Here is a 229,756-nt window from a genome sequence, read left to right as displayed (position 1 = left end):
TTCGTGCGTACGCTGTGCCTGCTGCTCGCGTTCGGCTGGTTTGCGCACCTCGGCGCGCAACAGGGCGACGCCACGCTCGCCGCGAATGCGCTGCTGCTCAACTTCCAGACGTTCATGGCTTATGGTCTCGACGGCTTCGCACACGCGGCCGAGGCGCTCGTCGGCGCGGCAATTGGCGCGCGCGACCGGCGCGCGTTCGTCGCGGCGGTGAAGGTCACCGCGTTCTGGTCCGCGCTTGGCGCGCTGGGCTTTACGCTCGTCTACGCGGGCGCGGGTGCGTGGATCATCGAACGTCTGACGGATCAGGCCGCCGTGCGCGCCACGGCCGATCTGTATCTGCCGTGGGCGGCGCTTGCGCCGGTCGTTTCGGTGGGCGGCTATCTGCTCGACGGCGTGTTCATCGGCGCGACGCGCACGCGCGAACTGATGAAGTCGATGGCCGTGTCGTTCGCCGTTTTTGTGGGCGCCTCGTGGGCGCTGCTCGCGCTCTACGGCAATCACGGTTTGTGGGCCGCGATGCTGGTCTTCATGGTCGCGCGCGGCGTGACCCTCGCGCGTTATCTGCCGAAGCTCGTCAGCGGTCTTGCCGGCGCGAGCGCCTAGCGGCACTCATGCGCGGCTTCCCGTTACGCCTTGAAACAGGCGCACACAGATCGCGGACGAGCGCCGCCCAGGCATGCCCGCAGCCCGCGCACTCCGCGCGACCCGGCTGCGTGGGTCAGACGGGCCGGCGTGCCCGCGCCGATGCTTCGTCTTGATGCTCCGCTCGCGCTTAGCGCGCGACAGGCGCCGGCACCATCGTCGGCGGACGGCTGTCGGTGGGCACGCCGTGATAATCGGCCGGATCTTGCGGCGGGCCGGCACGGTGGCCGGAAGATCCATTTGCACAGCCGGCGACACCGGCGGCCAACAGCAACGCAATCATCGAAACGCGGAACATAAACAGTAGTCTCTCTGGCAGAAAAAGGAACGCGGCCGGCGAGAGCGCCGGCGCGCGGAAGTCTACCCGCAACGCGCGTTCCATGACGCCGCGCCTTCGCCCTCCCATTTCGCGATGTGTGACCTACTATAAAAGTCACAGCCGAACGTGAAAGGAGACTGCCATGGACGCTGAATCGATCGCGGGACTGGTCGGACTCGGAATAGGTCTCGCCGTGCTGCTCGCACTCTCGATTTTCGAAACGAGAACCTATCGGCGTGAACACGGCGAAGGCATGCTGCATCACTGGGTGACGCATCAGAACATGCATATGCCGCATATGCACATGCCGCACTGGATGCGCCGCCGGCATTGAAACAGGTAGCGCTCACGCCGTTTGCCTGAAGTGTGTCCCGCGCCAGCGTTCGCGGGCGGGGCGGTGGCGCGCTGCCCGCCTGGCGTTGTCTTTCGTCGCATGACCCGCGCGCGGCGCGTGGTTGTGTAGGGTTAGGCTGCATGTCCGCCGAGTATCCGTCTTGTCACTTCCTCTTTTGTCTGCGTTCTTCCGGCGCGATGAGCTGTGTTTTCGCCCGCGCGGCGGCGACTTCCGAGGCCGCCGGGCACGGCGGTTGCTGAAACGGTGGCTGCATGAAGCGCGCACATGGCGCGTCGCTTGTCGCGGCGAGCAACGTGTGCCGGATCAACCGAACTAAGCGGCCCAACCTCTTTGGCGGCCTACAGGGAGAACTCAAATGACGATCGGAACCATCCTTCTCATCGTGCTCATCCTGCTGCTGATCGGCGCATTGCCGACCTGGCCCTATAGCAGTGGCTGGGGCTATCGACCGACCGGTCTGCTCGGGATCGTGCTGATCGTCATCATCGTGCTGCTGCTCATGGGACGCTTATGACGCGCGCGTTGTGCTCCTGCGCAATTCGCGATTGACTCTGGCACCTGAAGCCACGTAGAATCTCGGATTCGTCGGAGCGTAGCGCAGCCTGGTAGCGCATCTGATTTGGGATCAGAGGGTCGAAGGTTCGAATCCTTTCGCTCCGACCACGAACAGCAGCAAATGCAGCATATAAAACCCGCGTAGCCTTGGCTTCGCGGGTTTTTTGTCTTCCAAAGCTTTCTAAAGCCGGCGAAGCTGTCCGGGCGCACGATCTGCTATAGCTTCAAGGCGGCGGTCGAAGCAACCGAGACTGGGCAACCGGCCGGGAAACCAGCCGGCCACTTAGTGGCTCGTGTCCCGGCTTGCATCGCGGCTTGCGCTGCGGCACGCACGCATGCGACAGTGACCCGCGCCACCCGCAATACGTCCCGCACCCGAAGCCAAGGAGCCACGCATGAATCTGATTCTCTGGCGTCACGCCGAAGCCGAAGACTTTGCCGCCACGGATCTCGCCCGCGCGCTCACCACGCGCGGCCGCAAGCAGGCGCAAAACGTCGCGAAGTGGCTGCGCACGCGTTTGCCCGACGATGCTGTGATCCTCGCCAGTCCCGCCGTGCGCACCATCCAGACCGCGGAAACGCTGAGCGACCAATACCGCGTCGTGCGCGAACTCGCGCCGAACGCCAGCGCGAACGACGTGCTCACCGCGGCCGGCTGGCCGAAGGGCATCGCCGAAACGGTGGTGATCGTGGGTCATCAACCGACGCTCGGGCACGTCGCCGCGAAGCTGCTCGCCCATAGCGATGCGAGCTGGCCGGTCAAGAAGGCCGGCCTCTGGTGGATCGCGAGCCGCGAGCGCCATGGCGACGACGAGGCCGTGCTGCTCGCGGCCATGACGCCCGATCTGGTCTGATCCGACTTCACGGGTCGCGCGCACACAACATCTCGCGCGCGAGCGGTATGCCGCTCGCCTACGCGACTGCCCGAGATTACAAGGAGCGCGCGCGGAGCTTACGGGCAGTCATCCAATCGTCATGGCTTTGCCATGCGAGCGTCACGGCGCGTTACTACATTGGCGAAAAAAGACTCCCCCTTTTTCGACCAGGACGCCCCAATGCGAGAACTGCCGACGCCTACCCTGCCCCTCGCTTCGATCTTCGAATCGCGTCGCCTGCCCCGCGCCGAAGAAACGGTCACCGCGCAACATCGGCTGCGAGTCACGTGGGCTCGCACCGACGAAGAGCTTCGCGAGGCGCAGCGTCTGCGTTACCGTGTGTTCGCCGACGAAATGGGCGCGCGTCTCACGGGCCCCGCGGGCCTCGACGTGGATTCGTTCGATTCGTACTGCGATCACCTGCTCGTGCGCGATCTCGACACGCTCAAGGTGGTCGGCACATACCGCGCGTTGCCGCCGCATCAGGCCGCGCGCATCGGCCGCCTGTATGCGGAAAGCGAATTCGACGTGTCGCGCCTCACGCACCTGCGCGCGAAGATGGTCGAGGTGGGCCGCTCGTGCGTGCACCCCGACTACCGCAGCGGCTCGGTCATCATGTCGCTGTGGGCCGGCCTCGCGGCCTACATGAAGCACAACGGCTACGAAACGATGCTCGGCTGCGCGAGCGTCGCGATGGTCGACGGCGGACACTACGCGGCGAATCTGTACTGCTCGCTGCGCGACAGCGCGCTCACGGCGCCGGAATATCGCGCGTTTGCGCACACGCCGCTGCCCGTCGACGAATTGCAAACGGGCGCCGACGTCGCGCCGCCGCCACTCGTCAAAGGCTATCTGCGTCTTGGCGCGAAGATTTGCGGCGCGCCGGCATGGGACCCCGACTTCAATACGGCCGACTTCCTGACGCTGTTCCGCCTCTCGGACATCAACGCACGCTACGCGCGCCACTTCCTTGGCGACGCATTGCCGCGCTGATCCCGCTCCTGATCAGCTTCTGATCCGCTTTCGCGCGGCAACGCCGAAATGAAAAAAGCCCGGAAAAAACCGGGCTTTTTTTCATGCGACAGCGTCACTCTTCCGTATAAACCACTCGATACGGAATGCCAACTTTTTCCCACTCCGCCGCTTCCTGAATCAGGCTGTAGTCGGTGAGCGGATTGTTGGCGACCCACTCGCTGGGCAAACGCACCTCGTAGCCGCCGTTAGCCTGCGCGACGAGAATGCCGGGCAGACCGACATCCGCGCGACGTCGGCACAACAGCGCGGCGAGCCGCAGACAGAACAGCAACGGCCATTCCACCTCGCGCGTTTGCGACAGTTTGCCGAGCTTGCCCGCATGACCGAGCACCAGCGCCGCGAGGCGCGCCTGGTCGGTGCGCGAAAAGCCCGGCATGTCCGCATTGCTCGCGATATACGCCGAATGCTTGTGATACGCGCTGTGCGAGATCGACAAACCGATTTCATGCAGCGCGGCCGCCCAGCCGAGAAACATGCGATTCTCCACGCGACGCTCTTCGTCGGGCTCGACGAACTGATCGTAAAAGCGCACCGCAAGTTCGCCGATGCGCCCCGCCTGCGCGCGATCCACGCCATAGCGGCGCATGAAGCCTTCCACCGTGACCGTGCGCATGTCTTCGTGCTGCGAACGGCCGAGCAGATCGTAGAGCACGCCAAGTCGCAACGCGCCGTCTGTCGTGTCAACGTAATCGACGCCCAGTTCGTCGAACACCGCGATCATGATCGACAGCCCGCCCGCGAGCACCGGAATCCGGTCGGCCTTCAACGCGACGAGCTTCAGCCGATTGACGTTCTCCGCCTTGATCAGCGCGCGCTTCAGGCGCTCCAGTCCGCCGCGCGAAATGCCGTGCGTGATGCCGGCATCGTTGAAGCCGTTGGCCTCGACCAGTTCGGCGAGCGCGCGCGCCGTGCCCGACGAACCAATGGCCTGCTCCCAGCCCGTCTTCTTGTATTCGGCGGAAATGATCTGGATTTCGCGGCCCGCGGCGAGTTCGGCCTGACGCATCGTGTATTCGTCGACGTTGCCCGCCGGGAAAAATGCGCGGCTATGGCTCACGCAGCCGATGTACAGGCTCTCCATCTTGATCGGCGTGTAATGCGAACCAATGATGAATTCCGTCGAGCCGCCGCCGATGTCCACCACGAGCCGTTTGCCCGGACTCGCGGGCACGGAGTGTGCTGCGCCCGCGTAAATGAGGCGCGCTTCTTCGCGCCCGGCAATCACTTCAATGGGAAAACCGAGCGCCGCCTGCGCCTCGCCGAGAAACTCGCCGGCATTCTTCGCGATGCGCAACGTATTGGTTGCGACCGCGCGAACGTGATCGGGATGAAAATCGCGCAGCCGCTCGCCGAAGCGCTTCAGCGCGTCCCAGCCGCGCACTTGCGACGCGCGGTCGAGCATCTTGTCGCGCGACAGACCCGCGGCAAGACGCACCGGCTCACGCAATGCGTCGACCTGATAAATCTGGCTGCCCGCGTCGGTTTCCTCGACCCGGCCGACGATCAGCCGGAAGCTGTTCGAACCGAGATCGACGGCAGCGAGGAGTTGTGGGGTATTGACCATCGGGTGTGCGGACTCCATGCGCGCAAGCGCGGCGGCGGTGGATATGAGCAAGGTCTCACTTCCGCCCGACGCCCGAGGCGCCTTGCGGCCGGCCGCGCTGTTCAAAGACGCCATTCTAAGCGTACCGGAGCTCACGATGTCACCTCGCGGGGATGGGGGCGCCTCATGCTCCCATACCACTGCGTCATATTGACGACAGACGAGGATTCCAGCGTAGAATCAAAAAACTGAGAATGTCATAACAACGTCATCATACTGTGAGAATTTCCGAGCGTCTTTCCGCCTCCCAATCCGACATTCCTTTCTCGCTGCCGATGTCCATCCGCTACCCCTTATTGAATCGCGAGCTGGGCATTCTGGGTTTCAACGAGCGTGTGCTGGCGCAAGCCGCCGATCCCGCCGTTCCTCTGCTTGAGCGCCTGCGCTTCATCTGCATCACCAGTAGCAATCTCGACGAGTTCTTCGAAGTCCGCATGGCCGGACTGCAGGAACAGATGCGCGACAACCCCGGCGCGCTGTCGCCCGACGGCATGTCGTTGCAGCATGTGTACGACCTCGTGGTCGAACGCGCGCAGAGGCTCGTGCACCGGCAGTACACGATGCTGCACGACACCGTGCTCACGGCGCTCGAAGCGGAAGGCATCTATTTTCACGGCACGGAAGCGTGGAGCGAAGCGCAGACCGAATGGGCGCGCAACTACTTCTTCGACGAACTGCTGCCCGTGCTCACGCCAATCGGCCTCGACCCGGCGCATCCGTTTCCGCGCGTGCTCAACAAGAGCCTGAACTTCGTCGTCGAACTGGAAGGCAAGGACGCGTTCGGCCGTCAGGCGATGATGGGCATCGTGCAAGCGCCGCGCGCGTTGCCGCGGCTCGTGCGCATGCCGCAGGAACTGTCGGGCTATCCGCATGGTTTCGTGCTGCTGAGTTCGCTGTTGCAGCGCTTTGTCGGCGAGCTGTTTCCCAATCTCGTGGTGCGCAGTTGCAATCAGTTTCGCATCACACGCAATAGCGAACTCTTCGTCGACGAAGACGAAATCACCAATTTGCGCGTCGCGCTGCAAGGCGAATTGCCGGCGCGGCATCTGGGCAATGCGGTGCGCCTGGAAGTGTCGGCGGAAACGCCCGCGCATGTCGTGCGCCGCCTGCTCGACGAGAGCGGCCTCACGGACAAGGACTGCTATTACGCAAACGGTCCCGTCAATCTCGTGCGTCTGATGCAATTGCCGGAGATGGTGGATCGGCCCGATCTGAAGTTCGTGCCGCACATTCCCGCGATTCCGACATCCATCGCCAACAGCGCGAGCATGTTCGATGTGATCGATCAGGGCGACGTGCTGCTGCATCATCCGTACGAAAGTTTTCAGCCGGTTCTCGAACTGCTGTTGCAGGCGGCCAAAGATCCGAACGTGGTCGCGATCAAGCAGACCATCTATCGCACCGGCACCGACTCGCCATTGATGGACGCGCTCATGCAAGCCGCGCGCAACGGCAAGGAAGTCACGGTGGTGGTCGAGCTGCTCGCCCGCTTCGACGAAGAGACGAACATCAACTGGGCGTCGCAGCTCGAAGCGGTCGGCGCGCACGTCGTGTACGGCGTGGTCGGCCACAAGTGCCACGCGAAGATGATGCTGATCGTGCGACGCGCCACGGTCGGCGGCAAGACGACGCTCAAGCGCTATGTGCATCTGGGCACCGGCAACTACCATCCGCGCACGGCGCGTCTTTACACCGACTTCGGCTTGATGACCGCGGATCAGAAGATCTGCGAAGACGTGCATCACGTGTTTCAGCAGCTCACCGGCATCGGCGGCGAGCTGAAGCTGCACGAGTTGTGGCAGTCGCCTTTCACGCTGCATCCGAAACTGGTCGACGCGATTCGCGCCGAAGCCGAGCACGCGCGCGCGGGCAAGAAGGCGCGCATCGTCGCGAAGATGAACGCGCTGCTCGAACCCACGGTGATCGCGGAGTTGTACGAGGCGTCGCAAGCCGGCGTGAAGATCGACCTGATCGTGCGCGGCGTGTGTTCGTTGCAGCCGGGCGTGCCGGGTCTGTCGGAGAACATCACGGTGCGCTCGATTGTCGGGCGCTTTCTCGAACATCATCGCATTTACTATTTCTACGACGACGGCCGCGAACAGGTGTATCTGTCGAGCGCGGACTGGATGGATCGCAACTTCTTCCGCCGCGTGGAAGTCGCGTTTCCCGTCAACAATCGGCGCCTGAAGCGGCGCGTGATCGCGGAGGGACTGTCGGCCTTCCTCGGCGACAATCAGTCCGCGTGGCTCATGCAAAGCGACGGCCATTATCGTCGCCGGCGGCCGGGGAAATCGTCGCGCAATGCGCAGATGAGTTTGTTGGCGAAGTTTTGTTCGTGACGTCGCGCAAATAAAAAAGCCCGCTTTTTTAGCGGGCTTTTTTACACCACACAACACCACACCAGGGCTGACCTCGCAGCGTCCCTCACACATTCGCCGGCTGCCGCCGCGCGGTGCGATCCAACGGAAACGTCACCGAAAAAGTGCTGCCGCGCCCTTCTTCGCTTTTCACTTCGAGTAGCGCGTCGTGCCGTTGCAGCACATGCTTGACGATGGCGAGTCCGAGCCCGGTGCCGCCGGTATCGCGCGAGCGGCTGCGATCGACGCGATAGAAGCGCTCCGTGAGCCTCGGGATGTCGGCGGCCGGAATGCCCAGGCCGCTGTCCGTCACGGAAAACACAGCGACGCCGCCTTGCGCCTGCCAGTTCACCTTGATCGTGCCGCCGTCGGGCGTATAGCGAATCGCGTTGGTCACGAGGTTGCCGAACGCGCTCAGAATTTCAGTTTCGACGCCCGTCACGGTCAGCTCTTCATCGGCGTCGAAGGTCAGCCGATGATGATCGCTCGACAGACTTTCCGCGTCGTCACGCAGATGCCGCAACACGGCGCGCATATCGATCATGTGATCGCTCGGCGGTTTGTTGTCGCCTTCGAGTTTGGCGAGCACGAGCAGATCGTTCACGATATGGCGCATGCGCGACGCCTGCTGCTCCATCAACTCAAGATAACGCGCGCGCTCCGCTTCGCCCAGCGGCAGCTCGCGCATCGTCTCGAGAAAACCCGACAGCACGGTCAGCGGCGTCTTCAGTTCATGCGACACATTCGCGACAAAGTCGCGCCGCATCGCGTCGGTACGCTCCAGCTCGGTAATGTCTTGCGAGAGCACCAGCTTGCGGTTCTCGCCGTAAGGAAACACCTGCACCGAGAGCACGTTCTGCCGCTTCGTGCCCATGCCGCGCATGATCAGCATTTCTTCGTAGTGGTGCGAGTTCAGGTAACGCACGAAATCCGGCTGACGCACCAGATGCGTAATGTGTTGACGCAAATCGCGCTTGGCATCGAGACCGAAATGCACTTCGGAGATGGCGTTGCACCACTCGATCTGATCGTGGTCGTCGAGCATCGCGACGCCGTTCGGCGAAGCCTGAATGGCCTGAATGAAGCGCGAATGCTGTTGCTCGACCTGACGCACCTGCGCATGCCAGCGCTTTGCCAGCTTGTGCAGACGGTAATAGATTTCGCCCCAGATGCCGGGGGCGCTCGGCACTTCGCCGTACACCGGCGCGTCGAGCAGACGCCACAACCGCTCTTTATGAAACGTGCCGAAAAAGTTCTGCACGAGCAGCAAGACGACCGCGAGGATCAATGCTGCCTTCAGGTTCACGAATGCGCCGACCACCACGCACAGTATGGCGAGCAGCACGATCGCAACGACGGAGCGCGCCCAGATGATGTTCATGGTCTAAACGATCGAAGAAAACGGCGTGCGCGCCCCCCGCCAGGGTCAAGCGCTCTTGGCGAGGCGATAGCCGCTGCCGCGGACCGTCTCGATCATAGCATCGCAGCCGGCCGGCTTGAGCGCCGCGCGCAGCCGCTTGATGTGCACGTCGACGGTGCGCTCTTCGACAAATACGTGATCGCCCCACACCTGATCGAGCAGTTGCGTACGGCTGTGCACGCGCTCGGGGTGCGTCATGAAAAAGTGCAGCAGACGGAACTCCGTCGGGCCGAGATCGAGCTTGATCTCGCTGCCCTCGGCGTGCGCCGCGACGCGATGCGTTGCCGGATCGAGCTTCAGACCGTTGATCGCGACCACGTCCTCGGTGAGCTGCGGCGCGCGGCGGCGCAGCACCGCCTTGATGCGCGCCATCAGTTCCTTCGGCGAAAACGGCTTGGTGACGTAGTCGTCCGCGCCGATTTCAAGGCCGAGCACCTTGTCCTGCTCGTCGCCACGCGCCGTCAGCATGATGATCGGAATGTGCTTCGTGCGCTCGTTGTTGCGCAGGTCGCGCGCGAACGCAATGCCCGACTTGCCCGGCAGCATCCAGTCGAGCAGGACGAGGTCGGGCAATACGTCGCTGATCAGGTTCTGCGCCTGCTCCGCGTTGTACGCGCGAATCGGGCAGTGTCCGGCATGTTGAAGATTGACCGAAATCAGTTCGGAAATAGCGGGCTCATCTTCAATGACGAGAATGCTGCTGGGCATCGGCACCTCTGGTCCTTATCTCTGGATTAACTGAGCGCTTCGCGCTCGAGCGCGTCGCGCGACTTGTGCCGCACGTCCGTGCCCTTCACGATGTAGATGATGAATTCGGCGATGTTCTTCGCATGGTCGCCGATTCGCTCGATCGCCTTCGCGATGAACAGAAAGTCGAGGCCGACCGAAATGGAGCGTGGATCTTCGGTCATGTACGAAATCAGCTTGCGCACGAACGCACGGAATTCCTCGTCGATCGCCTTGTCGTCGCGCACGATCTGCGCGGCGGCCACCGTGTCGAGACGCGCGAACGCGTCGAGCGCGCGGCGCAGAATCGACACCGCCATCTCGCCCGACAGCTTGATCTCGGCGATATTGATGGTGCGCGACGCGCCGTCTTCCATCAGACGCTTGGTGCGCTTGGCGATTTTTTCGGCTTCGTCGCCGGCGCGTTCGAGATTCGTGATGGTCTTCGAAATCGCGATCAAAAGGCGCAAATCGCGCGCGGCCGGCTGACGGCGCGCGATGATGTTGCTGCACTCTTCGTCGATGTCGACTTCCATCTTGTTCAGGCGATCTTCCGCGGCGATCACCTGTTCGGCGACGTCGAGATCGAACTCGTTGAGCGCCTGCATGGCTTTGACGATCTGCGATTCGACGAGGCCGCCCATTTCGAGCACCTTCGAGGAAACCAGATTCAGGTCGGCGTCGAACTGACTGGACAGGTGTTTATCGGTCATGTCGTACTCCGTTGTATTTGCCCGGCGAAATTAGCCGAAGCGGCCGGTAATGTAGTCTTCGGTTTCCTTGCGGACCGGCTTGATGAAGATCTTTTCGGTGTCGCCGAATTCGATCAATTCGCCAAGGTACATATAGGCAGTGTAGTCCGAACAGCGGGCCGCCTGCTGCATGTTGTGCGTGACGATCACCACCGTGTAATCGCTCTTCAGTTCGGCGATCAGTTCTTCGATGCGGCCCGTCGAAATCGGGTCCAGTGCCGAGCACGGCTCGTCGAGCAGCAGCACTTCCGGACGGATCGCGATGCCACGCGCAATGCACAAACGCTGCTGCTGGCCACCCGACAAACCGTAGCCGCTCTGGCCGAGCTTGTCCTTCACTTCGTTCCACAGCGCGGCCTTGGTGAGCGCCCATTCGACGCGGTCGTCCATTTCCGAACGCGGCAGCGATTCGAACATCTTCACGCCGAACGCGATGTTGTCGTAGATCGACATCGGGAACGGCGTCGGCTTCTGGAACACCATGCCGATCCGCGCGCGCAGGAGCGAGATATCGCGCTTGGACGTCAGCAGGTTTTCGCCGTCCATCAGGATTTCGCCTTCGGCGCGCTGCTCCGGATAGAGCGCGAACATCTTGTTGAACGTGCGCAGCAAGGTGGACTTGCCGCAGCCCGACGGGCCGATGAACGCGGTCACCTTGCCTTCGGGAATCCGCAGGTTGATGTTCTTCAGCGCGTGATACTTGCCGTAGAAGAAGTTCAGGTCGTTGACCTCGATCTTCGGACGCGACGGCGACGAGTCCTGGCCGTTCTGCGCGGGGTCGGAGCCGGCGGGCGCAGTGGAACGCGAGATCGGATTGAGTTGAGTTTCTGCCATATTCATCGGATTACACTCCGCCCTTACTTGTTCGAGAAGATCGTGCGCGCGAGGATGTTCAATCCCAGCACCGCGAGCGTGATCAGGAAGACGCCGGCCCACGCGAGCGATTGCCATTGCGCGAACGGGCTCATCGCAAACTTGTAGATTGTGACCGGCAGATTCGCGACCGGCTGGCCGAGATCCGCCGAGAAAAACTGATTCGACAACGCCGTGAAAAGCAGCGGCGCGGTTTCGCCGGCAATGCGCGCGACGGCGAGCAGAACGCCCGTGACAATGCCGGCCACCGACGCCTTCAGCGTGATCGAGAGCACCATCTTCCACTTCGGCGTGCCGAGTGCGAAGGCCGCTTCACGCAGCGCGTTCGGCACGAGTTTCAGCATGTTTTCAGTGGTGCGGATCACGATCGGAATCTGCAGCAGCGCGAGCGCGAACACGCCGGCCCAGCCGCTGAAGTGCCCCATCTTCGCAACCACGAGCGCATACACGAAAAGACCGACGACGATCGACGGCGCCGACAACAGAATGTCGTTGATGAAGCGCGTGACGCTCGCCAGCCAACGCTTCTGGCCGTATTCGGCGAGATAGACGCCGGCCAGAATGCCGATCGGCGTGCCCACGAAGGTTGCGATCGCGACCAGCAGCAGGCTGCCGACAATCGCGTTGGCGAGACCGCCGCCATCGGTGTTCGGCGGCGGCGTGGACTGCGTGAACAGATCGACCGACAAACCGCCGATGCCGAGCCGCAGCGTCGTGTACAGAATCCAGATCAGCCACAGCAGACCGAATGCCATGGCCGCGAGCGACAGCGTCAACGCGATCGCGTTCTGCATGCGGCGGCGTCCTTGCAGACGCACGCGCATTTTTTCGAGCGCCGCGGCGTCGTGGGAGCCCGGCATGTTCAAGGTGGGCTGGCTCATTTCGCGCCCTCCCCTTTCTCCAGACGAAGCAGCATGATCTTCGAAATCGCCAGCACGATGAACGTAATCACAAAGAGGATGAGGCCGAGTTCCATTAGCGCCGACGTGTGCAAGCCCGGGTCCGCTTCCGCGAATTCGTTGGCGAGCGCCGACGTGATGCTGTTGCCCGGCGAAAAGAGCGACACGTTATCGAGCAGATTCGTATTGCCGATCACGAAGGTCACGGCCATCGTCTCGCCGAGCGCGCGGCCGAGGCCGAGCATCACACCGCCGATCACACCGCTCTTCGTAAAGGGCAGCACGATCTTCCACATCACTTCCCACGTCGTGCAGCCGATGCCGTAGGCCGACTCTTTCAGCAGCACCGGCGTGACTTCGAACACGTCGCGCATCACCGAGGCGATGTACGGAATGATCATGATCGCGAGAATCACGCCCGCGCACAGAATGCCGATGCCGATAGGCGCGCCCTGAAACAGCGCGCCGACCACCGGAATGCCGCCGAGCACCGCGCCGAGCGGCTTCTCGAACCACGTCGCGAAGATGGGCGCGAACACGAGCAGACCCCACATGCCGTAGACAATCGACGGGATCGCGGCGAGCAGCTCGATCGCGATGCCGAGCGGCCGGCGCAGCCATGCGGGCGAAAGTTCGGTAAGAAAAAGCGCGATGCCGAAGCTGACGGGCACCGCGATGATGAGTGCAATGATCGATGTGGCGATCGTGCCGTAGATCGGCACCAGCGCGCCGAACTGCTTGCTCGGCGGATCCCACTCGGAAGTCCACAGGAAGCTCAAGCCGAATTGCTTGATCGACGGCATGGAAGCGATGATAAGCGAGACGATGATCCCGCCGAGCAGCAACAACGTGATGATGGCGGCGAGGCGCGCGAGGCCGCCGAAGATCACGTCGCCGGCGCGGCTGGGCGCCTTCTGCTGCGACGCGCCGCCGGGTGGTGTCGCCCCCGGAACGCCTGACGCGAGTTCGATGTCGGACATAGAGCCTGATGGACCTTTTCCAGTTGCCGGACGACATATGTCGCGCGGCGGGTGATGCATGAATGCGGTGATGCGTGTTCAGTACGGTCAAAGCCATTGGCCGTCCTCACCTGAGGACGGCCAATGTATTACGTGAAGCCGTTGCCCGTGATTACGGGAGCCATGCTTACTCGGCGATCGCCTTGCCCGAAGCGTCCTTCACCTTCGACTTCCACTGCGTGCGGATTTCGGCGGTCACCGAATCCGGCAGCGAGATGTAGTCCAGGTCGTTCGCGGCTTGCGTGCCGTTCTTGAACGCCCAGTCGAAGAACTTCAGCGTTTCGGTGCCTTGCGGCGCCTTGTCCTGCGTCGTGTGCAGCAGCACGAACGTCGCGCCGACGATCGGCCATGCGTTCTTGCCCGGCTCGTTCGTCAGGATCTGGTAGAACGACTTCGACCAGTCCGCGCCCGCTGCCGCTGCCTTGAACGTTTCCGTCTTCGGCTCGACCACTGCGCCCGTCGAGTTCTTCAGCGCCACGTACGTCATGTGGTTCTGCTTCGCGTACGCCCATTCCACATAACCGATTGCGCCCGGCAGACGCTGCACGAAAGCGGCGACGCCGTCGTTGCCCTTGCCGCCCGTACCCGTCGGCCAGTTGACGGTCGAACCTTCACCGACCTTCGACTTCCAGTCGGGGCTGACCTTCGACAGATAGTTCGTCCAGATGAACGTCGTGCCCGAACCGTCGGCGCGGCGAACCACGGCGATGTCGGTGTCCGGCAGCTTGATCTTCGGGTTCAACGCGACGATTGCCGGATCATTCCACTTCTTGATCTTGCCCAGATAGATTTCGCCGAGCACTTCGCCCGACAGCGTCAGTTCACCAGCCTTCACGCCCGGCACGTTGATCGCGGGAACCACGCCGCCAACCACCGTCGGGAATTGGAACAGACCTTCCTTGGCGAGTTCGTCGTCCTTCAGCGGAGCGTCCGAACCGGCGAAGTCGACCGTCTTCGCGACGATCTGCTTGATACCGCCCGACGAACCGATACCCTGATAGTTCACCTTGCCGCCGCCGGACTTCTGATATGCGTCGGCCCATTTCGTGTAGATCGGTGCTGCGAAGGTGCTGCCCGCGCCGGTGATGTCTGCGGCTTGTGCTGCGATCGCGAAGAACGCGCCAGCGACGCCAGCGAACACGGTTTGCATCAATTTCATGAGACCTCCAAAGGTGTGAGCGGTGTGAGCCTGTAACACGAACACCGCGAAGCTTAGGGTCTATTTGTGACAGTAACGTGACTGCCCGTGAAACGTATGTGACAGTGCGTTTACTAACGTGAAAGGCGTTTCGGCGGATAAATCGGCGGTCGCGCGACGTTTTCAGCAATTCCTGTACAGATTAGATGAAAAATAGGGGGCGCGAACGTTTGCGCTCGATGCGCGACGCTGCCGGGCTGCGGGTTGCGAGTGGCTTGGACAATGAGGCTCGCGTGGGAGCTTGCGTGTGTAGGGACGCGAGGATTTGATACGGGGATTTGATACGAGGCGTGATGCAATACGCATCCGGCTGGTTTGGAGCGCCGTCAGCGGCCTGCGGACGGCCGACAACGGGACGATGGCGGAACCACTATAGTGCGCCCCGCCGTCGGTTGTAAAAGCCTGCTTAAGCCGTTGCCTGCGTCACGGCTGCCGCGATCGATTCCGCATGACAAAGCGCGTCGTCGGCATGTTCCGCCTCCACCATCACGCGCAGCACCGGTTCGGTGCCGGACGCGCGAATCAGCACGCGCCCGCGGCCATGCAGTGCATCTTCGGCATGGCTGATGGCGCGCCGGATCGTATCGCTGTTTTTCCAGTCGGCGTTTGGCTTCATCCGCACATTGATCAGCTTCTGCGGGAACAGCGTGACGCCGTCGAGCAGTTCCTCCAGTGTCTTGTCGCTGCGCTTCATTGCGGCGAGCACGAGCAACGCCGAGACGATGCCGTCGCCCGTCGAATGACGGTCGAGCGACAGAATGTGGCCAGAGCCCTCTGCGCCGAGCTGCCAGCCGTGCTCGCGCAACTGTTCGAGCACGTAGCGGTCGCCCACGGCCGCGCGGACAAATTTGACGCCCGCCGCCTGCAACGCGACCTCGACGGCCATGTTGGTCATCAACGTGCCGACCGCGCCTTCGACGTTGCCGTCCGTCGCGATCCGGTCTTTGACCAGCACGTAGAGCAATTCGTCGCCGTTATAGAGACGCCCCGCCGCGTCGACGACCTGCAGACGGTCGGCGTCGCCGTCGAGCGCAATGCCGAGATCGGCGTGGTTTGCCCGCACCGCGCGCACCAGCGCATCGGGCGCGGTCGCGCCGACACCGTCGTTGATATTGAAGCCGTTCGGCGCGACGCCGATCGGAATGACCTCCGCGCCCAGTTCGTGGAAAACGTGCGGCGCCACGTCATAGGCGGCGCCATGCGCGCAATCGACCACCAGCTTGAGGCCACGCAGATCGAACGTTGCCGGGAACGTACTCTTGCAGAACTCGATGTAGCGGCCGGCCGCGTCGTCGAGACGTCGCGCCTTGCCGAGCTGCTCCGACGCCGCGCAGGCCAGCGGCAGCTCCAGTTGCTCCTCGATCTGCGATTCGACCTCGTCGGGCAGCTTGTTGCCGTCGGCGGAAAAAAATTTGATGCCGTTGTCGTAATACGGGTTGTGCGATGCGCTGATGACCACGCCCGCGGCCAGCCGCAACGCGCGAGTCAGATAGGCAATGCCGGGCGTGGGCATCGGGCCGGCCAGCATCACGTCGACACCGGCGGCCGAAAAGCCCGATTCGAGCGCGGCCTCGAGCATGTAGCCCGACACCCGCGTGTCCTTGCCGATCAGCACCGTGGGCCGCGTGCCAGTGCGCGCCCAGCGGTCCGCGCCGGCCAGCACCTTGCCCGCTGCGTAGCCGAGCCGCAATACAAATTCCGGCGTGATCGGACCTTCGCCGACCTTGCCCCGAATACCGTCCGTGCCGAAATAACGACGTGCCATGCTTTACATCCCTCCGTTGCTTTGGGTTCAGCCGCGCGCGACGGCGTGATTCGCCGCGTCGCGCAAGGCTGCCCAGACTTTCAGTGCGTCTACTGTTTGCGCGACGTCGTGCACGCGCAAAATCGCGGCGCCGCGCTCCGCCGCGCACACCGCCGCGGCAATGCTGCCGGCGACCCGCTCCGGCGCCGCCCGCCCGGTCACGGCGCCGATCATCGACTTGCGCGACATGCCCGCGAGAATCGGAAAAGGCGGCTCGGCGCGCGGCGCCGTGTCCGGCAGATGTGCGAGCAATGCGTAGTTATGCTCGACCACCGCCTTGCCAAAACCGAAACCGGGGTCGACGCTGATTCGACCACGCGCCACGCCCGCCTGTCTGAGCGCCGACACACGGTCTTCGAGAAACTGCCGGACTTCGCTCACGACGTCGCTATAGGCCGGCTCGCCGAGCTGCATGGTCTGCGGCTCGCCCAGCATGTGCATCACGCATAGGCCGCAGTCGCTTTCGCGCACCGCATCGACGGCGCCAGGCAGGCGGAAGCCCCAGATATCGTTGATCAGATCGGCGCCTGCAGCGAGTACGTGCCGCATGACTTCCGGCTTGTAGGTATCGACGGAAAGCGGCACGTTCGCGCCGCGCAGTTGTTCGACGAGTGGGATCACGCGATCGAGCTCCTCGTCGAGCGGTACCGGCGGAGCGCCGGGGCGCGTCGATTCGCCGCCGATGTCGATCAGGTCCGCGCCTTCGAGCATCATGCGTTCGGCCTGGCGCAACGCGTCGCCACGCATCGCGTACCGGCCGCCATCGGAAAAAGAATCAGGCGTGACGTTCAGGATGCCCATGACCAATGGGCGTTCGAAAGTCAGCTTGAACCGGCCACACTGCAACGGCTCGGGGATAGGGGGAAACGGAAAAGCGACTGTGGGCACGTAGCGTTACATCACATAAGACGGATAAATGCAAAACGGGCCGGTGTGAAAACACACCGGCCCGCACTTTCTACTGATAGCCGATCAGGCCGGCGCAGTGGCGCTACCCGGCTTGACTTCGGTGCCGGGGCTGCCGCCCGACGAGGCGTCGCTCGCCGACGGCGGCGAACTCTTCGGCGAGCGCGGCGGACGGCCTGCCATGATGTCGTTGATCTGATCGGAGTCGATCGTTTCCCACTCCATCAGTGCGGCGGTCATGGCTTCGACCTTGTCGCGGTTCTCGCCCAGCAAACGCTTTGCGAGGGTGTACTGCTCGTCCAGCACGCGACGGATTTCCGCGTCGACCTTTTGCTGCGTCGCTTCCGAAATGGTGCGCGTGAAACCGCGACCAAACGGCGTGGCGTCGTTTTCGTCGTCCACGTAGACCATCGGTCCCAACGCGTCCGTCATGCCGAAGCGCGCCACCATGGCACGCGCGGTTTGGGTGGCCTTGTTGAAGTCGTCCGAGGCGCCGGTGCTGATCAGGTTAAGGAACAGCTCTTCCGCGACGCGGCCGCCGAACAGGATGGCAAGGCGATCCAGCAAATAGTCTTTCGAATATGTTTCGTTGTCGTGCTCCGGCAATTGCCACGTGACGCCCAGCGCACGGCCACGCGGAATGATCGTGACCTTGTGAACCGGATCGGCCTTCGGCAGCAGCTTAGCGATGACCGCATGGCCCGACTCGTGGTAAGCCGTGGCGCGCTTCGATTCCTCGCGAATCACCGCCGACTTGCGCTCCGGACCCATGAAGATCTTGTCCTTCGCGTCTTCGAAGTCCGTCATTTCGACGATGCGCTTGCCACGGCGCGCCGCGAACAATGCCGCTTCGTTCACGAGATTCGCCAGATCGGCGCCCGAGAAGCCGGGCGTGCCGCGCGCGATGACCGCTGCGTCGACGTCGTTCGAAATCGGCACCTTGCGCAGGTGAACCTTCATGATGTGTTCGCGACCGCGGATGTCCGGCAGACCGACATACACCTGGCGATCGAAACGGCCCGGACGCAGCAGCGCCTTGTCGAGCACGTCGGAACGGTTGGTCGCGGCGATCACGATCACGCCCGAGTTCGCCTCGAAGCCGTCCATTTCGACGAGCATCTGGTTCAGCGTCTGTTCGCGCTCGTCGTTACCGCCGCCCATGCCGGCGCCGCGATGACGGCCGACCGCGTCGATTTCGTCGATGAACACGATGCACGGCGCGTGCTTCTTCGCCTGCTCGAACATGTCACGCACGCGAGCCGCGCCGACACCGACGAACATTTCGACGAAGTCCGAACCCGAGATGCTGAAGAACGGCACTTTCGCTTCGCCGGCGATGGCGCGCGCAAGCAACGTCTTACCGGTTCCCGGCGGGCCGACGAGCAGCACGCCACGTGGAATACGGCCACCCAGTTTCTGAAACTTCTGCGGATCGCGCAGGAAATCGACCAGTTCGGAAACTTCTTCCTTCGCTTCGTCGCAACCGGCGACGTCGGTGAAATTGATTGCGTTGTTGTTTTCGTCGATCAGACGCGCGCGCGATTTGCCGAACGAGAAGGCTCCGCCTTTCCCGCCTCCCTGCATCTGCCGCATCATGTAGAACCAGAACCCGATGATCAGGATCGTCGGCCCGAGGTAATACAGCGCGGACACCAGCGCATTCGGTTCGTCATCGGCCTTGCCGCTCACCTGCACGCCATACTTCATCAGGTCGCCGACCATCCAGATGTCGCCGGGCGACACGATCTGGTACTTCTGGCCGTCTGCTGGAGTGACCGTGAGGTTCCGCCCCTGGACAATGACGTTCTTGACTTTGCCGTTCTTCGCGTCGTCCATGAACTGCGAATACGAAACGCCTTCCTGGACACGGGGCTTGTCGAACTGCTTGAACACCGTAAATAGCACCAGTGCGATAACCAGCCACACTGCTGCCTTCGAAAACATATTGTTGTTCAAAGCACCACTCCTTCACTTAGACGGGCGCCTACATTTGCCTTGCGGCACCACGAAAGCATTCTAATCCAGTCCGCAGACCCCTGCCATAAGGTTTCGCTACCACAGAAATAGCATAGCGGGGGCCTACGCGGGTCGCCCTACGCGGGCCGCTTCAGATGCCTACCCAAAATAAACGTTTCCGACGACTTGTCCCGCGAAGCTTTGGGCTTGCGGGCAGCCACCACCTTGAACTGGCGCTTGAACTTTTCGACAATCTGGCTGTAACCACTGCCGTGAAAGCATTTGACTAAAAGGGCTCCATGCGGTTTCAGGTGATTTTGCGAGAACTCCAACGCGAGATCGCACAGATGCTCGATTCGCGCGGCGTCCGCCACCGCCACTCCCGACAGGTTGGGCGCCATATCCGAAATTACAAGATCAACCTGGCGCTCTCCCACTAATTCTTCCAGTTGACCGAGCACGGAGTCTTCGCGAAAGTCGCCCTGAATGAAGTGGACGTCGGCGACGGGCTCCATTGGCAGCACGTCGAGCGCGATGATCGTGCCGTCGATTCCGCCCTCGCGCTCCGCGTCGCGCTGCGCGCCCTTCGCGAGCTTGTTGCGCGCGTACTGGCTCCAGCTGCCCGGCGTGGAGCCGAGATCGACAATGACCTGACCCGGCCGGATCAGCTTGTCCTGCTCGTCGATTTCCTTCAGCTTGTAGGCAGCGCGGGCGCGATAGCCCTCCCGCTGCGCCATTTTCACGTACGGATCGTTGATGTGGTCATGCAGCCACGCCGTGTTGAACTTGTTTTTTGCCATTAAACGTTGAACTCTTGCTGCGTCATGTCACGCTTTAGCGGATAATACGCGGTTAATTCGCGCGGCCACCGCCAAAACACGGCAGTTATCCGCGATTCTGTTGTCCTGACGCGCCGCCTGCCGCAGTGTCCCAATCGTGTTCCGCTCGACCCGTCGAAGACGGGATCGGGAACGCAGGTGCCGCCATTTTAGTCGAGTCTCCCACTTTCCATGCCCGCCCTCAAAGTCTCTTCCGACCAACGCGCCGAGTTGCGCTCCCAGGCACATGCGCTCAAACCGGTCGTGCTCGTCGGCGCCGAAGGCTTGACCGACGCCGTGCTCGCCGAGATCAAGGTTCACCTCGCCGCTCATCAGCTCATCAAGATCCGCGTGTTCGGCGACGAACGCGAAGAACGCATCGCCATTTACGAACAGATTTGCGACCAGTTGAACGCCGCACCGATCCAGCACATCGGCAAGCTGCTGGTGATCTGGAAGCCGGAAGCTGCCGCCCAGCCAGCAGCGAAGGGCAAACGCGGCGCGCTGCCGAGCGCCCGCGAAGCCGCCGTGGAAGCCAAGCCGGGCAAGGGCCGCGCGCCGCGCGTGGTCAAGGTCGTGAAGCCCAGCGAAGTCCCCATGCGCAAGCCGAAGGCGAAGGACGTGCTGGTGCGCGGCAACGAGCGCGTCACGCAAGGCGGCAACATCAAGCGCGCAAAGAAGCGGCAAACCAGCGCAAAGCGTGCGCATCAGTCGAAGTAATCAGTCGAAGTAACAGGCGGATAAAAGGTGCGGCGAAGTCCGCACCTCGCATGACCGGCCTGACTTCAGGTCGGGCCGCCATCAGCGTTCAGCGCGCCATCTTCCCGGAAGCACCGCACGCGCCCTGCTGCGCGGAACCGGCTTCCGCGCCCGCCGGCAGTTTCCAGACCAGCGCAATGCCGAGCAGGCTTTCGATCAGGTAGAACACACTCGACACGCCATGCAGCATGCCAAAGCGCGCCGCATAAGCGGAATGGCCGATGTCGGTGCCGGCTTCGAGCGCGGCGACGCGCATCGCATTCATGAACGGCTGCAGCGCGAAGTAACCCACCAGCACGCAAATCAGCATGCCGGCGACCAGCCAGCGCAAACGACGATACGCGCCGCCACCGCGCCGGATCACCACATTGGCCAGACCGAGCAGCAAAATGCCGCACACGGCGCCAAGCACACCTTCGATGCGAAACAGTTGCGCGGCCACTGCGCCCGCCGTCGTACGGTCGAGCGAGGTGAACAGCACGGGCGCGACGGCATAGCCGATAGTCAACAGGCTACCGACCCACACAACCGTCAGCAGACGGAAAATTCGATGCGGCATCAAGGACACCGGAGCCGCCTTTTTAAACGTAGCTAACCGTGATGATTTCGTACTCGCGCACGCCGCTCGGCGCCTGCACCGACGCGACGTCGCCTTCCGACTTGCCGATCAGCGCACGCGCAATCGGCGAGCTGATGGAGATGAGACCGTGGTCGATATCCGCTTCGTCGTCGCCGACAATCTGATATTTGACAGACGCACCCGACTCCAGGTCTTCCAGCTCGACCGTCGCGCCGAACACCACGCGGCCGTCGGCCTCCACTTGCGACGGGTCGATCACCTGCGCGCCGGCCAGCTTCGATTCGATTTCGGCAATGCGGCCTTCGATAAAGCCCTGCTTTTCCTTCGCCGCGTCGTATTCCGCGTTTTCCGACAGATCGCCTTGGGCACGGGCTTCCGCGATCGAGTTGATCACGGCGGGACGCTCGACCGATTTGAGACGCTGCAATTCGTCGCGCAACATGTCTGCGCCACGCTTAGTCAATGGAATAGTGCTCATAAACAACTCTCGAGAAAACGCCGGGCCGCCCCAAGTTGGCTCCCTCTCGGGGGTCTGGCGCGAAAGCGGCAGATTGGGGGGCGCTCTGGAACAAAAAACGGCCGTAAAAAAAATCACCGCGGTTAAGTGCATTCCGTGGGAGCCGGCAGCCCGGGAAAATCCGGACCACAACACCTGCGGAACGCCGCTTAACCGCGGCACTTACATCTTGGACAGGAATTCGAAGCCTTAGTTTAGGCGAGCATGGAGGCCTTGTAAATCATAGACTTCCAGGTCCTTCAGGTAGCGCAAGCCTTCGACAGCCGCGCGTGCGCCCGACATTGTCGTGTAGTACGTGACCTTGTTCGCCTGCGCGCTCATACGGATCGAGCGGGAATCGGCAATCGCCGCGCGCGTCTCGTCGACGGTCGTGAAAACCAGCGCGATCTCGCCGTTCTTGATCATGTCGACGATGTGCGGACGGCCGTCCTTCACCTTGTTGACGACCTTGACCGGCACGCCGGCCGCTTCGATGGCGGCCGCCGTGCCCTTCGTCGCGACGATCGGGTAACCGAGTTCGTGCAGCATGCGCGCGACTTCGACGGCCTTCGGCTTGTCGGCGTCCATCACGGTCAACAGCACCGTGCCCGACTCCGGCAGACGCGAACCCGCCGCGAGCTGCGACTTGAAGAGCGCCTCGCCGAAGGTTTGGCCGACGCCCATCACTTCGCCGGTCGAACGCATTTCCGGTCCGAGCACTGGATCGACCGCCGGGAATTTGACGAACGGGAACACGGCTTCCTTCACGCTGAAGTACGGCGGGTCGATTTCCTTCGTCACGCCTTGCTGCGCGAGCTTCTGACCGACCATGGCGCGCGCCGCGATCTTCGCGAGCGGCAGGCTGGTCGCCTTCGACACGTACGGCACCGTGCGCGACGCGCGCGGATTCACTTCCAGCACGTAGATGATGTCTTCTTTTGAACCATCGGCCTGCGGAACCTGCTGAATCGCGAACTGCACGTTCATCAGGCCGACCACGTTCAGCGCCTTCGCCATCGCGCCGGTCTGACGCTTCAGCTCAGCCACGGTTTCCTTCGACAGCGAATACGGCGGCAGCGAACAGGCGGAGTCGCCCGAATGCACGCCCGCCTGTTCGATGTGCTCCATCACGCCGCCGATGAACACGTCCGTGCCATCGGAGATGCAATCCACGTCGCACTCGATCGCGTCGTTCAGGAAGCGGTCGAGCAGCACCGGCGAATCGTTCGACACCTTCACGGCCTCGCGCATATAGCGTTCGAGGTCGCGCGGCTCGTGGACGATTTCCATTGCGCGGCCACCCAGCACGTATGACGGACGCACCACCAGCGGATAGCCGATTTCGTCGGCGAGCTTGAGCGCTTCGTCTTCGGCGCGCGCGGTGCGGTTAGGCGGCTGGCGCAGGCCGAGGTCCTGCAAAAGCTTCTGGAAACGCTCGCGGTCTTCGGCGGCGTCAATCATGTCCGGCGACGTGCCGATGATCGGCACGCCGTTCGCTTCTAGGTCGAGCGCGAGCTTCAGAGGCGTCTGGCCGCCGTATTGCACGATCACGCCGACCGGCTTTTCCTTGTCGACGATTTCGAGCACGTCTTCCAGCGTCAGCGATTCGAAGTAAAGCCGGTCCGACGTGTCGTAGTCGGTCGAAACGGTTTCGGGGTTGCAGTTGACCATGATCGTTTCGTAGCCGTCTTCGCGCATGGCGAGCGCGGCGTGCACGCAGCAATAGTCGAACTCGATGCCCTGGCCGATCCGGTTCGGGCCGCCGCCCAGCACCATGATCTTCTTGTTGTTCGTGGGATTCGCTTCGCACTCTTCCTCGTAGGTCGAGTACATGTAGGCGGTTTTCGTGGCGAATTCGGCCGCACACGTATCGACGCGCTTGTACACCGGGCGCACGTTCAGCTCGATCCGGCGCGCGCGCACCTGCGCCGGCTTCGCGCCGAGCAGCCTGGCAAGGCGACGATCCGAGAAGCCGCTTTGCTTCAGGTACTTCAGTTCTTCTTTCGAAAGGCTCGCGAGCGTGCGGCCGGCCAGCGCCTTTTCCTTCAGGACGATCTGCTCGATCTGCGCGAGGAACCACGGGTCGATCGCGGTTTCCTCAAAAATCTCTTCGGCCGTCATGCCGACACGGAACGCATCGCCGACATACCAGATGCGGTCCGGACCGGCTTCGCCGATCTCGCGGATGATCTCGTCGCGGTTGCTGGTCTTTTCGTCCAGACCGTCCACGCCGACTTCCAGACCGCGCAGCGCCTTTTGGAACGATTCCTGGAAAGTGCGGCCGATCGCCATGACTTCGCCGACCGACTTCATTTGCGTGGTCAGCCGCGAATCGGCTTCGCGGAATTTCTCGAACGCGAAGCGCGGAATCTTGGTGACGACGTAGTCGATGGTCGGTTCGAACGACGCCGGCGTCTGGCCGCCAGTGATCTCGTTTCTGAGCTCATCGAGCGTGTAACCCACTGCCAGCTTGGCCGCGACCTTGGCGATCGGGAAACCGGTTGCCTTCGATGCCAGCGCCGACGAGCGCGACACGCGCGGGTTCATTTCGATCACGATCATCCGGCCGTCTTTCGGATTGATCGAGAACTGCACGTTCGAGCCGCCCGTATCCACGCCGATTTCGCGCAGCACCGCGAGCGACGCGTTACGCAGAACCTGATATTCCTTGTCCGTGAGCGTTTGCGCCGGCGCGACCGTGATCGAGTCGCCGGTGTGGATGCCCATCGGGTCCAGGTTTTCGATCGAGCAGACGATGATGCAGTTGTCCTGCTTGTCGCGGACCACTTCCATCTCGTACTCTTTCCAGCCGAGCAGCGATTCTTCGATCAGCAGCTCGCGCGTGGGCGACAGGTCGAGGCCGCGCTTGCAGATTTCCTCGAACTCTTCGCGGTTGTACGCGATGCCGCCGCCCGAACCGCCGAGCGTGAACGACGGGCGGATCACGACCGGGTAGCCGCCGCTGCCCGTTTCGCCCGCGATCCTGGCCTGCACGGCGAGCGCTTCCTCCATGGAATGCGCGGTGCCCGACTTGGCCGAACCGAGGCCGATCTTCGTCATCGCGTCTTTGAACTTCTGACGGTCTTCCGCCTTGTCGATGGCTTCCGGCGACGCGCCGATCAGCTCGACCTTGTACTTCTCCAGCACGCCGTGCGCGTGCAGATCGAGCGCGCAGTTCAGCGCGGTCTGGCCGCCCATGGTCGGCAGGATCGCGTCCGGGCGCTCCTTCGCGATGATGCGCTCGACCACTTCCCACGTGATCGGCTCGATGTAGGTCACGTCGGCCGTGTTCGGGTCGGTCATGATCGTCGCGGGGTTGCTGTTGACGAGGATGACCTTGTAGCCTTCCTCACGCAGCGCCTTGCAAGCCTGCGCGCCCGAGTAATCGAACTCGCACGCCTGGCCGATGATGATCGGCCCCGCGCCGATAATGAGGATGCTCTTGATGTCTGTCCGCTTGGGCATAACGCTCTCGCTAATGTATTCCTGTGTCGACTGGAGTCGGCGCTTCAGCGCCTTACGCCAGTCCCATGCAACCCGGTTGCTGTTCTTTCCGTCGGCGCGCGCCGCCGAAGGCGTTGCGCGCGCTTTGCCTTCGAGCCGCCTGCCTTACGCCGCCGCGGTCTTGCCGCCCTTCTTCGCGTCCATCAACGCGGTGAAGCGGTCGAACAGATAGGCGATGTCGTGCGGTCCCGGCGACGCTTCCGGGTGGCCCTGGAAGCAGAAGGCCGGCTTGTCGGTCAGCGCGAAGCCTTGCAGCGTGCCGTCGAACAGCGATACGTGCGTGACGCGGGCGTTGGCGGGCAGCGTGTCGGCGTCCACCGCGAAACCGTGGTTCTGCGACGTGATGATCACGCGGCCGTCTTCCAGATCTTTCACCGGATGGTTCGCGCCGTGGTGGCCCGTCTTCATCTTCACGGTTTTGGCGCCGAGCGCGAGACCCATGATCTGATGGCCGAGACAGATGCCGAACGTCGGAATGCCGCGCTCGATCAGTTCTTTGGTGGCCGCGATAGCGTAGTCGCACGGCTCCGGGTCGCCGGGGCCGTTCGACAGGAAGATGCCGTCCGGGTTGAGCGCGAGCGCGTCAGCCGCCGTGGCTTGCGCCGGCAGAACGGTGACGTGGCAGCCGCGCTCGGCCAGCATGCGCAGGATGTTGTACTTGACGCCGTAGTCGAACGCCACGACGCGGTACTTCGGCGCGCTTTGCGTGCCGTAGCCGCTGCCAAGACGCCATTCGCTCTGCGTCCATTCGTAGGTTTCCTTCGTGGACACGACCTTGGCGAGGTCCATGCCCGCGAGGCCCGGGAACGAGCGCGCGAGTTCGATGGCGCGGGCTTCGTCGTCCGAACCGGCGAGAATCGCGCCGTTCTGCGCGCCCTTGTCGCGCAGAACGCGCGTGAGCTTGCGGGTGTCGAGGCCGGCGATGGCGACCACGCCTTCGTCCTGGAGATATTGCGTGAGCGTGCGCTCCATGCGGAAGTTCGAAGCGAGAACCGGCAGATCGCGGATGATCAGCCCGGCGGCATGGACTTTCGTCGCTTCGACGTCTTCGGCGTTCACGCCGACGTTGCCGATGTGCGGATAAGTGAGGGTCACGATCTGGCGCGCGTAGCTCGGGTCAGTCAGGATTTCCTGATAGCCGGTGATAGCGGTGTTGAACACGACTTCGCCGGTGGTATGCCCGGGGGCGCCAATCGAATAACCACGAAAGACCGTGCCGTCGGCGAGCGCGAGCAGAGCGGGGGAAAATGACGGCAACACGGGAGACTCCTTGGGGGAACACCCTGTTGCCGACCTGCCTATCCGGTTAGCGAGCCGCAGCGAATAGCATCGTGCGATGCGCGCGCAGACTCGCTCGCGTACTGCCGTTGACGTCGCAAGGGGCGCGCGAGGTGTCCAATGTATCCATTGTGTGGACGGATCGGCTGGGTGCGGGCCCTTCCTGCTACGCCAATGGCGCGCGGCGGATGAACGGTATGGGAGAGGTAGGCGCTAGGGTGCGGGTTGATAAGCTCAAACCTTGAAATTATAGCCTGAAAGTGCCCCTCTCTCCAAATCCGAGATAGCCGAACCGGCGGTCGGCGCCAGCTTGGTGACGGGCCAAACCATTGCCACGTATGGCTTTGGCGGCTACCGACAAAATTTACATATCCCTATTCAGCATAGCGCGAGCTGATCGCCCACGCATCGATCATTCGCGGATGAGCCGCGCAATGAAAAACGCCGTCACCACAAGGCGACGGCGTCGGCGAAACAGTGCGAGCGCGGCGATTACTTGCCTTTCTTCACGCTTGCCGCGGCCTTCGTGACCTTCCCGGATCTGGTGGACGTGGAAGCCGACACTTTGGTCACCTTGCCGGCGCTTTCCGCGGAAGCCTTCGACTTGCCTGCCTTGCCCACCGGCTCGGCTACCTTGACGACCGCCGCACGGCCACGCCCTTTTTTCTCGTAGCGCGACTCGCTTTTCGTGCCGCCGACATGCGTGCCGATCTTCTGGACGCCGCCGCCCTCGACGTCGGTCGCGATGCGCTCCGGGCCCGGCTCGCTCGGGACGGCCTTGCCGACCGGCACGTGCAACACGACGACCTGGCCGCGCGAGACGCTGTCGCGATGCGTGCGGTTCCACGCCTTCAACTGGCCAACGGACACGCCATAACGCACCGCGAGAGCCGCCATCGACTGATTGCGGCGCACGCGGATCAGCATCTTGCGCGTGTCGGGCACGTCGGGCTCCATTGCGAGCACCGCGCTTTCCGCGACGTCCGCGCTGATGTCCTCGTCGTCGTCCGAACCGCGCGGCACGACAATCGTGGAGCCGGGCTTCAGACGCATGCCAACCGGAATCTTGTTCACTTCCATCAGCGTGTCGGCGTCGACGCCGATTTTTTGCGCGATGGCCGCCGGCGCCGAACGCTCGGTGACCGTGTAGGTGGTCCAGGACGACAGCGAACCCGAGTAGGTTTTCAGGTTGCGCTCGAACGCGCTTGCATTGTCGAACGGCAGCAGAATCTGCGGCTGCGTCGCGCCCAGAATCACGGGCTTCTTGAACGATGGGTTGAGCGAACGGAACTCGTCGAGCGACAGGTTGGCCAGCTTCGCGGCCATTTCCACGTCGATGTCGTGCGAGGTGGTGACGGTCACGAAGTACGGGTGATTCGGAATGGACGGCAACGTGAGCCCGTACATTTGCGGGTTCATCACGATGTTCTTCACCGCTTGCAGCTTCGGCACGTAGTTGCGTGTTTCGCTCGGCATGCGCAGGCTGAGATAGTCGGTAGGCAAGCCCGCCGCTTCGTTGCGCGCGATCGCGCGCTGCACATTGCCTTCGCCCCAGTTGTACGCGGCGAGCGCGAGCTGCCAGTCGCCGAACATATCGTGCAGGCGCGACAGGTAGTCGAGCGCGGCGCTGGTGGACGCGAGCACGTCGCGGCGCTCGTCCTGCCACATGTTCTGCTTGAGGTTGTAGGTGCGACCGGTGCCCGGCATGAACTGCCACATGCCGGCCGCCTTCGCCACCGACAACGCCTGCGGGCTATACGCCGATTCGATGAACGGCAGCAACGCAAGCTCGGTCGGCATATGGCGCGCCTCCAGCTCTTCGACGATGTGATACAGGTACTTCTGCGAGCGCTCGGTCATGCGCTGCACGTAGTCCGGGCGCTGCGCATACCAGTTGACCTGCATATCGACGAGGTCGGTCTGCAAGTCGGGCATCTGGAAACCACGGCGAATACGGCCCCACAGATCGGCGTCTGCGCTCGTCAACTGAGTGACCGAGGTCTGGTCGACGTTGATGGTTTCCTTGGCAGTGGCGGTCTTGCGAAGGGCGTCGGCTACGGCTTGCTGGCTGGCGGGATTGGTTGCAGTGGTGGGGCTGATCGTTGTTGGTCCCTGGCTCGCGCAGGCGGCGAGCGTCAGAACCAGCAACGCGCTGAAGATAAATCGCATGAACGTCTCGGCTTCCACAAGGGCTGGAATTTGCAGCCGATAGTACGAAACCGGAACGTCTACGTCAATCGAAAGTTTTACGAAAAAATCAAGAAAATCTAGGGCTTGGCGAATTCTTCCGATTCTTCGCCTGAAGAAGACCCCATGCGCATCCAGGTCAACGGAAGCGGTTCTTCCATTCGCGCATGAGCGTGAACGCGCTCAGCCGGCCGGCGACTTTTTCGTGCAGTTGCGCTTCGAGCGTCGCCTGGATCGCGGGATTGTCCGCCCGCAAGAATGGATTCACCGCGCGTTCGTGGGCGATCGTGGTGGGCAGCGTCGGCACGTTGCGGGCGCGCAGGTCGCTCGCCCTGTCGCGCCATGCCTGCAATTCCGTATTGCCGGGCTCGCAGGCGAGCGCGAAGCGGATATTGGCGAGCGTGTATTCGTGTGCGCAGTGCACCTGCGTCGCGCCGGGCAGTCCGGCGAGCGCGTCGAGCGACGCGAGCATCTGCGCGGGCGTGCCCTCGAAGAGCCGGCCGCATCCGCAGGCGAACAGCGTGTCGCCGCAGAACACGTGCGGCGTGCCAGCCGGGTCCGCCGCCTGGAAATAGGCGATGTGGCCGCTCGTGTGGCCCGGCACATCGAGCACGCCCAGTTCGAGAGCGGGCGCCGCGATCGTCACGCGATCACCATTTTCGAGACGATGCGTGAGATGCTGGATCGCTTCACCGGCGGGCCCGTAGACGGGAACGGCCTGGCCGTTCAGCAGATCGGCCACCCCGCCGACGTGGTCTTGATGATGGTGCGTGAGTAAAATAGCGCTCAGCCGCCAACCGCGTTTCGCGAGATAGGCACGAACAGGAGCGGCCTCACCCGGATCGACGACTACCGCATGATGTCCGTCGGAAACGACCCAGATGTAATTGTCTTCAAACGCCGGGACCGGCACGTACTCGAGCGCATTCATAGGCGACGCATTCTTTGATATGACTGACCGATCGATTATAGACTGGCCCGCCTGGACGCATTCGCCGCCCGGCCGCTACGTGCTGGAGTGGGAACAGACCCAGCTCGACCGGGTGGTGTCGGACGTATTCGGCTACCACGCGCTGCAACTCGGCCTGCCGCAACTCGACGCATTGCGCGAAAACCGCATGCCCTGCCGCGGCCTCGTGCTCGACGCGGCGAGCGGCGCGAGCGCGCCTTATCGTTTTCCGCGCGGCCGGGCGGCTGCCGGCAATGGCGTTGACCGCGGCCTGGACCTCGGCGCCGGCCCGGCGCACGGCGGACCGGATCTCGCCGCCGCGCCCGCGGCGCTGCCCGCGCCGACCGGGCGCAGCGCCGTCTGGTGCGATCTGCTCGACCTGCCCTTCGAGGCGCAAAGCGTCGATCTGATCGTGATGCCGCACACGCTCGAATTCACGAGCGACCCGCACCGCCTGCTTCGCGAAGCCGAACGCGTGCTGATGCCGGAAGGCCAGCTGATCATTCTCGGCTTCAACTCGCTGTCGCTTTGGGGCGCGCGGCAATCGGTCGGCAAAATGACCGGGCGGCCGTTCGTGCCCGCGGCCGTCGACCTGATCGCTTTCACGCGCCTGAAGGACTGGATCAAGCTGCTCGGCTTCGACCTTGAACGCGGGCGCTTCGGCTGCTATCGTCCGCCGCTCGACAGCGAACAATGGCTGTCCCGCTACGGCTTCATGGAGGCCGCCGGCGACCGCTGGTGGCCGATCTTCGGCGCGACCTACATGATCAAGGCGATCAAGCGCGTACGCGGCATGCGTCTCGTCGGGCCGCTGAAGGTGAAAAAACCCGTCCTCTCAGCGGGCCTCGCGCCCGCCGCCACACCGAACACACGTAATCACACGCAATGACAGCAAACATCATCGACATTTATACCGACGGCGCCTGCAAGGGCAACCCCGGCCCCGGCGGCTGGGGCGCGCTGCTGCGCTTCGGCGACCAGGAAAAGGAACTGTTCGGCGGCGAAGCGAATACCACCAACAATCGCATGGAGCTGATGGGTGTGATTTCCGCGCTCGAAGCCCTCAAGCGCCCGTGCAAGGCCGTCGTGCACACCGATTCCCAATACGTGCAGAAAGGCATCAGCGAGTGGATTCACGGCTGGAAGAAGAAAGGCTGGATCACGGCCGCGAAGCAGCCGGTGAAGAACGCCGATTTGTGGAAGCGGCTCGACGCTCTCGTCGCGCAGCACGAGGTCGAATGGCGCTGGGTGCGCGGACACAACGGGCACCCGGAGAACGAGCGGGCCGATCAGCTCGCCAATCGCGGCGTGGCGTCGCTCGCGGAACTGTGACTCGCGGAACTGTGACTCGCGGCCGCGCACGCGTTGCGCTCGCCCGTGTCACGCCGCGTTTTGCCACAAGTTTTCCCGCGCATTTTCCCTTGTTTTCCCGCCCACTTTCCGGCTGCAATTTCTGAGGCAAGCTAATCCGACATGCGTCAACTTATCCTCGACACCGAAACGACCGGACTGAATGCCCGCACCGGCGACCGCATCCTCGAACTCGGCTGCGTCGAACTGGTGAACCGGCGGCTCACCGGCAACAATCTGCATTTCTACATCAACCCGGAACGCGACAGCGATCCGGGCGCATTGGCGGTCCACGGGCTGACCACTGAATTTCTCAGCGACAAACCGAAATTCGGCGAAATCGCCAACCAGTTTCGCGACTTCATTCAGGGCGCGGACCTGATCATTCACAACGCGCCGTTCGACATCGGCTTTCTCGACGTCGAATTCGCGCTGCTCGGCCTGCCGTCCGTCAGCGCGCATTGCGGCGAGATCATCGACACGCTCGCGCGCGCGAAGCAGATGTTCCCCGGCAAGCGCAATTCACTCGATGCGCTGTGCGACCGCTTCGGCATTAGCAATGCGCACCGCACACTGCACGGCGCCCTGCTCGACTCCGAATTGCTCGCCGAGGTTTATCTGGCGATGACGCGCGGCCAGGAAAGCCTCGTCATCGACATGCTTGGGGAATCGCACGGTGGCGGCGAAGCACATGCGCCGCGCGTTGCGCTCGACTCGCTGGATCTCGTGGTGATCTCCGCAACCGAAGAAGAACTCGCCGCGCATCAGGCGGTTCTCGACGGCCTCGACAAGGCGATCAAAGGCACGAGCGTGTGGCGCCTCGAACCCGCGCCCGCGTCGGATGAGCAAGTTGCTTAAAAAGTGCTGGACGAGTTCGAAAATCCCTGACATAATCTCAATCTCTTCGGGTGGTTAGCTCAGCGGTAGAGCACTGCCTTCACACGGCAGGGGTCACTGGTTCGATCCCAGTACTACCCACCAGAATTTTGGTGTGTCGATCACCGAAGAAAAAAAAGGGCTTGCGCAGAAATGCGCAAGCCCTTTTCCGTTTGGTGCTTTCAAGTTCGGTGTCTTCAATTCTGTACTCCGTCAATCCCGAAACTTCGTTGATTGCCGCTGCAAAACACGGCTGATATAGTCGGCTTTCAGGCATTCGCCGAGTCTGCTTTCTCCACCTCATCAACGACAGGGAGGCGTCACATGTTCGCAGTGCATAGCGCCGTCCCTGGTATGGTCCCGCGACCTTGATTCGTCGCCCGCGCGGTCCGGCCTGAAAAGGCGCGCCGCGCAATTCCAGACAGTCCGTCATTCGACCCGCAGTTCGATTGCCGTCGAGCGGCCCGCTCCGACTGTCTCCTCATTTCGCTTTTGACTGGAACCCCGGCGCGCGACGCGCGATCGGGTTGTCGCAAATGACCAGAAAAAAACTCGACTTTCGCGGACAAGCCTTCAAGGATGTCCTCGGCTTCACCTTCCATCACTGGGCGCAACAGCCGTGGCGCATCGTCGTCATTGCCATGCTCGTGATGCTTTCGGCATTGGCCGACGTGCTGACGCCAATGTTCGCCGGCCGCCTCGTCGACGCGATCGCGTCCGGCCCGGCCGCGCGCGCGAGCGCATGGCACGCGGCCCTCGCGGCCTTCGGCGTGCTGGGCGCGCTCGGGCTCGGCGCCACTTTGCTGCGGCAGGGCATGTATTTCAACATCATCAAGCTGACGCTGAAGATGATGAGCGAGATCGCCGCGAACGCGTTTCATCGCGTGCAGCGCTTTTCGACGGACTGGCACGCGAACAGCTTCGCCGGCTCGACGGTGCGCAAGATCACGCGCGGCATGTGGGCGCTCGACCTGCTCAACGACACGCTGCTGATCGCCCTCTTTCCGTCGCTGATCATGCTGGCAGGCGCCACGCTGTTACTGGGCTGGCGCTGGCCGATGATGGGCGCGGTGGTCGGCATCGGCTCGCTGCTGTATATCGCGGTCACGGTCGCGCTCTCGCTCGGATTCGTGGCGCCGGCCGCGCGCCTCGCGAATGCGTGGGACACGCGCATGGGCGGCGCGCTCGCGGACGCGGTGAGCTGCAACGGCGTGGTGAAGGCCTTCGGCGCCGAAGAGCGCGAAGAGCGGCAGCTCGCGCGCGTGATCGGCAAATGGCGCGGCCGCACGCGGCGCACCTGGACGCGCGGCACGATCAACGGCGGCGTGCAGGGCGCGATGCTGGTGGCGATCCAGAGCGCCATCCTCGGCGCCGCGCTGCTGTTGTGGATGCGCGGCGCGGCCAGCGTCGGCGACATCACGTTTGCGTTGACCATGTTCTTCATGCTGCAAGGCTATTTGCGCGACGTCGGCATGCACATCCGCAACTTGCAGCGCTCGGTCAACGACATGGAAGAACTTGTCGCGCTGGAGCGCCAGCCGCTCGGCATCGAGGATCGCGCGGGCGCGGGCCCGATTGCCGTCGGCAAAGGCGAGATCCGTTTCGAGCACGTGACGTTTCACTACGGCGCCAACGCGACGCCGCTCTACCGCGACTTCTCGGTGCGCATCGCGCCGGGCGAGCGGGTTGGGCTCGTCGGCCATTCGGGCTCCGGCAAGACGACCTTCATCAAGCTGATCCAGCGTCTGTATGACGTGTCGGAAGGCCGCATCACCATCGACGGTCAGGACATCGCGCAGGTGAAGCAGGCGTCGCTGCGCGCTCAGATCGCGATCGTGCAGCAGGAACCGGTGCTGTTTCACCGCTCGCTCGCCGAGAACATCGCCTATGCGCGGCCGGACGCAAGCCGCGCCGAGATCGAGCACGCCGCGCGGCTCGCCAATGCGCACGACTTCATCAGCGCGTTGCCGGGCGGTTATGACACGCTGGTCGGCGAGCGCGGCATCAAGCTGTCGGGCGGCGAACGTCAGCGCGTCGCGATCGCGCGGGCTTTTCTCGCCGACGCGCCGATCCTGATTCTCGACGAAGCGACGTCGAGTCTCGACAGCGAAAGCGAAGTGCTGATCCAGCAGGCCATGGAGCGGCTGATGTCAGGACGCACGACGCTCGTGGTCGCGCACCGGCTTTCCACGGTGCGCGCGCTCGACAGACTCCTCGTGCTCGACAAGGGCCGCGTGATCGAAGAAGGCAGCCACGACACGCTGATCGGCCTTCAGAGCGGACTGTATCGGCGGCTCTTCGAGCGTCAGGCGCTGGAGCTGATCAAGGGCTTGAGCGAAGCGCCGGCGACAAAGCACGAAGCACCGGCTACGCGTGCCCGGCACCCGGACGTTTCGAGTCTGCTGGTCGGAAAGTAAAGACGGTCAAACGGCAGTGCGTCACGCGACATGCGCGGCGATTGGAGGCACTGCACTTGAAGGCAGCTCGCTGACGCGCCGCCCGCTCAAACAACACCCGATGGCAAGCCGACGCCGCGCGCCATTCCGGTCGCGGCGAACACCATCAGCACCAGCAGGACGGTTTGAATCACGCTCAGGTGCGCATAGCGGCGCGCCTTGCGCAGTTCCGGCGCTTCGCCCTTGCGCACGGCCGCGCGCCAACGCATCAACGCCAGCATCGACGGCACTTCGAGCACGAGAATCGCGACGAGCAGCGTCATCTTGACGTGAAAGAGCGGCTCGTGAAGATAGTAGTTGGCGCCCTTTTCATAACTGCCGAACACGCGCATCAGGCCCGTGACGATCAGCACCACCGCCGAGATGCCCCACCGCGTGTCCGCCCGGAACAGGGAACGCAGCGCGGCGGGCACGGTGGCGCGGCGCAGCGCCCACGTGCGCCGGAGAATCGACGCCAGCGCGAAGCCATAAGCGAGCAAATGGAGAGCGGCGAGCAACCAGCGAACCAGCATAGCGACTCCTGCGAAGATGCGGCACCATCGATTGTTGTTTCAGTCGGCCGCCGCGAAGCGCAGGCGGCGTCTCGATTTCATTATCGACCACGGCTTACTTTACAACGCGCGCATCCATCGCGGCATGTGGCCGACTGCACAAACCGCCGCCTCAGACTTGTTGCAACGTGGTATCGAGCGCGCGCGCGGCGACGCGATCGCCTTCGGTCGTCAGCGGCGTGCTGAACACAGTTTGCCGGTTATGGCCCGCCGCAGCCGGCGAATCCCACAACAACTCGACCTTGGGACGTCGGCCGAAAGCAGCGCGAGCGAGCGACGGCGCGCCGCTCGAACGTGACGGCGCAGCGGGAACGGCCGTCTCGCCGGACGTGCCGGACGTGCCGAAGGCCACCACCGGCGCGCCATGCGCCGCGGGCCACGCGCCCGGCGCGTGCGCCCAGCGCACGGACAGTTCGCGCGCGTCGTACTGCCCCACCTTGCGGCGTTCGGCCCACACGCTCACGGTGCGCGTGAGCGGATCGAACGAGACGGCATAGCGGCCAATCGCAAAGCGGCGCGCGGCAATGTTCGTGCGCCACAGCGCGCGCGGACGACAAATCCACAACACGGCCGCGTACAGTGCGGGCGCCGCCACCAGCCAGCCGTTCGTCGCGGCGACCGCCTGCACGGCGCGGCGCCAGCCCGCGCTCGCCACGAACGCGCCGACCGACCACACGGCAAACAGAAACCCGAGAAATGCAAAGAGACGCAGCGCTTGCCGCAGCCATTGCGGCAGCGGATGAAAAGGACGCTCGGCCACCGCGCGCGCGCCCGGAAGAAAAATCAGCAGGAACAGAAAGACAAGGTTGATGCACGCCCACGGCGACGACGCCATGGCCGACAGCGACGCGCCGATATCCATCTCCGACATCGAAAAGAGCCACCGGGCGAGAAGCATGAGACCGATGGCGCGCAACGCGAAAATCGTTCCGGCGCCGGGCGCGGCATTCGCACGCGTCTCTTTCGTTCTCGCCAAGGCATCCTCCTGTCGTCGGCGGCGCCGCAGCCAAATTTGCGGCACGGCCATTATAGGGATATTACGCAGAGCGGCTCGCTCGCGCGGGTCCGAAACGCTCACTTTCCCTCGCGGAATGCGAAAAAACGCGGCGCGCATGCAACAACGCCCCGCGAGCGACGTGCGCGCGGGGCGTTGCCTGGGGCGAGACGCAGCGCCTTCAGGCGCCGCGCCGAACGGGCCGATCAGTTTGCGTTGACTTCGCGCAGCACCGTGCGGTGCTTCTGACGCAGCAGTTCTTCGTACGTGGCGACGTAGTTCTGCGCCATCACCTTCGACGAGAAGCGCGCTTCGAACGCCTTGCGCACGGTTTCGCGCGGCAGCGTATGCAGGCGCTTGACCGCCGCGACAGCGCTGATTTCGTCTTCGACGACAAAACCCGACACGCCATTTTCGATCACTTCCGGCACCGAACCGCGGTTGAACGCGATCACCGGCGTACCGCACGCCATCGCCTCGATCATCACGAGACCGAAGGGCTCCGGCCAGTCGATCGGGAACAGCAGCGCGTGCGCGTTGCCGAGGAACTCGGTCTTTTCCGATTCGCTGATTTCGCCGATGTACTCGACGTGCGGCAGCGCCATGAGCGGCTTGATGACTTCGTCGTAGTACGCGCGGTCAGCCTTGTCCAGCTTGGCCGCGACCTTGATCTTCATGCCGACCTGTTCGGCGATGCGGATCGCGCGGTCCAGACGCTTTTCCGGCGAAATGCGGCCGAGGAACGCGAGGTAGTCCGGCTTCACGTCCTTGATCGGCGTGAGCAGGTTTTCCGGCAGGCCGTGATAAACGGTTTGCAGCCAGTTTGCCTGCGGCAGCGGAATGCGCTGGTTGTCCGAGATCGAGACCACCGGCACGTCCTTGAACGTGTTGAAGATCGGCTGCAGTTCCGGCAGATCGAGACGGCCGTGCAGCGTGGTCACGAACGGCACCGGCTGGCGCGCGAACAGCGAGAACGGGTAGTAGTCGATGTGGAAATGCAGCACGTCGAATTCGTCCGCGCGGCGGCGCACTTCTTCGAGCAGCAGCATGTGCGGCGCCATCACGTCGCGGATGGTCGGGTCGAGGCGCAGCGCTTGCGGCCAGAAGGCTTCGAGCTTTGCCGAGGTTTGCGAATCGCCGCTCGCAAAGAGCGTGACGTCGTGGCCCTGCTCGACCAGCGCTTCGGTCAGGTAGGACACCACACGTTCCGTGCCACCGTACAGCTTGGGAGGAACCGCCTCGTGCAACGGAGCGATTTGAGCGATTCGCATAATGAAGAACTCCTCGTAAAAAACCGGCAAAAGTACTGCGTTTGGTAAAAGCGACTCGCTTGCTCGCCAAGGCAGGCGGGCCGGACATGCCAGCGCAGGCCTGATTCTTTCGAGAAGTCGTGCGATAGATCGCTTCAGATTAAAAGCCCGGACAGTGGTCGCCGTCCGGGCATGTGCGGTAAACGCACAGGCGTCACCTACGTTGACAAACTGTCAGAAATTTCGATGGGCCTACAGCGCATGCATTATCGGTGCCGGGAATCTCGCTGCACCACAACATTTCAAAGTCTTTACGTTGTTACAAGGGGGATACATTTTGCAAACCCTTGTTTTCCAAGACAGTTCTACAGTAACGACTGGCCAGCGACGCGAGCCCGCGCTCACTCGCCTTGTGCGAACTCACACCTCGGCGGGTCAACCCTGCCGGTATTCGTTGAAGAGAATGCAGCACGCCGGCCGAATGCAGTTTGTAATTATATCTCGAAAATATTCCGTGATCCGCGTGAACCCCAGACCGCACAAGGCGGTCCAGTAGAAGCAGGTTGCGGACGTCCATCGCGAAATCAATCGCGCCAATGGCCCGGATACACAGGGCGCAATCGCTTTTGCATGTTTACAATGCGAAGCATCGGCTTCCCCGCGAAGCTCTCGCGTGGCCCATGCCTTGCATGCACACCCCCGAACCACATCAACCTCTCGACCAATTGGAACATTTGACCATCGCCCAGCGTAACGCCTTGAACGCAAAGCTCGCGAGCTATGCGCACAGGCCGCTTGCGTTCCTTTTCCGCTTCATCCGCCGTCACCCGCTCGCTCATGCGATCGTGTTGTGCAGTGTGATAGCGGCCGTGGGCTGTGCGCTCGCTTCGCAATACGCGATCAAGCATCTTATCGACGTCCTCGGCGCAGGCCGGCATCATCCGGGGCCACTGTGGGGCGCGTTTGCGATCCTCGTCGGGCTGATCGCCGCGGACAATCTGCTGTGGCGCGTCGGCGGCTGGGTCGCCGCGCACACGTTCGTCGCCGTGACGGGCGACTTGCGGCGCGACCTGTTCCAGTATCTGTCCGGTCATTCGCCGACCTACTACTCGGAGAAGCAGCCGGGCATGCTGGCGAGCCGGATCACCGCGACCTCGAATGCGGTCTACACCGCCGAGAACACCACTGCGTGGAACGTGCTGCCGCCCTGCATCGCCGTGCTCGGCGCGATCGTCATGATCATCGCGGTGAATCCGCTGATGGCCGGCGGCCTGATGCTGTGCTCGGCGATTCTGTCGGTGGTGCTGTACAAACTGGCCGGCCGCGGCTCGGCGCGGCATCACCATTTCGCGACCAAGGCGGCTTCCGTAGACGGCGAACTGGTCGACGTGATCAGCAACATGGGGCTCGTGCGCGCGTTCGGCATGACGTTTCGCGAACAGCAGCGGTTCGGCTCGACGGTCAAGGCCGAGATGGACGCGCGTCAGCAAAGCCTGCTCTATCTGGAAAAGCTGCGCCTGCTGCACGCGGTGATCACCGCTTTGCTGTCGGCAGGTCTGCTCGGCTGGGCGCTGGTTCTATGGGATCAAGGTAAGGCGACCTCGGGCGACATCGTGCTCGTCAGCTCGCTCGGCTTCACGATTCTGCACGGCACGCGCGATCTCGCCGTCGCGCTGGTGGATGTCACGCAGCACGTGGCGCGACTCGCGGAAGCGGTGCGCACGCTGCTCGAACCGCACGGCATGCCCGATCGCGACGGCGCGACGGAACTCGTGCCGCAAGGCGGGCGCGTGTCGTTCGACGGCGTGACGTTCGCCTATCCGCGCCGCCGCGCGATTCTCGACCATTTCGATCTGCATATCGAAGCGGGCCAGCGCGTGGGCCTGATCGGCAAGTCGGGCGCGGGCAAGTCCACCGTGCTTGCGTTGCTGCAGCGCTTCTATGAAACGCAAGGCGGCGCGATCAAGATCGACGGCCAGGACATCGCCGCGATCACGCAGGACAGCCTGCGCCACGCGATCGCGCTGGTGCCGCAAGACATTTCGCTGTTCCATCGCACGGTGTACGAAAACATTGCGTATGGCCGTCCCGAAGCGAGCCGCGAGGAAGTCATGGCCGCCGCGCGCGAGGCGCGCTGCACCGACTTCATCGAAGCGATGCCGGAAGGCTTCGACACGATCGTCGGCGATCGCGGCGTGAAGCTCTCCGGCGGACAGCGTCAGCGCATCGCCATTGCTCGCGCGATCCTGAAGAACGCGCCGATCCTGCTGCTCGACGAAGCCACGTCGGCGCTCGACAGCGCATCGGAAGAAGCGATCCAGAAAGCGCTCGACCGGCTCATGGTCGGCCGCACGGTGATTGCGATTGCGCACCGACTGTCGACGCTGAACAACTTCGACCGGATCATTGTGATGAGCGCGGGCAAGGTTATCGACGACGGCAGCCCCGAAGAGCTGCGCCAGCGCCCCGGCCTGTATCGCGATCTGCTCGCGAAGCAGTACGGCAAGGGCACCACGCTGCATGTGGGCGGCAAGAAGGTCGACGAACAACATGTGATTTAACTGCCGTGCACGGCGACGAGCCGCGTGCCGCAAGGCGACAAAAAAGCCCGCAAACGCGGGCTTTTTCATTGGCTGGATAACCGGCGCGCTCAGCTCGTCAGCACTTCGCGCGCGCCCTTCTTCCCCGACGCTGCGCGCGCGCGCCCGCTTTTCGCACGCATCGCCCGCTCGGCGCTTTGCAGATCGCGCATGAAGTTATCGCGCCATACCGACACGTTGTTCTCGCGCAATTGCGCCATCATGTCCCGATGCCGCGCCTGGCGTTCCGCGAGCGGCATGTCGAGCGCGCTCGCCAACGCATCGGCCATGCCGTCGATATCGACCGGATTCACGATCAGCGCGCCGTCCAGTTCCTGCGCGGCGCCCGCAAAGCGCGACAGCACGAGCACCCCTGGATTTTCCGGGTCCTGCGCCGACACATACTCCTTCGCGACGAGATTCATGCCGTCGCGCAGCGGCGTCACATAGCCGACGTGCGCCGTGCGAAACAGCGCGGCAAGCACCGAGCGTTCGTATTGCTTGTGAATGTAGAGAATGGGCGTCCAGTCAAGCTCCGCGAAACGCCCGTTAATACGGCCCGACTCGCCTTCCAGTTGCAGGCGGATATCCTGGTAGGCGTGCAGGTCGGCGCGTGTGGGCGGCGCGATCTGCAGGAACGACACCTTGTTGCGTTGCGCGCTGGCATGTTCCAGCAGACGCTCGAACGCGCGGAAACGCTCGACCAGTCCCTTCGAATAATCGAGACGGTCCACGCTCATGATCAGCTTGCGCGAATGCAGCGTCGCTTTCATCGTGCGGACCGGCTTGCCGCGCTCGCCCGCTTTTGCGAGTTCGGCGATCTCGTCCGGGTAGACGCCGATCGGATAAGCCGCCGCGCGCAACGTGCGGCCAAACGCATGAATGGCGAGCGGGCCGCCCGACGACGCATCGACCGCGCCGTTCGCCTCGTTGACGATGTAATCGCAGAACGCGCGCAGATCAGGCGCGGTCTGGAAGCCGAGCAGATCGAACGAACACAGCGCTTCGACCAGTTCGCGATGCGGCGGCACCGCCAGCAGCACTTGCGAAGCCGGAAACGGAATGTGCAGGAAAAAGCCGATGCGATTCTTGACGCCCGCGGCGCGCAGCGCCCTTGCAAAGGGAATCAGATGATAGTCGTGAACCCAGATGACGTCGTCTTCGCGCAGCAGCGGCACGAGTTGCTGCGCGAGCCACGCGTTCACGCGGCAGTAGCCCTCGAAGTCGTGGCGGTCGTAATGCAGCAGATCGGCGCGGTAATGGAACGCGGGCCACAGCGTGGCGTTGGAGAAGCCGCGATAGTATTGATCGTAGTCGCGGCGCATCAACGCGATTGTCGCGAAGGTCACCGGGCCGCGCTCTTCGACCTTGATTTGCGGCTGGCCGGAACTGAGCACGTCGCCGCTCCAGCCGAACCACATGCCGCCGGTTTCCTTCAGCGCGTCGTACACGCCGACCGCGAGCCCGCCCGCCGCCGGGCCGCCCTCCGAGATCGGCGCCACCCGGTTCGAAACGATAATGAGTCGGCTCATGAAGCGCGGTCCCCGATGTAATACGTTGTTGTCGCAATACGTTGTGAGCCGGACGCAGCCGCCGTCATGCGCTGCGCGCCGCGGCCACCACCGTCTCCAGCCAGTCGAGCAGCGCGCTCACCGAGTCGACGCGCGTGCGCGCCGCCGTGTCGCCGACGCCAACCTTGATGGACAGCCCGTCGCGCTCGTTGACGACGGCGAAACCTTTTTCGTCGGTCAGGTCGTCGCCGGCAAAAACGGGCGTGCGTCCGACGAAGGGCGGCTCGTCGAGAAACGCGCGCATCGCGCGGCCCTTGTCGACGTCTTTCGGCTTGATTTCGTAGACCATCTTGCCCGGCTGCAGCACGTACGCATCCGGATAGTCCGCGACCAGCCGCTGGGTCGCCTCGCGCGCCACCGGCTCGCGGTCGGGCGCGTTGCGGTAGTGCAGCGCGAGCGCCGCGCCCTTGATTTCGAGCAGCATGCCGGGATGCGCGTTGACCACCTCGGCGAGCACCTGCTCCATGCGCAGAAGCCGCTCGTCGTGAAAGCCGATGCGCTGCGTGTCGCCGTTCGCGTCACGCCGCTCGGCGCCATGCAGACCGGCAATGGGCAGATCGGCCAGACCGAGGAAAGCGTCGATACTGTCGATGCCGCGTCCGGACACCACCGCGAGCGCGCCATTCGTCAAGCGCCGCAATTCGCTTAGCAGTTCGATGACGCGCGGTTGCACCACCACGCCATCCGGCGTGGGCGCGAGTTCGACGAGCGTTCCGTCGAAATCGAAGAAAAATGCCGTCTCGCTCGGAGACAGAAAAGCCGGAAGTGCTTGCATTGCGTAATTTGCCTTTCGGCCTGTTGCAGCCGGAAAAGTGTGCGCATCTTACCGCGCATCCGTCAATTTTTCGAGAAAGGCGAGCTAAGTCACACGCCAGCCGGGCAGTCCGCGAGCCGGATTGCGTGACACTTTTTTCGCGCTTCATTCCATGAGGTTCGAAAAGGAACCCGTCGGGCTTCATGCAACTTTCAGCCGCGTGCGTCAAATTGCCTCGCAACCCCCCGCCCGTGGGCTCCCGCCGACGCTACCCGCCATTTTGCGCTACAGTCGCAGCCACATGAGCTATTGGCGTGACGGTGATCGGCGTGCGCTATCGCGAACCGTTCGCCACCGCACGATTTGCCGCGCACGCTGCGCGAACGCCAGTAGCGGCCATGCGTTACGCCGCTCTTCAATCGAGTCACCGACACCCGCTTTGTTCCCGACCCTTCCACCGCGACAGCCGCAACCGCACCCTCTTCCATCGCGCCGCGCGGACCGCGTGCGCCGCTGCGCGTCGGCGCTCAGAGTCGGCGCGCTTTGCGCCACGATCGCGCTCACCGGATGCACGAGCCGTGCGCAGCCGTGGCATCTGACGGACGTCACCGGCCACTTGCCCGACCTGTCCTTCGCGCTGACCGGCGACGACGGCCGCCCCGTCACCGGCGATTCGTTCAAGGGCCGCACAACGCTCGTCTATTTCGGCTACACGCATTGTCCGGATGTGTGCCCCGAAACCATGGGCCGGCTGATGCAGGTGCTCAGCAAGCTCGGCCCCGACGCGCGGAAGGTGCGCATCCTTTTCATTACCGTCGATCCCGCGCGCGACACGCCGCAGGCTTTGCACGATTACGTCGGCGCGTTCGACCCGCAACATGCCGAAGGACTCACGGGCAGCGACTGGCAAATCGAGTCGCTCGCGAAGCGCTACCGGGTCGCGTATCAGATGGAAAAGCGCGACCCCAAGGGCAACTATGAAGTGACCCACAGTTCCGCCGTCTACGTGTTCGACGCACAGGGCCGCGCGCGCCTGCTTGCCACCGACCACGACACACCCGATGCCATCGCAGCGGACCTGCGGCGCATCGTCGATCAACGCTCCTGATTTTTACCCATGACCCAGATGACGATCAAACGCAAAACGCTCTCCTTGCTCGCCGGCGCCTTCACTCTCCCGCTCGCTTTTGCCGTGGCGGCAACGGTGGCGCCCGCCGCGCACGCCGCAGGCGCGCGATCCATGGCCGTGAAGGATGCATGGGTGCGCTGGTTGCCGAATAACCTGCCGGCGGCCGGCTACGCGACACTCGTGAACGGCGGCGACAAGCCGGTCGATCTCGTCGATATTTCGAGTGGCGATTACGCCGACGCGATGCTGCATCAAACGGTCTCGAACGGCTCGTCGCAGAAAATGGTGATGGTCGATAAGCTCACGGTTCCCGCGCACAGCCAGGTCGCCATCGCGCCGGGCGGCTATCACATCATGCTTGAAGACGCGAAGCACAAGGTCGCGCCGGGCGACACCGTGCATCTGAAGCTGAAGTTCTCCGACGGCGAAACGCTCGACACGCCCTTCGCGGTCAAGTCGCCCGCGCAGACCCAGTAACCCCGTCACTCGCGGCAATGAATCTGCTCTACTGGCTCGATCCTTGGGAATTCTCGCCGACAGTCGTGATCGCGCTGCTCGTGCCGGCCGTCCTTTTCGTGCGCGGCGCGCGCAAAGCGAAGCTCTCGTTGGCGCGGCGCGTGTCGTTCTGGTTCGGGCTGGTGGCGCTGTACATCGCGTTGCACACGCGGCTCGACTATTTCTTCGAGCATGAGTTCTTCATGCATCGCGCGCAGCATCTGGTGCTGCATCATCTGGGACCGTTTTTTATCGCGCTGTCGTATCCGGGCGTGGCGCTGCGCGCGGGCATTCCGTTCAGCTGGCGACAGCGCTTCGTGCGCCCGGCGCTCACCACGCCGTTCGTGCGCAAGCTGCTCGACGTGGTGATGCATCCCGCCGTCGCTGTCATTTTGTTCGTTGGGCTGATTTACTTCTGGCTGATGTCGCCCGTTCATTTCGTCGCGATGCTCGACTGGCGGCTTTATCGCGTGATGAACTGGAGCATGGTGATCGACGGCCTGCTGTTCTGGTGGCTCGTGCTCGATCCGCGTCCGGCGCCGCCCGCGCGCCTGTCGCCGGGCAAGCGCGTGCTGGTGGTGATCGCCGCAATTCCGCCGCAGATCGTCCTCGGGGCATTCATCTTTTTCACGCCGCGCGAGCTATATCCGATCTATTCGATCTGCGGCCGCGCATTCACATGGCTGAGTCCGATGCGCGATCAGCAGATCGGCGGCCTGCTGCTGTGGATTCCCGGGTCGATGATGAGCGTGATCGGCGCGCTCGTCGCCTTGCGTCACTGGATGCGGCTCTCCGCACGCGGACGCCTGCGCAGCGAACGGCGCGCGACGTCGGCACGTGACACGGATGCGCACGCTGCAAGAACCGCTTCTTCCACGGCCGCCGGCCACCGCTGATACCTGACCGGGCGCGGCTCGCAAGCGCGACACTCAGGCCGAACGCATCCAGACGTGCGGAATGCCGTCTTCTTCGTGGATCGCCGACACCGGCCCAAAACCGAACGCGCCGTAAAAGCCTTGCAGATGCGCCTGCGCGTGCAAGCGCATCGGCGTGCCCGGCCACTGCTTGCGGATCTGCGCAATCGCGCGATCCAGCATCGCATTGCCCAAGCCGATGCCGCGAAATTCCGCCGTTGTCAGCACGCGGCCGATGCGGATGTCGCTGTCGCCGGCGTCGGGCAGCAGAACGCGCAGATAGCCGGCGAGCGGCGGTCGCGCCGCGGCTGCGTCAGCCGCCGTGTTTGCCTCGATAGCCGCGCCGAACGCGAACAGATGCCACGCGTCGAGGTCGAGACCGTCGATATCGCCGTACAGACACTTCTGCTCGATCACGAAGACGGCGCTCCGCGCGGCGAGCATGGCGTAGACTTCGGCGCCGGAAAGTTGATCGAACGATTTCCAACGCCATTCGAGTGCCGAGAGCCGTGCGGCTGCGGTGTGCTGCGCTTCAGTCATGACAGGCTTTTCAGAAAGGGACACGCCGTCGGGCACGACGGCAAAGAGCCATTATGCCGCGCGCGGCGAACGTGGAACGACTCGCGCGCTCAGGCGCCGCGAGCGGTGCGAGCTTTCGACGCCTGCTTGTGGCTATATATCGCGGCGTCGACAGCCGAGAGCAACTCGGCGACAGTGGCGTGCCGGGCGGCGCCGTACGGGATCTGGCCGACGCTATAGCAAATGCGATAGCCGCGCTGCGCCTCGTCGTTATGCTCGTCGAGCCGTTGCGTGAGACGCTGCGTGACTTCCCGCGTGGCGGCGTCGTCCCGGTCAAAGCGTTCTTCGGGCGGCGTATCGAGGATATGCAACCCGCGTAAGGTGTCGAGTCGCAGGCTTTCGTTGGTGGAAGTTGGCCGCACTTGCATGAGTGTTCCCTGAAACCATCGTATGTAATGCAGATGGTGATGTGGACAGTTCGCGGCATCTAAGCTGTGCGCTTTTAGCTGCGCCCGTAGGTTGCCTGCGCGTGTGCAGTTGCCTGCGCCTGCTTTATTCGCCCGGCAAAACCGGTTCAACCGGCCGCGCGAGACAATCGACCAGGTTATCCGGTCCGCATAGATGCAGCGCGCCGATCACGACGAGAGTTCGCTCGGGGCGCGCGAACAGCGCTTGCAGACGCGCGGCCCAGATGCTGTTGCGCGTATCTAGAATGGCGCGGCGAATCTCGGGCAGATTGAACATCGGCGATTCGACGGCGATGCGATGCACGGCGGCCAGATCGCCCTCGATCCACGCGACATGCATGCGTTCGAGCGTGCGCTGCGGCTCATCGAGGTCGCCCATCAGCACGGCGAGCACGGCGCCCACGGCCTGTAGCGGGATCGCTTCGAGCGCGGCGGCGACTTCCTGTGCGGTTTCCAGATATCGATACGGCTTGCCCTGCGCAGTCGCCGAACGAAGCATCCGCGGCTCGACACCTTCGACGACTTGCTGGAACAGCGTCGGCGCAACGATCATCGCGGCCCACGGGCGCAGATCGACGAGCGGCGCCAGCGGACCTTCCGTGGGCCACGCTGCTTGCAGACGCGTCCAGGCATCGACGGAAAGCAAAGGTTGCAGGCGTTGCGCGCCGCCGTGCGGATCGGCTCTCAGGAAAGGAAAAATGGTCGGCGCGTCGGATTCGAACACCAGCGTGTCGGCCCAGTCATAAGCTTGCGCGATCCAGGGCGGCGTTCTGCGGCTCGACGCGGGAAAGAGATGCATGGAGCCGAGCAGACGCACATTGGTGCCGGTGAGATGTAGATACATGCACTTTCGGGAGCGAGGAACAGACACGCATTGTGCGCTATGTCGGGCCCGCGTCACATGGACGGCGACATAGGCGGCAGATTCAGCGCGCGGAAAAAAGAAAAGCCCCGACATGGCGGGGCTTTTCTTTACTTCAACTACTGGAGGCGCGAGCCGGAGTCGAACCGGCCTAAACGGCTTTGCAGGCCGCTGCATAACCGCTTTGCTATCGCGCCGCAAGCGGATTGGAATCTAGATGCAGATTCACTGATTTGTTTGCTGGACAACCATCAGCCCATCAAACAAAAAGGGAAGCGCTGCTTCCCCTGATGTATGGAGCGGGAGACGAGGCTCGAACTCGCGACCTCAACCTTGGCAAGGTTGCGCTCTACCAACTGAGCTACTCCCGCATTGCACTGCTTCGCAACGCCTTGCACTTTTACTTCGCCAAACAACTTCTACAACGCGCTGCTTCAAAAATCTGGAGCGGGAGACGAGGCTCGAACTCGCGACCTCAACCTTGGCAAGGTTGCGCTCTACCAACTGAGCTACTCCCGCGTATGTGCTGCTTTTTTCCTGCTACTGCTGCCTTCTTCTTTCTACTGCAACCGGCACTTGGAACTGCGTGCATCGGAGAAACGAGATTATGGAGAAACGACTGAAACGTGTCAACCCCTTTTGCGTATCTCTTTAACTCAGCGATCAAACCGCACCGCCGCGCTCGCGAATTTGCGGCCACGCGAGCTTCATGTAGTAAAGCATCGACCAGATGGTCAGGAATGCCGCGAGATAGATGAGCCACGAACCCCACCCGCGCGTGTCGATCGTCACGGAGCCGAATGACAGCGGACCGTAGAACAGCAGCATCGGGATCGCCACCATCTGACAGGCGGTTTTGAATTTGCCGAGCGAATTGACGGCAACGCTCTTCGACGCGCCGATCTGCGCCATCCACTCGCGCAGCGCCGAGATCGCGATCTCGCGTCCGACGATCACGAGCGCGATGGCTGAGTCGATGCGCGCAAGCTGCACCAGCACGAGCAAGGCGGCGGTCACCATCAGCTTGTCGGCGACCGGATCGAGAAACGCGCCGAACGCCGAGGTCTGATTCCACTTGCGGGCGAGAAAGCCGTCGAACCAGTCGGTCAGCGCCGCCAGCACGAAGATCGTCGCCGCCGCGAGATTGCGGTGCGCCGGGCTCATCATCATGTCGGGCAAATAGAACACGCCGACGACGAGCGGGATCAGAACGATCCGCAGCCAGGTCAGGAAAATCGGGAAGTTAAACGGCATGGGGCAGGCGCAGCGTCTGACAGGAGAGATGCAATTGTGCCGCGTCGCCGGGCCTGCCACAAGCAAAGCGGCGCCGCGAGCGAGGCGGGAGCGCCGCGCGCGCGTCCGTTTTCACGAACCGCGCGCGCCCTACCCGAGCCGCGAATGAGCCGCGCTCAGTGTAGTTGCCGGTAGATCTGCTCCGCGAGCGCCTGCGAAATTCCTTCGACGCTCGCAAGGTCCTCGACGCTCGCCGCGACCACGCCGCGCAGTCCGCCGAAGCGCGCGAGCAGCCGTTGACGCCGCTTCGCGCCCACGCCTTCGAGTTCCTCGAGCCGCGAGGTCTGACGCGTCTTGCCGCGTTTTGCGCGCATGCCGGTGATCGCGAAACGGTGCGCCTCGTCGCGAATCTGCGCGACGAGCATGAGCGCGGCGCTTTCCTTGCCGAGTTCGAGCGGCGCGCGGCCGTCGGCGAAAATCAGGGTTTCGAGGCCGACCTTGCGGCCCTCGCCCTTCGCGACGCCGACCAGCATGCCGGTATCCAGCCCGAGTTCCGTGAACACCTGCCGCGCGATTTCGACCTGACCCTTGCCGCCGTCGATCAGCACGATGGTCGGCAAGATACCGCCCGCCGCGACGGGTTCCGCGGCTTCGGCGGCCAGCGACGGATCGGCGGCCGCATCGCTTTGCAGCTCGGCGGCTTCGTCGCTCGCGTTGGCGGCAGCCTGCGCGACCATCTTCTCGTAGCGGCGCGTGAGCACCTGACGCATGGCCGCGTAGTCGTCGCCGGGCGTGATGCCGGTGATGTTGTAGCGGCGATATTCCGACGACTGCATCTTGTGATGGTGATACACGACGCACGACGCCTGAGTCGCCTCGCCCATCGTGTGACTGATGTCGAAACATTCGATACGCACGTGCGCGAGGTCGTCGCACTCCATGCCGAGCGTGTCGGTAAGCGCGCGCGTGCGGGCCTGCTGCGAGCCCTGTTCCGAGAGCAGCCGCGCGAGCGCGAGCCGCGCGTTCTGCTCGGCCATCGCAAGCCACGCGCGCCGTTGGCCTTGCGGCTGACGCAGCACCGTGACCTTGTGGCCGGCCTGCTCGATCAGCACGTCGACGAGTTCGCGCGTGGCCGGCGCGTGGCTGACCACCAGCACGGGCGGCACGCGGTTGCCGAGGTAATGCTGCGCGATGAACGCTTCGAGCACTTCCGATTCGATCCCGCCCGACGCGCGGCCTTTGCGCGGCGTCGCCGGTTCGGCCATGGCGTCGGGCTGCATGCCGGGTTCCGCGTCGGGCTCGTCGGCGTTGGCGGCGTTGTCGGCGGAATCGTCTTCTTCCGGCGGCAAGTCTTGCGCGATGGCCAAGCCGTCAGCCGCATCCTCTTCCACATCCGAGGCACCCGCGACATCCGCGACATCCGAGCCCGCATCCGCTGCCGGACCGGCCAGCACCTCGCCCGCACCACCGTCTTCCAGACCGCCCTCTTCCGCCGTCAAGGCGCTTTCCACGTGCGCGGGGAAATAGGCCTTGTCGCCGAGATGCCGGCCGCCTCGCACCATCGCGAGATTCACGCAGACGCGGCCGCCCAGCGCGACCACCGCGAGAATGTCCACGTCGCTGTCGCTGCCCACTTCAATGGCCTGCTGATGCAGCACCGTGGACAGCGAACTCATCTGGTTGCGCACGGCCGCTGCCTGCTCGAACTTCAGCTCGCTCGCGAACACGTGCATCTTCTGTTCGAGTTCCTTCATCACTTCGCCCTGCCGGCCGAGCAGGAAGCGCGATGCATTCGCGACGTCGCGCGCGTAGTCTTCTTCGCTGATGTTCGCGACGCACGGCGCCGTGCAGCGGCCAATCTGATGCAGCAGACACGGCCGCGTGCGATTGTTGAAGACGGAGTCCTCGCAGGTGCGCAACTGGAAGACGCGCTGAAGGATCTGAATGCTCTCGCGTACCGCCCACGCGCTCGGAAACGGCCCGAAATACTGGTTCTTGCGATCCACCGAGCCGCGGTAATAGGCCATGCGCGGGAACTTGTGGCCCGTCAGCTTCAGATACGGATACGACTTGTCGTCGCGAAACAGAATGTTGTAGCGCGGCGCGAGCGCCTTGATCAGATTGTTTTCCAGCAGCAGCGCTTCGGCCTCGGAGCGCGTGACGGTCGTCTCGATGCGCGCAATGCGCGTCACCATCATCGCGATGCGCGGCGACAGTTGCGTCTTCGTGAAATAGCTCGACACGCGCTTCCTGAGATCGCGCGCCTTGCCGACGTATAGCACCGCGCCGTGCGTGTCGTAATAACGATAGACGCCGGGCAGATGCGGCAACTGGACGAGCACCTTCTTGGGCTCGAAATCGATGCTTGCTTCGGGTTCGGTCATGCAGAATCGGCTGGGTGGAACGTCTCGCGAGGACTCGCGCCCCGGGCGCGCCCCTGGTCGCGCGTGAGGCGCGTTTGGCGCAGGCCCGGCGCGAGGTCGAACGGGTGCTTTAGAATCGCCAGTTTAGAACATTCCGCGTACGTCCGAGCCCGCCGATGCCCTCCACTGCGCCGTCCACCCAACCTTCCGCCACTCAGGCAGCCACTCAGGCAGCCACTCAGGCAGCCACTCAGGCGGCCACTCAGGCGGCCACTCAGGCGGCCACTCAGGCCGCCGCGCCGCCCTCCGCGATCGCCTGCGATATTTTCTGCGCGGTGATCGACAATTTCGGCGACATCGGCGTTTGCTGGCGTCTCGCGCGCCAGCTTGCGGGCGAGCATGGCTGGCAAGTGCGCGTATTCGTCGACGATCTGCATGCGTTCCAGAAGCTGTGCCCCGCGCTCGCGCTGGATCGCGCGAGGCAGACGGTCGGCGGTGTCGTCGTCGAACACTGGCATACGCCGGCGCACGCGGGCGACACGCTCGAAGTCGCCGACGTCGTGATCGAGGCGTTTGCCTGCGAACTGCCGCCCGTCTACGTGGCGGCGATGGCGCAGCGCGAGCGCGCGCCCGTGTGGATTAATCTCGAATATCTGAGCGCCGAAGACTGGGTGGCGGACTTTCATCTGCGGCCGTCGCCGCATCCGCGCTATCCGCTCGTCAAGACGTTTTTCTTTCCGGGGCTGGGACCGGGCACCGGCGGCGTGCTGAAGGAAAAGCCCCTGGATGCCGCGCGCGCGGCGTTCGAGGCCTCGCCGGAGGCGCGCGAAGCCTGGTGGCTGAGCACCGTGGGCCGCGCGCAGCCTGCCGGCGCGACCGTGATCTCACTGTTCGCCTACGAAAATCCGGCCGTCGGCAGTCTTCTCGAACAATGGCGCGACAGCGCCGAACCGGTAGTGCTGCTGGTGCCGGAAGGCCGGATTTCCGGCGCGCTCGCGCGCTTTTTCGGACTGCCTGCGTTCGCGGCGGGCGCCCATGCGGAGCGCGGCGGCTTGAGCGCTCACGGGCTCGCGTTCACCGAGCAAGGCGGCTACGACGCGCTGTTATGGGCAAGCGACGTCAATTTCGTGCGCGGCGAAGATTCGTTCGTGCGCGCGCAATGGGCGGCGAGGCCATTCGTCTGGCACATCTACCCGCAAGCCGACGACGCGCACCTGCCGAAGCTCGACGCCGCGCTCGCGCACTACGCCCGCACGCTTTCCGTCGACACCCGCGCCGCGCTCGCGCGCTTCTGGCACGCGTGGAACGGCGCGGGCGAGCCGGACTGGGCGGCGTTGCGCCGCCACTGCCCGGCGCTGCAGCGGCGCGCGGCCGACTGGGCCGGCGAACTGGCGCAAGTCGGCGACCTCGCCGGAAATCTGGCAGAGTTTGCAAAAACTCAGTTAAAATAAGCGGTTATCCAACGGCCGACGACGCAAGCGCGGCCCGATCGCAGCAAAAAATCCTGGGTTCAGTTCCTGGTTTAATCGTTCCCTTGGGTTCCCTGGGTTCCTTAGGTCCCCCGCGCGGCTCATCCCGCTCGGTAGAACGGGACCCTGCTGCCGGTCGGCGCCACTCGTGTACACGCCCGCATCGGGTAAAAAGCAGGTAACGGATCGTGGGAATGGCGGAACGCGTGGCATCGGCAACGCGTTCTCGAATCCCGCAGCAAGCCAACCGCGCTTCATGCGCCGCTTCGCGCCAAACCGCCCTCACGCGGCGCGGCGAGAACGCCCAGGAAACGTCGAAGCCGCTTGCGCCGTATGCCGTTGAGCAAAAGTTTGAAGCTATTAATTTCGTACAGGACAGTTTTATGAAGACCGCACAGGAACTCCGCACCGGCAACGTCGTGATGATCGGCGCAGACGCAATGGTTGTGCAAAAGGCCGAATACAACAAATCGGGCCGCAACTCCGCCGTTGTCAAAATGAAGTTCAAGAACCTGCTGACCGGCGCAGGCATGGAAAGCGTGTACAAGGCAGACGACAAGTTCGACGTCGTCGTGCTCGAGCGCAAGGAAGTGACGTACTCGTACTTCGCCGACCCGATGTACGTGTTCATGGACGCCGACTACAACCAGTTCGAAGTCGAAGCCGAAATGATGGGCGACGCCCTGCATTACCTCGAAGACGGCATGGCTTGCGAAGTCGTGTTCTACAACGAGAAGGCCATCTCGGTCGAATTGCCGACCACGCTGGTCCGCGAAATCATCTACACGGAACCGGCTGTCAAGGGCGACACGTCGTCGGGCAAGGTGCTGAAGAACGCCAAGCTGACCACGGGTTTCGAACTGCAAGTGCCGCTCTTCTGCAACATCGGCGACAAGATCGAAATCGACACGCGTACGCACGAGTACCGCAGCCGCGCGTAAGCGCCGGCAAGCCCCTTCCAGCGCGCTGTCCCGCGCGCTGGGAAAAAAGAGAAAAAGCGCCCAGATTGGGCGCTTTTTCTTTTTTGTGCCGCCGCGTGTCGTTGAGGAAAACTTTACCGGCACTTTTCTACCAATTTGCTATTCGCGATGTTCGACGTTGCCGTCCGCCAGAACATAAGCCCTTGATCCGTCACAACAAATGCAGCTGGCATAAATTCTGCTTATTCGTCAGACACCCTTTATGTCTCTCGACTCCGGAGATGCGCTATGAACAACGACATCGCTGAAGGCAAGTGGAAGCAACTGGTTGGCAAGGCAAAAGCGGCGTGGGGCGAACTGACCGACGACGAACTCACCCGAGCCGAAGGCCGCGAAGACCGCCTCACAGGTCTGATCCAGGAACGCTATGGCAAGAGCCGCGAAGACGCCGAACTTGAAGTACGGCGCTTTTTCGACCGCCACCGTGATTTCTGACACAACAAAAGAAGGAAGTAGAGGCGGGGCGCAACGGAACAGACCAGATTCCGGGCCGCCGCCTGAAAACCCCAGCTTAGGACCAGAACTACATGAATCGACTCGCCGCCCGCTCCGACCGGCGTCATGCACGCCGGGCCCAGTGCTCACCCCGACTGGAGGACCGCTTTTGCGCCGCCTCGGATGACGCTGTGCGCGAGGCGACGCATCCGACCGGCAGTACCGGCCAGCCATCGTGCCCGCATCGCGCGCCCCGCCGAGGCGTGACGAGGCGGTATTCCATCCATCTATAAAGTTGCGCTCGCCATGCCACACGCCCTGATTGTTGAAGACGATCCCAATAGCCTGTCAGGTCTATCCGCCATTCTGGCCGCCGACGGTTTCTCCGTCGATACGGCGACCACCATTGCAGAAGCGCGGGCCGCGCTGACGCGCTTCATCCCCGACGTCGTACTGGTCGATCTGAATCTTCCGGACGGCAGCGGGCTCGATCTGTTGCAGCATCTGCCCGCGCATCCGCCCGGCGGCGCATTGCCCGTTATCGTGATGACCGGCAACGCGACCGTGGAAAGCGCGATTGAAGGCTTGCGGCACGGGATCTGGGACTATCTGCTGAAACCCGTCAACATTCCGCGCCTTCGCAGCCTGCTCGCGCGCATTCCGCGCCCCTACGAGCTGACCGAGGAAGTCCAGACGCTGCGTGCGTCGCTGCGTCAACTCGGCCGTTTCGGCTCGATGCTGGGCCGCAGCGGCGCGATGCAGCACGTCTACGACACCATCGAACATATTGCGCCGACGGAAGCCGCCGTGCTGATCTCGGGCGAACCCGGCACCGGCAAGCAGGTCGCGGCTCGCACGATGCACGACATGAGCCGGCGTCGCAAGGGGCCGTTCGTCACGCTCGACTGCCGGAACGCGGCTGGCGCGGCGGCGAATCTTTCGCTGGATAGTCTGTTGTTCGGCCACGAACGCGGCGCGTTCAGCGGCACGGAGCAGCGCGAGCCGGGCCTGTTCGAGCAGGCAAGCGGCGGCACGCTTTTCATCGACGAAATCGCGGAATTGCCGCGCGCGCAACAGGAAGCGCTGCTGCGCGCGCTCGATTCGCAGACGTTCATACGCGTCGGCGGCACGAGCCAGGTCGTGACGGATTTCCGGCTGATCGCGTCGACGCGCAAATCGCCGCGCGCCGCGGTGGCCGACGGCAGCCTGCACGAAGACCTCGCGCTGCGCCTCGAAGCAGCCGCCGTGACGCTGCCGCCGTTGCGCGAGCGCGGCGAAGATCCGCCGCTGATCGCGCAGGCGATCGTCGACGAACTGAATCACGATGCGGCAACGCGCGGCGCGTCGGAGATCGCCAAGCAGATCGGGCCGAATTTCCAGCGCGAATGTCTCGCATACGAATGGCCGGGCAACGTGCGCGAGCTGGAGGAGCGCGTGCGGCGCGCGTATCACGCGTCCGGCGACGTGCTGGAGTCGTTGCGCGCCGACGAAGCGGGCTCGGTCAACGGCCGCGATCTGAACGGCAGCCGCGTGCAGGTCACCGTCGGCACGCCGCTCGCGGACGTGGAGGAAATGTTGATTCGCGCGACGCTCGACGCAGTCGGCGGCACGCGTCACCGCGCGGCATCCCTGCTCGGCATCAGTCCGAAGACGCTGTACAACAAGCTGCAACGGATGCGCCTGAACTGACGCAGGCTTCACGCGCGGCGTCTGGCAAGATGCCAGATGCGGAACGAAAAACGGCGCCTCGCAATGAGGCGCCGTTTTTTTATGATGCGTTTTCGTCGCGCTTTTCGGGCTACGCGCCGCTCACGCGAACACGCTGCGCAGCAGAGCCTGCGCTTGCAGATATTGCGGATCGGCCACGAGCTTGCTCCACTTGAGCGCCTTGCCACGCGGACGCATGCGATTTAGCCGCTGCCGCGATTCCTTCGACGGCGTGAAGCGCAGCGCGTCGAGCACCTTTTCCGCCTCTTCCGGCTGGTTGCAGATCAGCACCATGTCGCAGCCCGCCTGAAGCGCGGCGCTCGCGCCTTCGGCCAGCGTGCCGCCTTGCCGCGCGGCTTCCATCGAGAGGTCGTCGCTGAAAATCGCGCCTTCGAAGCGCAGCTTGCCGCGCAGAATGTCCTGCAGCCACACGCGCGAAAAACCCGCCGGCTTCGAGTCGACTTTCGGATAAACCACGTGAGCGGGCAGCACCGAACCCAGCGACAAACCGAGCCAGTCGTACGGCGCGACGTCGTCGCGCAGGATGTCGTCGAGCGAACGGTCGTCAACGGGCATGGCGACGTGCGAATCCGCCTGCGCGAAGCCGTGTCCCGGAAAGTGCTTGCCGCAGTTGCTCATGCCCGCGAGCGCGAGGCCGTGATTGAGGCTCTTGGCGAGCATCGTGACCACGCGCGGATCGCGATGAAACGCGCGATCGCCGATCACCTGCGACTGCCCGTAGTTCAGGTCGAGCACCGGCGTAAAGCTCATGTCGATGCCGCACGCGCGCAACTCGGAAGCGAGGATATAGCCGACCGCGGTCGTAACCTTGGTGGCGTGCAGAACGTCGCTGTCCCACAGCGCACCGAGCTTGCCCATCGACGGCAGCACGGTGAAGCCGTCGGTGCGAAAGCGCTGCACGCGGCCGCCTTCGTGATCGACGGCGATCAGCAGATCCTCGCGAATCGCGCGGATCGACTCGGTCAGCGCCATGAGCTGCGCGCGGCTTTCATAATGGCGCGCGAACAGGATCACGCCGCCGGTCATCGGGTGAGCGAGACGGCGCTTGTCGTCCTCGCTCAGCGTCTTGCCGACCACGTCGAGCATCACCGGTCCGGGAATGGTTTTCATCGAATTTCGCTTGAAGAATGCCTGGAGCAAAGAAAAACGCGGCGGCCATGCGCCGCGTTCACGACTGATGTCTATTCGGCGACGCGCGCGGCGTTCGCGACGTTCGCGCCCTTCGCCTCGTCGGCTTGCGCGCTCTCGGCGATCACGAACGACACTGCATAGTCGCGCTCGTCGCTGATCGTCACGCGCGCCGTGATGCCGCGTGCGTCGAGCCATTCGGCGAGTTCGCCGGACGCCACCACCATGGGTTCGCCGCTCGGCTTGTTGAGCGTTTGCAGCGCACGCCATGTCATCGGCCAGCGCATGCCGAGGCCGATCGCCTTCGAAAACGCTTCTTTCGCCGAAAAGCGCGTGGCGAGAAACGCGAGGCCGCGCGCCGCCGAACGGGCATGGCGCGCGTGATAGACGCGCAATTCGTCGGGGCCGAGCACCTTCTCGGCGAAGCGGCCGTTGGTGCGCGCCATGACAGCCGCGACGCGGCTGACCTGCACGATGTCCGTGCCGATGCCGTAGATCGCCATGCGCGGAGCCTGCGCGTCGGAGCGCATCACGCGCGCGCGCCGAGACGCGCGGCGACCATGATCGCCTTCATCTCGCGCACCGCGTTGTCCCAGCCGGCGAAAATCGCATGCGCGACGATCGCGTGGCCGATATTCAATTCGACGATGCCCTCGATCGCCGCGATCTGCTGCACGTTCGTGTAATGCAGGCCGTGGCCCGCATTGACCTTGATACCAAGCGTCGCGCCGAATTCGACCGCGCGAACCACGCGCTCGTATTCGCGCTGCTGTTCGGCGGGATCGTGGGCTTCCGCGTAGCGTCCGGTGTGCAGCTCGATGACGGGCGCGCCGGCTTCGTGCGCGGCGCGAATCTGCGTCTCGTCGGGGTCGATGAACAGCGACACGCGCGAGTTCGCGTCGGCAAGCTGGCGGCACGCGGCGCGCACGGCCTCGAACTGGCGGGCGACATCCAGACCGCCTTCGGTCGTCAATTCCTGGCGCTTTTCCGGTACGAGGCAAACGTCGTGCGGCTGGACCTGACACGCGATGTCGAGCATTTCCTGCGTAACCGCGCATTCGAGATTCATGCGCGTTTTCAGGAGCGGACGCAGCGTGCGCACGTCGGCGTCGACGATATGACGGCGGTCTTCGCGCAAATGCAGCGTGATCGCGTCGGCGCCGGCTTCCTCGGCCATCAGCGCGGCGCGGATCGGATCGGGATACGAGGTGCCGCGCGCGTTGCGCAGCGTGGCGACGTGGTCGATGTTCACGCCGAGATCGATCACGTTCGGCGACGTTAGAAAGAAGCTCATAAGTTCTGCAAGTCGATCAGGATCTGGCGTGTCGCGAGCGGCGTGCCGCCAAGATAGGTGTTGAGCAGAAAGCGCATCAGCGTTTTGCTTTGCGCCACGGTCTGCGCTCGATGGTAATCGTCCTGTTCCATATCGAGCAAGGTTTGGCCCGCGACGACTGGCCATTGCGCGGGCAGATCGTCGCTTGCTTCTCGCACGCCGCGCTCGGGGTCGAACACATATCGGCGGTCGGCCTCGACCGCTTTGCGCGCGACGGTGCGATCGAGCGCCATTGCGTAGCCGGTTTCGCGCAGCAGCACGCGTTCGAACGAACGCAGCACCTGCACGGGCGGCTCGTCGTGCGCGAGACGCGTCATGGTGACGACGTAGTGATGGAACAGTTGCGGATGCGGATCTTCGCGCGCGCAGAACTTCACGAGCAGTTCGTTGACGTAAAAGCCGCAGAGCAGCGCGCCGCCCGTCAGCGGCAACATGCCGCCGACCCATTCGGCGCCGGTCAGCGTGCGCATTTCGGATTTACCGGACCACGACAGCGCGAGCGGCTGGAACGTCTGCAACACGCCGCGCAACGCCGAGTGCGGACGCTTTGCGCCCTTCGCGACGAGCGCGAGACGGCCGTGATCGCGCGACAGCACGTCGATGATCAGACTCGTCTCGCGATACGGATAACTGTGCAGAACAAACGCGGGCTGCTCGGCAATCCGGTATTCGGAAACGGAAGCGGCACTGCGCGAAGGCTTGCGAGCCGGCGTCCTGCGCGGCTCCCCGCCCGCGCCCGCTTCGGTCGCGCCTTTAGTGGACGACTTGCGGGTGCCGCGAGCGGGTTTCGACGGCTCGCGCGGCGGCGCGGCCGGCTCGGAACTGTCCGGGTCGGTGTCGGAATTCAGCGTGGCCCACGCGTCATTCGTACCCATACGCACGAAGTCCCGCTTCGTTGTCGGCCCAACCGCTTTTCACCTTGATGAAGGTTTCCAGATACACCGGGCCGTCGAACAGCTTTTCCATATCGAGACGCGCCTCGGTGCTGATCTGCTTCAACTTCGCGCCCTTCTGGCCGATGATCATCGCCTTGTGCGTGTCGCGCTCGACGAGGATCGTCGCGAAGATGCGGCGCAGGCGCCCTTCCGTTTCGAACTTGTCGATCAGCACGGTGCTCGTGTAGGGCAGCTCGTCGCCGGTCCAGCGGAACACTTTTTCACGCAGGATTTCGGCAGCCAGAAAGCGCTCGCTGCGATCGGTCAGATCGTCTTCGCCATAAATCGGTGCGCCTTCCGGCAGATAAGGCTTGACGGTCTCCATCAGGCGCCTGATGTCGTCCGTGTTTTTGGCCGACAGCGGCACGATTTCGCTGAACTGGCGCAGCGTGCTCATCTGCTGCATGAACGGGAACAGCGAATCCTTGTCGGACACGCGATCGAGCTTGTTCGCGATCAGCAGCGTGGGCACCGACGGCGGAATCAGGTCGAGCACCTTCTGATCGTCCGCGCCGAAGCGGCCGGCTTCGATCACGAACAGGATCGCGTCGACGGAAGTCAGCGTGGACGTCACCGCGCGGTTCAGCGAGCGGTTCAGCGCGCCGCTGTGCTTGGTCTGGAAACCGGGTGTGTCGACGAAAATGTACTGTGCGTCTTCAAGCGTGTGAATGCCGGTGATGCGGTGGCGCGTGGTCTGCGCCTTGCGCGACGTGATGCTGACTTTCTGGCCGACCAGCGCGTTCATCAGCGTGGATTTGCCGACGTTCGGACGGCCGACGATCGCGACCATGCCGCAGCGAAAACCAGTGGGAGTGGGAGCGTTCATATTCGGGCTACGGCAGGTTCGGATCGACACGCGCAATGGGCGCGCGCCGGAGCAATCAATGGCCCGCGTCGGCGACGCGCGTTTGCATCGCGTCGGCTCCGCCGGGTTCGTGTTCGGTGGACGCCGGGGCGTTCGTTGTGGTTGTTGTGTTTGTTGTGTTTGTCGCGCTTGTCGCGCTTGTCGCGGACGGAGTCGCGCCGGCGGCTTCGCGGTTGCGGTGCGGTTTGTCTGCGCCACTGCGGGCGGCAGCGGGGTCGGCTTTGGACTCGGCCTTCAGGTCGGCGGCTTTATCCGCTTTCTCGGCTTTCTCGGTTCGCTCGGTCCTATCGGCGCGTTCAGGCTTTTCCGACGCGCTGTACTCGACGTGTGCGGCGCGAATCATGGCCAGTGGCGCCGCTGCGGCGGCAAACGCCGTGCGTTCGGTGGCCGGCTCAGCGGCCGACGCCGCGCGCGGATCGCCCCGCCCTGCGCCGCGTTCGTTCTTGCGGTCCGGGCTGCGCAAGTCGAGCGCGGCCTGGACGCCGGTCACGCCGGGAACGATCTCGAGCTCGGCGTGCTTCGCTGCGCGAGCGCCTTTCGAGCGCTTCGGCTTGCCTACCACCGCAGGCGCCGCGGCCATGACTTCGTCGAGCGCCTTTTTGGCGGCGGCCTGCTCAGCCGCGCGGCGGCTCGCGCCCGAGCCCGCCACCTTCACATCCAGCTTGGGCACCGTGCATTCCACTTCGAATTGCTGATTGTGCGCCGCACCATGCGTCGCCACGACCGTATAGGTGGGCAGCGCAATCTTGTGACCCTGCAAATACTCTTGCAGCAGTGTCTTGGCGTCTTTGCCGAGCGTACGCGGATCGATGTGATCGAGAATCGGCACGTAAAGGCGCTTAATAACTGTCTGGGCGGCTTCGAAGCCGCCGTCGAGGAATATGGCACCCAGCACCGCTTCCAGCGTGTCAGCTAGGATGGAAGGGCGCCGGAAGCCGCCGCTGCGCAACTCGCCCTCGCCGAGACGAAGTCCTTCGGAAATATTCAGGGCCTGAGCAATCTCGTAAAGCGACTGCTGCTTGACCAGATTGGCGCGCACGCGAGACAGATCGCCTTCGTCGAGCTTGCCGAAACGTTGGAACAAAAGCGCGGCCACCGCGCAATTCAGAACAGAGTCGCCGAGAAACTCGAGCCGTTCGTTATGCGTGGCACTGTGACTGCGGTGTGTTAAAGCCTGGCGCAGCAATTCCGCATTGCGAAATTCGTAGCGCAAACGGCTTTCCAACGGAGATGAGGGCATGGGCAGAGTATAACGCGGGCGCCGTACCGGGCGAAAACGCGGTACGGCCAGCGGAAAAAGCGTGGTGAAGCGACGTTACCGGAGGTTCTTAAAGTGGCGCGATAACACGTCGCGGCTCATGTGGCCGCGGCGTGTCATGCAGCGAACGCGCGAATTACTGGAACGAGCCGATGCGCTTGAGATTGCTGAAGTTCATCCAGATGAAGAACGCGCGGCCGACGATATTCTTGTCCGGCGCAAAACCCCAATAACGGCTGTCCGCGCTGTTGTCGCGGTTGTCGCCCATCATGAAGTAATTGCCCGGCGGCACTTTGCAGATCACGCCGCGGGCGTTGTACGTGCAGTTATCGCGATACGGATAATCTTCCGCGCCGACGATAAACGGAGGCACTGCCGGATTGTTCAGAATCGCGTTCTTGCGGCCGTCGAGATTTTCTTCGAACTGCTTGGCGTAACCGAGGCGTTCTTCGTCGAGATAATCGGGCAGCGGCGTTTCAGACACGGGCTTGCCGTTGATCGTGAGCTGCTTGTCCTGATAGGCAATCGTGTCGCCCGGCAAGCCGATCACGCGCTTGATGTAGTCGACCGATTCGTCTTTCGGATAGCGGAACACCACCACGTCGCCGCGTTCGAGCGGACGGCCCGCAGTGATTTTCGTGTTGACGATCGGCAGGCGAATGCCGTAATCGAATTTGTTGACGAGGATGAAGTCGCCCACCAGCAGCGTCGGCACCATCGAGCCCGACGGAATCTTGAACGGCTCGACAACAAACGAGCGCACCACGAAAACCACCAGAATCACCGGAAAAAAGCTCGCCGAGTATTCGAGCCACCACGGCTGGCGCAGCTTGTCGTCACGCAGACGGGCACGCGTTTGCGCCGCGTTTTCGTCGGCGAAACGCTCGCCGATGCGTGCCTGCTGACGGTCGAACTCGGCCACTGCGGCTTCCGCCGCGCGCCGCCGCTGCGGCATGAACACCAGTTTGTCTGCGACCCATGCGACGCCCGTCAAAATGACGAGCACAAAAAGAATCAGCGCAAAATTCATAGGGTTCCGTTGTTCGTCTTATTTGTCTTCGACACGCAGGATGGCGAGGAAAGCCTCTTGCGGAATCTCGACGGACCCCACTTGCTTCATTCGCTTCTTGCCTGCCTTTTGCTTTTCCAGCAGCTTTTTCTTACGTGAAATATCGCCGCCGTAGCATTTTGCCAGCACGTTCTTACGCAACGCTTTAATGTTTTCGCGCGCAATGATATTCGCGCCGATCGTGGCCTGAACCGCGACGTCGTACATTTGACGTGGAATCAGTTCACGCATTTTGGCCGCCACTTCGCGGCCGCGATACTGGCTTTGCGAACGGTGCACGATGACCGACAGCGCGTCGACCTTGTCGCCGTTGATCAGCATGTCGACCTTCACGACGTCCGACGCACGGTATTCCTTGAACTCGTAATCCATCGACGCATAGCCGCGCGAAATGGACTTCAGGCGGTCGAAGAAGTCGAGCACGACTTCGCCCATCGGAATCTCATACGTGAGCTGCACCTGGCGGCCGTGATACTGCATGTTGATCTGCGTGCCGCGCTTTTGCGTGCACAGCGTGATCACCGGACCGACATAGTCTTGCGGCATGTACAGATTCACGGTGACGATCGGCTCGCGCACTTCTTCGATCTTTGACGGCTCCGGCATCTTGGCCGGATTCTCGACCATGATGATCGTGCCGTCGCGTTGCAGGACTTCATAGACCACGGTCGGCGCCGTGGTGATCAGGTCCATATCGAACTCGCGTTCGAGACGTTCCTGCACGATCTCCATATGCAGCAGACCGAGGAAGCCGCAACGGAAGCCAAACCCGAGCGCTTGTGAAACTTCCGGCTCATATTGCAGCGAAGCGTCGTTCAGCTTCAGCTTTTCGAGCGAATCGCGCAGCGCGTCGTACTGGTTGGCCTCGACCGGATAGAGGCCGGCGAACACCTGCGGCTTCACTTCCTTGAAGCCGGGCAGCGGCTCCCCGGCGGGACGATTCACCAGCGTGACCGTGTCGCCGACTTTCGCCGCGGCCAACTCCTTGATGCCCGCGATGATGAAGCCCACCTGCCCCGCCGACAACGATTCCAGGTTCTTCGACTTCGGCGTGAATACGCCGATGTGCTCGACCGGATATTGCGCGCCGGTGGCCATCAGGCGGATCTTGTCTTTCGGACGCAGCGTGCCGTTGACGATACGCACCAGCATGACGACGCCGACGTAGTTGTCGAACCACGAGTCGATGATCAGCGCCTGCAACGGCGCGTCCGGATCTCCCTTGGGCGCCGGCACTTTCGCGATCAACGCTTCGAGCACGTCTTCGACGCCGAGGCCGGTCTTCGCGCTGCAATGCGTGGCGTCCGTCGCGTCGATGCCGATCACGTCTTCGATTTCGGCAATCGCGCTCTCAGGATTCGCGGCCGGCAAGTCGATCTTGTTGAGCACCGGAATAACGTCGACGCCGAGTTCGATTGCCGTGTAGCAGTTGGCGACCGTTTGCGCCTCGACGCCCTGGCTCGCGTCGACCACGAGCAGCGCGCCTTCGCACGCGGACAGCGAGCGGCTCACTTCGTACGAGAAGTCGACGTGGCCCGGCGTGTCGATCATGTTCAGGTTGTAGACCTTGCCGTCGCGCGCGCGGTACGTCAGCGCGGCGGTTTGCGCTTTGATGGTGATGCCGCGCTCGCGCTCCAGATCCATCGAGTCGAGCACTTGTGCTTCCATTTCGCGGTCGGACAAGCCGCCGCAAATCTGGATGATGCGATCGGCGAGCGTCGACTTGCCATGGTCGATGTGCGCAATGATCGAGAAGTTACGAATATGATCCATTCAGTGCCGATCAAGCAAAAAAGGCGCGCTCGGACAATAGCGGAGCACGCCTTGTAAGTAGGTGAGTAGGGTAGCCCCACTTCCTTTCGGAAGAGGAGCCCCCTAAGAACCGTACGTGCGAGTTTCCCCGCATACGGCTCAAGCCCACGAGCAAAGTTTCATCTAAGATGAAACCGGCTTTGTCACGGCAAGTTGCCCAGCGTGCACTTGCTGATGGCAATGCGGATGAAGCAATACCCGATTGGAGAGACGATCTGACCCGCCGTGCATTCGATACACCAAGTGGTGATCGTGCCAGCCAGTCTCGTCAGTCAGGGCCGAGCCACAGTGTGCACAAAGGCCATCCTGTGAAAAATACAAAGTCGCCCATTGCTTCCGGTAGCGCAGTGATTTCCACATGCGCGTCCGGCGCAACTCCTCTCCATACTGCTCCCACTCGGGATCAAAAGGATTGAATTCCCCTTGGATCCTTTCGTGATACTCAATGGCCGTACCGCTAAGTTGGTACAGTTCAAGCAGACCCGGACTGCCGTCAGTCTGAGCCACGGGAGCAGCAAACACCCAGTGTCGATTCCCGATAGTGTGGAAGTACCGCTTTCTCACCCATTCGCTTCTCTTCAGTGGATGCCGCCTCTTCGACCACCGCCAAAGCCGCCAGAAAATCAGCGACTCCATACGGCTGTAAGCCTGCTTGGCTGATACGCGGTGATGGTACTGAGCCCACCCTCGCAGCATCGGATTCAGCAGTTTGATCAAATCGCCCTGCCTCATCATCTTGTGACCGCTGACCGTTTCCGCCACCTTGCGATAGAACGCTTGCGCGTTTTTCTTGCTCGGCTTGATGAGCAGTTTTCCCGAGTACTTCCGGAAGTTCCAGCCAAGGAAATCGAAGCCGTCATCAATGTGTGTGATGCGCGTTTTGGCCTCAGACAGTTGCAAACCTCGAACAGCAAGGAACGCTTCCACCCAAGGTCGGACTACATCAGCCAGCACCTCTTTCGAGACGCCAGTGATGACGAAGTCATCCGCGTATCGCACCACATTCACTTTCAGCTTTCTGGCCTTACCGATTCCAAATTTCGCACGCAGGTGCGCAATCAGTTCACGTTCAAGCCCGTTCAGCGTCACGTTAGCCAACGTCGGGGAGATGATCCCTCCCTGCGGCGTACCGGCCTCAGTCGCCTGGAGCTGTCCCTTATAAATCAGGCCAGCCTTCAACCACTTCCGGAGAATTTCCCTGTCCATTGGGACATGGTTTTCCAGCCAGTCGTGGTTGATATGGTCAAAGCAGCCTTTGATATCGGCTTCCAGTACCCATCGGGACGAATCCTTCCGGGACGTGCAAGCGCGTATCTGACCCATAGCATCGGCCGTCGAGCGGTTTATCCTAAACCCATAAGAGTTCGGGTCGCTCGTCGATTCCGACACCGGCTCCAAGGCCAGCAGATGCAGAGCTTGCATCGCCCTGTCCCGCATGGTCGGAATGCCCAGAGGGCGTTCCTTCCCATTGGCCTTGGGGATAAAGACCCTCCGTAATGGCAGAGGCTTGTATCCGCGCCGCTTCAACCCGCCGATGGCTGCCCACCGGCTGTCAGGCGAATCCCATAGCTCGCGATCGACTCCAGCCGTTCGCGCACCCTGGTTTTGCGTAACACGTCGTACCGCATACAGCTTCGCAGACAACGTGCGGGTCAGCATCCGTTGCAGGGCTTTCACCCTTCGCCAATCGCTTTCCCGCGTCGCCTTCGCAATTCGAATCTGCATCCCTCTCACGTTCCGCTCAACCCGTCGCCAATCTATGGCGTACCAGTTGTCCGGCGCGTGGGAAAGCGCAGATCCGGTCTTTCGACCAGATACTTTCATGCTGCTCTCCTACCTGGAAAAGTCCCCAGACAGAAGGCGCATCTCCCCCCAGCGGGGCAGATACACCCCGCTGGGGAAAAACAAAACTCAATGCAGGCGCATGCACCTGCATCTGACCAAGTTACAGAGGGTAGTCAGCCGTCATGCGACGGTGGACCAGACGGAAGTGGGCCCGCTTTCACGGAGGGTAATGTCTCAACCCCTATCCGGACCATTACAGCCCGGCATTCGCTTTCTCCGTCCTCCCATACCTGCACAATCAACAGCGTCCCTTGCGGTTCGCCTGCCAGCCTTACTGCACTGGCAACCATACAGGCTTACCACGTTCCCGGCATGTCACACGACTGAGGTAGGTTCTGCCTTTCCCCCGGCGATCCAATGACGACGTAACCCGAAGTTCCAGCGAGTTATCCGACCGCATACCGTTTTGGTCAGAGCCTGTCAGCAGATTTGGCTCATCAATAGTAACGAGGTTTATCAGCAGTTCACTTACATTAACCTTGTCAGCCAGCCTAGCTCCTCAACCCCATCTCTGCTCGGAGTCTCCAATTCGAGCCTTCACAGGCGCGCTTGCCCACAACATCTGGGGGATACATTGTCAGAAGAGCTTCAAACCCCACCGTTGCCAGTGACGCATGTCTTCCTAGGCTACTGCTGGTCGTACAGCAGGTTCACTACCCTCATCTTCAGCAACGAGGTCGAACAATGACACACCGAGCTTTCGCTCGTATCGTTTAGCGAAACCCTTGCCTGAAGGCTCGGGAATTGCAAACATCACCCCGCCCTGTCGGCGGAGATGAAGCCGCTGACTGGGCGGGACCTGACGATAATCAGGCCCATGCAACAAGGTTCCCGGCTGATTGCTCCGGTTTCCCATTTCACTACAAGGATGCTTCCCATAGGGTCGCATCTGCTTCTTAAAGTGCAGCCCACAAGGTGGCCGCCTGCGGAGGGCATGGTGAGTTGCCTCAATAACCCTCTAGTCGATGCTCCGTAACGTGGAGCGGCCGGACACGAGCGTGCGTGTCGCACAAAACTTATCTATTTTAGCCGAAAAGGCCGGTGCCCGGCGCATCTTGCGAGGTTCGGGCGATTGGACGCGGATTGGCGGCGTTGGGAACGGCCTGCAATCGTGCCTCGTGACCGGCCTTCTGGTCGACAGGGAAACGCGCCTCGTGCTGCGCTGGAAAACCTGGACTGCTCTCAGGATGACAAAGCAGCACGCGCTGCAAGCGCGCTGCGCACCTGCGCTTCGTCGAAATGGTAGCGGCACAACTCGACGCCGTCGCACACCAGTACCGGCACCAGGTCGTTATACCGCGCTTCGAGCACCGGATCGCTGTCGACGTCGATTACTTCCACCTGCGCGCCGAACTCGGTCAGCAACGGCTCGAGCGCGGCGCGCATGTCGTCGCAGAGGTGGCACCACGCGCGCCCGTAGAGCGTGAGCAGCACCGCCCTCGTCATTTCTGGGCGCTGCGCGGACGGATCGGCACGAACTGCGTGTTCTCGCCGCGGCGAACCAGCAGCGCGACCATCTTTTGCGAATCCAGATGCGAGGTCAGTTCGTCGAACTGCTTCGCGCTCGTAATGTCCGTATCGCCCACCCGCAGGATGATGTCGCCCTTTTGCAGGCCGACACGCGCCGCAGGACCGTCCGCCGCGTCGATCTGCACGCCGTTGTGCAGCTTGAGCGATTTCATCTGATCCGCGGGAATATCGCTGACGGCAACGCCCAGAGCGTTCGTGGCGCGCTGCTTGGGCGGCTGCGGCTTTTTCTGATCGGCCTTCGCGGTCTTGTCCGGCTGCATTTCGGCAATCGTGACCGGCAGATCGCGCGTCTGGCCCTTGCGCCAGACGGTGATGGTCGCCTTCGTGCCCGGCTTCGTATCGCCGACCATGCGCGGCAGGTCCGTGGCCGTATCCACCGAATGACCGTTGAACTTCAGAATGATGTCGCCCGGCTGCACGCCGGCCTTGTCCGCCGGGCCGCCCGGCTCCACGCTGCTGACGAGCGCGCCTTGCGACTTCGGCAGGCCGAGCGAGTCGGCGACGTCTTTGGTCACTTCGCCGATCGCCACTGCGATCCGGCCGCGCACCACTTTGCCCGACGCCTTCAACTGGTCGGCCACGCGCATGGCTTCGTCGATCGGAATGGCAAACGAAATGCCCATGAAGCCGCCCGTACGGCTATAAATCTGCGAGTTGATGCCGATCACCTCGCCCTGCATATTGATGAGCGGGCCGCCCGAATTGCCCGGATTCACGGCCACGTCGGTCTGGATGAACGGCAGATAGTCGCCCGTATCGCGCCCCTTCGCGCTGACGATGCCGGCCGTCACCGTGTTTTCGAGACCGAACGGCGAGCCGATCGCGACAACCCATTCGCCCACGCGAACCTTGTTCGAATCGCCGATGGTGATGGTCGGCAGATTCGCGGCGCTGATCTTCACGACCGCGACGTCGGTCCGGTCGTCCACGCCAATGAGCTTCGCCTTGAATTCGCGCTTGTCGGTGAGCGTGACGTAAATGGTGTCCGCGTCGTCGATGACATGCGCATTGGTCATGACGTAGCCGTCGGCCGACAGAATGAAGCCCGAACCGACCCCGCTGTTCTGTTCCGAATCGTTGCTGTCCGGCGCGTCCTGGCCGCCGCCTCCACCGCTGCCGCCATTGTCGCCACCGCGCGGCGAACCGGGCGATTGCGGCGACTGAGGCAACGGAATGCCGAAAAAGCGCCGGAAAAACTCCGACATGTCGCCGTCGTCCATGCCGGGCGGCAATCCGCCGCGCGTGCCGCTGCTCGAGACGCGCGTGGTCGTGCGAATGTTGACGACCGCCGGGCCGACCTTGTCGACGAGGTCAGTGAAGTCGGGCAGGTTGGCAGCGGGAGCCGCGGACGCCGTGTGCGGCGCGAACGGCAAACATGCCACCACAACCGCGGCCGCGAGGAATGTGCGCACCGAGAAAGTCGTCATATCGTTGGAAGCCGAGGGATTCAGGATCGGAGGATTACTTCGGAGCCTTATATTCTATGGCAGACGCAAATTGCTGCAACGTCGTCTGGGGCACTTCACCGAGCAGAGTAATCCAGAAGTCGCCGCGCCGCTTGACTAGCACATGCGTCGCGCCACTGCTGCCCGCGCCTTCCTTGCGCGTGTTGTTCTCGACCGGCTCGATGAACACCGAGACGGCGGCGAGACCATCGGAGAACACGGCCTGATCGACCGGAATGGTCGGCTGGCCTGCTTCGCGCGCCGCCATGGGGCGGCGCAATTCACGGATCTTGCGGAAGCCCGGCACCGTGGGCGCGAACTCCCAGCCTTGCGCGGCCATGTCGACCGGCTCGACCGGCGGATGCACAACAGTCCACCCAGCAGTATTGCGAATACCGTTCACAATGCCTGCCTTGTCGACGGGGACGCCGATGCGAATCTGCGAGAACGACAGTTGCTCGAGCACCTGCCCGCTCGGATCGAGTGTCTGGGCACGCAGCAGCAGCCCGGTCTTCTTGTCGGCCCACAGTTTGTAAGCGAAGCGATAAGCGTCTTTCGGGTCGAGTTCGACCACCTGGCTTTCGACGCCCGCGACGCGGTCGTCGCCGAGCAGCTTCGGCTCATATACCGACAGAACCTGTTCGCCGCTTACCGCGAGGAGCGCCGGGAACGAGTCCTTGTTCTGGCGCTTCTCGACCACGCACAAATGCCGTTCCGGCACGAATGTGTACAGCTCGTCGTTGTGACGGAGCATTTTGCGCGGCTTGCCGTCAAGGCTTTCGAGTTGCTCGAATTCGCCGTCAGTCCGGGTCGCATAGTGCGCGATCCGCGACGTTTGAACGAAATTGCCCCGTTGATACACGAACGCGCCTTCGTAGTTCTGCTGCTGAGCGGCGTGGTGGATGCGATCGAGAAGGTCGGCAGCCGTGCGACGGGCGACAAGCGGATCGTCTGTTTGTGCAAAGACCCGCGGTGTAGCGGACAACAATACGGCTGCGCAGAACAGAAATGCCGGCAGCCGCCCCCAGATAGTCGTTTTATTCAACCGCGGAGTCTGCATCAAACTATTGGCCTTGCGTAGAGACTGCAGCGGCGCGAATCAGCGGCATGGAACCCGGCATGACCGGCTGCTGCGCAAACTGCTGATGAGCTTCGAGGTACTGGTCGAGACTCGCGTCGCGAATGATGTTGGCGTCTTGCGCGGCTGGCATGACATTGGCCGACGGCACGGACGCCATCGCCACCTTCATTGTGTCGCCGTGCGACGGCACCGAAGCGACTTGCGCGACGCCCGAACCGCTCGGCACGCCTTGCAGTTGCGGCACGACGATCCACGTCAAGGTGGCGGCCGCGGCAGCCACCGCGAAAGCCGGCACGACGCGGCGACGAAGCGCCAATAGCCGTTGCGCGACCGGCATGGCGGCCGGCGCGAGCAGATGCGGCTCGCTTTCGAAGCGCGCGGCGAATCCACTCAGGAAGGCGCTGCTTGCCGTGGAACTGACTGCGAGATCGTCGGAACGCAGAGCGTCGCCGATCAGGTGATAGCTGGACCACGCGGCGCGATCTTCGCCGTCCAGCTCGGACAGAAACTTGTCCAGATTCAGATGCTCTTCGCCGAAAAGCTCCCCGTCGACAAAAGCGGACAGACGCTCGCCGCGCGAACTGGCTTGCGATTGCATCGAGACCGACCCCATGATGCTCCCCATCTTACAAAAACCCCGTAGTGACACCACTAATCCAGATATTGCACCCGTGCTCCGTTCGGCCCGCCGGTGACTTACCAGCGCTTGCCTTCAGGTGTGTCAAGCAACGGACGCAATTTTGCCGCAATGGCTTCGCGAGCGCGGAAAATTCGCGACCTGACGGTGCCGATCGGGCAGCCCATCATTTCAGCGATTTCTTCGTAGCTCAAACCTTCAATTTCACGAAGAGTAATGGCGGTGCGCAACTCTTCCGGTAAAACCGCCATCGCAGCATTGACCGTCTCGGCGATCTGCTTGCTCATCAACATCGACTCGGGCGTGTTGATATCCCTTAGTTGGTCGGCGTCCGAGAAAGTTTCAGCTTCTTCAGCATCTGCTTCGGTCGATGTGGGCGCGCGCCGACCTTGGGTCGCAAGGTAGTTCTTTGCCGTGTTGACTGCAATCCGGTACAACCACGTATAAAAAGCCGATTCGCCGCGAAATTGCGGCAGCGCGCGGTACGCCTTGATAAAAGCGTCTTGCGCAACGTCTTCGACTTCGGCTGGGTCGCGCACGAGTCGCGAGATCAGCCGGAGAATCTTGCGGTGGTATTTGGAGACCAGAAGCTCGAACGCGGCCTTATCGCCCTTCTGGACGCGTTCGACCAGCACCTGATCAATTTCTTTTTCGCTCACCTGATAAATCCGTTAACTATAGGGCGCATGACGGGGGCACCATTGTAGCGTCCCGTTCAATGCGGCACGTTACCGAGGGTAACGGCGCGAGGTAACAGCGGTTACAGTCGTTACATCAGGCACCGGCGCGGCGCCGTCCTCGCACCGCCAAGGCGCGAAAAACCGCTGCGGAGAGCGAGTCGGCGGGAAGGAGCAGCGTTCGGCGGCGGCCCGCATCCGGCACCAGCGTGAGCACCAGCAAATGGTCACTCCAGTGCGCACAGCCGGCAATCCGGCCGTGAGCGAGTACACCGCCGGCTCGCCCCCAGACCGTGAGGCCATCGCGCCCCAGCTTTATCGCGACGGGCTGCGTCCGGCCATGCATCACCGAACACAGCGCGAGCAAGGCGCACGCGGCAAGCGTCAACGGAACCGCCTGCCAGGCACCCAGCCACGGCGCCGCCGCGCGATAGACAGCACCCGACGCCACGAGTACAAAAGCAGCCAACGCAACGCACATGGAAACAGAGCGTCGCAGCGGGATTCGCTGCGACGCTCCGTCGTGTCTGGCCGTTTCTGGGGAAAGCGCCAGCAAAGCCGGCGCCGTCAGCTGGCGCGTCACCCGGCGCTCTGGGATCAGGCGCGCTTGAAGACGAGCGTGCCGTTCGTGCCGCCGAACCCGAACGAGTTCTTCAGCGCGACGTCGATCTTCATCTCCCGCGCGGTGTTGGCGCAGTAGTCCAGGTCGCATTCCGGGTCCTGATTGAAGATGTTGATCGTGGGCGGCGACACCTGATGATGCACGGCGAGCACGGTGAACACGGACTCTAGACCGCCGGCGCCGCCGAGCAGGTGGCCCGTCATCGACTTCGTCGAATTCACGACCATGTTTTTGGCGTGGTCGCCGAACGCGCGCTTGATGCCCGTGGTTTCGGCCAGATCGCCGAGCGGCGTGGACGTGCCGTGCGCGTTCAGGTAATTCACCTGACCGGCGTTGACGCCCGCGTTCTTCATGGCTGCGAGCATGCAGCGGCGCGCGCCGTCGCCGTCTTCGAGCGGTGCGGTCATGTGATAGGCGTCGCCGCTCATCCCATAGCCGCCGACTTCGGCGTAAATCTTCGCGCCGCGAGCCTTCGCATGTTCATACTCTTCGAGCACCATCACGCCGGCGCCTTCACCGAGCACGAAACCGTCGCGGTCTTTGTCCCACGGACGGCTCGCCGTTGCCGGATCGTCATTGCGCTGCGACAGCGCGCGCGCTGCCGCAAAACCGCCGATTCCGAGCGGCGACACGGTAGATTCCGCACCGCCCGCGATCATCACGTCGGCGTCGCCGTATTCGATCAGGCGCGAAGCCTCGCCGATACAGTGCAGCCCCGTGGTACAGGCGGTGACGATGGCGAGATTCGGACCCTTGATGCCGAACTTGATGGACAGATGGCCGGAGATCATGTTGATGATCGACGCCGGCACAAAGAACGGCGAAATACGGCGCGGGCCGCGGTTCAGCAGTTCGGTTTGCGTCACTTCGATCATCGGCAACCCGCCGATGCCCGAACCGACCACGACGCCGATACGCTCCGAATTTTCGTCCGTCACTTCGAGGCCGCTGTCCTGCATCGCCTGTATGCCTGCAGCCACGCCGTAATGGATGAACGTATCCATGTGGCGCGCTTCCTTACCGGGGATGTAGTCCTCGATATTGAAGCCCTTCACCTCGCCGGCGAAACGAGTCGAGAAGTTCGACGCGTCGAACTTCGTGATATTGGCAATACCTGACTTGCCGGCGACCAGATTGGCCCAACCGTCGGCAACATTATTGCCAACAGGCGAAATCAGCCCCAGGCCTGTAACAACAACACGACGGCGGCTCACGGTAACCCCTTTTTCATAGATGACAAAAGCAAAAGCCACAGCGGCCACAGGAACCTGCCCTGTGCACCCTGTGGCTGTTAAGTCGGCAATCGCGCGGAAAGTTGCGCTGTCAACATCGCTAGCTCCTGCATGGCAAGCGGCGCGGCAAACGGCTTAATAAAAGCCGACCCCGCTGGCGTCGGCAACCGACACGGCAGGGCGTCATACGCCGCGAGCGCAGAAACGCAGGCGCGAATGACCTTAGGCCTTGACGTTCGCGCGAGCGTAGTCGATCGCTTGCTGAACGGTGGTGATCTTCTCGGCTTCTTCATCCGGAATTTCCATGCCGAATTCGTCTTCGAGGGCCATCACGAGTTCAACGGTGTCCAGCGAGTCGGCGCCGAGGTCGTTCACGAACGAAGCTTCGTTCTTGATTTCAGCTTCGGCAACGCCCAGTTGTTCTGCGACGATCTTCTTGACGCGCTGTTCGATATTGTCCATTACCCCTCCAAGGGAAAGAAGTTCAAAAATACAGGTGCGCGCATTTTATCAGGTTTGACCCGGCAAAAAAGCGGCGCATCAGGTTGCTGTCAAGGCATGCGCCTTACGCATTTGCAAACGCATCAAGGCGCGGATAGTAACCGAATTTGGTTACGACATGTACATTCCGCCGTTCACATGCATCGTCGTGCCGGTGATGTAGCCCGCTTGCGGCGACGCGAGGAATGCGACAGCGTGTGCGATATCTTCCGGGCTGCCAAGGCGGCCCAGCGGAATCTGCGTTTTCAGCGCGGTTTGCTGCTCTTCCGGCAGGGTGCGCGTCATGTCCGTGTCGATGAAACCCGGCGCGACGCAATTCACCGTGATGCCGCGGCTGCCGATCTCGCGTGCGAGCGCGCGCGTCATACCCGCCACGCCCGCTTTGGCCGCGGCGTAATTGATCTGACCGGGATTGCCCGCCGAACCGACCACCGACGTAATGTTGATGATGCGGCCGCCCTTCGCCTTCATCATGGGGCGCAGCACCGCGCGCGACAGACGGAACACCGATTTGAGGTTGGTGTCGATCACCGCGTCCCAGTCGTCGTCTTTCATGCGCATGGCGAGTTGGTCCTGCGTGATGCCGGCATTGTTCACCAGCACGTGCAGCGCGCCGAATTCCTTTACCGTGCCGTCGATCAGCGCTTCCGCAGCCGCTGCGTCGTTCACGTCGAGCACCGCGCCGCGGCCGCTCACGCCCGCCGCATTGAACGCTTCGCTGATCGCTGCCGCGCCGCTTTCGCTGGTCGCCGTGCCGATCACCGTGGCGCCCTGGCGCGCCAGTTCCATGGCGATGGCGCGGCCAATTCCACGCGAGGCGCCCGTTACGATTGCGATGTGCCTGTCGAGAGTCTTTTCCATCTGTCGGTCCGAATGCCCATCGGAGGGCTGATTGATTGCTGATGCCTCGTGCTGCGTCTGCGCGATAGCGCGCTCAGCCTGCCGTCACGAGCTTGAGCGTTTCTTCGAGCGAGGCGGGATCGAACACCGACGCGCCGACCAGATTACCGTCGATACGCTTCGTGAGGCCCGCAAGGACCTTGCCCGGCCCGCATTCCACGACGTGCGTGACGCCCTGCGCCGCCATGGCCTGCACGCTTTCCACCCAACGTACGGCACCGGCGGCCTGGCGCACGAGCGCGTCTTTGATCCGCGCTGGCTCGTTGACGATGGCGACGTCGACATTGTTGATGACCGGGATGGACGGCACCTGGACATTGACGCTCGCCAGATACTCGCGCAACTGATCCGACGCGGGCTTGAGCAGCGACGAGTGGAACGGCGCGGAAACCGGTAGTGGCAGCGCGCGCTTTGCGCCCTTCGTCTTCGCGACTTCGCAGGCCTTTTCGACCGCGGCCTTGTGGCCTGCGATCACGACTTGCGCCGGCGCATTGAAATTGACCGCTTCGACGACGCCCGCTGCCGAGGCTTCCGCGCAGACCGCGCGCACGGTGTCGTCGTCGAGACCGAGAATCGCTGCCATGCCGCCTTCGCCGACCGGCACCGCGGTTTGCATGGCCTGGGCGCGAAAACGCACGAGCGGCACGGCATCGCGAAACGCGAGTGCGCCGGCCGCGACCAGCGCCGTGTATTCACCGAGGCTGTGTCCGGCCACGAGGGCCGGCGCCGGGCCGCCCGCCTGCTGCCACGCGCGGTAAATCGCGTACGCGGCGGTCAGCATGACCGGCTGGGTGTTGGTGGTGAGGTTCAGATCTTCGGCGGGGCCTTCGGCGATCAGCTTGCCGAGGTCCTGATTGAGCGCGTCGGACGCTTCCTGAATCGTCTCGCGCACAATGGCCTGATCGGCAAATGCGTTGAGCATGCCGACCGATTGCGAAGCCTGCCCCGGAAAAACGAACGCAAATTTCATATCGTCCCCAAAATCGATTTAGTCAGATGTGAGCGGCGCGGGGCGCATGGGCGCCTTGGACGGCGCCGCGCAAGTCGCCCCGACGAGGTCAGTAGCGGATGACCGACGCGCCCCACGTGAAGCCGCCGCCGACGCCTTCGATCAGCACGTTCTGGCCACGCTTGATGCGGCCGTCGCGCACCGCGACGTCGAGTGCGAGCGGAATGGACGCAGCCGACGTATTGCCGTGCTCGCCCACCGTGACGACCATGCGTTCCTGCGGCAAGCCCAGCTTGCGGCAGGTGCTTTGCATGATGCGGATATTGGCCTGGTGCGGAATCAGCCAGTCGATCTGGTCAGCCGTCAGGTTAGCTTTCTCGAGCGCCTCGACCGCGACTTTTTCGAGCACGTTGACAGCCAGCTTGAACACGGCCTGCCCGTCCATATGGAGGAAGGCGCTGCCGGACACCACGCCGCCGTTCACATTGCCCGGCGTGCAAAGAATGCCGGAATGGCTGCCGTCCGCGTGCAATGCGCTTGCGAGCACACCCGGTTCTTCCGACGCCTGCAGGATCACCGCTCCCGCGCCGTCGCCGAACAGCACGCAAGTCGTGCGGTCGTTGAAATCGAGAATGCGTGAGAACGTTTCCGCGCCGACGACAAGCGCCGTGCGATGCTGGCCACCGCGAATCAGGCTGTCCGCCAGGGACACGGCATACGCGAAGCCGGAACAGACGGCTTGCACGTCGAACGCCGCGCCGTGATTCCTGATGCCGAGTTTGCTCTGCAACAGGCAAGCCGTGCTGGGAAACACGAAGTCCGGCGTGGAAGTGGCGACGATGATCAGGTCGATGGCTTGGGGATCGATGTCCGCCGCCTCGATTGCCCGCTGCGATGCGAACTGCGAGAGGTCGCTCGTCGTGACATCAGGATCCGCGAAGTGGCGTGCATGGATGCCCGTACGGGCCACGATCCATTCGTCACTCGTCTCGACGCCTTGCTTGGCAAGACGCTCAGCCAGATCCTGATTGGTGACGCGCGCGGGCGGCAGATAGCTGCCGGTTCCCAGCACGCGGGAATAAATTGTCGATTGAGCCATTATGCCTTCGAGGATTGCGCAGCGTAGGGCTCGGCCGGCTGGCCTGCGATAGGGCTTGCGTGACCCGCACCGCTTGCGTCGCGCGCCGCCTGTTCAAGAGAACCCGCGTTCTCTTCCATCGCTTGCGCAAGGCGCTCCAGCACGCCGTTTTTGACGGCATCATACCCGCGTTTGATGGCCCACTCAAACCCGTAGGCGTCCGCGGAACCGTGGCTTTTGATCACCAGTCCGCGCAGGCCGAGCAACGCGGCGCCATTGTATTGCCGATGATCGACACGCTTCTTGAAGCGCATCAATACCGGCAGCGCGAGGACCGCCATCACCTTGGTGAGCCACGAACGGCCGAACTCTTCCTTGATGATGTTCGACAGCATCTGCGCAAGACCTTCGGAGGTCTTCAGCGCCACATTGCCGACGAAACCGTCGCACACGATCACGTCAACCGTGCCTTTGAAGATGTCGTTGCCTTCCACGTTGCCATGGAAGTTCAGCGTGCTGCCGCGCAGCAGCTCGCCGGCACGCTTGATAGTGTCGTTACCCTTGATGACTTCTTCGCCGATATTGAGCAGCCCGATGGTGGGCCGCTCCTTGCCTTCGAGCGCGGACACGAGCGCGTGCCCCATCTCCGCGAACTGCAGCAGGTGCTGCGGTTCACAGTCGACGTTGGCGCCCAGATCGAGCATCATGGTGTAGCCGTTCGGATTGGGCAGGGCGGACGCGATCGCTGGGCGCTCGATGCCCGGCAACGTTTTCAGCACGTAGCGCGACACCGCCATCAGCGCGCCGGTGTTGCCGGCGGAAATGCAGGCTTGCGCCTCGCCTTCCTTGACGCGATTCAGCGCCACGCGCATGGACGAGTCTTTTTTCTTGCGCAGCGCGACTTCGACCGGATCGTCCATGGCGACGATCTCGGACGCGGACACGACGGTCAGTGCCGGCAGGTCCAGGGCCTTCAACTTCTTGAGCTGCGCACGAATCGCACTTTCAATGCCGACGAGCAGCAACTGCGCGTCGGGATGCGAGCGGACGAAGTTGACGGCAGCGGGAACGGTCACGGACGGGCCGTGGTCGCCTCCCATGCAATCTATCGTGAGCTTTACTGTCATGGAGTGCGGCGAATTTCAGGCACCCTGCATGGGACCGCAATATGCGCTGAAGCGCCCTCTGCGATCGACGCAAAAAAGCGGCAGTTGAATGCCGCCTTTTTGCCGAGCCGGGAAAATGTCAAGCGAGCTGATCGCCACGCGAAACGCCGGAGGGCGCAACGCAGTGAAACGATTAGTCGTTCTTCGTCTTGACGACTTTCTTGCCGCGATAGTAGCCGTTCGGGCTAACGTGGTGACGCAGATGCACTTCGCCCGTGCTCGGTTCCACGGCCAGCGGCGCTGCCGTCAGGAAATCGTGCGAACGGTGCATGCCGCGCTTCGACGGCGACTTCTTATTTTGTTGAACTGCCATGACTAACTCCTAAAAATTTTCCGAATTCTAACACAGCCCGATGCGGTCTCCGCCACTGGCCAAATGGCCAACGCGCCCGCATCGCGCTCCCATGCAACTGTTCAGTGCTTCTTGTCGCCCGGCTCACCGCGCTTGAGACTTTCGAGCGCCGCGAACGGATTGGGCCGCTCAGGCTCACCGCCCTCTTCGGCTTCGTCCTGGGCGGCTTCGTCGCTCTCGCCTTCGGTACCAGCCACACCAGAGACGAGACTCTCGTGCACCTCGGGACAAATCTCGTGCTTGGGCACGAGCGGCAAGGAAAGCAGCAACTCTTCTTCGATCAAGTCGACGAGATCGAACTGGCGGGAGCCCACGATCACTTCGACTTCATCCTCGTCGAGCGGAAACTCTTCGGCTTCCGCCTCAGTGTTGACGATCCGGTAAGTTGCATCGACGTTGAACGCCTGCGAATACGGCGTCATGCACCGCTGACATTCGATCCATGCGGAACCGTGAATCGCCAGCCTCAAATAAGGCTGCGGACCCTCGGCGCCGTCATCCTGCAATTCCGGCTGCGTCGCCCCTTCAGCTTGCCAGGTGAACGCGGTATCGCGGTCTGGCGCTTCTGCCGGGACTTCGTTTAACATGCGCGGCAGTTGCGAGACGCGCACGACACCCGCGGCCTGCCTTCCACTTCGCGCAAATTCGAACAGATCGAGCTCATGCGGGTCGGACAGACCAGCAGGTTTGCCAGGATGTTGAGTCATGTGCGCTCCTGCGTCGGCAAGGGTTTCGCCGGGATATATCACGGTTAAATCAGTTTGCGAAGCGGCCCGTGAAACTTCAGCGCTGCGCAATTGCAATGAGTATGCGACGGTGAATTTTCGCCGTGTGCTTCCAGACGATTTGAAACCCACGAGTTGCAACCCGGTTTGCAACCACTTACAAGTGCCCACAACTGCGGCAAACCGCCTAGCACGGCACGCACCGAAAGCCACCTGACGCAAGCATACCGATGAAAAGCCCGAAATCATATCTGTTTTGTCTTTTCGAGTCAAACACTTAAGCCCGTACAAGCGCGAGCCGCGCGCATGCTCGTACGCCCCGCCCTTCTAGCCGTTGATCGACCATGTCAGATTCCCCCAAACGCCCGCCACGCCTGATTCTGGCATCGAGTTCGCCGTATCGCCGCGAACTGCTCGAACGCCTGCGCGTTCCATTTGAAGTAATCGTGCCCGCCATCGACGAAACCCCGCGCGCCGGCGAAACGCCCGACGCCACCGCGTTGCGGCTTGCCGAGGCCAAGGCGCGGGCGGTCGCCGGCGCGCTGCCCGCAGGCGAAACCGCCCTCGTGATCGGCTCGGACCAGGTCGCCACTTACGACGGCTTGCAAATCGGCAAACCGGGCACTCACGCCAGGGCGTTCGCGCAATTGCAGGCGATGCGCGGCCGCGAAGTGCTGTTTCATAGTGCGCTGTGTCTGTTCGACAGCCGCTCGGACAGGGCGCAAACCGTCGACGTCATTACCCGCGTACGATTTCGCGTTCTGTCAGATGCGGCGCTGGAGTCCTATCTGCTAGCCGAAACGCCCTACGACGTAGCGGGCAGCGCCAAGTCCGAGGGCCTGGGCATCGCATTGCTCGAAGCCATTCATTCCGACGATCCCACGGCACTCGTCGGGCTCCCGCTGATCGCGCTGTCGGGCATGCTGTCGACGGCGGGCTATCCGCTACTGGAGGCACAATGAGCGGCACACTCTATCTGATCCCGAACACGCTCGGCGAAGGCGACGCCGACGCGCTCGACGCCGTCCTGCCCGCCCCCGTGCGGGCTCGCGCCGCCGCGCTTCACTATTACATCGGCGAAAACGCGAAGACCACGCGTGCATTTCTGAAGAAAGTCGGCACCGAACGTCCGATTCAGGAAATCGAGATTCGCGAACTCAACATCAATACGCCGGCAGGCGAGATCGACAAGCTGCTCGCGCCGGTTCTGGCCGGGACCGACGCCGGCCTCGTCTCCGAAGCCGGCTGTCCGGCCGTGGCCGATCCGGGCGCGCTGCTGGTGCGCCGGGCGCACGAGCGTGGCGTGAAAGTCGTGCCGTTCGTCGGGCCAAGCTCGATTCTGCTCGCGCTGATGGCCTCCGGACTCAATGGCCAAAGCTTTGCGTTTCATGGCTATTTGCCGGTCGACGCCGCCGAGCGAGCCAAGCGCCTGCGCGATCTCGAAATGCAGTCGCGCAAGGGCAAGCAGACGCAGATCTTTATCGAGACGCCTTATCGCAACCGCGCGCTGCTGGACACGCTACTGGCAACGTGCGCACCGTCCACGCTGGTTTGCGTCGCGGTCGATCTGACACTGAACAGCGAAACCATCGTCAGTCACACCGTAGCCGACTGGAAGAAAAAGCCGGCGATCGACCTGCATAAGCGGCCCGCCATTTTCCTGATCCTGGCGGTCTGAGTCAGATTTCGCGCAAGTCGCACACAGAAAACCCCGCGCGCTCGGTCAGATCGCGCGGGGTTTTCTGTGCGTCCGGCGAACCCTTAGCGCTCAGCGCAGGTTGAACTTTCCGCCCAGCGCCATCGCGTGAACGGCGCCGCTGCCCACGGCCGCGCCGAATTTGCGCGCAACACGATCCGTAATGCTCTCTTTCACCGTGTAGTCGACGATATCCGGCGCCTTGAAGATCTCACGCGCGACATAGTTCGCATCGCCCAGGCCGTCCGCGAGACCTAGCTCGACGCTTTTCTGGCCCGTCCAGAAGAGGCCGGAAAACATGTCCGGCGTTTCATGCAGGCGTTTGCCGCGACCCTGGCGGACCGCCTCGATAAACTGAGCGTGAATCTGGTCCAGCATTTCCTGCGCATGCTGATCCATCTTCGGCGTTTCGGGCGAGAACGGGTCGTAAAAGCCCTTATTTTCGCCCGATGTGTGCAGCCGGCGCTGGATGCCGAGCTTGTCCATCAAGCCGGTGAAGCCAAAGCTGTCCATTAGCACGCCGATCGACCCGACGATGCTCGCCTTGTCGACGTAAATCTTGTCGCCGGCCGCCGCCGCATAATATCCGCCCGACGCGCACATATCTCCCACCACGACGTACAGCGGAATAGACGGATGTTTCGCGCGCAATCGGCGGATTTCGCCGTAGATAATGCCTGCCTGAACCGGGCTTCCGCCCGGACTGTTGCACCGCAGGATCACGCCGGCCGTGCCGCTGTCGTCGAAGGCGCTTTCCAGCGCCGCGCTAATATCTTCGGCGTTCGCATTGGTATCTGCCGAGATTTCGCCGTCAAGTGCTATCAGCGCCGTGTGGCGACCCGTCGCCGCGAGCTTGTCGCCGGAAAACTCGAGCACGCCCCAGATCACGAGCCCCAAGATCGCGAGGAACACGAAGCGGAAGAAGATTTTCCACCGCCGCGCGGCCCGCTGTTCATTCACGGCGGCCAGCGCAATGCGCTCGAGCGCCGCGCGTTCCCAGCCGGGTTCGTCGGCGGAAATGCGGGAACGGCCCGTCATGGACGGTTCCTTCGTGTCAGGAGTCAGGTTGTCGGACATGCGTGCAGTGGTATTTTCAAGAAGGACAGATCAGGACTCGGCCGGACGCAACTCGCCGTCGGGAATCCAGAAAACGGCGCGGCCTTCTGCCGTCTGGCGCTCGTCGACGCGAAGCGCTCGCAGCCGCCCGCCACGGCAGGGACCGCCGACGCATTTGCCGGTATCCGGCGCGTAAATCGCGCCATGTGTGGCGCACATCAAGTATAAACCGGACGATTCGAAGAACTGGCCCTCGGCCCAGTCCAGTTCCATGGGCACGTGCGCGCAGCGGTTCAGGTAGCCATACGCGTCGCCGCCGTAGCGGACGAAAAACACCACGACCTCGTCGGCGCCGATCATCGCGGCGCGCCGCACGCCGGCTCCGCCGTCGACCAGTTCCTCCGACGCACAGATGCGCACCGCCTGCGCCGCGGTTTCGGCCTTGCTCGCCTCGGCACTCATGCGTTGTCCCTCAGCCAGCCGGACAACGCACTGACGCTCGACGCCACGTATTTCGGCGACAGCGCACTCAACGAGTCGGCCGGATGCGCGCCATACGTCACGCCGATGCCGGCCACGCCCGCATTGATCGCCATCTGCAAATCGTGCGTGGTGTCGCCGACCATCACCGTGCGCACCGGATCCTGCCCGAGTTCGCGCGTCAACTCGTGCAACATGGCCGGATGCGGCTTGGAAAACGTCTCGTCCGCGCAGCGCGTGCCGTCGAACAGACTGGTGAGCCGCACCTGATCGAGCGCGCGATTCAGCCCGACGCGGCTTTTGCCCGTCGCCACGGCCAGCAGATAGCCCTGCTCGCGCAGTTCCTGCAACATTTCGCGCACGCCCGCGAACAGTTCGGTGGTCTGATCCTTCACCAGATAGTGAAACCGGTAGCGCTCGGCGAGCCGCGGATAGTCGCTCGGATCGAGCGTGGGCGCGGCGATCTGCAGCGCGTCGCGCAAGCCGAGGCCGATGACATAGCTCGCGGCTTCGTCGGCGGGAACCGGCAAACCCAGATCGCGGCACGCCGCCTGGATGCTCCGCGTGATATGCACGGTCGAATCCATGAGCGTTCCGTCCCAGTCGAAGACGATCAGATCAAATTGCTCTCTAGCCATGCGGTGCCGTCTCCGGGTTGGACCCATTTCGTAATTCGTTGAGCTGCGCGATGAAGCCGCGGCATTCCGCCGGCAATGGCGCATCCAGTTGAAGCGGCGCGCCGGTTGCCGGGTGCGTCAGCTTCAGCCTGTAAGCGTGCAGGAACATGCGCTTCAAGCCGGGGTTCGCGTTGGCGCGGGCCAGCGCCTTGTTCAGCGCGAAGTCGCCGTATTTGGCATCGCCGACGATCGGCAGCTCCAGATGCTGCAGATGAACGCGAATCTGATGCGTGCGGCCCGTTTTCAGCTCGGCTTCCAGCAGCGCATAGTCGGGCCAGCGGTCGATCAGATTGAAGACCGTGTGCGACGCGAGGCCGTCGGGCTGCACGCGCACGCGCCGCTCGCCGTCCGCGGTCAGATATTTGTGCAGCGGCTCCTTGACGGCCCGACGGCGGCCCCAGTCGCTCGCCCATTCGCCGTGAACGCACGCATAGTAGCGCTTGTCCATCTTGTTTTCGCGAATCTGCTCGTGCAGGTTCACGAGCGCCGAGCGCTTCTTGGCCAGCATCAGAATGCCGGACGTTTCCCGATCCAGCCGATGCACCAGTTCGAGAAACTTCGCCTGCGGACGCGCCTCGCGCATCTGTTCGATCACGCCGAACGCGACGCCGCTGCCGCCGTGAACCGCCACGCCGGCCGGCTTGTCGATCACGAGCAGATGCTCGTCTTCGAAGATGATCCTGAATTGCGCGCTGGGAACCGGCGCCTCGCGAACCGCCTCGTTGGGCTGAGCGACGCGAATGGGCGGCACGCGCACGAGGTCGCCCAGTTCGAGGCGGTACTGGGCGTCGATCCGCCCCTTGTTCACCCGCACTTCCCCGCTGCGCAAGATGCGATAGATATGGCTTTTCGGCACGCCTTTACAAACGCGCAACAAAAAGTTGTCGATGCGCTGTCCAGCCGCGCTGTCGTCGATTTCGATGAGCGACACCTGGTCGCTCGCGACGGGGCTTGCTACCGATTTCTGGGATATTTTGCCTAACTCTTTCATTCTGAATATAATTTGCCCAGCAGTCTGCGGCGGCCGGCGCAGTGTCCGGAATTCGGGCGGATTGCGCAGGTGCAAGCGATAAATCGTTATTTTACTTGCGCCGGGGTCTGGTTGCTCGCCCTGAAAATGAGATGCAACAAGTTGCACGCACGAGGTCAGTACCCGGCAGGGACGGCGCCCACAGGCGCGTTCGGTCAAGGTCGGCCTCGACGGTAACGGAATTTTGGCAAAAAAGAATTTAACTTCCAGCTTCGGTATCGGGCGCTTTCCCGCCCTGCTGTATGAAGCTGCAAGTTGCGAAAATACGGCGTGCGCCCATGGCGTCTTGTAGAAAGTACAAGACTTGGCGACGTCAAAATGAGGCGAGACACCCCCAGCAGGAAAAGACGCGCCGCTTGCGCGAACTTCCCGTTGCGGCACGACCGCCGCCTTCGACCCTCCGGTCACGCGCCCAGTTGGCGCACCGGCGAGAGGGGCCAGAGGCGCATGAAGGTCTGCCGGCAGAACCCGCGGCGTGTCGGGTCGTTATTTGAAGCCGTGTTCGCATGTGCCCTGCGGCACCGCGCCCTTCTTTATGGGGCCGGGCCCTCTCAGGCAATTCTCCCGCCATTCTTCCCGCTCCAGCGTGCTTGTGAAAACACAATAAGGCGCGGCATGCCGCTGCCGTCCGGCTCTCGCGACTGACAACCGCGCAGCCGGAGGCGGCGACGCCGCTCTGGAGCCGTTCAATGAAACGCATGTTGTTCAATGCGACGCAGCAGGAAGAACTGCGCGTCGCCATCGTCGATGGGCAAAAACTCATCGACATCGACATCGAAACCGCCGGGCGCGAACAGCGCAAAGGCAATATTTACAAGGGCATCATTACCCGCATCGAGCCGTCGCTCGAAGCCTGTTTCGTCAACTACGGCGAAGACCGTCACGGCTTCCTGCCGTTCAAGGAAGTCGCCCGCCAGTATTTCCGCGACGGCGTCGATATGCGCTCGGCGCGCATCCAGGACGCGCTGAAGGAAGGCCAGGAACTCATCGTCCAGGTCGAAAAAGAAGAACGTGGCAATAAGGGCGCGGCCCTCACCACCTTCATCTCGCTCGCCGGCCGCTACCTCGTGCTGATGCCGAACAACCCGCGCGGCGGCGGCGTGTCGCGCCGGATCGAAGGCGACGACCGCCAGGAACTGCGCGAAACCATGGCCCAGCTGCAATTGCCGGAAGGCATGAGCATCATCGCGCGCACGGCCGGCATTGGCCGCAGCGCCGAAGAGCTGCAGTGGGACCTGAACTACCTGATGCAACTGTGGCGCGCGATCGAAGCCGCGTCGCAAAGCGGCTCGGCCGGCCAGCCGATGCTGATCTATCTCGAATCGAGCCTCGTCATTCGAGCGATTCGCGACTATTTCCAGCCCGACATTGGCGAAATTCTGATCGACACCACCGAAATTCATGACCAGGCGCGCGCCTTCATGGATATCGTGATGCCGGATAATGTCAGCAAGGTGAAGCGGTATCACGACGACGTGCCGCTTTTCTCGCGGTTCCAGATCGAGCATCAGATCGAAACGGCGTATTCGCGCACGGTGCCGCTGCCGTCGGGCGGCGCGATCGTGATCGACCACACGGAAGCGCTGGTCGCGATCGACGTGAACTCGGCCCGCGCCACCAAGGGCGCCGACATCGAGGAAACGGCCGCGCGCACCAACATCGAAGCCGCCGACGAAGTCGCCCGCCAGTTGCGTCTGCGCGACCTGGGCGGTCTGATCGTGATCGACTTCATCGACATGGAATCGGCCAAGAGCCAGCGCGAAGTCGAGCAGCGCCTGAAAGACGCGCTCAAGCACGACCGTGCGCGCGTGCAGATGGGCAAGATTTCGCGCTTCGGCCTGATGGAACTGTCGCGTCAGCGTCTGCGCCCGGCTCTGTCGGAAGGCAGCCACGTGACTTGCCCGCGCTGCAACGGCACGGGCCACATTCGCGATACGGAATCGTCCGCGCTGCAAGTGCTGCGGATCATTCAGGAAGAAGCCATGAAGGAAAACACCGCGGCAATCCATTGCCAGGTGCCGGTCGAGGTGACCGCCTTCCTGTTGAACGAAAAGCGTTCGGAAATCAACAAGATCGAATCGCGTTTCAAGGTCAACGTCGTGCTGGTGCCGAACAAGCACCTCGATACGCCGCATTACAAGCTGGAGCGTCTGCGTCACGACGACGCCCGCCTCGACGATCCGCGCGCCTCATGGAAGATGGCCGAGGAAGCGGCTCGCGAACTGGAGTCGGAAACCGGCTACAGCAAGCGCACTGAGGAAGTGAAGCCGAAGCAGGAAGCGGCGGTCAAGGGCATCACGCCTGAAAAACCGGCGCCGAGCGCACCGGTTCGGCCGGCGGCGGCGCCCGCGCCTGTCGCGGTCACGCCGGCGAGCGGCGGCTTCATCGGCTGGCTGAAGAATCTGTTTGGCATGCAGCCGGCAGCGCAGGCACCGGTCGCACCGGCTGAGCCTGAAAAGCAGACGCGTCCGCAACGCGGCGAGCGTGCGGAGCGCGGTGAGCGCACCGGCGAGCGCGGCGGCGATCGCAACCGCAACCGCCGTGGCGGCGCGGGCGGCCGCGATGCGGCAGCGCGTGGCGAAGGGGCGAACGGCGGCCGTCAAGGTCAGCAGCCGTCGCAGCGTCGCGAGGAACGCGAACCTCGCGAAGGCCGCGAGCTGCGTGAAGGCCGTGAGGCACGCGAAGGCCGTGAACCGCGCGAGGCACGTGAGGCGCGCGAGCCGCGTGCCAATCGTGAACCGCGTGAAGGACGCGAGGCACGTGAGCCGCGCGAGGCCCGCGAACCGCGTGAGGCACGTGAACCCCGCGACCGCGACACGCGCGGCGGCGACCGTGCGGAAACGGCAGAAGGCGCGCCGCGAGGCGAACGTCAGGAACGCGGCGAACGCCGTGAGCGTGGCGAGCGTCGCAAGCAACAGACGGAAGCCGTGGATGCCTTGACGCAAGCCGAACCGCAAACCGCCGAGGAACTGGCGCAAAGCCAGGCCGCCATCGGCGAAAACGTTGCGCCGGCCGATCAGGAAACGGTGGCGCGTGAAGGTGAAGAACGTCGTCGTCGTCGTCGCGGCCGTCGTGGCGGTCGTCGTGAGCGTGAGGAAGACGTGAACGGCAACCTGGCAGCGGACGTCGCGGAAGCGGAAGGCGAGAATGTCAGCGCAAGCGAGGAAGCGCCGCTGCGCACCGCGCATGAGCCGGTGGAAGCCAAGGAGGCAGTGAGCGAAGCGAAGGACGTGACGCCGGTGGAAGTCGTCGTTGCCGCCGTTGCAACCGAGACGGCGGTCGTCTCCGAACTGCACGCTGCAACCGAAACGCCGGCTCTCGCCGCCGAAAAGGCAGCGAAGACGGAAACGGTGGTCCCGGTTGCCGAAGCTCCGGCTGCTCCGGCTGCTCCGGCTGCTCCGGCTGCGGTCGAGCCAACTGTCGAAACGCCGGCTGCGCAAGCAGCGACGCCGGTCGAGCCGATAGCAACGGCACCTCTGGCACCGACCGCACCGGCTACACCGGTCGCCGCCGAGACGCCTGCGCAGGTCGAGCCGATCGCGCCTGTCGAGGCTCCGGCCGTGGCTGCGCAAGCTCAAGCGCCGGCTCCGGTCGAGACCGCCGCTCCGGTTGACGTGATCGCTGCCCCGGCCGCTGAACCCGAGCCGCAAGCGGAGATCGTCGAATCGAAGCCCGTCGTGGCAGCGGTCGCGCCTGCCGCGGAATCGGCAGCCATCGAACCGGCGCCCGTCGCCGCCGCGCCGCAAACGGCGCCGGCCACACAGGCACCGCGTCATGGCGCTGTTTCGGCGGAAGCCCTGAAGCCGGTGCTGGAACAGGCCGGTCTCGTCTGGGTGAATACCGACGCCGAGAAGCTGCGCACGGCACAGGAAGCCGCCGCGCAAACGGTCAAGCCGCCGCGCGTCGTGCGCGAGCGCAAGCCGTTGCCGCCGCTCGACACTGCGCCGATGCAGCAGGTCGAAACCGGCAAGCATCCGCAGTAAGCTTGCGTAGTTGCTTCGAAAAGCCCGCCCTCACCGGCGGGCTTTTTGTTTTTTGGACCGATCGAAGCGAGTGGTCCGCGCCCTCCCCGTAAACCCCGACAGCGATTGCCATCGCCCTGCCGCGACGGGCATTTCCGATAGAATGAAGTACTCACTTTCCCGGTTTTGGCGCAATCCAGACACCCCATGTCCCGACGCATCATCCCTGTTGCCGATCTCAGCGCGGCGCCGGTCATTTCCGGCCCCGTGCAGACGCCTAGCGGCGCGCTGCACGACACACTCGCGCGCCCGCTTCGCGATTTGCGCATTTCGGTGACGGACCGTTGCAATTTTCGCTGCGTTTATTGCATGCCGCGCGCCATCTTCGACAAGGATTACGCGTTTCTGCCGCACAGCGCCCTGTTGAGCTTCGAGGAAATCGAACGGCTCGCGCGGCTTTTCGTCGCGCATGGCGTCGAGAAAATCCGTCTGACGGGCGGTGAGCCATTGTTGCGCAAGAATCTCGAATTTTTGATCGAGCGGCTCGCGCAACTCACTACGCCGGAAGGCCGCCCGCTCGATCTCACGCTGACCACCAACGGATCGCTGCTCGCGCGCAAGGCGCACAGCCTGAAGGACGCCGGCCTCACGCGCGTCACCGTGAGCCTCGACGCCCTCGACGACGCGCTGTTCCGCCGCATGAACGACGCCGATTTCGCGGTTGCCGACGTGCTCGAAGGAATCGCCGCCGCGCAGGCCGTGGGGCTCGCGCCCGTGAAGGTCAACATGGTGGTCAAGCGCGGCACGAACGACAGCGAAATCCTGCCGATGGCGCGCCACTTCAAAGGCTCGGGCGCGGTGCTGCGCTTTATCGAATACATGGACGTCGGCACGTCGAACGGCTGGAATATGACCGAGGTGCTGCCGTCTGCCGACGTGATCGCGCGTGTCGCTGGGCATTTCCCCCTCACGCCGCTCGAAGCCCATAGCGCTGCCGAAACGGCCCAGCGTTGGGGCTACGCGGACGGCAGCGGCGAAATCGGCGTGATTTCGAGCGTGACGCGCGCGTTTTGCGCGAGTTGCACGCGGGCGCGTCTGTCGACCGAAGGCAAGCTGTACTTGTGCCTGTTCGCCTCGGCGGGACACGACTTGCGCGCGTTGCTGCGCAGCGGCGCCAGCGACGCCGAAATTGCGACCGCTGTCGCCGAAATCTGGCAGAACCGCGGCGACCGCTACTCGCAATTACGTGGCAGCAACTCGGCCGGGTCGCGCCCGGACGACGCCCGCCGCGTTGAAATGTCGTATATCGGCGGCTGATCGACACATATGGAACACACCCGCGAGCCGACGCGCGAACAGATCACGGGCCTGCTGCTCGCGGGCGGCCGGGGCATGCGCATGGGCGGCGCCGACAAGGGCTTGCAAACGCTGCACGGTGAGCCGCTCGCGTCGCACGTGCTGAAACGTCTCGCACCGCAAACGGGCGCGCTGCTGATTAGCGCCAATCGCCACGGCGACACCTACACGGCGCTCGGCGCGCCGTTCGGCGCGCAGGTGATCGCCGACACCCTGCCTGATTTTCCCGGCCCGCTCGCGGGTTTGCTCGCCGGTCTGCGCGCGTCACGCAGCGAATTCGTGTTGAGCGCGCCGTGCGACACGCCCTGGCTGCCAGTCGACCTGGCCGCCCGCCTCGCCCAGGCCATCGGCACGGCGGACATCGCCACCGCCACGACCTCCGACGCGAGCGGCAACGTGTCGCTTCACCCGGTTTTCGCGCTGCTGCGCACCCGTCTCGCGGACGACCTCGCGGCCTTTCTGCACGCCGGCGAGCGCAAGGTTCGCGCGTGGTACGCGCGCCACAAGACCGTGGAAGTCAGCTTTACCGACGAGCGCGCGTTTTACAATGTCAATTCGTTACAAGAACTCGCCGACCTCGAACGTCATCGGGGCCCCGGCTGAAATCCCGCTCCGCCGCACGGCAAACGCCGCTCCCGCCGTCGGCCGCGACGTCCAGCTCTTCATGACCACGCAAAACGAATTTTCCCGCTGCGTCGCTCAGTACGACCCTCACGCGCTGCCCGTTTCGGCTGCTCAGGCGATCGTTCGCGAATGGGCCGCGCCGGTGGCGGCCGTCGAACGCGTCGCTTTGCGCGATGCGCTAGACCGCGTGCTCGCCGCCGATGTCATGTCGCCCATCGACGTGCCGTCGCACGACAACTCCGCAATGGACGGCTACGCGTTCAATCACGCTGCGTTGACGAACGGCGCGCCGGCCGTCGAGCTGACGATTGCGGGCAAGGCATTCGCGGGTCATCCGTTCGTGGGCCGCGTCGGCGCGGCGCAATGCGTGCGCGTCATGACAGGCGCCTCGATGCCGGACGGCTGCGACACCGTCGTGCCGCAGGAGGTGGTCGAGCGCGGCGCCGACCCGGCGTCGATCACCTTTTCAGCCGACGCCGTGGGCCAGGGCGCCAACTGCCGGCTCGCCGGCGAAGACCTCGCCCGCGGCCATGCGGCGTTGCGCGCGGGCCGCGTGATTCGCGCGTCCGACCTCGGCTTGCTGGCTTCGCTCGGCATCGGCGAAGTCAATGTGCGGCGGCGTTTGCGCGTCGCGTTCTTTTCCACCGGCGACGAGTTGCGCTCCGTCGGCGAGCCGCTCGATCCCGGCTCGGTCTACGACAGCAACCGCTACACGCTCTTTGCCATGCTGCGGCGTCTGAATCTGGACGCCCTCGATCTCGGCGTGATCCGCGACGAACCTGCGGCGCTCGAATCCGCCTTGCGCAGCGCCGCGGCGAACGCGGACGTGGTGCTGACGTCCGGCGGCGTCTCGGTGGGCGAGGCGGATTTCACGAGGCAGTTGTTGCAGACCTTCGGCGACGTCGCGTTCTGGAGTCTCGCGATGCGGCCAGGCCGGCCGCTCGCGTTCGGCCGTGTGTGGTCCGGCGATCGGCCAGGCGCCGGGCGGCCTGCGTTATTCTTCGGTCTGCCGGGCAACCCGGTTGCCGTCATGGTGACGTTCTATCAGATCGTGCGCGAGGTGCTGCTGCTCATGTCGGGCGCCACGCCGCAACCGCTGCCGGTGATCCGCGCCGCGAGCCGTCAGCCGATCGCGAAGCGCGCGGGGCGCACCGAGTTCCAGCGCGGCATAGCCGGCCAGGACGCAAAGGGCGACTGGCATGTGACGCCGACAGGCTCGCAAGGCTCCGGCGTATTGAGTTCGATGAGCGAGGCCAATTGTTTTATCGCGCTCGGCCATGATGAAGGCGAGATTGCCGAGGGCGAACGCGTCAGTATCATGCTGTTCGACGGTCTGATCTGACGTCTCGCCGCGCGAATAGCCGCGGCGGCGCCTTCATGCACAAGCCATATTCAGCTTTACCCATTACCACTACGACACGCGGGTTTCACTTACATGAAAAAACAGATCTCGTTCATCGCACCGGGACAGACGGCCAAAGCGCTTATCCTCGTTTACCTGACGTTCTCGGTGCCGATCGTGCTGCTCGGCGTGCTCGTCGCGTTCGTGCGCTACGGTTCGGTGGAATTGAGCACTGTGTTCAGCGCGCTGCTGCTCAACGCGATTCTCGGCTTCATTCTGCTGTGGATCGCCTGCCACGCCTATAACTGGGTGGCGTCGCGTTTCGGCGGCATTGAAATCCAGCTGACGGACGCGCCCGAAGAAGCGTGAGCTTCGCCACGATCCGCGCCGGCGCCGCCGCGCTTCCGGCAGGCGCGCGCCGCCTGGGCGCGCGGCGAGCGCGATCCGTACTGTCTTATTGCTCGTCGGGCTCCACGCCCGACAACGCATTGCCTATCAGGCCGTTCGCCTCCTCGCCGGGCAGCGCCTCCACGTCACGCAGCTTGCGGTTCATGACGCGAGTGCGCGTCTCCGCCGCCTCGATGGAGCGCGTGACGGTTTCGAGTTGCGCCTTCGTCTTCGCCAGCACGTCACCGAATTTGCCGAACTCGGTCTTGACCGCGCCGAGCACCTGCCACACCTCGCTAGAACGCCGTTCGATGGCGAGTGTGCGGAAACCCATCTGCAAACTGTTGAGCAGCGCTGTCAGCGTGGTGGGGCCCGCAATCGTCACGCGGTAGTCGCGCTGCAAAAGATCCGACAGACCCGGCCGACGCAACACTTCGGCATATAAGCCTTCGGTCGGCAGGAACAGCAGCGCGAAATCGGTCGTGTGCGGCGGCGACACGTACTTCTCCGCGATGGTGCGCGCCTCCGCCCGTATCCGGGCTTCGAGCGCTCGCGAAGCTTCTTCCACGGCGAGCGGGTCGGCTCGCTCCTGCGCGTCGATCAGGCGCTCGTAGTCTTCACGCGGGAATTTGGCGTCGATGGGCAGCCACACCGGCGCCGTTGCCCCGCCCGCCTCCACTCGTCCCGGCAAGCGGATCGCGAACTCGACGCGGTCCGCGCTCTTCGGCACGGTCGCCACGTTCTTCGCGTACTGGTCCGCGGTGAGCAGTTGTTCGAGCAACGCTTCCAGTTGCACTTCGCCCCACGTGCCGCGCGTCTTGACGTTGGTGAGCACCTTCTTCAGATCGCCGACGCCCGCCGCCAGCGTCTGCATTTCGCCCAGGCCGCGATGCACCTGTTCGAGCCGGTCCGAGACGAGCTTGAACGACTCGCCGAGACGCTGTTCGAGCGTGGCGTGCAGTTTTTCGTCGACAGTGCGGCGCATTTCCTCCAGCTTGCTTGCGTTGTTCGCCTCGATGTCCTTCAGACGCTGTTCGATGGTCGCGCGAACTTCGGTGAAGCGACGATCGTTCGCCTCGGTGAGCTGCCCGAGTTGCAGGCTGAGCGTGTCGCCGAACTGCTTGAGCGAGCGGCCCTGTTCGTCGCGTGCCTGCTGCGCCTGCTGGTGGAGACTGTGACGCACGGCGTCGAGCTGCTGCGCGAAGCCGTCGATCTTGCCGCCCTGCACCGTCGTCATGCTGCTGAATTGCGCCGCCAGCGTCTGCTGAAAATGCGCGAAGCCGCTGCTCTGCTCGGCACGCGACACGCGCGCCGTCTCCGCGATGTCATTGCGCAGTTGCCGCTCCAGACGCTCGTAGGCGTGCGCCTGCGCATCGGCGGCTGCGTCGATGCGTTCGTTGAGCACCTCGAACTGCTCGTGATCGTCGGCGCGGCCCTGCCCGCGCATCAGCAAAGCCAGAGCGAGCACGAGGGCGACCGCCAGCACCGCGACGGCCGCGACCAGAATCATCGTCATGAACGCGCTCGGCCAATGACTTCCGCGTTGATCGGATTCGGCGGGCGACCGGCGCGCGGACCTTCGCCGAGACCGGCGATCAGATTGTCCGCGGCGAGGTTGGCCATTGCGCGGCGCGTCGCTTCCGTGGCGCTCGCGATATGCGGCGTCAACACGACGTTCGGCACGCCGAGCAGGTCGGGATTCAGATCCGGCTCACCTTCGAAGACGTCGAGACCGGCAGCGGCGATCTGCTTCGCGCGCAGCGCCTCGACGAGCGCGGCGTCGTCGACAATACCGCCGCGCGCGATGTTGGTCAGCGTGGCCGTCGGCTTCATCAGCGCGAGTTCGGCGGCTCCGATCGTGTGATGGTTTTCCTTCGTATAAGGCAACACGAGCACCACGTGATCGGCGCGCCGCAACAGATCCGCCTTCGACACATATTCGGCATTCAGTTCGGCCTCGATCTCCGGCGCGACGCGCGAACGGTTGTGATAGACGACCTGCATGTTGAAACCTCGCGCGCGGCGCGCGAGCGCCTGGCCAATTCTGCCCATGCCGATCACGCCGAGCGTGGAGCCGTACAGGTCGCTGCCGAGAAAGCCGTCGTACGCCCATTTCTGCCATTTGCCGGCGCGCAGCCAGTGCTCGGACTCGGCGATGCGGCGCGCCGTGGCCATCATCAGCGCCCAACCGAAATCGGCTGTCGATTCGTTCAGCACGTCCGGCGTATTGGTGCCGAGCACGTTAGCGGCGTTGAACGCGGCCATGTCGAAGTTGTTGTAGCCCACCGCCATGTTCGACACCACGCGAAGACGCGGCGCGACCGCCAGCACGTCTGCGCCGATCGGATCGTCCGCCGTCAGCGCGCCGTCCTTATCCGCGAGACGGCGCTTCAGTTCGTCGGCGGACAGCACGTCGCCCTGATTCCAGTCGACGTCGAAATGTTGTTTGAGGCGCTCGATCACATCGGGAAAAATCGGACGGGCGACGAGTATCTTCTGCATTGCAATTCTCCGTGTAGCGTGTCGAGTTCGACTGTCTCGGCATCAGAATCGAGTCAAAAAAAGAGCCAGCCGGTGACGAGAAAAAGCGGCAGCAACACCGCGCCGGACCAGCCCAGATAGGCGAAAAAACCCGGCATGCGCACGCCGCGCGATTCCGCAATGGCCTTCACCATGAAGTTCGGCGCATTGCCGATATAGCTGTTCGCGCCCATGAACACCGCGCCCGCCGAGATGGCCGCGAGCGTGGTCGCACCCGTGGTCATGAGCGAAGGCGCGTCGCCGCCGGCCAGGTTGAAGAACACGAGGTAGGTGGGCGCGTTGTCAAGAAACGAAGATAGCAGGCCGGTGGCCCAGAAGTACATGGCGTCGTGCGGCTTTCCGGCAGAGTCGTTGACGAGATGGACGATGCCGCCAAACGCGCCCGCCTCGCCCGCTCGCAAGATGGTGATGACCGGCGCGATGGTCACGAAGATGCCAGCGAACAGCTTGGCCACTTCTTCGATGGGCGCCCAGTTGAAGTCGTTGCCCGCGCGCGCGGGGCGCGGCGTCAGCGCGAGCGACAGCAACATGACGCCGACGAGCGCCACGTCGCGCACGGCATTCTGCAAAGCCACCTGGGTTCCGAACACGCCGAAGCCGGCGCCCGGTTTCCATAGACCGCTCATCAGCACCAACCCGACAATCGCGGCGAGCAGCAGAAAATTGATTTTCCCTTCGATGCGAAGCTGCGCCGACTCAAGTGTGGGCTCCGGCAAACGCGAGCGCTCTTCCTCCCGCCGGTGAAAATAATACGAGTCGAGCAGATAGAACGCGGCAAGCAACACCCCGCACACAAACAACATGGGCAGCGCGAGATGCGTGGTAGTCCAGAAGAAATTCACACCCGCGAGAAAGCCGAGGAAAAGCGGCGGATCGCCCAGCGGCGACAGCGAGCCGCCCGCGTTCGCGACCAGAAAGATAAAGAACACGACCACATGGACCACGTGCCGGCGATTGTCGTTGGCGCGCAGCAACGGGCGGATCAGCAGCATGGCCGCGCCGGTGGTGCCCATGACGCTCGCGAGCAAGGTGCCGAGCGCGAGAATCGACGTGTTCAGGCGCGGTGTGCCGAGCAGGTTGCCGCGCACGCAGATGCCGCCCGCGACCGTATAGAGCGCGGCCAGCAACACGATGAACGGAATGTACTCTTCGACCAGCGCGTGAATGAGCGTGCCGAAAGCGACGCCCGCGCCGAATGCCAAGGCGAACGGCACGAGAAACACCAGCGCCCAGGCCGCCGCTATCTTGCCAAAATGGCGATGCCAGAACGACGGCGCGACGAGCGGAAACACGGCGATCGACAACAACACGCCGGCGAACGGCAGTCCCCATAGCGCGGAAAGCGACGCGCCTTTGAGCGTGGCAGCGGACGCGAGTTGCGGCCAGCACGCCAGCATCGATGCAACGCCGGGCAGCATGCTCGCCGACACGGCATGTCTATTCATATCCTCGAAGCCCTGGATTTCCGGGAGTGGCAGCGCGTTGCCGGCGCGCTCCGGCAACGCGCCACCTTTGTACTGGGCATTCAGGCGCCGAGCACGACGATCACGTGCACTCGATAAGGCCCATGCGCGCCGAGCACGATGGTCTGTTCGATATCGCCGGTGCGCGAAGGCCCCGAAACGAAGTTGACCGCGCGCGGAAGCTCGCCGCGCTCGCGGCGGATCAAGGCGAACGCTTCTTCATGTCCGGCGACGATGCGCGAAGCCGGCACGATCGCGATATGCGTTTCCGGCAGAAGACCGGCCGAAGCATAGGTCTGCGGCCCGGAAAGCAGGGCGAGCGTGCCCGTCTCGGCCGTTGCGCAGAAGCAACCGGTGAGCCCGACCACGTCGCCGTCTTTCGGCTTGCGGAATTCGACGGACAGACCCGCCTCGGTCCAGCGCAGATCCTGCAGCGTTTGCCAGGCAATGGCCTGCAAGGGCAACGCATGTTGCGTGAGATAGCGATGCGCCGCGGCCGGCACGTCGCTCAGGGCCTCGACCGTGTCCACCGTGGTGGCCATTTTCTGCGCTTCCTCGATGAAACGCGCAGTCAGGTCCACCGGCATCTCGGGGCGCGGACCCTCCGGATGGCGCGCGAGATAGTCCGCCACGGCCTCGCGCTCCGATGCGGCCGGTTCGGGCTCGCGGCCTTGTGCCGCGCGAATGCGGGCCAGAATGTTGCGGCGGGCAAACGATGTGTCCATGGGCAGAAGTCCTCGTGTCGACAGCCGTGCGATATGCGGAGAATTATAGCGGCCACCCTCTGCGCGAACACCCTGGCCTGACGGCATAGGAACACATCGGACGCGCGAAAAATTGCTACTTCGCGGGCGCTTCCTCGGGCTGCGCGATGCCGAACACCTGCCGCAGATACGCGAGATACGCCTTGTCCTCGCACATGTTCTTGCCCGGCGAATCGGACAGCTTCGCGACCGGCTGGCCGTTGCAGCGAACCATCTTGATGACGATCTGCAGCGGGTTGTAGCCCAGGTCGTTGGTCAGATTGGTGCCCACGCCAAAGGCCAGCTTGCAGCGGCCGCGGAATCGTTCGTAGAGCTGCAGCACCTTCGGAATGTCGAGCGCGTCGGAGAACACCAGCACCTTCGTGCGCGGATCGCAGCGGTTCGCCTCGTAATGCCTGAGCAGGCGCTCGCCCCAGTCGAACGGATCGCCGGAGTCGTGCCGCGCGCCGTCGAACAGTTTGCAGAAGTACATGTCGAAGTCGCGAAGAAACGCCTGCATGCCGTAGACGTCCGACAGCGCGATACCCAGGTCGCCGCGATATTCCTTCGCCCACATTTCGAAGCCGAAAGTCTGCGAATCGCGCAGCCGCGGACCGAGCGCCTGGCATGCCTGCAGATACTCGTGCGCCATGGTGCCGAGCGGCGTGAGGCTGTGCTTCATCGCGTAAAAGACGTTGCTCGTGCCGGCGAACTGTTCGCCGAGACCGTCTTTCAGCGTGAGGATCACTTCTTCGTGCCATTGCTTCGAGAAGCGGCGCCGCGTGCCGTAATCGGCGATCTTGCAGTCCGCGAATTCCGGCCGCGCGCCCAGCAATTTCATCTTTTCGACGAGGCGTCCGCGACCTTCGCTGTAGTCCGGTTCCTGCTGCGTATTGCGGAAATAGACTTCGTTGACGATCGCGAGCATCGGGATCTCAAAGAGGATCGTATGCAGCCACGGGCCCTTGATCTCGATGTCGATTTCGCCATTGTTCTTAGGCGACGGCTCGATCGAAATGTACTTCTCGTTCAGATGAAAGAGCGCGAGAAACTCGATGAAGTCGCCCTTGATGAAACGCATGCGCCCGAGGTAGTCGAGTTCGTCTTCGGTGAAGCGCAGCTTGCAGAGCTTGCGCACCTCCTCACGAATTTCGCCGATGTACGGCACGAGGTCGACATTCGGCGTGCGGCAACGGAAGCGGTACTCGACGTTGGCCGCGGGAAAATGATGCAGGACCACCTGCATCATCGTGAACTTGTACAGATCGGTGTCGAGCAGCGAAGTAATAATCATGATGGCGCGAACTGGACTGCAGGAAACGGAAGGCCTGATTCAACCCATGCATATGGCGCGCTCGTGCACGCCGATGGCAGGTTACCCGAACGCATGTTACCCGAATGCGCCCGGCTTAACGCTTCACGCTTGAACGCGCAGCCGGCCTTACGCCGCGCGCCTTGCACGAGGTCTCTTCGAGCAGGCAATAAACTAATCACGAAAACATCTAAGAGGCAGGCCGCGATGCCGCATGCGCCTCTTGACGTTACGATACAATACCGCTTTTGGCGATTCGCCTTCCCTGATTCCGCATGCAGGAGCTGCCTGAATGACTCACGTTGTGACCGAAAGCTGCATCAAGTGCCGCTATACCGACTGCGTCGATGTGTGCCCGGTGGACTGCTTTCGCGAAGGTCCCAACTTCCTCGCGATCGACCCCGATGAATGCATCGACTGCGCAGTGTGCGTGGCCGAGTGTCCGGTGAATGCCATTTATGCCGAAGAAGACGTGCCGGGCGACCAGCAGAACTTTATCGAGCTGAATGCCGACCTGGCCAAGAACTGGCCGAGCATCACCAAGACCAAGGCACCGCTGCCCGAAGCCGACGAGTTCAAGGACGTGAAGGAAAAGCTCGCGCTGCTCGCGCGCTGAGCGTGTCGAGCCTGCTTAAGCGCCCCGCCCGTTCGAATCAAATTGAGATGAACGCAAGGTATTGACAGGCGCTTAAGCTGCTTCTACAATTTCGTTTCTCTGCTGTTGTTGTTCTGTTCCTCGATAGCTCAGTCGGTAGAGCGCCGGACTGTTAATCCGTAGGTCCCTGGTTCGAGCCCAGGTCGAGGAGCCAAGAATTGCAAAAGCCCGTTAACCAAGACGGGCTTTTTTATGTAGATCAAGTTGTACTGCTGTTCCTCGATAGCTCAGTCGGTAGAGCGCCGGACTGTTAATCCGTAGGTCCCTGGTTCGAGCCCAGGTCGAGGAGCCAAAATTTGAAAGGCCCGCATTCGTGCGGGCCTTTTTGTTTTGGCTTTTCGTTCGGACTTTCCGCGCGTTGGCGTGTGATTCATGACCGTTGGCCTCATGCTCGTCTGACAGCGATTTCCCGATGACACTCCCGCACCCGCACCGGTATACGATGACGGCTTCCCCGCCCGTCCAACGTAGTCCGCTCAATCGCCAATCTCATGAAAACCAGATCCCTGCGCATTGCGCTTGCCGTCGCCGCAACCCTTCTCGTGCCTTGCGCCCATAGCGAGGAAGTCGGCAGCGTCAATACCAACTTTCACATCACGGGCTCGGACCGCGTGGTCGTCGAGGCCTACGACGATCCCCAGGTGCAAGGCGTGACCTGCTATGTATCGCGCGCCCGGACCGGCGGCGTGAAGGGGACACTCGGCATTGCCGAAGATCCGACCGAGGCGTCCATCGCGTGCCGTCAGGTCGGTGCGATTCATTTCACCGGCCCCGTGAAGCAGCAAGCCGATGTGTTCTCGGTCAGCATGTCGTTGATCTTCAAGGCGTTGCATGTCGTGCGCGTGGTCGACACCAAGCGCAATGCGCTGGTGTATCTCACGTATAGCGACCGGGTTGTCAGCGGCAGCGCGAAAAATAGCGTGAGCGCCGTGCCAATGCCGGCCGGCACGAACATCCCGCTAAAGTGATCGACATGAGCGCCGGGCTACGGAAAAGCGCAGTGCGCGAGGCATCGTGCGATGCTCGCCCATGCGTCGGCCGCCGCCGCGCCGCGCTACACTGAGTCGCTGTGCTAGAGCCTTGTCATGACCGCCGCCCATCGTTTCCAGAATTCCGCCCGTTACTGGCGCACGCCGCTTCTGCCCGGCGCGGACCTTCTCACCGCCGAATATCACGACCACGAGTTCGCGCCGCACTGGCACGACGCGTACACGATTCCGGTGATTGTCGCGGGCGCCGAGGGTTATCGTTACCGCGGCTCGCACTATGTCGCCGAAGCCGGCAGCGTGCCGATCATCAATCCCGGCGAGTTGCACACGGGCTCGAAGGCGGTCGAGGCCGGCTGGCGTTACCGCGTGATGTATGCACCCGTGCCGTTCATCCACGAACTCGCCGAGGAAGTCGCCGGTAAGCCGCAGGCCTTGCCGTGGTTCGCGCCCGGCGTGATTCGCGATCCCGATCTGGCCGCGCGGCTCGCCAACGCCCACCGTCTGCTGGAAGCGGACGCCGATGCGCTCGCCGCCGAAGCCGCCATGCTCGACGCGCTTTCCACGCTGCTCGTGCGCTATTCGCAAACGCAGCCGGAACCGTCTCATGTGGCCGCCGACGACGCTCGCGTCGCCGTCATGAAAGAGCGCCTGACGGGCGATCTGCTCGAGCCGGTCACGCTCGCCGACATGGCGCAGGCGGCGGGACTCTCGCCGTTTCACGCGGCGCGGCTCTTTACCCGGGCCACCGGCCTCGCGCCCCACGCATGGCGCAACCAGGTGCGTTTGCAACGCGCGCTCGCGCCGTTGCGCGCCGGCGTCGCGGTCACGGAAGTCGCGGCGGCCAGCGGCTTCACCGATCAGAGCCATTTCACGCGGCATTTCCGGCGCATGTTCGGCGTGCCGCCCGGACGCTGGCAGGGACTTTGATCGTCCGCAAGAACGTACAAGCCCCGCCCGCGTCCGCCCGCTATGCTTCCCAACTCAAGGAGGCACGTTTTGACCCACTCAAGCACCGGACCATCCATCCGCTCAGGCCACGTGAAGGAACTCATTGCGGGCGCGCGCGACATCATCCCGATGATGGTCGGCGCAGCGCCTTTCGGCGTCATTTTCGGGACGCTCGTCGCGTCGGGCCCGCTGCACTTGTGGCATGGCCAGTTGATGTCGCTCGTCGTGTTCGCCGGCTCGGCGCAGTTCATCGCGCTTGGGCTGATTGCCGGTCACGCGAGTTTCGCCGTGATCTGGGCCACGACGCTCGTCGTCAATTTGCGTCACGTTCTGTATAGCGCGACGCTCGCGCCGCACGTCGCACATCTGCCCGCCCGCTGGCGCTGGGCGCTCGGCGCGCTGCTGACCGACGAAGTGTTCGCGGTAGCCTGGGAGCACTACCGCAACCGGGAGCCGGGCACCGTCGGCCCGCACTACTTCTTCGGCGCCGGGCTCGCCATGTATCTGAACTGGCAGTTGTGGACGCTCGCCGGCCTGCTGTTCGGCGCCGCGTTTCCGGGGCTGCAGTCGCTAGGACTGGATTTCGCGATGGTCGCCACCTTCATCGCCATCGTGGTCCCCCAACTCGTGGCCTTGCGCTATATCGCGGCGGCCGTCACGGCGGGCGCGCTGGCCTTTTTCTGGCAAGCGTGGCCGTACAAACTGGGCTTGCTCGGCGCGGTGTTCGCGGGCGTCGCGGTCGGCGTGCTGCTTTCCACGTCCGGCCTGCGCTTGCGGCGTGCCCGCCAACACGCGGAGGGCTCGCGATGAACTACGTCGTCCTGATTCTCGGCATGGCGCTCATCACGTGGGTGATCCGCGCCGCCGTCTTCGTGCTCGGCGACCGGCTGGTGTTTCCGCCGCTCGTGCGCACGGCCCTCGGCTTCGTGCCGGTCACGGTCCTGACGGCAATCATCGTGCCGATGGCCGTCTCCCCGCACGGCGCCGACGCCGGCGCCGAACTGACGTGGCGTAATCCGCAACTGGTCGGCGCGCTCGCCGCCGTGGTGGTCAGCGCGCTGACGCGGCGGCCGCTACTGACCATCGCCGTCGGCCTCGTGGTGTTTTTTGTGTGGCAATGCGTGGTGCTGAGATAGGGCTCACACGGACAGCTCACACTGACTCAAACCAGCATCCGGCAGCCGTCACGTAAGGGCCCACTCACGGCCACTCACGGCCCACTCACCCGCTACGCCGCGCCAGCCCGCGAGCATCCGCCTGGGCGAGGCGCGCCCGACGCGTCTCCCGGCCAGCCGGGCGCGGCGCCGCTCTCGCGCGCCCGCGTCCCGACTCAGAAACCGCTTAAGTTTCCCGTCGATCCGCCGATATGCAGTCGAGGTCCGCTCATCGGGATACGTCCCGCCAATGACGCGGCAGGCAGGAATCAAACGCGCAGCCATCAGGCGTCGAAACTTCCCGGGTCCGCTTGCGACCGGAGAACCGACGAGGCCGCGCGGCAGGACCAAACGGGATATCACATGGGTCAGATCACCCTCACGCTCAAGGACGAGACCATTGCGACACTGCGCAAGGATTTCGACGCTTTTCTGCGCGTTTCGCTGAAGCTCGATCCGCAGTTCGCGACACCGTCTTTCGAGGACTTTTTACGCGCCAAGCTGCTCGACAACATGGTGCCGCTGACCGAACACGCGGTTCAGCGGATGTTGCAGGGCGGCCAGTATGCATGGGCAAAACGCACGCTGGACAAGGAATTCCCGGACGTCGTCGCGATTCTGATGCGGCAGGCGGGCGAGTTCGGCTTCGGCTTCGCGGCCCGCTCGGAATGGACGCCGGAAGAACTGGCCAAGCAATGCCGTGACTGGGCGGCGGCGATCGTCAAGGAAGCGGAAGGCGACGCCGTTCTGGTCGATCCGCTCGCGGCGCAAATCAAAAGCGCGGCGCAAGACATTCAGGCGCTGGAAGAAATCATGCAGACGCCGGCATGGCGGCTGGTCGAATCGCTGCGTCAACGCGTGTACGAGGCGAAGGTAGCGTGCGAAACGAACGTGGGCAGCATCGCGCGCGAGAAGCTCGGCGAACTGCGCGGACTCTTGCGCCTCGGCATTTCCCACGGTTCGTTCCAGAAGCAGGAAGCGCAGCAGATCATGGAATATCTGCGCCTGCTGAAACCGGAACTTTTCGTGGAAGAGCCGTACGACGTGTTCTCGCGCATGGCGGCATGGCTGCGCAACTTCTTTGTGCCGCCGCGTCCGGTGCCGCAACAGCAGCAGCGGCAGTCGCGCTGAAGCACTCAGCGATGCGCCTGCGGGCGCGTCGTCATGGTCGCGGCGCGCTCAATCCCACATCTTTCTGAGCCGCGCGCCGATTTCGATTTTCGCCTGCGCCGCCGCCGCGAGCCCCGCCGCCGTCGGCGCGCTCGGCACGGGCACGCGCGGCCACGCATAGGCGTCGAACAAGGGCATCAGATGCGCGGGAATGAAGCGCGTGCGCGACGCCCACACGTGACGGTCGCCCATATGCGTCTGGTTGTGCACGTAAAAACGCTGCGGCACGACGATATGCAGGTCTTCCTTCGCGCGCGTCATGGCCACGTAGAGCAGGCGCCGCTCCTCGTCGATTTCATCCTCGCTGCCCGTGCCGAGATCCGACGGAATGCAGCCGTCGACGCCATTCAGCACGAACACGTTGCGCCATTCCTGCCCTTTCGCCGAATGGATGGTGGACAGGATCAGATAATCCTCGTCGAGGAGCGGCACGCCGGATTCGTCGCTGGTGGCGTCGGGCGGATCGAGCGTGAGTTCGGTCAGAAAGCGCTCACGCGAAGCATAAGTGCCCGCGATGCTTTCCATTTGCAGTACGTCGGCGTGACGGATCGCGGCGTCCTCGTGATGGCGGGCGAGGTGTGGCTCGTACCAGCGCCGCACCATTTCGAATTCGGCGGGCCACGGTGTCTGCCGGCCATACACGCTCGACATCAGCTTGACGAACGGATGCCAGTCCTCTTGCGCGCGCGGCGGCGGCGCAAACGCGGCGAGCGCGCCGCCCGCCGTGTCGGCGGGATTGCCCGCGCCCGCGTGGGCCACGATCTCGTCCAGCACCTTCGCGGCGGTGGCCGGACCCACGCCGGGCAGCAACTGCACCACGCGAAAACCGGCGACCCGGTCGCGCGGATTCTCGGCCCAGCGCAGCACCGCGAGCACGTCTTTCACGTGCACCGAATCGAGAAACTTCAGGCCGCCAAACTTCACGAACGGAATGTTGCGCCGCGTGAGTTCGATTTCGAGCGCGGCGCTGTGATGGGCGGCGCGAAACAGCACGGCCTGCGACTTCAGCTTCATGCCCTGCTCGCGCGCCTCCAGCACCTGTTCGACGACGTAGCGCGCCTGATCGGCTTCGTCGGCGACGGTCACGAGACGCGGCCGCTGCGCCGACGCCTTGTCGGTCCACAAGTTCTTGGTGTAGCGCTCGCTCGCCAGTTCGATCACCGCGTTCGACGCCGCCAGAATCGGCTCGGTCGAGCGGTAATTGCGCTCCAGCGTCACGCGGGTGGCCGGCGGATCGAATTGCGCGGGAAAGTCGAGAATATTGCGCACGGTCGCGCCGCGAAACGAATAAATGGACTGCGCGTCGTCGCCGACCACGGTCAGGCCGCGGCCGTCCGGCTTGAGCGCGAGCAGGATCGACGCCTGCAGGCGATTGGTGTCCTGATACTCGTCGACCAGCACGTGATCGAAGCGCGCGGACAGATCGGCCGCGATAGCCGGCTCCGCGGCCATGTGCGACCAGTAAAGCAGCAGGTCGTCGTAATCGAGCACACTCTGCTTCTGCTTGGCGTCGACGTACGCGGCGAACAGCATGCGCAGATCGGCCTCCCATTCGCGGCACCACGGAAACGCGCTTTCCAGCACCTGACCCAGCGACGCGCCGGTGTTCACCACGCGCGAGTAAATCGCGAAACAGGTGCCCTTGGCCGGAAAGCGCCGCTCTTTCGCCGACAAGCCGAGTTCGTGGCGCACCAGATTCATCAGGTCGGCGGAATCTTCGCGGTCGTTGATCGTGAAGGCGGGCGCGAGGCCGATCAACTCCGCATATTCGCGCAACAGCCGCGCGCCGACGCCATGGAAGGTGCCCGACCATGTGAGCCCTTGTGCCAGCGCGGCACGCGTGCCGAGCGCCGCCGTGGCGATGCGCGTGACGCGGCGGGTCATTTCCAGCGCCGCGCGGCGCGAAAACGTGAGCAGCAGAATCCGGCGCGGGTCCGCGCCCTTCACCACCAGGTTGGCGACGCGGTGCGCGAGCGTGTTGGTCTTGCCGGAGCCCGCGCCCGCGATCACGAGCAGCGCGCCGGGCGGCACGTGAGGCGTGTCGGCGCCGAATTCGACGGCCTCGCGCTGGGCGTCGTTCAGCTTCGCGAGCCAGGCGGCGGCGTCGGACGGCGGCGGGGATTCGGCGACGGAAAGCACAGTGGTTATTCGAGGCGTTGAATGGACAGGACACGGCGACGCATACTGTATATCCATACAACCCCGGCGCACAAGCGCCCCATTTTCGTGGACCGGCGCGGGCATCGCTATCGGCGCATGGCGCGGCGAGCCCCGTGCCGGCCGGCTCGTCGCCCAGGCGGAAAAATGGCCCGTGGGCATCGCGCACACGGGCCATTGCGGTCATTCGCCGGCGAAAAGACGCTTACTGTTTCTTCGCGTCCTTCAAGTTCGCTTCGGCACTGGCCTTGTCGGCGTCGGCCTGAGCCTCGGTTTTTTGCTTGTCGGCCCTGGCTTGCGCCACGGCGGCTTTCTTGTCCGCCTTGACCTGCTCCTTCGACGCCTTCTTGTCGGCGTGCGTGACCGGCGCCGCAGCCGGCGCGCTGGCCTGCGCGAACGCAACCGACGACAGGCAACCCGCGATCAGCGCCGCGCAAAGCCGCCCGGCAGCGGACTTTCTGGACTGGATCGACTTCGTGGGTTGAGTGATGCTCATGCAATACCTCCCTCCCTGATGTCAAAAGATCAAATGGTCAAATCACATCGGACCGGCGCTGCGATGCCTGGGTGAATCCGGGCAAATCCGGGTGAGTCCAGGCGAGTCCAGGCGAGTCCAGGCATTACGCGCCCGGACTCGCATGCGGCTTAATGGTTGACTTCGCCGCTTTGGGTCTGCACCCCCGCCTGGCCTTGCATGTTCATCTTCATTTCGTTGTCGGCGGCCTGCTTGTCCGCCTTCTTGTTGATGCTCGCGTCGCGCACCTGCTGCTTGTAGTCGGCCTTGGCGGCCTTCTGCTGCTGCTTGAGTTCGGCCTTCGACGCCTTCTTCGACTCGCGATACTCCGCGTTGGCCTTCGCATTGGCGTCACGCTTTTGCACCAGCGGGTCGATGGAACCCGAAGCCGTCAGGCGGCTCGGCGCCGGCGTCACGCCTTGCGCGGCCGGCGCGACCTCGGCGGCGCTTGGCGTCTGAACCTGCGTCTGGACCTGGGCCTGCGTGTTCACGCCGGCGGCCGGAGCCACGGGCTGAACCGGCTGCGTGGTCTGCGCCATGGCGGCCGTGGCGGCAAAGGCGGTCATGGCGGTACCGATCAGAAGCGTACGAATCTGGGTCATGGCAAGTTCCTCCCAAGAGTTGTTGTGCAGGGGCCGCGTGGCATCGCGCTGCGGCGACGCCGCACGCCTGCCCGGTCTGCTCACAGCCGGACAAGATCCGGCAAGCTTTCCTGCTAAGAGGCACTTTACGAGTGAAGTCCCGGCGTGGCGACCGGTGTTACGCGACGTTTCACTTTCTGACAAGCGCATAACATCTGCTTGCATTTGCTTGCGACGCCTTCGCCAGGGACGCGGGCGAGACAACGCAGCTTCTTCAGCGCAAGCTTGTGGCTTATGATGCGAACCCTTTGTCTGAAGGTGCAAACCCCATGCCCAACCTCGATTTCACGCTGACCGGCGACTACGTCGAACTGCACAATCTGCTGAAAATAACGGGACTCGCGGATAGCGGCGGCTCAGCAAAAATGATGGTCGCGGAGGGCGCGGTCACGGTGGACGGCCGCGTCGAAACCCGCAAGACGTGCAAGATCCGCGCGGGCCAGGTCGTGCTGCTCGGCGATACGCGGATTGCCGTCCACGAAGCCTGACGCGCGACGCCCGGCGGCCCACGAGAATCCGCAGCATGAGCGCGCACCAGAAACGTGCTTCTTCCATCGACATTGCGGCGGCCACACAATAAGCTGTCAGTCTCACCTGACCAACCTGATGGCTGACACGGCCGGCTTCCCGCACGGCTGACGGTCCGCTGAACCTTCGGCCGAAGTGCGGCCGAAGTGCGGCCCACTGAGCGGCCGACCGCCCGGCGTACGGCCCGCGCCGGCCCTCATGCTGTCGCCATTCGCCAACACGCACGCGCTTTATGACTCGATCCGGCTTCTCCCGGGTGGCCACCCGTCCGCCGACTTTATCCCGCCACGCCGCCGACACCGCGCGGCTCGCCGCGCCGCTCGCCATCGCGCAACTGTCGCAAATGGCGATGGGCGTCACCGACACCATCCTGCTCGGCTCGCTCGGCCCCGACGCGCTCGCGGCGGGCGGACTCGGCGCCAATCTGTTCTTCGTCGTCGTGACGCTGCTTCAGGGCGTGCTGACGTCCGTCAGCGTGAGCGTCTCGCATGCGCGCGGCGCGCAGGACGAAAGCCGCGTGCCGCATATCTACTGGACAGGCCTCGTGCTCTCGGTGCTGCTGTCGGTGCCGGCGTTCGCGTTGCTGTCGTTCGCCACGCCGATCCTGCTGGCGTTCGGCGAACCCGCGCTGCTCGCGCGCAACGTCGGCGAATACGCGGCTGTGCTGCGCTGGGGCGCGATGGGCAGCCTGATCGGCGTGGGTCTGATGCGCTCGTTCCTGCCCGCGATCGGCGCGGCGCGGCGGCTTTTGTGGGTGTCGCTCGTGAGCGTCGGCGTGAACGGTTTTCTGAACTACGGGCTGATTCACGGCGCATGGGGTTTGCCGCGGCTCGGCTTCCTCGGCTCGGCGGCCGCCACCTCGATCACGGTCTGGCTCACGGCGCTCGTGCTGATGGCCCTGCTGCATCTGCGGCCGCGCTATCGCCACTTCGTCGTCGCGACTCGCCCCAATGTGCCGTTGATGGGCGAGCTGTTCGGCATCGGCTGGCCGGTGGCGATCACCTATGGCGTCGAGTCCACGCTCTTTCTCGCGACCGGCCTGATGGTCGGCCTGCTCGGCGAGTCGCAACTGGCCGCGCACCAGATCGCGCTGAACGTGGCGTCGGTGGCGTTCATGGTGCCGCTCGCGATCGGCCAGGCGGCCAATGTGCGAGTCGGCTTCTGGTCCGGCGCGGGCCAGCCCCTCGCCGCGCGCCACGCGGGTTTCGTCGCGCTCGCGCTCGGCGTGGGCTTCATGACGCTGTCGGGCATTGTGCTGATCGCGGCGCCTCACTGGATCGTCGGTCTGTATCTGCATCTGGACGACCCGGCGAACGCGGCCACCGTGTCGCTCGCCAGTTCGCTGCTCGGCGTGGCCGCGATTTTTCAGATCGTCGACGGCATGCAGACGGTCGGTTCCGGTTGCCTGCGCGGCCTGAAAGACACCCGCATTCCCATGATGGCCGCCGCATTCGGCTATTGGGTGATCGGTTTTCCGACCGGCTATACGCTCGCGTTCCATCTCGGGCTCGGCGCGCGCGGTTTGTGGTGGGGACTCGCGGCCGGCCTCGCGAGCGTTGCGCTGCTCATGACGCTGCGCTTTCACAAACTGAGCCTGCGGCGCGTGCCTGCCTCAGCGGACGCGCCGCCTGCCGCGTCGGTTTGAAGCGCGGCAACGCGCCGGCTGGCCGGCCGTTTTCCACCTGCACGATCACGCCCGCGCCACTGGTTGCGCGTGCAACCACTCGCGCGAGCAGGCAATTCACAGCGACGCTAAAATAGGCACTTCTTCGGCCGGGCCGCGCGAACCCGCCTCCGTCCGCCGAAGCTCCGCTCGCGCGCCTCACAAAGGACCGCGCCTCCGGCAGGCCCGCTATCCGCTCAAAGCCCGCCCTACTGTTGCGACGTAGCTGTATACGTCGCCGCAGCCATCCCGCGACGAACGCGCGAGTTCCTCCGGACGCCCGCCGCCATCTGGCGCGCCGCCGCTTCGTAGGCCTTCGCAACCTGTCGTCGCCGACCGCTGCCGGGACACGCTTGCCGCAGACCGGACCCACGCTTCTCGCCATAAAACACAATCAAGGACCTCGCCTCATGCTTGCCCGCATCACCCGTCTTTTCCCGCTTTGGGCCGTGCTCATTTCGGTTGCCGCCTACTTTTCGCCGGCTTCGTTTGCCGGCGTCGCGCCGCACGTCACGACGCTCCTCACCATCATCATGCTGGCGATGGGCGTGACGCTCTCCGCCGCCGACTTTCAGCGCGTCTTCACGCGCCCCGCGCCGGTGATCGCCGGCATCGTGCTGCATTACCTCGTGATGCCGCTCGCTGCCTGGGCGATCGCGAAGGCGCTGCGCATGCCGCCCGACCTGACCGCCGGCATGGTGCTGGTCGGCAGCGTGGCAAGCGGCACGGCGTCGAACGTGATGATCTATCTGGCACGCGGTGACGTCGCGCTGTCGGTGACGATCAGCGCGCTGTCCACGCTCGTCGGCGTGTTCGCGACGCCGCTGCTCACGCGTCTTTACGTGGACGCGTCGATCGTCGTCGACGTCCACGGCATGCTGATGAGCATCCTGCAAATCGTCGCGCTGCCCATTGTGGTGGGCCTGGTGGTGAATCATCTGTTCGGCAGGATCGTGCGCAAGATCGAGCCTGTGCTGCCGCTGGTTTCGATGGTCGCGATTGTGCTGATCATCGGCGCGGTGGTGGGCGGCACGCAGAAGAGCATTGCGTCGGTCGGTCTCGTCGTGATGCTCGGCGTGGTGCTGCATAACGGCATCGGCCTGCTAGGCGGCTATTGGGGCGGCCGTCTGCTCGGTTTCGACGAAGCCGTGTGCCGCACGCTCGCCATCGAAGTCGGCATGCAGAACTCCGGGCTCGCCGCGACGCTCGGCAAGCTGTATTTCACGCCGATCGCCGCCTTGCCGGGCGCCCTGTTCTCGGTCTGGCACAACCTGTCGGGGTCGATCCTCGCGGGATTCTGGGCCGGCCGTCCGGCAAAAGGCTCCACGCATTCCGAGAGCCAGCGCGCGCTGAACGCCGAGCGCGTCTGACGGTTTTCCACTGCATCCAATAACCTGACAGGGCCCACGCGCCGCGGCGATTGCCGCCGCGCGCCCAGTGGCCCGATTCCCCTTAGAATGGATTTCCCGGCAACGCATGCGAACGTATCCGCTGCCGCCAGAAAAGTCCGAACAACAAGGGGAAAAGCGTGCACTGGCAACGATCTCATCAGCAGAGCGCAACGCGGCGCAAACGCGCGATCGACTCCGCGAGACATTTCTTCCTGCTGTGTTGCGCATCGGCATTTCTGACTGCCTGCGCAAACAGACCGCCCGCCCCGGGGTTCGACCGCCAGGTCACTCACGCACTGCCCGCCACGGACAACACGCCGCTGCGCGCGGCCCTCTTGCCGCTCGAAGCCGCGCATCCGGACGAATCCGGCTTTCGTGTTTTGCCGAACGGCACCGACGCCTTGCAGATGCGCATCGCGCTCGCCCGCGCGGCGACGAAAACGCTCGACATGCAGTACTACATCGCCAACGAGGACACCACCGGCAAGCTGCTGCTGGCCGCCGCGCTGTATGCGGCGGATCACGGCGTGCGCGTGCGCATGCTGGTCGACGACCTGAACTTCAAGGACATCGACCGGATCATGGCGGGCCTGAATTCGCACAAGAACATCGAGATTCGCGTGTTCAATCCGTTCGGCAGCGCGCGTGAAGGCATGTTCGAGCGCACCACGAATGTGTTCACGCAGATTGGCCACTTCACGCGCCGCATGCACAACAAGGCGATGATCGCGGACAACCAGCTGGCGATTGTCGGCGGCCGCAATCTCGGCGACGAATACTTCAGCGCGAGCGAGGTCCTACAGTTCCGCGACATCGACGTGCTGGCCGCCGGCCCGATCACCGCCGATGTCTCCGCGAGCTTCGACGATTACTGGAACAGCAGCATCGCCTATCCGCTGCGCGTGCTGAACAAGCAGAAGTTCGACGCGAAGGAACTCGACCAGACGCGCGACGACCTGCGCCAGCACTGGCGCACCAACGCCGATCCGTACAACGCGAAACCGCTGAACGCGACGCCGCTCGCCGCGCAGATCGCCGGCGAACAACTGGGCCTCACGTGGGCGCATGCCGAATTCAAGGTGGACGCGCCGGAGAAAATCGAGCATCCGTCGCCGGATTACGTGAGTCCGCCCATGCAGCGCTTAGGCGAGCTGATGAAGGACGCGCGCAAGGATTTCCTGATCGTGTCGCCCTACTTCGTTCCCCACGAGGCGGGCGTGAAGGCGCTCGGCGAACTCACGCACCGCGGCGTGCGCGTCGCGATCCTGACGAACTCGCTCGCCGCCACCGACGCCGTGGCCGTGCAGGCGGGCTACAGTCCGTTTCGGGTGCCGCTTCTGCAACAGGGCGTCGAGTTGTATGAATTCAAGCCGCGCCAGGAGACGCCGCCGGCGGGCGTCGCGGGGTCGCGCTCGCGCGCGAGTCTGCATGCGAAGGCTTACGTGATCGACCGGCGGATTCTCGTGATCGGTTCGATGAACCTCGATCCGCGCTCGGCGCATCTGAATACCGAACTCGCGCTCGTGATTCACAGTCCGCCGCTCGCCGCGCAGGTCGCGGACATCTTCGAGCGCGCCGTCGGGCCGCAGGAAAGTTATCGCGTGACGCTCGCGGATCGCGCGCAGCTCGCCTATCTGCATTCCGTCGGCGCGCCGCTGTCGCCGCTCGTGTGGAGCGATGTCGAGGACGGCGCGCCTCGCCGCTATATTTTCGACCCGCAGGCGGGGTTATACCGGAATGTGCTAACGGGGCTATTCTCACTATTGCCTGTCAACGGACAACTTTAGAGCGGAGCTGAACCATGACTGAAGACGTACGTATGGAGCGCGACACGTTCGGTGAAATCGCTGTGCCGAACGCGCGTCTGTGGGGCGCGCAAACGCAGCGCTCGCTGCAGAATTTCCGCATTTCCACCGAGAAGCAGTCGCCCGAACTGATCACCGCGCTCGCCGTGATCAAGCGCGCCGCCGCCGAAGTGAATCTCGGCCTCGGCGTGCTGGACGAAAGCAAGGCCCGCGCGATCATGCAGGCGGCCGACGAGATCATCGACGGCAAGCACCCGGATGAATTTCCGCTCGCGGTCTGGCAAACCGGCTCCGGCACGCAGACCAACATGAACCTGAACGAGGTGATCGCCAATCGCGCGAGCGAGCTGCTGGGCGGCGAGCGCGGCGAAGCGCGCAAAGTGCATCCGAACGACGACGTGAATCGCGGCCAGTCGTCAAACGACGTGTTTCCGACCGCCATGCACGTGGCCGCCGCGTACGGCGTCGTCAAGCATCTCGTGCCCGCATTGAAGACGCTGCGCGACACGCTCGACAGCAAGGCGAAGGCGTTCGTCGGCGTGGTCAAGATTGGCCGCACGCACTTGCAGGATGCCACGCCGCTCACGCTCGGCCAGGAGTTTTCGGGTTACGTCGCGCAACTCGATCAGGGCATTCGCCATGTCGAATCGACGCTGCCGCATCTGTACGAGCTCGCCCAAGGCGGCACGGCGGTCGGCACCGGGCTGAACGCGCATCCCCAGTTCGCGGACAAGGTCGCGGCCGCGATCGGCAAGCTGACCGGCGTGCCGTTCGTGTCGGCGCGCAACAAATTCGAAGTGATGGCCGCGGCCGACGCGCTGGTGTTCGCGCACGGCGCGCTCAAGACAGTGGCCGCGAGCCTGAACAAGATTGCCAACGACATTCGCTGGCTGGCGAGTGGCCCGCGCTGCGGCCTCGGCGAACTGTCGATTCCGGAGAACGAACCGGGCAGCTCGATCATGCCGGGCAAGGTCAATCCCACGCAGTCCGAAGCCTTGACGATGCTGTGCTCGCAAGTATTCGGCAACGACGTGGCGGTGAACATCGGCGGCGCGAGCGGCAATTTCGAGCTGAACGTATTCCGGCCGATGATCGCGCACAACGTGCTGCAATCCATTCGTCTTCTCACCGACGGCGCGCTCAGTTTCAACGAGAACTGCGCGGTCGGCATCGAGCCGAACCGCGAGCGGATCGACACGCTGCTCAACGAATCGCTGATGCTCGTCACGGCGCTCAATCCGCACATCGGCTACGACAAGGCCGCGCAGATCGCGAAGAAGGCGCACAAGGAAGGCACCACGCTGAAGGCCGCGGCGCTCGCGCTCGGCCACGTCACCGAGCAGCAGTTCGACGAATGGGTGCGGCCGGGCGATATGGTCGGACATTCGACGCCGTGACGGGCGGACGCGGGCAAGCGTTGCTGAGTTGCTGAGTTGCTCATTCGCCCAGTTGCTCAGACCTTGCCTTGCGCTACCTCTTCCGGCTTCAGTTCGACGATCGCGTCGAGCGCGTCCTTCACGTCCATCGCGTATTTCGCGAGGCGTTTCTGCTCGTCGGTTTCCGGCACGAACGACGGCACCTGAACCGGGTGCCCGTTCTCGTTGACCGCGACCATCACGACCAGACAATCCGTGGTTTGCAGCAGTTCGCCGCCTTTCGGATCGCCCGCCTGCACCGAGACGTGAATGTGCATGCTGGTGCGGCCCGTCGCCACGACACGCGCGCGCAATTCCACCAGATTGCCGACCAGAATCGGACGACGGAAACGGATATTGCCGACGCTGACCGTCACGCAATAGCGCCCCGACCATATGGCCGCGCACGCGTACGCGGTTTCGTCGATCCACTTCATCAGCGCGCCGCCGTGCACCTTGCCGCCGAAGTTGACCGAAGTCGGTTCGGCGAGAAAGCGGAAGGTGGTTTCGGAACGGTCCAGCGGCGCTGAGGGTTGGGTGCTCATCTTGACTCCGGTCAATCGAATGCATTGAAAGGAGGCGATTATACGAGCGCAATATTGACGGCGTCGCCATCTATCGGGCATGGCGGCGCGCAATGGCTTTTTCTGAATGCGGCGACGCTGCGGGGGCGCGCTTATTTGTGAAAGGTGATGCCTTCGTCGATCGTGCCGTACATGCTGATGCTGCCGGTGCCCGCGCCCGATGCAGAACCCGCCCCGCCCTGCGCGCAGGCGCCGAGCAACACCATGGCGGCCACCACGGCCAGAACTGTTTTCATGACTGCGTTTCCTGCAAGGACAGGCATCGATTCTAGCCTGGCGCCCGAAGCGCACGCAGAAAGGACGCCCTGCTCAGCGGGTTTCCGTAGCCGCGGCAATCCATCGTTCACGTTAAGCTGAAACATCGAATGACAAGGCCACGTACAGTGACTGGATTGACTTCGCGCGCGGCCCGCGCATGAAGACCGGCAAAAAGGGAGACACACCATGCCCGCCCCTCTCGCGGACGAACACAATCATTTTCCCGGCTTGAGCCGGATCGGCGCGTTGCTCGCCGATCCCGGCCGCGCCGCCATGCTGTGGGCGCTGATGGACGGCAGCGCGCGCCCCGCCGGCGAATTGACGATGATCGCGGGGTTGTCGCCCTCGGCGGCGAGCGCGCATCTCGCGCGCCTCACCGACGGCGGCCTGCTCGCGCTCGAAGTGCGCGGCCGGCATCGCTATTTCCGCATTGCGTCGGCGGAAATAGCGGCGTCGATCGAAGCGCTCGCCAACGTCGCGCAAGTCAGCGCGGCGCAGCGTCCCTCGCTGCGCCCGGTGCGCACGGTGCCGACCGACATGCGCTACGCGCGCACCTGCTACGACCACATGGCCGGCGAGTTGTCGGTGCGCGTGTTCGAGCGGCTCGTCGCGCGCGGGCTGTTGACGTTGCATGGGGCGTCGCTGGAAGCCACGTCCGATGGCGCCGCCCGCTTCGCGGACTGGGGCATCGACCTGTCCGCGCAGCGCAGCCGCCGACGCCGCTTTGCCTGTATCTGCCCGGACTGGAGCGAGCGCCGCCCGCACCTGGGCGGCGCGCTCGGCGCGGCCTTGCTCGATTCGTGGACGGCTCACGGCTGGGTCGAACGAACCGAGCGGCCGCGGATTCTGCGGATCACGCCGACGGGCCACCGGCATTTCGACGCCTTCCTCGCCGGGTGAGCACGGCGAATGCCGCGCGGCGTGAGGGTGATGGGAAAGCGCCGTGAGCGCAACGTGAGCGCAACGCGAGCGCAACGCGAGCGCGACGTGGACGTGACGCGGGCGTGACGTGACCTTTTGTTACCGCCGCCGATCAGGCCTTACAAAACTGGCCGCCCTGAAACAAACGGTACGGGTACAGTGGTTCACGGATGCTGCACGTGCAGCGTCCGTCGGAGCACGAATCATGAAAATCATGACACCCTCTCTACCGTCAAGACGTCGCACCATCGGCTATACCTTGATCGCCGCGGCAGCCTGTCTCCTTGCGACGCAAGCCGCGCTCGCGCAGCAAGCCGTGCCCGCACCGCAGAGCGCCGCCACGCAGAATACCGATCCGCCGGGGCGCGTCGCGCGTCTGAACTACATGGCCGGGACCGTGACCACGGAGCCCGCCGGCGCCGCCGACTGGTCGTACGCGCAAATCAACCGGCCGCTCACCACCGGCGACCAATTGTGGAACGACCAGAACGCGCGCTCCGAGTTGCATATCGGTTCGACAGCGGTGCGGCTCGGGCAATCCACGAGTCTCGATCTGCTCAATCTCGACGACACCAGCGCCCAGTTGAAGGTCGCGCAGGGCAGTTTGTCGGCGCATGTGCGGGAGTTCTCGCCGGGGTCGTCGTATGAAATCGACACCCCCAATCTCGCGCTCGGGCTGAACGGTCCCGGCGATTACCGCGTCGACGTCGCGCCGGACGGCAGCAGCACCACGGTCACGGTGCGCAGCGGCAACGCGACGGCTTACGGCGACGGCGGCCAGGTGCCGATTGCGGCCGGCCAGCAGATGCGCTTCGCCGGCACCAGCCTGCAAACGCTCGCCGACAACGGCGCACCGGGGCCCGACGACTTCGACCAATGGGCCGCGAGCCGCGACGCGGCGGAAGACCGCTCGGTGTCGGCGCGATATGTGTCGCGCGAAATTCCGGGTTACGAGGACCTCGACGCCAATGGCACCTGGCGCAGCAGCCCGCAATACGGAGAAGTGTGGGTGCCGCGCGCGACGCCCGTCGGCTGGGCACCCTACCACGACGGCCATTGGGTATGGCAGGCGCCGTGGGGGTGGACGTGGGTCGACGACGAGCCTTGGGGCTTCGCGCCTTACCACTATGGCCGCTGGGCTTATGTGGACGACTCGTGGGCGTGGGTGCCGGGCCCGATCGTGGTCAGCGCGCCGCCGGTCTACGCGCCCGCGCTGGTGGCCTTCGTCGTCGGCGGCGGCGGCGGGCTGAACTGGGGCGTGAATCTCGCGATTGGCGGCGCGATCGCGGCGGGCGTCGCGTGGTTCCCGCTCGGTCCGGGCGAACCGTGGCATCCGCACTGGGGCGATCGCGATCACTGGAGCCCGCGTTACTACGAGCGCGTCAATCAGACGACGGTGATCAACAACTACAACCATAACGCCACCAACATCCATAACACGTACATCAACTACCGCGCGCCGCGGGCCCTGACCGCGGTGCCGGCGACGGCTTTTGTGCATGGGCAGCCTGTCGGGCGCTTTGCGCAGAAGGTCGATCCGGCGCAGTGGCGCAACGCGCGGATCAACCCGGGCGCGCCGGGCATCGCGCCGGTGCGCGAGAGTTTCGGGCCCGGTCAGCGCAACACGAATTACCGGCCGCCGGCCAGCGTGATGACGCGTCCGGTCATGGCGACCCGCAATCCGTCGATGCCGCCCGCTTTCCGCGACGGCCTCGCGCAGCGTTTCGCGCAACACGGCGGACGGGTGCCCGGCGCGGGGCAGCCGATCGTGCGGACGTCGGTGCCGGCGTATAGGGCGGGCGCAACCGGCGGCGCGGGCGGCTTGCCTGTGCAGAACGTGCGCATCGTGCAATCGCATGTTCCTGGGCGGCCACCCGGAGCGGCGCCGGGCGCGCCGGTTCCGGGTGCGCCGAATCCCGCGCAACAGGCGATGAATCGACCGGGACGCGGCGGCGAGCCTCAAGCGCGGCCCGGCATGCCGCAGGTGTGGGGCAATGGCCCTTCGCAGCCGGGGATGGCAGGCCACGCGTCGAATGGCGTGCCGCGTCCGCCGCAGGCCAATGGCGGCAGCGCAGGCTTCGTGCAGCAACACGGGATGCCGCAGCAGCCTGGCCAGCCACAAGGCCAGCAAGCCGCGATGAATGCGCGCCACGAGCCCGCCTGGACGCAGCCGCATATGCCGATGGCCCAGCAGGCGCAGCAGGTCCAGCAGAGTCCGCAGCGCGGCGGTGATGTGTCGCGCGCGCCACGGCCCGCAGTAGTGCAGCCGCCGCGCCCGGTGGAAGGTCAGGCGCCGCAACTGGGTCGTCAGGACTATAGCCAGCAGCAGGCGAATCGGGCGTATCAGACGCGGTCGGAGCCGCGTCCGCAGCCGCAGGCCCAGCAGGCGCCGCGGCAGGAGTTTCATCCGCAGCCGCGCCCCGAGCCGCGTCCGCAGCCGCAGCCGCAGGCCCAGCAGGCGCTGCGGCAGGACTTTCATCCGCAGCCCGCGCCGCATTTCGAGCCGCGTCCTGAGCCGCGCCCGCAACCGCAGGCGCAACAGCCGCATGCGCAGCCTCAACCGCAACCGCAGCGCGGCGAGCAGCATTCGGGCGGCGGCCACGACGAGCATCACAGAGGCTAGGCACGCCGCCCTTCCCGAGCGCCGAGCGCCGATGGTGGTCGGCATAAACAAAAACCCCCGCGATTTCCCATCGCGGGGGTTTTGCCTTTTGCTGGACGCCTCAGATCGCCATCGGCGCCGTCAGCGGCTCGTGATGCCGGTAGCCCACGAGCGAGAAATCCGACGGCTCGATCTTCTCCAGCCACTCCGGCTCATACACACCGGTTTTCGCGTAGTCCGGCACGCGGTCCGACATGACGAAAGTCGGGCTTTCATACGGCTCGCGCGTGAGCTGCTGATTCAGCATGTCGAGCTGGTTTTCGTAGATGTGCGCGTCGCCGATAAAGTAGGTGAACCAGCGCGGCGTGTAGCCCGTCAAGCGTCCGACCAGGTGCAGCAACGCCGCGCCCTCGGTCAGATTGAACGGCGTCCCGAGGCCGACGTCGTTACTGCGAATGTACAGGCACAGCGAAATCTCTTTACGCGCGACATTCGGCAGAAACTGGTAAAGCAGGTGACAAGCCGGCAGCGCAATCTGATCCAGCACGGCCGGGTTCCAGGCATGAAACAGAATGCGCCGGTCCGACGGGTTCTGCATGATCGTGTCGAGGCACTGGCGCAATTGATCGATGGCCTTGTAAAGCAGCACCTTGCGGCTGCCGTTTTCCTCGAATTCCGTCACCACGCGAAAGCCGCGCGCCGCCGCGTCGTCGAGCTGCGCGCTCGCGTGCGCGTCCAGAACCTTGTAGGCCGGCCACTGGCGCCACTGCACGCCGTAGACATCGCCGAGATCGTCCGGACCCGTGCGATACGGATTGGCCAGCCATTGCGGGTTCTGATTGGCATTCGCGTCCCACACCTTGCAGCCGAGATCGCGAAAATCCGCCGCGCTGCGCGACGCGCGCAGAAAGCCGACCAGTTCGCCTACCGCCGACCTGAAGGCGAGCTTTTTCGTCGTGACCGCCGGAAAGCCCTGCTGCAGATCGAAGCGCAACATGGCGCCCGGCATGCTGATCGTACGAATGCCGGTGCGGTTCTCCTGCCACGTGCCTGTGTCGAGAATCGTGCGGACGAGGTCCAGGTATTGTTTCATGCGGGTTCCTTCGACGAAGCGCCAGCCTCACGCGGTGCGCGACGAAATTAAGCGGAAAACCCGATTTTACCAAGCGCGGCCGCGGCCGGCTGGCGGCGCGTGCGCGGAGACATTGAAGGGAAATGGCGGCGTACGGAAAGCGCGCCGCCGGGAACGGCGCGCCAGATGCGGATCAGCACCGGCACTGGAGATGCCGATGCGCGCGCTTGCGCGCGCTTTACAGGTGCGGCACGGAGGCCGGCAACGCGCCGCCGGTCGGCGACGCGAGCGGCTCGCTTTCCATGTGACGCATGCCGTGCGAGCACAGCAGCCGGTACAAGGTGACGCGCGAGATGCCGAGTTCCTGCGCGGCGTCGCCGAGACGTCCACGGTGACGCAGGAGCGCAAGCTCGATGGCCTGACGTTCGGCCGCTTCGCGCGCCTGCGCGAGCGAAACCGGCACGATTTCCACGTATTCGGCCAGCTCCAGATCGCGCGCCGTGATCGCGCGCCCTTCGGACATCACAATGGCTCGCCGCACACGGTTGATCAGCTCCCGCACGTTGCCCGGCCAGCCGTAGTTGTGCAGCGCCGCGATGGCGTCGGGCGCGAAGCCGCGCAGCCGCCGGCTCGCATCTTTTTTGAAACGTTCCAGCATGTGACGCGCGAGCAATTCGATGTCCTTGCCGCGCGCGCGCAGCGGCGGTTCGTCGATTTGCAGCACGCACAGACGGTGATAGAGGTCGGAGCGAAAACGCCCTTCGATCATCGCGGCCGTCATATCGACGTGCGTGGCCGAAATGATCCGGACGTCGACGTCGATCGCGCTATGGCCGCCGAGCCGTTCGACCTTGCGCTCCTGGAGAAAGCGCAGCAGGCTCGCCTGGCTTTCGAGCGGCAGATCGCCGATTTCGTCGAGGAACAGCGTGCCGCCGTTGGCGGCTTCCACCCGGCCGATCTTGCGCTGGTTCGCGCCGGTGAAGGCGCCGCGCTCGTAGCCGAATAGCTCGGACTGCAGCAGATGCGGCGGAATCGCACCACAGTTGATGGGCACGAACGGCGCATTGCGCCGCGCCGATCGCTCGTGAATCGCGACCGCCGTCAGCTCCTTGCCGGTGCCCGATTCGCCCGAGATAAAGACCGGCGCGTCCGTCATGGCGACTTTGCGGATCGAGCGGAACAGCGCGAGCATGGCGTCGCACGAGCCGACCATCTCGCCTTCCGCGCCTTGCGAAGCGTCGTTCGAAGCGGGTTCGCCGAGCGAAATCATGCCGTACGCGTGACCGACGGAATCGACGATCCGGTCGCCGGAATAAGGCACGGTCACATAATCGAAACAATAATCGCGTACCAGACGACGCAAAGCCGCGTCCTGAAGTTGGCCGGGCATGGTCGCGGCAACCCAGCCGACATTCGGCATGGTCAGGCACGATTCGAAAGCGGCGATTTCATGCGGCTGAAACTGGCTGGAGAGATCGAGCAGGCCGCCCGCTGCCGAACCGGCGCGGACCGCCCGGCGCGCGTCGCGCGCCGATCCCACCACTTCCACGTGCCAGCCGCGCTGGTGGAAGCAGGTATTCAGTTCCGCGCTTGGTTCGCGCGAAACGTAAATCAGTTGCCGCGTTGCGGGTTCCATTATTCAGATCCTCTCGTCAACGAACGTTAAGGATGATGCACGCACCTGAACCCGAATTCAGACACGCTGACCCATTCGGGATTCGCGAATCGCAAAAACCGAACGGCCATTCCATTCCGTGCGGACAGCTGATCCCCAGAAAGCGGCGTGTGTGTTTGAGACGGCCCGTAAGCGGGCTTTTTTAAAATTTGAAGCTCTTTCCGAGAGCTTACTATACACGCGCCGCTTGGAAAACAATTATGCGAATTTAATCCGCAATCCCTTGCCCAGTAAGGCTTACCGGGCGAACAATAAGTAATCAGCTTACGAATATGCAAATTCCGAAAACGCTTTTCTCATAGCCGCGGAACCAGGTAGATCGTACCGCCGCAATTAACGGGCAATAGGTATTTTCTGCCTGCCGTATCGAATCTGAAACGTTTTCATTGCCTTTCCTTATTCAGATTCCGCGATGCGCGAGTAACGACGAGATGCAGCAATGGATTGCGCCCGATGGCACGGCTTTCGCTAATTGTCATGCACCTCGGAGACTCATCATGCGACCAGCGTTGTTTCGTCTCGATCCGGGCGGCATTGCGCGCTGTCCGACGTTTTATTGCGCGCTTGTTTGCGCGCTCGCCGCATTTGGACTGCCCGGCGAGCTTCATGCTCAGGAAACATTCGGCGCCGCGCCGCAGCGCCTATTTGCCAAAGGCGGCGGCGTCACGCTGTGGGATGAAATCGGTCCGCCGTCGCCCGTGCCGGTTCCGGTAGACGCCGCCCAGGCCGCTCAGGCCGCGCGCGCTGCGCCGACCAGCGTCGCCAGCTACCAGGCGAAATAGTCTGACCGCGCACGCGAAACAAACCGGCAGCCGAGGCGGCGGCGCGAGTGGGCGCGTCAGGTAGAATCGTCCGGTTATGTTCCCCTTTCCATTCGATGACGACGCTCACTCTGATCGTCGCTCGCGCCAATAATGGCGTGATCGGCCGCGACAACGAGTTGCCCTGGCGACTTCCCGAAGACCTTGCGTTTTTCAAGCGCACCACCATGGGCGCGCCCATCATCATGGGCCGCAAGACGCACGAATCGATCGGCCGGCCGTTGCCGGGACGCCGCAATATTGTCGTGACGCGCGATGCCGCGCGGCGCTTCCAGGGCTGCGACGCCGCCACCACGCTCGGCGAAGCGCTCGAACTCGCGGCACGGGATCAGGCGCCGGAAGCGTTTTTGATCGGCGGCGCGCAGTTGTATGTCGAGGGACTGCGTCTCGCGGACAAGCTGATCGTCACCGAGATTTCCGCCGATTTCGAAGGCGACGCGACCTTCCCAGCCGTCGATGCGAACGAGTGGGAAGAAGTCGCGCATGAAACGCATCGCGCGCATGCGCCCAACGATTTCGACTATGCGTTCGTGACGTATCGGCGCAAGAGTCACTGATGTTCGAGCGCTAATGCGCGCTGCGCTGCCGAATGAAAAACGCCACGCGAATTCGCGTGGCGTTGTCGTGTGTGAAACCGGAAAAATGCGGAAAAATGCGCGGCAGGAGCGCGGGCAGAACCGCTTACTGGCCGGCGATCGTCATCCGTTCGATCAGCACCGAACCTGTCTGCTTGGTGCCGCGCGTGATCGTGTCCGCGCCGACCGCGACAATGTGGCGGAACATTTCCTGCAAGGTGCTCGCGACGGTAATTTCCTCGACCGGATACTGGATCTTGCCGTTTTCCACCCAGAACCCGGACGCGCCGCGCGAATAGTCGCCCGTCACGTAGTTCACGCCCTGTCCCATCAGTTCGGTCAGCAAAAGCCCCGTGCCGAGCTTTCTGAGCATTGCTTCGAAGTCGTCTTCGTTACGCGTGTTCGAGCTGCGCAGCGACAGGTTGTGCGAACCGCCCGCGTTGCCCGTGGTCTGCATGCCGAGCTTGCGCGCCGAATAGGTGGACAGGAAATAGCCCTCCACCACGCCGTCCTTCACAACCGAACGCTGGCGCGTGCGCACGCCTTCTTCGTCGAACGGCGCACTGCCCATGGCGCGCGGCACGTGCGGATCTTCGACGATCTGCACATGCGGCGCGAACACCGGCTTGCCGAGGCTGTCGACGAGAAACGAGGTCTTGCGATACAACGCGCCGCCGCTCGTGGCCTGCACGAATGCACCGAGCAGCCCGGCGGCGAGCGGCGCTTCGAACAGCACCGGAACCTTGCGCGTGTCGAGACCGCGCGCGCCGATGCGCGCGAGCGCCCGTTGCGCCGCGTAACGGCCCACTGCTTCGGGATCGGCCAGTTGTTCCGCGCTGCGCGTGGACGTGTACCAGTCGTCGCGCTGCATGTTGCGACCGCTGCCGGCAATCGGCGCGCACGCAATGTAGTGGCGCGAGTACGGATAGCCTGAGAGAAAACCCCGCGACGTGGCGAGCACGAATTGCGAATGCTGCGCCGAGACGCTCGCGCCTTCCGAGTTCTTGATCTGCGGGTCGGTGGCGAAGGCGGCGTCTTCCGCGCGGCGGGCGATTTCCACGGCTTCGTCGGCGGACAGATTCCACGGGTGATAGAGGTCGAGATCGCGCGGCGCGGTTTCGAGCAGTTCCGCTTCCGCGAGGCCCGCACAGTCGTCTTCCGCCGTGAAGCGCGCGATGTTGTAGGCCGCCGCGACCGTGTCCTTCAGCGCCTGCGACGAAAAGTCCGACGTGCTCGCGTTGCCGCGCTTGTTGCCGATGAACACCGTCACGCCGACCATCTTGTCGCGGTTGTGCTCGATCGTCTCGACTTCGCCGCGCCGCACGGAGACGGACAGGCCGTCGCCTTCGGAAATTTCGGTCGCCGCGTCGGTGCCGCCGAGCGACTTCGCGTGACGAAGGATGTCCGAGGCGATTTCCTTCAGTTCATCCTGGGTATGCGGAAAAAAGCGCTGCTTGACGTCCATGTCTGCTGCCATTGTCGTTGCCGTCCTGTTGGGGCCGAGCGGCCCTGGATGTTCGCACATGCCGCGCGACTGTGTGCGCCCGGTATGCTGCTCCTCAACGCGTCGCGCTCCTCGCCATGCGCCGCGGTTTGCGCCGCGGTTTGCGCCTCGGAATGCGGTTCGGCGTGCGCGCGAGGTTTGCGCTTACGTGTGCTCGATTGTGCGTTCGCGTGCATCAACGCATCCCGCGATCATAGCAAGCTAAGCGCTGCCGCACCTGTCATTCGTTGCCCGCTTTTTTGCGCCATGCGCGCGATGCGCGCCGTGCTCTCGGCGCCATGGCGAGTTCGCGAGGCCCGGCACGCTACAATATCGCCATGACACGCAAAACCCGCATTCAGCCCATCGAATCCGCCGAGCCGGAAGTCGACGAGAACGGCTACGACCGTCCCAGCAAGTCCCAGTTGAAGCGCGACATGCACGCGCTTCAGGAACTGGGCGAGGCGCTGATCGCGCTGCCCAAAGACGCGCTCAAGCGCATGCCGATGCCCGAAAAGCTCGACGACGCCGTGCGCGAGGCGCGCCGCATCACCGACCACGAAGGCAAGCGCCGCCAGCTCCAGTACGTGGGCCGCGTGATGCGCTCGCTGCTCGACGAGGAAACCGCCGCGCTGCGCAGCGCGCTCGACACCTACAACGGTGTGAACAAGGCGGAAACGGCGAAGCTGCACTGGATCGAGCGCACGCGCGAAAAGCTGCTCGCCGACGACGCCGCGCTCACCGAATTCATCCGTCAGCATCCGAACGCCGATCCGCAGCAAGGCCGCACGCTGATTCGCAACGCGCGGAAGGAAGCGCAGCAGAGCAAGCCGCCGCGCTACTTCCGCGAGTTGTTTCAGTGGATCAAGAACGCGGACGGCCCCGCCGCTGCGACAGATTCCGATGCCGACGACGCCCAGGAAGACGACGATGACGACCGCGACGCCTGAACCCGCCCGCAAGCAACAGCGCAATCACCCTGACGAAATCGTGATCGGCCTCGTGTCGATCAGCGACCGCGCATCCACCGGCGCGTACGAGGACAAAGGCATTCCGGCCTTGCAGGAGTGGCTCGGCACGGCCTTGAGTTCACCGTGGCAGGTGGTCACGCGCCTGATTCAGGACGACGCGCCCACGATCTCGGCAACGCTCACGGAACTCGTCGATGAAGTCGGTTGCGATCTCGTGCTGACCACGGGCGGCACGGGCCCGGCGCGCCGGGATGTGACGCCCGAAGCGACGCTGGCCATTGCCACGAAGGAAATGCCGGGATTCGGCGAACAGATGCGGCAGATCAGCCTGAATTTCGTGCCGACCGCGATCCTCTCGCGCCAGGTCGCGGTGATCCGCGAAACGGCGGATCACGCGGCGCTGATCATCAATCTGCCGGGTCAGCCCAAGTCGATCAAGGAAACGCTGGAAGGTTTGCGCGATGCCGGCGCGGGCGGCACAGTGAAGGTGCCAGGCATCTTCACTGCCGTGCCGTATTGCATCGACCTGATCGGCGGACCGTATATGGAAACGAACGCTGACGTCGTGAAGGCGTTCCGGCCGAAGAACGCCGTGCGCGCCCCGCGGCCGGCCTAGCTCATTCCGCGTTGAGCGAGGCGTCCGGCGCCGGCGGAACCAGGAAGTGCTCGCGGTAGTACTTCAGTTCGTCGATCGACTCGTGGATGTCGGCCAGCGCCGTGTGCATCGCGCGCTTCTGGAAACCCTTGTAGATGGCCGGCTGCCAGCGGCGGCACAGCTCCTTGAGCGTGCTGACGTCGAGATTGCGGTAGTGGAAAAAGGTCTCCAGCTCCGGCATCCAGCGCGCCATGAAGCGGCGGTCCTGGCAGATCGAGTTGCCGCACATCGGCGACTTGCCCGGGGGCACATACTGCACGAGAAATTCGCGGATCAGCGCGGCCGCATCGTCTTCGCTGACGGTGGAAGCCTTCACGCGGTCGATCAGTCCCGAGCGGCCGTGCGTGTTCTGGTTCCACTGGTCCATTTTCGCGAGCGTTTCATCGCTCTGATGAATGGCGAGAACCGGGCCTTCGACCATGCGGTCGAGTGTCGAATTCGTCACCACCACCGCGATTTCGATGATGTGGTCGGAGTCCGGGTCGAGCCCGGTCATTTCCATGTCCAGCCAGACGAGGTTCATGTCGCTGCGCACGAGCGGCAGCGGTTCGGCGGATTCGAGGATGTCAGTCATGAAGGCAGCCCTGATAGCCGCGCGGAAGGCCTCCTGGAAAGCCTCCGTTGCCGCGGCGATGGTTCGTGATGGTTCGTTTCAGATGGTTTGAGCATGTCCCGCTGCGAGGCGGGAAGAAACATATAATTCTCGCATAGATACCACGGAATCCACGGATGCCTACCCTGTACTTCACCGTTCTGTTCGTCATCGCCCTCGTGGCGATGGTCGGCACCAAACTGTGGCTCGCGTCGCGGCAGATCCGCTTCGTCGCCGGCCATCGCGAGCAGGTGCCGAGCCAATTCGCGGGCACCATCGCGCTCTCCGCGCACCAGCGCGCCGCCGACTACACCGTCGAGCGCACGCGTCTTGCCATGATCGAAATCGTCGTCGGCGCAGCGGTGCTGATCGGCCTCACGCTGCTCGGCGGCGTGCAGGCGCTCGATCTCGCGATCTCCGACTGGCTCGGCCGCGGCTACGCCGGTCAGATCGCGCTCGTTGCGGCCGTGATCGCGATCACCAGCGCGATCGACCTGCCATTCGACTATTACCGGCAGTTCGGCATCGAGCAGCGCTTCGGCTTTAACCGGATGAGCAAGCGCATTTTCATCGTCGACCGATTGAAGGGCGTGTTGCTGGGCGCCGCGTTCGGGCTGCCGCTCCTGTTCGTCGTGTTGTGGCTGATGAACCAGGCCGGCAGCTTCTGGTGGCTGTGGACGTGGATCGTCTGGGTCGTCTTCCAGATGCTCGTGCTGGTGCTGTATCCGTCGTTTATCGCGCCGCTTTTCAACAAGTTCGAGCCGCTCAAGGACGAAGCGCTGAAAAGCCGCATCGAAGCGCTGATGAAGCGCTGCGGCTTCGCCGCCAAAGGCCTCTTCGTGATGGACGGCAGCCGTCGTTCCGCGCACGGCAATGCGTACTTCACGGGCTTCGGCGCGGCCAAGCGGATCGTGTTCTTCGACACCTTGCTCGCGCGTCTGTCGGGCAGCGAAATCGAAGCCGTGCTCGCGCACGAACTCGGCCACTTCAAGCGCCGTCATGTAATCAAGCGGATGCTCGTCACGTTCGCGATCAGCCTCGCGATGCTCGCGCTGCTCGGCTGGCTGAAGGAATCCGTCTGGTTCTACGAAGGGCTCGGCGTGAGGCCGTCGCTAGTCGGCGGCAATAGCGGGCTCGCGCTCGTGCTGTTCTTCCTCGCGCTGCCGGTGTTCATGTTCTTCGTCACGCCGCTTGGCAGCCTCAGCTCGCGCAAGCATGAATTCGAGGCCGACGCGTTCGCCGCCACGCAAACGGACGCGCAAGACCTCGTCAACGCGCTCGTCAAGCTGTACGAAGACAACGCGTCCACGCTGACGCCCGATCCGCTTTATACGGCGTTCTATTACTCGCATCCGCCGGCATCGCAGCGGATCGACCGACTGATGCGGCACGCATGAGCGGCCGCGCTCCGAAAGCGTCGCGCGCGGCGTCCAGCACGCGCGTAGGCGGTCTCGTGGTGGCCGCGCACGGCCGCCATTACCTCGTGGCGCCCGAAGACGGCGGTCCGATGCTTCAATGCTTTCCGCGCGGCAAACGCAGCGAGGTCGCCGTGGGCGATCGCGTGATGTACGAGCCGACTTCAGCGGACCAGGGCGTGATCGTCGAGATCGGCGAGCGGCGCAATCTGCTTTATCGCTCGGATCAGTACAAGTCGAAGCTGTTCGCCGCGAACCTCGACCAGTTGCTGATCGTGCTTGCCACCGAGCCGCACTTCAGCGAAGACCTGCTCGGCCGCGCGCTCGTCGCGGCCGAAGCCAACGAACTGAAGCCGCTGATCGTGCTGAACAAGATCGACGTGACCGACGCGCTCGAAGGCGCGCGCAAACGGCTCGAGCCGTATCGTGCGCTCGGCTACACGGTCGTGGAAGTGTCGATCAAGGCGCAGCCGGAAGCGGCTCGCGCGGCGCTGACCGAGCATCTGCACGGCCATGCGACGCTCCTGCTCGGCCAGTCCGGCATGGGCAAGTCCACGCTCGTGAATCTGCTGATTCCGGATGCCGAGGTCGCCACACGCGAAATTTCAACTGCGTTGAACAGCGGACGCCATACGACGACGTTCACGCGGCTTTATCCGTTGCCGAAAGATCTGCACAACCCACGCGGCGAAAACGGCGATGAAGGCGCGCTGATCGACTCGCCCGGCTTCCAGGAATTCGGCCTGCATCATCTGACCGAAGGCCGGCTGGAGCGCGCGTTCCCCGAGTTCCGCCCGCTGCTGCCGAACTGCCGTTTCTACAACTGCCATCACTTGCACGAGCCGGGCTGCGCGATCCTGGAAGCGGTCGCCGACGGCCGCATTCGCCGCGAACGGCATGCGCTGTACGCGCAACTCGTGCACGAAGCCAGCCAGATCGTGCGCTGACATGAAACTGATGCGCGCGCCGAATCTGATCATCGGACAGCACTGGGTCAATGTGCTGGAGACAGCGGGCATCGCCTGCGAGCTGCACAATCGCTATCTGAACGGCGCGCTCGGCGATATCCCGGCCGACCAGTGCGCGCCTGAATTGTGGCTCGTTGACGACCGCGACGAAGCCGTGGCGCGACGCTTGATCGATGCCGCCTCGCGAGGTCCGGAGGCCGGCGCGCCTTCCTGGCAATGCCGTCAGTGCGGCGAGACGCTCGAGGCGCAGTTCACCGTGTGCTGGCAATGCGGCACGCCGCGAAATCCATTGGACGGGTGAGACGGCGTGGCGGCGACTGCGCTGCCGTAGGGTCGAAAAAAAACGGGCGATTGCCCGTTTTTTTCTGTGCGCTGCCTATGTGGGTGACTATGGGGTGCCCATTCGGCGCTTAAGCCAGCCACACCGCGATCGTCAGCATGAGCAACAGGATCATCCACAGAACGACCGCACGCCAGACGAGGCCGACCGCCGATTGCAGCGTGCGCGGCGTGCAATCGTCGCCGACCTGCATGGGGCCGCCGTCGCCGGTTGCGAGCGCGTCGAGACTCGACTGTTCGGCCAGCGGACCGCTCAGACGCGCGCCGAGCGCCCCGCTGCCTGCGGCCAGCAGCACGCCGTCGTTCGCGTCCGGCCACTGGCGCGCATGGTTGCGCCAGGCATAAATCGCGTCTTCGAAATTACCGACGATCGCAAAGCCCAACGATGTGAGCCGCGCCGGCACCCAGTCGATCACGAAAAACGCGCGCTGCGCGAAACTCGAGAACGCAATGGTTCTGTCGTCGACGGGCCGCGCCCACGTACGCGACAAATGTTCGGCGATGCGATACAACACCGCGCCCGCCGGCCCGACCGGAAGCAGAAACCAGAAGAACACGCCGAACACATGACGATGCGACGCAACCACCGCGTGAATCAGCGTATGACGCACGATTTCGCTGACGGGCATGTCGATCGTGTCGAGACCGGTCCATTCGTTGAGAATTTCGCGCGCGCGGGGCACATCGTCGTTATTGAGCGCGAGATGGATGTCTGTGAAGTAATGGCTGAACTGGCGGAAGCCGAGCGTGAAATACAGCACCGCGACGTTCCACAGGAATGCCAGCGCAAAGTGAATGTTGTAGAGAACGTAGTAGATGAGCGCGGCGGCCAGCGTCCACGGCACCACCACCACGAGCCACGCAAGCAGGCCGTGCTTGGGCTTGCCGGCATCGAATCCGTGCGCCGCCGACTCCGCATGGTATTGAAGCAGCGCGGATACCGGATTGTTCGGCGACAGCGCGCGCACCTGTTCAATGATCAGAGCCAGCAATACGGAAAAAAAAGTCATGCGATACGCCGTGCTTTTTGAGTTTTACGATTGTTCCGTACGATAGCACAGGGCCGGATGCCGCTGAGCGCAGACGCTCCCAAACACCCGACGTGCACATACGAGGCCTTCGCTCAGGCCGCGAGAAAGCGATAAAAATTGCGCAGCATGCTGGCCGTCGCGCCCCAGATGAAATAGTGGCTGCCCGTGCCGCTCCCGCCTTTTTCGGCTGCTTCGAGCGATGCGCCGCGCGGATACGGCATCGCGAAAAAACGGCGCTCGCCGCCTTCATAACGAAACACGCGCTCTTCGTGATGCGCGGGGTTCATCAGGAAGGCGAGCGGCACTTCGAAGACCTCCGCCACTTCGAGCGCGTCCGCTTTCAAGGCGAACGGTGGATGCACGAGGCCGATCACCGGCGTCACGCGAAAACCCGTGCCCGTCAGATAGTCGGGCAACGCGCCGAGCACCTCCACACGCGACGGCGCGAGGCCGACTTCTTCCTGCGCTTCACGCAAGGCGGTGGCGGTGGCGTCGGCATCGAATGGTTCCTGACGGCCGCCCGGAAAACTGACCTGGCCGGCGTGGTCGTTCAAATGGTCCGCGCGCTGGGTCAGCAGCACCGTCAGCCCATTCGCGCGAATCACGAGCGGGATCAACACGGAGGCGACACGCGGATCGGCCTGGGTATTGCGCCACGGAGCATCGACGAACGACTCAGGCGTCCAGGCGATAGGCTGCTTGAAACGGCCACGCAGGCCATCGGGCGTCAGACGGTCCGCAGCCACGCGCGGCAGATGGGCGCCCGTCGCTTCGACAGGCAGGAGTTCTGGCTCAAAGACGGGTCGGATCAACGGGTCTCTCGAATAAGCGGATAGAGGAGATGCCGCTATTTTGACCTGGCAAACAAAAAAGCACCCGCGAGGGGTGCTTTTCCTTACAGCATTTACGCCTGGGAAGCAGCGCGGTCTTTCGAGACCAGCTTTTCCTTGATTCGAGCCGACTTGCCCGAACGGTCGCGCAGGTAGTACAGCTTCGCACGACGCACATCGCCGCGACGCTTTACGACGATGCTTGCCAACAGCGGCGAGTACGTCTGGAACGTACGCTCGACGCCTTCGCCCGACGAAATCTTACGGACGATGAACGACGAATTCAGACCACGGTTACGCTTGGCGATCACGACGCCTTCGTAAGCCTGAACACGCTTACGCGTACCTTCAACCACATTCACGCTGACAATCACCGTGTCGCCGGGGGCGAATTCGGGGATGGTCTTCTCGCCGAGGGCGCGCGCGATTTCTTCCTGCTCGAGTTTTGCAATCAGATTCATCACTGACTCCTAAGTCCATCTTGTCGGCGTTCGTACCTGCCTCGCATAAAAATGCCCGGCTACGGCCCCGATAGAGGATGGGTTCACATCAGGCGCCGTACACGCATGTGCGGCGCCGCCTTTTGTCCGCTCGAAAGACCGAGGCTTTACGCCTTCGGCTCTCCCTTCGCGAGACTTGTCAGCCATGCCTCATCGGCACGGCTCAACATCTTGTTCTTTCTGGCCTTGACGATCAGGTCAGGCCGCTTGTTCAACGTGTTGCGCAAGGCCTCACGCCGCCGCCACGCTTCAATCTCCGCGTGATGGCCGCCAAGCAGCACATCGGGGACGCGCACGCCCTGATACTCCTCGGGCCGCGTGTAGTGCGGACAATCCAGCAGCACGTCGACAAAACTGTCCTGTACCGCCGACTGCGAATCATTGAGCACGCCGGGCAACTGGCGTACGACCGCGTCCATCAACGCCATGGCCGGCAGTTCGCCCCCGGACAGCACGAAGTCGCCGAGACTGACTTCTTCGTCCACGACACGATCGAGCAAACGCTGATCAATCGCTTCGTAGCGGCCGCACAGCAGAATGAGGCCGGGCTCCGCGGCAAACTTCATCACACGCTCGTGATTCAGCGTTGCGCCTTGCGGCGACATCATCACGATGCGCGGCGCGCCGATGCCCTGCTCCGCCTGCGCGGCTTTCGCCGCGCCGATCGCGTCTTCCAGCGGCCTGGCCAGCATGACCATGCCCGGGCCGCCGCCGTACGGGCGATCGTCGATTGTGCGGTAGTTGTCGGTCGTGAAATCGCGCGGATTCCACGTACGCAACCCATAGCGCTCCTGCTTCGCCGCCCGGCTGGTAATGCCCCAGTCGGTCAGCGCGCGAAACATGTCGGGAAAGAGCGTGACGACATCGAACTGCATCGCTCTCTCCGTTTTAGCGAACTCGATTTGCTGAACTATCAATAATCGGCTTCCCAGTCGACGATGATCTGTTTCGCCGCCTGGTCCACCGTTTTGACAAACACACCGACGAACGGAATCAAACGTTCGGCAGTAACCGGCTTGCCGGTTTTGTCAGCGCCCGGATATTCGATGCGCAACACCGAGTGCGCACCGTTGTCAATCATGTCTGCAACCTTGCCCAGATTGACGCCGGCAAGGTTCACCACATCTAGGCCGAGCAGGTCGACCCAGTAGAATTCGTCGGCTTTGAGCACCGGAAATTCGCCGCGGCTGATATAGACGCGCGAGCCGCGCAGTGCCAGCGCCGCGTCGCGGTCAGTGACGCCGCCCAGATGGGCCACCACACTGTCGCTATGCGTTTTTGCCTGCAATGACGGCGCCGACGTGCGCTCGCGGCCTTTCATCAGCCACCAGCGCTTCGCGCTCAGCAATGCGTCGCCGCCCTGCCCGGCGTCCGCATGCGCGGCCACCTTGACCCAGCCTTTGAGACCGTAAGCGTCGACGATTGCGCCAACCTCGACCGCGTCGGCCGGCCAGCTTTCCGCCGTTTCCGCGCGCATTGCTGCTGCTTCGGAACCGGCGTCTGAAACATTGGCTTTCGCCTTACCTTCGGCTCGCTCGACCGGCTTACGGACGAATGCACCGAAGGGCGCCTGATCAGACGTCTTTGCGCGCGGGTTCGCCTCTTTAGCCGCTTCTCCTGCCTTTACGCGACCTGAATTGCCGGAATCACGTTCGGACATGATTGAACCTCGCTACGAACTTCGACGCCTGCTTCGGCAAGACTTCTTGCGCATCGAACTGCTCCCGCAAGCTGCGCGGGCCGCCGGCCAAACCGACGACGATACGCACGCGAGCTACCATTAAGCAGCCGGCTGCGCCTTTTGCGCTTCTTTCACGAGACGCTCGACCGTCGGCGACAGTTGTGCGCCCACGCCTTGCCAATACGTCAGGCGATCTTGAGCGATACGCAGGGATTCGCCCTTCGTAGCGACCGGGTTGTAGAAACCAACGCGCTCGATAAAGCGGCCGTCACGACGGTTACGCGAGTCGGTTGCGACGATGTTGTAGAACGGGCGCTTCTTGGAGCCGCCACGAGCCAAGCGGATGATGACCATACTAGAATCCTTGAAAACCGGGGTTCGGAACGACTGAAACACGCGATTATAGCGGGAAACTGACGCCATAACAAACACTTAACCGGGATAAACTCGGCAATGGGGTTGCGCCGTCCCTACAGCGCGAGTCCGGAACCTCGCGAAAACGCCTGAAGAACCTGACGGATTGCCTGTGAAATCTCTGTCGCAAACCGCCTTTCCGCTGATTTTTGCCATTCGCCGAATCGGCTCCGGCCGCCTCGCGCGCGGTTTTCGGCTCGGCTTTCGCCGCGCGGCGGCGGTCACGCTGGCCGTCACCGCCTGCTCGGCTCTGGCGGCGCCACCCGTGGAGCACATCAAGCTGCCGCCCGGCTTTCACATCCAGATTTTGTCCGACGCGGTGCCGAGTGCACGCGCCATGGCGCTCTCGTCGAAGGGCATTCTGTATGTAGGCAGCCTCGACGGCCATGTCTACGCGCTCGAACTGCAGGACGGACGCGTCACCGCGCGCCATATAGTCGCCTCGGGACTCGAAACGCCCATGGGCGTGGCATGGCGCGACGGCTCGCTCTACGTGTCGGCCGTGTCGAAAATTTTGCGCTTCGATTCGATCGACATCCACCTGAACGCGCCGCCCAAGCCCGCTGTCGTCACCGACAAACTGCCTGGCGAAACTCACCACGGCGGCAAATTCATCGCTTTCGGGCCCGACGGCAAACTTTATGTGCCGCAAGGCGCGCCCTGCAACGTCTGCCTGAAAGACCGCGACCGCTACGGAATGATCGGCCGCATGGAGCCGGACGGCAGTCACTACGAAGTCGTAGCACGCGGCGTGCGCAACTCGGTCGGCTTTGCATGGCATCCGACGACGCACGAGCTGTGGTTCACCGACAACGGCCGCGACCTGATGGGTGACGATGTGCCCGACGACAAGCTAAACCGCGCCTCGCGCGCCGGCATGGATTTCGGCTTTCCGTACTGCCATGGCGGCGACACGCCCGACCCGGAATTCGGCGCGGGCCACCCCTGCAGCACATTCACGCCGCCGGTCGCAAAACTGGGCGCGCACGTGGCCGCGCTCGGCATGCGCTTTTACACCGGCGCGATGTTCCCGTCCGACTATCGCAACAACATTTTCATTGCCGAGCACGGTTCGTGGAACCGCAGCAAGAAGGTCGGATACCGCGTGGTGCGTGTTATCACGGAGCCCGACGGCAGTCATGCGCGACAGGAAGTGTTTGCCGAGGGATGGCTTCAGCCAGGCGAAACCGCCTGGGGCCGCCCGGCCGACGTTCTGCCTTTGCCCGACGGGTCGCTGCTGATCAGCGACGACTACGCCGGCGCCGTTTACCGCGTCACGTACTCGGCGCATTGACCCGCTTGCGGCTGCTCAATGTGCGGTGTTGCAGCCAAACTGACATCCCAAGACGGGAGCGCGAAGCCGACAGCGGAAGCGGTATTACGCCCGCCGCCGCCCGTGCGGCTGCGATGCGGCTGTCATGCAGCTGTCGCGCGGCTGTCATGCAGCTGTTCGCGTGCGCCAGGTGACCCGCCACACGCGGCCGGCGTAGAATGCGCGGCGGTACGTGCCCAACGGCGCGCCGCGCCCTTCAAGCGCCCTTGCTCTCCGTTGCTCCCCGTTAATCTGCCCTCGCCTACATGTCCACGCCTGTTTCCACCACGACTTACTTCCGCTCCAAAACGATTACCGCCGCGCTGGCTTTTTTCCTGGGCACCTTGGGCGCGCACCGCTTTTACCTCTACGGCAGGCGCGACATTTACGGCTGGGCTCATGTGATCGGCACGCTGATCGGCATCCCAGGTGCGATGCTGCTGGTGGCCAGCGAGCGGTCCTCGATACTCGGCTGGGTTCTGGTCTTTCCCGGCGCCGTTTCCGTTCTCGCCGCATTTCTCGCCGCAATCGTCTACGGCCTGCGCCCGGACGACAAGTGGGACAGGCAATTCAACGCGCATACACAGCGCAAAAGCCGCTCCGGCTGGACCGTGATCTTCGTGGTGATCTTTTCGCTGCTGATCGGCGCGTTCCTGTTGATGACCGGTCTCGCCATCTCCTTCCAGACTTATTTCGAAGGGCAAGTGCAGGCGGCGAAGGCGCTTTCTCAGTAACAGGCCGCGCACTGCCCTAGAAAAGATCGAGTTGCTGATTGTCACGCGTTGCCGCCTGAACGCGTGGCGCCTCGTTACGCCGAAATTGCGACATATCCAGGATGCCGCGGTCGCGCTGGTTGAGCCCCAAACGGCGCACGGCCTGATGGAATCGCTGTTTCAGCAGATCGGCCCATAAACCTTCCCCCTTCATTCGGGTGGAAAAAGAGGCGTCGTAGTCTTTTCCGCCCCGCATATCGCGCACGCGCGCCATCACGCGTTCGGCGCGATCCGGAAAATGCGCCGCGAGCCAATCCTGGAACAGCGGCGCGACCTCCCACGGCAGACGCAGCACGATATAGCTCGCATTGCACGCGCCGGCTTCTGCGCACGCCTCCAGCACCCGCTCCATGTCGGGCTCAGTAACGAACGGAATGACGGGCGCAATACTCACCCCGACCGGAATGCCCGCCTCGCTCAACGCGCGGATTGTGCGCAGCCGCCGTGACGGCGTGGCCGCCCGCGGTTCCAGCGTGCGCGCGATGTCGGCGTCGAGCGTCGTAATGGTGATGGCCGCCATGAACTGTCCGCGAGCAGCCATGGGCGCGAGCACGTCCAGATCGCGCTCGATCAGCGACGATTTGGTAATTGCCGCAAACGGATGGTTTCGCTCGCTTAATATCTCGATCACGCGCCGCGTGAGCCGCCAGTCACGCTCAGCAGGCTGCCAGGCGTCGGTATTGACGCCGAGCGCAATGGGCTCCGGTTCGTACGATTTCTTCGATAGCTCGCGCTCCAGCAACTCGGGCGCGTTGACCTTCGCGTAGATCTGGCTTTCGAAGTCAAGTCCCGGCGAAAGGCCGAGATAACTATGCGTGGGCCGCGCGAAGCAATAGATACAGCCATGCTCGCAACCGCGATACGGATTCAGCGACACGCCGAATGGAATGTCCGGCGACGTATTGCGCGTGAGAATGCTCTTTGCCCTTTCCTCGAACACCTGCGTGCGCAAGACTTTAGGCGCTTCGCCTTCGTCTGGCACGGCGAGCCAGCCGTCGTCGACCGCTTCACGCTGGTCGACTTCGTAGCGCCCTTGCAAGTTCGTCACGGCCCCGCGCCCTTTGCGGGGCGCAGGTGGCGCGATAGGAAACTCAGCGGCAAAACGGATATGGGGTTCGGTCACGGCTCAGGAAAGCAAATAGGCAAAAGGCCAAAAGACGAACGGCGCAAACACCTGTATAAATATACAGTGTTTACGCCATTTGTCGAGCCCTGCGAAACGCCTAGCGCATGCCCTCGTCGCCCACCGGGATGGTCAGCGTTTCCTTGATCTCCTCCATCACCACGTAGCTTTTCGACTGCACCGCACCGGGCAACTGGAGCAGGATGTCGCCGAGCAGCTTGCGGTAATCGGCCATCTCGCCGATGCGCGCCTTGATCAGATAGTCGAAGTCGCCCGACACCAGATGGCACTCGAGCACTTCCGGAATTTTCTGCACCTCGCGGCGGAACTGGTCGAACATGTTGCCGCTTTTGTGATCGAGCGTAATTTCCACGAACACCAGCAGCGCGGCGCCCAGTTCGGCCGGATTCACCCGCGCGTGATAGCCCATGATCACGCCGTCGCGCTCCATGCGCTTCACCCGCTCGATACACGGCGTCACGGACAGCCCGACCTGTTCCGCGAGGTCTTTCATCGCTATCCGGCCGTCCTGCTGGAGCAGCCGAAGAATCCTGTGGTCGAGCTTGTCAAGGGTCCGGACCGGCTGACGCTGCGTGCGCATAGTGTTTTTTCTGAAAATCGTGAAAATACGATAACAAAACCTACATTCATCCCAATAGTATAGCGGTTAACACTGGGCGTCCGGCATTACACCTCGTTAATCGAATTAATTTCAACGAATCGACGAGCGCACCGCCCTCCAATCTTGCTGAATTTTCTGGAGCAGCTATGCGAATCGTCGTTTTGGGCAGTGGCGTCGTCGGCGTGACGAGCGCGTATTACCTCGCGCGCGCGGGTCACGACGTGACTGTTATCGACCGTGAGGCGGGTCCGGCGCTCGAAACCAGTTTCGCGAATGCCGGCCAGATCTCGCCGGGCTATGCCTCGCCGTGGGCGGCGCCCGGCGTGCCATTGAAAGCCGTCAAATGGATGTTCCAGAAGCACGCGCCGCTCGCCATCCGGCTCGACGGCACGCAGTTCCAGTTGCAATGGATGTGGCAGATGCTGCAAAACTGCACGGCCTCGCGCTATGCGGTGAACAAAGGCCGCATGGTCCGCCTCGCCGAATACAGCCGCGACTGCCTGCAAGCGCTGCGCGCGGAAACCGGCATCCGGTATGAAGGCCGCACGGGCGGCACGCTGCAAGTGTTCCGCACGCAGCAGCAATTCGACGGCGCCGCGAAAGATATCGCCGTGCTGGAAGAAGCCAATGTGCCATATGAACTGCTGTCGGCGGCCGAGCTGGCTCAGGCCGAACCGGCGCTCGCCGCGGTCTCTCACAAGCTGACGGGCGGCCTGCGCCTGCCCGGCGACGAAACCGGTGACTGCCAGATGTTCACCACGCGCCTCGCCGCGCTCGCCGGGCAGTTGGGTGTGAAATTCCGCTACAACACGCCGATCGATGCGCTCGCCATGGCCGGCGACCGCGTTGCCGGCGTGCAATGCGGCGGGGAACTCGTGCGCGCGGATTCGTTCGTGGTCGCGCTCGGTTCCTACTCGACCCGGTTCCTCTCCGACCTGGTGAAAATTCCCGTGTATCCGCTGAAGGGTTACTCGATCACGGCGCCGATCGCAAATGAAGCGGCAGCGCCGGTCTCCACCGTGCTCGACGAAACCTACAAGATCGCGATTACCCGCTTCGACGACCGGATTCGCGTCGGCGGCATGGCTGAGATCGTCGGCTTCGACAAATCGTTGCGCAACGCTCGCCGCGAAACGCTGGAACTGTGCGTGAACGACCTGTTCCCCGGCGGCGGCGACACGTCGAAGGCAACGTTCTGGACCGGCCTGCGGCCCATGACGCCGGACGGCACGCCAATCGTCGGCCGCACGCCGGTGGCCAATCTGTTCCTCAATACGGGCCACGGCACGCTCGGCTGGACAATGTCCTGCGGTTCCGGGCAATTGCTGGCCGACGTGATGTCCGGCAAACAGCCCGCCATCAAGGCAGACGACCTGTCGGTGCATCGCTATCTGGGCGAGACGGGCGGCGCGCATCGTCCGGCTTATGCGTGACGCACATGCGTAGCACGCTGCTCGCCGGTTTGTAATCGCAAAAATCGGCCTGCAAAAACAAACGGCGCCTTGCTGGAAGGCGCCGTTTTTCTTCATGCAAGCCGTGTCAGGCTCAAAGCCTCATCAGAACTGATCCACCGACAAAGCCAGCACGCCTTCGCCGCCTTTCGCGCTGACAATCGAAGCCTCCAGCGCCGGCGCCAGCGGCAACACATGCTCTGCGTAGAACTGCGCGGTCGCGATCTTGGCGCCGTAAAACGCCGGATCTTCGTCGCGTTTGGCGGCTGCCGCGAGCAATGCGCGCGCCATTTGCCAGCCGCCGAGCACGACGCCCGCGAGCTTCAGATAAGGCACGCTGCCGGCAAATACCGCGTTGGGATCGGTTTTGGTATTGGCCAGAACGAAATAGACCGCCTGGCTTAGCGAGCGCTGGCCTTCCGCGAGGTACCGCTTCATCGAGTCGAATGCCGGGCCTTGCTGCGCGCCGAGCAATTCGACCGTTTCCGCGATGCCCGCGAGCAGCGACTTCGCGACCTTGCCGCCATCGCGCAAGGTCTTGCGGCCAATCAGATCGTTCGCCTGAATCGCGGTCGTGCCTTCGTAGATCGGCAGAATGCGGGCATCGCGGTAGAACTGCGCGGCGCCCGTTTCCTCGATGAAGCCCATGCCACCGTGCACCTGAACGCCGAGGCTCGCCACGTCGACTGACAGTTCGGTGCTCCAGCCTTTCACGATCGGCACGAGGAATTCGTTGATCGCCTGATGCCCGGCGCGCGTCGCTTCGTCCGGATGACGATGCGCAATGTCGCCGTGCGCGGCCGTGACATAGGCCAGCGCGCGCGACGCCTCGGTGAGCGCGCGCATGGTCGACAGCATGCGGCGCACATCCGGGTGCTGAATGATCGCGACCGACTGTTTCGCGGAGCCATCGACAGGACGGCTTTGCACGCGTTCCTTCGCGTACGCGACCGCCTTCTGATACGCGCGATCCGACACGCCGACGCCCTGCATGCCCACCGCGAACCGCGCCGCGTTCATCATGATGAACATGTACTCCAGGCCGCGATTTTCCTCGCCGACGAGATGCCCGAGCGCGCCGCCGTGATCGCCGAACTGCAGCACCGCGGTCGGGCTCGCCTTGATGCCGAGCTTGTGTTCGATCGACACGCAATGCACGTCGTTGCGCTCGCCGAGCGAACCGTCTTCATTGACGAGAAACTTCGGCACGAGGAAAAGCGAGATGCCTTTCACGCCTTCGGGCGCGTCCGGCGTGCGCGCCAGCACGAGATGGGCGATGTTCTTCGCCATGTCGTGCTCGCCCCACGTGATGAAAATTTTCGTGCCGAACAGCTTGAACGAACCATCGCCTTGCGGCTCGGCGCGCGTGCGGACCAGCGCCAGATCCGAACCCGCCTGCGGCTCGGTGAGGTTCATCGTGCCTGTCCACTCGCCGGAAATCAGCTTCGGCACATAGGTCGCCTTTTGCGCGTCGGAGCCGGCAGTCAACAGCGCTTCGATCGCGCCGTCCGTGAGCAGCGGGCACAGCGCGAACGACAGGTTCGACGCGTTCAGCATTTCCACGCAGGGCGTCGCGATGAGCTTGGGCAAGCCTTGGCCTTCATAGTCGACGGGATGCTGCACACCTTGCCAGCCGCCCTCGGCGAACTGGCGGAACGCCTCCTTGAAGCCGGGCGTCGCGGTGACGACGCCGTCTTTCCAACTGCTCGGATTGCGGTCGCCCTCGACGTTCAGCGGCGCCAGCACTTCCCCGCAGAGTTTCGCCGACTCTTCGAGCACGGCTTGAGCCGTGTCCAGATTTGCGTCCTCGAAGCCTGGCAGCGTCGCGATCCGCTCGAGATCCGCCAGTTCCTTCATCACGAACAGCATGTCCTTGATGGGCGCCGTATAGCTCATGTGTGCTCTCCTCCTGCCTGGATAAAAAAAGGGCGCGGGACGGCTTCGTCCTGCGCCCTCTGTATGCCGCCAAACGCCTTTAGGTGGCTCTTTTTAGATGGCTCTTATATGGCGCAGCCGAGACGCTTAGCCGAGTTCGCTGACAAGTTCAGGCACAAGCGTGAACAGATCGCCCACGAGACCGTAATCGGCGACGCTGAAAATCGGCGCTTCCGGGTCTTTATTGATCGCGACGATGACCTTCGAGTCTTTCATGCCCGCGAGGTGCTGGATCGCGCCCGAAATGCCGACGGCCACATACAGTTGCGGCGCGACGATCTTGCCCGTCTGGCCAACCTGATAGTCGTTGGGCACGAAGCCCGCGTCGACGGCCGCGCGCGATGCGCCGAGCGCCGCGTTCAGCTTGTCCGCGAGCGGCTCCAGAACCTGCGTGTAGTTCTCGCCGTTGCCCAGACCGCGGCCGCCCGACACGATGATCTTCGCCGACGTCAGTTCCGGCCGGTCCAGCTTCGTCACTTCACGGCTCACGAACTGCGAGATGCCCGAGTCAGCGGCGGCTTCGATCTTTTCCACCGATGCGCTGCCGCCTTCCGCCGCGACTGCGTCGAAGCCCGTTGTGCGGACCGTGATGACCTTGATCGGGTCCTGGGATTGCACCGTGGCGATGGCATTGCCTGCGTAGATCGGGCGCTCGAACGTGTCGGCGGAATCCACTGCCGTGATGTCGCTGATTTGCGCGACGTCGAGCTTCGCGGCAATGCGCGGCGCGATGTTCTTGCCGTAAGCCGTCGCGGCCGTGAGGATGTGCGAGTAATCCTTCGCGATGTTCAGCACCGTGGCCTCGACGTTCTCCGCGAGACCTTCGGCCAGTTGCGGTGCGTCGGCGAGCAGCACCTTGCTGACGCCTGCAATCTTCGCTGCGGCATCGGCTGCGGCCTGCGCGTTGTGACCGGCCACCAGCACGTGAATATCGCCGCCGACCTTCTGCGCCGCTGCAATCGTGTGCAACGTGGCGGCCTTGATCGACGCGTTGTCGTGTTCTGCTATTACAAGATTCACCAGATTCGTCATTTCGTCCTTCTCCGCGTGTTGGTGATCAAAGCACCTTGGCTTCGGTCTTCAGCTTCTCGACCAGCGTCTTCACATCCGGCACCTTCACGCCGGCCGAGCGCTTGGGCGGCTCGACGACTTTCAGCGTCTTCAGGCGCGGCGTGACATCGACACCGAGGTCTTCGGGTTTGATCGTTTCCAGCGGCTTCTTCTTCGCCTTCATGATGTTCGGCAGCGTGACGTAACGCGGCTCGTTCAGGCGAAGATCGGTCGTGACCACGGCGGGCAATTTCAGCGACAGCGTTTCCGCGCCGCCGTCCACTTCGCGCGAAACAGTGGCCTTGCCGTCGGCAACCACCACCTTCGATGCGAACGTTGCCTGTGGCAAACCCGCCAGCGCGGCGAGCATCTGGCCGGTCTGGTTCGAGTCGTCGTCGATGGCCTGCTTGCCGAGAATCACCAGTTGCGGCTGTTCCTTGTCGACCAGCGCCTTCAGCAGCTTGGCGACAGCCAGCGGCTGCAGGTCTTCATTCGACTCGATCAGGATCGCGCGATCTGCGCCGATCGCGAGCGCCGTGCGCAACGTTTCCTGCGATTGCGTGACGCCCGCCGACACGGCGATCACCTCGGTCGCCACGCCCGCTTCGCGCAGACGCACTGCTTCTTCAACCGCGATTTCGTCGAACGGATTCATCGACATTTTCACGTTCGCAATGTCGACGCCCGTGCCGTCCGACTTGACGCGGACCTTCACGTTGTAATCGACCACTCTCTTGACTGGCACCAGGATTTTCATGCACACGCTCCAAAGTTACGAATACGTCAACCCAACGAACATTATAGCGACTGGCCTTACGCCAGCCGGTGTCGGGAGTGGTTTAGCACGAGGATATCGCTCCTCGGCGGCGTGACGGCAATATCGAACGATCGTTCTATTTTAAACTCGAAAAAACCCGGGCGACAACCCCGGGTTCTGACTTGCGACTCTAAATTCCATATCGCCGACGTGTCTTGCAATATCGAAAGCCGTCCGGTCACCAGGCCGTGATCACCGAGCCGCCGAACCTGCTTTCGACAAACTGCTTCACTTCCGGCGAATGATAGGCGGCGATCAGCTTCGCAACCCACGGCTTGTTCCTGTCCGCCTCGCGGATCGCGATGATGTTCACGTACGGACCTTTCGGGTCTTCGATCGCGATCGCGTCCTGCTTCGGCTTCAGCCCCGCTTCCATTGCGAAGTTGGTGTTGATCGCGGCGGCGTCCACGTCGTTGAGCGAGCGCGGAATCTGCGCGGCGTCGAGTTCGACGATCTTCAGCTTCTTCGGATTTTCGACGATGTCGAGCGGCGTCGCCTTCAGACCCGCGTCGGCGCGCAGCTTCAGGAGCCCTTGCTTTTGCAGCAGCAGCAGCGCGCGGCCGCCGTTGGTCGGATCGTTCGGCACCGCGATCTTCGCGCCCGGCTGCAGTTCGGCCAGCGTCTTCAGCTTCTTCGAGTAGATTCCCATCGGATACGTGACCGTGTCGGCGATACGAATCAGCTTGTAGCCGCGATCCTTCACCTGCGCCTGCAAATACGGGTCGTGCTGATAGCTGTTCGCGTCGAGATCGCCGGCGGCGAGCGCCGCGTTCGGCTGCACGTAATCCGAGAATTCGACGATCCTGATGTTCAGGCCGTTCTTCGCCGCGACCGTCTTCACGACTTCCATGATCTGCGCGTGCGGACCGCCGGTGACACCGACCTTGATCGCGTCTTCGGCGTGGGCCGCGTTGGCGGCGATGAGCGAGGCGGCCCCGAGTGCCGCGGCCAGCTTGAGAATGAAACGACGTTGCATGATGGACCTTTGATTATTTATGGCTCAGACGGCGCACGAGCCAATCCCCGAATGACTGCACCAACTGCACGAAGACGATCAGAATCACCACGACCGTCAACATCACTTCCGGCAGGAAACGCTGATACCCGTAGCGAATGCCCAGGTCGCCGAGACCGCCGCCGCCGATCGCGCCGGCCATCGCCGAATAGCCGACCAGCGAGACGAAGGTGATCGTCAAACCGGCCACCACGCCAGGCAACGATTCCGGCAGCAGCACCTTGAACACGATCTGGCCGGTGGTCGCGCCCATCGCCTGCGCCGCCTCGATCAGGCCGCGATCGACCTCGCGCAATGCGGTTTCGACGAGACGCGCGATGAACGGCGCCGCGGCGATCGTCAATGGCACGACGGCCGCCGCCGTACCGATCGACGACCCCACGACGAGGCGCGTGAACGGAATCACGGCCACCAGCAGAATGATGAACGGCGTGGAACGCACGGCATTGACAATCACGCCCACCACACGATTCACCGCGAGGTTCTGCAACACGCCCTGGCGGTCCGTCAGATACAGCAGCACGCCGAGCGGCAAGCCCACCAGTGCGCCGATCAGCCCGGAGATGCCCACCATGACGAGCGTCTCCCAGAACGACTGGACGAACATATCGAACATTTCACTCAACATACGAAAGCTCCTCCACCACCACACCTTGTTCGCGCAGATACGCGAGCGCCTGCGCCACTTTCGTCGGTTCGCCGCCCGCGAGCACCGCGAGCGAGCCGAACGCCTGCCCCTGGATCTCGTCGATCTGGCCATGCAGGATGTTGAAGTCAAGCTCGTACCGGCGAATCGTCTCCGAGAGAATCGGCTGATCGACGCCCGAGCCGGTGAACGCGAGCCGCAGCAAGTGACCGCTGCCGGTTTTCAAACGCGCGGCGACGCGCGCCTTCATGGCGGGCGGCAACTCCTGCGCGATCACGTCGCCGATCAGCGCGCCCGTCACTTCGTGATGCGGTTGCAGGAACACGTCGATCACCTTGCCTTCTTCGACCACGCGGCCGGCGTCGAGCACCGCGACGCGGTCGCAGACCTGCTTGATCACGTCCATCTGATGCGTGATCAGCACGATCGTGAGGTTCAGTTCGCGATTGATGCGCTTGAGCAGGTCGAGAATGGCGCGCGTGGTTTCGGGATCGAGCGCGGAAGTCGCTTCGTCGGAAAGCAGCACTTTCGGCTTGCTCGCCAACGCGCGCGCGATGCCCACGCGCTGCTTCTGCCCGCCGCTGATCTGCGCCGGATAACGGTCTTTCTGCGCGGACAGACCGACGAGTTCGAGCAGCGGCAGCACGTTTGCCTCGATTTCGTCGCGCTTCATGCCCGCGAGTTCGAGCGGCAGGGCGACGTTCTCATACACCGTGCGCGACGAAAGCAGATTGAAGTGCTGGAAGATCATGCCGATCTCGCGGCGCGCCTCGCGCAATTGCGCGGCGGGCAGCGTGGTCAGATCGCGGCCGTCGACGACGATATTGCCTTCGGTCGGACGCGTCAGCAGATTGATGGTGCGCACGAGCGTGCTCTTGCCCGCGCCGCTGCGGCCGATGATGCCGAACACCTCGCCCGCCGGGATCGACAGATTGACGTTGTGCAGCGCCTCGACCCAGCCCCGGGGCCCGGCAAACCGCTGGGAAATATTGCGTATTTCGATCATGGAAAAACGAAACGGCGGACTTTGCCGACGAGCGTCGTGCGCTCCCGACAAGCGGCCGCCGTCACTTTTATTGGGATTTGAGCCGGCAATTTTACCCCAGCGGCGACATTCCCTTTAATAATCAATTTCGATCTTTTCATAACTTGCGGAAATTAGAGGAGCATCTAAAACCGCGCGTGGGCACGCGCAGGTTCAGCCGGTCTATGATCTGGCGGAACAAAAAATTACGGATACGCCGCCTATGGAGACCTCGCCCCACCCCACTCGCGCCGGCCGGCGCGGCGCGGACAACGCGGAGCCGCTTCGCGCGTCGATCGTCACAGCGGACGGCCTCGACTTGCCGCTCTACCGCTGGCGCACCGAAGGGACGCCGCGAGCCGTCGTTGCGCTGCTCCACGGACTCGCCGAACACGCGGGCCGCTACGCCGCGCTGGCCGGCCGGCTCAACGCCGCGGGCATCGAACTGCTGGCCGTCGATTTGCGCGGCCACGGCCACGCGCCGGGCAAACGCGCGTCGATCGAACGATTCGACGATTACCTGCTGGACGCGCAGACTTTGCTCGATGCCGCCGCGCCCACGCACGCGCCGCTCTTTCTGATGGGCCACAGCATGGGCGGCGCCGTGGCCGCGCTGTACGCAATCGAGCGTCTCGACGCCATCGGCCAACCCTTGAGCGGGCTGATTCTTTCGAGCCCCGCGCTGGCGCCGGGCCGCGACGTGCCTCGCTGGATGCTCACGCTAAGTCAGGTAATCAGCCGTCTCTGGCCCGGCTTTCCGGCGATGAAAATCGACGCGTCGCTACTCTCGCGCCTGCAAGCCGTGGTGGACGCCAATCGCAACGATCCGCTCGTGCATCACGGCGCCATTCCGGCGCGCACCGGCGCTGAACTGTTGCTCGCGATGGCGCGTATCGAGCGCGGCCGCGCGGCGCTGCGCCTGCCGCTTCTGGTCTATCACGGCACCGCCGACAAGCTCACCGAACCGCAAGGAAGCCGCGACTTCGGCGAGCACGCCGGTTCGCCGGACAAGACGCTGCGGCTCTACGACGGCAGCTATCACGAGACGATGAACGATTCCGACCGCGAGCGGGTGATCGGCGATCTGATCGAGTGGATCGACCAGCGAATTCGATGAGCGAGCGCGCTAACGCTGCCAGCCGGGCGGGCGCTTGTCGATGAACGCCTGCACGCCTTCGAGCGCGGAGTCGTCCATCATGTTGCAGGCCATGGTCTGGCCCGCGAGCTGATAAGCGGCCTCGATGCCCATTTCGAGTTGCCGGTAGAAGAGGCCCTTGCCGGCGCGCACGGCTTCGACGGGTTTCGCGCAAATGCTGGTGGCGAGCGTGGCGAGTTCGGCGTCGAGCGAGTCGGCGGGCACGACGCGGTTGACGAGGCCCTGCCGCCTGGCCTCGGCGGCGTCGATGAAATCGCCGGTCAGCAGCATTTCGAGCGCCGCCTTGCGCGACAGGTTGCGCGACAGCGGCACCGAGGGCGTCGCGCAAAAGAGTCCCAGATTCACACCCGACACGGCGAACCGCGCGGTGTCCGCGGCGACCGCCAGATCGCACATGGCGACGAGCTGGCAGCCAGCCGCCGTCGCGATGCCGTGCACCCGCGCGATCACCGGTTGCGGCAGACGCTGGATCGTCAGCATGAGCTTCGTGCAGCGGGCGAACAACTGCTGGTAATAAGCGAGCGACGGCGCCGCACGCATTTCCTTCAGATCGTGTCCCGCGCAGAACGCGCGCCCCGCTCCGGCGATCACGACCACGCGCGCCTCCGTTCGCGCGACCGCGCTCAACGCGTCCTGCAGCGCATCGAGCAACGCCTCGGAGAGCGCATTGAAGGCGCCGGGCCGGTTCATCGTGAGAAGAACGACGCCCGGCACGCCATACGCGTCGTTTTCGATTTCGATCAGTGAAACGCCCGGCGCGTCGGCATTCATGGGTTTGCTCCTCGTTGAGTGACGGAGGGGCCGCCGCGCGTGCGTCGCGGCCGCCCGTCAGATGTCTGCCAGCGCGCGCACGTGAGCCACCACGCTGCGCCCGAGCGCGGACAGGTTGTAGCCGCCTTCCAGGCAACTCACGATGCGTCCGTGCGCGTAGCGTTTTGCGATCTCGCGCATCTGGTCGGTGATCCAGACGTAGTCGTCTTCGACGAGGCCCATGTTGCCGAGGTCGTCTTCGCGATGCGCGTCGAAGCCCGCGGAGATGAACAGCATCTCCGGCTTGAATTCATGGAGACGCGGCAGCCACAGCATGTCCACGGCCTCGCGCACGGCCATGCCTTTCGAGCGCGCCGGCATCGGCACATTGCACATGTTGCGCGCCTGGTGGTCCGCGCCGGTGAACGGATAAAACGGATGCTGGAAGATGCTGCACATCAGCACGCGCTCGTCGCCGGAAAAAGCCGCCTCCGTGCCGTTACCGTGATGCACGTCGAAATCGATGATCGCGACGCGCTGCAAACCATGCACCTCGAGCGCATGACGCGCGGCAATCGCGACATTATTGAAAAAGCAGAAACCCATTGCGCGTGCCGGTTCCGCGTGATGACCGGGCGGGCGCACGCTGCAGAACGCGTTGTCGAAGCGGCCTTCGATCACCGCGTCGGTGGCGGCGACCGCGGCGCCGGCCGCGCGCAATGCGGCCTGCCACGTATGCGGATTCATCGACGTGTCCGGGTCGACTTCGGCGTGTCCTTCGAGAGGCGCCAGATTGCGAATGTAGTCGACGTGCGCCTGCGTATGCACGCGCAGCAGCGCGGCTTCGTCGGCGAGCGGCGGCGATTCGCGCTCGATCAGGGCGTCGATGCGGCTCGCGATCAATTGATCTTCGATTGCCTGAAGCCGTGCGGGACATTCGGGATGCCATTGCCCCATGTCGTGCAGCAGACAATCGGCGTGGGAATAGAAGCCAGTTGCCATGATTCTCTTCTGCGGCGCGACGCCCTGAAGGCGTGCGCGGCGTGTCTCCATCCACGGGCGCGCGCCCACGGCGCGCCAACATTCGCCAAGTTACCACACGATGCGCCTGTGACGCGTCCAGCACAGTTTTGCAAGAGGCCTCGGGTATACTGCCCCGATCCGTTTTCCTTCTCTCGTCGTCTCTTCGCACTGCGCTTCCAGCTCACTATGACCGTCAAGCTTGCTCTGTCCGCACGAAACCGGCTCAGCACCCGAACTCTCGCCGTCACACTCTCCGTCGCATCGTGCATGTTCATGGCAACTACGCCGGCTCTCGCGCAGAACGCCGGTAAAAAGCCGCCGGTGCTCGTCGCGCAAAGTCAGCCGCAAACCGCGGTCACGCAAGGGCAGACCTTCGAAGAAGAAATCATTCCGCAGCGTTACGCGAACAACGCGAGTGTCGACGCGTTCATCAACGACATGGTCGCGCGCTACGACTTCGACCAGTCCTCGCTTCATGCACTCTTTGCCCGCGTGAGTTATTCGGCGACCGCGGTGAGGCTGGTGACGCCGTCGCCCTCGCCTTCGGTGAAGAACTGGCGCGTGTATCAGTCGCGCTTTCTGGATCAGGTGCGCATCAATGCGGGCATCCGCTTCTGGCGCGCGAATCAGGCCACGCTGCAGCGCGCGTATGAAGAGTTCGGCGTGCCGCCGGAAGTGATCGTCGGCATTCTGGGTGTGGAAACGATCTACGGGCGTTTCATGGGCAACTTCCGCGTGCTCGATGCGCTGACCACGCTGTCGTTCGACTATCCGGGCACGTCCAATCGCGCGGATCGCCAGGCGACCTTCCGCAAGAATCTCGAAGACTATCTGGTGTGGACGCGCGATTCGCAAATCGATCCGACCACGGTGCTCGGCTCGTACACCGGCGCGATCGGCATTCCGCAGTTTCTGCCGAGCAGCATCGTGCAATACGCGGTGAGCTATGACGGCAAGAAGCCGATCGATCTGCGCACGAGCCCGGCGGATGCCATTGGCAGCGTGGCGAATTATCTGCGTCAGAATGGTTGGGAAAACGGCCGGCCGGTCGTGTGGAAAATCGGCACGGATGCCGGCAGTCTGGGCGTCGCGCAAGCCGCCGCCGACGGTCAGCCGGAACCGCATTGGCCGCTCGACCAGTTGCTGCGCGCGGGGCTCCTGCTCAATGAGCCAAACGTGAATATCGCGTCGGAGGCGGGAACGCCGGTGACGGTGGTCGACCTGCCGTCGCCAGGACGCGGCACCGAATTCATGCTGGGCCTGAAGAACTTCTACGTGCTCACGCGCTACAACCGCAGTTTCTTTTATGCGCTCGCGGTCTACCAGTTGGGACAGCGCATCAAGTCGCAAATGGAAGCGAGCGACGCCGCGAATGGCAACGCCAACGGGGGCAACAACGCTGTGCCGGCAGGGGCGGCTGCCGAATAAAAATCGTGATGCGGACGCTGCGCCCGCTCATATAAAAAAAGCGCCGGCCCCGGCGCTTTTTTATTGGCTCGCGTCATGTCGCGCGAGCGCGCAACGTGTGCGTGTGCTTACGCGGGGAACACGCCCGTGGACAAGTAACGGTCGCCACGATCGCAAACAATGAACACGATGGTCGCGTTCTCGACCTGACGCGCGATACGCAGCGCCACCTCGCACGCGCCGCCCGACGAGATGCCCGCGAAAATGCCCTCGACCGACGCGAGACGGCGCGCCATGGCCTCGGCGGCGGCCTGGCTCACGTTCTCGATACGATCCACGCGGCTGCGGTCGAAAATCTTCGGCATATACGCCTCGGGCCATTTGCGGATGCCCGGAATACGCGAGCCTTCCTCGGGTTGCGCGCCGATGATCTCGATGGATTGATTCTGTTGCTTCAGATATGTGGACACGCCCATGATCGTGCCCGTCGTACCCATGGACGACACGAAGTGCGTGATGCGCCCTTCCGTATCGCGCCAGATTTCCGGACCCGTACCCTCGATATGCGCCGCCGGATTGTCCGGATTGCCGAATTGATCGAGGATGATGCCCTTGCCGTCGCGCTGCATCTGCTCCGCGAGATCACGCGCGTACTCCATGCCGCCGGTCACGGGCGTGAGGATGATCTGCGCGCCGTAGGCGGCCATGCTCTGACGGCGCTCCACCGACAGATCTTCCGGCATGATCAGGACCATCTTGTAGCCGCGCACCGCGGCCGCCATGGCGAGCGCAATGCCAGTGTTGCCGCTGGTCGATTCGATCAGCGTGTCGCCCGGCTTGATGCGGCCGCGCGCTTCCGCCTTCTTGATCATCGACAACGCCGGGCGGTCCTTCACCGAGCCGGCGGGATTGTTGCCCTCAAGCTTGGCGAGAACCACGTTGTTGCGGCTGCGGATCTCCTCGTCGGTGACGCGGACGAGTTGCACGAGCGGCGTATTGCCGATGGTGTCTTCAATCGTTTTGTAAGCCATATAGGTTGGGGAGTTGTCGATGCGTGAAGAGTCTGATCCGTCGATTCTAAACCACCGTGCGCGCCGCTGCCGCGCAGCCCTTCTGCCTGCATGGATGCACGTACTCGCCACGCAGAAAGCCCGCGGCTGAGTACCGCGGGAGCCAGTCATACGAATGACAGCTTAAGGAGCGCTGTTCGCGGCTCCGGCCATGAAGGGGTTACGGATGGCAAATCACGCGCGCCGCGCGCGATGCGCCTCAGGCTACTTCTTCACCGCCACTGTGGCGCCGCTCTTCGCCGTATTGGCCGCGACAGCCGCGCCCTTGTTTTGTGAAGACGCCGCAACCTGCGGGCCAGCAGCCGCGCCAGCCGGACCGACAGCGAGACCCTCCGCCTGCAGGCGCTCGACGGTATGCCCGCCCATGCCCTTGACGCGCTTGCCGAGATCGGCCGGGTCCTTGAACGGACCATGCGCTGCACGCTCGTCGAGAATGGCCTTCGCTTTGGCCGGACCGATGCCCTTGATGCCGCGCAGCGCGTCTTGATTAGCCGTGTTGACGTCGACCGACGCATACGCGTGACCGAAAGCGGCCAGCATGGCCGCGGTAACCAGAATTTTTCGAAACATATGGAATCTCCCTCGTACAACCGGTTGGCGACATCACCAACCGGGAGATTCCAGTTTAAAGAGGTATCCGTACTAATTACACCTGGCCGGATAGCCAACGCACGTAACGGTCGACGCCTTCCTGCACGCTCAGGAACGGCGCGTCGTAACCGGCTGCGCGCAGCCTGGACTGGTCGGCTTGCGTGAAGCACTGGTATTTGCCGCGCAATGCATCGGGGAACGGAATGTATTCGATCAACCCGCGTTGCACCTGATCCGCGAGCGAGAGCGGCGGCTCGTTGTTCAGCGAGCGCAACGTGTTGACCACCGTGCTTGCAATGTCGTTGAACGGCTGCGCGCGGCCGCTGCCCAGATTGAAGATGCCGGACTTGCCCGGATTGTCGAAGAAGAACAGGTTGACCTTCACGACGTCTTCAACGGAAACGAAGTCGCGCGTCTGTTCGCCCGCCGCGTAGCCGTTGTATTCGCCGAACAGCTTGACCTTGCCCTCGGCGCGGAACTGGTTGAAATTGTGAAACGCCACCGACGCCATGCGCGCCTTGTGCGTTTCGCGCGGCCCGTAGACGTTGAAGTAGCGGAAGCCGGCAATCTGGCTTTTCGCGGTGGGCAGCACGCGGCGAATCACCTGGTCGAACAGGAATTTCGAATAGCCGTACACGTTGAGCGGCCGTTCGACTTCGCGCTCTTCGACGAAACGGCTGGAGCCGCCATACGTCGCGGCCGAAGACGCGTACAGGAACTGGACGTTCTGCGCGAGGCAGACATCGAGCACGTCGCGGCTGTAGCGGAAGTTGTTGTCCATCATGTAGCGGCCGTCGGTTTCCATCGTGTCCGAGCACGCGCCTTCGTGAAAAATCGCGCGCACGCGGCCGAAGTCGCCGCGCCTGAATCGTTCGACGAACTCGGTCTTGTCCAGGTAGTCGTCGATTTCGCAGTCCACGAGGTTCTTGAACTTGTCCGCGCGCGTCAGATTATCGACGGCGATGATGCGTTGTTCGCCGCGCTCGTTGAGCGCTTTCACGAGGTTACTGCCGATAAAGCCGGCCGCGCCGGTGACGATGAGGGTCATGATGGTCCCGCCGTAGTGAGGCTTGCATGGGATCGGAGCCGGCGCGAGAGGCGCACGCTCCGATCGACAGGTTCAGTTGACGCCCCGCCGCTCCTTTCACGCCGCGCTCAAAGGCTTGCGACGAAGGACCGGACGGGCCGTATCAATGAAAGAGTTCGTCGTAATCGACAGTGGCCGTGCCGAGTTTGCCGACCACGATGCCGGCCGCGCGATTGGCGAGACCGACCGCTTCGACCAGCGTGAGACCCGCGCCCAGCATGGTCGCGAGCGTGGCGATCACGGTGTCGCCCGCGCCCGAAACATCATACACTTCGCGCGCGACGGCCGATGCGTGCAGGATGCCGTCGTCGGCAAAGAGCGTCATGCCCTCTTCCGAACGCGTGAGCAGCAATGCCTTGAACTCGAGATCCGCGCGCAGTTTGTTCACGCGCTCGATCAGATCTTCTTCCGATTTCCACTGGCCGATCACCTCGCGCAATTCCGCGCGGTTCGGCGTGATCAGCGTGGCGCCGCGATAACGCTCCCAGTCGTCGCCCTTCGGATCGACCAGCACCGGCTTGCCGGCGGCATGCGCTTTCGCGATCATTTGCGTGACGTGCGTGAGACCGCCCTTCGCGTAATCGGACATCAGGATCACGTCGTGCGAGGGCAGCAGTTCGTCGAAGCGCGCAAGGCCGGCGAGCAGCACTTCATGCGCCGGCGAGTTCTCGAAATCGACGCGCAGCAACTGTTGCTGACGCGACAGCACGCGCAGCTTGATCGTGGTGAGGAGCGCCGGATCGCGTTCGAGATGCGGGTTCACGCCGCTCTCGCCGAGCAACTGCACGATGCGTTCGCCCGGTTCATCGTGTCCGACGACACACAGGAGACCCGCCTGCGCACCGAGCGCCGCCGCATTGCGCGCGACGTTGGCCGCGCCGCCAAGCCGGTCTTCCTGACGCTGGACGTGCACGACCGGCACCGGCGCTTCCGGCGAAATGCGATTGACGTCGCCGAACCAGTAACGGTCGAGCATCACGTCGCCCACCACCAGAACGCGCGCGGCGGCGAGTTGCTCGCGCGGCACGACGGCCAGTTCAGGCGCCGGCGTGGCCGTGGCGGAACCTCGCACCGGTTCAGGCATCGGCCGGAAGTTCAGAGGGTTGTGCATAAGGACGTCCAATCGAGTGATAGTCGATGCCGAGTTCCATCATGGCATCCGGCTCGTAGAGATTCCGGCCGTCGAAAATGACCGGCGACTTGAGCACCGACTTCATATGCACGAAGTCCGGGCTCTTGAACTCCTTCCATTCGGTGACGACCACGAGGGCGTCGGCGCCCGTGAGAGTTTCGTCCTGCGTGCCCGTGAAAGTGAGACGTGCGAGCTGGTCCGGCGCGTCATGCAGATCCATGGCGAAGACGCGGCGCGCTTCGTCCACCGCGACCGGATCATACGCGCGCACGTGGGCGCCGCGCGACAGCAGTTCCGCGATTACGCGGCGGCTCGGCGCCTCGCGCATGTCGTCGGTATTCGGCTTGAATGCGAGGCCCCACACCGCGAAGGTGCGGCCGCTCAGATCGTTGCCCCATTTGTGCGCGATCTTCTGCACGAGCAGATCTTTCTGCTTGTAGTTCACTTCCTCGACCGCTTCGAGGATGCGCAGATTGTGGCCGCTTTCGGTGGCGGTGCGGATCAGCGCCTGCACGTCCTTCGGGAAGCACGAGCCGCCGTAGCCGCAGCCGGCGTACAGAAAGTGATAGCCGATACGCGGATCCGAACCGATTCCGCGACGCACCGACTCAATGTCCGCGCCGACGCGGTCGGCGAGATTCGACATTTCGTTCATGAACGAGATGCGCGTGGCCAGCATTGCGTTGGCCGCGTACTTCGTGAACTCGGCCGAGCGCACGTCCATATACAGCGTGCGTTCGTGATTGCGGTTGTACGGCGCGTACAGGCGTTTCATCAATTCGCGCGCGCGCAGGCCGGCCTTGTCTTCGTCGATGCCGAGCACGATGCGGTCGGGCCGCATGAAGTCGTCGACCGCCGCGCCTTCCTTCAGGAATTCGGGATTCGAGACCACCGAGAAGCGGTGCTGTTCGCTACCGGTGAGCCCACGTTTCTCAAGCTCTTCTTCGATCACCGCGCGCACGCGCTGCGCCGTGCCGACCGGCACCGTCGACTTGTCGACAATCACCTTGAAACCCTTCATTGAGCGGCCGATGTTGCGCGCCGCTTCGAGCACGTATTGCAGATCGGCCGAGCCGTCTTCGTCGGGCGGCGTGCCGACCGCAATGAATTGCACGTCGCCGTGCGCGACGCTCGCTTCGATGTTCGTGGAAAACTGGATGCGTCCGGCCGCGCGCGTGCGCGCGATGATTTCCCGCAGGCCCGGCTCGTGGATGGGCACGCCGCCGTTGTTGAGGATCTCGATTTTGCGCGGATCGACGTCGAGACAGAAGACGTCGTTGCCGATTTCAGCGAGGCAAGCGCCCGTGACGAGGCCGACATAGCCGGTGCCGATAATAGTAATTTTCATACGCTTTCCGCTAGAAGGTTCAGGTGATAATTTCCGGCAACGAAGCCGGTCATGAACACGATGCCAAATCCGTCCGGCGTCAGTTCGACGCGGTAATCGGTTCGACCCGGCGCGGCGCGTAGGTTTCCCAACCGCTGCAACCCGGGCACTGCCAGTAGAAAAGCCGCGCCCTGAAACCGCAATCCTGGCACGTATAGCGCGGCAGATTTTTGGTGCGCTGACGAATCAGCGTGCGCATCAGTTCGAGTTCGCTGCGCCGCGGCTCTTCCGCGACGGCTTGCTGTGCTTCGAGCAGCCGCGTCATGCCGGCCAGATTCGGCGACTTCTGCATTTGCGAGCGCGCGAGCGCATGCGCCGCCTCGGGCCCGCGCAGCGAAGCGACGTGCTGATACGCGACGTCGAGCAGATCGTTGGTCGGATAGCGATCGACCCAGCTCGTCAGCAGGTCCGCGCCTTCCTGGGCGCGGCCGAGCGCCTCGTAAGCCTTCATCAGCTTTTCCGCGACGAGCGGCAGATAAGCCGGGTTCTGTTCCTCGACGCGGAGCCATTGCGCTATCGCCGCTTCCGGCGAACCTGCGGAGGCATCGACGTCGCCGAACAGAATCGTCGCGCGCACGTTGGTGGAATTGGCCTTGAGCGCGAAGCCGAGCTGCCGGCGCGCTTCTTCGGGATTTTTCTGTTGCAGCGCTTCCTGCGCGAGTTCGCAATGGAACTGGGCGATTTCCTTGTCGAGCGATTCGGCGCCCATCGTTTCCAGATGACGCGCGGTGTCGATCGACTTGATCCAGTCCTTCTCGATTTCGTAGATGGTGAGGAGCGCCCGCTGCGCGCCCAGCGCGTAGTCGCCGGTTTCGAGCGCACGGAATGTTTCCTCCGCGCGGTCCAGCAAGCCGGCCTTCAGGAAGTCCTGCCCGAGTTCAAAGAGCGCGTGATCGCGCTCGCTCACCGGCAGATCGGCGCGGCTCAGAAGATTCTGATGCACGCGAATCGCGCGGTCCGTTTCGCCACGGCGCCGGAACAGATTGCCGAGCGCGAAATGCAGTTCGACGGTTTCCGGATCGAGCTTGACGACTTCGATAAATGCGTCGATCGCCTGGTCCGGCTGCTCGTTGAGCAGGAAGTTCAGGCCGCGGAAATAGGAACGCGGCAGATTGGCGCTTTCTGACAGCAGCGTCTTGAGGTCGTAGCGTGCAGCCATCCAGCCGAACGCGAATGCGACGGGTATGACGAGCAGCCACCAGAAGTCTAGATCCATGCGATGAATGCGAATGAGCCGAAAGGCGGAAATAGGATGCCGCGCCCGATGTGCGCGGCGAACGACACAATCAGATCAGCGGCGGAAGCGGCGGCTGCTCGACGACTACCGGCGCCTCGCGGGCCACGCGCAACTCGCGCTTGAGCCGGCCGTTTTCCATGCGCAGGCGGACCATGGCCGGCATCGACGAAACCAGCCCGGCGAGCAAGCCCACCACGAAGAACGCGAGGCCGATCAGGATGAGCGGCGCCGACCAGGCATAGCCAGCGAGGAAATTCAGCGTAGCGGGTTGTGTATTGGAGAGTGCGAGAACCAGCAGCAGCACGAAGACCAGTACACGGATCAGCCAGACGATAAATTTCATGAATAGATCTCTTGACGGCAGTTGGTGTGACGCCGGCCAGATGACGCGTCGCGCCACGGTGTTTGCCCGCGCCGAAGTGACCCGTATTGTAATTGAAGCCCTCGCGGCTGGGCAGCAACTGGCAAATTGCGGACTTACAGAAAAACAGCGACGAACCGGCGAACGGATACGTGAACCAATAGGCGCGGGAAAAGCGGACAAACCTGCGGACGAAAAAAAAGCGCCCAAGGGCGCTTTTTCTAGTCTTTTGCCGACTGGCGTTGGCTGCTCATGCCGCCAATGCCGTGCTGCAAAAACGCACAGCGGGCGACTACAGATCGTCATCCGGCTCGTCGGCCTTCAACGGCTCGCCTGCCTGACGATCTACCCGCTCGCGCAATTCCTTGCCCGGCTTGAAGTGCGGCACATACTTCTCAGGCACCAGCACTTTTTCGCCCGACTTCGGATTACGCCCGACACGGGAAGGACGACGGTTCAGGCCGAAGCTGCCAAAACCTCGAATTTCAATGCGATGACCTTTGGCAAGCGCCTCGGACATTGCATCAAGCATCGTCTTCACCGCGAAATCCGCGTCTTTTAATACAAGTTGCGGAAACCGCGTAGCCAGTTGGGCGACCAATTCCGATTTGGTCATACTGCAGCAGACCTCTCAAGAAAACGCCGGGCCGCCCCCAGTTTTCCGCTCCGCAGAAAAACCCCTTGACGATGATTCCCGTCAAAGAACCTGGCGCGACGCGCCAGGTTTGGGGGCGCTCCTCAATTACTGGTTCTGACCGTCGAGCTTGGCCTTCAACAGCGCGCCGAGGTTGGTCGTGCCGGTGGCAGCCGCGCTGGAATCCGACGAAGCCAAGCCGCGAATCGCTTCCTGTTGCTCAGCCGAGTCCTTGGCCTTGACCGACAGGTTGATGCCGCGCGACTTGCGATCGATGTTGATGATCATCGCGTTGACCTTGTCGCCTTCCTTCAGCACGTTGCGAGCATCTTCCACGCGGTCTTGTGCGATTTCCGAAGCGCGCAGGTAGCCTTCGACTTCAGCCGACAGCTGAACCACTGCACCCTTCGCGTCCACCGACTTGACCGTGCCGTCGACGATCGAACCCTTGTCGTTCATTGCAACGAAGTTGCTGAACGGGTCGCCTTCGAGCTGCTTGATACCCAGCGAAATACGTTCCTTCTCGACGTCGATGCCGAGAACGATCGCTTCCACTTCGTCGCCCTTCTTGTACTTGCGAACGGCTTCCTCGCCCGTTTCCGACCACGACAGGTCCGACAGGTGCACCAGACCGTCGATGCCGCCCGGCAGACCGATGAAGACGCCGAAGTCGGTGATCGACTTGATTGCGCCTTGCAGCTTGTCGCCCTTCTTGAAGTTGCGGCTGAAGTCGTCCCACGGATTCGGCTTGCACTGCTTCATGCCGAGGCTGATACGACGGCGGTCTTCGTCGATTTCGAGAACCATGACTTCGACTTCGTCGCCCAGTTGCACGACCTTCGACGGTGCAACGTTCTTGTTCGTCCAGTCCATTTCCGACACGTGGACGAGGCCTTCAATGCCCGATTCCACTTCGACGAATGCGCCGTAGTCGGTGATGTTGGTGACCTTACCGAACAGGCGCGTGCCCGACGGGTAACGGCGCGAGATGCCTTCCCACGGATCGTCGCCCAGTTGCTTGATGCCGAGCGAAACGCGGTTCTTTTCCTGGTCGAACTTGAGGATCTTCGCGGTGACTTCCTGGCCAACCGACAGGACTTCGCTCGGGTGACGCACGCGACGCCATGCGATGTCGGTGATGTGCAGCAGGCCGTCGATACCGCCGAGGTCCACGAACGCGCCGTAGTCGGTGATGTTCTTGACCACGCCTTCGACGATCGCGCCTTCCTTCAGCGTTTCGAGCAGCTTTGCGCGCTCTTCGCCCTGGGTTGCTTCGATCACGGCGCGGCGCGACAGCACAACGTTGTTACGCTTGCGGTCGAGCTTGATGACGCGGAATTCCAGCGTCTTGCCTTCGTACGGCGTCGTGTCCTTGACCGGACGCGTGTCGACGAGCGAACCCGGCAGGAACGCGCGGATGCCGTTGACCATGACGGTCATGCCGCCCTTGACCTTGCCCGTGATCGTGCCGGTCACGAGTTCGTTGTTGTCGAGCGCCTTTTCGAGCGACAGCCACGAAGCCAGACGCTTCGCCTTGTCGCGCGACAGGATCGTGTCGCCATAGCCGTTTTCCAGCGCGTCGATCGCGACGGAAACGAAGTCGCCCGCCTGCACTTCTACCTCGCCCGCGTCATTCAGGAACTCTTCGAGCGGGATGTAGGCTTCGGACTTGAGACCAGCGTTGACGACCACGAAGTTGTGGTCGACACGCACGACTTCGGCGGAGATCACTTCGCCGGCGCGCATGTCCTGCTTGGTCAGCGACTCTTCGAACAGAGCCGCAAAAGATTCGGTATTCGGGGTAGAGGTTTGCAGGTCGGACATAAAAATCAAAATTTGCATGGTTCTCGCACTGCCGGCTGGCCGGACGGTCAGCAACTACGGCAAGAATGCAGACGCCACGCGGGGTTAAAGGGTTAAACACAACGCTTCGCGACATTCGCGAAGCACCTACCAACAACGTACTCTTGCTGCGCCCACCGCCGATTCAGAACCCGTACTTCAACGTATTTCAAATCAGCTTTGCAAAACGAGCGCTTCGTACCATTGCACCACCTGCTCGACCGCCTGATCGACCGACAAGGCGGACGTATCGAGCAGCTTCGCATCCGCTGCGGGCTTGAGCGGCGCGACTGCGCGCTGACTGTCACGCTCGTCGCGCTCACGCAAATCCCGGAGCAAGTCATCAATATTAGCAGAAAATCCTTTTTGGATCAATTGCTTATGCCGACGCACCGCGCGGGCCTCCACACTGGCCGTCATGAACACCTTCAAAACGGCGTCCTGGAAGATCACGGTGCCCATGTCGCGGCCGTCCGCGACGAGCCCCGGCTCCTTGCGAAAAGCCCGCTGGCGCGCCACCAGCGCGGCCCGCACGGGCGCGTGCACGGCGATGGCCGACGCGCGGCTGCCGACTTCCTCTGCGCGAATTTCCGCGGAAACGTCCACGCCGTCGAGTTGCGCGAGCCCCTCGCGAAACGTGATGTGCAGATCGTCGATCAGTTTGACAAGGGCTTCCACGTCGTCCGCCGACACCGCGTAGCGAAGGCTGGCCAGCGCGGCGAGCCGGTACAGCGCGCCGCTGTCCAGCAGATGGAGGCCAAGGCTCGCGGCAACCAGCGCGGCCACGGTGCCTTTGCCGGAAGCGCTGGGGCCGTCAATCGTAATGACGGGCGTCTGGTGAAAGGGACGGATCGGTTTCATCGAAAAAGTCGCACGTCGGGCGATTCGTACTCGAATCAGGGTTGGGCGAGCGCCGTGAAGCGCTCGAAATAATCGGGAAATGTCTTGCCGACGCACTTCGGGTCGTTGATCCGGATCGGCACGCCGCCAAGGCTCACGAGTGAAAAACACATAGCCATGCGGTGGTCGTCGTAGGTGTCGATGGCGGCGTTGGCAATCAGCTTCTCCGGCGGCGTGACGACGAGGAAATCCTCGCCCTCCTGCACCTTCGCGCCGACCTTGCGGAGTTCCGTGGCCATGGCCGCGATCCGGTCGGTTTCCTTCACGCGCCAGCTTGCGATATTGCGCAGCGTGGTCGTGCCGTCCGCGAACAGCGCGGCGACGGCGATCGTCATCGCCGCATCGGGAATCAGGTTGAAGTCCATGTCGATCGGGTCGAGCTTGCCGTGGTCGTTGCCGACGCCGCGCACCTCGATCCAGTCGTCGCCCATTTGCAGGTTCGCGCCCATCTTGATGAGCGCGTCCGCGAAGCCGACGTCGCCCTGAATGCTCGCGCGGCCCACGCCTTCCACTTTCAGCGGCCCGCCGCCGAGCGCGCCCGCGGCCAGGAAATACGACGCCGACGAGGCGTCGCCTTCCACCATGATCGTGCCCGGCGACTGATAGCGCTGCCCCGCTGGCACGACGAACTGATGCCAGCCGTTGCGCTCGACCTTGATGCCGAAGCGCGCCATGAGCTTGATCGTGATCTCGATATAGGGTTTCGAGATCAGCTCGCCGTCCACCTGCACGGTACTCACGCCGCTTGCGGTGCGCAGAAGCGGCAGGGTCATCAGAAGCGAGGTCAGGAACTGGCTCGACACGTCGCCGCGCACGGTGATCGGCGCGTCGGCATTGATCTGGCCCGGCCGGATTCGCAGCGGCGGATAGCCTTCGTTCTCTTCGTAGTCGACCCGCGCGCCGATCTGCCGCAAGCCATCGACCAGATCGCCAATCGGCCGCTCGTGCATACGCGGCACGCCGTGAATCCGGTAATTGCCGCCGTTCACGGCGAGCGCTGCCGTCAGCGGACGAACGGCCGTGCCGGCGTTGCCGAGGAACAGATCGGCCGTGCGCGCGGTGAACGCGCCGCGCGTGCCGGTCACGACGCAGGTGTCGCCCTCGCGCTTCAGACGCACGCCGAGCTTTTCGAGCGCGTCGAGCATCACGCGGGTGTCGTCGGAATCGAGCAGGTTCGTGATCGTCGTTTCGCCCTCGGCGAGCGCCGCCAGCAGCAGCACCCGGTTCGAAATGCTCTTGGAGCCAGGCAGACGAACCGTGCCGGACGCACGAGAAAATGGTCCGAGATCGAGGAATTCCATGATTGAGTCCAGTTTCCGGTTATTTGGACGCGTCGCTCTGCGCGACGCCGGCAGCGCGCTGTTCCTGCCACTCGCTGCGCGCCACGCGCGAGCGCGCGAACACGGCTTCGAGCGCCGCGCCGTCGCCGGCTTCAATGGCCGTGCGCAGCCGCGCGAGCACCGCCGTGTAGTCGTCGAGTTCGTCGAGCAGCGCCGCGCGATTCGCGACGCAGACGTCGCGCCACATCTCCGGGCTCGACGCGGCAATGCGCGTGAAGTCGCGGAAGCCACCCGCGGCGAAGGAGAATTTCAGCGCGGCGTCGGGTGAATTGAGAATCTGTTCGACGAGCGCGAACGACAACACATGTGGCAAATGGCTGACAGACGCGAACACGCGATCGTGCTGGTCCGGCGCCATCTCCCGCACGAGCGCGCCGCTCGCGCGCCACATGGCCGCGATGCGTTCAACTGCCTGCGGTGCATTTTCCCGCAATGGACACAACACGACATTGCGGCCGATATAAAGATCGGGCAACGCGGCCTCGACGCCGCTTGCCTCGCGCCCGGCAATCGGATGCCCGGGCACGAACTGGCCGATCCGCGCGCCGAGCGCGGCGCGCGCGGCGGCGACCACGTCGGACTTGGTGCTGCCGGCATCGGTCACGATGGTGTTCGCGTCGAGAAACGGCGCGATGCGTTCGAGCAGAGGTTGGGTCTGAGCGACGGGCGCCGCGAGCAGCACGACGTCGGCGCCTGCCAGCGCAACGCGCAACGCAGCGTCGTCGTTCAGGGGCGCGGCGCTGTCGATCACGCCGAGTTCCAGCGCGCGGGCGCTCGACGCAGCCGAACGGCCGACACCGACCACGGTGCGCGCCCCGTCCGCTTCGCCACGCTCACGCAGCGCGCGCGCGAGCGATCCGCCGATCAGGCCGACACCGAAAATCACCAGTTTGTTAAAAGAGAACGCGGCCACGTCGGTCACACAAAAAGCGCGCTTTTCATCTCGATGAAGCGCGCGGGTCAAAAATCGCCGCTTAGACGGCGGCGAGAGTTTTTTCGAGCGCCGCGATGAACGCTTCGTTTTCTTCCGGCAGCCCGATGGTCACGCGCAGCCACTGCGGCAATCCGTAATTGCCGACCGGGCGCACGATCACGCCCTCTTTCAGCAATTCGAGATTCACGCGATTGCCCGCCGCGTCGTCGTTGCCCACGCGCACCAGCACGAAGTTGCCGTTCGACGGCACGTATTCGAGGCCGAGCTTCTCGAACGCTTCGGTCAGACGGCGATAGCCCTGTGCGTTCAGCGCCGCGCTCTTTTCCAGAAACGCCTGGTCGTTGAGCGCCGCAATGGCGGCCGCTTGCGCGAGCGTGTTCACATTGAACGGCTGACGCAGACGGTTCAAAAGATCGGTCAATTGTGGCTGCGCAATCGCGAAGCCGACGCGCAAGCCCGCGAGGCCGAACGCCTTCGAAAAGGTTCGCGACACCAGCAGATTCGGGTAGCGGCGCACCCACTCGATCGAGTCATAGCGCTTGTCGGCCGGCAGATATTCCGTGTACGCCTCGTCCAGCACGACGACGACATGGCGCGGCACTTTGTCGAGAAACGCTTCGAGTTTCGGGCCTTCGATGAACGTGCCGGTCGGATTATTCGGATTAGCGACGAAAACGAGGCGCGTGTCGTCGGTGATCGCGGCCAGCATGGCTTCCAGATCGTGGCCGTACTTCACAGCCGGCACGACGATCGCGCGTGCGCCCAAGCCTTGCGTGGCCAGCGCGTACACCGCGAACGAGTACTGCGCGTAGACAATGGACTGCCCTTTCTCGACGAACGCATGCGCGGCGATTTCGAGAATGTCGTTGCTGCCGTTGCCAAGCGTGATCCAGTCGGACGGCACACCGTAGCGCGCACTCAACGCGGCCTTCAGCTCGAACGCGTTCGCATCCGGATAGCGGCCCAGCTCGCTCGCGGCTTGCGCCATGGCGCGTTGCGCCGATTCGGGCATGCCGAGCGGATTTTCGTTCGACGCCAGTTTCACGATGTTCGCTTCCTGCAGCCCGAACTCGCGCGCCACCTCCGAAATCGGCTTTCCGGCGATATAGGGCGCAATGGCGCGCACGTAAGAAGGACCGAAGGACGTTGTCATGAAATCTCCGAACGATTATTAGAAAAGTCGCGGCTGATGCGCCGGCGCACGGTTTGAATGACGTCGGCTCGCCGTGCGATGCCGGTCAGCGCGCACGCGGATACGAGCCCAGAATTTTCAGGAATGCGGCCTTCTCGCCGAGTTCGGTCAGCGCGGCGGCCACTGCCGGATCGTCCCGATGTCCTTCGACGTCGATATAGAAGTTGTACTCCCACGTGCCCACGCGCGCGGGACGCGACTCGAAACGGGTCATGGAGACGCTATGGCGCGCGAGCGGCTCCAGCAGCTTGAACACGGCGCCCGGCTCGTTCGGCACCGACACGATCAGCGACGTCTGGTCATGGCCGCTCGCGCCGGTGCGCTCCTTGCCGATCATCACAAAGCGCGTGCGGTTATGCGGGTCGTCCTGGATCAGCGCGTAGGCGACTTGCAGGCCGTAGTGCGTCGCGGCGCGGTCGCCGGCGATCGCCGCAACGGTCGGATCTTCCGCTGCCATGCGCGCCGCCTCGGCGTTGCTCGACACGGCCTGGCGCTCCAGGTGCGGTGCGTTGGTCGCGAGCCAGCGCTGACATTGCGCGAGCGCCTGCGCGTGCGCGCAAACGCGTGTCACTCCCGTGAGCCCGCCGTTCAGCGTCAGCAGATTGTGATGAATCGGCAGGGCCAGCTCGCCGCCGATGGTCAGTTGCGTTTGCAACAGCAGGTCCAGCGTGCGCGACACCGCGCCTTCGGTCGAGTTCTCGACCGGCACGACGCCGAATTCGGCAGCGCCCGCTTCGACCGAACGGAATACTTCGTCGATCGACGGACACGGCAGTCCTTCGATCGACTGGCCGAAGTACTCGTGCATGGCCTGTTCGCTGTAGGTGCCGACCGGCCCGAGATAGGCTGCCTTGATGGTTTTCTCGAGCGCGCGGCTCGCCGCCATGATCTCGCGCCAGATCGCGCTAATGTGCTCGCTCGCGAGCGGCCCTTCGCTCATGTCCTGCAAACGCGCGATCACCTGCTGTTCGCGCTCGGGACGGAACACCGGCGCGTTGAAATGCTTCTTGACCTCGCCCACTTCCAGCGCCACCGCGGCGCGCTGATTGAGGAGCGCGATCAACTGCGCGTCGAGCGCGTCGATGCGTTCGCGAAGAGGTTTGAGTCGAGTATTGAGTTCGTCGTCCATGCGTGAAAACGGTCCTGCCGGGTAACTGCTGGAAAGGATGCGCGGGCCGAATGCCGAAGCACTCAGGCACTGCGCTGTTCGAATTCCTTCATGTATTCGACAAGCGCTTTGACGCCTTCGAGCGGGACGGCGTTATAAATCGACGCCCGCATGCCGCCGACGGACTTGTGGCCCTTTAGCTGCACCATTCCCCGCGCTTTCGCGCCGGCCAGGAAATCTTCGTTGCGCGACTCGTCGGCGAGGAAAAACGGTACGTTCATCCGCGAGCGCGAGCCGCGCTCGACCTTGTTCAGATAGAAGCTGCTCGAGTCGATCGCGTCGTACAACAGCTTCGACTTTTCGAGGTTACGCGCTTCGATCGCAGCCAGGCCGCCCTGCTTTTTCAACCACTTGAACACCAGCCCCGCGATGTAGATCGCATACGTGGGCGGCGTGTTGTACATCGAATTATTTTCGGCGACGGTCTTCCATTCGAACGCCGACGGGCAAATAGCCAGCGCGCGGTCCAGCATGTCCTCGCGCACGATCACGACCGTGACGCCCGCCATGCCGATATTCTTCTGCGCGCCACCGAACAGCACGCCGTATTTGGCGATGTCCATGGGACGCGACAGAATGTGCGACGACGCGTCGGCCACCAGCGGAATATTGCCGAGGTCAGGAATCTCGAACGTCTCGACGCCGTGAATCGTCTCGTTCGTGCATAGGTGCACGTAGGCGGGATCGTCCGACAGTTGCCATTCGGAAAACGCGGGCGCGCGCGTGAAACCCTCTGGCGTCTGGCCGCTTGCGGCAAGATGCACCGTGCCGTATTTTTGCGCTTCCTTGAACGACTTTTGCGACCACGATCCGGTAACGACGAAATCGGCGCGCGGCTTGGCGCCGAGCAGGTTCATCGGCACGATTGCGTTTTCGCCGAGACCACCGCCTTGCAGGAACAGAATGCGATGACTCGCGGGCACGGCCAGCAAGTCGCGCAGATCGACGAGCGCTTCCTCGTGAATCGACATGAATTCTTTCCCGCGATGGCTCATTTCCATCACGCTCATGCCACTGCCTTGCCAGTTGAGCATCTCGTCGGCTGCCTGACGCAGCACTTCTTCGGGCATGGCCGCGGGGCCGGCGGAGAAATTAAAGACGCGCATCGTGAGATCCTGAAAGCGGCGCGAAAACGAAAGATCGCGCAAAAGTCGGCGAAATGGCCGCCGCGAAAACAACCTGCCGGAAACGGACTACGGCATTTAACCGAGGGAAACTGCCCACGCCGACCGAGTGTGCGGGCTGATAAAACTGTCGCCACATCGACCATTTGGCGTCGAAAAAATAATGGCCGTTCGCGCACACGCGCAAACGGCCATTATCGCATTGTCACCGCCAACCCGCCAAACCCGGCGCCCTGAGTCGGGCGCGCGAGGCACCTGTCAGCGAGGCTTTCGCCTCAAGCCCTGGTCAGGTCTTATGGTCAGGTCGTATGGTGAGGTATTACTTAGCCGGCTTGACCGAAGCGACTTCCTTGTCGGCCTGGTCACGCGTTGCCTTGATCGATTGCGGCATGTACTTCTGCATCAAGCCGTTGACGACGTCGCGGCCAACCTGGTCTTGCACCTGAATGAACTTGCGGCCGGTCGGGCTCTTGTAGAACGTGGTCAGATCCTTGATTTCCGACGTGCTGTAGTACTTCGCGTAGGCGTCGTACTGAGCTTGCATGGCGTCCTGGCGGAAACCGTCCGTTGCGAACACCTGGCCTGCGCCGTCAACCAGCTTCGGCACTGCGTTCTTTTGCAGCGCCGGGACGGAAGCCTGCTTCTGCTTGTCCGTCATCGTCTTGTTTTCGCTCAGCGCGTCCGACAGGATAGCCGGCACCAGCTGCTTGGCTTGCATTTGCGCACTATTGCCGATTGCGCCGACGAGCTTCTGCGCGTCGATTGCGTCCAGGAGGTCCTTGATGGCAGCCTGCTTGGCCGGATCAACCGGTGCCGCGGCAGCAGCCGGCGCCGACGGAGCCTGGCTCTGAAGGGCTTGAGCCATGGCAAAGGTCGGCACGAGGGCAGCCAGCAACGCCAGTTGTTTGAATCGTTTCTGCATCATCACTCCCTAATAGAAATTAACTTGAACTGCGAGCCGCGCGGAATGCGTGTCGGCCCGACACGCCGTTATTTCCTGCGCGGCTTTCAACCGGTTACGAGGCGTGAATGCCGCGATGCGGATCAGGCCGCGCCGCCGTCTTCGCCGCCGTTCACATCTTCGGCGGGACCTTCGGCGTCGCCTTCCACATCACCCTCCGCTTCCGCCTCGGCAACCTGTTGCAGACCTGACAGCTTGGTCCCTTCGTCAAGGCTGATGAGTGTAACACCTTGAGTTGCACGGCCCATTTCCCGAATTTCCGACACGCGGGTACGGATCAGAACCCCCGTATTGGTGATCAGCATGATCTGCGCTTCCGGATCGACCAGCGTGGCGGCGACGACCTTGCCGTTACGCTCGGACGTCTGGATCGCAATCATGCCCTTGGTGCCGCGGCCGTGACGGGTGTACTCGGTAATCGGCGTGCGCTTGCCGAAGCCGTTTTCCGTTGCGGTCAGCACCGACTGCTGCTCGTCGCCCGCCACCAGCAATGCGATCACGTTCTGGCCGTCTTCGAGCTGCATGCCGCGCACGCCGCGCGCCTCACGGCCCATGGGCCGGACGTCGTTCTCGTCGAAGCGCACTGCCTTACCAGAATCCGAGAACAGCATCACGTCGTGCTGACCGTCGGTGATCGCGGCGCCGATCAGGTAGTCGCCGTCATCCAGACCGACCGCAATAATACCCTTGCGCAATGGCCGGCTGAAGGCTTCAAGCGGCGTCTTCTTTACCGTTCCTAACGCGGTTGCCATGAACACGAACTTGTCCGCGGAAAATTCCTTGACCGGCAGGACGACCGTGATCTTTTCGCCATCCTGCAACGGGAACATGTTGACGATCGGGCGGCCGCGCGAGTTCCGCGAGCCTTGCGGCACTTCGTAGACCTTGACCCAATACACGCGGCCACGGTTGGAGAAGCACAGAATGTGGTCGTGGGTGTTCGCAATGAAAAGCGTGTCGATCCAGTCGTCTTCCTTCATGGAAGTCGCCTGTTTGCCGCGACCTCCGCGCTTCTGGGCGCGATATTCGGACAACGGCTGCGATTTCACGTAACCCGCGTGCGACATGGTCACGACCATCTCCTGCGGCGTGATCAGATCTTCGGTGTTCAGTTCGGTGGCGTTCAGCTCGATCTTCGAACGGCGCGCGTCGCCGAATTCGGCTTTGATCGACGTGAGTTCGTCGACGATGATCGCCGTAATGCGTTCCGGGCGAGCCAGAATATCCAGCAGGTCGGCGATTTGCGCCATCACGTCGCGGTACTCGCCGATGATCTTGTCCTGCTCCAGACCGGTGAGGCGCTGCAGACGCATCTGCAGGATTTCCTGAGCCTGAGTGTCGGACAAACGGTAGAGGCCGTCGGCCTGCATACCGAAGGACGGGTTCAGTCCGTCAGGACGATAAGCTTCGCGACCGCCCGCCGTCGCGTTTTCCGTCTCGGCACGGGACAACATTTCGCGCACCAGCGACGAATCCCACGGACGCGCCATCAATTCCTGCTTCGCAATTGGCGGAGTCGGCGCGGCCTTGATGATTGAGATGAACTCGTCGATGTTCGCGAGCGCGACCGCCAGACCTTCGAGCACGTGGCCGCGTTCGCGCGCCTTGCGCAGTTCGTATACAGTGCGCCGCGTCAGCACTTCCCGGCGATGCGACAGGAAGCACGACAGCATTTCCTTCAGGTTCAGCAGCTTCGGCTGGCCGTCGACGAGCGCGACCATGTTCATGCCGAAGGTATCCTGAAGCTGAGTCGCCTTGTACAGATTGTTGAGAACGACTTCCGGCACTTCGCCGCGCTTCAGCTCGATCACGACACGCATGCCGCTCTTGTCGGACTCGTCGCGGATATCGGAAATGCCTTCGAGCTTTTTCTCGTTGACCAGCTCGGCGATACGCTCCAGCAACGAGCGCTTGTTCACCTGATACGGCAATTCGTCGACGATGATCGCCATGCGCTGACCGCGATCGATTTCCTCGAAGTGCGTGAGCGCGCGCATCACCACGCGGCCGCGTCCCGTGCGATAGCCGTCGCGCACGCCGGCCACGCCGTAGATGATGCCGGCGGTGGGGAAATCAGGCGCCGGAATGATCTCGATCAGTTCGTCGATCGAGGCTTCAGGGTTCTTGAGCAGATGCTGGCACGCGTCGACAACCTCGTTCAGGTTGTGCGGCGGAATGTTGGTCGCCATGCCGACCGCGATACCGGACGAGCCATTGATCAGCAGATTCGGAATGCGCGCCGGCAGGATGGCCGGCTCGTTCTCGCTGCCGTCGTAGTTGGGCGTGAAGTCGACTGTTTCTTTGTCGATGTCGGCCAGCAGTTCGTGACCGATCTTCGCCATGCGGATTTCGGTGTAACGCATGGCCGCGGCATTGTCGCCGTCGACCGAACCGAAATTGCCCTGACCGTCCACCAGCATGTAGCGCAGCGAAAAGTCCTGCGCCATCCGGACGATGGTGTCGTATACAGCCGTGTCGCCGTGCGGGTGGTACTTACCGATGACGTCGCCGACAATACGCGCCGACTTCTTGTACGCGCGGTTCCAGTCGTTATTCAGCTCGTGCATGGCGTACAGCACCCGCCGGTGCACGGGCTTCAGGCCGTCGCGAACATCGGGAAGCGCACGCCCTACGATCACGCTCATCGCGTAATCGAGATACGAACGGCGCATTTCCTCCTCTAGGGAGATTGGCAGAGTCTCTTTGGCGAATTGATCCATTATCCGTATCTTTTACGTGCGACGGCGACCGGACAACGGCGCCCTCGCGTAAGCATTGCAGGCGCAACGCATCACGCGATTCTAACATGCCCCGAATCCGGGCCCGACGGCGCGACGTACACCTATTAGTAGGGCGCGCGAAACGCCTGACGCGCCCCGATTCGAACCGGATCAGGCTCGATTAATGCGTGGGCCGATTTGCCGCTCAGCCATGACTGGCGGGACACTCCGGGCGATTGTTTCTGTTGCGCATGCACCACAATTGGCGGGGGATTTGATCGGGGGCGGATTTTTTTATCGTCGGAAGGGAACGATATGGCAAAATGCCAACGCACAAAGAGTTAGACACTGCTCGAAGTCTACACACGCGTTTTTTGTTCCGCACCAATGTTATACTTCGAGCAATGTATGACTTGTCTTCGTCAACAGGCTCGCAGTAAACCTGCGGTAATCTCAATTTCGAGAGGAGAAATATGAATAAACTTTCAAAGCTCGCGTTCATTGCAGCTACCGCAGTTATGGCTGCATCCGCCATGGCACAGGTGCCGGCGTCGCGACAAGCTACCAATGACAACTGGGTGAATGGTACTGGCGAATACGTGTGGATGAACGGCACGAACGAGCTTTGCTGGCGCGATGCATTCTGGACGCCGGCAACGGCCAACGCAAAGTGCGACGGCGCACTGGTTGCCCAGGCTCCGACGCCGCCGGCACCGGTCCCAGCGGCACCGGCTATCACCAGCCAGAAGATCACGTACCAGGCTGACGCACTGTTCGACTTCGACAAGGCAATCCTGAAGCCGGCTGGCAAGGAAAAGCTGAACGATCTGGCATCGAAGATCCAAGGCCTGAACCTGGAAGTCGTCGTGGCAACGGGTTACACCGACCGCATCGGTTCGGACAAGTACAACGACCGTCTGTCGCTGCGTCGTGCTCAAGCTGTGAAGGCATATCTGGTCAGCAAGGGCATCGAATCCAACCGCGTCTACACAGAAGGCAAGGGCAAGCGCAACCCGGTCACGACCGGCTGCAACCAGAAGAACCGCAAGCAACTCATCTCCTGCCTGGCACCGGATCGCCGCGTGGAAGTGGAAGTTGTCGGTACTTCGAAGCAGTAAGCTACAAATACCGCAGTACGAAAGCCCCGCTTCGGCGGGGCTTTTTTATTGCCTGGCGAACCCTCGCGGTCTCACAGTGCGCGCGCCGCGCTACCCTCGTTCGCGGCCGGCATTTTGCTGCCCCGGCTCCTCGCCTATATACTCCGGGTTTATCCTCGAGCGCCCGCTCGCCGCTCTCATCGAGGCAGCTTCGCCATGACCAACGCCGATCCCCACGAATTGCAAAAGTTCAGCGACCTCGCACATCGCTGGTGGGACCCGAACGCCGAATTCAAACCGCTGCACGAACTCAACCCGGTTCGTCTCAACTGGATAGACGCGCACGCTCATCTCGCGGGCAAGCACGTGCTGGACATCGGTTGCGGCGGCGGCATCCTGTCAGAATCCATGGCAAGTCTGGGCGCCCACGTCAAAGGCATTGACCTGTCGAGCCAGGCGCTCGGTGTTGCGGATCTTCACAGCCTTGAAAGTGGTGTAACCGTTAGTTACGAGGAAATCGCCGCCGAAGCGCTCGCTGCGCGCGAACCCGGCACTTACGACGTCGTGACGTGTATGGAAATGCTCGAACACGTACCTCAGCCAGCCGCGATCGTCGAGGCGTGCAAGACGCTGGTCAAGCCCGGCGGCTGGGTGTTCTTTTCCACGCTCAACCGCAACGTGAAGTCGTATCTGTTCGCCGTGATCGGCGCCGAATACGTCGCGCGGATGCTGCCCAAGGGCACGCACGACTACGCGCGCTTCATCCGGCCGTCGGAACTCGCTGGTTTCGTGCGCGCGGCGGGGCTGCGCACGGCCGACATCAAAGGTATCGTCTACCATCCGCTCAGCAAGCACTTCGCGCTGTCCGCCGACACGAGTGTGAACTATATGCTCGCCTGCCGCCGCGACGCCTGAGCGCCCGACCCGCCGACACATCGAATCAATGAGCGATCCCACGCCCCTGCCCCAACGCGAAGACAACGAAGACGCACTCGGTCTTTGCCAAGCCGTGCTGTTCGATCTGGACGGCACGCTGGCCGACACGGCGCCCGACCTCGCCGCCGCGGTCAACAAGATGCGCCACGACCGCGGACTCGACATGGTCCCGCTCGACAAGCTGCGGCCGCTTGCATCGGCGGGCGCGCGCGGGCTGATTTGCGGAGCATTCGGCATCGGGCCGGACAATCACGAGTTCGCGTCGATGCGCGAGGAATTCCTCGCCAACTACGAAGCGGACCTTTGCATCGAGACCACGCTGTTTCCCGGCATCCCGGAATTGCTCGACGAGCTTGACGCGCGCGGCGTGCGCTGGGGCATCGTCACAAACAAGGTCGCGCGGCTCACAGAACCGCTCGTCGCGCAACTCGGTCTGGAAGAGCGCGCGGGCTGCGTAGTAAGCGGCGACACGACTCCGCATTCGAAGCCTCACCCGGCACCCTTGCTGCACGCGGCGCGTGAACTGGATGTTGCGCCGGAACGCATCGTCTATATCGGCGACGACCTGCGCGACGTACAAGCGGGCTTTGCCGCCGGCATGAAGACGGTGGCCGCGGCATACGGCTATTGCGGCGACGACATTCCGCCGACGCGATGGCACGCGCAGCATGTCGTCCACTCCACGGCCGAGTTGCAGACCCTGCTGCGCGACATCGGCTAGGTTTAACGTGAACGGTTTGCTCGACGAACCACCACAACGACAGCGTCAACGAGCCACGACGCGGTCGTCGATTTATTGTAAAATCTACTTTGGCTCGGAGTTACGAGCAACGAACCGTGGGGGCGACCTGGTTTCGACAGGGGTTGCGAAGCGGCTAGGGCATGTCGAGGACCCGTCACCTCGTTAATCAATGGGAAAAACGTAACTGCAAACGACGATACGTTCGCACTGGCAGCCTAAGGGCCGCCGTCCTCTGCCTAGTTCACTGACGGGCTAGTGTCGCAAGACCGGTAGCAATACCGACAGAGGTCATATACGTCAGTTAAGCCTTGGCGGAGTCACGACGTCCGGGTCGAAAATCTAGTGAATCGCCGTCGTGCAGCGTGTTCGTCCGCGTCACTACGGTTAAATCAAAAGACAGAACTAAACATGTAGAACTGGTCGTAGAGTGCTTCTGGACGCGGGTTCGATTCCCGCCGCCTCCACCACAACACCTTGCAGGAAATCGGCAATGCCATAGCAAAAACCCCGAAGGCTTCGGCCTGTCGGGGTTTTTTGTCTTTGAATCAACGGTGCGGTAGCTCGCCCTGGCGATCACGGCTGGCGGATCGACGCCAATGCCCGCTGCACGGCGGCGTCGATGGTCGCGGCCGGTTGGACGTTTTCGACGGCCACCCGCTGTTGTGCGTCGAGACGGGCGGCCACCCGCGGCACTTCGACAGGAGCAGGCGTCTGCCTCACCTCCGCGCCGCTCGCCATCTGCCGCACCGCCTCGTCACCCGTCGCGCGCGGCGCCTGCATCGCAACCTGCGACGGTTGCACATTTCCGCCGGTCGCCTCGCGCGGCGCGTCATCCTGAGCCACCGCCAGACCTGCCGCGCCCACCATCAATTGATTCACGCGCGCCACCTCCTCGACATTCAAGCTTGCCGTTGCCGCCTTAAGCTGAAGCAGCGCGACGACAGTGGCATAGCGCGCCCGAATCAGATCGCGGCGCGCCGCGAAGAAGGCCTCCGACGCCCGCAGCACATCCGTGCTCGCGCGACTGCCGACCCGGTAGCCGACCCGCGTCGCATCCAGCGCGGCGCGCGAACTCTGCACGAGCCGCGAGAGCAATTCGACGCGCGCGCCGCCGCCACGCAAACGCGACCAATACTCCCGCGCGCTCGCCCCGGCGGAACGCGTCGCGGCCATCAGTTGGTCTTGGGCCTGATCCTGGAGCGCGAGCTTTTCGTCGACGGTCGCGCTCGTGGCGCCGCCGTCGAAAATGGGAATGGTCACCGACAACATCGCCGTGGTGGTCGTCGTCGGACGAAAGTAGCCGGACGCGGCTCCGGCCGGCGTATGGCTCGCCGTCAGATTCACCACCGGTAAGCGCGCCGCGCGAGCCTTCTCGACCTCGAGTTCCGCGATGCGCCGGTCGATCTGCCGCAGTTGCACCGCGTAGTCGTGGGCCTCGGCTTGCGCGGCCCAGCTCTGCATGTCGTCGGGCTCCAGCCCCGGCATGGCGGCTGCGTCCGACAGTCGCGAAAGTCCGGAAAACGGTTGTCCCGTCAGGTGCTCCAGCGCGAGTCGCTTCAACTGCAAGTCGTCGCGTGCATCGAGTTGTTGCGACTGCGCCTGTTCGCGCGCCGCCTCGGCTTCCTGCACGTCGATCACCGTGGCCTCGCCCGCCCGCCGCCGGCGACGCACTTCGTCCAGATGCAAATCCAGCGCCGCTGCATAGTCGTTGGCGCGCGTCAGTTCGTCTTCGGTGGCGAGTTCGTCGAAGTACGCCTGCACGGCTCCGAGCACGGTCGATTGCTGCACGCGCGCGAACTCCACCGCGCCGCGCGCCTCAACGAAATCCGCCTGCTTATAGGCGGTCCATTTGCTCCAGTCGAAGACAGGCTGCGTCAGCGCCACCGTCCAACCGTTCTGCCAATAGCGGGTATGTGGAAGGCCCTGTGTCACCGTGCTGTTGTACGCGCGCCCCCAGCCGCCGCCCAGTTGCGGCAGCAGCGCCGCCCGGGCCTTCGGCACCGCCTCGCGCGCGGCTCTCGAACCCGCGCGAAACGCCGCGAGATTCGCGTCATGATCGGCGCTCTGCTCGACGACAGTGAGCAAATCGGCCGACGCCGCCGCGCCCGCATAAGCCACGCTGGCGAACACGAAGAGCGCGCCTGCTACCGTGCGCTTAGTCATTCACCGCTACTCCTTCGCGCGCCACGCATCGCAACTGGCCATCGACCAACCGGTATCGCGTGCCGAACGCCGAAGCGAGCGACATGTCGTGCGTGATCACCACCACCGTGCGCTGAAGACGCAGCAGCAGATCGACGACATGCCGCACGGACGCCGGATCGAGATTGGATGTCGGCTCGTCGAGCAACAGCAATTCGCGCTGCTGATACAACGCGCGCGCAAGCAGCAGACGTTGCCGCTGACCGGCGGAAATATTCGCGATCGTGTCGCTAATCACAGTGCGCGTGCGCATCGGCAGGCGCATGACGTCGGGCAGCAAACCGACGTCGGCAAGCAATGCGTGGACTCGCGCTTCGTCGGTATTGCCCGAAAAAAGCGATACGTTGTCGGCAATCGAGCCGTGCAGGATCAGATCGCCTTGCCGCATATGAACCGCGTGGCGGCGGATTTCGTCGACGCTGAGGTTGGGCCACGCAATGCCGTTCAGCATGATTTCGCCTTCCTGCAAAGGCTCTGCGGCCGCGAGCAGTTTGAAGAGCGTCGACTTGCCGGTTCCCGACGCACCGGTGATCACGATCTTGTCGCCCCGGCGAATGACGATGTTCGCGTCTTTCAGCACCGGTTGATCGGAAACGCCATAACGGAACGTGACGCCTCGCACGTCGATGCGTTCGAAGGTTCGCACCTCGACGGCCTTATGCATCTCGGCGGGCGGCGTGTACCGCTCCCCTTCGCAATCGACGATGTCGGCCACGCGCGCCACGGGAACGCTCAGCATGAAGTATTCGAAGGCCGCATTGACGGCTCGTGCAAAGCGCTCGGACAGCAACGACTTGTAGATCAGAAACGAATAGAACACGCCCACGGAAATCGTGCCGGCCAGCATCAGGCGCGCGGCAAACCAGCTCACGACGATCATGTCCGCGTAATCGACCAGCTTCAGAATCGCGTCGCGCGCGCTGCTCAGGCGGCTGTTCTGCACGAGCGCCGCGATAAACGCGCGATATTTCGTCATGAACAGCGCGGTGCGCCGGGTCTCGCCCTGCGACAGCTTGATGAGCGAAGCCGCGCGAATGGTTTCGATCAGCGTGTCGTCGCAGCGCGCCGACTCTTCCAGCACGAGCGCGTGCGTATCGCGCATGCGCGCAAAGAGCGCGAACGACACGGCCACGTAGACCATGAAGATCAGCAGTGCAATGAGCGTGAGCTGGCGGCTTTGCACGAGCATCAACGCCAAGGCGAACATGCCCACGGCGAGGTCGATGCCCGCCGAAATCGTGGTCCGCGTGGTGAAGGCGCTGATCTCGTCCTGCGCCTTCACGCGCGCGAACAGGTCGCCGACGTGGCGCTTCTCGAAGTACGGTATCGGATTGCGCAACAGTTGCGCGACGATTCCCTCGGTCATGTTCATCTGCACGAACCCGTGCAGCAGTTCGACGAGATAGGTCTGGACGTACTGGCTCAATGCGCCGACCGCGAAGATGGCCGCGAACGTCAGCACGAGGACGTTGAGCAGGTTGAGGTTATCGGCGGCGACAACATGGTCGAGCAACAGATTGCCGAGGTACGGCATGGCGAGAATCGCGAACTGGCTGCCGAGCGCGACGAACATCACCTTGCCGATCTGCGCCCGCAGTTGCGGATTGAGCGCACGCACGCGGACGAGCGCTCCCGGCACACGGGATTTGCGCTGCACGCGCGGCATGGCCGGCGTCGGCGCGCATTGCAGCAGATAGCCGGACACGTTCGTGATGAACGTGTCCATGGAAATGCGCCGCCGGCCGGACGCCGGATCGATAACCTGCACATAGCCGCGCCCGCATTTTTCGAAGACCACGAAATGCGCGCCGCCGAAATGCAGGATCGAACCGCGCTTGATTCCCGACAGATCCCCGGCGCCGAAACGGTAAGCCTCCACGGCGAGACCGAATTCGACCGCGACGTCGTACAGGTCCATCAGCGTCAGGCCATTGGCAGAGATTGGCCGGAAAGCCTGCAATTCACGCACTTCGATCGCGCGGCCGAAGTGCGTGAGCACCATGGCAAGACACGCATAGCCGCATTCGGCGACTTCGTTCTGGTAGATCGCCCGCATCGTCAACCTCGCAGCACGCGGAAAAGCGGCGCGAGCACCCATTCGGCGATGGTGCGGCGCTCGACCACGATGCTCGCCGTCGCGCCCATGCCGGGCAGGATGTCGAAGCGCTGCTTTTCGAACTTGAACTGGTTATCGCTGAGTGTGGCCCACGCCATGTAATCGCCCTCGGTGCTGCGAGGCTCGGAAGCGCCCGCCGGCGACATGCCCGATCGCACGGTGGTGCGCGAAATCGAATCGATGCGCGCCGGGTAGCTGCCGAATTTCGCGTAGGGAAACGCATCGAACTTGAGCCGCACGATCTGGCCCTCGCGGACGAAGCCGCGCCGCCGCGAAGGAATGCGCAACGCAGCGCGCAGCGGGCCTTTCTCTCCGGTCGAAATGACGAGCGCCACGTCGTCCGCGGCCAGCACGCGGCCGGGAACCAGCCCGGAAAAGGTCACGACGCCCGCCTTGGGCGCTGAAATGGTCGCGTCCTGGCGGGTCTGCTCGAAGCGCATGCGAATGTCCTGCACCTCGCGTGCATGACGCGCCTCGAGTTCGGCAAGCTGTGCGCCGAGGCCGGTTTGCGTGCCCAGCGCGGCGCCAAGTTCGGCATTCAACTGTTGACGGCGCGCGGCGCTTTGCGCGACCGACACCTTCGCCTGATGCGTCACCGCCCTCGCCTGCTCGATGCGGTCTGCGGTCACGTAGTCCGACACCGATTCGAGGCGCGTCACCGTGTGCTGCGCTTCGTCCGCGAACTGCTCGTTCTGGCCCAATTGCTCGCCGAGCGCCAGGATTTCCGCGCGACGGCTTTGCGCGGCAAGACGCGCGGCGTCCAGTTGCGCGGTCAGATCGGTCTTGCGCTGCGCGTATTGCGCGTCGGTCGCGCGAATCTGCTCGTCGCGTGCGTTGGCGTCGAACGCGGGACGCTGCCGGCCATCGCTCGCGAGCGAAAGGTCGTGGTCCAGCCGGAAGAGCGGCGCGCCCTGTTCGACGTGCGCGGACGCGCTGACATAAATGTCCGAGACGAGGCCGCTCAGTCCCTGAACCTTGATTTCGGACGGCGACACGATTTCCGCGCGCACGTCCTGTTTCAACTCGACGTCGTGCACGAACGCGAACACGACCGCGGCGATGATAAGCGTGGACGCGGCGTAGGCAAGCCATCGCCAGGAAACGTCCCTGAATTGGGGAAGATGGGTAGGTTGCATAACTGGGTTGCTGCCGGATGGCGAGGTGCCGCGCCGTGGCTCGTCCGAGCCCGACGCGCGGCTGTAAAACCGCTAGCGATTGGCCGCGAATGAATACATGGAAGGATGTCCGGCGACTAGCCAATCCGCGTAGTTGTCCGCCGCCGCCGCTTCGATATACCGCGCGACGTGTTGAGGCGCGCCGGACGCGTCAAGCGGTATGGGATCGAATATTTCAGCGCCGAAGCGCCCGCGCTCGAAGCGCAGATAGAACGGCAGCAGGGTCGCGTTGAATTGCGCGCCCAGCCTGAACACGCCGTTATGGATACGCGCGTTGCGGCCGAACAGGGAGACGCTCACCGTTTCCATCGGATAGCGATGCAGCGCGAACGGAGGCACATCGGCAAACAGCACGGCGACGCCGCTGCGCCTCAATGCCCGCGCGACACGCAGGCCGAGGCCGTTGCGGTCGTCTTCGCCGTATGTGTACAGCACATTCACGCCGGGTATGAGCGCATGATCGTCGCCATATAGATCGCGGGGCACGCCGGATACCACGGCGATTGACTCGAGCCCGAGCTGCGCGCGCAGCTCGTCGATCACGTAAATGTTCGCGTATTGAGACACGTAGTGAAACGGCGACACGATGACCGGGCGTCCGGGTTCATCGGCCCTCAATTGCGCAATTTTCCTGGCGAGCGCACGCGCGACGTGCTGCAGGTCGGGCCATGCTTCGCTGCCCCGCGACAAGCGACCGAAATAGATCCGCTGATCGATCAGACGCTCGCGAAAGCGCCCGGCCGCGACGCGGCCCTGGTTGGGCAAGCTCAGTTTCAGCATGTCGCGGCCAAGCTCGCAGCGGCAGATACCTTCATAGCGTGTGCGGGCGTGGACGAGCCCGCAAATTCGCCACAGAACGGCAGCCAGCGGCTCGATTGCCGGACGCGGAAGATGGGCAAGAAACGCGCGTTGTATACCGGGCTTCGTCCGCACAAGCCTCGTGCGCAGCGAAGCAAGCAGGTTTAGCGCGACGGCCCATGGCGTCATGTTCAAGTTCGTTCGTGTGCCGGGGCCGCGCCTGAAGACACGGCCCCGGCGCGCAGGATCTTAGCGCGAGGAGCTCTTCAGCGGTGCCGGAGCCGGGGTCGACTTTGTGCAGCAGCTGTTCTTGCAGCAGCCACCAGCAACCGTGGATTTAGCGAGTTCGTTGCGGTTGATTTTTTGCATGTTATTCACCTTATATAATGAATTAATTGAATTAGCCGGATCAAGCAATTGATTACCAGATCGAGCGCCGGCATTCTAGCACCGGATTTTTTATCAAAAGCCACCTTTGCACAATTTTTCAGTTTTTGCCGTTGGTCGGTTTTATTTTATTAAATCAAATAAAACGCGCGCCGCTTTTATCGCCGAACAGCACACGAACCGCTGACAGCCATATCCATAGGGCTTGCGGGCGGCAATACCTGATCAGCGGCATTGCAGACTTTTCGCTCAAGCAATAACAGCATGCGACTCAGATTACAGACATTTTAAAAAATCCCGAGCCAGCATTGAAGTTTCAAATTCGCGAAGATGAAATTTCTTACGATTAACTCGACCGAATAAAACACCGCGCACAGAAAATACCCACCAATTAACGCCGTCGCCCGCTTGCGCTAAACCGGCAACCTGCGCGCGAAATCCGCCAACGTCGTCATCATGGTCAACTACGCGCTCGACAATTGGATCGTCGAGCCAATGTGCTGCCCAACTCGCGCGTCGATCTGGCGGATTCGCGCATCGGCATGGTGCGCGCACCGGCAGTTATGAGTTGGGTTGTCAGCAAATCCGCGAGTTGTTGCCAGTGCCGGACGTCGAATTCGTCGGCAAGATGCCCCAATCGCCACACGCCGCCACGGATCTCGCAGAAACCGGTCTCCAGCCGCCCGGCCGCAACTAGAATAAATGGAATAAACGCACGGACTGAGCCGTTGATGGATGGCGCGCCTGGCGCATGCGCGTCACGCCGTGCGCCGCACCGCGCGCCAATCGACACGAACCCGATACATCCGATACGAACAACAGGAGCCGACATCATGCGCAAGACCCTTTTCTGCCTCGCCCTCCTCGCCTTGCAACAGGCCGCTTTCGCCGAAGCCCCGAAAGTGGTCGACGGCCGACTGGTCAACGCGGACGGGATGACGCTCTACACCTTCGACAAAGACACCACGCCCGGCGTGAGCGCCTGCACAGGCGGCTGCACGAACTACTGGCCGGCTGCCGTGGCGGGCGCGTCGGACAAACCATCGGGCGACTGGACGCTGATCCCCTCGGCGGACGGCAAACAGCAATGGGCTTACAAAGGGCATCCGCTGTATCGCTACTCGGCGGACAAGCAGGCGGGCGACAAGAAAGGAGACGGCTTCAAGGACATGTGGCACATGGCGAAGCCTTAACCGCCGCGCTGTCAGCGCCAGTCAACACCAGTCAACCCCAGTCAGCGCCGACCGAAAGCCAATAAAAAACGCCGGCAAGCCGCCGGCGTTTTCACATTCGCAAAGCTTAGTCTTTCGGACACTGCAGATTGCAGCCGTTCGGATCGCCCAGGTCGCCGCGCTTGCGCATGGACGACTTCTTGCCCGACTGATACTTGTCCGAAGGCGCGGACGCAGCGAACGGCATTTGCGGATGTTCGGCAAGACGGAACTGCTCCTGCAATATTCCGCCCGGAACGCCCGGAGAATTCTGCGCGAAAGCGACCGAAGCAGTCGCGAGGAGCAAGCCGGCCGACGCGGCCGCGACACATGCATGTAGAAGAACTTTCATATCGATTCGAAGCGCGGCGTGGCGCGCGGTTGGGCAAGAAACGGAAGCGTAAAGAGTATCCCAAACGGGCGCCCTACGCAGCGGCGAAAGCCATGCCATGTTTACAGCCGCTTACGCGTCTGCCGCCAGCAATCCCGCTTCGAGATCCACCAGCTTGCCGCAGTCGCGCGGATCGTAGCCTTGCAGTTGATCGACGCTCTCGTGAAACCCGCGCCCGCGCAACAGGTCGATCACCGCCGACAGCGGCGCGCGCTCGAGCCGCGCGCGGTCGCACGCGAAGTAATAGTCTTCGTCGACGATCGGAATGAAGTCGAGCCCGAAATGATGCGCCGCGGGTTCCACGCCGAAGCCCACGTCCGCCATGCCGCTCGCCACGAACGCCGCAATCGCCGAATGCGTGAGTTCGGTCGACGCATAGCCGTTCACGCGATCCGGATCGACGCCCAGTTTGCGAAGCGCCAGATCGAGCAACATGCGCGTGCCGGAGCCATGCTGACGATTGACGAAGCGAATGTCGTCGCGCGCGAGATCGCTCAGGCCGCGAATGCGCTTCGGATTACCTTTGCCAAGAAAAAGCCCTTGCCGGCGCTGCGTCAGATGCACGAGCACATGGCGCTGCGGATCGAGCCAGCGCCGGTAAGTATCGGCGCAGACCGCGCGAAACTCGCCGCGCGGCAGGTGAAAGCCGGCCAGCTCGCATTCGCCGCGCGCGAGCGCGCTGACGGCGTCGACGCCATCGCGGTATTTGATGTCGACGGGAAGCTCGTTCGCCACCAGCGCGGTGACGAGCGCCGCCACCGCGTAACCGTGCGACGCATGAATGCGCACGTGGTCGGCGGGCGGCGCGAGCCAGCGGTTCAGGTCGCTCGCCACTTCGCTCGCGAGCGCCTGCATGTTGCCGTCGAGCCGTTCGCCGCACAATCGCTGCGCGCGCAGCACCGCCTGCCCGAGTTCGGACAGCACCGAACCGCGGCCGCGCTCCTTCGCGATCAGCGGAGCGCCCAGACGCTCCTCGATTGCGCGCAACAAACCCCACGCATGGCGGTAGGACAAACCCTTAAGCGCGGCCGCCTGCGCGATGCTGCCGGATTCGTCGACGAGCGCGAGTAGCGGCACGACGTCCGACAGGCTTGCCTCACGGCCGTCCGCGGCCTTCAGCACCAGTTGCGCATGGCACTCGATTCGAATCATATATGTGCACGCATTTCCTATTGCATCGGCTTTAGCGCCCGCCTATCGTTCGACTAGCGCTATCCCATACCGAATAAACGAAGCATAAGTGCACGCATTATGAATAACAAGTGCATATTTGACTTTGGAGGAGCCCCCACTTGGACGATCTCATCGCCATCGCGCCGGATCAGCTCGTGCAGCGTCACGCGCAGCCCGGCATGTCGCTGCTAACGGTGCTGCACGCGATTCAGGACGAACTCGGTTACGTGCCGCCCGCCACGGTCGCGCCGCTCGCGCGCGTGATGAACCTCTCACGCGCGGAAGTGCACGGCGTCATCACTTACTACCATCATTTCCGCACGCAGCCGGCAGCGCCCGTCACGGTGCAGCTCTGCCGCGCGGAAGCCTGCCGCAGCATGGGCACCGAGGCGCTCGCGCAGCACATCGAGGCGCGCACGGGTTGCCGCTTCGACGCCGCGCACGAGTCCGGCGCCACGGTGGAACTGGAGTCGGTGTATTGCCTCGGGCAATGCGCGCTGTCGCCCGCCATGACGGTGAACGGCACGCTGCACGCCAAAGTCACGCCGCAAAAATTCGACGCGATTTTCGCGGCCGCCAGCAAATGCGTGGAGGTGACGGCATGACGCGCATCTATGTTCCTCGCGATTCATCGGCGCTCGCGCTCGGCGCGGATGCGCTGGCCTTGGCCATCGCAGCGGAAGCCGCGCGCCGCGGCATCGACATCGAGCTGGTTCGCAACGGCTCGCGCGGTCTGCTCTGGCTCGAACCGCTCGTCGAAGTGCAGACGGCCGAAGGCCGCATCGGCTACGCGAACGTGGACGAAAGCGACGTGGCCGCGCTATTCGACGCGGGCTTCGTGGACGGTGGCGAGCATGCGCGCCGCGTCGGCGTGGTCGATGACATTCCGTATCTGAAGAAGCAGCAGCGCCTGACGTTTGCGCGCATCGGCATCACGGACCCGCTTTCCATCGACGACTATCTCGTGCACGGCGGACTCGAAGGCCTGCGCAACGCGTTGCAAACCGACGGCGACGCCGCCTGCGAAGCGCTGGTCGAATCGGGCCTGCGCGGACGCGGCGGCGCGGCGTTTCCCGCCGGCATCAAATGGCGCACGGTGCGCGCGGCGAAGGCGGCGCAGAAGTACATCGTCTGCAATGCGGACGAAGGCGACTCGGGCACGTTCTCCGATCGCCTCGTGATGGAAAGCGACCCATATGTGTTGATCGAAGGGATGATTATCGCGGGCGTCGTGACCGGTGCGAGCGCCGGCTACATCTATGTGCGCAGCGAATATCCGCATTCCATCGCCGTGCTCGAAGCGGCCATCGCGAAGGCGCGCGCGGCCGGCTGGCTCGGCGAGCGCGTGCTCGGTTCCGCGCATCGCTTCGAACTGTTCGTCGCGAAGGGCGCCGGCTCGTACGTGTGCGGCGAGGAAACGGCGCTGCTCGAATCGCTCGAAGGCAAGCGCGGCATCGTCCGCGCGAAACCGCCGGTGCCCGCGCTCGTCGGACTCCACGGTCAGCCAACGGTGATCAACAACGTCATCACGCTCGCCACCGTGCCGATCATCTTCGCGCGCGGCGCGGCGTACTACAAAGACTTCGGCATGGGCCGCTCGCGCGGCACGCTGCCGTTCCAGCTCGCGGGCAACGTCAAACAAGGCGGCCTCGTCGAACTCGCGTTCGGCGTGACGCTGCGCGAGCTGCTCGACGACTTCGGCGGCGGCACGGCAAGCGGCCGGCCGGCGCGCGCGGTCCAGGTGGGCGGCCCGCTCGGCACGTATCTGCCCGAAAGCCAATGGGATATTCCCATGGACTACGAAGCCTACGCGGCGGTCGGCGCCGTGGTCGGGCACGGCGGGCTCGTCGTGCATGACGACACGTCGAATCTCGCCGAACTCGCGCAATACGCGATGCACTTCTGCGCGCTCGAATCGTGCGGCAAGTGCACGCCGTGCCGCATCGGCTCGACGCGCGGCGTCGAGGTCATCGCGCGGATTCGCAACGGCGACACGTCCACGCGGCAAGTGCAGTTGCTGCGCGATCTGTGCGACACGATGGTGTCGGGCTCGTTGTGCGCGATGGGCGGCATGACGCCGTACCCCGTGCTGTCCGCGCTCGACCATTTCCCTGAAGACTTCGGCCTCGCCGACCCTTGTGCCGACGCACCGAAAGCCGCGGCCTGAACGAGGAGCCCAACCATGTCAGACATGCTCAATTCTCCCGCCGGCGGCTGCGGCTCCGGCAACTGCGCGTGCAAATCGCAAGCGCAGGCACAACAACGCGCCTCGCGCCCCTACTTCGACGACACCGACTTCGGCACGCCCGCGCGTCATGCGGATGTCGACGTCACGCTGGAAATCGACGGCCAGGCGGTGACGGTGCCGGCGGGCACCTCCGTGATGCGCGCCGCGATCGAGGCCGGCGTCAATGTGCCGAAGCTGTGCGCGACCGATTCGCTCGAACCGTTCGGCTCGTGCCGTTTGTGTCTTGTCGAGATCGAAGGCAAGCGCGGTTATCCGGCCTCGTGCACGACGCCGGTGGAAGCCGGCATGAAGGTGCGCACGCAAACCGGGCGTCTGCAATCGCTGCGCCGCAACGTGATGGAGCTGTATATTTCCGATCACCCGCTCGATTGCCTGACGTGCCCCGCGAACGGCGACTGCGAGTTGCAGGACATGGCCGGCGTCACGGGCTTGCGCGAAGTGCGCTACGGTTTCGACGGCGCCAATCATCTGAAGGACCAGAAAGACGAATCGAATCCGTACTTCACTTACGATCCGTCGAAGTGCATCGTCTGCAATCGCTGCGTGCGCGCGTGCGAGGAAACGCAGGGCACGTTCGCGCTGACCATCGCGGGACGCGGTTTCGAATCGCGCGTCGCGGCAAGCGAAAGCCAGCCGTTCATGGAATCGGAGTGCGTGTCGTGCGGCGCGTGCGTCGCCGCGTGCCCGACCGCGACGCTGCAGGAAAAGACCGTCGTCATGCTCGGTCAGGCCGAGCATTCGGTCGTCACCACGTGCGCGTATTGCGGCGTCGGCTGCTCGTTCAAGGCCGAGATGAAGGGCAACGAGGTGGTGCGCATGGTGCCGTATAAAAACGGCCAGGCGAACGAAGGCCACGCCTGCGTGAAAGGCCGCTTTGCGTGGGGCTACGCGACGCACAAGGACCGCATCACGAAGCCGATGATCCGCGCGAAGATCACCGACCCGTGGCGCGAGGTGAGCTGGGAAGAAGCGATCAACTACGCGGCCTCGGAATTCCGTCGCATTCAGGCGAAGCACGGGCGCGATTCGATCGGCGGCATTACGTCGTCGCGCTGCACGAACGAAGAGACGTATCTCGTGCAGAAGCTCGTGCGCGCCGCGTTCGGCAACAACAACGTCGACACCTGCGCGCGCGTGTGCCACTCGCCGACCGGCTACGGGCTGAAGACCACCATCGGCGAATCGGCGGGCACGCAGACCTTCGCCTCGGTCGATAAAGCCGACGTGATCATGGTGATCGGCGCGAATCCGACCGACGGCCATCCGGTGTTCGGCTCGCGTCTGAAGCGCCGCGTGCGCGAAGGCGCGAAGCTGATCGTCGTCGATCCACGCCGCATCGACATCGTCGATACACCGCACGTGAAGGCCTCGCATCATCTGCAGTTGCGGCCGGGCACGAACGTGGCGATCGTCAACGCGCTCGCGCATGTGATCGTGACCGAAGGGCTTCTGAACGAAGCGTTCGTCGCCGAACGTTGCGAGTCGCGCGCATTCGAGCAATGGCGCGATTTCGTCGCCTTGCCCGAGAACGCGCCGGAGGCCACGGAGGCCGTGACCGGCGTGCCGGCAGGCGACGTGCGCGAGGCCGCGCGTCTTTACGCGAACGGCGGCAACGCCGCGATCTACTACGGCCTCGGCGTCACGGAACACGCGCAAGGCTCGACCACGGTGATGGGCATCGCGAACCTCGCGATGGCCACCGGCAATATCGGCCGCGAAGGTGTCGGCGTGAATCCCCTGCGCGGTCAGAACAACGTGCAGGGTTCGTGCGACATGGGCTCATTCCCGCACGAACTGCCGGGCTATCGTCACATCGGCGATACGCTCGTGCGCTCGCAGTTCGAGGAAGCGTGGAACGTCACGCTGCAAGTCGAGCCCGGCCTGCGCATCCCCAATATGTTCGAAGCCGCGCTCGACGGCAGCTTTATGGGCCTGTATTGCCAGGGCGAGGACATCGTGCAGTCGGACCCGAACACGCACCATGTAGCAGCGGCTTTGTCGTCGATGGAATGCATCGTCGTGCAGGACATTTTCCTGAACGAGACGGCGAAATACGCGCACGTGCTGCTGCCCGGCTCGACGTTCCTCGAAAAGGACGGCACCTTCACCAACGCCGAGCGCCGCATCTCGCGCGTGCGCAAGGTCATGCCGCCGGCGGCGGGTTACGCCGACTGGGAAGTCACGCTGCTGCTCTCGCACGCGCTCGGCTATGACATGGACTACACGCATCCGTCCGAGATCATGGACGAGATCGCGCGTCTCACGCCGACTTTCCACGGCGTGTCGTACCGGAAGATCGACGAACTCGGCAGCATTCAGTGGCCTTGCAACGAAGAGGCGCCGGACGGCACGCCGACCATGCACGTCGATACGTTCGTGCGCGGCAAGGGCAAGTTCGTGATCACGAAGTTCATCGCGTCGCCGGAAAAAGTCACGCGCAAATTCCCGCTGCTGCTCACAACCGGGCGCATCCTGTCGCAGTACAACGTGGGCGCGCAAACGCGCCGTACCGAGAACTCGCGCTGGCACGAGGAAGACCGGCTCGAACTGCATCCGCACGACGCGGAAGAACGCGGCATCAGGACGGACGACTGGGTCGGCATCGAATCGCGCGCGGGACACACCGTGTTGCGCGCGAAAGTCACCGAGCGGATGCAGCCGGGCGTGGTCTACACGACGTTCCACTTCCCCGAATCGGGCGCGAACGTGATCACGACCGACAGTTCGGACTGGGCCACCAACTGTCCGGAATACAAGGTGACCGCCGTGCAGGTGATGCCGGTCGAACAGCCGTCGCAATGGCAGAAAGAGTATTCGCGCTTCAACGCGGAGCAGCTCGATCTGCTGAAGCAGCGCGAGCTGGCCAACGTGACATCGGGTAAGTGAGGCGAACCATGGACACTCAGAATCTGATTGACATGGCGAACCGCATCGGCGACTTTTTCGATTCGATGCCGGATCGCGAAGAAGCCGTGGCCGGCGTCGCCGATCATATCCGCCGCTTCTGGGAGCCGCGCATGCGGCGCGCGCTGCTCGCCTCGCTCGATGCGCCGGACGCGGGCGGCATCGCGATGTCGGAGATCGTCCGGGAAGCGCTCGTCGAGAACCGCGAGCGGCTGACGCCCGCGGCGCCTTCCATCGCGTGAAACCGGAACTCGCGGGCGACGGCAGGCTCACATGGCGGGCGCGCCTGCTTATAGCGCCGTCTGCTCGGGTATCTGCCCGCCCGCGGTGAACCACGCTTCGCAGTGCCGCAGCAGGCCGTTCAGATCCGAGCCGGTGCGCCCGCGCGCGCTGATGTAGCCGTCCGGACGCACCAGGTAGAACGACGGCCGCGTTCGTCCATACGACTCGGACAGCGACGGACCGCCGTCGCCGCTCGTGTCCGTCACGCGCCAGATACGCACGGCGCCCGGCAACAATCGTTCGATTCCAGCAGCAAGACGCTCCAGTTCCGCGTCGGGCGGCGGCTCGTGTTTGGCCGCAGGATCGAGCGGCGTTTCGTCGACGGGTAACGGCGGCACCAGCAGAAACAGCGAGAAGAACGCCGGGTCGTGCAGGTCGTAAATGCAGCCGACGCCCGGCGCGCGTCCCAGCGGTCCGTCGACGACATGCACCACCGCATCCGGCGCGCGCTCACCCGCGCGCGGGCCGCCGTCGAGCACGCGTTCGAGCGTGAGCGGACTGCGCCGGTACTGCACCGACAACTCGCTGATCGTGAGACGCGCGGCGTCGCGCAGCGGACCGAGCGCGGCGAGCACCGGCATCACGCGCTCGCGCAGCAGCTTGAGCGGGCCATGATCGGCCTCGGCCATCTGCGTGATGAAGCCGGTCTGCCGAAGCACCTCGCGCTCGATCGGATGCCGTTCGTGATGGTACGTGTCGAGCAGACGATCCGGCGCGGCGCCCTTCAGCACGCGCGCGAGTTTCCAGCCGAGATTGAACGCTTCCTGAATGCCGGTGTTCATGCCTTGCGCGCCGGCCGGGCTGTGCACGTGCGCGGCGTCGCCCGCGAGGAAAACACCGCCCACGCGCAGGCGCTCCACCATCCGGCTGCTCAAATGGAAGTATGAAGACCACGCCAGCTCCGACACATCGACGCGTTCATGCACGCGCCTCGCGAGCACCGCCTTGCATTCGTCGAGCGACGGCGGGCTCACGCGGCTGAGCGGCGGCTCGCCGAGCACCACCGGCGAAGACGGCGCGCCGACGACGGTCGAGCGTTCGAGCGCATGATCCGCAATCAGCCGATGCCGGCCGTGCCCCATGGGAAAGAGCGCGACCAGTCCTTCGCTGGACGCGAAGATATGGAATTCGTCATCGGGCCAGTCGGTTTCGGCGTGCAGATCAGCGAGCAGGAAGGTCTGCTCGTTCGTCTTGCCCGCGAAGGCGAGGCCGAGTCCATGACGGATCTTGCTGTGCGCGCCGTCGGCAGCGATCAGGTAGGACGGGCGCAGGGTCTCGGTGTGACCGTCGGCGCGCCGCAGCGTCGCCTGAATGCCGGCGGAACCTTGCGAAAACATCGTGAGTTCGACGCCGCGCTCGATCGTCACGCCGAGCGTCGCGAGATGCTCGGTCAACAGACGCTCGGTCACCGACTGGTCGAGAAATAGCAGATACGGATAGCGCGTGTGCAGCGGATCGAAGTCGAGTTGCGCGAGGCGCATGCCGTTCGAAAAAAGATTCGCGGCGCGCGCGCGATGGCCCAGTTCGAGAAACCGCCCGACGAGCCGGTGCTGTTCGAGAAGTTCGAGCGTGCGCGCCTGAATGCCGATGGCCCGCGAATAAGGGTTCGGCTGCATCGCCTTGTCGACGAGGCGCACCGGAATGTGAGCGCGCGCGAGACTGATGGCGGCGGCAAGCCCAGTGGGCCCCGCCCCGACGATCAAGACCGGCGACGCATTGCAGGCAGCAGCGTCCATGCGAATCTCCGCAGACGACAGTGCGCTCTAGTGTACGCCCCGCGCCCGCGCGCCGGATGGCGCGCTGCATCGATTGCGCGGGTTCGCGTGGATGGCGTGCGGATGGCGCGCCGCCGCGCGGCGCGCACTTCGCGTATTACTTCAGTGCGCGTGCGGCGGATGATCCATCGCGCAACGGTGATCGGTCGTGCCGAGATCGACTTGCAGCGTTGCGTGCTGCATCGAAAAACGTTCGCGCAGCACGAGCACGATGCCGTCGAGCTGCTCGTCGCCGGGATGCCCCGCGGGCATCACCAGATGCGCGCTGAGCGCGTTGCCGGTGGTGGACAGCGCCCAGACGTGCAGATCGTGCACGTCCTCGACGCCCGGCTGAGCGGCGAGATAGTCGCGGATGCCTTGCAGATCGACGCCCGCCGGCACGGCATTCAGCGCGAGGCGCACCGAATCGCGCAGCAGGCCCCACGTCCCGTACACGACGACCGCGACCACCAGCAGGCTCATCAGCGGATCGAGCCACGTCCAGTTGGTGAAGACGATCACGAGGCCGCTGATCGCCACCGCCGCGGAGACGCCGGCATCGGCCGCCATGTGCAGAAACGCGCCGCGAATGTTGAGGTCCTCTTTCTGGCCGCGCATGAAAAGGCACGCCGAAATCCCGTTGACGACCACGCCCACGGCCGCGACGACAAACACCGCGAATCCCGCCACGGGCGCCGGGTCGATCAACCGGCCGAGCGCCTCGGCGACGATCACGCCGCACGCGAACAGCAACAGCGCGGCGTTCGCGAGCGACGCGAGAATCGACGAGCTGCCATAGCCGAACGTGTAGCGCGCGGAAGGACGGCGCGTCGCGAGCCAGGCCGCGCCCCAGGCGAGCAGGAGGCCGAGCACGTCGGAGAGATTGTGGCCCGCGTCGGCGAGCAGCGCGGTGGAGTGCGCGAGCACGCCATACAGCGCCTGAAGCACGACGATGGCGAGGTTCAGCGCGACGGCCAGCGCGAACGCGAAGCCGTGGCCTTTGACGGGTGCGTGGTGATGATGGTGATGGCCGGCGTGGTTGTGGGAGTGGTTGTGGTTGTGGTTGTGGTTGTGGTTGTGGTTGTGGTTGTGGTTGTGGTTGTGGTTGTGGTTGTGGTGATCCTGATCGTGGCGATGGTCGTGGCCCCCGTGGCCGTGGACATGGTCGGCGTGGTCGTGGCCGCCGTGGCTGGCGTGGCCGTGCTCATGGCCCGCGTGCTCATCGCCCGCGTGGTCGTGGCTGGCGTGGTCATGGCCGGCCTGATCGTGAGCGTGATCTTGTCCCACATCAGCCACGCGCTGCCTCTGATGCTCATGCGCGCCCGCCACCTCCCCGCCCGCGGCCCCATCGAGCCACACCGGCGCGTGTTCGTCTTCTCTTTCTTCGATTTTCTTCATGGCAAATCCAATGTGTCGTCGTGGGCCGGTTCGGCCACGTGCTCGAGCATGCCGGCCAGCATCGCGCTGATGTGGCGGTCGGCGGCGACATAGAACACCTGCTTGCCCTGCCGCTGCGCACGCACGATCCGCGCCGCGCGCAGCAGCCGCAAATGATGGCTGACGAGCGACGACGACAACTCCAGCTCCTGCGCAATCGCACCCACGGCGCGGCGCGTGTCCATGCAGGCGAGCACGATACGCAGGCGCGTCGGATCGCCGAGCAGCCGGAACAGGTCGGCGAGCGGCACGAGGGTGTCCGCCTGAGGCGGTTCCGAACTCGTCGGCAATGACGAAGCAGTCGTGGCGGGAATCATCGGAGGCATACATGTGAACAAGTATTCACATGTTATACGAAAGCCGGACAGCGGTCCGAACCGGGCGACACCCGTCGAGTGTGGGAAAATGCGGCCTCTGCCTCACCCGAAATCCATCCCCCGTCATGCAACCTGTATTTGACCGCGCTTTCGCGGCGCATCGTGACGGCCGCCTCGACGACGCCGAACGCGGCTACCGCGCGACGCTCGAAGGCAATCCCGCGCACGTCGATGCGTTGCACCTGCTGGGCGTGCTGCGCCACCAGCAGGGCCAGCACGCCGAAGCCGCCGAGCTGGTGCGGCGCGCGGTCAAGCTCCGTCCGCAAGACGCCGCGCTGCAACTGAACCTCGGCAACGCGCTGAAGGCGCTCGGCCAGATCGACGAGGCCATCGAGCAGTTCCGCAACGCGCTCACGCTCGCGCCCACGTTTCCCATGGCGCATTACAACCTCGGCAACGCCTACGCCGTGGCGGGCCGTCACGAAGACGCCGCCGACGCGTTCCGGCGCTCGTTACGCCTGCAACCCGACGACGCGTCGTCGCACAACAATCTCGGCAACGCGCTGCACGCGCTCGGGCGTCACGAAGAGGCCATTGCGTCGTTCCGGCGCACGCTGGAGTTGCGTCCGGGCCACGCCGGCGCGCTGAACAACATGGGCATGTCGCTCAATGCGCTCGGCCGCGCGGACGAAGCCATCCCCTGTTTCCAGGCGGCCCTGGCCGCCGAGCCGCGCTTCGTCGCCGCGCATTTCAATCTCGCCAATACATTCGACGCCACCGGCCGTCACGCGGAAGCGGTCGCGTCGTTCCAGGCGGCGCTCGCGTTGCAGCCGAATTTGCCGCCGGCTATCTACGGCATGGGCAACGCGCTCGCCGCGCTCGGACGTCATACGCAGGCCATTCCGTATCTCGAACGCTCCGTCGGGCTCGATCCGCGATTCGCGCTTGCGTGGCTTGCTCTCGGCACCGCGCATCAGGCGCTGGGCGCGCACGCCACCGCGGTGCGCGCATTCGATCAGGCGCTGCGCGCCGAGCCCGATCTGCCGTCCGCGCATATGAACCGCGCGCTCGCGTGGCTCGCGCTCGGCGATTACGCGCGCGGGCTGGCGGAATACGAATGGCGCTTGCAGACCATCGCGGAACCGGTGATCGAAACCCTGCCGCGCTGGCATGGCGAACCCATCGAACAGCGCACGCTGCTGATCCACGCCGAGCAGGGTTTCGGCGACACCTTGCAGTTCGTGCGCTTTGTCCCGCTGGCCGCGCGGCGCGCGGCGCGCGTGGTGCTCGAAGTGCAGCCGCCGCTGCTGCCGCTGCTCGAACCGGTCGCAAAGACATGGCGCGTCACGCTGATTCCGAAAGGCGCGCCCCGCCCCGCCGCCGACGTGCAATGCCCGCTGCTGAGCTTGCCGCTCGCGCTCGGCACGACGCTGAACACGATTCCCGAGCGCACGCCGTATCTGAGCGTGCCGCCCGCGTACCGGCGCAAGTGGCGCGGCTCGCTCGGCGGCCAGGCGAAGCGCAAGATCGGCGTCGCGTGGTCGGGTCGCATCCAGCAGAACGAAACGCGTTCGATGCCGCTCGCCGCGCTCGATCCGCTCTTCGCGATCGAAGGCATCGACTGGATCGTGTTGCAGCCCGAGCTCACCGCCGACGAGCGCGCGGCGCTCGACGCGCATCCGCGGGCGGCGTCGATTCACCGTTTCGACAAACAGGTCGATAAGCGCATCGGTGATTTCGCGGACACTGCCGCGATCATCGAGCGGCTCGACGCCGTGGTGTCTATCGATACATCGATCGCCCACCTCGCCGGCGCACTGCGCAAGCCGCTCTGGCTGATGCTGCCGTTCGCGCCGGACTGGCGCTGGTGTTCCGGCGACGCGCGCAGTTCGTGGTATGGCAGCGCGACGCTCACGCGTCAGCCGCGTCCCGGCGCCTGGCGCGAAGTGGTGGAAGCGGTGGCGAACGAACTGCGGCGCGGCTAGCGGCGTGCGCGGCCAGCGGGGTGCGGCGTGCGGCGCATCCGATCTTTGCTGCAACAAAAACCCCGGGTTCTCACGAGCGCGGGGTTTTTGTTTGCACCAGCCGCCCGCGTGAGTGCGGCGTGCGCGCGAACTGACGGCGATCTGGCAGTTGAAACGATCCGCCGCAAAAAAAGCGGATGCCACGGACACATGAACGGACAGCGGAACAGGCCGCGCGAGGAGCGCCGCACTCCGAAACTGAATGCTTGAGTACGGCACAGGGTAAACGCCGAGAGTCCGCTGAAAGCCGCGCCACATAATGTTATGGTTGACGGCGCTGTCCTGCATTTTCAGTACAGCCAGTGCCGCGGCGCGTGGCCAGAATTCCGGCCACGCAATTTCAGTCGACGATACACCCGATGCAAACCGCCCCCGCCCTTTCGCTGCGCCCCGCCACCGTCGCGGATGCCGCGCTCATCGCGTTCATCCACAGCACGAGTTGGCGCGCCACTTATCGCGGCCTGCTGCCCGACGCCTTCCTGGACAGCGAAGTCACGCTCGAACGCGCCGCCTATTGGGCCGCCCGCATGAGCGCGCCGGGCGGCGAGCGCCGCATGGTGCTGATCGCCGAACTGGACCGCGAGCCGATCGGCTTCGTGTGCGTCGAGCGTCAGCCGGAATCCGCGTGGGGCGTGCTGCTCGACAACCTTCATGCGCTGCCGGAATTTCAGGGCATCGGCGTCGGCAAATTGCTGATGCGCGCCGCCAAAGAATGGGCGCGCGCGCAAGGCGAGGCGCAGTTGTATCTGTACGTGCTGGAGGGCAATGTGCCGGCGATCGGCTTCTATGAACGCCAGGGCTGGCAGTTTGCAGGCGCCGAACCGGATCACATGGGCGGCGTCGATATCACTGCGTTGCGCTACGTTTATCGGCTGGACAAGTCGAGCATTTGATTGAGGTCTCGATCGATGTGATCCGGGATTGTTCTGCACCCAATTTCGGACACGTCCGATCGTTACATCGATAGCTTGCGGCGATCATCCTCTCTTTCCGACGATGGCTCTCTCAATAAGGCGCTGATGCGCCGGTACATGTGCGCGCATAAGCTCTTTTTGCACGTGACGTACCGCGCGTTTTGCTCCGGGGCCGTCGTCCCACCGACCCACGGAACGCCAGTTGGCGCCCTCCAGAAGACGCTGGAAGAGACCCATGTCCACCACCCCGCTCACCGTAGTCGAAGGCGCCATGGCGTTGCCGCGCTCGCGCCCGTTCAATGACGTGCCGGCGCCCTTTGGCCGCGGATGGAACTTGCTCGCGCCAACCCACTGCCTCGAAAAGGGGCTGCACGGGCTTTATGGAGCGGTCCTGAAAACGTTCAGCGTCAGTGACCAGCCTATTCGCTCGTTCTGCCGATGGGTGGCTCCCGATCCACGGTTAGCTGCCGCAAGTGTTGTTGCAACGGCCGGTGGCGCAGGAACCCGCGTGTGGACGCCGGACGCCGCTGGCGCGCGGGAGCCGCAGATGGCTGAGATGACGCGTGGTGCGGTTTCAAACGATGCCGTCGCGGCGAGCGCTTCTGATTCGCCCAAGGTTTCCGCCGTGCCGGACGCTTTTGCGCCCGTGAAGGTTGCTGTGTCCGCGGCCGCGCCTCGCGCGTCGCTCGTGTCGTGGTGGGGGCTCGCGGGCGGCGCTTGCGCGCTAGGCGGCGCGGCGCTGCTCGCCTGGCTTGCATGGGTGCATGGCGCAGCGCGTGATCAGCGCCACGATACGAACTCCGAGGAGGCGGCCGTTGCCGTGCGCGAGGGAACCGTCTCGCCGGGCCGCTTGCCTGATGACATCGGCAGTCCGAAATCGGTTATCCATGCGGCAGGTCCACAAGTTAGCAGCGCGGCGTCCGCGCCGAAGCTCGTTCATGCCGCACCGGTGTCCGGCTTCGTGACCCATGCTGCCGAAGGGGGCGTAGCGGCGCGGGCTCATGCCTCGGTCGAACCCCAAGCCGCCCCGACCGATCCACGCGCCCACACGCGCAAACCGGACGCCGAGAAAACCGACGACCATCGCCGGACGCTCGAACGCCATCTCGCCAAAGCGAGTGTCGCGAATCACGGGCCGCGCGTGGCCGACGCGGCTCACATGCTTGCGTCCCGCACATCGACAAAGCCATCGGCTGCGAACGCTTACTCGCCACATGCACCGTCGCCGCTCCCAGCCGACAATGCCGCGTCCATCGGCACAATCGCCAACACTCTCCGCGCCGCTATTACAAGCCAATCAAGCCAATCGGCATCGTCCGCGAATTCATCCGCAAGCGAGGGCCAGCAGTGGATCAATCGCCTCGCGAATCGCCGCGTGACGGAAGCACCGGAACAGTTCAACAAATAGCATCAACAAGTGCGGCAAAAAACGCGCGGCATTAAAAAAGCCCGGCCATATAAGGCCGGGCTTTCCGTTTCCACACGCTCTTCACGTCCCTAACGCGTTTACTTCTGCCCCGGCAAGCCCATCTCCGTCTGCCGTTGCAACTGAATCACCTCGCCCTGCACCTGGCGCAATTGCGCCTGTGCCCGCTCTTTCTCGTCGCGCAACGCGGCCGCTTCGGTTTGAGTTTGCCGCTGGTAGTCGTTCACCTTTGCCTGCTGCGTGCGAGCGACTTCGAGATCGGCCTGCAAGCGCTTAGCACGATCTTCGGACAACGCAATAATGTCTTCGATATATGCCTTCTGCGCCTGCAACTGCGTCCGGTGAATCTCGACCTCCGCCAATTGCGCGGTTTGCTGCACAAAACCGCTGTAGATGGCTTCGGCGCGGCCCGCGTCCGCCGACTTGATCACGCGCCAGAAATGCTTGTCCTGAAATAACGCGATGTAGTACGTCATTTCGCGCGGATAGAAGAACAGACTTGCGCCGTAACTGCCGTTGTAGGTGGTGCGCAATTCGCTCAGCTTCGTGTCCTGAATCATTTGCATCAACTCGGCCACATTGCCTTGCGCTTCGCTCGCTGTGGCTTCGCTCGCCGTGGACGACGAGCCCGACGCCGCGCCGCGCAACGCGTCGACGACAGGCTGCGGCGTCAGACTGTTCAGCGCCGGCCGGGTGCCGACCATGGGCGCGGCCTCGTCGCCTTGCGCAGCCAGCGCCAGGCCGCCATGCTGCAACAGCGCACACGAGGTCGCGAGCAGCATGGCGCGCCGTACAAATAAGGGGTACTTCATACGTGCATGCTCCATGCGATCCAGAAACAGCCTTGGATTATCGCGCGGATTAGTGCTTAAGCGAAACACGGAAGCGTCGCAAAAAGAGACTTTAAATCGAGATAAAACTACGGTGTGCCAATTACACGACACGTGCGCTTATCGCGAAATAAAAGGATGGTCGGATAAGCCGAAACGACAGCAAGACAATCAGCAGCGGCACAAAAAGAAACGAGGCGGCGCCTCGAATTCATCGGGTTTCAAAGCTCGACCGCGCCGTCGTGGCGCGATCCAAGCCGCAATTCAGATAACGCGCAAGCGCTTCTAGAAGCGCGTTTCGCGCGCCACCCGCAAGAACGTGTCGAGCAGCGGCGTGCAATCGAGCAGCTCCGGCCCGCCCGCGCGATGAAACTCCGGATGCCACTGCACGCCCATCACGAAAGGCGCGCGCCGGTAGCGCACGGCCTCGATGATGCCGTCCGACGCCGACACCGCCTCGATATTCAGATCGCGGCCGAGCGTCTTGACTGCCTGATGATGGATCGAATTGACGATCACGTCGCGCCGGTTCGGGAACATATTGGCCAGCGTCGAGCCGTCCGGGAAATGGATGGCGTGCCGATGCTGATCGTAATCTTCGTTGACGTGCGCGCCGGCGGTCGGCACATCGGTGGCAATGTCCTGATACAGCGTGCCGCCAAAAGCCACGTTGATGAGCTGACAGCCGCGGCACACGCCGAGCACCGGCTTGCCCGACTCGACAAATTCATGCAGCAGTTCGAGTTCGTACATGTCGCGCACGCGGTCGCCCGGCCATTCGGGGCGGCTTGCCGCTTCCGCGTACGACTGCGGCGACACATCGGCGCCGCCTTGCAGCAGCAGGCCGTCGAGATGCTTCGCGTAATCGCGCAACCGAATATTGCTCGGATGCAGCATGCCCTGGTGGCCGACCGTCGGAATCATGAACACGAGCACGTCGCGCGACATGACCCAGTGCGCAATCGATTCCTCAAGGTATTGCAGCGTCTTGCCGCGCAGCCCTTTCGCACCCGGCTCCGGGTGAAAGATCCGCGCCGAGACGCCGATGCGCAGCGTGCGTTGCGTAATCCGCTGCCCGGCGCGATCGAATATTTGACGCGCGCGCGCCGCGATGATGCGTCCGAACACCGACCACGCGGAATCGCTGTGCTTCAGATAGCGCGGCGGCGACGGCGGCAACGCGTTCGGCGGCGGCGGGTTCGTTGCGCTGAAGTCCGGCGCGGCGCCGAAACCCGGCGGCGGCGAACCGGCGGGACGCGCGGTGGAGGCGGCGGCTTCCTCGGCGGCGAGGGCGTCGTCGGTGGATGTGACGAGTTCGCCGGTTAGCGGCTCGCTGGTGAGCGGCGTCGCGCTGCCGGCCGGCGTGGCCGACGGGGGCGGCGCGGCGCTCGCCTCGCGCGCGCGGCCCGAGCGCGCGTCGCGCTCGTGAACGGCCGCCTCCTGCTTCGCGGTGGAGGCCGCGGCGGAACTGCGCGCTTCGGCTGCGTCGCGTTGCTGCACCGTGCGCTGGTCGGCTGGCGTGACGGCGGAGGCGCTGTCGGGATCGTCCGTGGATGACCTCGCGGCCGCCTCCGTCGCACCCGACGGCGCGGAAACCGCGGTCACCGGGTCCTTGACGGCCGACTGCACCGCATCTTCATGTGAGAGAGGGATTAAAGCGGCCGGTTCAGCGGGAACACTGCCGGAGCTGGCCGGCGATGCCGAAGACGGGGTGGGGTTGCCGGGCTGACCGGCGTTTTCAGGTTTGTTTTCGCTCATGACTGTCGGCTGGGGCGCGAACGAATGAATATGCCCTGATTATCCGCCAGCGTGCCAAGCGCGGCAAACCCGCACACAATTGCTCACATTGTCCGCGATTGCGGCGCAGTCCCGTCTAACTTAGGGATCAGGCTGTTCGTCGAAAGTTTCACGCAACGCGATTTGCATTGCCGCATGAATTTTCACGCACCAGCGCCACACCAGCGCCAGCAACAGCGCCGCGCAGATAAGCACCGCGGCAAGCAGTCCCGCTGGCGGCAGAATGCCGCCCGAGAGCGCCGCGACCAGCAGAAACACGCCGACCATGCACGCCACCGGCACGAGATCGGAGATCGCGTAACGCAGCGCGCTCGTGAAGCGCCCCGCCGTCGCGGGCTGCACGCTGACTTCGGCGAGCAGCAGCGCGAGCGACTTGGTCTTGCGATACACCGCCACGAGAAACGGCATCGACACGATCAGCGCGGCGCTCCACAACACGGCGCGCTGCATCGGCTCGGCGCTCAGCCAGTGCGTCAGCACGCTACTGACGTAAGGCGCGCCGTAAGACACGGCCAGAAATATCGCCACGACCAGCGCCAGATTCACCGCGATCTGCAGGACGATTCGCCGAGTCATGCTGAAAAGCGTCGGCTCGCCGCTGCCCGTGCTGAGACTGCCGAGCCACTGGCTGTACAGACCGAACACGTTGACGAGCGTGCGCGGCATCGCGCCGGCCACGCGCCGCGTGAGCGGATCGGCGGCGCGGATCAGATACGGCGTGAACAGCGTCGTCAGCGCCGAGACGGCGACCGCGATCGGGTAGAGAAATGCGCTCGTCACCTTCAGCGTCAAACCGAGCGAGGCGATGATGAACGAAAACTCGCCGATCTGCGAAACGGTCATGCCGACGCGCATCGCGGTACGGCCATCTTTACCGGCGAGGAACGTGCCGAGCCCGCACGAGACGATTTTGCCGAGAATCACCGCCGCCGTGATCACCGCGATCGGCCATGCGTAGTCGACCAGCACCGCCGGATTCAGCATCAGGCCGATGGTCACGAAAAAGATCGCGGAAAAGGCGTCGCGCAGCGGCGCGATCAGATGCTCGATCCGATGCAGATGCCGCGATTCCGCCATGATCGCGCCGATCAGAAACGCGCCGAGCGCAATGCTGTAATCGAGCTTGACGACCAGCAGGCAGAAGCCGAAGCAAAAGCCGAGCACCGCGACGAGCAGCATTTCGTCGCTGCGCGCCCGCGCCACGTAATTCAACGCGCGCGGCACGACGAGAATGCCGATCACCAGCGACACCGTCATGAACAGCAGCAGCTTGCCGAGCGTGACGATGGCGACGCCCGCGCTCAACTGGCCCGTCTGCGCGATGCCCGACAGCAGCACGAGCATCGCGATCGCCAGAATGTCTTCCACGATCAGAATGCCGAACACGAGTTGCGCGAAACTCTCGCGCTTTAAACCCAGCTCGGACAAAGCCTTGACGATGATCGTCGTGGACGAGATCGCGAGGATTGCGCCGAGAAACAGCGAATCCATCGGGCTCCAGCCGAACGCGCTGCCGATCTCATAGCCGAGCCACAACATTAGGACGATTTCGGAAAGCGCTGCGACGATCGCCGTCGCGCCGACCTTGAAGAGCTTGCGCAGACTGAATTCGAGGCCGAGCGAAAACATCAGGAACACCACGCCCAGCTCGCCGAGCGTCTGAATGGTCTGCTCGTCGTGGATCAATTGAAACGGCGGCGTGTACGGCCCGATGATCACGCCCGCCGCGATATAGCCGAGCACCACCGGCTGCTTCAGGCGATGGAACAGCACGGTGACGACGCCCGCCAGCGCCATCACGACCGCCAGATCCTGAATGAAGCCGATGCCGTGGTGCATGCGCAATTTTCCTTACAGAAAGTAATGTCTTAAAAAGCGCAGTGTAACAAACGGTTGGCCCGCGCCACGGGCCGCATCGCGTCTGCGGATCTCGACGCGGAATGTTTTTGACACGCTGGACGCCTGTGAAATATCACAATAATATTTGCCGCATATTTCTTCGGAGTCGACTGATGCGGCAGGCCATTTTCAATGTTGTAGAACGTTCGGGCGCCACGCGCGCCGCTTCCCTCGACGTGAACCGTCTGACGATTGCCGGCTGGGCCGGACGCGATCAGGCCGCGATCGAGCATCACATTGCCGAGCTGGCCGAACTGGGTGTGAAGCGTCCGTCCACCACGCCGTGCTTCTATCGTCTGGGCGCGGAACTGCTGACGCAGGCCGAACAGATCGACGTGGTCGGCGTGAAGTCGAGCGGCGAAGCGGAATGCGTGCTGGTGCAGTCGGACGCGGGGCTGCTCGTCACCGTCGGCTCGGATCACACCGACCGCGAAGTCGAGGCCTATGGCGTGACCGTCTCGAAGCAGGTGTGCCCGAAGCCCGTCGCGCGCGACGCCTGGCGTTTCGACGAAGTCGCCGATCATTGGGACCAGCTCGAACTGCGCGCCTACGCGGTGGCGAACGGCGAGCGCCGCGTCTATCAGCAAGGCAGCGTCGCCTCGCTGCTGCCCGCCGCCGATCTGCTCGCGCGCGCCCCGCTCGCGCCGAACGCGGCCATGTTCTGCGGCACGCTGCCGGTGCAAGGCGGCATCGCCGGGATGGCGGACGGCGACGCGCTCGAACTCGAATTGCACGACCCGATCCTGAAGCGCACGCTGCGCCACGCCTATCGCGTGCGCGCCTTACCTATTGTCGAATGAGCTATCGTCGAACGAGGCATTCATGAGCATCCAATCGCCCACCGCCGCCGACGCGTCCGCCGACGCCTGGCTCGAAGCCGCCGCCATCCGCAAGATCACGTGGCGCATCATGCCGTTCCTGTTTCTCGTCTATGTGCTGTCGTATCTGGACCGCGTCAACATCGGCTACGCGAAGCTGCAGTTCACCGGCGATCTCGGCCTGTCCAACGCGGCGTACGGGCTCGGCGCGGGGATTTTCTTCTTCGGCTATTTCGTGTTCGAGGTGCCGAGCAATCTGCTGCTGAAGAAATTCGGCGCGCGCGCCACGATCGCCCGCATCACGATGCTGTGGGGCCTGCTCTCGTGCCTGATGATGTTCGTGCACAGCGAAACCATGTTCTACGTGCTGCGCTTTTTCCTCGGCGTCGCCGAAGCGGGACTCGTGCCGGGCGTGGTGCTCTATCTGACCTTCTGGTTTCCGTCCGATCGACGCGCGCGCATGGTCGCGGTGTTCATGGCGGCGATTCCCGTGGCCGGCATCATCGGCGCGCCGCTGTCGGGCTTCCTGATGTCCGCGCTGCATGAAGCGCACGGCTTGCGCGGCTGGCAGTGGATGTTCCTGATCGAAGGCATTCCGTCGATTCTCGCCGGCTTCTGGGCGCTCGCCGTGCTGCGCAACACGCCCGCCGAAGCCGCCTGGCTCAGCGCCGACGAAAAGCGCGTGATCACGAGCCGCATTTCGCGCGAAAACGCGGCGGCCGCCACGCAGGGCGCGGAGCACAGCCTCGCGGTCGCGTTGCGCTCGGGCCGCTTCTGGCTGCTGACGCTGATCTACTTCTGCCTCGTCACCGGCAACGCGGGCTTCTCGTTCTGGCTGCCGCAGATCGTCAAGGATCTCGGCGTGACGGACCTCGTCACGAACGGCTTCGTGACCGCGATTCCGTATCTCGCGGCGGGCATCGGCATGATCCTGATCGGCCGTTCGTCGGACGTGACGGGCGAGCGCCGCTGGCACTACGCCGTGTGCTGCTTCATCGGCGCGGCGGGGCTGATCGGCAGCGCGTCGGTCACGAACTCGATTCCGCTGGCGGTCGCCGGTCTGTCGATTGCGTATATCGGCATTCTCTCGGGCTTCGGCATCTTCTGGTCGATGTCGACGAGCTTCCTGCAAGGCACGGCTGCCGTCGCCGGCATCGCCGTGATCAATTCGATTGCGAACCTCGCCGGTTATGTGAGCCCGTATGTGCTCGGCATTGTGAAGGACGCCACCCACAGCGTGACCTTCGGCCTCGTGCTGATCGCGGGCGCGCTGATCGTGGGCGGACTCGTTACCTTGCTGATGCCGCGCGTGAAAGTGCAGCACGCGGCGGCGGCGGTGCCCGGCAGGGCGTGACGCCGCGGGCGGCGCAAGATGGCGGCAGCCGGCGACATCGGCACCCATCCGGCACTCCCCGGCGCCCTCGCAAAACCTTGCTCTACAATGCGCGGACGACCCCGTCCGCTCCTTTTTCACATGACGCTTTTGCAGACCGCCCGCCCTTCCCGGCCCACCCGAGCGACCGCCAACGCGAGTCTCGCCGAACAGGCGTATGCGTTCGTCAAGCGCGAGATCATCACCATGCGCTTGCGGCCGAGCGAGGTGCTCAATGAAGCGGAGCTGATGGCGCTGACCGGCATCGGCAGGACGCCCGTACACCAGGCGCTGCACCGGCTCGTGCACGAAGGCATGCTGACCATCATGCCGCGCAAGGGCATCATGGTGCGCCCGGTTTCGCTCGACGACGTGCTCGCGATCATCGACGTGCGTCTCGTGAACGAAAGCTATTGCGTCGAGCTGGCCGCGCGTCACGCGCAGCAGCACGATTACGACGCGATGCAGGCGCTGCTGGAGCGCTCGTCCGTGTGCGTGGCCGCGCACGACATAGAAGGCATGATGGATATCGACCGCGAGTTCCATCTGGCGATTTCGGCCGCCTCGCGCAACGCGGTGCTCGCCGACATTCTGCGCGGACTGCATGAGCGCTCGCTGCGCTTCTGGTTCATTTCGCTGTCCGAGCCGCATCATCTGGAAGACGTGCACGAGGAGCATCTGGAGCTGTTCCGGCTGCTGCGCGAGCGCGACGCCGAAGGCGCGCGCCGCTCGGTGCAAACCCATATCGAGGCGTTTCGCGCGACGCTCTTCAATCGCATCTGATCAACATAACGAAGCCGGAAAAGCGCGCAGTCGCGCAACACCGGCGTCACGCAGTCCAACCGGATCGAACGACATCATGGCCACCGAATTCACGCCTTTTCCGCCGCTTGCCCATCTCGCCGACGACCTCGCCGCCGGGCGCACCACGAGCCGCGCGCTCGTCGAAACCGCGCTTGAACGGATCGCCGATCCAGCCGGCCAGGGCGCGGCCGCCTTCATGCACGTCGATGCCGACGGCGCACGCCAGGCCGCCGACGCGCACGACCGTCTGCGCGCGGCCGGCACCGTGCTCTCGCCGCTCGCCGGGATTCCGGTCTCGGTGAAGGACCTGTTCGACATCGAAGGCCAGCCGACCCGCGCGGGCTCGACCGTGCTCGCCGACGCGCCGGCGGCCAAGGCCGACGCCGTCGCCGTCGCACGCCTGAAGCGGGCGGGCGCGGTGGTCGTCGGACGAACCAATATGAGCGAGTTCGCGTTTTCCGGACTCGGCCTGAATCCGCATTACGGCAATCCGCTGTCGCCGTACCGGCGCGGCGTGAAGGGTGACGAGCGCATTTCGGGCGGCTCGTCGTCGGGCGCGGCGGCATCCGTGGCCGACGGCATGGCGGCCATCGCGCTCGGCACCGACACCGGCGGCTCGATCCGCATTCCCGCCGCGCTGTGCGGCCTGACCGGCTTCAAGCCGACGGCTTCGCGCATTCCGAAGCAAGGCGGCGTGCCGCTTTCATCCACACTCGATTCCTTCGGCCCGATCGGCGTCTCCGTGGCCTGCTGCGCGCTGGTGGACCGCATGCTGGCCGGCCTCGAGCCGCGCGTGCCGGCCGCGCGCCCGCTCGAAGGCGTGCGCCTCGGCGTGCTCACACACTTTGTCACCGACGGCGTCGAGCCCGAGGTCGCCGCGGCCATCGACACCGCGCTCAAGCATCTGGAAGCGGCTGGCGCGATTGTCAGCGAGGTGCGTTTCGCGCCGCTCGACCGGCTGCCGGACATCAACCGCTTCGGCTTTTCGCCGATCGAGGCGTATGCGTGGCATCGTCCGTTGCTGGAAAAACACCGCGAGCAATACGATCCGCGCGTGCTGGTGCGCATTCTGAAGGGCCAGCCCGCGAGCGCCGCCGACTATCTCGACCTGCTCGCCGAGCGCGACGCGATGCTCGCCGAAGCCGCCCGCACGCTGTGGCAACGCTTCGACGCCGTGGTCGCGCCGACCGTGCCGATGGTGCCGCCGCGCGTCGCCGAACTCGTTACCGACGACGACCTGTTTGGCCGCACGAACGCGTTGATGCTGCGCAATCCGGGCGTGTTCAACTTTCTCGACGCCTGCGCGCTCTCGCTGCCGTGCCATCTACGCGGCGAAGCGCCGGTGGGCCTCATGCTGGCCGGCGCGCCGCACGCCGACGACGCGTTGCTGTCGATTGGCCGCGGCGCCGAAGCGGTGCTCAACGCGATTCGCTGAGCGGCGTCACGGTTCGGGTGCGCGCGTGGCATCGTGGGGGCGGGGGTTCGCGCTAGAATCGCGAGCACCTGCCCTTTTCGCTGACAGACAGCCCTACGACCGCCACACGATCCATGAACAACGACAATGCGATGCTGCGCCGCGAGCGCTCCCTGCTGGTTCTGCTTGGCCTGATCTGCGTCGGCCTTCTCGCCGGCGCACTGTATCTGCAGTACTTCATGCACGAAGATCCGTGCCCGCTGTGCATCATCCAGCGCTATTTCTTTCTGCTGATCGCGATCTTCGCGTTTCTCGGCGCGCGTTTTAACCGGTGGCGCGGCGTGCGCCTGCTGGAAGTGCTCGCGGCGCTGTCCGCGCTGGCGGGCATCGTGACCGCCGTGCGCCACGTCTATGTGCAGGCCAATCCGGGCTTTAGCTGCGGCTTCGACGCGCTGCAACCGGTCGTCGACAGCCTGCCGCCCGCGCATTGGCTGCCGGGCGTGTTCAAGGTCGCCGGGCTATGCGAAACCGCCTATCCGCCGATATTCGGCCTGACTCTGCCGATGTGGTCGCTGGTGGGCTTCGTGTTGGCGTTCGTGCCGCTGGCGCTGAGTCTCATGCGCAATCGCGGGCGGATTTCCTGAAGGGCTTGGAGGGATTCTGGCGCTACCGGTTGCGGCTTTCTTTTCGCTGCGGCCGGTTTCGGCGGGTTGAGCGGCGTCGATCCGCGCCCCCTTCGCTTTCTGGTCGCTTCTCTTCCGCTTCTTCCGCTTCTTCCGCTTCTTCCGCTTCTTCCGCTTCTTCCGCTTCTTCCGCTTCTTCCGCTTCTTCCGCTTCTGCCGCTTCTTCCGCTTCTGCCGCTTCTTCCGCTTCTGCCGCTTCTGCCTCGCTTCCCTTGCGCTCCACCCCAATTCCGCACGTCCCGCCTTCCCTTCCGCTCCACTCACCCGCCTGGCCGCAACCGCCTGCCGTGGCCGCCCTCGGCCCACGCCACCTGGCTCACCGCCCGGCCCTCTCTCCCTCATCCGACGACGCAACTTCTCCGTCCAGCACGAATCGGACTTATCTCATTGCTTCCTTCGCATAAGCTTCATGCGATATCGGAAATATTTTTGGGGCGCGGTAATGCTATCTTCGGTTCTGGATGGCGATCTACGTGCGCGAGGCCGGCTTTGGCGCGACCCCCTGCGTAACGCGCGCCCGGTCCGCACTGTCTTCTGGATTCGCCATGACAACGCAAACCATCCGCTTTTATCACCAGGGGTCCGTCCGCGAGGTCGCGGGCGTGCCCGCATCGCGCACGCTGCTCCAGTATCTGCGCGAGGACCTGCATTGCACCGGCACGAAAGAAGGCTGCGCTGAAGGCGACTGCGGCGCCTGCACGGTGGTGATCGGCGAACTGGACGCGCAAGGCGGCCTCGCGTTGAAAGCAGTCAACGCCTGCATCCAGTTCCTTCCCACGCTCGACGCCAAAGCGCTCTTCACCGTCGAAGACCTGCGCGCCGCCGACGGCACGCTACATCCCGTGCAACAGGCCATGGTCGATTGCCACGGCTCGCAATGCGGCTTCTGCACGCCGGGCTTCGTCATGTCGATGTGGGCGCTGTACGAAAACCAGCCGGCCGCCGCCGGCCTGCCCACACGCGACGAAATCAACACCGCGCTCTCCGGCAACCTGTGCCGCTGCACCGGCTACCGGCCGATTGTCGAAGCGTCGCAGAAAATGTTCGACTACGCGCAGTACCCGCGCGTGACGCTCGACCGCGACGCCGTCGCACGGAGCTTGCAGGCGCTGCAACGCAACGACACCTTCGAATACCGCGCGCCGGACCCGCGCGGCGCCGCGTCCGGCTCGCCCGCGTTTTATGCGCCCGTCGCGCTCGACGCCTTCGCGCAACTTCGCGCCGGGCATCCGCACGCGCGGCTTCTGGCCGGCAGCACCGACATCGGCCTGTGGGTCACGAAGCAGTTCCGCGATCTCGGCGACATGCTGTACATCGGCAATGTGCGCGAATTGAAGACCATCGAGCGCGATGCACAGACGCTGACGATCGGCGCCGCCGTCACGCTCGAAGACGCCTATGCGGCGCTGGCCGCCGACTATCCCGAACTCGCCGAGTTGTGGACGCGCTTCGCGTCGCTGCCCATCCGCAATGCCGGCACGCTCGGCGGCAACGTCGCGAATGGCTCGCCGATCGGCGATTCGATGCCCGCGCTGCTCGCGCTCGGCGCCGAAGTCGTGCTGCGCCACGGCGCGAAAACGCGCACGCTGCCGCTCGACGCGTTCTATCTCGGCTATCAGAAAACCGCGCTCGCGGCGGGCGAATTCGTCGCCGCGCTGCGCGTGCCGCGGCCGGTCGGCAGTTTGCGCTTTCGCACGTACAAAGTGTCGAAGCGCTACGATCAGGATATCTCGGCGGTATGTGCCGCGTTCGCGCTGCAGATCGATCCGAGCGGCGCGATCGGCGCGGCCCGCGTCGCCTTCGGCGGCATGGCGGCAACGCCCGCGCGCGCCGTGCAAACCGAAGCCGTGCTGAACGGCGCGACGTGGAACGAGAGCACCGCGCGGCAGGCCATGAACGCGCTCGCCGCCGATTACCAGCCGCTCACCGACATGCGCGCGTCGAGCACCTACCGGTTGAAGGTGGCGCGCAACCTGCTGTGGCGCTTCCACCTCGAAACGCGCGATGACGCGCCGCTCGCCCTCTTCGACGTGAATGCGTTCGCGTTCGGAGCCGGCGCGCCGGACGCGGCCGTCGCGAAGGAGCCGTCGTGATGAACCGCACCGATGCTTTCGTCGAACGCGCCGCCGACCCGGCCGAAAAACACGAGGCCGAAGCCGCCATCGGCGTCGCGCTGCCGCACGAATCGGCGGCCTTGCACGTGAGCGGCGAAGCCACTTACACCGACGACATCGCCGAACTGCAAGGCACGCTGCACGCGGCGCTCGGCTTGTCGCGCCATGCGCACGCGCGCATCGTGTCGATGGATCTCGACGCCGTGAGGAACGCGCCCGGCGTGATCGCCGTGCTGACCGCCGAGGACATCCCCGGAGAAAACAATTGCGGCCCGGTGCTGCACGACGACCCGATTCTCGCCGCCCATGAAGTGCTGTATCTCGGCCAGCCGGTGTTTGCCGTGATCGCCGAAAGCCACGATCTCGCGCGGCGTGCGGCGGCGCTCGCGAAAAGCGACGACGTGATCCGCTACGAACCGCTCGAAGCGATCCTCACGCCCGCGGACGCGAAGGCCGCCCGGCAGTTCGTGCTGCCGCCGCTGCATCTCACGCGCGGCGATCCTGGCGCGACGATCGCCGCCGCGCCGCATCGGATCAGCGGCACGTTCGAAGTCGGCGGCCAGGAACAGTTTTATCTGGAAGGCCAGATCGCGTATGCAGTCCCCAAAGAGATGGACGGCATGCTCGTGTACAGCTCGACGCAGCATCCGAGCGAAATGCAGCAGGTCGTCGCGCATATGCTCGGCTGGCCCGCGCACAGCGTGCTGTGCGAATGCCGCCGTATGGGCGGCGGCTTCGGCGGCAAGGAATCGCAATCGGCGCTGTTCGCCTGCGTGGCGTCGCTCGCGGCCAGACTGCTGCGCCGTCCGGTGAAGCTGCGCGCCGATCGCGACGACGACTTCATGATCACCGGCAAGCGTCACGACGCGGTCTACGAGTACGAAGCCGGCTTCGACGACAGCGGCCGCATTCTCGGCGCACGCGTGGAAATCGCGCTGCGCGCGGGCTATTCCGCCGATCTCTCCGGCGCCGTCGCGACGCGCGCCGTGTGCCATTTCGACAACGCGTATTACCTTCCGGATGTCGACATCGTCGCGCTGTGCTGCAAGACCAACACGCAGTCGAACACTGCGTTTCGCGGCTTCGGCGGTCCGCAAGGCGCGCTCGTGATGGAGGTGATGCTCGACAGCATCGCGCGTCAGTTGAAGCGCGATCCGCTCGACGTGCGCGTCGCGAACTACTACGGCGTCGGCGAACGCGACACGACGCCTTATGGGCAACGCGTGGAAGACAACATCATCGCCCCGCTGACCGACGATCTGCTGCGCACCAGCGACTATCGCGCGCGCCGCGAAGCCATCGCCGCGTTCAACGCGAGGAGTCCGGTGCTCAAGCGCGGCCTCGCGTTTTCGCCGGTGAAATTCGGCATTTCGTTTAACGTACCTTTTCTGAATCAGGCCGGCGCGCTCGTGCACGTGTACAAGGACGGCTCGGTGCTCGTCAATCACGGCGGCACCGAAATGGGCCAGGGGCTCAACACGAAAGTCGCGCAAGTCGTCGCGAACGAGTTCGGCTTGCCGCTTTCGCGCGTGCGGGTGAGCGCCACCGATACGTCGAAGATCGCCAACACGTCGGCGACCGCGGCTTCCACCGGCAGCGATCTGAACGGCAAGGCCGCCGAAGCCGCCGCCCGAACGATCCGCGCGAGGCTCGCCGGCCTCGCGGCGAAACAGCTCGGCGGCCATGCGGACGACGTGCGGTTCGAGAGCGGCGAGGTGTGCGTCAACGGCGGCGCAATGCCCTTCGAGCAACTGGTCGGCGCGGCGTATCTCGCGCGCGTGCAGTTGTGGTCGGACGGTTTCTACACGACGCCGAAAGTACATTGGGACGCGCAAACGCTGACCGGTCATCCGTTTTATTACTTCGCGTACGGCGCGGCCGTGTCGGAAGTCGTGATCGACACGCTCACCGGCGAATGGAAACTGCTGCGCGCCGACGTGCTGCACGACGCCGGCCAGTCGATCAATCCCGCAATCGATCTCGGCCAGGTGGAAGGCGGCTTCATTCAGGGCATGGGCTGGCTCACCACCGAGGAATTGTGGTGGAACCGCGATGGCCGCCTCATGACGCACGCGCCGTCCACGTACAAGATTCCGGCCGTGAGCGACACGCCCGCCGCGTTCCATGTGCGGCTCTATGAGAACCAGAACGCGGAGCCGACCGTGTTCCGTTCGAAGGCCGTCGGCGAGCCGCCGTTGCTGCTGCCGTTCTCCGTGTTCCTTGCGATTCGCGACGCCATCGCGACCGCCGTGCCGACGGCGCAGCACGCGCCGCCGCTGCGCGCGCCCGCCACGCCCGAAGCGATTCTCGACGCACTGGATGCATTGCGCGCCCAGATCGACGACGATCCATCGCGCGGACAACACGCCACGAACGAAGCGGCCACCACGAACAGCACCGCGTGAATCGCAAGCAATCAAACCAGCGAAGTACACACACGAAGGCCCGACGCGACACGCATGCATCGCGCCCCGCTCAACCGGCCGCACGGATATTCCGCGCGGCAATGTACGGAGAACCGCCGGATGCAAGCCTGGCTACCTGACCTGCAACAACTGCTCGCGCACGGCGACGCCGCCGTGCTGGTGACGGTCGCGCGCGTCGAAGGTTCGGCGCCGCGCGAAGCCGGGACCAAGATGATCGTCACGCGCGAATCGGCGAAATACACGATCGGCGGCGGACACCTCGAATGGAAAGCGATCGAGACCGCGCGCCAGGTGCTGCGCGACGGCATGCGCTCGCCGCATATGCGGCGGCTCGAACGCTTCGCGCTCGGCCCGAGTCTCGGCCAATGCTGCGGCGGCGCGGTGATCCTCGCGTTCGAGCGGCTCGACGTCGGCGACCTCGGCTGGATCACCTCGCTCGCGAAGCGCGTGGCCGCGGGTCAATCGACGGTGCGTAGCGTATCATTCGGCCCCGCACCGGATGCGGTGATGCTGTCCGACCCCGAGCCGGGCGTGGATGCCGCCGACTGCCTGCTGTGGGACGGCGCCGGTTTCGACGACAGCGGCGCGCTGCTCACCGAAACCATCGCGCCTCACGAGTTTGCCGTCGTGCTGTTCGGCGCGGGCCACGTGGGCGCCGCGCTGGTTCGCGTGCTGGCCACGCTGCCTTGCACGGTGCGCTGGGTCGACGAACGCGACGCGCAGTTTCCGCCCGTCGAATCGCTGCATGCGCCTAACGTGAAAATCGACGCGAACGACGCGCCCGACGAAGCCGTCGATCAGGCCGCGCCGAACACGTACTTCATCGTGATGACGCACAACCATGCACGCGATCTGGAGCTGGCCGAACGCATTCTCCGGCGCGGCGATTTCGCGTTCTTCGGCATGATCGGCTCGCATAGCAAGCGCAAGCAGTTCGAACACCGGCTCGCCGCACGCGGCATCGACCCTGCACGGATCGCGCGGATGAAGTGCCCGCTCGGCGTCGACGGCATCGTCGACAAGTCGCCGGAAATCATTGCGATTTCCGCGGCCGCGCAACTGCTGCAGGCTGTCGAGACCCACGCGAGCCTGCAGCACGCGGCGCAGACGGCATAACGGCGCCACGTCGACAGCACGCGCCATCGCATCCGGAGCAAGACGACACTCACGAACTCCTGACCGACCATGAATACAACAACCGCTACGTCCCTGACCGAAAAAGCCATGCTCGCGCCGAAGGCCGAGCTGCATATTCACATTGAAGGCTCGCTCGAACCCGAACTGATTTTCGCGCTCGCGAAGCGCAACGGCGTGAAGCTCGCTTACGACTCGATCGACGCCTTGCGCGCCGCCTATGCGTTCACCGACCTGCAATCGTTCCTCGACATCTACTACGCCGGCGCGAGCGTGCTGCTGCACGAGCAGGACTTCTACGACATGACCATGGCGTATGTGGAGCGCTGTCTCGCCGACAACGTGATTCACAGCGAGATCTTTTTCGATCCGCAAACGCACACCGAGCGCGGCGTGCCGATTGCGACTGTCGTGGCCGGCATCGAACGCGCGCTCGCCGATGCAGAGCAGCGCGGTATGTCGAGCAAGCTGATTCTGTGCTTCCTGCGGCATCTGTCAGAAGACGATGCGCTCGCAACCTTCGAGGAAGCGCGGCCGTTGTTCGAGCAGTACAAGCATCGCCTGATCGGCGTGGGACTCGATTCGTCTGAGCGTGGCCATCCGCCGTCGAAGTTCGAACGTGTCTTCGCGCAGGCGCGCGAACTCGGCCTCAAGCTCGTCGCGCATGCCGGCGAGGAAGGACCGCCATCGTACATTTATGAAGCACTCGATCTGCTGAAGGTGGACCGCGTCGATCACGGCGTGCGCAGCATCGAAGATCCGGCGCTCGTCACGCGTCTTGCCGACACGCGCGTTGCGTTGACGGTATGTCCGCTGTCGAACCTCAAGCTCTGCGTATTCGACGACATGACCCGACACACGTTGAAGGACCTGCTCGATCGCGGCGTCGCGGTGACGGTGAATTCGGACGACCCCGCGTATTTCGGCGGCTACGTGAACGCGAACTACGTCGCGACCATCGACGCCTTGAAGCTCGACGATGCCGAGGTCTACACGATCATCCGCAATGGTTTCGACGCGTCGTTCGTCACGCCGGAGCAACGCGATGAACTGATCGCGAAGCTCGACGCATATTGGCATCAAAGCGGCCCGCATTGACGGGCCGATGTATTGCAGCGCGGGCGGCGCCGAAAAACCGCCGCTCGCGCTGCGCAGCTTTTCACATTCGGAGACAGCTTTCTCATGGTTCATTCGGCACAGGCGTCGGCTCAGACGTCAACTCAAACGGCCCAATCGGCATTTCGCGCGCAATTGCTGACCTTCAACGGCGACCCGGCGCGCTCGCCGGATGCGGCTGTGTTCAATGAGGACGGCTTGCTGATCGTCGAAGACGGCCATGTCGTCGCGGCGGGCGCGTATGCAGCGCTCGCGCCGCGCCTCGCGCCGGGCGCGGTCGTGCAGGACATGCGCGGCAAGTTGATCGTGCCGGGCTTTATCGACACGCACATTCACTATCCGCAAACGGACATGATTGCGTCGCCCGCGCCGGGTTTGTTGCCGTGGCTCGACACCTACACGTTTCCGACCGAGCGCCGCTTCGCCGATCAGGCTTACGCGCAAGACACGGCGAGCTTCTTTCTCGAAGAGCTGCTCGCTTGCGGCACGACCACGGCGCTCGTGTACTGCACGGTGCATAAGGAATCGGCCGATGCGCTCTTCGCCGAAAGCGAGGCGCGAAATCTGCGCATGGTGGCCGGCAAGGTGCTGATGGACCGCAACTGTCCGGAGTTTCTGCGCGACACCGCGCAATCGGGTTATGACGACAGCGCCGAGCTGATCGGCCGCTGGCACAATCGCGGGCGTCAGATGTATGCGCTCACGCCGCGCTTCGCGCCGACCTCCACGCAAGCGCAACTCGAAGCATGCGGCGTGCTCGCGGGCCAGCATGCGGATGTGTTCATTCAAAGTCACGTCGCCGAAAACACCGACGAAGTGAGGTGGGTCAACAGCCTCTTTCCCGGCCACCGCAGCTATCTCGACATCTACGATCACTACGGTCTGCTGCGCCGCCGCGCGGTGTACGGCCATTGCATCTATCTCGACGAGCAGGACCGCGAGCGCATGGCGCAAACCGGCGCGGTCGCGTCGCATTGCCCGACGTCGAATCTGTTTCTCGGCAGCGGCCTGTTCGATTTCGACAAGGCCGACGAATCCGGCATGCCCGTCGCGCTCGCCACGGACGTGGGCGGCGGCACCTCGTTTTCGATGCTGCAAACGATGAACGAAGCGCACAAGGTCGCTCGCTTGGGCGGCCATCACCTGACGGCGACGCGCATGTTCTATCTCGCGACCGCGGGCGCCGCCGAAGCGCTCGATCTCGCGGACAAGGTCGGCACCTTGAAGCCGAAGTCCGAGGCGGACTTCGTCGTGCTCGATCCGCAAGCGACGCCGCTGCTCGCGCGCCGCACCGCCCGCACCGAATCGCTCGAAGAACTGCTGTTCGCGTTCGCGCTGCTCGGCGACGACCGCGCGGTGTACGAAACGTATGCGGCCGGCCAGCGCGTGCATCGCCGCGACGAGGTGCGACCGCACGCGCCGCACACGCCGCGCGTCGCGCGCGTCGCGGCTTGACGATGTGCGGCAGGGCTTAGCCCTGCATGCACACCTCATGCAATGCATTGAGCCTGCGCGCCGGACTGGCGACGTACGGATTCGTTTCGTCCCATGCATAGCCCGCGAGCACCGCGCAAATCATGCGGCGAATCGACGGCGTCTGGTTCGGGTAGAAAATAAGGTCCTGCAATTCGCCCGTGTACCAGCGCTCGACAAACGCGCGGAACGTGTCGATGCCCTTGCGCAACGGCACGTCGTATTCCGCCGACCAGTCGATCTGCTCGCCGTCCAGTTGACGGTTCAAGGTCTGCACCGCGAGATGCGCGGAGCGTAGCGCGATCGTCACCCCCGAAGAAAACACCGGGTCGAGGAACTCGCCGGCATTGCCCAGCAGCGCATAACCCGGCCCGTGCAGATGCGCGACGTTCGCCGAGTAACCGCCGATCTGGCGCACCGGCATCAGGAACGGCGCGTCGCCGATCAGCCGGTTAAGCGTCGGCTCCTTCTGGATCAGCGCGCGCAGCGTCGCCTCGCGCTCCGCTTCGGGCACGTCGAGGAAACTCGATTCGGCGACACAACCCACCGACGAGCGCCCGCCCGCGAGCGGAATCATCCAGAACCACACGTCGCGGCGCTCGGGATGCGTGGCGACGCAGATCTTGTTGCGGTCCATCGCGCCGGCCGGCAAACCGTCGTACACATGCGAGAAGAGCGCGGCGCGCGTCGGCATGCCCGTCGGCGTTTCCAGGTTCAGCAAACGCGGCAGCACGCGGCCAAAACCGCTTGCGTCGAACACGAAACGCGCTTCGATCTGATACGCGTTGCCGCCCTCGTCGATCACGTCCACGCGCGGCGCTGTGCCCGTGTGCACCGCTTGCACGCTATGGCCGAAGCGCACCTGGGCGCCCTGCTTCGCCGCGCAGCCGATCAGGATCTCGTCGAACACCGCGCGCTCGACCTGATACGTCGTGCCCCATCCATCGGAATGTTTGTCGCGGAAGTCGAACGACGACGTCTGTTCGCGATACACGAAATGCGCGCCGTTCTTGTACTGGAAGCCCGCTTCGACCACGGCTTGCAGCATGCCGGCTTCCTCGAGGTAAGCCATGCTTTGCGGCAGCAGGCTTTCGCCAATCGAAAAACGCGGAAAGTGCTGGCGCTCCAGCACGAGCACCGAGCGGCCCGCTTTGCGCAGCAACGCGGCCGCGACTGCGCCGGCCGGACCGGCGCCGATGATGACGACGTCGACCGCCGTCTGCTTCATGACATGTGTACTCAAGTTTGCCTCGATCGTTTGCTTGCTCGACGCAGCGTTACGCTGCATCCTTGTTGCCTGCTACCTTGCGTCTCTAACAAAAAGACCGTTTCCGGGGGAGTTCAGCGGGTCGCCGTCTCAAACATCCCGCGTGCCTTTCGTGCCCGAAACGGCATTTGGAATCGGATTCCTGCGCACTCGTACGTGGGAACACCATGTGCTGCGCGTCGCGATCGACGACCTGAAAGGCCTGATCGACACGCCCTTGCCCATGTTGCCCGTGCTTGTCGATGCGGGTTGCGGACAAGGCATTTCGTTTCGCCTGCTGGCCGATGCGCTCAAGCCGCGCCGCCTTGTCGGCATCGACTATCACGACATGATTCGCCGCGGCGGTTTCCATTGCACCGAAGGCAACGTGTCGCTGCCTTATCTCTGGTGGGGCCGCGCGAAAGACTTCGGTCTTCTCGAACGGCTCGGCCTGTGCCGTCCGCAAGCGGGCGAGCGCCGCGAGAGGCTCGTCAATGTCGCGGCGCTCAAGGCCGTTTGAACAGTCGCGTGATGCGGCTTACTTGCGCAGCGTCACCACTTCGCCCGTCAGCGCGACACCGGCGATCACCGCGCCCGCGCCGCACGTGAACTCGGTGGCGCTCTCGCGCAGTTCGTTCTTGTAGTTGCTCTTGATGTTGATCACCGCGTTGCCGCCTTCCTGGCGCGCGCGGTCCTGCAACTGGATCACCGCCGACAGAAACACGTGCTTGCAGGCCGCCGAATCGCTCTTGCCGAAAGCGTTGGTCTTCTTGTTCGTCGCGAATTCGCCCATCTTCTTCACGACGGCCGGATGCGGTTGGCCCGCGAAGTACAGCGCGACGTCGTCGCCGACCTTGCCCGGCTCGCTCTGCAACGCGTCACTAATCGGATAGTTGCCCACGGAGTCGCGCGCAAAGGCGGGCGCGGCGCTCAGCATGGCGAACGAAGCGACGAGAGTGACAGACATCAGATGGCGTTTCATTGATACTCCTTCGTGGTTGTTATCGGATTTGTATTTCTGTATCGACTGCGCATCGACTGCATATCGACTGTGTATCGACTGCATATCGACCCCGTATTCACCGCAAACGCGGCTTATTGCGCTTCCAGCACGACGAGCCGGCCGCTGACCGCGATCGCGGCGGCGCTCGGACTCACGCCACAGGTGAAGTCCTGCGAAGAATTGCTTTCGGAGCTGTGAAAGCGCGTCTTCACGTCGATCACGGCATTCGCGCCGCGCTCGCCCGCCGCGGCGCGCAGCTTGCCGATCGCTTCGGCGAGTGCCTCGCGGCAGGCGTCGTCGGGTGCCGAGACCTTGCGCGCGATGCGCACCGAATACGACACGTCGCCCAACGCGCGCTTCACCGCCGGATGATTCTGCGTGCCGAAATACACCGGCGCGCCGCCGCGCGATTCCCCGCCCGCCGCCGCGAGCGGCAGCGACTTCACCTGCGTCGCGCAGCCAGTCAGCGTTGCCGCTGCAATGGTCAATGCGCCCAGCACAAAAGCTCTTTTCATTTGGGTCACCCTCGTTTTTTAAGTCGCGGCCGGTTCAGCCGCGCTGCCACGCCTCGAACATCAAGCTCGCACAACTTCCACCAAAGCCGAATGAAACCGACATCGCCGTGCCGATCCGCGCCTCGCGCGTTTCAAGCACGAGCGGCATGCCGTCAAGCTCGGGCTCGGCGCTTTCTATCCCCGCCGTACCCGCGATGAACCCGTCGCGCATCATCAGCAATGTATAGATCGCCTCGTGCGCGCCGCATGCGCCAAGGGGATGCCCGGTCATCCCCTTGGTCGACGAAAACGCGGGCACGCCCTCGTGCGGATGCGCGCCGAACACGTCGCGCAGTGCGCGCAGTTCCTCGACATCGCCAAGCGGTGTGGAAGGCGCATGTGTGTTGATGTAGTCGGGGCGCTTGCCTGCTTCACCCAGCGCGCCGCGCATCGCGCGCGCGATGCCTGCCGCGCGCGGCGTGACCATGCCGGCGTCGGTGCAATCGCCGTAGCCGGTCAGTTCCGCATGGATGCGCGCGCCGCGCGCCAACGCGTGATCCAGCGCTTCGAGCACGAGCACGCCCGCGCCCGACGCGATCACGAAACCGTCGCGTTCCGTGTCGTAAGGCCGCGACGCGCGCGCCGGCGTCTCGTTGAAGCGGCGCGACAGCGCGCCCATCGCGTCGAACATCAGCGCCATGTTGTCGTGCAGGCATTCGCTGCCGCCGGCGAGCACGATCTGCTGGCGGCCGCTCTGAATCAGCTGCATGGCCTGGCCGATCGCCAGCGCCGAAGTCGTGCATGCCGACGAAGGCGAGTAGCTCACGCCTTCGAGCCCGAACACCTGCGCGACATTCGCGGAAGCCGTGCTGCTCATCGCGTGCGGCACCGTATACGGCGGCACTTTCTCGACGCCGCGCGCATGCGCGATCGACATCGCCGCGTCGTAACTCGACATGGTGCCGACGCCCGAGCCGATCACCGTGCCGGCGCGCGGCGAGCGCAGCGCGGCGGCGTCGAGCGCGGCATCGTCGATGGCCTTTTTCGCGGCATGACACGCGAAGCGCGCGGTGTCGCCCATGAAGCGCTCGAGCTTGCGCTCGAACGGCGGCTCGTGCGCGACCGACGCGACGCCCGCGATTTGCGAGCCGAAACCGCGCTCGCGCCACGCGTCGATTCGCTCGATGCGCGACGCGCCCGCGCGCAACGCGGCCGACACTTCGTCGAGCGTATTGCCGAGGCACGACACGATGCCCATGCCGGTGACGACCACGCGTTGCAACGCCACGCTCATCGAACGCGCCTGAAAATCAAGGACGTATTGATGCCGCCGAACGCGAAGTTATTGCTCATCACCAGTTCCGCGTCGATCTCGCGTGCCGCGCCGACGATGTAATCGAGCGGCGCGCACGCCGGGTCCACGTTGTGCAGATTCAGCGTGGGCGCGAACCAGTTGCGCTTCATCATTTCGATGGTCCACCACGCTTCGAGCGCGCCGCACGCGCCGAGCGTATGGCCGACGTAGCTCTTGAGCGAACTGATCGGCACGCGCGCGCCGAAGGTCTGCGCGGTCGCGTGACTCTCGGCAATGTCGCCGCGATCCGTCGACGTGCCGTGCGCGTTCACATACCCGATTGCCTCGGGCGGAAGCTGGGCGTCCCTCAGCGCGAATTGCATCGCGCGCGCCATGGTCTCCGCGGTCGGCTGCGTCATGTGCGCGCCGTCCGAGTTGCAGCCGAAGCCCACGATCTCCGCGTGAATCCGCGCGCCGCGCGCGACCGCGTGTTCGTATTCTTCGAGCACCAGCGTGGCCGCGCCTTCGCCGACCACGAGACCGTCGCGCGCGGCATCGAAAGGACGCGGCGTGAGATGCGGTTCGTCGTTGCGCGTGCTGGTCGCATACAAGGTGTCGAACACGGCGACCGCCGGACCCGACAACTCTTCCGCGCCGCCTGCCAGCATCAGCGTCTGCTTGCCGGTCTGGATCGCCTCATACGCGTAGCCGATCGCCTGGCTGCCCGACGCGCACGCGCACGAGGTCGGAATGATCCGCCCTTTCAGATCCCAGAACAGGCTGACGTTGACGGCCGTGGTGTGCGGCATCATCTGCACGTAGCTGTTCGAGGTGACGTCGCCCATCGAGCCGGTTTCGAGCATCGTGCCGAACGCGCGAATGGGCTGCACCGAACCCGAAGACGAGCCGTACGCGACGCCCATGCGGCCGTCCTTGATGCTGGCGTCGTCGGCGAGGCCCGCGTCGGCGAGCGCGAGTTCGCTGGCGCGCACCGAATACAGCGACACCGGGCCCATCGAGCGCGTCTTCTTGCGCGGATAATGCGCGGGCGTGACGAACGCCGGCAGCGGACACGCAAGCCGCGTATGCAGCGATTCGAAGTAATCCCATTCGGGCATGCGCCGCACCGCGTTCACGCCGCTTTTCAGGCGCGCTTCGATCGCGTCCCAGCTATCGCCGAGCGCGGTGACGCCGCCCATGCCGGTAATGACGACTCGCTTCATCAGACCATCCCGCCGTTGACGCCGATCACCTGGCGCGTGACATACGAGGCCGCATCCGACATCAGGAAGCTCACCACCGACGCCACTTCCGCAGGCTGGCCGACGCGGTTCATCGGCACCGTTTTCAATGCGTGTTCGAGCGACACTTCTTCGAGCATGCCGGTTTCGATCAAACCGGGCGCCACGCAATTGACGGTGATGTTGCGCGTCGCCAGTTCGACGGCGAGCGCCTTGGTCGCGCCGATCAGGCCGGCCTTCGCCGCGCTGTAGTTGACCTGGCCGCGATTGCCCATCACGCCGGACACCGACGCGATCGTGACGATGCGCCCGCCCTTGCGCGCGCGCACCATCGGCATGGTCAGCGGATGCACCACGTTGTAGAACGAGTCGAGACCGGTTTCGATCACGACGTCCCAGTCTTCGTCGGTGAGCGCGGGGAACGCGGCGTCGCGCGTCACGCCGGCGCTGCACACGATGCCGTAGTACGGACCGTTCGCCGCGACATCCGCTTCGAGCACTTCGCGGCACACCGCGCGCTCGCGCACGTCGAATTGCAGCACGCGCGCCGTGCCGCCCTGCGCGGCGATGCCCGTCGCGACCGCATCGGCCTCGGCGCGTCCGCTGCGGCAATGCACGGATACCGCGAAGCCATCGGCGGCCAACTTGTACGCAATCGCCCGGCCAATGCCGCGGCTTGCGCCGGTAACGAGAACACGCCGGCTCATGAACTGAAACTCCCCTCGATGAATGACTGAAAATTCGGCGGTTGAAAGACCTTGATGACCGCCTCGGCGCAGCACACGTCGCCGTCGTGAATCGTGCATTCGTACGCGCCGTGGCCTTCCTCGCTGCGCAGCAATTCGCTCGCGTGAATGCGCAACCGCGCGCCGCCCGCGAACGACGGCTGCAACGCCTTGTAGCTGCGCGAGCCGAGCAGCACGCCGGGACGCGCCTCGCCACCGCCGCGCATGGCGAGCAACGCGATGTGCGCGGCAATCGACTGCGCCATCAGCTCGATGCCGATCCATGCGGGCATCGCGCCTTGCGCGTCGGCGTACCACGCGTCGGCCTGCACGCTCGCGCGCGCGGACAGCGTGTCGGCGCCGAAGGTCTCGACGGCGTCGATCAGCAGCATGGTGCCGCGATGCGGGATGATCGCCTCGATCGGCAGTTGCAGCAGTTCGTCGATGCTTCGTGCTTCGTTCATCGCGCTCATCCTGCAAGAATCAGACTGACGTTGCTGCCGCCGAACGCAAACGAATTGCTCATCACGTACTGCGTGCCCGCGTCGCACGGCAGACAACGTTCGCTTTCGACAAGATCCAGCGCGGGCAGCGCGGGATCGGGCTCGCCGTCCCATACATGGCGTGGCAGCGTCATGTCGCGACGCGCGAGCGTGAGCCACGCGAACCCGAGTTCGGTCGCGCCCGCCGCGCCCAGTTGATGTCCGGTCAACGGCTTCGTGCCGCTCGTCGCGACGCCGTCAGGAAATACGCGCGACATCAGGCTCGCTTCCATCTCGTCGTTCTTGCGCGTCGCGGTGGCGTGCAGATTCACATAAGCGATCGACGACGGCGCGATGCCCGCATCCGCAATCGCCTCGCGCAACGCCAGTTCGCCGCCCACGCCTTGCGGATCGGGCGACGAAATATGATGCGCGTCGCTCGATTCGCCGACACCCGCGAGCCGCACCGCCGCTTCGTCGCGGCTCAGCAGAAACACCGCCGCGCCTTCGCCGACATTGATGCCGTTGCGGTTGCGGCTCAGCGGATTGCTGCGCGCCGGGCTCGTCGATTCGAGCGAGGCGAAGCCTTGCACGGTCAACTCGCACAACGAATCGACGCCGCCCACGACCACCGCATCGCACAGTTGCAGTTGCAACAAACGACGCGCGGACGCGAATGCTTTCGCGCTCGACGTGCACGCCGTCGAGATCGTGAAAGCGGGACCGTGCACGCCGAGCGCGGCGGCCGCGAACGGCGCGGCCGTGCCGATTTCCATCTGCCGGTAATTGAAGTTGGCGGGCAGGTCGCCCGCTTGCGCGTGATAGACGAACGCGGCTTCGGCTGCCTCGATGCCCGAGGTGCTGGTGCCGAGCACCACGCCGATGCGGTGCGCGCCGTAGCGCTCGCGCGCCGCATCGACGGCAGGCGCGATTTGCGCGAGCGCGGCGAGCAGCAAGCGGTTATTGCGGCAGTCGTAACGCGCGAGATCGGCGGGCGGCGCGAGATCGAGCGGCGTGAACACGCTGCCGACAAACGCGTCGCCAATGCCCGTGTGCACGATACCCATGCCTCGCGAATGCGTCGCGGCGAGCGCCGGCACGATGCTGTCGAGGTTGCCGCCGAGCGCATTGATCATGCCGAGCGCATGTAGATAAACCGATGGCGCTTTCATGCGACTTTCCTCTTTTCCGATGGCATGCCGATCGGCGCGAGCAGCACCGAGACGGCTATGCCGAGCGCGAGCGTCGCGCCAAAACTCTTGAGCGCGGGCATCGCGCTCATGCCGAGCATGCCGAACGACAACAGCGTGGTGGCCGCCGAGAGCAGCACGCCCGTCCACACCGCGCCGAGATCCGCGTCTTCGCGCAAGCAGCCTTCGCGCAGAAACACGGCATAGTTTGCGCCGACGCCCAGCACGAGCATGAGCGCCAGCCAGTTGAACAGATTGAGCGGCACGCGCGCATAGCCGAATGCGGCGAGCGTGACGCCCACGGCGAGCATCACGGGCAAGGTCACGGCGATGCCGCCCGCGAGACGTTCCGTCAGCGGCGCTTGCCGCCGCCCGTAGCGCACGATCAGCAGCGCGAGCACGACGCTCAGCGCGCCGCCCAGCCACCATCCGCTATCCACGCGATACGCGCCGAACAGCTTCGACACGCTCGCCGCTTTATCGACGAACACGACACCCGGCAACGCGTTCGCGGTCCCGATCAACACGGGTTCGTTGTCCGGCGTCACGCCTTGGGGAATCACCACGGCGGCATAGGCATGCGTGGCTGCATCGACCTGACCGAGCCACAAGTGCCGGTACGGTTGCGACCACGGCGCGGCGAGCCATTGATCGACGGTGAGAAGCGGTTCGCGTTTTGCTTGCGCGGCGATCCACGCGTCGGCGACTTCGTCCTTGAAGCCCGCTTGCAGCAGCATGGCGCGCAATGCGGCCGGATCGCCGAACACATCTTGCGCGAGCAACGCGCGATCTTCATTTTGCTGCCTGGCCGACGGCACGAATTGCGCGGCCGATTGATAACCGCCCACTTTGTTCGCCGTGCCGTTCAGCGCGTCGAGTTTCGCGCCCAGCGCTTCGGCGCGTTGCAGAACGACCTCGGGCGTCTCGCCGCGCACGACAAAAAACTGCGCGCTGTTATCCACGCCGACCGCCGCGCGCACCTTGTCCTCTTGCGCGACGAGCGACGGATCGCGCTGGATCAGCAGATGAACGTCGTCGTCGCTCGTGAGACGCAGCCAGCCGGGAATCGCCACGACCAGCAGCAACGCCGCGACGAACCACGCCCGCTTGCCGCCAATCGTGCGATGCCACCCGCTCAGCAAGCACGCCGCGCGCGTGAAAAGACGCAGCGGGCTGCGCCTCGGCGCGCGCGGCAGCAGCGCGGGCAACAGCCACATCACCGAGGCGAACGCCGTGACGATGCCCGCCATCGCGAAGCACGCAATCTGCTTGAGCGCGGGAAACGGCACCCACGTGAGAATCGCGTAGCCGAGCAAACTCGTGGCGAGCGCGACCGACAACGCGGGACGCACCGCGCGCGCGCCGCGCCGCGCATCCCAATCGGGGCCCGCGCCGAGATAGACCACAAAATATTGAATCGAGTAATCGACGGCTTCGCCGATCAGGCTCGCGCCGAACACGAGCGTCAGCAGATGCAGCTTGCCGAATACAAGCAGCGTCACCGCGAGCGCGCAGACAATGCCGAGCGCCGTGGACACGAATCCGAGCAGCAACAGACGCGGCGAGCGGAACACCCACAACATCAACAGCGCGATGCCGACGAGCGACGCGACGCCGATCAGATGTACTTCGCGCTCCGACGCGCTGCGCGCCGATTCCGCGTAAAACACGGCGCCGGTGCGCGCCACCGATACATCCGGAAAAGCCTGCTTCAGTTCGCTTTCGCCCTGCGAGAGCGCGGCGAGCACCGCGTGCTGCGTCTTTGTTTCGTACGCCGAACCAGGCAGCGTTGAGACGATCAGCACGCTCGTCGCGTTGCCTTGATGCGAGACGAGAAGTCCGTCTTCGAGTTCGAGGTTCGATGTGGCAAGCGGCAGATTGCCGAGCCAATGTTCGAGCCAGCCGAACGGATCGTCGGAGAGCGACGTGGTCAGGCCGCCACGCACCGGGCTGTAGATGCGCTGCGCGAGCGCGTCGTGCAGCGATGCGCCGCCGCCCGCGATCGTCGCGCGGTCGGACGGCGACAGCAAGCCGAAGCGATACGGCCTGTACAGCGCCCCGATTTGCGACAGATCGAACGGCGGCAACTCAGCCGTCACCGAAGCGAACGCGCCGCTCTTTCGCAGCGACGCGCCGAGCTGTTTCGCCGCAGCTTTCGCGTGCGCGTCGTCACGGCTGCTGACGAGAAAAACCGTGCGGTCGCCGAGCGCGCTCGCGAGCGTATCGACAGCTTTTTCGGCGACGGGGTCCGCTTCGGTCGCGGGCAACAGCGCGAGCAGATTGGTCTGCAACGGCGACGGCCCCGCAAAGCGCCAGCCGCAATACAGCGCCGCGACGAGCGCGAGCAACAGCCACGCGGCGCGCATGCTCCACGTCTGTCTCGCGGACCTGTGTTGCAGCAGATCCATCACGGCGCCCCGAACAGGCTACGTTCGGCGGGCGCCGGTTCGCTCACCGTTTCGCTTTTGCTGAACTCGAGTTGTGTCGTGTCGCCGTTGGCGAGCGCGATGCGCAAGCTCTGCAAATACTCGCCGCCATTCATCTGCAAGCCTTTGATCGACTGCGCGATCTGCGGCTGATTCGGCGTGAGCCGCATGCGCCAGTGCGCGGCGCTGCCTTCGGCCTGCACGTCGAATTGCGAGTACAGCGCGGACAGATCGCCGCCGAGCATCGCGCGCATCATCTTCGACACTTGCGCGACGCCGCGCGCGCCTTGCGCGCCATGACTCATGACGCGCTGGCCCTTGGCGTCGACTTCCGCGACGCCGGCGTCAGTGATCACGTAAGTCGCTTTGTAGGGCGTGTCGATTTGCCAGATCACGCCGCGCTCGCGCACGAACAGCAACGAGCCGGTGCTGACGAGCGGCGCTTTCATCGCGGCGAGCGTCTGCGTCTGCGTGAATTGCGCGCGCACGCCTTTGGCGCCGCCGAGTCGAGCGGCGATCTGCGCGACGAGCGCCGCGTTGCCGTCAGCGGGCGCGGCTCTGGATTGCAACGTTTGCGGCGCTGCCGTGGCCGCAGCCGTGGCCGCAGCCGTGGCCGCAGCCGTGGCCGCAGCCGTGGCCGACGCCGTGGCCGACGCCGCCAACACAGGCCACGACGCCATGCCCAGCGCGGTCGCCGTTACGAGCCCGGCGAATGCGCCGAATGCGCGCACTTGCCGGGCGCGGGAATTCATCGTGCCCATACGCGCTCCAGTTTCTCGAAGACCACCGGCGGCGATACGAACTGCAATTCCTGCGTGGCGGCATCGACCGCGACCTGGATCGTGTAGCCCTTCGTGAGCCGCGTGCCCGATGCGCAATCGACGATTTCATAGCCTATTTTCAGGCGGTTTTCGTGTTCGAGCAGTTGCGTGCGAACGTCGAGCGTCTGACCGTACGTGGCCGGGCGAACATACTTCAGATGCGCCTCGACGATCGGCCACAGATAACCCGACGCCTGCATTTCGCGGTAGTCGTAATCGAATGCGCGCAACAGCGCCGCGCGGCCGATCTCGAAGTACTTCAGATAATGGCCGTGCCAGCACACGTTCATTGCGTCGACGTCGTGAAACGGCACTTCGACCGCCGCGCTCGCGCTCAGCACCTGGCGCGCTCCGCTCATGCTCATGCTTGCGCGCCTCCGCGATAGTCCTGCAGCAATTCGCATGCGGCGATGCGCGCGGTCAGCGCGCGCAACTCGTGCTCCAGCGCGCGGTCTTCGTCGACGAAAGGCGATTGCGCGCTCACGCTTTCCATGAAGGTTTGCAACGGCGCCGGAACCGGTGTCGCGCTGTCGATCTTCAGGCGCAGCCGCGCGGCCTGCACCGTGGCGAGCGTATGCGCGGCGGCGACCTGCTCGGTCAACTCCAGCACGCGCAGGCAATCGCGCGCGGCAATCGTGCCCATGCTGACCTTGTCCTGATTGTGCGCTTCAGTCGAGCGCGAGAACACGCTGGCGGGCATGGTGTTCTTGAGCGCCTCCGCCGTCCACGCGGACGACGAAATCTGCACGGCCTTGAAGCCATGATTGATCGCCGCGCGCGCGGGCGCGGCGCCGGTCAGATTGCGCGGCAGGCCGTTGTTGAAATTCACGTCGACGAGCAGCGCCAGTTGCCGGTCCATCAGATCGGCGAGATTGGCGACGGCGACCTTCAGCGAGTCCATGGCGAATGCGATATGGCCGCCGTAGAAGTTGCCGCCGTGCAGCACGCGCTCGTTGTCGGGATCGATCAGCGGATTGTCGTTCGCGCTGTTCAACTCGTTTTCGATGTCGCGGCGCACCCAGCTCAATGCATCGCGCGCGACGCCGATCACATGCGGCGCGCAGCGAATCGAATAGCGATCCTGCAAGCGATGCCCCGGCGTGTCGTCGCGCCCCGTCAGATCGTCGCGAATCCATGCGGCGGCCTGGGCCTGGCCCACGTGAGGCTTCACGTCGAAGAGCGTCGCGTCGAAGTGCGCGGCGCGGCCGTCGAGCGCGACCGTGGAAAGCGCGGTCAGGCGCGCGGTGAGCCGCGTCAGATGATCGGCGCGCGCAAACGCGAGACACGCGAGACCGGTCATCACGGCGGTGCCGTTCATCAATGCGAGGCCTTCTTTCGGCGCGAGCGTGAGCGGCGTTTGACCGAGTTCGCGCCACACGTCGCGCACATTGCGAAGCTGCCCTTCGAACATGACCTCGCGTTCGCCCGCAAGCGCGGCCGCGACATACGACAGCGGCGTCAGATCGCCGCTCGCGCCGACCGAGCCCTCGGCGGGAATGCGCGGCAACACGCGATGATTGACGAGGTCCGCGAGACGTTCGAGCAACACCGGACGCACGCCGGAAAAACCATACGCGAGCGAGTTCAGCCGCGCGGCGATGACGGCGAGCGTCTGCGCGTCGTCGAGATAGGCGCCCATGCCGCAGCCGTGATAGCGCGTGAGTTGCAGCGGCAACGCTTCGACGAGTTCCATGGGCACGTCGACCACGCATGCGTCGCCGTAACCGGTATTCACGCCGTAGACCGTCGCGCCCGCCGCGAGATGACGGCGCAGAAAATCCGCGCCGCGCTGAATGCGCGCGCGCCACGCGGAGTCCGCGTTCAACGCGACCGGCGCGCGACGTTGCGCAATCGCGACGACTTCCTCGATGCTCAGCTTGCGCCCGCCGATCGTGACCGCGGGCGTCTCCTTGTTCCTGCTCGAAGCCGGGTGCGTGCCGGCGTGAGTTGCGTCGATCAGATCATGTTCGGCCATTTGCGCCTCTCTTGGGGCTGGCCCAGAAATCGAAGAAGTTGAACCATTGATAAGGAGCCTTGCGGCAATAATGTTCGAGACGCGCGGCATAACGCTGCGCCCAGGCGGCGAGATGCTGCGTGCGTTCGTGGCGCGGCAACGCGATGCGCTCCGCGAACGGCTCGAAGTAAAGACGATAACCGTCGCGCTCTTTCAGGCAGAAGAACAGATAGACAGGACAGCCGAGCGCGTGCGCGAGCACATACGGACCTTGCGCGAACGGCGCGTTCGAGCCGAGAAAACGCGCCTCGGTCGTGCGGCCCGCTTCGTGCGCGGGCACGCGATCGCCGACGATCACGAGCAGCTCGCCGGCGTCCACGCGCTGCTGCATCATCACGGCGGTTTCAGGTCCGAAGTCGGCGACTTCCAGCAGATGCCGCGTGAACTGGCTATTCGCCGACGCCAGCACGCTGTTGAAGCGGCGCGCATGTTCGGTGTAGACGACCGCCGTGACCTTTGCATGGCCGCCCTGGGCGGCGAGCGCGCGCGTCATCTCCAGATTGCCGAGATGCGCGCCGATCACGAGCGCGCCCTTGCCGCTCTCGACCAATGCTTTGAACGCGGAAGGATCGTCGAGCTTCACGTCGGTGTTGTTGACGCGTCCCGACCATGCAGCCAGCTTGTCGAAGCCCGATTGCGCGAACGCAAGCATATGGCGATAGGCCGACAGCCAGCCGGGCCGCGGCGTATCGCCGTGCGGCGCGACCTCGCGAAGACGCCTGAAGTAATCGGCCGAGGCCTCGCGCGCGGCGCGGCCCGTCAGCAGAAAATACGCGACCACCGGATGCAGCCACAGCGCGGTAAAGCGGCGGCCGAACAGCTTGCAACTGAGCGCGAGCAAGGACATGCCGAGATGACTGCCGCGTTCGGCGATGCGCCACCAGTCTTGCCCGCTGCCGGCTTCCTTCATGGGAGGAAGCACCGCGCGCCGCGGCATGAACTTGTGCGCGAGCAGCATCGGCAAGCGGGCCAGCATGCCGCACACGAGCCGCGTATGACTGCGGCTGATGCGCACGTTGTCCCACAGCACGTCGAAGTGCGACACGCCGTCGCTCGCATAGGTGACGCGCGTCGGAATCGAGCGGAATGCGGCGCGGCGCCAATAAAGACGCACGAGAATTTCGATGTCGAAGTCCATGCGCGTGGGCAGTTGCACGCTGTCGATCAGCTTGCACGCGAGCGCGAGCGGATACAGGCGAAAGCCGCACATCGAATCGCGAATGGTCAGCGAAAGCGTTTCGATCCACACCCACACATGCGTCAGATAACGGCCGTAGAGACGCGCTTTCGGCACGCTCTCGTCATACACGGGACGGCCGAGAATCACCGCGCCCGGTTCGGTGTGCGCCGCTTCGATGAAACGCGGCAGGTCGCGGGCGTCGTGCTGGCCGTCGGCGTCGATCTGCACTGCGTGCGTATAGCCGGCGTCGCGCGCGGCGCGCAGGCCCGCCATCACGGCCGCGCCTTTGCCGCCGTTCACCGGCAGGCGCAGCAGCGTGAGTTGCCGCGCGTGTTGCCGCGCGAGGTCGGCGAGCACCTGCTGGGTCGCCTCGTCGCTGCCGTCATCGACGACGAAAATCGGCAAGCCGTGTACCGCGAGATGCGCGACGGTCGCGCCGATCGCGTCCTTGTGGTTGTAGATCGGAATGACGATGCACGGAGCGAAGTTCATCATGCGCGCTCCCGATACACGATCACGCCCGACGCGCATTCGCGCTCGCTCAGCCGGAAGGCGAACTGCACGCGCCGGCGCGCGGCGTCGTGCGCGAGGGTGAGGTTCAGCACGGAGCCCGGCGAAACCGGCGCCATGAACTTGAGACGATCGACCGACGCCACATCGCGCACATAGGGCAGTTGCTCGCTTGCGAGGCGCGTCGCCCAATCGACCTGCACCACGCCGGGCAGAATCGGCAAGCCAGGAAAATGGCCGGCGAAATGCGCGAGCGTGGCCGGCACGCGCAACTCGTAATGCAGCGTGTCGCCGCCGCGAGCTTCGGCGAGCAGCTCGAAACCTTCGGTGCGCGGCGCGAAGGCCGCGGCGACAGCGGACACCGGCAGCTTGCCGCGCGCGTCGAACGGCAACGCGAGACGAAAGCGCCAATGACGCGGCAACACGACCACATCGAAATAGTCAGAGAGATGACGCCGCAAGGTTTGCGCGAGCAGCACGCGGCCCGCGTCGCGCAACGCTTCGTTGCCCGCTTCGGTCAACGCGACGACTGCGCCCACGCGCTCGCGCGCGCCGCCTTCGAGCGGCACGATCGCGGCTTGCGCGACATACGGATGCAGCGCGAGACGCGCTTCGAGTTCCGGCAGCGACACGCGCTTGCCATCGAGCTTCAGCACGCGATCGAGACGGCCTTGCAAACGGAAGCGGCCTTGCGCGTCGAAAGCGATCTTGTCGTCCGTGCGATGCCAGCCGTCATGATCGAGATGCGGCGAGCGCACGTTCAATGCGCCGTCTTCGTCGCAACGCACTTCGATGCCGGCCACCGGCTGCCACGCATCGGTCTGGTCCTGGCGGCGCCATGCAATGCCGCCCGTCTCCGTGCTGCCGTAGATTTCGAGCGGCGCGGCGCCGTAGGCCGCGGCATAGTCACGCGCGGCTTCGGCCGCGAGCGGTCCGCCCGACGAAAAGAACGCGCGCGGCGCGGGCGACAATGCGGCGAATTCCGGCAGCGCGGGCCAACGCGACAATTGCGCGGGCGTCGATACGATCACGGCCGCGCCGCATTGCGCGATCTGCGCTTGCAGATGCAGCGGCTCGATACTGATCTCGCGGTCGAATGCGCGGCCCGCCGCGAGCGGCCACATCACGCGAAACAGCAAGCCGTAGATGTGATGATGCGGCACGCTCGCGAGCATGGTCGCGTCACCGGCCAGCGCGCCCCACTGCTTCTCGAGCGTGTGCACTTCGGCATTGAACTGCGCGAGCGTTTTGCGGATCGGCTTGGGACGGCCGCTGCTGCCCGACGTGTAGAGCGTGAGCGGAGCGTTCGGATCGATGCGTGCATCGAGCTTATGCGCGTGGTCGGCGGCTTGCGCGTGCGGCGGCAACGCGGCGTCGGTCAACACGACGTCGTAGGCGTCGGCGAGATCGGCGAGATAGCCGGGCGTCGCGTTCGCGGGGATCACCGGCTCCTTGCCGCAAGCGAAAAGCGCGAACAACGCGCACGCGAAGTCGAATGGATCGTCGATGCACAACGCGTAGCGTCGCGCGGGCTGCGCCTGCACGAGCGCGAGCAGCGTGGCGACGCGCGCGCGGAATGCGGCGCGATCGAGCACGACGCCGCGATCGCGGCAGACGGGCGTATCGAATGCATGAAGCGACGCGGCATCGCGCGTCGCCAGTAACAGATCGTGCAACGCGATCATGCCGCCTCCGAACGCGCGGCTCGCGGCAGCACGACGAGATAACGCCAGAGGACTTCGGCGATCAGCAATACGCCGATCAGCCCATAGGCAATCGCGCCGTTATACAGCGACCAGCTCGCGCGGCTCCAGTAGAGCGCGGTATAGGCGGAAAACGCGCCGTTCAGCAGAAAAAACACACACCACACCTGAGTAACGCGCCGCGTGTGGCGCACTGCGCCCGGCGGCAGATTCGATTTGCCGAGCCGCGCGAATTTTTCGATCATCGACGGCCCGCGCACGAGCGTCGCGCCGAATGCGATCAGCAGGCCCAGATTGACGAGCGACGGATAGAGGCGCAGCAGCAGCTCGCTGTTGGTGAACACGATGGCCGCCGACGCGCAGCTCAACAGACCGACCACGGTCCAGTCGATGGCGGAAAGGCGGCGCAGCGAAGTCGCGACCGGACCGCTGCCGGCCCAGCGCTGCAACCACAGAATCGCAAACAGCATGCAGCCGACATAACGCGGCGTGTCCCAGCGCCATGCGCACAGGATCAACGCCGGGTACGCGAGCTTCACCAGCACTTGCACGACCGTTTTGAGCCCATTGCGCTCAATGACGGGCGAAGCGCCCGCGGCGCTTGTGTCGGCCGCCGGCGTTCGCGAGCGCACGACTGACATCAGCCTTGGGCCGCCAGCAGGGATTCGACCGCGCCGATCACGTCGCCGACTGTGCGCACCGACTTGAACTCTTCCGGCTTGATGCGGCGGCCCGTCATTTCCTGCAGCTTGATGGCGAGGTCGACGGCGTCGATGCTGTCCAGATCGAGGTCTTCGAACAGATGCGCGTCGGGCGTCACGCGCTCGGGCTCGATTGCGAAGTTCTCTTTGAAGATATCGCGGATGCGTTCAAGAATCTCTGCCTCGGACACGGTCATTCCCCTTTGCTGTTGGTTTCGTTCGCGGCGTGCGCCGCTTCGCGCTGACTCGCGACCAGCGCGGCCAGCGTGCTGATCGAGCGGAAGTGCTCGCGCGTGCGTTCGTCGTTCGCCGCAATGGTCAATTGATATTGTTTGCGCAGCACGATGCCGATTTCGAGCGCGTCGATCGAATCCAGGCCGATGCCGTCGGTGTCGAACAACGGTGCGTCGTCGTCGATGTCGGCGGGGCTCAGGTCTTCGAGATCGAGCGCTTCGATCAGAAGCTGTTTAATTTCCAGTTTTAAAGAATCCATAATCGAACAGGTGCTGAGTAATGTGGGCTTCGACGGCGCTCGTCACGCTGCGCGCAGCGAGAGCCGGTGGTGTATCGATAGAAGCGAGCTGATCGACGCCAAGCGGCGCCAGCACGTTCACGCGCATGCGGAACGCGCGCGCGGGCACGTCGTACCAGCGCATCTGCTTCGTGAACGCGGGCGGATCGCAATCCATCAGCACCGGCACGATCGGCGCGCCGGCCTTCAACGCCATATGCGCGAAACCGCGCGAAAACGCATGCAGCCGGTTGGGCGCGGGGCTGCGCGTGCCTTCCGGAAAAATGATCATCGTATAGCCTGCCGCGAGCTGCCTCGTGCCGGCCTCGACGAGTTCGGAGGGATCGGCATTGCTCACATATTCCGCCGACCGCACGATGCCCCAGAAACACGGGTTGCTCCAGTGCGCGTTTTTCACCACGCAGCAGGCGTGGGGCGTGAGCGAGAGGAGCACCATCACGTCGAGATACGTGGGGTGATTGGCGACGATGATCGCGGGCTTGCGCGCGCGCAGCGCCGCTTCGCCCGACACTTCGAGTTCCATCACGCCGATCCGCTGCAACACGGCAACGAGCGCGCGGAAGAACCCGTGGATCACGCGCGTCACCGCGAACTGCCGCGACGCACGATGCGGCCAGAGCCACGCGAGCGGAAACACCAGCACGGAAAACAGCACGCCGCAGATGCCGAACACCACGAACGCCATGCCCGTGGCGAACAACCGCCAGGCGTAGTCAAGCCGCGCGATCATGCCAGCTCCAGTGCCAGATCACGCCGGCGCCCTGCCATGCGGCGGGCTCGCGGGTCTCGAGACAGTGCTGCAGCGCCTGGCTCTGGGTCGCGAGGCGTGCCGAGGGTCCGGTGCGGCTTCCGGCGGCGGCTGCGTGCGCTTCTTCTGGCGGCATAAGCTGCGCGGCGTCCGCGGGCAGCGCAGCCGACGATGCGGATTGCGTGCACACCAGATCGCCCTGCGCGCCTTCGCGGCTCAGCAGAATCGCCATGGCGCCGCCGTGCACTTCGTCTTCGATCGTGCCGTACGCGGGGTCCGCCGGTTCGTCCGCATAGACGAGCAGCACCGGCGAGCCGGGCTGGGACGCGTATTGCGCATAGGCTTCCAGCAGCGCGTAGCCGAGCGTTTCCGGGCCGGCCGAAACCGCGCTGGCCGCCGAGCGGTCGCCGCGCGCAATGCCGAACACGCCCGTCATGGCGTTCAGCACCGACAGGCTGAATGCGGTGGGCGAGACCGGTTGACCCGCGCTGATGGCGCGAAGGATGTCGGTGGTGCGCCGCAATTCGCCGTGGCGCGAGGCGAACACGACGCGGACCTCGTCATTCCCGGCGCAGTCGTGCGCCACCTTCAGCGCGACTCGGGACAGAGTGCTCAGACGACGTCGCACGATCGGCTCGATAAAGCCGATTTCGGGTGCGGCAGATGCGGCAGCAGGCCAGCAAGACCAGCGAGCGACCGGAATGGTCCAGTGCAGATCGGGCATATCGGTGTTCGCGCGTAGAAGCAAGGAGAGGCTGAAGCGCCCGACGGAGCACGCAGCCGTCACAGCGTGTGCGCGCCGCGCGGCCCGGCAATATCCGGCGGGGAGTCAATCCAGACTTCTTTTGTAGGGTTCAGCGAATTAACGGCACTTTGACCCGATTATTTAGGCGACTTTGAAAATTCGCCATGTTCGTAGGCTCGGATTTCTATAGTCGCCGGAATCATACTGAATATTCTGAATTAAATCAGCCATAAAAGACGTATCCATCTGTATCCGTCTCGACATTGCCACGGTTGGCTTCGGCTTCTCTTCGAGGGGTTGCGGAACGGTCCCAAATGACCGGCTGAAACGCCTGCCGCCGGAGGTTTCGGCGGCGCTGGCGGGAAATGCGGATAGCCGGATTTTGCGCGGAAAATCTCCGCAATACTTTCATTTAACTTTCTGCGTACGTTGTTGCA

The 229,756-nt window shown here is 63.9% G+C and carries 208 protein-coding genes, 7 tRNA genes and 1 other RNA gene (1 of these 216 only partly in view); 78 read left to right on the top strand and 138 right to left on the bottom strand.

The genetic code is table 11. The annotated features are described in order from the left end of the window. On the top strand, positions 1-603 hold the end of the coding sequence (locus VOM14_RS07275; RefSeq protein ID WP_327628034.1) for an MATE family efflux transporter. It extends 756 nt beyond the left edge of the window; 603 of the gene's 1,359 nt are visible here — the last part of the coding sequence; the start codon falls outside the window, past its left edge; the stop codon is at positions 601-603. 169 nt (positions 604-772) lie between these two features. Here VOM14_RS07275 and VOM14_RS07270 read toward each other — a convergent pair whose 3' ends face one another. Next, positions 773-1,024, bottom strand: a complete 252-nt coding sequence (locus tag VOM14_RS07270) for a hypothetical protein (RefSeq protein WP_327628133.1) — start codon at positions 1,022-1,024, stop codon at positions 773-775. Between the two features lie 79 nt (positions 1,025-1,103). Here VOM14_RS07270 and VOM14_RS07265 point away from each other — a divergent pair, with 79 nt between their 5' ends. The 5 genes from VOM14_RS07265 (at position 1,104) to VOM14_RS07245 (ending at position 3,739) form a co-directional block, all read left to right on the top strand. Further along, entirely contained in the window at positions 1,104-1,295 is a 192-nt protein-coding gene (locus VOM14_RS07265) for a hypothetical protein (RefSeq protein WP_327628033.1), read from the top strand. 376 nt (positions 1,296-1,671) lie between these two features. Beyond that, entirely contained in the window at positions 1,672-1,830 is a 159-nt protein-coding gene (locus VOM14_RS07260) for a DUF3309 family protein (protein ID WP_327628032.1), read from the top strand. Positions 1,831-1,902: 72 nt separating this feature from the next. Then, positions 1,903-1,979: transfer RNA gene (locus VOM14_RS07255), tRNA-Pro, on the top strand. 287 nt (positions 1,980-2,266) lie between these two features. Beyond that, positions 2,267-2,725, top strand: a complete 459-nt coding sequence (gene sixA / locus VOM14_RS07250) for a phosphohistidine phosphatase SixA (RefSeq protein ID WP_327628031.1) — start codon at positions 2,267-2,269, stop codon at positions 2,723-2,725. A 201-nt stretch (positions 2,726-2,926) separates the two neighbouring features. Next, positions 2,927-3,739: a GNAT family N-acetyltransferase gene (locus VOM14_RS07245; protein ID WP_327628030.1), complete on the top strand. Its 813-nt coding sequence runs from the start codon at positions 2,927-2,929 to the stop codon at positions 3,737-3,739. 94 nt (positions 3,740-3,833) lie between these two features. On the opposite strand, the gene ppx is transcribed toward VOM14_RS07245, so the two are convergent. Beyond that, the gene (gene ppx / locus VOM14_RS07240; protein ID WP_327628029.1) at positions 3,834-5,459 is read right to left on the bottom strand and encodes an exopolyphosphatase; all 1,626 of its coding nucleotides are present in this window, start codon (positions 5,457-5,459) and stop codon (positions 3,834-3,836) included. A gap of 200 nt (positions 5,460-5,659) precedes the next feature. On the opposite strand from ppx, the gene ppk1 reads away from it, so the two are divergent. Further along, on the top strand, positions 5,660-7,723 hold the full coding sequence (gene ppk1, locus VOM14_RS07235; protein ID WP_327628028.1) for a polyphosphate kinase 1: 2,064 nt from the start codon (positions 5,660-5,662) through the stop codon (positions 7,721-7,723). Positions 7,724-7,808: 85 nt separating this feature from the next. On the opposite strand, the gene phoR is transcribed toward ppk1, so the two are convergent. The 11 genes from phoR to VOM14_RS07180 all read right to left on the bottom strand — a co-directional run bounded on the left by phoR (position 7,809) and on the right by VOM14_RS07180 (position 20,094). Further along, on the bottom strand, positions 7,809-9,122 hold the full coding sequence (phoR, locus tag VOM14_RS07230) for a phosphate regulon sensor histidine kinase PhoR (RefSeq protein WP_327628027.1): 1,314 nt from the start codon (positions 9,120-9,122) through the stop codon (positions 7,809-7,811). 45 nt (positions 9,123-9,167) lie between these two features. After that, positions 9,168-9,869 carry a phosphate regulon transcriptional regulator PhoB gene (gene phoB / locus VOM14_RS07225; protein WP_006051991.1) on the bottom strand — a complete coding sequence of 234 codons (702 nt, stop codon included), beginning with the start codon at positions 9,867-9,869 and terminating at the stop codon, positions 9,168-9,170. Between the two features lie 26 nt (positions 9,870-9,895). Further along, complete coding sequence (gene phoU, locus VOM14_RS07220; protein WP_327628026.1) at positions 9,896-10,600, bottom strand: phosphate signaling complex protein PhoU; 705 nt, start codon at positions 10,598-10,600, stop codon at positions 9,896-9,898. Positions 10,601-10,630: 30 nt separating this feature from the next. Continuing rightward, positions 10,631-11,479 (bottom strand): phosphate ABC transporter ATP-binding protein PstB, encoded by an 849-nt coding sequence (pstB, locus tag VOM14_RS07215; RefSeq protein WP_327628025.1) that lies wholly within the window; start codon positions 11,477-11,479, stop codon positions 10,631-10,633. A gap of 17 nt (positions 11,480-11,496) precedes the next feature. Continuing rightward, complete coding sequence (gene pstA, locus VOM14_RS07210; protein ID WP_327628024.1) at positions 11,497-12,393, bottom strand: phosphate ABC transporter permease PstA; 897 nt, start codon at positions 12,391-12,393, stop codon at positions 11,497-11,499. Then, complete coding sequence (gene pstC / locus VOM14_RS07205) at positions 12,390-13,391, bottom strand: phosphate ABC transporter permease PstC (protein ID WP_327628023.1); 1,002 nt, start codon at positions 13,389-13,391, stop codon at positions 12,390-12,392. The genes pstA and pstC overlap by 4 nt, the downstream gene beginning before the upstream one ends. A 166-nt stretch (positions 13,392-13,557) precedes the next feature. Next, positions 13,558-14,589, bottom strand: a complete 1,032-nt coding sequence (gene pstS / locus VOM14_RS07200; RefSeq protein ID WP_327628022.1) for a phosphate ABC transporter substrate-binding protein PstS — start codon at positions 14,587-14,589, stop codon at positions 13,558-13,560. 445 nt (positions 14,590-15,034) lie between these two features. Next, on the bottom strand, positions 15,035-16,393 hold the full coding sequence (glmM, locus tag VOM14_RS07195) for a phosphoglucosamine mutase (RefSeq protein ID WP_327628021.1): 1,359 nt from the start codon (positions 16,391-16,393) through the stop codon (positions 15,035-15,037). Between the two features lie 27 nt (positions 16,394-16,420). Beyond that, on the bottom strand, positions 16,421-17,320 hold the full coding sequence (folP, locus tag VOM14_RS07190) for a dihydropteroate synthase (RefSeq protein WP_442955520.1): 900 nt from the start codon (positions 17,318-17,320) through the stop codon (positions 16,421-16,423). 84 nt (positions 17,321-17,404) lie between these two features. Beyond that, positions 17,405-19,294, bottom strand: coding sequence for an ATP-dependent zinc metalloprotease FtsH (gene ftsH, locus VOM14_RS07185; RefSeq protein ID WP_327628020.1), 1,890 nt, complete (start codon positions 19,292-19,294; stop codon positions 17,405-17,407). Positions 19,295-19,431: 137 nt separating this feature from the next. Beyond that, a complete protein-coding gene (locus VOM14_RS07180) occupies positions 19,432-20,094 on the bottom strand; it encodes an RlmE family RNA methyltransferase (RefSeq protein WP_327628019.1) in 663 nt (220 codons plus the stop codon). A gap of 210 nt (positions 20,095-20,304) precedes the next feature. Between VOM14_RS07180 and VOM14_RS07175 the strand changes: the two genes are divergently transcribed. Continuing rightward, positions 20,305-20,832, top strand: a complete 528-nt coding sequence (locus tag VOM14_RS07175) for a YhbY family RNA-binding protein (protein WP_327628018.1) — start codon at positions 20,305-20,307, stop codon at positions 20,830-20,832. Positions 20,833-20,920: 88 nt separating this feature from the next. Here the strand turns inward: VOM14_RS07175 and VOM14_RS07170 are convergent, their stop codons facing one another. The 6 genes from VOM14_RS07170 to gloB all read right to left on the bottom strand — a co-directional run bounded on the left by VOM14_RS07170 (position 20,921) and on the right by gloB (position 29,847). Continuing rightward, positions 20,921-21,430 carry a DUF4149 domain-containing protein gene (locus tag VOM14_RS07170; RefSeq protein WP_327628017.1) on the bottom strand — a complete coding sequence of 170 codons (510 nt, stop codon included), beginning with the start codon at positions 21,428-21,430 and terminating at the stop codon, positions 20,921-20,923. Positions 21,431-21,452: 22 nt separating this feature from the next. Continuing rightward, complete coding sequence (greA, locus tag VOM14_RS07165) at positions 21,453-21,929, bottom strand: transcription elongation factor GreA (protein ID WP_327628016.1); 477 nt, start codon at positions 21,927-21,929, stop codon at positions 21,453-21,455. Between the two features lie 228 nt (positions 21,930-22,157). Beyond that, positions 22,158-25,412: a carbamoyl-phosphate synthase large subunit gene (gene carB, locus VOM14_RS07160; protein ID WP_327628015.1), complete on the bottom strand. Its 3,255-nt coding sequence runs from the start codon at positions 25,410-25,412 to the stop codon at positions 22,158-22,160. A gap of 144 nt (positions 25,413-25,556) precedes the next feature. Next, the gene (gene carA / locus VOM14_RS07155) at positions 25,557-26,711 is read right to left on the bottom strand and encodes a glutamine-hydrolyzing carbamoyl-phosphate synthase small subunit (RefSeq protein WP_327628014.1); all 1,155 of its coding nucleotides are present in this window, start codon (positions 26,709-26,711) and stop codon (positions 25,557-25,559) included. Positions 26,712-27,221: 510 nt separating this feature from the next. Further along, entirely contained in the window at positions 27,222-28,898 is a 1,677-nt protein-coding gene (locus VOM14_RS07150) for a transglycosylase SLT domain-containing protein (RefSeq protein WP_327628013.1), read from the bottom strand. 157 nt (positions 28,899-29,055) lie between these two features. Continuing rightward, positions 29,056-29,847, bottom strand: coding sequence for a hydroxyacylglutathione hydrolase (gloB, locus tag VOM14_RS07145; protein ID WP_327628012.1), 792 nt, complete (start codon positions 29,845-29,847; stop codon positions 29,056-29,058). Positions 29,848-29,866: 19 nt separating this feature from the next. Between gloB and VOM14_RS07140 the strand changes: the two genes are divergently transcribed. The 5 genes from VOM14_RS07140 (at position 29,867) to VOM14_RS07120 (ending at position 34,508) form a co-directional block, all read left to right on the top strand. Then, positions 29,867-30,754, top strand: a complete 888-nt coding sequence (locus VOM14_RS07140; protein ID WP_327628011.1) for a class I SAM-dependent methyltransferase — start codon at positions 29,867-29,869, stop codon at positions 30,752-30,754. Continuing rightward, complete coding sequence (gene rnhA / locus VOM14_RS07135) at positions 30,751-31,197, top strand: ribonuclease HI (protein WP_327628010.1); 447 nt, start codon at positions 30,751-30,753, stop codon at positions 31,195-31,197. The genes VOM14_RS07140 and rnhA overlap by 4 nt, the downstream gene beginning before the upstream one ends. A gap of 141 nt (positions 31,198-31,338) precedes the next feature. Then, complete coding sequence (gene dnaQ / locus VOM14_RS07130) at positions 31,339-32,073, top strand: DNA polymerase III subunit epsilon (RefSeq protein WP_327628009.1); 735 nt, start codon at positions 31,339-31,341, stop codon at positions 32,071-32,073. A gap of 48 nt (positions 32,074-32,121) precedes the next feature. Then, a tRNA-Val gene (locus VOM14_RS07125) sits at positions 32,122-32,196 on the top strand. 431 nt (positions 32,197-32,627) lie between these two features. Further along, on the top strand, positions 32,628-34,508 hold the full coding sequence (locus tag VOM14_RS07120; protein WP_327628008.1) for an ABC transporter ATP-binding protein: 1,881 nt from the start codon (positions 32,628-32,630) through the stop codon (positions 34,506-34,508). A gap of 86 nt (positions 34,509-34,594) precedes the next feature. On the opposite strand, the gene VOM14_RS07115 is transcribed toward VOM14_RS07120, so the two are convergent. The 3 genes from VOM14_RS07115 to VOM14_RS07105 all read right to left on the bottom strand — a co-directional run bounded on the left by VOM14_RS07115 (position 34,595) and on the right by VOM14_RS07105 (position 37,363). Then, positions 34,595-35,059: a DUF2214 family protein gene (locus tag VOM14_RS07115; protein ID WP_327628007.1), complete on the bottom strand. Its 465-nt coding sequence runs from the start codon at positions 35,057-35,059 to the stop codon at positions 34,595-34,597. A 151-nt stretch (positions 35,060-35,210) separates the two neighbouring features. Further along, positions 35,211-36,074 (bottom strand): hypothetical protein, encoded by an 864-nt coding sequence (locus tag VOM14_RS07110; protein ID WP_327628006.1) that lies wholly within the window; start codon positions 36,072-36,074, stop codon positions 35,211-35,213. Between the two features lie 224 nt (positions 36,075-36,298). Continuing rightward, positions 36,299-37,363 carry a glycosyltransferase family 4 protein gene (locus VOM14_RS07105; protein WP_327628005.1) on the bottom strand — a complete coding sequence of 355 codons (1,065 nt, stop codon included), beginning with the start codon at positions 37,361-37,363 and terminating at the stop codon, positions 36,299-36,301. A 668-nt stretch (positions 37,364-38,031) separates the two neighbouring features. On the opposite strand from VOM14_RS07105, the gene VOM14_RS07100 reads away from it, so the two are divergent. Beyond that, a complete protein-coding gene (locus tag VOM14_RS07100) occupies positions 38,032-39,903 on the top strand; it encodes an ABC transporter ATP-binding protein (RefSeq protein ID WP_327628004.1) in 1,872 nt (623 codons plus the stop codon). Between the two features lie 89 nt (positions 39,904-39,992). Here VOM14_RS07100 and otsA read toward each other — a convergent pair whose 3' ends face one another. Beyond that, positions 39,993-41,453, bottom strand: coding sequence for an alpha,alpha-trehalose-phosphate synthase (UDP-forming) (gene otsA, locus VOM14_RS07095; RefSeq protein WP_327628003.1), 1,461 nt, complete (start codon positions 41,451-41,453; stop codon positions 39,993-39,995). A 64-nt stretch (positions 41,454-41,517) separates the two neighbouring features. Then, complete coding sequence (otsB, locus tag VOM14_RS07090; RefSeq protein WP_327628002.1) at positions 41,518-42,267, bottom strand: trehalose-phosphatase; 750 nt, start codon at positions 42,265-42,267, stop codon at positions 41,518-41,520. Between the two features lie 484 nt (positions 42,268-42,751). On the opposite strand from otsB, the gene VOM14_RS07085 reads away from it, so the two are divergent. Genes VOM14_RS07085 through VOM14_RS07075 form a run of 3 tightly spaced genes read left to right on the top strand, consistent with a single transcriptional unit; the run spans position 42,752 to position 44,766 of the window. Further along, positions 42,752-43,354 (top strand): SCO family protein, encoded by a 603-nt coding sequence (locus tag VOM14_RS07085; RefSeq protein WP_327628001.1) that lies wholly within the window; start codon positions 42,752-42,754, stop codon positions 43,352-43,354. 18 nt (positions 43,355-43,372) lie between these two features. Next, positions 43,373-43,852 carry a copper chaperone PCu(A)C gene (locus VOM14_RS07080; RefSeq protein WP_327628123.1) on the top strand — a complete coding sequence of 160 codons (480 nt, stop codon included), beginning with the start codon at positions 43,373-43,375 and terminating at the stop codon, positions 43,850-43,852. 17 nt (positions 43,853-43,869) lie between these two features. Then, entirely contained in the window at positions 43,870-44,766 is an 897-nt protein-coding gene (locus VOM14_RS07075; RefSeq protein ID WP_327628000.1) for a cytochrome c oxidase assembly protein, read from the top strand. A gap of 33 nt (positions 44,767-44,799) precedes the next feature. Here VOM14_RS07075 and VOM14_RS07070 read toward each other — a convergent pair whose 3' ends face one another. The 8 genes from VOM14_RS07070 to uvrC form a co-directional block, all read right to left on the bottom strand. Next, positions 44,800-45,324 (bottom strand): GNAT family N-acetyltransferase, encoded by a 525-nt coding sequence (locus tag VOM14_RS07070; protein WP_327627999.1) that lies wholly within the window; start codon positions 45,322-45,324, stop codon positions 44,800-44,802. A gap of 89 nt (positions 45,325-45,413) precedes the next feature. Further along, on the bottom strand, positions 45,414-45,731 hold the full coding sequence (locus VOM14_RS07065) for a hypothetical protein (RefSeq protein WP_327627998.1): 318 nt from the start codon (positions 45,729-45,731) through the stop codon (positions 45,414-45,416). A gap of 124 nt (positions 45,732-45,855) precedes the next feature. Further along, positions 45,856-46,614 carry a TraB/GumN family protein gene (locus tag VOM14_RS07060; protein WP_327627997.1) on the bottom strand — a complete coding sequence of 253 codons (759 nt, stop codon included), beginning with the start codon at positions 46,612-46,614 and terminating at the stop codon, positions 45,856-45,858. A gap of 141 nt (positions 46,615-46,755) precedes the next feature. Further along, positions 46,756-46,829, bottom strand: a tRNA-Cys gene (locus tag VOM14_RS07055). Between the two features lie 98 nt (positions 46,830-46,927). Continuing rightward, positions 46,928-47,003, bottom strand: a tRNA-Gly gene (locus tag VOM14_RS07050). Positions 47,004-47,075: 72 nt separating this feature from the next. Further along, a tRNA-Gly gene (locus tag VOM14_RS07045) sits at positions 47,076-47,151 on the bottom strand. 144 nt (positions 47,152-47,295) lie between these two features. Further along, positions 47,296-47,886: a CDP-diacylglycerol--glycerol-3-phosphate 3-phosphatidyltransferase gene (gene pgsA, locus VOM14_RS07040; RefSeq protein WP_327627996.1), complete on the bottom strand. Its 591-nt coding sequence runs from the start codon at positions 47,884-47,886 to the stop codon at positions 47,296-47,298. A gap of 155 nt (positions 47,887-48,041) precedes the next feature. Beyond that, positions 48,042-50,249: an excinuclease ABC subunit UvrC gene (uvrC, locus tag VOM14_RS07035; RefSeq protein WP_327627995.1), complete on the bottom strand. Its 2,208-nt coding sequence runs from the start codon at positions 50,247-50,249 to the stop codon at positions 48,042-48,044. Between the two features lie 155 nt (positions 50,250-50,404). Between uvrC and earP the strand changes: the two genes are divergently transcribed. From earP to VOM14_RS07015, 4 genes are all read left to right on the top strand, one after another. Beyond that, positions 50,405-51,679, top strand: a complete 1,275-nt coding sequence (gene earP, locus VOM14_RS07030) for an elongation factor P maturation arginine rhamnosyltransferase EarP (protein WP_327627994.1) — start codon at positions 50,405-50,407, stop codon at positions 51,677-51,679. 401 nt (positions 51,680-52,080) lie between these two features. Further along, positions 52,081-52,638, top strand: a complete 558-nt coding sequence (gene efp / locus VOM14_RS07025) for an elongation factor P (protein WP_091792575.1) — start codon at positions 52,081-52,083, stop codon at positions 52,636-52,638. A 267-nt stretch (positions 52,639-52,905) separates the two neighbouring features. Then, on the top strand, positions 52,906-53,112 hold the full coding sequence (locus VOM14_RS07020) for a CsbD family protein (RefSeq protein WP_327627993.1): 207 nt from the start codon (positions 52,906-52,908) through the stop codon (positions 53,110-53,112). A gap of 306 nt (positions 53,113-53,418) precedes the next feature. Further along, a complete protein-coding gene (locus tag VOM14_RS07015) occupies positions 53,419-54,801 on the top strand; it encodes a sigma-54-dependent transcriptional regulator (protein WP_327627992.1) in 1,383 nt (460 codons plus the stop codon). Between the two features lie 120 nt (positions 54,802-54,921). Here VOM14_RS07015 and nagZ read toward each other — a convergent pair whose 3' ends face one another. The 23 genes from nagZ to VOM14_RS06900 form a co-directional block, all read right to left on the bottom strand. Further along, a complete protein-coding gene (gene nagZ / locus VOM14_RS07010) occupies positions 54,922-55,950 on the bottom strand; it encodes a beta-N-acetylhexosaminidase (RefSeq protein WP_327627991.1) in 1,029 nt (342 codons plus the stop codon). A 71-nt stretch (positions 55,951-56,021) separates the two neighbouring features. Further along, the gene (gene acpS / locus VOM14_RS07005; protein ID WP_327628122.1) at positions 56,022-56,471 is read right to left on the bottom strand and encodes a holo-ACP synthase; all 450 of its coding nucleotides are present in this window, start codon (positions 56,469-56,471) and stop codon (positions 56,022-56,024) included. Positions 56,472-56,497: 26 nt separating this feature from the next. Then, positions 56,498-57,262 carry a pyridoxine 5'-phosphate synthase gene (gene pdxJ / locus VOM14_RS07000; RefSeq protein ID WP_327627990.1) on the bottom strand — a complete coding sequence of 255 codons (765 nt, stop codon included), beginning with the start codon at positions 57,260-57,262 and terminating at the stop codon, positions 56,498-56,500. Then, a complete protein-coding gene (gene recO, locus VOM14_RS06995; protein WP_327627989.1) occupies positions 57,259-58,176 on the bottom strand; it encodes a DNA repair protein RecO in 918 nt (305 codons plus the stop codon). Before recO ends, pdxJ begins: the two co-directional genes overlap by 4 nt. Then, positions 58,163-59,062 carry a GTPase Era gene (gene era / locus VOM14_RS06990; protein WP_327627988.1) on the bottom strand — a complete coding sequence of 300 codons (900 nt, stop codon included), beginning with the start codon at positions 59,060-59,062 and terminating at the stop codon, positions 58,163-58,165. The genes recO and era overlap by 14 nt, the downstream gene beginning before the upstream one ends. A gap of 55 nt (positions 59,063-59,117) precedes the next feature. Next, a complete protein-coding gene (gene rnc, locus VOM14_RS06985; RefSeq protein WP_327627987.1) occupies positions 59,118-60,341 on the bottom strand; it encodes a ribonuclease III in 1,224 nt (407 codons plus the stop codon). A 154-nt stretch (positions 60,342-60,495) separates the two neighbouring features. After that, complete coding sequence (gene lepB / locus VOM14_RS06980; RefSeq protein ID WP_327627986.1) at positions 60,496-61,389, bottom strand: signal peptidase I; 894 nt, start codon at positions 61,387-61,389, stop codon at positions 60,496-60,498. A gap of 18 nt (positions 61,390-61,407) precedes the next feature. Beyond that, the gene (gene lepA, locus VOM14_RS06975) at positions 61,408-63,201 is read right to left on the bottom strand and encodes a translation elongation factor 4 (protein ID WP_327627985.1); all 1,794 of its coding nucleotides are present in this window, start codon (positions 63,199-63,201) and stop codon (positions 61,408-61,410) included. Positions 63,202-63,363: 162 nt separating this feature from the next. Further along, a complete protein-coding gene (ltrA, locus tag VOM14_RS06970) occupies positions 63,364-65,064 on the bottom strand; it encodes a group II intron reverse transcriptase/maturase (RefSeq protein WP_327627984.1) in 1,701 nt (566 codons plus the stop codon). A gap of 1,203 nt (positions 65,065-66,267) precedes the next feature. After that, on the bottom strand, positions 66,268-66,531 hold the full coding sequence (locus VOM14_RS06965; protein WP_327627983.1) for a glutaredoxin family protein: 264 nt from the start codon (positions 66,529-66,531) through the stop codon (positions 66,268-66,270). Then, on the bottom strand, positions 66,528-68,042 hold the full coding sequence (locus VOM14_RS06960) for a DegQ family serine endoprotease (protein ID WP_327627982.1): 1,515 nt from the start codon (positions 68,040-68,042) through the stop codon (positions 66,528-66,530). The genes VOM14_RS06965 and VOM14_RS06960 overlap by 4 nt, the downstream gene beginning before the upstream one ends. Positions 68,043-68,076: 34 nt before the next feature. Further along, positions 68,077-69,120: a MucB/RseB C-terminal domain-containing protein gene (locus VOM14_RS06955; protein WP_327627981.1), complete on the bottom strand. Its 1,044-nt coding sequence runs from the start codon at positions 69,118-69,120 to the stop codon at positions 68,077-68,079. Between the two features lie 4 nt (positions 69,121-69,124). Then, positions 69,125-69,754 carry a sigma-E factor negative regulatory protein gene (locus tag VOM14_RS06950; RefSeq protein WP_327627980.1) on the bottom strand — a complete coding sequence of 210 codons (630 nt, stop codon included), beginning with the start codon at positions 69,752-69,754 and terminating at the stop codon, positions 69,125-69,127. Positions 69,755-69,837: 83 nt separating this feature from the next. Further along, positions 69,838-70,437, bottom strand: coding sequence for an RNA polymerase sigma factor RpoE (gene rpoE, locus VOM14_RS06945; RefSeq protein WP_006051939.1), 600 nt, complete (start codon positions 70,435-70,437; stop codon positions 69,838-69,840). A 115-nt stretch (positions 70,438-70,552) separates the two neighbouring features. Then, on the bottom strand, positions 70,553-70,936 hold the full coding sequence (locus VOM14_RS06940; protein ID WP_327627979.1) for a protein YgfX: 384 nt from the start codon (positions 70,934-70,936) through the stop codon (positions 70,553-70,555). Between the two features lie 116 nt (positions 70,937-71,052). Next, the gene (gene fabF / locus VOM14_RS06935; RefSeq protein WP_327627978.1) at positions 71,053-72,291 is read right to left on the bottom strand and encodes a beta-ketoacyl-ACP synthase II; all 1,239 of its coding nucleotides are present in this window, start codon (positions 72,289-72,291) and stop codon (positions 71,053-71,055) included. A 240-nt stretch (positions 72,292-72,531) separates the two neighbouring features. Next, the gene (gene acpP / locus VOM14_RS06930) at positions 72,532-72,771 is read right to left on the bottom strand and encodes an acyl carrier protein (RefSeq protein WP_004197638.1); all 240 of its coding nucleotides are present in this window, start codon (positions 72,769-72,771) and stop codon (positions 72,532-72,534) included. Between the two features lie 150 nt (positions 72,772-72,921). After that, positions 72,922-73,671, bottom strand: a complete 750-nt coding sequence (gene fabG / locus VOM14_RS06925; RefSeq protein WP_327627977.1) for a 3-oxoacyl-ACP reductase FabG — start codon at positions 73,669-73,671, stop codon at positions 72,922-72,924. Between the two features lie 73 nt (positions 73,672-73,744). Then, entirely contained in the window at positions 73,745-74,680 is a 936-nt protein-coding gene (gene fabD / locus VOM14_RS06920) for an ACP S-malonyltransferase (RefSeq protein ID WP_327627976.1), read from the bottom strand. Between the two features lie 88 nt (positions 74,681-74,768). Then, positions 74,769-75,758, bottom strand: coding sequence for a beta-ketoacyl-ACP synthase III (locus VOM14_RS06915; protein WP_327627975.1), 990 nt, complete (start codon positions 75,756-75,758; stop codon positions 74,769-74,771). Next, entirely contained in the window at positions 75,758-76,864 is a 1,107-nt protein-coding gene (gene plsX / locus VOM14_RS06910; RefSeq protein ID WP_327627974.1) for a phosphate acyltransferase PlsX, read from the bottom strand. Before plsX ends, VOM14_RS06915 begins: the two co-directional genes overlap by 1 nt. A 172-nt stretch (positions 76,865-77,036) precedes the next feature. Beyond that, a complete protein-coding gene (gene rpmF / locus VOM14_RS06905; protein ID WP_006051932.1) occupies positions 77,037-77,216 on the bottom strand; it encodes a 50S ribosomal protein L32 in 180 nt (59 codons plus the stop codon). A 101-nt stretch (positions 77,217-77,317) separates the two neighbouring features. Further along, entirely contained in the window at positions 77,318-77,962 is a 645-nt protein-coding gene (locus VOM14_RS06900; RefSeq protein ID WP_327628121.1) for a DUF177 domain-containing protein, read from the bottom strand. Between the two features lie 362 nt (positions 77,963-78,324). Between VOM14_RS06900 and VOM14_RS06895 the strand changes: the two genes are divergently transcribed. After that, a complete protein-coding gene (locus VOM14_RS06895) occupies positions 78,325-78,942 on the top strand; it encodes a Maf-like protein (protein WP_327627973.1) in 618 nt (205 codons plus the stop codon). Continuing rightward, positions 78,939-79,658, top strand: coding sequence for an SAM-dependent methyltransferase (locus VOM14_RS06890; protein WP_327627972.1), 720 nt, complete (start codon positions 78,939-78,941; stop codon positions 79,656-79,658). The genes VOM14_RS06895 and VOM14_RS06890 overlap by 4 nt, the downstream gene beginning before the upstream one ends. A gap of 90 nt (positions 79,659-79,748) precedes the next feature. On the opposite strand, the gene VOM14_RS06885 is transcribed toward VOM14_RS06890, so the two are convergent. From VOM14_RS06885 to VOM14_RS06870, 4 genes are read right to left on the bottom strand one after another with little or no spacing between them, the layout of a single operon-like run. Beyond that, positions 79,749-80,753 (bottom strand): S49 family peptidase, encoded by a 1,005-nt coding sequence (locus VOM14_RS06885; RefSeq protein WP_327627971.1) that lies wholly within the window; start codon positions 80,751-80,753, stop codon positions 79,749-79,751. Between the two features lie 30 nt (positions 80,754-80,783). Then, on the bottom strand, positions 80,784-81,194 hold the full coding sequence (locus VOM14_RS06880; RefSeq protein WP_327627970.1) for a Rieske (2Fe-2S) protein: 411 nt from the start codon (positions 81,192-81,194) through the stop codon (positions 80,784-80,786). Continuing rightward, the gene (locus VOM14_RS06875) at positions 81,191-81,850 is read right to left on the bottom strand and encodes an HAD-IIIA family hydrolase (RefSeq protein ID WP_327627969.1); all 660 of its coding nucleotides are present in this window, start codon (positions 81,848-81,850) and stop codon (positions 81,191-81,193) included. The genes VOM14_RS06880 and VOM14_RS06875 overlap by 4 nt, the downstream gene beginning before the upstream one ends. Beyond that, a complete protein-coding gene (locus VOM14_RS06870) occupies positions 81,843-82,880 on the bottom strand; it encodes an RluA family pseudouridine synthase (protein ID WP_327627968.1) in 1,038 nt (345 codons plus the stop codon). Before VOM14_RS06870 ends, VOM14_RS06875 begins: the two co-directional genes overlap by 8 nt. Before the next feature lie 728 nt (positions 82,881-83,608). Here VOM14_RS06870 and VOM14_RS06865 point away from each other — a divergent pair. The 5 genes from VOM14_RS06865 (at position 83,609) to VOM14_RS06845 (ending at position 90,572) form a co-directional block, all read left to right on the top strand. Then, positions 83,609-86,902 carry an Rne/Rng family ribonuclease gene (locus VOM14_RS06865; protein WP_327627967.1) on the top strand — a complete coding sequence of 1,098 codons (3,294 nt, stop codon included), beginning with the start codon at positions 83,609-83,611 and terminating at the stop codon, positions 86,900-86,902. A 186-nt stretch (positions 86,903-87,088) separates the two neighbouring features. After that, positions 87,089-88,198 carry a GTP 3',8-cyclase MoaA gene (moaA, locus tag VOM14_RS06860; protein ID WP_327627966.1) on the top strand — a complete coding sequence of 370 codons (1,110 nt, stop codon included), beginning with the start codon at positions 87,089-87,091 and terminating at the stop codon, positions 88,196-88,198. A 9-nt stretch (positions 88,199-88,207) separates the two neighbouring features. Next, the gene (mobA, locus tag VOM14_RS06855; RefSeq protein ID WP_327627965.1) at positions 88,208-88,840 is read left to right on the top strand and encodes a molybdenum cofactor guanylyltransferase MobA; all 633 of its coding nucleotides are present in this window, start codon (positions 88,208-88,210) and stop codon (positions 88,838-88,840) included. Between the two features lie 61 nt (positions 88,841-88,901). After that, on the top strand, positions 88,902-90,203 hold the full coding sequence (gene moeA, locus VOM14_RS06850) for a molybdopterin molybdotransferase MoeA (RefSeq protein WP_327627964.1): 1,302 nt from the start codon (positions 88,902-88,904) through the stop codon (positions 90,201-90,203). Positions 90,204-90,296: 93 nt separating this feature from the next. Beyond that, on the top strand, positions 90,297-90,572 hold the full coding sequence (locus tag VOM14_RS06845; RefSeq protein WP_006053283.1) for a hypothetical protein: 276 nt from the start codon (positions 90,297-90,299) through the stop codon (positions 90,570-90,572). An 85-nt stretch (positions 90,573-90,657) separates the two neighbouring features. Here the strand turns inward: VOM14_RS06845 and VOM14_RS06840 are convergent, their stop codons facing one another. The 5 genes from VOM14_RS06840 to pncB form a co-directional block, all read right to left on the bottom strand. Continuing rightward, positions 90,658-92,106 (bottom strand): DNA recombination protein RmuC, encoded by a 1,449-nt coding sequence (locus tag VOM14_RS06840; RefSeq protein WP_327627963.1) that lies wholly within the window; start codon positions 92,104-92,106, stop codon positions 90,658-90,660. After that, complete coding sequence (locus tag VOM14_RS06835) at positions 92,103-93,092, bottom strand: 2-hydroxyacid dehydrogenase (RefSeq protein ID WP_327627962.1); 990 nt, start codon at positions 93,090-93,092, stop codon at positions 92,103-92,105. The genes VOM14_RS06840 and VOM14_RS06835 overlap by 4 nt, the downstream gene beginning before the upstream one ends. A 53-nt stretch (positions 93,093-93,145) precedes the next feature. After that, a complete protein-coding gene (locus VOM14_RS06830; RefSeq protein WP_327627961.1) occupies positions 93,146-94,576 on the bottom strand; it encodes a sodium:proton antiporter in 1,431 nt (476 codons plus the stop codon). A gap of 80 nt (positions 94,577-94,656) precedes the next feature. Continuing rightward, positions 94,657-95,319 carry a LutC/YkgG family protein gene (locus VOM14_RS06825; RefSeq protein WP_327627960.1) on the bottom strand — a complete coding sequence of 221 codons (663 nt, stop codon included), beginning with the start codon at positions 95,317-95,319 and terminating at the stop codon, positions 94,657-94,659. A 115-nt stretch (positions 95,320-95,434) separates the two neighbouring features. Beyond that, positions 95,435-96,631 (bottom strand): nicotinate phosphoribosyltransferase, encoded by a 1,197-nt coding sequence (pncB, locus tag VOM14_RS06820; protein WP_327627959.1) that lies wholly within the window; start codon positions 96,629-96,631, stop codon positions 95,435-95,437. Positions 96,632-96,941: 310 nt separating this feature from the next. Between pncB and fdxA the strand changes: the two genes are divergently transcribed. The 8 genes from fdxA to VOM14_RS06780 all read left to right on the top strand — a co-directional run bounded on the left by fdxA (position 96,942) and on the right by VOM14_RS06780 (position 101,526). After that, a complete protein-coding gene (gene fdxA / locus VOM14_RS06815; protein WP_020069367.1) occupies positions 96,942-97,265 on the top strand; it encodes a ferredoxin FdxA in 324 nt (107 codons plus the stop codon). A gap of 117 nt (positions 97,266-97,382) precedes the next feature. Continuing rightward, positions 97,383-97,458 (top strand) — tRNA-Asn (locus VOM14_RS06810). A gap of 62 nt (positions 97,459-97,520) precedes the next feature. Continuing rightward, positions 97,521-97,596 (top strand) — tRNA-Asn (locus VOM14_RS06805). A 199-nt stretch (positions 97,597-97,795) separates the two neighbouring features. Then, positions 97,796-98,272, top strand: a complete 477-nt coding sequence (locus VOM14_RS06800) for a CreA family protein (RefSeq protein ID WP_327627958.1) — start codon at positions 97,796-97,798, stop codon at positions 98,270-98,272. A 117-nt stretch (positions 98,273-98,389) separates the two neighbouring features. After that, positions 98,390-99,220, top strand: coding sequence for a helix-turn-helix transcriptional regulator (locus VOM14_RS06795; RefSeq protein WP_327627957.1), 831 nt, complete (start codon positions 98,390-98,392; stop codon positions 99,218-99,220). A 150-nt stretch (positions 99,221-99,370) separates the two neighbouring features. Next, the gene (locus tag VOM14_RS06790) at positions 99,371-100,051 is read left to right on the top strand and encodes an AzlC family ABC transporter permease (RefSeq protein ID WP_330871826.1); all 681 of its coding nucleotides are present in this window, start codon (positions 99,371-99,373) and stop codon (positions 100,049-100,051) included. After that, positions 100,048-100,377, top strand: coding sequence for an AzlD domain-containing protein (locus VOM14_RS06785; RefSeq protein WP_327627955.1), 330 nt, complete (start codon positions 100,048-100,050; stop codon positions 100,375-100,377). The genes VOM14_RS06790 and VOM14_RS06785 overlap by 4 nt, the downstream gene beginning before the upstream one ends. A gap of 381 nt (positions 100,378-100,758) precedes the next feature. Next, positions 100,759-101,526: a DUF4088 family protein gene (locus VOM14_RS06780; protein ID WP_327627954.1), complete on the top strand. Its 768-nt coding sequence runs from the start codon at positions 100,759-100,761 to the stop codon at positions 101,524-101,526. Positions 101,527-101,574: 48 nt separating this feature from the next. On the opposite strand, the gene VOM14_RS06775 is transcribed toward VOM14_RS06780, so the two are convergent. The 3 genes from VOM14_RS06775 to VOM14_RS06765 all read right to left on the bottom strand — a co-directional run bounded on the left by VOM14_RS06775 (position 101,575) and on the right by VOM14_RS06765 (position 104,838). Next, entirely contained in the window at positions 101,575-103,761 is a 2,187-nt protein-coding gene (locus tag VOM14_RS06775; RefSeq protein ID WP_327627953.1) for an ATP-dependent helicase, read from the bottom strand. 166 nt (positions 103,762-103,927) lie between these two features. Continuing rightward, on the bottom strand, positions 103,928-104,218 hold the full coding sequence (locus VOM14_RS06770) for a hypothetical protein (RefSeq protein WP_327627952.1): 291 nt from the start codon (positions 104,216-104,218) through the stop codon (positions 103,928-103,930). A 149-nt stretch (positions 104,219-104,367) separates the two neighbouring features. Continuing rightward, positions 104,368-104,838: a hypothetical protein gene (locus tag VOM14_RS06765; RefSeq protein WP_327627951.1), complete on the bottom strand. Its 471-nt coding sequence runs from the start codon at positions 104,836-104,838 to the stop codon at positions 104,368-104,370. Between the two features lie 308 nt (positions 104,839-105,146). On the opposite strand from VOM14_RS06765, the gene VOM14_RS06760 reads away from it, so the two are divergent. The 5 genes from VOM14_RS06760 to fumC all read left to right on the top strand — a co-directional run bounded on the left by VOM14_RS06760 (position 105,147) and on the right by fumC (position 111,661). Then, positions 105,147-105,365, top strand: coding sequence for an RNA-binding S4 domain-containing protein (locus tag VOM14_RS06760; protein WP_083086555.1), 219 nt, complete (start codon positions 105,147-105,149; stop codon positions 105,363-105,365). A gap of 272 nt (positions 105,366-105,637) precedes the next feature. After that, positions 105,638-107,050 carry an MATE family efflux transporter gene (locus VOM14_RS06755; protein ID WP_327627950.1) on the top strand — a complete coding sequence of 471 codons (1,413 nt, stop codon included), beginning with the start codon at positions 105,638-105,640 and terminating at the stop codon, positions 107,048-107,050. A 428-nt stretch (positions 107,051-107,478) separates the two neighbouring features. Then, entirely contained in the window at positions 107,479-108,438 is a 960-nt protein-coding gene (gene panS, locus VOM14_RS06750) for a ketopantoate/pantoate/pantothenate transporter PanS (RefSeq protein ID WP_327627949.1), read from the top strand. 158 nt (positions 108,439-108,596) lie between these two features. Continuing rightward, positions 108,597-110,246, top strand: coding sequence for a phospholipase D family protein (locus VOM14_RS06745; protein ID WP_442955519.1), 1,650 nt, complete (start codon positions 108,597-108,599; stop codon positions 110,244-110,246). A gap of 14 nt (positions 110,247-110,260) precedes the next feature. After that, positions 110,261-111,661: a class II fumarate hydratase gene (gene fumC, locus VOM14_RS06740; RefSeq protein WP_327627948.1), complete on the top strand. Its 1,401-nt coding sequence runs from the start codon at positions 110,261-110,263 to the stop codon at positions 111,659-111,661. Positions 111,662-111,717: 56 nt separating this feature from the next. Here the strand turns inward: fumC and VOM14_RS06735 are convergent, their stop codons facing one another. Both VOM14_RS06735 and VOM14_RS06730 read right to left on the bottom strand, forming a co-directional pair. Continuing rightward, the gene (locus VOM14_RS06735) at positions 111,718-112,224 is read right to left on the bottom strand and encodes an acyl-CoA thioesterase (protein WP_327627947.1); all 507 of its coding nucleotides are present in this window, start codon (positions 112,222-112,224) and stop codon (positions 111,718-111,720) included. Between the two features lie 131 nt (positions 112,225-112,355). After that, complete coding sequence (locus VOM14_RS06730) at positions 112,356-112,499, bottom strand: hypothetical protein (RefSeq protein ID WP_327627946.1); 144 nt, start codon at positions 112,497-112,499, stop codon at positions 112,356-112,358. Between the two features lie 208 nt (positions 112,500-112,707). Here VOM14_RS06730 and VOM14_RS06725 point away from each other — a divergent pair, with 208 nt between their 5' ends. Next, positions 112,708-113,421: an ArsR/SmtB family transcription factor gene (locus VOM14_RS06725; protein ID WP_327627945.1), complete on the top strand. Its 714-nt coding sequence runs from the start codon at positions 112,708-112,710 to the stop codon at positions 113,419-113,421. Between the two features lie 226 nt (positions 113,422-113,647). Further along, complete coding sequence (locus tag VOM14_RS06720) at positions 113,648-116,065, top strand: DUF6600 domain-containing protein (protein ID WP_327627944.1); 2,418 nt, start codon at positions 113,648-113,650, stop codon at positions 116,063-116,065. Positions 116,066-116,165: 100 nt separating this feature from the next. Here the strand turns inward: VOM14_RS06720 and VOM14_RS06715 are convergent, their stop codons facing one another. Next, entirely contained in the window at positions 116,166-117,137 is a 972-nt protein-coding gene (locus tag VOM14_RS06715; protein WP_327627943.1) for a thymidylate synthase, read from the bottom strand. Positions 117,138-117,354: 217 nt separating this feature from the next. After that, positions 117,355-118,752 (bottom strand): sigma-54 dependent transcriptional regulator, encoded by a 1,398-nt coding sequence (locus VOM14_RS06710; RefSeq protein ID WP_327627942.1) that lies wholly within the window; start codon positions 118,750-118,752, stop codon positions 117,355-117,357. Positions 118,753-119,288: 536 nt separating this feature from the next. Here VOM14_RS06710 and VOM14_RS06705 point away from each other — a divergent pair. Together VOM14_RS06705 and VOM14_RS06700 are read left to right on the top strand one after the other, a co-directional pair. Beyond that, complete coding sequence (locus VOM14_RS06705; protein ID WP_327627941.1) at positions 119,289-119,573, top strand: hypothetical protein; 285 nt, start codon at positions 119,289-119,291, stop codon at positions 119,571-119,573. A gap of 95 nt (positions 119,574-119,668) precedes the next feature. After that, on the top strand, positions 119,669-120,169 hold the full coding sequence (locus VOM14_RS06700) for a dihydrofolate reductase (RefSeq protein ID WP_327627940.1): 501 nt from the start codon (positions 119,669-119,671) through the stop codon (positions 120,167-120,169). A 124-nt stretch (positions 120,170-120,293) separates the two neighbouring features. Here VOM14_RS06700 and pmbA read toward each other — a convergent pair whose 3' ends face one another. Beyond that, positions 120,294-121,664: a metalloprotease PmbA gene (gene pmbA, locus VOM14_RS06695; RefSeq protein WP_327627939.1), complete on the bottom strand. Its 1,371-nt coding sequence runs from the start codon at positions 121,662-121,664 to the stop codon at positions 120,294-120,296. 344 nt (positions 121,665-122,008) lie between these two features. Here pmbA and yjgA point away from each other — a divergent pair, with 344 nt between their 5' ends. Then, positions 122,009-122,620: a ribosome biogenesis factor YjgA gene (gene yjgA / locus VOM14_RS06690; protein ID WP_327627938.1), complete on the top strand. Its 612-nt coding sequence runs from the start codon at positions 122,009-122,011 to the stop codon at positions 122,618-122,620. Continuing rightward, a complete protein-coding gene (gene mog, locus VOM14_RS06685; protein WP_327627937.1) occupies positions 122,601-123,257 on the top strand; it encodes a molybdopterin adenylyltransferase in 657 nt (218 codons plus the stop codon). Before yjgA ends, mog begins: the two co-directional genes overlap by 20 nt. A gap of 1 nt (position 123,258) precedes the next feature. Here the strand turns inward: mog and orn are convergent, their stop codons facing one another. Further along, positions 123,259-123,870 carry an oligoribonuclease gene (orn, locus tag VOM14_RS06680; protein WP_327627936.1) on the bottom strand — a complete coding sequence of 204 codons (612 nt, stop codon included), beginning with the start codon at positions 123,868-123,870 and terminating at the stop codon, positions 123,259-123,261. A 155-nt stretch (positions 123,871-124,025) separates the two neighbouring features. Between orn and VOM14_RS06675 the strand changes: the two genes are divergently transcribed. Genes VOM14_RS06675 through VOM14_RS06665 form a run of 3 tightly spaced genes read left to right on the top strand, consistent with a single transcriptional unit; the run spans position 124,026 to position 126,572 of the window. Next, positions 124,026-125,285, top strand: a complete 1,260-nt coding sequence (locus VOM14_RS06675; RefSeq protein ID WP_327627935.1) for a M48 family metallopeptidase — start codon at positions 124,026-124,028, stop codon at positions 125,283-125,285. Further along, positions 125,282-126,250 carry a ribosome small subunit-dependent GTPase A gene (gene rsgA, locus VOM14_RS06670; RefSeq protein ID WP_327627934.1) on the top strand — a complete coding sequence of 323 codons (969 nt, stop codon included), beginning with the start codon at positions 125,282-125,284 and terminating at the stop codon, positions 126,248-126,250. Before VOM14_RS06675 ends, rsgA begins: the two co-directional genes overlap by 4 nt. 1 nt (position 126,251) lies before the next feature. After that, positions 126,252-126,572: a putative signal transducing protein gene (locus VOM14_RS06665; RefSeq protein WP_327627933.1), complete on the top strand. Its 321-nt coding sequence runs from the start codon at positions 126,252-126,254 to the stop codon at positions 126,570-126,572. 109 nt (positions 126,573-126,681) lie between these two features. Here VOM14_RS06665 and VOM14_RS06660 read toward each other — a convergent pair whose 3' ends face one another. The 6 genes from VOM14_RS06660 to rpsP all read right to left on the bottom strand — a co-directional run bounded on the left by VOM14_RS06660 (position 126,682) and on the right by rpsP (position 131,006). Then, positions 126,682-127,620 (bottom strand): CobD/CbiB family protein, encoded by a 939-nt coding sequence (locus VOM14_RS06660; protein WP_327627932.1) that lies wholly within the window; start codon positions 127,618-127,620, stop codon positions 126,682-126,684. A gap of 113 nt (positions 127,621-127,733) precedes the next feature. Further along, complete coding sequence (locus VOM14_RS06655; protein ID WP_327627931.1) at positions 127,734-128,453, bottom strand: CoA pyrophosphatase; 720 nt, start codon at positions 128,451-128,453, stop codon at positions 127,734-127,736. Between the two features lie 92 nt (positions 128,454-128,545). After that, a complete protein-coding gene (gene rplS / locus VOM14_RS06650; protein ID WP_020069334.1) occupies positions 128,546-128,932 on the bottom strand; it encodes a 50S ribosomal protein L19 in 387 nt (128 codons plus the stop codon). A gap of 146 nt (positions 128,933-129,078) precedes the next feature. Then, complete coding sequence (gene trmD, locus VOM14_RS06645) at positions 129,079-129,846, bottom strand: tRNA (guanosine(37)-N1)-methyltransferase TrmD (RefSeq protein ID WP_327627930.1); 768 nt, start codon at positions 129,844-129,846, stop codon at positions 129,079-129,081. A 38-nt stretch (positions 129,847-129,884) separates the two neighbouring features. Continuing rightward, entirely contained in the window at positions 129,885-130,631 is a 747-nt protein-coding gene (rimM, locus tag VOM14_RS06640; RefSeq protein WP_327627929.1) for a ribosome maturation factor RimM, read from the bottom strand. 120 nt (positions 130,632-130,751) lie between these two features. After that, positions 130,752-131,006 carry a 30S ribosomal protein S16 gene (rpsP, locus tag VOM14_RS06635; protein WP_006050280.1) on the bottom strand — a complete coding sequence of 85 codons (255 nt, stop codon included), beginning with the start codon at positions 131,004-131,006 and terminating at the stop codon, positions 130,752-130,754. Between the two features lie 166 nt (positions 131,007-131,172). On the opposite strand from rpsP, the gene VOM14_RS06630 reads away from it, so the two are divergent. Together VOM14_RS06630 and VOM14_RS06625 are read left to right on the top strand one after the other, a co-directional pair. Next, the gene (locus VOM14_RS06630; protein ID WP_442955518.1) at positions 131,173-132,360 is read left to right on the top strand and encodes a PQQ-dependent sugar dehydrogenase; all 1,188 of its coding nucleotides are present in this window, start codon (positions 131,173-131,175) and stop codon (positions 132,358-132,360) included. Between the two features lie 284 nt (positions 132,361-132,644). Continuing rightward, positions 132,645-133,112 carry an NINE protein gene (locus VOM14_RS06625; protein ID WP_327627928.1) on the top strand — a complete coding sequence of 156 codons (468 nt, stop codon included), beginning with the start codon at positions 132,645-132,647 and terminating at the stop codon, positions 133,110-133,112. Between the two features lie 16 nt (positions 133,113-133,128). Here VOM14_RS06625 and VOM14_RS06620 read toward each other — a convergent pair whose 3' ends face one another. Then, positions 133,129-134,259 (bottom strand): PA0069 family radical SAM protein, encoded by a 1,131-nt coding sequence (locus VOM14_RS06620; protein WP_327628118.1) that lies wholly within the window; start codon positions 134,257-134,259, stop codon positions 133,129-133,131. Between the two features lie 115 nt (positions 134,260-134,374). Beyond that, on the bottom strand, positions 134,375-134,875 hold the full coding sequence (locus VOM14_RS06615) for an Lrp/AsnC ligand binding domain-containing protein (protein ID WP_327627927.1): 501 nt from the start codon (positions 134,873-134,875) through the stop codon (positions 134,375-134,377). A 167-nt stretch (positions 134,876-135,042) separates the two neighbouring features. On the opposite strand from VOM14_RS06615, the gene VOM14_RS06610 reads away from it, so the two are divergent. Then, positions 135,043-136,329 carry a D-amino acid dehydrogenase gene (locus VOM14_RS06610; protein WP_327627926.1) on the top strand — a complete coding sequence of 429 codons (1,287 nt, stop codon included), beginning with the start codon at positions 135,043-135,045 and terminating at the stop codon, positions 136,327-136,329. A gap of 123 nt (positions 136,330-136,452) precedes the next feature. On the opposite strand, the gene VOM14_RS06605 is transcribed toward VOM14_RS06610, so the two are convergent. The 6 genes from VOM14_RS06605 to VOM14_RS06580 form a co-directional block, all read right to left on the bottom strand. Then, a complete protein-coding gene (locus VOM14_RS06605) occupies positions 136,453-138,243 on the bottom strand; it encodes an acyl-CoA dehydrogenase (RefSeq protein ID WP_327627925.1) in 1,791 nt (596 codons plus the stop codon). A 126-nt stretch (positions 138,244-138,369) separates the two neighbouring features. Further along, on the bottom strand, positions 138,370-139,305 hold the full coding sequence (locus VOM14_RS06600; RefSeq protein WP_327628117.1) for an electron transfer flavoprotein subunit alpha/FixB family protein: 936 nt from the start codon (positions 139,303-139,305) through the stop codon (positions 138,370-138,372). Between the two features lie 34 nt (positions 139,306-139,339). Further along, complete coding sequence (locus tag VOM14_RS06595; RefSeq protein ID WP_327627924.1) at positions 139,340-140,089, bottom strand: electron transfer flavoprotein subunit beta/FixA family protein; 750 nt, start codon at positions 140,087-140,089, stop codon at positions 139,340-139,342. A 238-nt stretch (positions 140,090-140,327) separates the two neighbouring features. Next, positions 140,328-141,125, bottom strand: a complete 798-nt coding sequence (locus tag VOM14_RS06590) for a MetQ/NlpA family ABC transporter substrate-binding protein (protein ID WP_327627923.1) — start codon at positions 141,123-141,125, stop codon at positions 140,328-140,330. A 13-nt stretch (positions 141,126-141,138) separates the two neighbouring features. Continuing rightward, the gene (locus VOM14_RS06585; RefSeq protein WP_327627922.1) at positions 141,139-141,792 is read right to left on the bottom strand and encodes a methionine ABC transporter permease; all 654 of its coding nucleotides are present in this window, start codon (positions 141,790-141,792) and stop codon (positions 141,139-141,141) included. Further along, positions 141,782-142,816 (bottom strand): methionine ABC transporter ATP-binding protein, encoded by a 1,035-nt coding sequence (locus VOM14_RS06580; protein WP_327627921.1) that lies wholly within the window; start codon positions 142,814-142,816, stop codon positions 141,782-141,784. The genes VOM14_RS06585 and VOM14_RS06580 overlap by 11 nt, the downstream gene beginning before the upstream one ends. A 241-nt stretch (positions 142,817-143,057) precedes the next feature. Between VOM14_RS06580 and VOM14_RS06575 the strand changes: the two genes are divergently transcribed. After that, positions 143,058-143,951 (top strand): alpha/beta hydrolase, encoded by an 894-nt coding sequence (locus VOM14_RS06575; RefSeq protein WP_327627920.1) that lies wholly within the window; start codon positions 143,058-143,060, stop codon positions 143,949-143,951. A gap of 9 nt (positions 143,952-143,960) precedes the next feature. Here the strand turns inward: VOM14_RS06575 and VOM14_RS06570 are convergent, their stop codons facing one another. Then, on the bottom strand, positions 143,961-144,761 hold the full coding sequence (locus VOM14_RS06570; protein WP_327627919.1) for an enoyl-CoA hydratase: 801 nt from the start codon (positions 144,759-144,761) through the stop codon (positions 143,961-143,963). Positions 144,762-144,818: 57 nt separating this feature from the next. Then, complete coding sequence (locus tag VOM14_RS06565; RefSeq protein WP_327627918.1) at positions 144,819-145,742, bottom strand: histone deacetylase family protein; 924 nt, start codon at positions 145,740-145,742, stop codon at positions 144,819-144,821. Between the two features lie 288 nt (positions 145,743-146,030). Here VOM14_RS06565 and mltB point away from each other — a divergent pair, with 288 nt between their 5' ends. Further along, the gene (mltB, locus tag VOM14_RS06560) at positions 146,031-147,191 is read left to right on the top strand and encodes a lytic murein transglycosylase B (RefSeq protein ID WP_327627917.1); all 1,161 of its coding nucleotides are present in this window, start codon (positions 146,031-146,033) and stop codon (positions 147,189-147,191) included. A 107-nt stretch (positions 147,192-147,298) separates the two neighbouring features. Here the strand turns inward: mltB and cysM are convergent, their stop codons facing one another. The 17 genes from cysM to gyrA all read right to left on the bottom strand — a co-directional run bounded on the left by cysM (position 147,299) and on the right by gyrA (position 166,850). Continuing rightward, positions 147,299-148,201 carry a cysteine synthase CysM gene (cysM, locus tag VOM14_RS06555; RefSeq protein WP_327627916.1) on the bottom strand — a complete coding sequence of 301 codons (903 nt, stop codon included), beginning with the start codon at positions 148,199-148,201 and terminating at the stop codon, positions 147,299-147,301. 243 nt (positions 148,202-148,444) lie between these two features. Next, positions 148,445-148,810: a ComEA family DNA-binding protein gene (locus VOM14_RS06550; protein ID WP_327627915.1), complete on the bottom strand. Its 366-nt coding sequence runs from the start codon at positions 148,808-148,810 to the stop codon at positions 148,445-148,447. Between the two features lie 76 nt (positions 148,811-148,886). Next, entirely contained in the window at positions 148,887-149,879 is a 993-nt protein-coding gene (rfaD, locus tag VOM14_RS06545) for an ADP-glyceromanno-heptose 6-epimerase (protein WP_327627914.1), read from the bottom strand. A gap of 142 nt (positions 149,880-150,021) precedes the next feature. Further along, a complete protein-coding gene (rfaE1, locus tag VOM14_RS06540) occupies positions 150,022-151,029 on the bottom strand; it encodes a D-glycero-beta-D-manno-heptose-7-phosphate kinase (RefSeq protein WP_327627913.1) in 1,008 nt (335 codons plus the stop codon). Next, positions 150,995-152,398, bottom strand: coding sequence for a UDP-glucose dehydrogenase family protein (locus VOM14_RS06535; protein WP_327627912.1), 1,404 nt, complete (start codon positions 152,396-152,398; stop codon positions 150,995-150,997). The genes rfaE1 and VOM14_RS06535 overlap by 35 nt, the downstream gene beginning before the upstream one ends. A 79-nt stretch (positions 152,399-152,477) precedes the next feature. Continuing rightward, entirely contained in the window at positions 152,478-153,653 is a 1,176-nt protein-coding gene (gene lapB / locus VOM14_RS06530; RefSeq protein ID WP_327627911.1) for a lipopolysaccharide assembly protein LapB, read from the bottom strand. Between the two features lie 70 nt (positions 153,654-153,723). Continuing rightward, positions 153,724-154,017 carry a LapA family protein gene (locus VOM14_RS06525; RefSeq protein ID WP_327627910.1) on the bottom strand — a complete coding sequence of 98 codons (294 nt, stop codon included), beginning with the start codon at positions 154,015-154,017 and terminating at the stop codon, positions 153,724-153,726. A 310-nt stretch (positions 154,018-154,327) separates the two neighbouring features. Continuing rightward, positions 154,328-154,651, bottom strand: a complete 324-nt coding sequence (locus VOM14_RS06520; RefSeq protein WP_327627909.1) for an integration host factor subunit beta — start codon at positions 154,649-154,651, stop codon at positions 154,328-154,330. Between the two features lie 126 nt (positions 154,652-154,777). Continuing rightward, a complete protein-coding gene (gene rpsA, locus VOM14_RS06515; RefSeq protein ID WP_327627908.1) occupies positions 154,778-156,511 on the bottom strand; it encodes a 30S ribosomal protein S1 in 1,734 nt (577 codons plus the stop codon). A 174-nt stretch (positions 156,512-156,685) separates the two neighbouring features. After that, on the bottom strand, positions 156,686-157,372 hold the full coding sequence (gene cmk / locus VOM14_RS06510) for a (d)CMP kinase (RefSeq protein ID WP_327627907.1): 687 nt from the start codon (positions 157,370-157,372) through the stop codon (positions 156,686-156,688). 35 nt (positions 157,373-157,407) lie between these two features. Then, entirely contained in the window at positions 157,408-158,712 is a 1,305-nt protein-coding gene (gene aroA / locus VOM14_RS06505) for a 3-phosphoshikimate 1-carboxyvinyltransferase (protein ID WP_327627906.1), read from the bottom strand. Between the two features lie 19 nt (positions 158,713-158,731). Continuing rightward, positions 158,732-159,673, bottom strand: a complete 942-nt coding sequence (locus VOM14_RS06500; protein WP_327627905.1) for a prephenate dehydrogenase — start codon at positions 159,671-159,673, stop codon at positions 158,732-158,734. A gap of 52 nt (positions 159,674-159,725) precedes the next feature. Continuing rightward, the gene (gene hisC / locus VOM14_RS06495) at positions 159,726-160,838 is read right to left on the bottom strand and encodes a histidinol-phosphate transaminase (protein ID WP_327627904.1); all 1,113 of its coding nucleotides are present in this window, start codon (positions 160,836-160,838) and stop codon (positions 159,726-159,728) included. 85 nt (positions 160,839-160,923) lie between these two features. Then, positions 160,924-162,006 carry a prephenate dehydratase gene (gene pheA, locus VOM14_RS06490; protein ID WP_327627903.1) on the bottom strand — a complete coding sequence of 361 codons (1,083 nt, stop codon included), beginning with the start codon at positions 162,004-162,006 and terminating at the stop codon, positions 160,924-160,926. A gap of 62 nt (positions 162,007-162,068) precedes the next feature. Then, positions 162,069-163,151 carry a 3-phosphoserine/phosphohydroxythreonine transaminase gene (gene serC, locus VOM14_RS06485; protein ID WP_327627902.1) on the bottom strand — a complete coding sequence of 361 codons (1,083 nt, stop codon included), beginning with the start codon at positions 163,149-163,151 and terminating at the stop codon, positions 162,069-162,071. Positions 163,152-163,488: 337 nt separating this feature from the next. Beyond that, entirely contained in the window at positions 163,489-164,091 is a 603-nt protein-coding gene (locus tag VOM14_RS06480) for a DUF2059 domain-containing protein (RefSeq protein ID WP_327627901.1), read from the bottom strand. Between the two features lie 122 nt (positions 164,092-164,213). Continuing rightward, positions 164,214-166,850: a DNA gyrase subunit A gene (gene gyrA, locus VOM14_RS06475; RefSeq protein WP_327627900.1), complete on the bottom strand. Its 2,637-nt coding sequence runs from the start codon at positions 166,848-166,850 to the stop codon at positions 164,214-164,216. A 473-nt stretch (positions 166,851-167,323) separates the two neighbouring features. Between gyrA and ompA the strand changes: the two genes are divergently transcribed. The 4 genes from ompA to ssrA all read left to right on the top strand — a co-directional run bounded on the left by ompA (position 167,324) and on the right by ssrA (position 170,092). Beyond that, positions 167,324-167,968: an outer membrane protein OmpA gene (gene ompA, locus VOM14_RS06470; RefSeq protein ID WP_327627899.1), complete on the top strand. Its 645-nt coding sequence runs from the start codon at positions 167,324-167,326 to the stop codon at positions 167,966-167,968. A 195-nt stretch (positions 167,969-168,163) separates the two neighbouring features. After that, positions 168,164-168,862, top strand: a complete 699-nt coding sequence (gene ubiG / locus VOM14_RS06465) for a bifunctional 2-polyprenyl-6-hydroxyphenol methylase/3-demethylubiquinol 3-O-methyltransferase UbiG (protein ID WP_327627898.1) — start codon at positions 168,164-168,166, stop codon at positions 168,860-168,862. 28 nt (positions 168,863-168,890) lie between these two features. Then, on the top strand, positions 168,891-169,604 hold the full coding sequence (gene gph / locus VOM14_RS06460) for a phosphoglycolate phosphatase (protein ID WP_327627897.1): 714 nt from the start codon (positions 168,891-168,893) through the stop codon (positions 169,602-169,604). A gap of 118 nt (positions 169,605-169,722) precedes the next feature. Continuing rightward, positions 169,723-170,092: a transfer-messenger RNA gene (ssrA, locus tag VOM14_RS06455) on the top strand. Positions 170,093-170,198: 106 nt separating this feature from the next. Here the strand turns inward: ssrA and VOM14_RS06450 are convergent. The 4 genes from VOM14_RS06450 to VOM14_RS06435 all read right to left on the bottom strand — a co-directional run bounded on the left by VOM14_RS06450 (position 170,199) and on the right by VOM14_RS06435 (position 175,898). Beyond that, positions 170,199-171,788 carry a TolC family outer membrane protein gene (locus VOM14_RS06450; protein WP_327627896.1) on the bottom strand — a complete coding sequence of 530 codons (1,590 nt, stop codon included), beginning with the start codon at positions 171,786-171,788 and terminating at the stop codon, positions 170,199-170,201. Continuing rightward, positions 171,781-173,883 (bottom strand): peptidase domain-containing ABC transporter, encoded by a 2,103-nt coding sequence (locus tag VOM14_RS06445; RefSeq protein ID WP_327627895.1) that lies wholly within the window; start codon positions 173,881-173,883, stop codon positions 171,781-171,783. The genes VOM14_RS06450 and VOM14_RS06445 overlap by 8 nt, the downstream gene beginning before the upstream one ends. Before the next feature lie 2 nt (positions 173,884-173,885). Further along, positions 173,886-175,079 (bottom strand): HlyD family secretion protein, encoded by a 1,194-nt coding sequence (locus VOM14_RS06440; protein WP_327627894.1) that lies wholly within the window; start codon positions 175,077-175,079, stop codon positions 173,886-173,888. A 72-nt stretch (positions 175,080-175,151) separates the two neighbouring features. Then, a complete protein-coding gene (locus VOM14_RS06435; protein WP_327627893.1) occupies positions 175,152-175,898 on the bottom strand; it encodes a hypothetical protein in 747 nt (248 codons plus the stop codon). 1,238 nt (positions 175,899-177,136) lie between these two features. On the opposite strand from VOM14_RS06435, the gene VOM14_RS06430 reads away from it, so the two are divergent. After that, positions 177,137-177,496 (top strand): COG4315 family predicted lipoprotein, encoded by a 360-nt coding sequence (locus VOM14_RS06430; protein WP_327627892.1) that lies wholly within the window; start codon positions 177,137-177,139, stop codon positions 177,494-177,496. A 106-nt stretch (positions 177,497-177,602) separates the two neighbouring features. Here the strand turns inward: VOM14_RS06430 and VOM14_RS06425 are convergent, their stop codons facing one another. Next, positions 177,603-177,866 carry a hypothetical protein gene (locus VOM14_RS06425; RefSeq protein WP_327627891.1) on the bottom strand — a complete coding sequence of 88 codons (264 nt, stop codon included), beginning with the start codon at positions 177,864-177,866 and terminating at the stop codon, positions 177,603-177,605. A 111-nt stretch (positions 177,867-177,977) separates the two neighbouring features. Next, the gene (locus tag VOM14_RS06420) at positions 177,978-179,057 is read right to left on the bottom strand and encodes a substrate-binding domain-containing protein (RefSeq protein WP_327627890.1); all 1,080 of its coding nucleotides are present in this window, start codon (positions 179,055-179,057) and stop codon (positions 177,978-177,980) included. A 140-nt stretch (positions 179,058-179,197) separates the two neighbouring features. Here VOM14_RS06420 and VOM14_RS06415 point away from each other — a divergent pair, with 140 nt between their 5' ends. Genes VOM14_RS06415 through VOM14_RS06400 form a run of 4 tightly spaced genes read left to right on the top strand, consistent with a single transcriptional unit; the run spans position 179,198 to position 184,472 of the window. Beyond that, positions 179,198-179,683 (top strand): NAD(P)H-dependent oxidoreductase subunit E, encoded by a 486-nt coding sequence (locus VOM14_RS06415; RefSeq protein WP_327627889.1) that lies wholly within the window; start codon positions 179,198-179,200, stop codon positions 179,681-179,683. Continuing rightward, positions 179,680-181,245: a formate dehydrogenase beta subunit gene (locus VOM14_RS06410; RefSeq protein WP_327627888.1), complete on the top strand. Its 1,566-nt coding sequence runs from the start codon at positions 179,680-179,682 to the stop codon at positions 181,243-181,245. Before VOM14_RS06415 ends, VOM14_RS06410 begins: the two co-directional genes overlap by 4 nt. A gap of 15 nt (positions 181,246-181,260) precedes the next feature. Then, positions 181,261-184,212 (top strand): formate dehydrogenase subunit alpha, encoded by a 2,952-nt coding sequence (gene fdhF / locus VOM14_RS06405; protein ID WP_327627887.1) that lies wholly within the window; start codon positions 181,261-181,263, stop codon positions 184,210-184,212. Between the two features lie 8 nt (positions 184,213-184,220). Then, positions 184,221-184,472, top strand: coding sequence for a formate dehydrogenase subunit delta (locus tag VOM14_RS06400; protein ID WP_327627886.1), 252 nt, complete (start codon positions 184,221-184,223; stop codon positions 184,470-184,472). Positions 184,473-184,520: 48 nt separating this feature from the next. Here VOM14_RS06400 and VOM14_RS06395 read toward each other — a convergent pair whose 3' ends face one another. The 3 genes from VOM14_RS06395 to VOM14_RS06385 form a co-directional block, all read right to left on the bottom strand. Next, positions 184,521-186,248 (bottom strand): FAD-dependent monooxygenase, encoded by a 1,728-nt coding sequence (locus VOM14_RS06395; protein ID WP_327627885.1) that lies wholly within the window; start codon positions 186,246-186,248, stop codon positions 184,521-184,523. A gap of 141 nt (positions 186,249-186,389) precedes the next feature. Then, complete coding sequence (locus tag VOM14_RS06390; RefSeq protein ID WP_327627884.1) at positions 186,390-187,664, bottom strand: cation diffusion facilitator family transporter; 1,275 nt, start codon at positions 187,662-187,664, stop codon at positions 186,390-186,392. Next, positions 187,661-188,020 carry an ArsR/SmtB family transcription factor gene (locus tag VOM14_RS06385; protein ID WP_327628116.1) on the bottom strand — a complete coding sequence of 120 codons (360 nt, stop codon included), beginning with the start codon at positions 188,018-188,020 and terminating at the stop codon, positions 187,661-187,663. The genes VOM14_RS06390 and VOM14_RS06385 overlap by 4 nt, the downstream gene beginning before the upstream one ends. Positions 188,021-188,145: 125 nt before the next feature. Between VOM14_RS06385 and VOM14_RS06380 the strand changes: the two genes are divergently transcribed. The 3 genes from VOM14_RS06380 to VOM14_RS06370 all read left to right on the top strand — a co-directional run bounded on the left by VOM14_RS06380 (position 188,146) and on the right by VOM14_RS06370 (position 192,366). Then, positions 188,146-190,005 carry a tetratricopeptide repeat protein gene (locus VOM14_RS06380; RefSeq protein WP_327627883.1) on the top strand — a complete coding sequence of 620 codons (1,860 nt, stop codon included), beginning with the start codon at positions 188,146-188,148 and terminating at the stop codon, positions 190,003-190,005. Positions 190,006-190,403: 398 nt separating this feature from the next. After that, complete coding sequence (locus VOM14_RS06375) at positions 190,404-190,937, top strand: GNAT family N-acetyltransferase (RefSeq protein ID WP_327627882.1); 534 nt, start codon at positions 190,404-190,406, stop codon at positions 190,935-190,937. Between the two features lie 568 nt (positions 190,938-191,505). After that, positions 191,506-192,366, top strand: a complete 861-nt coding sequence (locus tag VOM14_RS06370; protein WP_327627881.1) for a hypothetical protein — start codon at positions 191,506-191,508, stop codon at positions 192,364-192,366. Between the two features lie 98 nt (positions 192,367-192,464). Here the strand turns inward: VOM14_RS06370 and VOM14_RS06365 are convergent, their stop codons facing one another. The 3 genes from VOM14_RS06365 to VOM14_RS06355 all read right to left on the bottom strand — a co-directional run bounded on the left by VOM14_RS06365 (position 192,465) and on the right by VOM14_RS06355 (position 196,850). Then, positions 192,465-193,196, bottom strand: a complete 732-nt coding sequence (locus VOM14_RS06365) for a DUF2968 domain-containing protein (protein ID WP_327627880.1) — start codon at positions 193,194-193,196, stop codon at positions 192,465-192,467. Between the two features lie 303 nt (positions 193,197-193,499). Further along, the gene (locus VOM14_RS06360) at positions 193,500-194,972 is read right to left on the bottom strand and encodes a gamma-glutamyl-gamma-aminobutyrate hydrolase family protein (RefSeq protein WP_327627879.1); all 1,473 of its coding nucleotides are present in this window, start codon (positions 194,970-194,972) and stop codon (positions 193,500-193,502) included. 120 nt (positions 194,973-195,092) lie between these two features. Then, the gene (locus tag VOM14_RS06355; protein WP_327627878.1) at positions 195,093-196,850 is read right to left on the bottom strand and encodes a cation:proton antiporter; all 1,758 of its coding nucleotides are present in this window, start codon (positions 196,848-196,850) and stop codon (positions 195,093-195,095) included. A 173-nt stretch (positions 196,851-197,023) separates the two neighbouring features. Here VOM14_RS06355 and VOM14_RS06350 point away from each other — a divergent pair, with 173 nt between their 5' ends. From VOM14_RS06350 to VOM14_RS06330, 5 genes are all read left to right on the top strand, one after another. Further along, positions 197,024-197,710, top strand: a complete 687-nt coding sequence (locus tag VOM14_RS06350) for a DUF2848 domain-containing protein (protein WP_327627877.1) — start codon at positions 197,024-197,026, stop codon at positions 197,708-197,710. A 22-nt stretch (positions 197,711-197,732) separates the two neighbouring features. Next, positions 197,733-199,082 carry an MFS transporter gene (locus tag VOM14_RS06345; protein ID WP_327627876.1) on the top strand — a complete coding sequence of 450 codons (1,350 nt, stop codon included), beginning with the start codon at positions 197,733-197,735 and terminating at the stop codon, positions 199,080-199,082. 120 nt (positions 199,083-199,202) lie between these two features. Continuing rightward, positions 199,203-199,883, top strand: a complete 681-nt coding sequence (locus tag VOM14_RS06340) for a GntR family transcriptional regulator (protein ID WP_327627875.1) — start codon at positions 199,203-199,205, stop codon at positions 199,881-199,883. A gap of 76 nt (positions 199,884-199,959) precedes the next feature. Continuing rightward, positions 199,960-201,339, top strand: coding sequence for an amidase (locus VOM14_RS06335; protein WP_327627874.1), 1,380 nt, complete (start codon positions 199,960-199,962; stop codon positions 201,337-201,339). A gap of 113 nt (positions 201,340-201,452) precedes the next feature. Then, a complete protein-coding gene (locus VOM14_RS06330; RefSeq protein WP_327627873.1) occupies positions 201,453-201,962 on the top strand; it encodes a disulfide bond formation protein B in 510 nt (169 codons plus the stop codon). Between the two features lie 22 nt (positions 201,963-201,984). Here VOM14_RS06330 and VOM14_RS06325 read toward each other — a convergent pair whose 3' ends face one another. Further along, positions 201,985-202,224 carry a hypothetical protein gene (locus tag VOM14_RS06325; RefSeq protein WP_327627872.1) on the bottom strand — a complete coding sequence of 80 codons (240 nt, stop codon included), beginning with the start codon at positions 202,222-202,224 and terminating at the stop codon, positions 201,985-201,987. A gap of 322 nt (positions 202,225-202,546) precedes the next feature. Here VOM14_RS06325 and xdhA point away from each other — a divergent pair, with 322 nt between their 5' ends. The 5 genes from xdhA (at position 202,547) to guaD (ending at position 210,246) form a co-directional block, all read left to right on the top strand. Beyond that, positions 202,547-204,094, top strand: a complete 1,548-nt coding sequence (xdhA, locus tag VOM14_RS06320) for a xanthine dehydrogenase small subunit (RefSeq protein WP_327627871.1) — start codon at positions 202,547-202,549, stop codon at positions 204,092-204,094. Then, positions 204,094-206,520 carry a xanthine dehydrogenase molybdopterin binding subunit gene (xdhB, locus tag VOM14_RS06315; protein WP_327627870.1) on the top strand — a complete coding sequence of 809 codons (2,427 nt, stop codon included), beginning with the start codon at positions 204,094-204,096 and terminating at the stop codon, positions 206,518-206,520. Before xdhA ends, xdhB begins: the two co-directional genes overlap by 1 nt. A 120-nt stretch (positions 206,521-206,640) precedes the next feature. Then, positions 206,641-207,657, top strand: coding sequence for a xanthine dehydrogenase accessory protein XdhC (xdhC, locus tag VOM14_RS06310; protein WP_327627869.1), 1,017 nt, complete (start codon positions 206,641-206,643; stop codon positions 207,655-207,657). A 69-nt stretch (positions 207,658-207,726) separates the two neighbouring features. Further along, complete coding sequence (locus VOM14_RS06305) at positions 207,727-208,773, top strand: adenosine deaminase (RefSeq protein ID WP_327627868.1); 1,047 nt, start codon at positions 207,727-207,729, stop codon at positions 208,771-208,773. Positions 208,774-208,857: 84 nt separating this feature from the next. Further along, positions 208,858-210,246, top strand: coding sequence for a guanine deaminase (gene guaD / locus VOM14_RS06300; RefSeq protein WP_327627867.1), 1,389 nt, complete (start codon positions 208,858-208,860; stop codon positions 210,244-210,246). A 16-nt stretch (positions 210,247-210,262) separates the two neighbouring features. Here guaD and VOM14_RS06295 read toward each other — a convergent pair whose 3' ends face one another. Continuing rightward, positions 210,263-211,492: an NAD(P)/FAD-dependent oxidoreductase gene (locus VOM14_RS06295; RefSeq protein WP_327628115.1), complete on the bottom strand. Its 1,230-nt coding sequence runs from the start codon at positions 211,490-211,492 to the stop codon at positions 210,263-210,265. A gap of 142 nt (positions 211,493-211,634) precedes the next feature. Here VOM14_RS06295 and VOM14_RS06290 point away from each other — a divergent pair, with 142 nt between their 5' ends. Beyond that, positions 211,635-212,030 carry a class I SAM-dependent methyltransferase gene (locus tag VOM14_RS06290; protein ID WP_327627866.1) on the top strand — a complete coding sequence of 132 codons (396 nt, stop codon included), beginning with the start codon at positions 211,635-211,637 and terminating at the stop codon, positions 212,028-212,030. Between the two features lie 18 nt (positions 212,031-212,048). Here the strand turns inward: VOM14_RS06290 and VOM14_RS06285 are convergent, their stop codons facing one another. The 18 genes from VOM14_RS06285 to VOM14_RS06200 form a co-directional block, all read right to left on the bottom strand. Continuing rightward, complete coding sequence (locus VOM14_RS06285; protein WP_327627865.1) at positions 212,049-212,492, bottom strand: excinuclease ABC subunit A; 444 nt, start codon at positions 212,490-212,492, stop codon at positions 212,049-212,051. A 113-nt stretch (positions 212,493-212,605) separates the two neighbouring features. Further along, positions 212,606-213,028, bottom strand: a complete 423-nt coding sequence (locus VOM14_RS06280) for a signal peptidase (protein ID WP_327627864.1) — start codon at positions 213,026-213,028, stop codon at positions 212,606-212,608. A gap of 34 nt (positions 213,029-213,062) precedes the next feature. Continuing rightward, positions 213,063-214,301 carry a beta-ketoacyl-[acyl-carrier-protein] synthase family protein gene (locus tag VOM14_RS06275; RefSeq protein WP_327627863.1) on the bottom strand — a complete coding sequence of 413 codons (1,239 nt, stop codon included), beginning with the start codon at positions 214,299-214,301 and terminating at the stop codon, positions 213,063-213,065. Next, complete coding sequence (locus VOM14_RS06270; RefSeq protein ID WP_327627862.1) at positions 214,298-215,524, bottom strand: beta-ketoacyl-ACP synthase; 1,227 nt, start codon at positions 215,522-215,524, stop codon at positions 214,298-214,300. Before VOM14_RS06270 ends, VOM14_RS06275 begins: the two co-directional genes overlap by 4 nt. Next, positions 215,524-216,249, bottom strand: a complete 726-nt coding sequence (locus tag VOM14_RS06265; RefSeq protein WP_327627861.1) for a 3-ketoacyl-ACP reductase FabG2 — start codon at positions 216,247-216,249, stop codon at positions 215,524-215,526. The genes VOM14_RS06270 and VOM14_RS06265 overlap by 1 nt, the downstream gene beginning before the upstream one ends. After that, entirely contained in the window at positions 216,246-216,731 is a 486-nt protein-coding gene (locus tag VOM14_RS06260; protein ID WP_327627860.1) for a hotdog family protein, read from the bottom strand. The genes VOM14_RS06265 and VOM14_RS06260 overlap by 4 nt, the downstream gene beginning before the upstream one ends. Before the next feature lie 5 nt (positions 216,732-216,736). Next, the gene (locus tag VOM14_RS06255; RefSeq protein ID WP_327627859.1) at positions 216,737-217,921 is read right to left on the bottom strand and encodes a beta-ketoacyl-[acyl-carrier-protein] synthase family protein; all 1,185 of its coding nucleotides are present in this window, start codon (positions 217,919-217,921) and stop codon (positions 216,737-216,739) included. Continuing rightward, positions 217,918-220,347 carry an MMPL family transporter gene (locus VOM14_RS06250; RefSeq protein ID WP_327627858.1) on the bottom strand — a complete coding sequence of 810 codons (2,430 nt, stop codon included), beginning with the start codon at positions 220,345-220,347 and terminating at the stop codon, positions 217,918-217,920. The genes VOM14_RS06255 and VOM14_RS06250 overlap by 4 nt, the downstream gene beginning before the upstream one ends. Next, entirely contained in the window at positions 220,347-221,126 is a 780-nt protein-coding gene (locus VOM14_RS06245; protein WP_327627857.1) for a LolA family protein, read from the bottom strand. Before VOM14_RS06245 ends, VOM14_RS06250 begins: the two co-directional genes overlap by 1 nt. Then, on the bottom strand, positions 221,114-221,545 hold the full coding sequence (locus tag VOM14_RS06240; protein WP_327628114.1) for an acyl-CoA thioesterase: 432 nt from the start codon (positions 221,543-221,545) through the stop codon (positions 221,114-221,116). Before VOM14_RS06240 ends, VOM14_RS06245 begins: the two co-directional genes overlap by 13 nt. 2 nt (positions 221,546-221,547) lie before the next feature. Beyond that, a complete protein-coding gene (locus VOM14_RS06235; RefSeq protein ID WP_327627856.1) occupies positions 221,548-223,161 on the bottom strand; it encodes an HAL/PAL/TAL family ammonia-lyase in 1,614 nt (537 codons plus the stop codon). Continuing rightward, positions 223,148-224,872, bottom strand: coding sequence for a glycosyltransferase family 2 protein (locus VOM14_RS06230; protein WP_327628113.1), 1,725 nt, complete (start codon positions 224,870-224,872; stop codon positions 223,148-223,150). Before VOM14_RS06230 ends, VOM14_RS06235 begins: the two co-directional genes overlap by 14 nt. Beyond that, a complete protein-coding gene (locus VOM14_RS06225; RefSeq protein ID WP_327627855.1) occupies positions 224,872-226,575 on the bottom strand; it encodes an AMP-binding protein in 1,704 nt (567 codons plus the stop codon). Before VOM14_RS06225 ends, VOM14_RS06230 begins: the two co-directional genes overlap by 1 nt. Further along, positions 226,572-227,234 (bottom strand): hypothetical protein, encoded by a 663-nt coding sequence (locus VOM14_RS06220; RefSeq protein WP_327627854.1) that lies wholly within the window; start codon positions 227,232-227,234, stop codon positions 226,572-226,574. The genes VOM14_RS06225 and VOM14_RS06220 overlap by 4 nt, the downstream gene beginning before the upstream one ends. Then, the gene (locus tag VOM14_RS06215) at positions 227,234-227,491 is read right to left on the bottom strand and encodes an acyl carrier protein (RefSeq protein WP_327627853.1); all 258 of its coding nucleotides are present in this window, start codon (positions 227,489-227,491) and stop codon (positions 227,234-227,236) included. The genes VOM14_RS06220 and VOM14_RS06215 overlap by 1 nt, the downstream gene beginning before the upstream one ends. After that, the gene (locus VOM14_RS06210; protein ID WP_327627852.1) at positions 227,488-227,787 is read right to left on the bottom strand and encodes a phosphopantetheine-binding protein; all 300 of its coding nucleotides are present in this window, start codon (positions 227,785-227,787) and stop codon (positions 227,488-227,490) included. Before VOM14_RS06210 ends, VOM14_RS06215 begins: the two co-directional genes overlap by 4 nt. Next, complete coding sequence (locus VOM14_RS06205) at positions 227,762-228,556, bottom strand: lysophospholipid acyltransferase family protein (protein WP_327627851.1); 795 nt, start codon at positions 228,554-228,556, stop codon at positions 227,762-227,764. Before VOM14_RS06205 ends, VOM14_RS06210 begins: the two co-directional genes overlap by 26 nt. Beyond that, entirely contained in the window at positions 228,540-229,298 is a 759-nt protein-coding gene (locus VOM14_RS06200) for a beta-ketoacyl synthase chain length factor (protein WP_327627850.1), read from the bottom strand. Before VOM14_RS06200 ends, VOM14_RS06205 begins: the two co-directional genes overlap by 17 nt. Between the last annotated feature and the right edge of the window lie 458 nt (positions 229,299-229,756).

The sequence above is a fragment of the Paraburkholderia sp. MPAMCS5 genome, from assembly GCF_036016995.1.
Taxonomy (GTDB): domain Bacteria; phylum Pseudomonadota; class Gammaproteobacteria; order Burkholderiales; family Burkholderiaceae; genus Paraburkholderia.
The sequence above is the reverse complement of the archived record's forward strand: the minus strand, read 5'-3'. Positions and strand labels throughout refer to the sequence as shown.

Bases quoted from the DNA above. Each gene is read 5' to 3' on its own strand.
- VOM14_RS06225 (WP_327627855.1), bottom strand. From the start codon at position 226,575: ATGATCGCGTTGCACGATCTGTTACTGGCGACGCGCGATGCCGCGTCG.
- fabD (WP_327627976.1), bottom strand. From the start codon at position 74,680: ATGAAATTTGCGTTCGTTTTTCCGGGGCAGGCTTCGCAATCGGTCGGC.
- VOM14_RS06590 (WP_327627923.1), bottom strand. From the start codon at position 141,125: ATGCAACGTCGTTTCATTCTCAAGCTGGCCGCGGCACTCGGGGCCGCC.
- VOM14_RS06615 (WP_327627927.1), bottom strand. From the start codon at position 134,875: ATGCGCACGCAGCGTCAGCCGGTCCGGACCCTTGACAAGCTCGACCAC.
- VOM14_RS06305 (WP_327627868.1), top strand. From the start codon at position 207,727: ATGAATACAACAACCGCTACGTCCCTGACCGAAAAAGCCATGCTCGCG.
- acpP (WP_004197638.1), bottom strand. From the start codon at position 72,771: ATGGACAATATCGAACAGCGCGTCAAGAAGATCGTCGCAGAACAACTG.
- VOM14_RS06885 (WP_327627971.1), bottom strand. From the start codon at position 80,753: ATGTCCGACAACCTGACTCCTGACACGAAGGAACCGTCCATGACGGGC.
- ppk1 (WP_327628028.1), top strand. From the start codon at position 5,660: ATGTCCATCCGCTACCCCTTATTGAATCGCGAGCTGGGCATTCTGGGT.
- xdhB (WP_327627870.1), top strand. From the start codon at position 204,094: ATGAACCGCACCGATGCTTTCGTCGAACGCGCCGCCGACCCGGCCGAA.
- rnhA (WP_327628010.1), top strand. From the start codon at position 30,751: ATGACAGCAAACATCATCGACATTTATACCGACGGCGCCTGCAAGGGC.
- mltB (WP_327627917.1), top strand. From the start codon at position 146,031: ATGTTCATGGCAACTACGCCGGCTCTCGCGCAGAACGCCGGTAAAAAG.
- acpS (WP_327628122.1), bottom strand. From the start codon at position 56,471: ATGGCGATCTACGGCATCGGCACGGACATCGTGCAGGTCAGCCGCGTC.
- uvrC (WP_327627995.1), bottom strand. From the start codon at position 50,249: ATGACCGAACCCGAAGCAAGCATCGATTTCGAGCCCAAGAAGGTGCTC.
- VOM14_RS06520 (WP_327627909.1), bottom strand. From the start codon at position 154,651: ATGACCAAATCGGAATTGGTCGCCCAACTGGCTACGCGGTTTCCGCAA.
- VOM14_RS06760 (WP_083086555.1), top strand. From the start codon at position 105,147: ATGCCCAACCTCGATTTCACGCTGACCGGCGACTACGTCGAACTGCAC.
- VOM14_RS06940 (WP_327627979.1), bottom strand. From the start codon at position 70,936: ATGTGCGTTGCGTTGGCTGCTTTTGTACTCGTGGCGTCGGGTGCTGTC.
- rplS (WP_020069334.1), bottom strand. From the start codon at position 128,932: ATGAATCTGATTGCAAAACTCGAGCAGGAAGAAATCGCGCGCGCCCTC.
- VOM14_RS06235 (WP_327627856.1), bottom strand. From the start codon at position 223,161: ATGGCCGAACATGATCTGATCGACGCAACTCACGCCGGCACGCACCCG.
- VOM14_RS07170 (WP_327628017.1), bottom strand. From the start codon at position 21,430: ATGCCGCATCGAATTTTCCGTCTGCTGACGGTTGTGTGGGTCGGTAGC.
- VOM14_RS06450 (WP_327627896.1), bottom strand. From the start codon at position 171,788: ATGACTAAGCGCACGGTAGCAGGCGCGCTCTTCGTGTTCGCCAGCGTG.
- VOM14_RS06585 (WP_327627922.1), bottom strand. From the start codon at position 141,792: ATGTTGAGTGAAATGTTCGATATGTTCGTCCAGTCGTTCTGGGAGACG.
- VOM14_RS06875 (WP_327627969.1), bottom strand. From the start codon at position 81,850: ATGGCTAGAGAGCAATTTGATCTGATCGTCTTCGACTGGGACGGAACG.
- VOM14_RS06550 (WP_327627915.1), bottom strand. From the start codon at position 148,810: ATGTTTCGAAAAATTCTGGTTACCGCGGCCATGCTGGCCGCTTTCGGT.
- VOM14_RS07260 (WP_327628032.1), top strand. From the start codon at position 1,672: ATGACGATCGGAACCATCCTTCTCATCGTGCTCATCCTGCTGCTGATC.
- VOM14_RS06765 (WP_327627951.1), bottom strand. From the start codon at position 104,838: ATGACCCAGATTCGTACGCTTCTGATCGGTACCGCCATGACCGCCTTT.
- hisC (WP_327627904.1), bottom strand. From the start codon at position 160,838: ATGACAACGTCCTTCGGTCCTTCTTACGTGCGCGCCATTGCGCCCTAT.
- VOM14_RS06330 (WP_327627873.1), top strand. From the start codon at position 201,453: ATGAACAACGACAATGCGATGCTGCGCCGCGAGCGCTCCCTGCTGGTT.
- VOM14_RS06280 (WP_327627864.1), bottom strand. From the start codon at position 213,028: ATGAAAAGAGCTTTTGTGCTGGGCGCATTGACCATTGCAGCGGCAACG.
- carB (WP_327628015.1), bottom strand. From the start codon at position 25,412: ATGCCCAAGCGGACAGACATCAAGAGCATCCTCATTATCGGCGCGGGG.
- xdhA (WP_327627871.1), top strand. From the start codon at position 202,547: ATGACAACGCAAACCATCCGCTTTTATCACCAGGGGTCCGTCCGCGAG.
- rnc (WP_327627987.1), bottom strand. From the start codon at position 60,341: ATGCCCTCATCTCCGTTGGAAAGCCGTTTGCGCTACGAATTTCGCAAT.
- gloB (WP_327628012.1), bottom strand. From the start codon at position 29,847: ATGAATGCGCTCGAGTACGTGCCGGTCCCGGCGTTTGAAGACAATTAC.
- VOM14_RS06675 (WP_327627935.1), top strand. From the start codon at position 124,026: ATGCCTACCCTGTACTTCACCGTTCTGTTCGTCATCGCCCTCGTGGCG.
- pmbA (WP_327627939.1), bottom strand. From the start codon at position 121,664: ATGGCAGCAGACATGGACGTCAAGCAGCGCTTTTTTCCGCATACCCAG.
- VOM14_RS06420 (WP_327627890.1), bottom strand. From the start codon at position 179,057: ATGATTCGAATCGAGTGCCATGCGCAACTGGTGCTGAAGGCCGCGGAC.
- VOM14_RS07075 (WP_327628000.1), top strand. From the start codon at position 43,870: ATGAATCTGCTCTACTGGCTCGATCCTTGGGAATTCTCGCCGACAGTC.
- phoB (WP_006051991.1), bottom strand. From the start codon at position 9,869: ATGCCCAGCAGCATTCTCGTCATTGAAGATGAGCCCGCTATTTCCGAA.
- pgsA (WP_327627996.1), bottom strand. From the start codon at position 47,886: ATGCCGTTTAACTTCCCGATTTTCCTGACCTGGCTGCGGATCGTTCTG.
- pstA (WP_327628024.1), bottom strand. From the start codon at position 12,393: ATGAGCCAGCCCACCTTGAACATGCCGGGCTCCCACGACGCCGCGGCG.
- fabG (WP_327627977.1), bottom strand. From the start codon at position 73,671: ATGGAAAAGACTCTCGACAGGCACATCGCAATCGTAACGGGCGCCTCG.
- VOM14_RS06565 (WP_327627918.1), bottom strand. From the start codon at position 145,742: ATGGCAACTGGCTTCTATTCCCACGCCGATTGTCTGCTGCACGACATG.
- VOM14_RS06365 (WP_327627880.1), bottom strand. From the start codon at position 193,196: ATGAAGTACCCCTTATTTGTACGGCGCGCCATGCTGCTCGCGACCTCG.
- VOM14_RS07065 (WP_327627998.1), bottom strand. From the start codon at position 45,731: ATGCAAGTGCGGCCAACTTCCACCAACGAAAGCCTGCGACTCGACACC.
- VOM14_RS06270 (WP_327627862.1), bottom strand. From the start codon at position 215,524: ATGAAGCGAGTCGTCATTACCGGCATGGGCGGCGTCACCGCGCTCGGC.
- VOM14_RS07105 (WP_327628005.1), bottom strand. From the start codon at position 37,363: ATGCGAATCGCTCAAATCGCTCCGTTGCACGAGGCGGTTCCTCCCAAG.
- VOM14_RS06275 (WP_327627863.1), bottom strand. From the start codon at position 214,301: ATGAGCGTGGCGTTGCAACGCGTGGTCGTCACCGGCATGGGCATCGTG.
- VOM14_RS06900 (WP_327628121.1), bottom strand. From the start codon at position 77,962: ATGACTCAACATCCTGGCAAACCTGCTGGTCTGTCCGACCCGCATGAG.
- VOM14_RS06580 (WP_327627921.1), bottom strand. From the start codon at position 142,816: ATGATCGAAATACGCAATATTTCCCAGCGGTTTGCCGGGCCCCGGGGC.
- VOM14_RS06725 (WP_327627945.1), top strand. From the start codon at position 112,708: ATGCCCGCCCCTCTCGCGGACGAACACAATCATTTTCCCGGCTTGAGC.
- VOM14_RS07175 (WP_327628018.1), top strand. From the start codon at position 20,305: ATGCCCGCCCTCAAAGTCTCTTCCGACCAACGCGCCGAGTTGCGCTCC.
- rfaE1 (WP_327627913.1), bottom strand. From the start codon at position 151,029: ATGCACAACCCTCTGAACTTCCGGCCGATGCCTGAACCGGTGCGAGGT.
- VOM14_RS06755 (WP_327627950.1), top strand. From the start codon at position 105,638: ATGACTCGATCCGGCTTCTCCCGGGTGGCCACCCGTCCGCCGACTTTA.
- VOM14_RS07015 (WP_327627992.1), top strand. From the start codon at position 53,419: ATGCCACACGCCCTGATTGTTGAAGACGATCCCAATAGCCTGTCAGGT.
- phoU (WP_327628026.1), bottom strand. From the start codon at position 10,600: ATGACCGATAAACACCTGTCCAGTCAGTTCGACGCCGACCTGAATCTG.
- VOM14_RS06250 (WP_327627858.1), bottom strand. From the start codon at position 220,347: ATGGATCTGCTGCAACACAGGTCCGCGAGACAGACGTGGAGCATGCGC.
- VOM14_RS06780 (WP_327627954.1), top strand. From the start codon at position 100,759: ATGGGTCAGATCACCCTCACGCTCAAGGACGAGACCATTGCGACACTG.
- VOM14_RS06380 (WP_327627883.1), top strand. From the start codon at position 188,146: ATGCAACCTGTATTTGACCGCGCTTTCGCGGCGCATCGTGACGGCCGC.
- VOM14_RS06445 (WP_327627895.1), bottom strand. From the start codon at position 173,883: ATGCGGGCGATCTACCAGAACGAAGTCGCCGAATGCGGCTATGCGTGT.
- VOM14_RS06430 (WP_327627892.1), top strand. From the start codon at position 177,137: ATGCGCAAGACCCTTTTCTGCCTCGCCCTCCTCGCCTTGCAACAGGCC.
- VOM14_RS06265 (WP_327627861.1), bottom strand. From the start codon at position 216,249: ATGAGCCGGCGTGTTCTCGTTACCGGCGCAAGCCGCGGCATTGGCCGG.
- VOM14_RS07070 (WP_327627999.1), bottom strand. From the start codon at position 45,324: ATGACTGAAGCGCAGCACACCGCAGCCGCACGGCTCTCGGCACTCGAA.
- VOM14_RS06705 (WP_327627941.1), top strand. From the start codon at position 119,289: ATGCGACCAGCGTTGTTTCGTCTCGATCCGGGCGGCATTGCGCGCTGT.
- VOM14_RS06840 (WP_327627963.1), bottom strand. From the start codon at position 92,106: ATGACGATGATTCTGGTCGCGGCCGTCGCGGTGCTGGCGGTCGCCCTC.
- orn (WP_327627936.1), bottom strand. From the start codon at position 123,870: ATGACTGACATCCTCGAATCCGCCGAACCGCTGCCGCTCGTGCGCAGC.
- VOM14_RS06435 (WP_327627893.1), bottom strand. From the start codon at position 175,898: ATGCTGAAACTGAGCTTGCCCAACCAGGGCCGCGTCGCGGCCGGGCGC.
- rimM (WP_327627929.1), bottom strand. From the start codon at position 130,631: ATGTCCGAACGTGATTCCGGCAATTCAGGTCGCGTAAAGGCAGGAGAA.
- pheA (WP_327627903.1), bottom strand. From the start codon at position 162,006: ATGGACGACGAACTCAATACTCGACTCAAACCTCTTCGCGAACGCATC.
- VOM14_RS06605 (WP_327627925.1), bottom strand. From the start codon at position 138,243: ATGAGCTATACGGCGCCCATCAAGGACATGCTGTTCGTGATGAAGGAA.
- VOM14_RS06895 (WP_327627973.1), top strand. From the start codon at position 78,325: ATGTCAGATTCCCCCAAACGCCCGCCACGCCTGATTCTGGCATCGAGT.
- VOM14_RS06230 (WP_327628113.1), bottom strand. From the start codon at position 224,872: ATGAACTTCGCTCCGTGCATCGTCATTCCGATCTACAACCACAAGGAC.
- VOM14_RS06950 (WP_327627980.1), bottom strand. From the start codon at position 69,754: ATGGGGTCGGTCTCGATGCAATCGCAAGCCAGTTCGCGCGGCGAGCGT.
- VOM14_RS06360 (WP_327627879.1), bottom strand. From the start codon at position 194,972: ATGAGCGAAAACAAACCTGAAAACGCCGGTCAGCCCGGCAACCCCACC.
- VOM14_RS06700 (WP_327627940.1), top strand. From the start codon at position 119,669: ATGACGACGCTCACTCTGATCGTCGCTCGCGCCAATAATGGCGTGATC.
- VOM14_RS06570 (WP_327627919.1), bottom strand. From the start codon at position 144,761: ATGAATGCCGACGCGCCGGGCGTTTCACTGATCGAAATCGAAAACGAC.
- VOM14_RS06575 (WP_327627920.1), top strand. From the start codon at position 143,058: ATGGAGACCTCGCCCCACCCCACTCGCGCCGGCCGGCGCGGCGCGGAC.
- VOM14_RS06335 (WP_327627874.1), top strand. From the start codon at position 199,960: ATGGCCACCGAATTCACGCCTTTTCCGCCGCTTGCCCATCTCGCCGAC.
- xdhC (WP_327627869.1), top strand. From the start codon at position 206,641: ATGCAAGCCTGGCTACCTGACCTGCAACAACTGCTCGCGCACGGCGAC.
- guaD (WP_327627867.1), top strand. From the start codon at position 208,858: ATGGTTCATTCGGCACAGGCGTCGGCTCAGACGTCAACTCAAACGGCC.
- VOM14_RS06625 (WP_327627928.1), top strand. From the start codon at position 132,645: ATGTCCACGCCTGTTTCCACCACGACTTACTTCCGCTCCAAAACGATT.
- VOM14_RS06220 (WP_327627854.1), bottom strand. From the start codon at position 227,234: ATGTCAGTCGTGCGCTCGCGAACGCCGGCGGCCGACACAAGCGCCGCG.
- VOM14_RS06785 (WP_327627955.1), top strand. From the start codon at position 100,048: ATGAACTACGTCGTCCTGATTCTCGGCATGGCGCTCATCACGTGGGTG.
- era (WP_327627988.1), bottom strand. From the start codon at position 59,062: ATGAACGCTCCCACTCCCACTGGTTTTCGCTGCGGCATGGTCGCGATC.
- VOM14_RS07120 (WP_327628008.1), top strand. From the start codon at position 32,628: ATGACCAGAAAAAAACTCGACTTTCGCGGACAAGCCTTCAAGGATGTC.
- ltrA (WP_327627984.1), bottom strand. From the start codon at position 65,064: ATGAAAGTATCTGGTCGAAAGACCGGATCTGCGCTTTCCCACGCGCCG.
- VOM14_RS06210 (WP_327627852.1), bottom strand. From the start codon at position 227,787: ATGGATTCTTTAAAACTGGAAATTAAACAGCTTCTGATCGAAGCGCTC.
- VOM14_RS06775 (WP_327627953.1), bottom strand. From the start codon at position 103,761: ATGGATATACAGTATGCGTCGCCGTGTCCTGTCCATTCAACGCCTCGA.
- VOM14_RS06245 (WP_327627857.1), bottom strand. From the start codon at position 221,126: ATGGGCACGATGAATTCCCGCGCCCGGCAAGTGCGCGCATTCGGCGCA.
- VOM14_RS06710 (WP_327627942.1), bottom strand. From the start codon at position 118,752: ATGGAACCCGCAACGCGGCAACTGATTTACGTTTCGCGCGAACCAAGC.
- nagZ (WP_327627991.1), bottom strand. From the start codon at position 55,950: ATGAAAACCATTCCCGGACCGGTGATGCTCGACGTGGTCGGCAAGACG.
- rsgA (WP_327627934.1), top strand. From the start codon at position 125,282: ATGAGCGGCCGCGCTCCGAAAGCGTCGCGCGCGGCGTCCAGCACGCGC.
- VOM14_RS06610 (WP_327627926.1), top strand. From the start codon at position 135,043: ATGCGAATCGTCGTTTTGGGCAGTGGCGTCGTCGGCGTGACGAGCGCG.
- VOM14_RS07265 (WP_327628033.1), top strand. From the start codon at position 1,104: ATGGACGCTGAATCGATCGCGGGACTGGTCGGACTCGGAATAGGTCTC.
- VOM14_RS07150 (WP_327628013.1), bottom strand. From the start codon at position 28,898: ATGCGATTTATCTTCAGCGCGTTGCTGGTTCTGACGCTCGCCGCCTGC.
- VOM14_RS07245 (WP_327628030.1), top strand. From the start codon at position 2,927: ATGCGAGAACTGCCGACGCCTACCCTGCCCCTCGCTTCGATCTTCGAA.
- VOM14_RS06960 (WP_327627982.1), bottom strand. From the start codon at position 68,042: ATGACGACTTTCTCGGTGCGCACATTCCTCGCGGCCGCGGTTGTGGTG.
- VOM14_RS07140 (WP_327628011.1), top strand. From the start codon at position 29,867: ATGACTGACCGATCGATTATAGACTGGCCCGCCTGGACGCATTCGCCG.
- fdhF (WP_327627887.1), top strand. From the start codon at position 181,261: ATGTCAGACATGCTCAATTCTCCCGCCGGCGGCTGCGGCTCCGGCAAC.
- pstB (WP_327628025.1), bottom strand. From the start codon at position 11,479: ATGAATATGGCAGAAACTCAACTCAATCCGATCTCGCGTTCCACTGCG.
- serC (WP_327627902.1), bottom strand. From the start codon at position 163,151: ATGCGCGTCTTTAATTTCTCCGCCGGCCCCGCGGCCATGCCCGAAGAA.
- earP (WP_327627994.1), top strand. From the start codon at position 50,405: ATGCCCTCCACTGCGCCGTCCACCCAACCTTCCGCCACTCAGGCAGCC.
- aroA (WP_327627906.1), bottom strand. From the start codon at position 158,712: ATGGAATTCCTCGATCTCGGACCATTTTCTCGTGCGTCCGGCACGGTT.
- recO (WP_327627989.1), bottom strand. From the start codon at position 58,176: ATGGGTACGAATGACGCGTGGGCCACGCTGAATTCCGACACCGACCCG.
- VOM14_RS06285 (WP_327627865.1), bottom strand. From the start codon at position 212,492: ATGAAACGCCATCTGATGTCTGTCACTCTCGTCGCTTCGTTCGCCATG.
- VOM14_RS06915 (WP_327627975.1), bottom strand. From the start codon at position 75,758: ATGGCTCAATCGACAATTTATTCCCGCGTGCTGGGAACCGGCAGCTAT.
- lepB (WP_327627986.1), bottom strand. From the start codon at position 61,389: ATGAATTTTGCGCTGATTCTTTTTGTGCTCGTCATTTTGACGGGCGTC.
- VOM14_RS06870 (WP_327627968.1), bottom strand. From the start codon at position 82,880: ATGAAAGAGTTAGGCAAAATATCCCAGAAATCGGTAGCAAGCCCCGTC.
- VOM14_RS06240 (WP_327628114.1), bottom strand. From the start codon at position 221,545: ATGAGCGGAGCGCGCCAGGTGCTGAGCGCGAGCGCGGCGGTCGAAGTG.
- VOM14_RS06390 (WP_327627884.1), bottom strand. From the start codon at position 187,664: ATGAAGAAAATCGAAGAAAGAGAAGACGAACACGCGCCGGTGTGGCTC.
- VOM14_RS06660 (WP_327627932.1), bottom strand. From the start codon at position 127,620: ATGACTTTTTTTTCCGTATTGCTGGCTCTGATCATTGAACAGGTGCGC.
- VOM14_RS07100 (WP_327628004.1), top strand. From the start codon at position 38,032: ATGCACACCCCCGAACCACATCAACCTCTCGACCAATTGGAACATTTG.
- mog (WP_327627937.1), top strand. From the start codon at position 122,601: ATGACGACCGCGACGCCTGAACCCGCCCGCAAGCAACAGCGCAATCAC.
- VOM14_RS06350 (WP_327627877.1), top strand. From the start codon at position 197,024: ATGCGGCAGGCCATTTTCAATGTTGTAGAACGTTCGGGCGCCACGCGC.
- VOM14_RS06720 (WP_327627944.1), top strand. From the start codon at position 113,648: ATGAAAATCATGACACCCTCTCTACCGTCAAGACGTCGCACCATCGGC.
- VOM14_RS06200 (WP_327627850.1), bottom strand. From the start codon at position 229,298: ATGCCCGATCTGCACTGGACCATTCCGGTCGCTCGCTGGTCTTGCTGG.
- ppx (WP_327628029.1), bottom strand. From the start codon at position 5,459: ATGGCGTCTTTGAACAGCGCGGCCGGCCGCAAGGCGCCTCGGGCGTCG.
- VOM14_RS07115 (WP_327628007.1), bottom strand. From the start codon at position 35,059: ATGCTGGTTCGCTGGTTGCTCGCCGCTCTCCATTTGCTCGCTTATGGC.
- VOM14_RS06385 (WP_327628116.1), bottom strand. From the start codon at position 188,020: ATGATTCCCGCCACGACTGCTTCGTCATTGCCGACGAGTTCGGAACCG.
- sixA (WP_327628031.1), top strand. From the start codon at position 2,267: ATGAATCTGATTCTCTGGCGTCACGCCGAAGCCGAAGACTTTGCCGCC.
- VOM14_RS06595 (WP_327627924.1), bottom strand. From the start codon at position 140,089: ATGAAAATCCTGGTGCCAGTCAAGAGAGTGGTCGATTACAACGTGAAG.
- lapB (WP_327627911.1), bottom strand. From the start codon at position 153,653: ATGGATCTAGACTTCTGGTGGCTGCTCGTCATACCCGTCGCATTCGCG.
- pdxJ (WP_327627990.1), bottom strand. From the start codon at position 57,262: ATGAGCTTCTTTCTAACGTCGCCGAACGTGATCGATCTCGGCGTGAAC.
- VOM14_RS06665 (WP_327627933.1), top strand. From the start codon at position 126,252: ATGAAACTGATGCGCGCGCCGAATCTGATCATCGGACAGCACTGGGTC.
- efp (WP_091792575.1), top strand. From the start codon at position 52,081: ATGAAGACCGCACAGGAACTCCGCACCGGCAACGTCGTGATGATCGGC.
- panS (WP_327627949.1), top strand. From the start codon at position 107,479: ATGCTTGCCCGCATCACCCGTCTTTTCCCGCTTTGGGCCGTGCTCATT.
- phoR (WP_327628027.1), bottom strand. From the start codon at position 9,122: ATGAACATCATCTGGGCGCGCTCCGTCGTTGCGATCGTGCTGCTCGCC.
- moaA (WP_327627966.1), top strand. From the start codon at position 87,089: ATGTCCCGACGCATCATCCCTGTTGCCGATCTCAGCGCGGCGCCGGTC.
- VOM14_RS06845 (WP_006053283.1), top strand. From the start codon at position 90,297: ATGAAAAAACAGATCTCGTTCATCGCACCGGGACAGACGGCCAAAGCG.
- VOM14_RS06835 (WP_327627962.1), bottom strand. From the start codon at position 93,092: ATGCAGAAGATACTCGTCGCCCGTCCGATTTTTCCCGATGTGATCGAG.
- VOM14_RS06800 (WP_327627958.1), top strand. From the start codon at position 97,796: ATGAAAACCAGATCCCTGCGCATTGCGCTTGCCGTCGCCGCAACCCTT.
- VOM14_RS07020 (WP_327627993.1), top strand. From the start codon at position 52,906: ATGAACAACGACATCGCTGAAGGCAAGTGGAAGCAACTGGTTGGCAAG.
- VOM14_RS06770 (WP_327627952.1), bottom strand. From the start codon at position 104,218: ATGAGCATCACTCAACCCACGAAGTCGATCCAGTCCAGAAAGTCCGCT.
- gph (WP_327627897.1), top strand. From the start codon at position 168,891: ATGAGCGATCCCACGCCCCTGCCCCAACGCGAAGACAACGAAGACGCA.
- VOM14_RS06790 (WP_330871826.1), top strand. From the start codon at position 99,371: ATGATGGTCGGCGCAGCGCCTTTCGGCGTCATTTTCGGGACGCTCGTC.
- pstC (WP_327628023.1), bottom strand. From the start codon at position 13,391: ATGTCCGACATCGAACTCGCGTCAGGCGTTCCGGGGGCGACACCACCC.
- ubiG (WP_327627898.1), top strand. From the start codon at position 168,164: ATGACCAACGCCGATCCCCACGAATTGCAAAAGTTCAGCGACCTCGCA.
- plsX (WP_327627974.1), bottom strand. From the start codon at position 76,864: ATGACAGTAAAGCTCACGATAGATTGCATGGGAGGCGACCACGGCCCG.
- VOM14_RS06410 (WP_327627888.1), top strand. From the start codon at position 179,680: ATGACGCGCATCTATGTTCCTCGCGATTCATCGGCGCTCGCGCTCGGC.
- VOM14_RS06255 (WP_327627859.1), bottom strand. From the start codon at position 217,921: ATGAAAGCGCCATCGGTTTATCTACATGCGCTCGGCATGATCAATGCG.
- VOM14_RS06535 (WP_327627912.1), bottom strand. From the start codon at position 152,398: ATGAAAATTACTATTATCGGCACCGGCTATGTCGGCCTCGTCACGGGC.
- VOM14_RS06400 (WP_327627886.1), top strand. From the start codon at position 184,221: ATGGACACTCAGAATCTGATTGACATGGCGAACCGCATCGGCGACTTT.
- VOM14_RS06370 (WP_327627881.1), top strand. From the start codon at position 191,506: ATGGCTGAGATGACGCGTGGTGCGGTTTCAAACGATGCCGTCGCGGCG.
- VOM14_RS06295 (WP_327628115.1), bottom strand. From the start codon at position 211,492: ATGAAGCAGACGGCGGTCGACGTCGTCATCATCGGCGCCGGTCCGGCC.
- rfaD (WP_327627914.1), bottom strand. From the start codon at position 149,879: ATGACCCTCATCGTCACCGGCGCGGCCGGCTTTATCGGCAGTAACCTC.
- VOM14_RS06965 (WP_327627983.1), bottom strand. From the start codon at position 66,531: ATGACGAGGGCGGTGCTGCTCACGCTCTACGGGCGCGCGTGGTGCCAC.
- VOM14_RS07080 (WP_327628123.1), top strand. From the start codon at position 43,373: ATGACGATCAAACGCAAAACGCTCTCCTTGCTCGCCGGCGCCTTCACT.
- moeA (WP_327627964.1), top strand. From the start codon at position 88,902: ATGACCACGCAAAACGAATTTTCCCGCTGCGTCGCTCAGTACGACCCT.
- glmM (WP_327628021.1), bottom strand. From the start codon at position 16,393: ATGGCACGTCGTTATTTCGGCACGGACGGTATTCGGGGCAAGGTCGGC.
- greA (WP_327628016.1), bottom strand. From the start codon at position 21,929: ATGAGCACTATTCCATTGACTAAGCGTGGCGCAGACATGTTGCGCGAC.
- VOM14_RS06955 (WP_327627981.1), bottom strand. From the start codon at position 69,120: ATGCAGACTCCGCGGTTGAATAAAACGACTATCTGGGGGCGGCTGCCG.
- otsA (WP_327628003.1), bottom strand. From the start codon at position 41,453: ATGAGCCGACTCATTATCGTTTCGAACCGGGTGGCGCCGATCTCGGAG.
- rpsA (WP_327627908.1), bottom strand. From the start codon at position 156,511: ATGCAAATTTTGATTTTTATGTCCGACCTGCAAACCTCTACCCCGAAT.
- VOM14_RS06730 (WP_327627946.1), bottom strand. From the start codon at position 112,499: ATGAAAACAGTTCTGGCCGTGGTGGCCGCCATGGTGTTGCTCGGCGCC.
- VOM14_RS06865 (WP_327627967.1), top strand. From the start codon at position 83,609: ATGAAACGCATGTTGTTCAATGCGACGCAGCAGGAAGAACTGCGCGTC.
- VOM14_RS06340 (WP_327627875.1), top strand. From the start codon at position 199,203: ATGACGCTTTTGCAGACCGCCCGCCCTTCCCGGCCCACCCGAGCGACC.
- VOM14_RS06425 (WP_327627891.1), bottom strand. From the start codon at position 177,866: ATGAAAGTTCTTCTACATGCATGTGTCGCGGCCGCGTCGGCCGGCTTG.
- VOM14_RS06205 (WP_327627851.1), bottom strand. From the start codon at position 228,556: ATGATCGCGCGGCTTGACTACGCCTGGCGGTTGTTCGCCACGGGCATG.
- rpmF (WP_006051932.1), bottom strand. From the start codon at position 77,216: ATGGCAGTTCAACAAAATAAGAAGTCGCCGTCGAAGCGCGGCATGCAC.
- yjgA (WP_327627938.1), top strand. From the start codon at position 122,009: ATGACACGCAAAACCCGCATTCAGCCCATCGAATCCGCCGAGCCGGAA.
- fumC (WP_327627948.1), top strand. From the start codon at position 110,261: ATGACTGAAGACGTACGTATGGAGCGCGACACGTTCGGTGAAATCGCT.
- VOM14_RS07180 (WP_327628019.1), bottom strand. From the start codon at position 20,094: ATGGCAAAAAACAAGTTCAACACGGCGTGGCTGCATGACCACATCAAC.
- pncB (WP_327627959.1), bottom strand. From the start codon at position 96,631: ATGATTATTACTTCGCTGCTCGACACCGATCTGTACAAGTTCACGATG.
- VOM14_RS06375 (WP_327627882.1), top strand. From the start codon at position 190,404: ATGCAAACCGCCCCCGCCCTTTCGCTGCGCCCCGCCACCGTCGCGGAT.
- VOM14_RS06525 (WP_327627910.1), bottom strand. From the start codon at position 154,017: ATGAAATTTATCGTCTGGCTGATCCGTGTACTGGTCTTCGTGCTGCTG.
- mobA (WP_327627965.1), top strand. From the start codon at position 88,208: ATGGAACACACCCGCGAGCCGACGCGCGAACAGATCACGGGCCTGCTG.
- cysM (WP_327627916.1), bottom strand. From the start codon at position 148,201: ATGGCTTACAAAACGATTGAAGACACCATCGGCAATACGCCGCTCGTG.
- VOM14_RS06215 (WP_327627853.1), bottom strand. From the start codon at position 227,491: ATGACCGTGTCCGAGGCAGAGATTCTTGAACGCATCCGCGATATCTTC.
- ompA (WP_327627899.1), top strand. From the start codon at position 167,324: ATGAATAAACTTTCAAAGCTCGCGTTCATTGCAGCTACCGCAGTTATG.
- VOM14_RS06260 (WP_327627860.1), bottom strand. From the start codon at position 216,731: ATGAACGAAGCACGAAGCATCGACGAACTGCTGCAACTGCCGATCGAG.
- VOM14_RS07270 (WP_327628133.1), bottom strand. From the start codon at position 1,024: ATGGAACGCGCGTTGCGGGTAGACTTCCGCGCGCCGGCGCTCTCGCCG.
- VOM14_RS07060 (WP_327627997.1), bottom strand. From the start codon at position 46,614: ATGTATCTACATCTCACCGGCACCAATGTGCGTCTGCTCGGCTCCATG.
- otsB (WP_327628002.1), bottom strand. From the start codon at position 42,267: ATGCAAGCACTTCCGGCTTTTCTGTCTCCGAGCGAGACGGCATTTTTC.
- VOM14_RS06480 (WP_327627901.1), bottom strand. From the start codon at position 164,091: ATGCAGAAACGATTCAAACAACTGGCGTTGCTGGCTGCCCTCGTGCCG.
- VOM14_RS06880 (WP_327627970.1), bottom strand. From the start codon at position 81,194: ATGAGTGCCGAGGCGAGCAAGGCCGAAACCGCGGCGCAGGCGGTGCGC.
- trmD (WP_327627930.1), bottom strand. From the start codon at position 129,846: ATGCAGTTCGATGTCGTCACGCTCTTTCCCGACATGTTTCGCGCGCTG.
- VOM14_RS06345 (WP_327627876.1), top strand. From the start codon at position 197,733: ATGAGCATCCAATCGCCCACCGCCGCCGACGCGTCCGCCGACGCCTGG.
- rpsP (WP_006050280.1), bottom strand. From the start codon at position 131,006: ATGGTCATCATCCGCTTGGCTCGTGGCGGCTCCAAGAAGCGCCCGTTC.
- VOM14_RS06355 (WP_327627878.1), bottom strand. From the start codon at position 196,850: ATGCACCACGGCATCGGCTTCATTCAGGATCTGGCGGTCGTGATGGCG.
- VOM14_RS06795 (WP_327627957.1), top strand. From the start codon at position 98,390: ATGACCGCCGCCCATCGTTTCCAGAATTCCGCCCGTTACTGGCGCACG.
- VOM14_RS06890 (WP_327627972.1), top strand. From the start codon at position 78,939: ATGAGCGGCACACTCTATCTGATCCCGAACACGCTCGGCGAAGGCGAC.
- cmk (WP_327627907.1), bottom strand. From the start codon at position 157,372: ATGAAACCGATCCGTCCCTTTCACCAGACGCCCGTCATTACGATTGAC.
- lepA (WP_327627985.1), bottom strand. From the start codon at position 63,201: ATGGATCATATTCGTAACTTCTCGATCATTGCGCACATCGACCATGGC.
- gyrA (WP_327627900.1), bottom strand. From the start codon at position 166,850: ATGGATCAATTCGCCAAAGAGACTCTGCCAATCTCCCTAGAGGAGGAA.
- dnaQ (WP_327628009.1), top strand. From the start codon at position 31,339: ATGCGTCAACTTATCCTCGACACCGAAACGACCGGACTGAATGCCCGC.
- VOM14_RS06825 (WP_327627960.1), bottom strand. From the start codon at position 95,319: ATGGACACATCGTTTGCCCGCCGCAACATTCTGGCCCGCATTCGCGCG.
- VOM14_RS06830 (WP_327627961.1), bottom strand. From the start codon at position 94,576: ATGAATAGACATGCCGTGTCGGCGAGCATGCTGCCCGGCGTTGCATCG.
- pstS (WP_327628022.1), bottom strand. From the start codon at position 14,589: ATGAAATTGATGCAAACCGTGTTCGCTGGCGTCGCTGGCGCGTTCTTC.
- VOM14_RS06735 (WP_327627947.1), bottom strand. From the start codon at position 112,224: ATGAGCACCCAACCCTCAGCGCCGCTGGACCGTTCCGAAACCACCTTC.
- VOM14_RS06715 (WP_327627943.1), bottom strand. From the start codon at position 117,137: ATGAAACAATACCTGGACCTCGTCCGCACGATTCTCGACACAGGCACG.
- fdxA (WP_020069367.1), top strand. From the start codon at position 96,942: ATGACTCACGTTGTGACCGAAAGCTGCATCAAGTGCCGCTATACCGAC.
- VOM14_RS06395 (WP_327627885.1), bottom strand. From the start codon at position 186,248: ATGGACGCTGCTGCCTGCAATGCGTCGCCGGTCTTGATCGTCGGGGCG.
- VOM14_RS06440 (WP_327627894.1), bottom strand. From the start codon at position 175,079: ATGCAACCTACCCATCTTCCCCAATTCAGGGACGTTTCCTGGCGATGG.